At 49.2% G+C, this 203,767-nt stretch carries 160 protein-coding genes, 6 tRNA genes and 1 riboswitch (1 of these 167 only partly in view); of the genes, 95 read left to right on the forward strand and 71 right to left on the reverse strand.

All coding sequences use genetic code 11. The annotated features are described in order from the left end of the window. Window positions 1-308 carry the 3' end of an FAD-binding and (Fe-S)-binding domain-containing protein gene (locus tag LRP57_RS06080; protein WP_231205642.1) on the forward strand. 2,749 nt of this gene lie to the left of the window's left edge, so only the last 308 of its 3,057 coding nucleotides appear in the window; its start codon lies beyond the left edge, outside the window; the stop codon is at window positions 306-308. 137 nt (window positions 309-445) lie between these two features. On the opposite strand, the gene ppdK is transcribed toward LRP57_RS06080, so the two are convergent. The 5 genes from ppdK to dnaK all read right to left on the reverse strand — a co-directional run bounded on the left by ppdK (window position 446) and on the right by dnaK (window position 7,885). Beyond that, on the reverse strand, window positions 446-3,157 hold the full coding sequence (ppdK, locus tag LRP57_RS06085) for a pyruvate, phosphate dikinase (RefSeq protein ID WP_231205643.1): 2,712 nt from the start codon (window positions 3,155-3,157) through the stop codon (window positions 446-448). Window positions 3,158-3,444: 287 nt separating this feature from the next. Continuing rightward, a complete protein-coding gene (locus LRP57_RS06090) occupies window positions 3,445-4,029 on the reverse strand; it encodes a heat shock protein transcriptional repressor HspR (RefSeq protein ID WP_231205644.1) in 585 nt (194 codons plus the stop codon). A gap of 2 nt (window positions 4,030-4,031) precedes the next feature. Continuing rightward, a complete protein-coding gene (locus LRP57_RS06095) occupies window positions 4,032-5,105 on the reverse strand; it encodes a DnaJ C-terminal domain-containing protein (protein WP_231205645.1) in 1,074 nt (357 codons plus the stop codon). A 106-nt stretch (window positions 5,106-5,211) separates the two neighbouring features. Beyond that, entirely contained in the window at window positions 5,212-5,856 is a 645-nt protein-coding gene (locus tag LRP57_RS06100; RefSeq protein WP_231205646.1) for a nucleotide exchange factor GrpE, read from the reverse strand. A gap of 178 nt (window positions 5,857-6,034) precedes the next feature. Then, window positions 6,035-7,885: a molecular chaperone DnaK gene (dnaK, locus tag LRP57_RS06105; RefSeq protein ID WP_231205647.1), complete on the reverse strand. Its 1,851-nt coding sequence runs from the start codon at window positions 7,883-7,885 to the stop codon at window positions 6,035-6,037. 322 nt (window positions 7,886-8,207) lie between these two features. On the opposite strand from dnaK, the gene LRP57_RS06110 reads away from it, so the two are divergent. From LRP57_RS06110 to LRP57_RS06125, 4 genes are all read left to right on the forward strand, one after another. Continuing rightward, on the forward strand, window positions 8,208-9,479 hold the full coding sequence (locus LRP57_RS06110) for a methyltransferase domain-containing protein (RefSeq protein ID WP_231205648.1): 1,272 nt from the start codon (window positions 8,208-8,210) through the stop codon (window positions 9,477-9,479). Then, window positions 9,458-10,063: a DUF1349 domain-containing protein gene (locus tag LRP57_RS06115; protein WP_231205649.1), complete on the forward strand. Its 606-nt coding sequence runs from the start codon at window positions 9,458-9,460 to the stop codon at window positions 10,061-10,063. Before LRP57_RS06110 ends, LRP57_RS06115 begins: the two co-directional genes overlap by 22 nt. A 362-nt stretch (window positions 10,064-10,425) precedes the next feature. Next, on the forward strand, window positions 10,426-11,004 hold the full coding sequence (locus LRP57_RS06120; RefSeq protein WP_231205650.1) for a GtrA family protein: 579 nt from the start codon (window positions 10,426-10,428) through the stop codon (window positions 11,002-11,004). Window positions 11,005-11,214: 210 nt separating this feature from the next. After that, the gene (locus tag LRP57_RS06125; RefSeq protein WP_231205651.1) at window positions 11,215-11,703 is read left to right on the forward strand and encodes a GNAT family N-acetyltransferase; all 489 of its coding nucleotides are present in this window, start codon (window positions 11,215-11,217) and stop codon (window positions 11,701-11,703) included. Window positions 11,704-11,724: 21 nt separating this feature from the next. Here the strand turns inward: LRP57_RS06125 and LRP57_RS06130 are convergent, their stop codons facing one another. The 6 genes from LRP57_RS06130 to LRP57_RS06155 all read right to left on the reverse strand — a co-directional run bounded on the left by LRP57_RS06130 (window position 11,725) and on the right by LRP57_RS06155 (window position 21,601). Then, on the reverse strand, window positions 11,725-12,570 hold the full coding sequence (locus LRP57_RS06130) for an aldo/keto reductase (protein ID WP_231205652.1): 846 nt from the start codon (window positions 12,568-12,570) through the stop codon (window positions 11,725-11,727). A 289-nt stretch (window positions 12,571-12,859) separates the two neighbouring features. Next, a tRNA-Arg gene (locus tag LRP57_RS06135) sits at window positions 12,860-12,932 on the reverse strand. Between the two features lie 315 nt (window positions 12,933-13,247). Continuing rightward, window positions 13,248-13,336 (reverse strand) — tRNA-Ser (locus tag LRP57_RS06140). Window positions 13,337-13,722: 386 nt separating this feature from the next. After that, window positions 13,723-20,706 carry a hypothetical protein gene (locus LRP57_RS06145; RefSeq protein ID WP_231205653.1) on the reverse strand — a complete coding sequence of 2,328 codons (6,984 nt, stop codon included), beginning with the start codon at window positions 20,704-20,706 and terminating at the stop codon, window positions 13,723-13,725. Window positions 20,707-21,122: 416 nt separating this feature from the next. Continuing rightward, the gene (locus tag LRP57_RS06150) at window positions 21,123-21,395 is read right to left on the reverse strand and encodes a hypothetical protein (RefSeq protein ID WP_231205654.1); all 273 of its coding nucleotides are present in this window, start codon (window positions 21,393-21,395) and stop codon (window positions 21,123-21,125) included. Between the two features lie 119 nt (window positions 21,396-21,514). Next, a tRNA-Ser gene (locus LRP57_RS06155) sits at window positions 21,515-21,601 on the reverse strand. A gap of 439 nt (window positions 21,602-22,040) precedes the next feature. On the opposite strand from LRP57_RS06155, the gene pgm reads away from it, so the two are divergent. The 7 genes from pgm to LRP57_RS06190 all read left to right on the forward strand — a co-directional run bounded on the left by pgm (window position 22,041) and on the right by LRP57_RS06190 (window position 32,797). Beyond that, a complete protein-coding gene (gene pgm, locus LRP57_RS06160) occupies window positions 22,041-23,717 on the forward strand; it encodes a phosphoglucomutase (alpha-D-glucose-1,6-bisphosphate-dependent) (RefSeq protein WP_231205655.1) in 1,677 nt (558 codons plus the stop codon). Between the two features lie 351 nt (window positions 23,718-24,068). Continuing rightward, entirely contained in the window at window positions 24,069-25,301 is a 1,233-nt protein-coding gene (locus LRP57_RS06165) for an MFS transporter (protein WP_231205656.1), read from the forward strand. Between the two features lie 191 nt (window positions 25,302-25,492). Then, window positions 25,493-26,632 (forward strand): App1 family protein, encoded by a 1,140-nt coding sequence (locus LRP57_RS06170; RefSeq protein WP_231205657.1) that lies wholly within the window; start codon window positions 25,493-25,495, stop codon window positions 26,630-26,632. Window positions 26,633-26,987: 355 nt separating this feature from the next. Next, complete coding sequence (locus LRP57_RS06175; protein WP_231205658.1) at window positions 26,988-28,586, forward strand: peptide ABC transporter substrate-binding protein; 1,599 nt, start codon at window positions 26,988-26,990, stop codon at window positions 28,584-28,586. 389 nt (window positions 28,587-28,975) lie between these two features. After that, entirely contained in the window at window positions 28,976-29,902 is a 927-nt protein-coding gene (locus LRP57_RS06180; RefSeq protein WP_231205659.1) for an ABC transporter permease, read from the forward strand. Beyond that, window positions 29,895-30,866 (forward strand): ABC transporter permease, encoded by a 972-nt coding sequence (locus tag LRP57_RS06185; RefSeq protein WP_231205660.1) that lies wholly within the window; start codon window positions 29,895-29,897, stop codon window positions 30,864-30,866. Before LRP57_RS06180 ends, LRP57_RS06185 begins: the two co-directional genes overlap by 8 nt. A gap of 8 nt (window positions 30,867-30,874) precedes the next feature. Continuing rightward, entirely contained in the window at window positions 30,875-32,797 is a 1,923-nt protein-coding gene (locus tag LRP57_RS06190) for a dipeptide ABC transporter ATP-binding protein (RefSeq protein WP_231205661.1), read from the forward strand. 104 nt (window positions 32,798-32,901) lie between these two features. On the opposite strand, the gene LRP57_RS06195 is transcribed toward LRP57_RS06190, so the two are convergent. From LRP57_RS06195 to LRP57_RS06210, 4 genes are read right to left on the reverse strand one after another with little or no spacing between them, the layout of a single operon-like run. Beyond that, complete coding sequence (locus LRP57_RS06195) at window positions 32,902-33,582, reverse strand: hypothetical protein (RefSeq protein WP_231205662.1); 681 nt, start codon at window positions 33,580-33,582, stop codon at window positions 32,902-32,904. Next, window positions 33,575-34,903: an ABC transporter ATP-binding protein gene (locus LRP57_RS06200; protein WP_231205663.1), complete on the reverse strand. Its 1,329-nt coding sequence runs from the start codon at window positions 34,901-34,903 to the stop codon at window positions 33,575-33,577. The genes LRP57_RS06195 and LRP57_RS06200 overlap by 8 nt, the downstream gene beginning before the upstream one ends. Beyond that, complete coding sequence (locus LRP57_RS06205; RefSeq protein ID WP_231205664.1) at window positions 34,903-36,660, reverse strand: ABC transporter permease; 1,758 nt, start codon at window positions 36,658-36,660, stop codon at window positions 34,903-34,905. The genes LRP57_RS06200 and LRP57_RS06205 overlap by 1 nt, the downstream gene beginning before the upstream one ends. Before the next feature lie 30 nt (window positions 36,661-36,690). Next, window positions 36,691-37,788: a thiamine ABC transporter substrate-binding protein gene (locus LRP57_RS06210; protein WP_231205665.1), complete on the reverse strand. Its 1,098-nt coding sequence runs from the start codon at window positions 37,786-37,788 to the stop codon at window positions 36,691-36,693. A gap of 48 nt (window positions 37,789-37,836) precedes the next feature. After that, window positions 37,837-37,948: riboswitch (TPP riboswitch) on the reverse strand. Between the two features lie 364 nt (window positions 37,949-38,312). Here LRP57_RS06210 and LRP57_RS06215 point away from each other — a divergent pair. The 17 genes from LRP57_RS06215 to pknB all read left to right on the forward strand — a co-directional run bounded on the left by LRP57_RS06215 (window position 38,313) and on the right by pknB (window position 61,967). Next, entirely contained in the window at window positions 38,313-38,858 is a 546-nt protein-coding gene (locus tag LRP57_RS06215) for a hypothetical protein (RefSeq protein ID WP_231205666.1), read from the forward strand. A 303-nt stretch (window positions 38,859-39,161) separates the two neighbouring features. After that, the gene (locus LRP57_RS06220) at window positions 39,162-40,928 is read left to right on the forward strand and encodes an ABC-ATPase domain-containing protein (RefSeq protein WP_231205667.1); all 1,767 of its coding nucleotides are present in this window, start codon (window positions 39,162-39,164) and stop codon (window positions 40,926-40,928) included. A gap of 187 nt (window positions 40,929-41,115) precedes the next feature. Beyond that, entirely contained in the window at window positions 41,116-41,835 is a 720-nt protein-coding gene (locus LRP57_RS06225) for an ABC transporter ATP-binding protein (RefSeq protein ID WP_231205668.1), read from the forward strand. After that, window positions 41,832-44,330 (forward strand): ABC transporter permease, encoded by a 2,499-nt coding sequence (locus LRP57_RS06230; protein WP_231205669.1) that lies wholly within the window; start codon window positions 41,832-41,834, stop codon window positions 44,328-44,330. Before LRP57_RS06225 ends, LRP57_RS06230 begins: the two co-directional genes overlap by 4 nt. Window positions 44,331-44,649: 319 nt before the next feature. Further along, window positions 44,650-46,893 carry a S9 family peptidase gene (locus LRP57_RS06235; RefSeq protein WP_231205670.1) on the forward strand — a complete coding sequence of 748 codons (2,244 nt, stop codon included), beginning with the start codon at window positions 44,650-44,652 and terminating at the stop codon, window positions 46,891-46,893. 80 nt (window positions 46,894-46,973) lie between these two features. Continuing rightward, the gene (locus LRP57_RS06240) at window positions 46,974-47,951 is read left to right on the forward strand and encodes a ribonuclease H family protein (RefSeq protein ID WP_231205671.1); all 978 of its coding nucleotides are present in this window, start codon (window positions 46,974-46,976) and stop codon (window positions 47,949-47,951) included. 32 nt (window positions 47,952-47,983) lie between these two features. Beyond that, window positions 47,984-49,378: an alpha/beta fold hydrolase gene (locus tag LRP57_RS06245; protein WP_231205672.1), complete on the forward strand. Its 1,395-nt coding sequence runs from the start codon at window positions 47,984-47,986 to the stop codon at window positions 49,376-49,378. 210 nt (window positions 49,379-49,588) lie between these two features. Then, a complete protein-coding gene (locus LRP57_RS06250) occupies window positions 49,589-50,215 on the forward strand; it encodes a hypothetical protein (protein ID WP_231205673.1) in 627 nt (208 codons plus the stop codon). Window positions 50,216-50,488: 273 nt separating this feature from the next. Beyond that, window positions 50,489-51,463, forward strand: coding sequence for a class 1b ribonucleoside-diphosphate reductase subunit beta (gene nrdF / locus LRP57_RS06255; protein ID WP_231205791.1), 975 nt, complete (start codon window positions 50,489-50,491; stop codon window positions 51,461-51,463). A 119-nt stretch (window positions 51,464-51,582) separates the two neighbouring features. Then, window positions 51,583-52,422 carry a DUF1684 domain-containing protein gene (locus tag LRP57_RS08335; protein ID WP_231205674.1) on the forward strand — a complete coding sequence of 280 codons (840 nt, stop codon included), beginning with the start codon at window positions 51,583-51,585 and terminating at the stop codon, window positions 52,420-52,422. A 482-nt stretch (window positions 52,423-52,904) separates the two neighbouring features. After that, complete coding sequence (locus LRP57_RS06265) at window positions 52,905-53,612, forward strand: FhaA domain-containing protein (RefSeq protein WP_231205675.1); 708 nt, start codon at window positions 52,905-52,907, stop codon at window positions 53,610-53,612. Beyond that, window positions 53,609-54,109: an FHA domain-containing protein FhaB/FipA gene (locus tag LRP57_RS06270; protein WP_231205676.1), complete on the forward strand. Its 501-nt coding sequence runs from the start codon at window positions 53,609-53,611 to the stop codon at window positions 54,107-54,109. Before LRP57_RS06265 ends, LRP57_RS06270 begins: the two co-directional genes overlap by 4 nt. A 2-nt stretch (window positions 54,110-54,111) precedes the next feature. Then, complete coding sequence (locus LRP57_RS06275; protein WP_231205677.1) at window positions 54,112-55,434, forward strand: PP2C family protein-serine/threonine phosphatase; 1,323 nt, start codon at window positions 54,112-54,114, stop codon at window positions 55,432-55,434. Beyond that, the gene (locus LRP57_RS06280) at window positions 55,434-56,822 is read left to right on the forward strand and encodes an FtsW/RodA/SpoVE family cell cycle protein (protein ID WP_231205678.1); all 1,389 of its coding nucleotides are present in this window, start codon (window positions 55,434-55,436) and stop codon (window positions 56,820-56,822) included. Before LRP57_RS06275 ends, LRP57_RS06280 begins: the two co-directional genes overlap by 1 nt. Then, window positions 56,819-58,276, forward strand: a complete 1,458-nt coding sequence (locus tag LRP57_RS06285; RefSeq protein WP_231205679.1) for a peptidoglycan D,D-transpeptidase FtsI family protein — start codon at window positions 56,819-56,821, stop codon at window positions 58,274-58,276. Before LRP57_RS06280 ends, LRP57_RS06285 begins: the two co-directional genes overlap by 4 nt. Continuing rightward, complete coding sequence (locus LRP57_RS06290; RefSeq protein ID WP_231205680.1) at window positions 58,273-60,021, forward strand: serine/threonine-protein kinase; 1,749 nt, start codon at window positions 58,273-58,275, stop codon at window positions 60,019-60,021. The genes LRP57_RS06285 and LRP57_RS06290 overlap by 4 nt, the downstream gene beginning before the upstream one ends. Further along, complete coding sequence (gene pknB / locus LRP57_RS06295; RefSeq protein ID WP_231205681.1) at window positions 59,994-61,967, forward strand: Stk1 family PASTA domain-containing Ser/Thr kinase; 1,974 nt, start codon at window positions 59,994-59,996, stop codon at window positions 61,965-61,967. Before LRP57_RS06290 ends, pknB begins: the two co-directional genes overlap by 28 nt. Before the next feature lie 120 nt (window positions 61,968-62,087). On the opposite strand, the gene LRP57_RS06300 is transcribed toward pknB, so the two are convergent. The 4 genes from LRP57_RS06300 to LRP57_RS06315 all read right to left on the reverse strand — a co-directional run bounded on the left by LRP57_RS06300 (window position 62,088) and on the right by LRP57_RS06315 (window position 64,615). Beyond that, window positions 62,088-62,732 (reverse strand): anthranilate synthase component II, encoded by a 645-nt coding sequence (locus tag LRP57_RS06300; protein WP_231205682.1) that lies wholly within the window; start codon window positions 62,730-62,732, stop codon window positions 62,088-62,090. 156 nt (window positions 62,733-62,888) lie between these two features. Further along, the gene (locus LRP57_RS06305; RefSeq protein ID WP_231205683.1) at window positions 62,889-63,044 is read right to left on the reverse strand and encodes a hypothetical protein; all 156 of its coding nucleotides are present in this window, start codon (window positions 63,042-63,044) and stop codon (window positions 62,889-62,891) included. Between the two features lie 16 nt (window positions 63,045-63,060). After that, a complete protein-coding gene (locus LRP57_RS06310) occupies window positions 63,061-63,834 on the reverse strand; it encodes a class E sortase (protein WP_231205684.1) in 774 nt (257 codons plus the stop codon). Further along, window positions 63,815-64,615 carry a DUF881 domain-containing protein gene (locus tag LRP57_RS06315; protein WP_231205685.1) on the reverse strand — a complete coding sequence of 267 codons (801 nt, stop codon included), beginning with the start codon at window positions 64,613-64,615 and terminating at the stop codon, window positions 63,815-63,817. The genes LRP57_RS06310 and LRP57_RS06315 overlap by 20 nt, the downstream gene beginning before the upstream one ends. 122 nt (window positions 64,616-64,737) lie before the next feature. On the opposite strand from LRP57_RS06315, the gene LRP57_RS06320 reads away from it, so the two are divergent. Then, window positions 64,738-65,001 (forward strand): cell division protein CrgA, encoded by a 264-nt coding sequence (locus LRP57_RS06320; RefSeq protein WP_231205686.1) that lies wholly within the window; start codon window positions 64,738-64,740, stop codon window positions 64,999-65,001. A 214-nt stretch (window positions 65,002-65,215) separates the two neighbouring features. On the opposite strand, the gene LRP57_RS06325 is transcribed toward LRP57_RS06320, so the two are convergent. Both LRP57_RS06325 and LRP57_RS06330 read right to left on the reverse strand, forming a co-directional pair. Further along, window positions 65,216-66,076: a rhomboid family intramembrane serine protease gene (locus tag LRP57_RS06325; RefSeq protein WP_231205687.1), complete on the reverse strand. Its 861-nt coding sequence runs from the start codon at window positions 66,074-66,076 to the stop codon at window positions 65,216-65,218. A 146-nt stretch (window positions 66,077-66,222) separates the two neighbouring features. Further along, the gene (locus LRP57_RS06330) at window positions 66,223-66,744 is read right to left on the reverse strand and encodes a peptidylprolyl isomerase (protein WP_231205688.1); all 522 of its coding nucleotides are present in this window, start codon (window positions 66,742-66,744) and stop codon (window positions 66,223-66,225) included. 173 nt (window positions 66,745-66,917) lie between these two features. On the opposite strand from LRP57_RS06330, the gene LRP57_RS06335 reads away from it, so the two are divergent. Further along, entirely contained in the window at window positions 66,918-67,535 is a 618-nt protein-coding gene (locus LRP57_RS06335) for a hypothetical protein (protein ID WP_231205689.1), read from the forward strand. A gap of 145 nt (window positions 67,536-67,680) precedes the next feature. On the opposite strand, the gene LRP57_RS06340 is transcribed toward LRP57_RS06335, so the two are convergent. Continuing rightward, window positions 67,681-68,556, reverse strand: a complete 876-nt coding sequence (locus LRP57_RS06340) for a Cof-type HAD-IIB family hydrolase (RefSeq protein WP_231205690.1) — start codon at window positions 68,554-68,556, stop codon at window positions 67,681-67,683. A gap of 162 nt (window positions 68,557-68,718) precedes the next feature. Here LRP57_RS06340 and LRP57_RS06345 point away from each other — a divergent pair, with 162 nt between their 5' ends. The 6 genes from LRP57_RS06345 to LRP57_RS06370 all read left to right on the forward strand — a co-directional run bounded on the left by LRP57_RS06345 (window position 68,719) and on the right by LRP57_RS06370 (window position 75,284). After that, entirely contained in the window at window positions 68,719-70,395 is a 1,677-nt protein-coding gene (locus tag LRP57_RS06345) for an adenosylhomocysteinase (protein WP_231205691.1), read from the forward strand. Between the two features lie 96 nt (window positions 70,396-70,491). Next, window positions 70,492-71,919 (forward strand): amidohydrolase family protein, encoded by a 1,428-nt coding sequence (locus LRP57_RS06350; RefSeq protein WP_231205792.1) that lies wholly within the window; start codon window positions 70,492-70,494, stop codon window positions 71,917-71,919. Between the two features lie 9 nt (window positions 71,920-71,928). Further along, complete coding sequence (locus tag LRP57_RS06355) at window positions 71,929-72,384, forward strand: cupin domain-containing protein (RefSeq protein WP_231205692.1); 456 nt, start codon at window positions 71,929-71,931, stop codon at window positions 72,382-72,384. 237 nt (window positions 72,385-72,621) lie between these two features. Beyond that, entirely contained in the window at window positions 72,622-73,482 is an 861-nt protein-coding gene (locus LRP57_RS06360; RefSeq protein ID WP_231205693.1) for an ABC transporter substrate-binding protein, read from the forward strand. Window positions 73,483-73,653: 171 nt separating this feature from the next. Then, window positions 73,654-74,538 (forward strand): amino acid ABC transporter permease, encoded by an 885-nt coding sequence (locus tag LRP57_RS06365; RefSeq protein WP_231205694.1) that lies wholly within the window; start codon window positions 73,654-73,656, stop codon window positions 74,536-74,538. Next, on the forward strand, window positions 74,538-75,284 hold the full coding sequence (locus LRP57_RS06370) for an amino acid ABC transporter ATP-binding protein (protein ID WP_231205695.1): 747 nt from the start codon (window positions 74,538-74,540) through the stop codon (window positions 75,282-75,284). Before LRP57_RS06365 ends, LRP57_RS06370 begins: the two co-directional genes overlap by 1 nt. A gap of 97 nt (window positions 75,285-75,381) precedes the next feature. Here the strand turns inward: LRP57_RS06370 and LRP57_RS06375 are convergent, their stop codons facing one another. Then, window positions 75,382-75,777, reverse strand: coding sequence for a hypothetical protein (locus tag LRP57_RS06375; protein WP_231205696.1), 396 nt, complete (start codon window positions 75,775-75,777; stop codon window positions 75,382-75,384). Between the two features lie 244 nt (window positions 75,778-76,021). On the opposite strand from LRP57_RS06375, the gene LRP57_RS06380 reads away from it, so the two are divergent. After that, on the forward strand, window positions 76,022-76,192 hold the full coding sequence (locus LRP57_RS06380) for a hypothetical protein (protein ID WP_231205697.1): 171 nt from the start codon (window positions 76,022-76,024) through the stop codon (window positions 76,190-76,192). A gap of 66 nt (window positions 76,193-76,258) precedes the next feature. Here LRP57_RS06380 and LRP57_RS06385 read toward each other — a convergent pair whose 3' ends face one another. Further along, entirely contained in the window at window positions 76,259-76,984 is a 726-nt protein-coding gene (locus LRP57_RS06385) for a nitroreductase family protein (RefSeq protein WP_231205793.1), read from the reverse strand. A 374-nt stretch (window positions 76,985-77,358) separates the two neighbouring features. Between LRP57_RS06385 and LRP57_RS06390 the strand changes: the two genes are divergently transcribed. Then, complete coding sequence (locus LRP57_RS06390) at window positions 77,359-77,997, forward strand: hypothetical protein (protein ID WP_231205698.1); 639 nt, start codon at window positions 77,359-77,361, stop codon at window positions 77,995-77,997. A gap of 142 nt (window positions 77,998-78,139) precedes the next feature. After that, window positions 78,140-78,691 carry a phosphoribosyltransferase gene (locus LRP57_RS06395; protein ID WP_231205794.1) on the forward strand — a complete coding sequence of 184 codons (552 nt, stop codon included), beginning with the start codon at window positions 78,140-78,142 and terminating at the stop codon, window positions 78,689-78,691. A gap of 108 nt (window positions 78,692-78,799) precedes the next feature. Here LRP57_RS06395 and LRP57_RS06400 read toward each other — a convergent pair whose 3' ends face one another. The 3 genes from LRP57_RS06400 to LRP57_RS06410 all read right to left on the reverse strand — a co-directional run bounded on the left by LRP57_RS06400 (window position 78,800) and on the right by LRP57_RS06410 (window position 80,738). Beyond that, entirely contained in the window at window positions 78,800-79,318 is a 519-nt protein-coding gene (locus LRP57_RS06400) for a low molecular weight protein-tyrosine-phosphatase (RefSeq protein ID WP_231205699.1), read from the reverse strand. 124 nt (window positions 79,319-79,442) lie between these two features. Then, entirely contained in the window at window positions 79,443-80,222 is a 780-nt protein-coding gene (gene mtnN / locus LRP57_RS06405; RefSeq protein WP_231205700.1) for a 5'-methylthioadenosine/S-adenosylhomocysteine nucleosidase, read from the reverse strand. A gap of 42 nt (window positions 80,223-80,264) precedes the next feature. Then, on the reverse strand, window positions 80,265-80,738 hold the full coding sequence (locus tag LRP57_RS06410; RefSeq protein WP_231205701.1) for an S-ribosylhomocysteine lyase: 474 nt from the start codon (window positions 80,736-80,738) through the stop codon (window positions 80,265-80,267). A 75-nt stretch (window positions 80,739-80,813) separates the two neighbouring features. On the opposite strand from LRP57_RS06410, the gene LRP57_RS06415 reads away from it, so the two are divergent. Together LRP57_RS06415 and msrA are read left to right on the forward strand one after the other, a co-directional pair. Continuing rightward, entirely contained in the window at window positions 80,814-82,541 is a 1,728-nt protein-coding gene (locus LRP57_RS06415; RefSeq protein WP_442984712.1) for an L-serine ammonia-lyase, iron-sulfur-dependent, subunit alpha, read from the forward strand. Window positions 82,542-82,622: 81 nt separating this feature from the next. Then, window positions 82,623-83,150 carry a peptide-methionine (S)-S-oxide reductase MsrA gene (msrA, locus tag LRP57_RS06420; protein WP_231205702.1) on the forward strand — a complete coding sequence of 176 codons (528 nt, stop codon included), beginning with the start codon at window positions 82,623-82,625 and terminating at the stop codon, window positions 83,148-83,150. An 84-nt stretch (window positions 83,151-83,234) separates the two neighbouring features. Here msrA and LRP57_RS06425 read toward each other — a convergent pair whose 3' ends face one another. From LRP57_RS06425 to LRP57_RS06435, 3 genes are all read right to left on the reverse strand, one after another. Further along, window positions 83,235-83,714 carry an SRPBCC family protein gene (locus tag LRP57_RS06425; RefSeq protein WP_231205703.1) on the reverse strand — a complete coding sequence of 160 codons (480 nt, stop codon included), beginning with the start codon at window positions 83,712-83,714 and terminating at the stop codon, window positions 83,235-83,237. Between the two features lie 169 nt (window positions 83,715-83,883). Next, window positions 83,884-84,432: a DUF2249 domain-containing protein gene (locus LRP57_RS06430; RefSeq protein ID WP_231205704.1), complete on the reverse strand. Its 549-nt coding sequence runs from the start codon at window positions 84,430-84,432 to the stop codon at window positions 83,884-83,886. A gap of 154 nt (window positions 84,433-84,586) precedes the next feature. Further along, entirely contained in the window at window positions 84,587-85,063 is a 477-nt protein-coding gene (locus tag LRP57_RS06435; RefSeq protein ID WP_231205705.1) for a RidA family protein, read from the reverse strand. Between the two features lie 136 nt (window positions 85,064-85,199). Between LRP57_RS06435 and LRP57_RS06440 the strand changes: the two genes are divergently transcribed. The 4 genes from LRP57_RS06440 (at window position 85,200) to nrdE (ending at window position 88,914) form a co-directional block, all read left to right on the forward strand. Beyond that, complete coding sequence (locus LRP57_RS06440; RefSeq protein WP_231205706.1) at window positions 85,200-85,514, forward strand: hypothetical protein; 315 nt, start codon at window positions 85,200-85,202, stop codon at window positions 85,512-85,514. Between the two features lie 511 nt (window positions 85,515-86,025). Next, a complete protein-coding gene (nrdH, locus tag LRP57_RS06445) occupies window positions 86,026-86,286 on the forward strand; it encodes a glutaredoxin-like protein NrdH (protein ID WP_231205707.1) in 261 nt (86 codons plus the stop codon). Window positions 86,287-86,371: 85 nt separating this feature from the next. Continuing rightward, on the forward strand, window positions 86,372-86,788 hold the full coding sequence (gene nrdI, locus LRP57_RS06450) for a class Ib ribonucleoside-diphosphate reductase assembly flavoprotein NrdI (RefSeq protein WP_231205708.1): 417 nt from the start codon (window positions 86,372-86,374) through the stop codon (window positions 86,786-86,788). Further along, on the forward strand, window positions 86,758-88,914 hold the full coding sequence (gene nrdE / locus LRP57_RS06455) for a class 1b ribonucleoside-diphosphate reductase subunit alpha (protein ID WP_231205709.1): 2,157 nt from the start codon (window positions 86,758-86,760) through the stop codon (window positions 88,912-88,914). The genes nrdI and nrdE overlap by 31 nt, the downstream gene beginning before the upstream one ends. Window positions 88,915-89,352: 438 nt before the next feature. Here the strand turns inward: nrdE and LRP57_RS06460 are convergent, their stop codons facing one another. The 4 genes from LRP57_RS06460 to LRP57_RS06475 form a co-directional block, all read right to left on the reverse strand. Next, a complete protein-coding gene (locus LRP57_RS06460) occupies window positions 89,353-90,201 on the reverse strand; it encodes a carbohydrate ABC transporter permease (protein ID WP_231205710.1) in 849 nt (282 codons plus the stop codon). 2 nt (window positions 90,202-90,203) lie between these two features. Continuing rightward, complete coding sequence (locus LRP57_RS06465; RefSeq protein ID WP_231205711.1) at window positions 90,204-91,121, reverse strand: carbohydrate ABC transporter permease; 918 nt, start codon at window positions 91,119-91,121, stop codon at window positions 90,204-90,206. After that, window positions 91,118-92,383, reverse strand: a complete 1,266-nt coding sequence (locus LRP57_RS06470; RefSeq protein WP_231205712.1) for an ABC transporter substrate-binding protein — start codon at window positions 92,381-92,383, stop codon at window positions 91,118-91,120. Before LRP57_RS06470 ends, LRP57_RS06465 begins: the two co-directional genes overlap by 4 nt. A gap of 103 nt (window positions 92,384-92,486) precedes the next feature. Then, on the reverse strand, window positions 92,487-94,475 hold the full coding sequence (locus LRP57_RS06475; protein ID WP_231205713.1) for a glycoside hydrolase family 31 protein: 1,989 nt from the start codon (window positions 94,473-94,475) through the stop codon (window positions 92,487-92,489). A 123-nt stretch (window positions 94,476-94,598) separates the two neighbouring features. On the opposite strand from LRP57_RS06475, the gene LRP57_RS06480 reads away from it, so the two are divergent. Then, window positions 94,599-95,612 (forward strand): LacI family DNA-binding transcriptional regulator, encoded by a 1,014-nt coding sequence (locus LRP57_RS06480; protein WP_231205714.1) that lies wholly within the window; start codon window positions 94,599-94,601, stop codon window positions 95,610-95,612. Between the two features lie 72 nt (window positions 95,613-95,684). Here the strand turns inward: LRP57_RS06480 and nhaC are convergent, their stop codons facing one another. The 4 genes from nhaC to xylA all read right to left on the reverse strand — a co-directional run bounded on the left by nhaC (window position 95,685) and on the right by xylA (window position 101,533). Then, window positions 95,685-97,160 carry a Na+/H+ antiporter NhaC gene (gene nhaC, locus LRP57_RS06485; protein ID WP_231205715.1) on the reverse strand — a complete coding sequence of 492 codons (1,476 nt, stop codon included), beginning with the start codon at window positions 97,158-97,160 and terminating at the stop codon, window positions 95,685-95,687. Between the two features lie 236 nt (window positions 97,161-97,396). Beyond that, complete coding sequence (locus LRP57_RS06490; RefSeq protein WP_231205716.1) at window positions 97,397-98,599, reverse strand: MalY/PatB family protein; 1,203 nt, start codon at window positions 98,597-98,599, stop codon at window positions 97,397-97,399. Between the two features lie 255 nt (window positions 98,600-98,854). Further along, a complete protein-coding gene (locus LRP57_RS06495; RefSeq protein ID WP_231205717.1) occupies window positions 98,855-100,219 on the reverse strand; it encodes a xylulokinase in 1,365 nt (454 codons plus the stop codon). 132 nt (window positions 100,220-100,351) lie between these two features. Further along, on the reverse strand, window positions 100,352-101,533 hold the full coding sequence (gene xylA, locus LRP57_RS06500; protein WP_231205718.1) for a xylose isomerase: 1,182 nt from the start codon (window positions 101,531-101,533) through the stop codon (window positions 100,352-100,354). Between the two features lie 158 nt (window positions 101,534-101,691). Here xylA and LRP57_RS06505 point away from each other — a divergent pair, with 158 nt between their 5' ends. Further along, window positions 101,692-102,999 (forward strand): ROK family transcriptional regulator, encoded by a 1,308-nt coding sequence (locus tag LRP57_RS06505; RefSeq protein ID WP_231205719.1) that lies wholly within the window; start codon window positions 101,692-101,694, stop codon window positions 102,997-102,999. 387 nt (window positions 103,000-103,386) lie between these two features. Next, window positions 103,387-103,473 (forward strand) — tRNA-Leu (locus LRP57_RS06510). A gap of 407 nt (window positions 103,474-103,880) precedes the next feature. Here the strand turns inward: LRP57_RS06510 and LRP57_RS06515 are convergent. Continuing rightward, on the reverse strand, window positions 103,881-105,590 hold the full coding sequence (locus LRP57_RS06515) for a hypothetical protein (protein ID WP_231205720.1): 1,710 nt from the start codon (window positions 105,588-105,590) through the stop codon (window positions 103,881-103,883). Next, entirely contained in the window at window positions 105,575-106,339 is a 765-nt protein-coding gene (locus LRP57_RS06520) for an ABC transporter ATP-binding protein (RefSeq protein WP_231205721.1), read from the reverse strand. Before LRP57_RS06520 ends, LRP57_RS06515 begins: the two co-directional genes overlap by 16 nt. Before the next feature lie 485 nt (window positions 106,340-106,824). Between LRP57_RS06520 and LRP57_RS06525 the strand changes: the two genes are divergently transcribed. The 3 genes from LRP57_RS06525 to rarD all read left to right on the forward strand — a co-directional run bounded on the left by LRP57_RS06525 (window position 106,825) and on the right by rarD (window position 108,783). Further along, window positions 106,825-107,034 carry a cold-shock protein gene (locus LRP57_RS06525; RefSeq protein WP_231205722.1) on the forward strand — a complete coding sequence of 70 codons (210 nt, stop codon included), beginning with the start codon at window positions 106,825-106,827 and terminating at the stop codon, window positions 107,032-107,034. A 422-nt stretch (window positions 107,035-107,456) separates the two neighbouring features. Beyond that, window positions 107,457-107,678, forward strand: a complete 222-nt coding sequence (locus tag LRP57_RS06530) for a hypothetical protein (RefSeq protein ID WP_231205723.1) — start codon at window positions 107,457-107,459, stop codon at window positions 107,676-107,678. Window positions 107,679-107,778: 100 nt separating this feature from the next. Further along, window positions 107,779-108,783: an EamA family transporter RarD gene (gene rarD, locus LRP57_RS06535; protein ID WP_442984713.1), complete on the forward strand. Its 1,005-nt coding sequence runs from the start codon at window positions 107,779-107,781 to the stop codon at window positions 108,781-108,783. Between the two features lie 17 nt (window positions 108,784-108,800). Here rarD and dnaB read toward each other — a convergent pair whose 3' ends face one another. Continuing rightward, window positions 108,801-110,147 (reverse strand): replicative DNA helicase, encoded by a 1,347-nt coding sequence (gene dnaB / locus LRP57_RS06540; protein ID WP_231205724.1) that lies wholly within the window; start codon window positions 110,145-110,147, stop codon window positions 108,801-108,803. Between the two features lie 209 nt (window positions 110,148-110,356). Beyond that, the gene (locus LRP57_RS06545) at window positions 110,357-110,518 is read right to left on the reverse strand and encodes a hypothetical protein (RefSeq protein ID WP_231205725.1); all 162 of its coding nucleotides are present in this window, start codon (window positions 110,516-110,518) and stop codon (window positions 110,357-110,359) included. 34 nt (window positions 110,519-110,552) lie between these two features. Here LRP57_RS06545 and LRP57_RS06550 point away from each other — a divergent pair, with 34 nt between their 5' ends. The 5 genes from LRP57_RS06550 to rplI all read left to right on the forward strand — a co-directional run bounded on the left by LRP57_RS06550 (window position 110,553) and on the right by rplI (window position 113,998). Next, window positions 110,553-111,893 carry an MATE family efflux transporter gene (locus tag LRP57_RS06550; RefSeq protein ID WP_231205726.1) on the forward strand — a complete coding sequence of 447 codons (1,341 nt, stop codon included), beginning with the start codon at window positions 110,553-110,555 and terminating at the stop codon, window positions 111,891-111,893. A 354-nt stretch (window positions 111,894-112,247) separates the two neighbouring features. Beyond that, on the forward strand, window positions 112,248-112,538 hold the full coding sequence (rpsF, locus tag LRP57_RS06555) for a 30S ribosomal protein S6 (protein WP_231205727.1): 291 nt from the start codon (window positions 112,248-112,250) through the stop codon (window positions 112,536-112,538). Window positions 112,539-112,599: 61 nt separating this feature from the next. Beyond that, on the forward strand, window positions 112,600-113,172 hold the full coding sequence (locus LRP57_RS06560) for a single-stranded DNA-binding protein (RefSeq protein WP_231205728.1): 573 nt from the start codon (window positions 112,600-112,602) through the stop codon (window positions 113,170-113,172). A 99-nt stretch (window positions 113,173-113,271) separates the two neighbouring features. Beyond that, a complete protein-coding gene (rpsR, locus tag LRP57_RS06565) occupies window positions 113,272-113,514 on the forward strand; it encodes a 30S ribosomal protein S18 (protein ID WP_231205729.1) in 243 nt (80 codons plus the stop codon). 25 nt (window positions 113,515-113,539) lie between these two features. Then, entirely contained in the window at window positions 113,540-113,998 is a 459-nt protein-coding gene (gene rplI, locus LRP57_RS06570; RefSeq protein WP_231205730.1) for a 50S ribosomal protein L9, read from the forward strand. Between the two features lie 340 nt (window positions 113,999-114,338). On the opposite strand, the gene LRP57_RS06575 is transcribed toward rplI, so the two are convergent. From LRP57_RS06575 to LRP57_RS06585, 3 genes are all read right to left on the reverse strand, one after another. After that, window positions 114,339-115,826: a DUF1542 domain-containing protein gene (locus tag LRP57_RS06575; protein WP_231205731.1), complete on the reverse strand. Its 1,488-nt coding sequence runs from the start codon at window positions 115,824-115,826 to the stop codon at window positions 114,339-114,341. 499 nt (window positions 115,827-116,325) lie between these two features. Continuing rightward, window positions 116,326-118,740 (reverse strand): transglycosylase domain-containing protein, encoded by a 2,415-nt coding sequence (locus tag LRP57_RS06580; protein WP_231205732.1) that lies wholly within the window; start codon window positions 118,738-118,740, stop codon window positions 116,326-116,328. Window positions 118,741-118,857: 117 nt separating this feature from the next. Continuing rightward, complete coding sequence (locus tag LRP57_RS06585; RefSeq protein ID WP_231205797.1) at window positions 118,858-120,399, reverse strand: CCA tRNA nucleotidyltransferase; 1,542 nt, start codon at window positions 120,397-120,399, stop codon at window positions 118,858-118,860. Between the two features lie 347 nt (window positions 120,400-120,746). Here LRP57_RS06585 and LRP57_RS06590 point away from each other — a divergent pair, with 347 nt between their 5' ends. The 6 genes from LRP57_RS06590 to LRP57_RS06615 all read left to right on the forward strand — a co-directional run bounded on the left by LRP57_RS06590 (window position 120,747) and on the right by LRP57_RS06615 (window position 130,373). Beyond that, window positions 120,747-121,286, forward strand: a complete 540-nt coding sequence (locus LRP57_RS06590) for an NUDIX hydrolase (protein WP_231205733.1) — start codon at window positions 120,747-120,749, stop codon at window positions 121,284-121,286. After that, the gene (locus tag LRP57_RS06595) at window positions 121,283-123,679 is read left to right on the forward strand and encodes a DUF6049 family protein (RefSeq protein WP_231205734.1); all 2,397 of its coding nucleotides are present in this window, start codon (window positions 121,283-121,285) and stop codon (window positions 123,677-123,679) included. Before LRP57_RS06590 ends, LRP57_RS06595 begins: the two co-directional genes overlap by 4 nt. Then, window positions 123,676-126,495: a murein biosynthesis integral membrane protein MurJ gene (gene murJ / locus LRP57_RS06600; protein WP_231205735.1), complete on the forward strand. Its 2,820-nt coding sequence runs from the start codon at window positions 123,676-123,678 to the stop codon at window positions 126,493-126,495. Before LRP57_RS06595 ends, murJ begins: the two co-directional genes overlap by 4 nt. A 410-nt stretch (window positions 126,496-126,905) precedes the next feature. Beyond that, entirely contained in the window at window positions 126,906-127,844 is a 939-nt protein-coding gene (trxB, locus tag LRP57_RS06605; RefSeq protein ID WP_331274744.1) for a thioredoxin-disulfide reductase, read from the forward strand. Window positions 127,845-128,062: 218 nt separating this feature from the next. Further along, window positions 128,063-129,361, forward strand: coding sequence for an aminotransferase-like domain-containing protein (locus LRP57_RS06610; RefSeq protein ID WP_231205798.1), 1,299 nt, complete (start codon window positions 128,063-128,065; stop codon window positions 129,359-129,361). Window positions 129,362-129,434: 73 nt separating this feature from the next. Then, window positions 129,435-130,373 (forward strand): D-alanine--D-alanine ligase family protein, encoded by a 939-nt coding sequence (locus LRP57_RS06615; protein ID WP_231205737.1) that lies wholly within the window; start codon window positions 129,435-129,437, stop codon window positions 130,371-130,373. 370 nt (window positions 130,374-130,743) lie between these two features. Here the strand turns inward: LRP57_RS06615 and LRP57_RS06620 are convergent, their stop codons facing one another. The 10 genes from LRP57_RS06620 to rpmH all read right to left on the reverse strand — a co-directional run bounded on the left by LRP57_RS06620 (window position 130,744) and on the right by rpmH (window position 140,133). Continuing rightward, a complete protein-coding gene (locus LRP57_RS06620; protein ID WP_231205738.1) occupies window positions 130,744-131,370 on the reverse strand; it encodes an HAD family hydrolase in 627 nt (208 codons plus the stop codon). Between the two features lie 159 nt (window positions 131,371-131,529). Further along, window positions 131,530-132,846 carry a ParB/RepB/Spo0J family partition protein gene (locus tag LRP57_RS06625; RefSeq protein WP_231205739.1) on the reverse strand — a complete coding sequence of 439 codons (1,317 nt, stop codon included), beginning with the start codon at window positions 132,844-132,846 and terminating at the stop codon, window positions 131,530-131,532. A 1,412-nt stretch (window positions 132,847-134,258) separates the two neighbouring features. Beyond that, a complete protein-coding gene (locus LRP57_RS06630) occupies window positions 134,259-134,609 on the reverse strand; it encodes a hypothetical protein (protein ID WP_231205740.1) in 351 nt (116 codons plus the stop codon). A gap of 759 nt (window positions 134,610-135,368) precedes the next feature. Next, window positions 135,369-136,190: a ParA family protein gene (locus LRP57_RS06635; protein WP_231205799.1), complete on the reverse strand. Its 822-nt coding sequence runs from the start codon at window positions 136,188-136,190 to the stop codon at window positions 135,369-135,371. A 286-nt stretch (window positions 136,191-136,476) separates the two neighbouring features. Then, window positions 136,477-137,169, reverse strand: coding sequence for a 16S rRNA (guanine(527)-N(7))-methyltransferase RsmG (gene rsmG / locus LRP57_RS06640; RefSeq protein ID WP_231205741.1), 693 nt, complete (start codon window positions 137,167-137,169; stop codon window positions 136,477-136,479). An 86-nt stretch (window positions 137,170-137,255) separates the two neighbouring features. Then, the gene (locus tag LRP57_RS06645; protein ID WP_231205742.1) at window positions 137,256-137,786 is read right to left on the reverse strand and encodes a Jag family protein; all 531 of its coding nucleotides are present in this window, start codon (window positions 137,784-137,786) and stop codon (window positions 137,256-137,258) included. A gap of 70 nt (window positions 137,787-137,856) precedes the next feature. After that, window positions 137,857-139,233, reverse strand: a complete 1,377-nt coding sequence (yidC, locus tag LRP57_RS06650; protein WP_331274745.1) for a membrane protein insertase YidC — start codon at window positions 139,231-139,233, stop codon at window positions 137,857-137,859. Beyond that, window positions 139,214-139,618 (reverse strand): membrane protein insertion efficiency factor YidD, encoded by a 405-nt coding sequence (yidD, locus tag LRP57_RS06655; RefSeq protein WP_231205743.1) that lies wholly within the window; start codon window positions 139,616-139,618, stop codon window positions 139,214-139,216. Before yidD ends, yidC begins: the two co-directional genes overlap by 20 nt. After that, window positions 139,615-139,980: a ribonuclease P protein component gene (gene rnpA / locus LRP57_RS06660; RefSeq protein ID WP_231205744.1), complete on the reverse strand. Its 366-nt coding sequence runs from the start codon at window positions 139,978-139,980 to the stop codon at window positions 139,615-139,617. The genes yidD and rnpA overlap by 4 nt, the downstream gene beginning before the upstream one ends. A gap of 12 nt (window positions 139,981-139,992) precedes the next feature. Next, window positions 139,993-140,133, reverse strand: coding sequence for a 50S ribosomal protein L34 (rpmH, locus tag LRP57_RS06665; protein ID WP_231205745.1), 141 nt, complete (start codon window positions 140,131-140,133; stop codon window positions 139,993-139,995). A gap of 470 nt (window positions 140,134-140,603) precedes the next feature. Between rpmH and dnaA the strand changes: the two genes are divergently transcribed. The 10 genes from dnaA to LRP57_RS06715 all read left to right on the forward strand — a co-directional run bounded on the left by dnaA (window position 140,604) and on the right by LRP57_RS06715 (window position 151,527). Next, entirely contained in the window at window positions 140,604-142,040 is a 1,437-nt protein-coding gene (gene dnaA / locus LRP57_RS06670) for a chromosomal replication initiator protein DnaA (RefSeq protein WP_231205746.1), read from the forward strand. A gap of 602 nt (window positions 142,041-142,642) precedes the next feature. Further along, a complete protein-coding gene (gene dnaN, locus LRP57_RS06675; protein WP_231205747.1) occupies window positions 142,643-143,779 on the forward strand; it encodes a DNA polymerase III subunit beta in 1,137 nt (378 codons plus the stop codon). A gap of 17 nt (window positions 143,780-143,796) precedes the next feature. Next, window positions 143,797-145,068, forward strand: coding sequence for a DNA replication/repair protein RecF (gene recF, locus LRP57_RS06680; RefSeq protein WP_231205748.1), 1,272 nt, complete (start codon window positions 143,797-143,799; stop codon window positions 145,066-145,068). Then, the gene (locus LRP57_RS06685; protein WP_231205749.1) at window positions 145,065-145,796 is read left to right on the forward strand and encodes a DUF721 domain-containing protein; all 732 of its coding nucleotides are present in this window, start codon (window positions 145,065-145,067) and stop codon (window positions 145,794-145,796) included. Before recF ends, LRP57_RS06685 begins: the two co-directional genes overlap by 4 nt. Before the next feature lie 201 nt (window positions 145,797-145,997). Then, window positions 145,998-148,016 (forward strand): DNA topoisomerase (ATP-hydrolyzing) subunit B, encoded by a 2,019-nt coding sequence (gene gyrB, locus LRP57_RS06690; RefSeq protein WP_231205750.1) that lies wholly within the window; start codon window positions 145,998-146,000, stop codon window positions 148,014-148,016. Window positions 148,017-148,071: 55 nt separating this feature from the next. Beyond that, window positions 148,072-150,663 carry a DNA gyrase subunit A gene (gene gyrA / locus LRP57_RS06695; RefSeq protein WP_231205751.1) on the forward strand — a complete coding sequence of 864 codons (2,592 nt, stop codon included), beginning with the start codon at window positions 148,072-148,074 and terminating at the stop codon, window positions 150,661-150,663. A 3-nt stretch (window positions 150,664-150,666) separates the two neighbouring features. Further along, window positions 150,667-151,068, forward strand: a complete 402-nt coding sequence (locus LRP57_RS06700) for a DUF3566 domain-containing protein (RefSeq protein ID WP_231205752.1) — start codon at window positions 150,667-150,669, stop codon at window positions 151,066-151,068. A 129-nt stretch (window positions 151,069-151,197) separates the two neighbouring features. Then, window positions 151,198-151,271 (forward strand) — tRNA-Ile (locus tag LRP57_RS06705). A gap of 33 nt (window positions 151,272-151,304) precedes the next feature. Then, complete coding sequence (locus LRP57_RS06710; protein ID WP_231205753.1) at window positions 151,305-151,442, forward strand: DLW-39 family protein; 138 nt, start codon at window positions 151,305-151,307, stop codon at window positions 151,440-151,442. A 12-nt stretch (window positions 151,443-151,454) separates the two neighbouring features. Further along, window positions 151,455-151,527: transfer RNA gene (locus LRP57_RS06715), tRNA-Ala, on the forward strand. A 190-nt stretch (window positions 151,528-151,717) separates the two neighbouring features. Here LRP57_RS06715 and LRP57_RS06720 read toward each other — a convergent pair. From LRP57_RS06720 to LRP57_RS06735, 4 genes are all read right to left on the reverse strand, one after another. After that, on the reverse strand, window positions 151,718-152,374 hold the full coding sequence (locus LRP57_RS06720) for a phosphatase PAP2 family protein (protein WP_231205754.1): 657 nt from the start codon (window positions 152,372-152,374) through the stop codon (window positions 151,718-151,720). A 430-nt stretch (window positions 152,375-152,804) separates the two neighbouring features. Continuing rightward, window positions 152,805-153,326: a SprT-like domain-containing protein gene (locus LRP57_RS06725; protein WP_231205801.1), complete on the reverse strand. Its 522-nt coding sequence runs from the start codon at window positions 153,324-153,326 to the stop codon at window positions 152,805-152,807. Between the two features lie 5 nt (window positions 153,327-153,331). After that, window positions 153,332-158,737 (reverse strand): DUF3418 domain-containing protein, encoded by a 5,406-nt coding sequence (locus tag LRP57_RS06730; protein ID WP_442984714.1) that lies wholly within the window; start codon window positions 158,735-158,737, stop codon window positions 153,332-153,334. 54 nt (window positions 158,738-158,791) lie between these two features. Continuing rightward, the gene (locus LRP57_RS06735; protein WP_231205755.1) at window positions 158,792-159,568 is read right to left on the reverse strand and encodes an alpha/beta hydrolase; all 777 of its coding nucleotides are present in this window, start codon (window positions 159,566-159,568) and stop codon (window positions 158,792-158,794) included. Window positions 159,569-159,725: 157 nt separating this feature from the next. Here LRP57_RS06735 and LRP57_RS06740 point away from each other — a divergent pair, with 157 nt between their 5' ends. From LRP57_RS06740 to LRP57_RS06760, 5 genes are all read left to right on the forward strand, one after another. After that, the gene (locus LRP57_RS06740; RefSeq protein WP_231205756.1) at window positions 159,726-160,031 is read left to right on the forward strand and encodes a YtxH domain-containing protein; all 306 of its coding nucleotides are present in this window, start codon (window positions 159,726-159,728) and stop codon (window positions 160,029-160,031) included. Further along, entirely contained in the window at window positions 160,031-161,152 is a 1,122-nt protein-coding gene (locus LRP57_RS06745) for a VIT1/CCC1 transporter family protein (RefSeq protein WP_231205757.1), read from the forward strand. Before LRP57_RS06740 ends, LRP57_RS06745 begins: the two co-directional genes overlap by 1 nt. Window positions 161,153-161,364: 212 nt before the next feature. Then, window positions 161,365-162,033, forward strand: a complete 669-nt coding sequence (locus LRP57_RS06750; protein ID WP_231205803.1) for a trimeric intracellular cation channel family protein — start codon at window positions 161,365-161,367, stop codon at window positions 162,031-162,033. Between the two features lie 313 nt (window positions 162,034-162,346). Continuing rightward, window positions 162,347-163,750: an amino acid permease gene (locus LRP57_RS06755; protein WP_231205804.1), complete on the forward strand. Its 1,404-nt coding sequence runs from the start codon at window positions 162,347-162,349 to the stop codon at window positions 163,748-163,750. A gap of 159 nt (window positions 163,751-163,909) precedes the next feature. Further along, window positions 163,910-164,683 carry an HNH endonuclease family protein gene (locus tag LRP57_RS06760; protein ID WP_231205805.1) on the forward strand — a complete coding sequence of 258 codons (774 nt, stop codon included), beginning with the start codon at window positions 163,910-163,912 and terminating at the stop codon, window positions 164,681-164,683. A 91-nt stretch (window positions 164,684-164,774) separates the two neighbouring features. On the opposite strand, the gene LRP57_RS06765 is transcribed toward LRP57_RS06760, so the two are convergent. From LRP57_RS06765 to LRP57_RS06780, 4 genes are read right to left on the reverse strand one after another with little or no spacing between them, the layout of a single operon-like run. Beyond that, entirely contained in the window at window positions 164,775-165,407 is a 633-nt protein-coding gene (locus LRP57_RS06765; protein WP_231205758.1) for a response regulator transcription factor, read from the reverse strand. Continuing rightward, window positions 165,408-166,670, reverse strand: a complete 1,263-nt coding sequence (locus LRP57_RS06770) for a sensor histidine kinase (RefSeq protein ID WP_231205759.1) — start codon at window positions 166,668-166,670, stop codon at window positions 165,408-165,410. 44 nt (window positions 166,671-166,714) lie between these two features. Beyond that, window positions 166,715-167,542 (reverse strand): ABC transporter permease, encoded by an 828-nt coding sequence (locus LRP57_RS06775; RefSeq protein WP_231205760.1) that lies wholly within the window; start codon window positions 167,540-167,542, stop codon window positions 166,715-166,717. 49 nt (window positions 167,543-167,591) lie between these two features. After that, window positions 167,592-168,521, reverse strand: a complete 930-nt coding sequence (locus tag LRP57_RS06780) for an ABC transporter ATP-binding protein (protein ID WP_231205761.1) — start codon at window positions 168,519-168,521, stop codon at window positions 167,592-167,594. Window positions 168,522-168,800: 279 nt separating this feature from the next. Here LRP57_RS06780 and LRP57_RS06785 point away from each other — a divergent pair, with 279 nt between their 5' ends. Beyond that, entirely contained in the window at window positions 168,801-170,462 is a 1,662-nt protein-coding gene (locus LRP57_RS06785; protein ID WP_231205762.1) for an L-lactate permease, read from the forward strand. A 5-nt stretch (window positions 170,463-170,467) separates the two neighbouring features. Next, complete coding sequence (locus LRP57_RS06790) at window positions 170,468-171,286, forward strand: class I SAM-dependent methyltransferase (protein WP_231205763.1); 819 nt, start codon at window positions 170,468-170,470, stop codon at window positions 171,284-171,286. A 144-nt stretch (window positions 171,287-171,430) separates the two neighbouring features. Here LRP57_RS06790 and LRP57_RS08340 read toward each other — a convergent pair whose 3' ends face one another. Beyond that, window positions 171,431-174,184 carry a lysylphosphatidylglycerol synthase transmembrane domain-containing protein gene (locus LRP57_RS08340; protein WP_231205764.1) on the reverse strand — a complete coding sequence of 918 codons (2,754 nt, stop codon included), beginning with the start codon at window positions 174,182-174,184 and terminating at the stop codon, window positions 171,431-171,433. Window positions 174,185-174,620: 436 nt separating this feature from the next. On the opposite strand from LRP57_RS08340, the gene LRP57_RS06800 reads away from it, so the two are divergent. The 6 genes from LRP57_RS06800 to LRP57_RS06825 all read left to right on the forward strand — a co-directional run bounded on the left by LRP57_RS06800 (window position 174,621) and on the right by LRP57_RS06825 (window position 182,764). Then, complete coding sequence (locus LRP57_RS06800) at window positions 174,621-175,226, forward strand: DedA family protein (RefSeq protein ID WP_331274747.1); 606 nt, start codon at window positions 174,621-174,623, stop codon at window positions 175,224-175,226. Between the two features lie 80 nt (window positions 175,227-175,306). Next, a complete protein-coding gene (locus LRP57_RS06805; RefSeq protein ID WP_331274748.1) occupies window positions 175,307-177,670 on the forward strand; it encodes a DUF6541 family protein in 2,364 nt (787 codons plus the stop codon). A gap of 122 nt (window positions 177,671-177,792) precedes the next feature. Beyond that, complete coding sequence (pheA, locus tag LRP57_RS06810; RefSeq protein ID WP_231205807.1) at window positions 177,793-178,800, forward strand: prephenate dehydratase; 1,008 nt, start codon at window positions 177,793-177,795, stop codon at window positions 178,798-178,800. 165 nt (window positions 178,801-178,965) lie between these two features. Continuing rightward, the gene (locus LRP57_RS06815) at window positions 178,966-180,144 is read left to right on the forward strand and encodes a diacylglycerol/lipid kinase family protein (RefSeq protein WP_231205766.1); all 1,179 of its coding nucleotides are present in this window, start codon (window positions 178,966-178,968) and stop codon (window positions 180,142-180,144) included. Between the two features lie 219 nt (window positions 180,145-180,363). Beyond that, window positions 180,364-181,641, forward strand: coding sequence for a serine--tRNA ligase (gene serS, locus LRP57_RS06820; protein ID WP_231205767.1), 1,278 nt, complete (start codon window positions 180,364-180,366; stop codon window positions 181,639-181,641). Window positions 181,642-181,831: 190 nt separating this feature from the next. Next, a complete protein-coding gene (locus tag LRP57_RS06825) occupies window positions 181,832-182,764 on the forward strand; it encodes an HAD family hydrolase (RefSeq protein WP_231205768.1) in 933 nt (310 codons plus the stop codon). 290 nt (window positions 182,765-183,054) lie between these two features. Here LRP57_RS06825 and LRP57_RS06830 read toward each other — a convergent pair whose 3' ends face one another. Then, window positions 183,055-183,816 (reverse strand): fructosamine kinase family protein, encoded by a 762-nt coding sequence (locus tag LRP57_RS06830; protein ID WP_231205769.1) that lies wholly within the window; start codon window positions 183,814-183,816, stop codon window positions 183,055-183,057. Window positions 183,817-183,987: 171 nt separating this feature from the next. Here LRP57_RS06830 and LRP57_RS06835 point away from each other — a divergent pair, with 171 nt between their 5' ends. From LRP57_RS06835 to LRP57_RS06845, 3 genes are all read left to right on the forward strand, one after another. Next, window positions 183,988-185,583, forward strand: a complete 1,596-nt coding sequence (locus LRP57_RS06835; RefSeq protein WP_231205770.1) for a xylulokinase — start codon at window positions 183,988-183,990, stop codon at window positions 185,581-185,583. 234 nt (window positions 185,584-185,817) lie between these two features. Beyond that, the gene (locus LRP57_RS06840) at window positions 185,818-186,699 is read left to right on the forward strand and encodes a DUF5926 family protein (protein ID WP_231205771.1); all 882 of its coding nucleotides are present in this window, start codon (window positions 185,818-185,820) and stop codon (window positions 186,697-186,699) included. Window positions 186,700-187,153: 454 nt separating this feature from the next. Then, complete coding sequence (locus LRP57_RS06845) at window positions 187,154-188,053, forward strand: glycosyltransferase family 2 protein (RefSeq protein ID WP_231205772.1); 900 nt, start codon at window positions 187,154-187,156, stop codon at window positions 188,051-188,053. 48 nt (window positions 188,054-188,101) lie between these two features. Here the strand turns inward: LRP57_RS06845 and LRP57_RS08300 are convergent, their stop codons facing one another. The 3 genes from LRP57_RS08300 to LRP57_RS06865 form a co-directional block, all read right to left on the reverse strand. Next, window positions 188,102-190,558, reverse strand: coding sequence for an HAD-IC family P-type ATPase (locus tag LRP57_RS08300; RefSeq protein WP_269213868.1), 2,457 nt, complete (start codon window positions 190,556-190,558; stop codon window positions 188,102-188,104). A gap of 90 nt (window positions 190,559-190,648) precedes the next feature. Further along, entirely contained in the window at window positions 190,649-190,888 is a 240-nt protein-coding gene (locus LRP57_RS06860) for a heavy-metal-associated domain-containing protein (protein ID WP_231205773.1), read from the reverse strand. Window positions 190,889-190,907: 19 nt separating this feature from the next. Then, window positions 190,908-191,189, reverse strand: coding sequence for a metal-sensitive transcriptional regulator (locus LRP57_RS06865; RefSeq protein WP_231205774.1), 282 nt, complete (start codon window positions 191,187-191,189; stop codon window positions 190,908-190,910). Window positions 191,190-191,492: 303 nt separating this feature from the next. Between LRP57_RS06865 and LRP57_RS06870 the strand changes: the two genes are divergently transcribed. Beyond that, window positions 191,493-192,902: an alpha/beta hydrolase gene (locus LRP57_RS06870; protein ID WP_231205775.1), complete on the forward strand. Its 1,410-nt coding sequence runs from the start codon at window positions 191,493-191,495 to the stop codon at window positions 192,900-192,902. Then, window positions 192,889-193,800, forward strand: coding sequence for a hypothetical protein (locus LRP57_RS06875; protein WP_231205776.1), 912 nt, complete (start codon window positions 192,889-192,891; stop codon window positions 193,798-193,800). Before LRP57_RS06870 ends, LRP57_RS06875 begins: the two co-directional genes overlap by 14 nt. 278 nt (window positions 193,801-194,078) lie before the next feature. Here LRP57_RS06875 and purB read toward each other — a convergent pair whose 3' ends face one another. Then, window positions 194,079-195,548: an adenylosuccinate lyase gene (gene purB / locus LRP57_RS06880; RefSeq protein WP_231205809.1), complete on the reverse strand. Its 1,470-nt coding sequence runs from the start codon at window positions 195,546-195,548 to the stop codon at window positions 194,079-194,081. 311 nt (window positions 195,549-195,859) lie between these two features. Here purB and LRP57_RS06885 point away from each other — a divergent pair, with 311 nt between their 5' ends. Continuing rightward, complete coding sequence (locus tag LRP57_RS06885; protein ID WP_231205777.1) at window positions 195,860-196,144, forward strand: hypothetical protein; 285 nt, start codon at window positions 195,860-195,862, stop codon at window positions 196,142-196,144. Between the two features lie 34 nt (window positions 196,145-196,178). Then, a complete protein-coding gene (locus LRP57_RS06890) occupies window positions 196,179-197,945 on the forward strand; it encodes a hypothetical protein (protein ID WP_231205778.1) in 1,767 nt (588 codons plus the stop codon). 90 nt (window positions 197,946-198,035) lie between these two features. On the opposite strand, the gene LRP57_RS06895 is transcribed toward LRP57_RS06890, so the two are convergent. Next, complete coding sequence (locus tag LRP57_RS06895; protein WP_231205779.1) at window positions 198,036-198,416, reverse strand: phage holin family protein; 381 nt, start codon at window positions 198,414-198,416, stop codon at window positions 198,036-198,038. Between the two features lie 293 nt (window positions 198,417-198,709). On the opposite strand from LRP57_RS06895, the gene hisC reads away from it, so the two are divergent. Next, entirely contained in the window at window positions 198,710-199,765 is a 1,056-nt protein-coding gene (gene hisC, locus LRP57_RS06900; protein ID WP_231205780.1) for a histidinol-phosphate transaminase, read from the forward strand. Window positions 199,766-199,835: 70 nt separating this feature from the next. On the opposite strand, the gene LRP57_RS06905 is transcribed toward hisC, so the two are convergent. Then, window positions 199,836-200,735 carry a YwiC-like family protein gene (locus LRP57_RS06905; protein WP_231205781.1) on the reverse strand — a complete coding sequence of 300 codons (900 nt, stop codon included), beginning with the start codon at window positions 200,733-200,735 and terminating at the stop codon, window positions 199,836-199,838. Window positions 200,736-201,171: 436 nt separating this feature from the next. Between LRP57_RS06905 and LRP57_RS06910 the strand changes: the two genes are divergently transcribed. Next, the coding region (locus LRP57_RS06910) for a hypothetical protein (RefSeq protein WP_231205782.1) at window positions 201,172-203,767 on the forward strand (2,596 nt) is incomplete at its 3' end.

Raw genomic sequence — 203,767 nt, forward strand, 5'->3', positions numbered from 1 at the left:
GCCATCATTATTCTGTGATGGGTTGGTCCCATGATCGGGAGCTATTGGAAAGTTTAGGCGCGCAGGTCACAATTATGGAAGGCTGTTGTGGTCTTGCAGGTAATTTCGGGATGGAGCGCGGTCATTACGATATGTCAGTTGCTGTGGCGGAGCACTCTTTACTGCCGACGCTTCGTTCCCACCCTCAGGCCGTGTATTTAGCTGATGGTTTTTCATGTCGCACACAGGCACAGCAACTTGCTGGGCGAGGGGGAATTCATTTGGCTCATCTGTTGGCGCAGGGTTTCCAGAAAACAGCTTCCACGTGATTTTCGGGTAAATACTCAGTTCTGTATCTGATCTTTAATTTATAAGCCTGACTTTTATCCGGTAACCCTATTTTTAGCAGAAAGGCCGGCGTTGGGCGTACCAACACCGGCCTTTCTTCGCCTATTTCAGCGTGTTATCAGTCAGCGATATCCGCGACAACAACAGCGCGCCCTGCTTCCAGACGTGCAACTGGCACACGGAATGGTGAGCATGACACGTAATCTAAACCAACCTCATGGAAGAAGTGGATTGAGAGCGGATCGCCACCGTGTTCACCGCACACGCCCAGCTTAATGTTGGGCTTTGTGGAGCGGGCACGACGCACGCCTTCGGCTACGACAGTGCCAACACCATGAACATCGATGGATTCAAATGGGCTGACACCGAAAATGCCGGCTTCAATGTATTCGGGGAAGAAAACGCCTTCAACGTCATCGCGCGAGAAGCCCCACACGGTCTGAGTCAGGTCATTTGTACCGAAACTGAAGAAGTCAGCTTCTTCAGCGAGGTCTTCTGCGGTCATTGCTGCTCGTGGAAGTTCAATCATTGCACCAATGGTTACGCCCGACAGGTCTACACCTGCTTCTTCGGCAACCTGAGCGATAATTGATTCGCCTTCTTCACGGATAAGCTGAAGTTCACGCACAGAACCAACCAACGGAACCATGATTTCTGGACGTGGGCTCAGGCCGCGAGCAACCAGTTCTGCCGCTGCTTCGCACAGAGCACGCATTTGCAAAGCAAAGAGGCCCGGCAGGTAGATCCCCAGACGCACGCCACGTAAACCAAGCATGGGGTTTTGTTCGTGGAAACGACGAACTGTTGCCAGCATTTCTTCGTCGGCTGGATCTGCTGAACCTGTTGCTTTTGCTACGGCAACCTTAACTTCCAGTTCCGACAGGGAAGGTAAGAACTCGTGTAATGGCGGGTCGATGAGTCGAACTGTCATCGCTTTTCCATCCATTACTTCAAGCATTTGCAGGAAGTCTTGCTTGGATAATTTCTCAAGCTCATCGAAGGCAGAGCGGCGTTCCTGTGAGCCTGCCTCAGATAGGATGGCGCGTTCCACAAGCGGACGACGAGCACCCAAGAACATGTGCTCTGTACGGCACAGGCCGATGCCTTCTGCACCAAATTCAATGGCGCGACGTGAATCTTCAGGGGTGTCAGCATTTGCGCGCACACGCAGGCGGCGCACAGAATCCGCATGTGTCAGCAGCTTATGTACCGCGTTGATGAGTTCCGCTGTTCCTTCATCATCGCCAGCCACAGCCAGACCTGCTTCCAGTCCATGTGTGAGGTAGGTGGTCACAGGTGAATCAGTCACCGGAACATCTCCGTAGAAGATTTCACCGGTCTGACCATCAATAGCGATGGTGTCTGCACCTGTGAGGACGCGGCCGCCCACTGTCACGGTTCCTGCTTCAGCGTCAATATCAAGTGCTTCAGCACCGCATACACAGGTCTTGCCCATGCCGCGTGCCACAACAGCAGCGTGAGAGGTTTTACCGCCACGAGCAGTAAGCACACCTTCGGCTGCAACCATGCCGGGGAGGTCATCTGGGTTTGTTTCACGGCGAACAAGCACGCACTTCACACCAGCTTGGGCTGCGGCCTCAGCTTGCACATTGTCGAAAACAATACGTCCCACAGCTGCGCCTGGGGAAGCGGCCATGCCTTTTGCAATCAGTTCCTTTGGTGCCGAGGCATCGAACTGGGGGAACATGAGCTGAGTGAGCTGATCGCCGGTGACGCGTGTTAGAGCCTCATCACGGGTGATGAGTTTTTCGTCAACAAGCTGGATTGCTACGCGGAAGGCAGCCGCAGCGGTACGTTTACCTACGCGAGTCTGTAGCATCCACAGCTTTCCACGTTCCACTGTGAATTCGATGTCGCATAGATCGCGGTAGTGTGTTTCGAGTTTACGCATAATGCCACGTAATTCGTCGTACACTTCTTTGTTACGTTCACCGAGAGCCGACAGTGGCAAGGTATTACGGATACCGGCCACGACATCTTCGCCTTGCGCGTTTTCTAAGTAGTCGCCGTAAACACCAGAATGTCCGGTGGAGGGGTCACGTGTGAAGCACACGCCTGTGCCGGAGTCTTGTCCCATATTGCCGAAAACCATGGTGCAGATATTTACTGCTGTCCCAAGGTCATGTGGAATACGTTCACGACGACGATAGATACGTGCGCGTTCTGTGTTCCACGAACGGAAAACAGCTTCGATTGCGAGGTCCATTTGGACACGAGGATCTTGTGGGAATGGGCTACCGGTTGCTTCAAGAACGATCTTCTTGAATGTGTCAACCAGTTCACGCAGGTCATCGGCAGTTAGATCAACGTCTGCTGTGACGCCGCGTTGTGCTTTCAGGGAATCTAATGCGTGTGAGAACAGTTCGCCTTCAATGTCCATCACGGTTTTACCGAACATTTGGATGAGGCGACGGTAGGAGTCCCATGCAAAACGTTCATTTTGAGCTACTTGGGCGAGGCCGTGTACGGATTCGTCATTCAAACCAATGTTGAGGACTGTTTCCATCATGCCGGGCATAGAGAATTTTGCGCCTGAGCGAACAGAAACGAGCAGTGGATCTGCGGCATCACCTAAGCGGCGACCCATGTGGTCTTCTACACGACGTAGTGCAGTTGTTACTTCTGTTTCAAGGCTTTCTGGGACGCAGCCTTCCCGCAGGTAGGCTCGACATGCCTGCGTGGAGATAGTAAATCCGGGGGGCACCGGTAATCCCAGTTTCGTCATTTCAGCTAGGTTTGCTCCCTTACCACCTAGCAGGTCTTTCATTGACTTATCGCCTTCGGAGAAGTCATACACGTACTTGACCATCGGGTCCTCATCTTCCGTTATCTTGCTGGCGGTCCTTCCTCGGACCGTTCGCTCAGATTCTAGCAAGTTAAGGACCTAAGTCACCATTTATTGAAGGGTATTGTGAGCTTTTTTCGTTTATTTCACAAGGAAAAATACCTGATGATGGCCTGTAATGATCGTGTTCGACAGTTCATACCGAGCGTCACAGCATATATGACGCTCGCGTCCGGTGTTACAGGTTCATATATGGTGATTTTTCTCTGAAAAAACGGGTACTCAGCGTAATATTTCAAGGCTTTGGCCGTTTATGAATCAACGACGACAACATGCCCTTCAAGAACGTGAACCTGTGCAGGAGCAGGTTCAATGACCGCACGAATACGCCGATTGCGAGGAATATACGTGTAGCCTCGCATATCACCTTGCCAGCGTGTGAGTTGTAGGGCAACAGGTGTATCACTTGGGGTGGTATCCTGTTCGCCTGTATCCACGAAAGAACGTTCACCTCGTCGCAGTTGACGTACACGCCCTGTAGCGGATGCCGCAAAGACGCGGTTGCGACGTTCTTCCAGTTCAGCGAGGCGCTCGTGTAAATGATCGCGTTCAGCTTCTAGCTGTTCAACGCGACGTTCTAAATCAAGAATCCGGCGGATGCCTTCAAGGTTGATACCTTCTTGTTGGCTTAAATGCTGGATTTGTCGTAGACGCTGAATATCACGGCTTGTGTAGCGTCGCCCACGGCCTTGAGTGCGTGCAGGAATAACTAGGCCTAATCGGTCGTACTGTCGCAGAGTCTGCGGATGCATACCTGCAAGTTCGGCTGCCACCGAAATGACGAAAGTTAAAGTGGGGTCATCCTGATAGTGCGAGCTATTCCTTGCACGCACCATCGTCAGTTCACATCCTCGGCAGACGCAAAGTTGTCGCGCACGTGAGGATTATCGAAAATATCCGCAAGCGCTTTGTAGCGTTCGCGTTGTTTTTCCGTCAATTCTGTAGGTATCTGGATACGTAAAATGACAACAAGATCACCAACGGATTCCTTGGTTGTGACGCCGGCTCCGCTGATGGGTATTTCAGTTCCTGAGGAGGATCCTGCAGGCACTGTCACGGTATGCATTGCGCCATCAAAATCAGGGACGGTAATTTCTGCTCCAAGTAAGGCTTCTGAAACTGTAACAGGAACTGTTATCTGCAGGTCATTTCCGTTGCGGGTATAGCGGGCATCGGGACGCACATGCACTGTGAGCAGTAGGTCGCCTGCAGTGCCGCCGTTGCGTCCTGCTTTTCCTTTTCCAGATAGCTTGAGTGTTTGGCCGTCTTTCACGCCTGCCGGTATGCGGGTGGATATGTGGCGCCCCCCCACTTTCATCCGCACGGTCGCACCTTCAAGGGATTGACGTAATGACAGTGTGGTTGTGGCTTTCAGGTTCTCACCACGAATAGGTTCTGGCCTGGGTTGTGTGTAGGAACCCGTTTGTGCACCAAAGGGCATTCCTTGACTAAAAGGGGTATTTCCCCCTGTTTGTCCTGCGAAAGACCCAAAATTTGTCCCATGTGAGCCGCTGGAAAAAAACGACTCAAATATGTTGCCGTAATCAGCACTGTTTGCACCAGAGTTACCGAATTGCGTCCGTGAACGCCCTGAGCCACCGAAAATAGAACCAAAAAGATCCTCAAAACCGGCTGCACCTGCCCCGCCTGGGCCTGCAGAAAAACGCGCTCCTCCGCCGGCCATTGCTCGTAAGGCATCGTATTGCTGTCGTTGCTCTTTATCGGATAAAACGGCGTATGCTTCACCGATTTCTTTGAAACGTTCTTCGGCTTTTGTATCACCTGGATTTTGGTCAGGATGCCAGGTGCGCGCAAGTTTACGGTATGCCTTTTTAATGGCAGCAGCGTCAGCGTCTTTCGCTACACCTAAAATCGAGTAGAAATCTTTATTCAACCAATCTTGACCACCCACTGCACGTCACCTCCTGAGTAGTGTTTTGTTACTGAACCTTTTGTAATCGCGCATATCCGCACGAGGCGGATAAATATTCCCTTGCTCTCGTGTCGAAAACGGGGTTCTACTGCGGGTTATCAACAAGGACTTTAACTGGGCGCAGCACTTTTTCGCCGTGTCGGTATCCTGGTTGAAGTACCTGAGCAACAACAGGGTGATCTACTGCGTCATTTGTTTGGGCCATCAAGGCTTCGTGTACGAGGGGGTCAAAGTCATCCCCAACTTGTCCGAAACGTTCAACATGGAAACGCGCAGAAAGGGTTTCCTCTAATTTTGCAGCGATAGCGGCAAAAGGCCCTTCAACAAGGTCACCAGCTTCACGAGCAGCATGAATATCATCAAGGACAGGTATGAGCGCTTCGATAACATCCGCTTTCCCGTTTTCACGTGTCTGACCTGCGGATTCCTTTGAGCGCCGAACATAGCCAGCATATTCCTGATCGAGGTTGTAGAGGGAAGCATGAGCGCGGGCAAGCTGGTCTTCAAGATCCGAAATTTGCGCTAACGCTGAGCTTAGCTCGCTGTCTTCCACACGTTCCTCGAACTCTGACATGTCCACCGTGTCCGCATTTTCTGCTGGTGAAGTTGCAGCGTCAGTTTCATCTAAGGGGAACGAAAAGTGATCTTCTCCCATAGAAATATCCTGGTCAGGTAGTGCGTCCTCCTCGTGTTTTTGAGGTTGCGCATCGTGTGGCACCTGTTCAGTCACGTTTATTCACCATCCTATTTGCCGTGTGAACTGTTATCGCGCAGTCTGACCTGCATATAACTCTGGTTATGTGTGAGGGACTGCTGTGTCCGTGAGTATCACACGTGGCACAGCAGTTCCCTTTCTTTTCAGAGTACCCCTACGTAACCACCGCAAGGCGAGTAGGGGTGCAGCTGATTCACTTATTTTCGTCTTCGTCCACAACTTCGGCGTCGATGACTTCATCTTCAGCTTGAGCAGAAGCCCCCTCAGCTGCTGAAGCATTTTCTGCTGCTTGCTGTGCCTGGTAGATTTCTTGTCCAATCTTCATACCAGATTCGTTGAGTTTATTCACCGCAGCTTTAACAGCTTCAATGTCGTCACCCTTGAGAGCTTCTTTCACAGCGTCCACGTCAGCTTGAACCGTCGAACGGGTGTCTTCGCTGATCTTGTCGGCGTTGTCTTTCAGCAGTTTTTCCATGGAGTATGCGGCATGTTCAGCACCGTTACGGGTTTCAGCGTCTTCACGACGCTTCTTATCTTCGGCGGCGTGTTCTTCCGCTTCACGTACCATGCGATCAATGTCTTCCTTTGGCAAAGCGGAGCCGCCTGTAATAGTCACAGACTGTTCCTTACCTGTGCCGCGGTCCTTAGCGGAAACATGCACGATACCGTTTGCGTCAATGTCAAATGTGACTTCAATCTGCGGGACACCGCGTGGTGCTGGGGCAATACCGGATAGTTCAAAGGTGCCAAGCAGCTTGTTGTCTCGAGCAAATTCACGTTCACCTTGGTAAACCTGAATAAGTACGGAAGGTTGACCATCTTGAGCAGTGGAGAATACTTCGGAGGCTTTGGTCGGGATCGCAGTGTTGCGATCAATGAGTTTCGTCATAAGGCCACCCTCGGTTTCAATGCCCAAGGAAAGCGGGGTCACGTCAATCAGGAGCACGTCTTTACGGTCACCCTTGATAACACCGGCTTGAAGCGCAGCGCCTACTGCGACAACTTCATCAGGATTAACGCCCTTATTCGGTTCACGTCCGCCGGTTAGTTCTTTCACAACTTCAGTGACTGCTGGCATACGGGTTGAGCCACCAACGAGAACCACATGGTCGATGTCTGACACTTTAATTCCCGCGTCACGAATAACATCGTGGAATGGTTTCTTGGTGCGGTCAATGAGGTCCGCAGTCATTTCTTCAAATTTGGCGCGAGTGAGTGATTCATCCAAGTGAATTGGGCCGTCAGCCGTCATTGACAAGTATTGCAGTGAAATATTTGTGCTGGTTGCGCTGGACAATTCTTTCTTTGCTTGTTCAGCTGCTTCTTTCAAGCGTTGCAGGGCCACAGGGTCCTTGGATAGGTCTGCACCTGTCTTGGTTTTCACCTGCTGAATCAGCCAGTCAACAATGCGTTGATCCCAGTCGTCGCCGCCCAGTCGGTTGTCACCGGCAGTGGCGCGTACCTGAATTGTGGAGAATCCGTCGTCATCCTTACCGATTTCCAGTAGGGATACGTCGAATGTGCCGCCACCTAAGTCGAAAACAAGGATTAATTCGTCCTCTTTGCCTTTTTCGAGTCCGTAGGCAAGGGCTGCTGCGGTTGGTTCGTTAACGATACGCTGCACGTTCAGGCCGGCGATCTGACCTGCGTCCTTTGTGGCCTGACGCTGCGCATCGTTGAAGTATGCAGGAACAGTGATGACAGCGTCAGTAACGGCTTCACCGAGGTATTCTTCTGCGTCTCGTTTGAGTTTGGTGAGGATACGGGCAGAAATTTCCTGCGGGGTGTATGCCTTATCGTCGATGCTGACAGTCCAGTCTGTGCCGATGTGGCGCTTTACTGATGAAATTGTGCGGTCAACATTTGTCACGGCTTGTCGTTTAGCGATTTCACCTACGAGGACTTCACCTGTTTTCGAGAAGGCGACAACTGAGGGCGTGGTGCGCATACCTTCAGCGTTTGCAATGATGGTGGGTTCGCCACCTTCTAGGACGGCGATAGCAGAGTTTGTGGTTCCAAGATCGATGCCTACTGCACGTGACATTGAAGTTCCTTTCGTCTTGCCTGGTATTCCAGTCAATTCGGCGGGTAAGTGTAAGACACTCACTCATTCTTGAGTCTGATGGACTCAATTTTAGATGTCCCGCTTTGTGTCCGCAAGTTGAAAACCTCAAAGTTGAGCCTAGTGGACTCAACTTTATTTCTCTTTGAGTCAATCACCTGACGTATGACCTGCACTTTTGCTCCCTCAACACACCCATAAAATCCCGCATCAAACTAGCGGTAACCGTCAAAAAGCACCCATTAGCACTTTCTCACACAAAATAACTTCACAGCTCCGCAGCAAATATGACACGATCACAGGTATGCACTGTCCGCATTGGGAAGAACACACATGCACTTCTTGCACATATCTTGAAATCCCTATGCCCACCCAAATACGCGCAAAAGAAAAACGGGTACGGCAAACCCTTTCTGCACTCCCCTATGCTCAGACAATTACATGGCTTCCAAGCGCCACATCCGCGCACACAGGTTTCCGCACAAAAGCAAAACTCGTTGTCGGCGGCACACCACGCCGCCCAACTCTTGGCATACTCGGCCCTCATAAAAACACTATTGACCTGCCCCAATGCCAGATTCAGCATCCAGCTATCACACAAGCAATTCCCGCCCTCAAACGTTTCATTCGCCTGGTCAAACTTCAGCCCTACAACATCACTCAAAGAAAAGGCGAACTGAAATATATCCACCTGATCGTCGGCACCCACGATCAACTCATGATCCGTTTTGTCTTGCGCAGCCGCGACATGGTGAGCAATATACGGACAGCGTTGACCGAACTGCGCACACTCATTCCTCAAGCCACAGTTATCACAGCAAATATTCACCCCCAACACGCCGCCACCGTTGAAGGAACGGATGAAATTATCCTCACCCGCCTCACTGCTTTACCTCTCACCATTGGTGGGCTTGATTTATTCCTGAGTCCCGGCTCATTCGTCCAAACAAATACGGATATAGCAGGACAGTTGTACCAGCAAGTTCGCATGTGGGCGACACATCCTCTTCACGCATCCCACACTTCACATTCCGATGAGCCAACCAAAAAAACACCTGCACATACGCCTCGCACACTATGGGATTTGTACTGTGGGATCGGCGGCTTTGCCCTTCACTGCGCATACGCCGGAATTGAACATGTCACCGGAATTGAACTGTCACGTGAGGCTATACAATCCGCACGCTTGGCGGCACGCACAGCAGGTTTTGGACGAACACGCAGTAATTTCATTACCGCTGATGCGACACAATGGGCACTTACCCAAGAAAAGGCGATATATCCGGATGTATTGATCGTTAATCCTCCTCGACGAGGAATCGGTCCCGAACTGTCACAGTGGATTAATTCCAGTGAAATTCAGCGAGTCATTTATTCTTCATGCAACCCCGAAACTTTGGCAAAAGACCTGCATAATATGCCAAATTATCAGGTTGATTCTGGCCGTATTTTTGACATGTTCCCCCACACAAATCATGTTGAGACAGCATGTGTGCTGTCACGACGTTCATCATTACAGGTGACAAACACAGAAACTACTACCGAGGAAAAGAAATGTTTGATGTCACTCGCTTAGAGTGGATCAGGGAACCTAGCAAGTACCACATAAGTCCTGAACGTATTGAAATTACTACTCTTGCGCACACAGATTTATGGCAGCGCACGTACTATCACTTCAGAAATGACAACGCGCCCGTATTGCAAATGAAAACATCGGAAAAATATTTTTCATTTGTCGTTCAGACTCATTTTGACACTCAGCATCGTTTCGACCAATGCGGCGTCGTTATGTACTTGGACAGCGAGAACTGGATCAAAGGCTCCATAGAATACGAAAATGAGGATTTTCAACATCTTGGCAGTGTTGTCACTAATCATGGGTACTCAGATTGGGCAACCACAGCGATTGATGCTTCTGTGAAATCCATGTGGTACCGCTTAAGTCGCAGGGAACAGGATTTTTGTATTGAATGTTCCGTTGACGGTATTACCTTCACACAGATGAGGATATGTCACATGTGGGAAGCACAGGATGAAATTTCCTTTGGAATCTACGCGTGTAGCCCTGAAGATTCTTCTTTCACAGCGACTTTTACGCACATGGATATAACCGAATGTCGCTGGCTTGCACATGACGGGCAGCAACCCGACAAGGAATAAGCTTCGTGCACCTACTGGATTGCACGGACGCTCAGCGCCTAGTGTCACGCCAAAACACCCCACATTCAGCGTATTGACCGTATGTTTCTTGAATGTACGATCGTTAATTCACAGGTTCTACATGGGATTTTCGTAGGCTGTCACTGCGTCAGCAGGGTGTGTTATTCACGGCTGACATATCCAGCCGCCTGTATCAGTAAATTTCATCGTTTACTGGCTCTGTTATATACAGCCTACATACGCTGTTATATACGAGATTCTCGTAAACCGAATGTGACCTCTAACGAATGGGCAGATACTTTCACAGGTTATTCATAGTTACGTCATAAATGGCACATAAAAGCGCTGCGCACACTCAAAGTATGCAAAAAACAACGGGTATTCACAGCATATGCGTCAGCGCACAAACAGTGGTGCATCGTATCGCTCGACCTGTGCGCTACCTGGCTTCATCGTTGTCATCGACGGCTGCCGAATACACTATTTTGCTTACCTTGAATGCAATAACAGGTGGGGTTTTCGTGCCGGTAGTCATTGCACGGACTATTTCGTGCACAATTAATTACCTGATGAATAGGAAAGTTTTTACCTCGCAAGGCTCTGTCATTCGCACAGGTATCCGCTACGCCATCGTTGCTGCTGTTGTGATGATGCTGTCGTACACTTTCACAAATGCAGGCGTTATGGCGGGTTTGTCTTTATGGAGCGCAAGCGTCCTCACAAATAGTTCATTATTCATTGTGAATTACCTCGGACAATCATTTCTTGTCTTTGGGCGACCTTATGATGCTTTGGACCGTGCGCGCACATTCATAAAGAATTACAGTACTTTCATAGCTAAAGTCCAGCAACAGGTCACACAGATTTTTGCTTGTCACTTACCGAAGTTTTCAGTTGAAAATACTGCTTTAGCGCATATTCATTTACCTCAGGCAGCATAATTTGGCCAGTCCTGAAGTGCAGACTCAAGGACACGAAAGAATCTCCGTCACCTCAAGCGGACACGCGTTTTTGCCCTTACCCACAAAAATACAGTGCAGCGTGTAGGCTCGTTATGCAGGTGTTTTACAGCATGTGCCTGCGAAACCGCGCGCACCCTCACATGTATTTTCACGTAAGCCGCATATAACGCGTACACAAGGAGCCACCACATGAGCGTTGAGTTGATTACCGAGTCCTCCCCCGCACTTGTCCGCGCGATGGAAAGACTTATTCCGCAACTCTCACGCAGCGCGCAACCACTGGATGCAGAAGCTACTGCACGGTTTGTTGCCCAGCCTAGTGTTCACGTATTTGTTTTCCGCAGTGGCGAGGCTCCTGCTCCTACGTCTTGCGCTGACGCAAATGAGCGTGTTGAGGATGATTCTCGTCCTATCCTTGGCATGCTGTCGCTAGCCACATTTGAAATACCTACCGGTGTGCGCGCGTGGATTGAAGATGTTGTCGTTGACAGCGAAGCACGTGGCCAAGGAGCCGGGCAAGCCCTTGTAGAAGCAGCTTTGGCGCATGCAAAAAGCCTTGGAGCACGAACTGTGGACCTCACTTCCCGTCCTTCACGCGAAGCCGCAAATCGTTTGTACCGTCGGTGTGGTTTTGAGCAGCGTGAAACAAATGTTTATCGTGTGACGTTGGTGAAGTAGGGTTCCAGATTCACGTAGCTTTTAGAATTCTTCATAAAACGCTGGGTCTTGGCCGGCCATTCGACCGTCGGGCAGGGAAAGCGCGTCGATACGTTCCATCTGTGATTGTGATAGCTCGCAATGGAAAATATTCGCATTTTCTTTTTGACGTTCAGGGTTCGCAGATTTTGGCAGCGGCACTGCACCGTGTTGATAATGCCACCGCAAGATGAGCTGAGCGGGGGTTAGACCTGTTTCTTCAGCGAGTGCGCAAATAACTGGGGCGTGGACGAGTGCAAGTTTGCGGCCTAAAGGCGACCATGATTGCGTGCATATTCCCAGTTCATCGTGGAGTGCGCGCAGAGCAGATTGGTTGAAACGAGGGTGTAATTCCACTTGGTTCACGCTGGGGAGTACTCCTACGTGTTCTTTCAGCGTGTGCAGGTGCTCTGGCAGGAAATTACATACGCCGACTGAACGAATCAGGCCTGCTTCTTTCATATCTATGAGAGCTTGAAAAGCCTCCACGTAGGTTCCTCGGGCTGGGTTGGGCCAATGGATAAGGTATAAGTCCCAGTAGTCAAGACCCGCGCGGTATAAGGATTCATGCACTGTTGTTACTGCTTCGTCGTATTGTTGATGGCGGCCAGGCAGTTTTGATGTCAGTACTAGTTGTTCGCGCGGTATTGGTGAGCGACGGACAACTTCACCGATTGCACCCTCATTTTCATAGGTGAAGGCAGAATCAAGCAGGCGGTAGCCTATGTCAATTCCGTGCAGCATTGCTTGAACACCGGTAGGACCGTTGAGCCGGTAGGTTCCAAGTCCGATGAGCGGAATTTTTGTGCCATCGTTCAGTGTGCGCGTGGGGATATGCGTGTCAGTCATATTTATGAGGTTACGCGATTACATGATCTTTGGTGTGCGCTTGGGTGTCAGGCAGACCAAACACCATAAAAACCAACACGAAAAGTCCGCTAACCCAGATTTCTTTTCATAAGAAATAAGGCGGATAGTTTAGGGTTCTCCACAGAGTGTGCCCAGAAATGAGCTATACGCTGAAGGAGATACGCGGGACGTAACCGAAAGCGGAGGATGCCTAAATGATTGCGATATAGGCTGTATTGAAGTGATACGCAGAACCCCCGCCGGTGGGTCTCACCGAGGGGGGCCGCCGCGCGCTCGAAGGGACTCGAACCCCCAACCTTCTGATCCGTAGTCAGATGCTCTATCCATTGAGCTACGAGCGCAGTGCCGTTTGGCTGGGAATAACTTTACGCGGATAAGTGCCCTTGACACAAACTCACAGATAGGCAATAGATCACACCTAGGAGCTTTTCCACCTGTTATTACTGATTTTCACCATATGTCAGCAGCAGAAAGAGGCTTCATATACCCATGCCATGATGTTTACATCACATTTGTTGCATCTGAATATGGACTCAAATTCCATATATGCGGCAGTGGATTTTCACTGAAGCGCATTTCCTATTTCAGATAGTCAGCACAGATGGGGCTCTCCAACGAAAAACCCCGTGATCTCAACGAAATCACGGGGCGTACTGCGGAGACGGCGGGATTTGAACCCGCGAGGGGCGTGAACCCCTACCTCCTTAGCAGGGAGGCGCACTCGACCGGACTATGCGACGTCTCCTTAATGCCTATAGCCTATCGGTTTCAGGACAAACATGCGAATCAGTCCGAAATAACATCCACCACATCATTGCAGGTTGTGCATATCTACCCTCGCAACATTTCAATGCGTACAGCTACGTATTCTCAACACCTATAACCGTAGCTCTGGGCACAGAGATTCAATCATCACAGATGTGCCGTTACGTTTCTGTACTGAGCACATTTAGCCATTGCTCCACTCAGCTCATGGCTTTAACAGGTAGCGGATGTGCGAGGTTTCTTACTGCAAGCAAGACAAGGATAAGCAGTGTTCACTCGCATAGTGAGTCCATCGCATGATAAACAGTGGGGCCAAGAAAACTTGACCCCACTGCCTATGTCACCTTATTCAGTTGTACATGGTGTTCACTTGGTTGAACCGTAACGACGACGAATCATCATCACAGCAGCACCCATCAGGCCAGTCAGAATAAATCCAAACAGCAGGCCTGTGGGAACACCCGTGTGGCTCAGCTTGCCATGATGAGGCAGCTTGCCGCCTTGATGTGGTGCAGCATTTCGACGCAAGGAATCTGCACTACTCTCATTACTTTGTCCGCTGGCAGCACCATTGTTTTCAGGCTGTACAGGCGGGTACTTGGAACGTGAGTCATTCAATACTCGACCCTTATCAAGTGCGTCTTTCACTTGATCGACTGTCGCTGCTCGATCAATTTGATCTTTCAGCTCAGTTTTCTCAGGTTCCGTCAGATTCGGCAAAGCATCAATTGCAGCTTTTGCTCCTTCTTTATCCACACCAATAAGGGCGTTATCGTTTCGGTCACGCATTTCCTTCAGGATTTCCGCGATTTCTTCCGCAGAAGTGGCGGCATTAATCCGATCAGCAGCCTCAGTTTTTTCCTTATCACTAAGGTTCGGCAAAGTATTCACGGAACTAATCGCGTCATTCTTTGCAGCACCAAGACCGTCAGCTTGCGGATTACGGCCGTCATTTAGATCCCGAGAAGTATGAACAATTTCCTTGATTTCTTCAGGGTTCTTCGCGGCATCCACACTGGCTTTTGCGTCTTGCTTTTCTTTCTCAGTGAGGTTCGGTAGGGCCTCGATTTCGTCTTTCGCGTCATTCTTCACGTTGTCCAAGACTTTGCCGTCATTGAGGGTGCGAGCTTTATCCACAGCGGCTTTTACCTCGTCGGTATTCGTCGCTCCTTCAATTTCGCTCTTAGCGGCAGCCTTTTCTTCCGGTGTCAGATTCTGCAAAGCGTCGATTGCTTTCTTTGCTTCCTCTTTGATCTGAGGAAGGTCAGAATTAGCAGGAACTTTAGAGTCGTTCAAAGTCCGCGCACTTTCCACGGCAGTATGAACATCCTCAACGCTCCCCGCCGCATCAACCACAGCCTTAGCGTTCTCCTTCTCCTCATTCGTCAGATTCGGAAGATGAGTGATCTCATCCTTCGCTTTCTGCTTAGCCTCATCAAGAGCCTTACCAGCAGTCTTGGAGTCATTCAAAGTCCGCGCGCTATCCACGGCAGTATGAACATCCTCAACGCTCCCCGCCGCATCAACCACAGCCTTAGCGTTCTCCTTCTCCTCATTCGTCAGATTCGGAAGATGAGTGATCTCATCCTTCGCTTTCTGCTTAGGCTCATCAAGAGCCTTACCAGCAGTCTTGGAGTCATTCAAAGTACGAGCATCATCAAGGGTTTTCCGGATAGTGCCAAGATCAGTGGCCTGATCGATCGCTGCTTTAGCGTTTTCTTTCTCCTCATCCGTCAGGTTCGGGAGTTTGCTGATTTCGTCCTTTGCCTTGGCTTTGGCTTGGGTCAGCAGCTTCTCGTCATCAATCGTGTTACGTGAATCATTGAGGTCACGGGCATCGTTGAGGCTCTCATCGACCTTAGCTGTGGAGGTAGCTTTGTCAATGTGATCCTTAAATTCAGCTTTTTCCTCATCTGACAGGTTCTTCAGCGCATCAACCTCAGCTTTAGCTGCTTCCTTATGGTTTTCTGAGGATGGTTGTGCGCCAGTTGTTTCGTCCTGTTTCTTCGCGTTATTGACGATGTCCTCGATTTCGCCGCGAGTTTCGGCTTTATCGATATCTTCCTTTACTTTATTGCGATCGCTTTCAGGAAGATTGGTGAGCTTGCCAATTTGTTCCTTCGCTTTTTCGCGTTCCTCGTCGGTCGGCTTTTCACCGCGCAACTGAGTATTCGCTTCCTCAGCTTCCTTGATGATACGGGTAATTTCATCATGGCTATTCGAGGCGTTGATTCGCTCGATGTACTTATCTTTTTCAGCTTGAGGCAACAGGCTCAGATCATTCACCTTTTGAGTTGCGTCCTTACGAATATTATCCAGACCATTCAAAGCATCTTTAGCTTCATTGATTGCTGTGATAGCAGCTTCAATTTCTGCCGAAGTAGCATTTGGGTTCTTCAGTAGGTTTTCCCCAGCTGCAACAGCTTCCTCGTAGGCCTGTTTTTTCTCAGGATCAGCGTATGTGAAATTATCTGATCCACGAACCGATGGTGCTTGTGCGGTGGCTTCTATGAGCTTGGCACGTGACACTACGCCATTTACTTCGTCAATGGTCTGCGCCTTATTGATGTCATCTTTTAAGGTTTCTTTGTCAGATTCTCCGACAGTTGGCAGATCAGTGATATGAGCATTGGCTTCTTCCTTTGCCTTATCAAGGTTTTCTTTGTCTTTACTGTCAGCTTCGTTTACAGCAGCGGTAATCGTGTCGTTATCTAAAGCCTCGTCAATCTTTTCTTCGATTGCCTTTTTGTCTTTCTCGCTCAGATTCGGCTTGGCTTCAACGTGAGCTTTAGCAACGATCTTGTCGATTTCTCTCTCACCTGCGGCGCGCGCATCATCAATCTGACCTAATAGGTATACAATGCCTTCCCTTCGCAGATTTGCTTTGGCTTTTGCTGCGGCCTCATCAATTTCGCTTTCAAAAGCCTTCTTTTGGTCGGGTGTTAAACCTTCCAAAGCATTGATGGTTTCTTTTGCTGCAGTAGCCTTTTCGTCAATCGCTTTCAGGGCATGTACTCGGGTGGAAGCTGATTCTGCGTCAAAAACATCCCCGCGAATACTATTCAAACCATCATCGCGAGCAAGATTTTCGTTCACACGAGCGAGAACATCCTCGGGAATGTCAGTCAATCCCTCAATAACTTTGCGAGCAAGATTGCGGAAAGATTCGATAACCTCTGCTTTATTTGCTTTTGTCGCAATATCATTTTTTGCTGCTTCTTTAGCGGAATCATCAAGAACTGGCAATGACTCAATAAGCGTCTTGGCTATTTCTTTGAAAATTGCTAATTCCCCAGCAACTGTCGTAGCTTCCAGTTCATGTGCAGCAGCAGTCTCGATGTCAGCTTTTTTCTCAGCTGCCAGATCAGCAATTGCTTTTAATGCACGTTCTTGCAACTTCGATTTTTCTGGATCTCTCATCCATTCATCGAGTTGTTGACCGATGATAATTTCAGCAGAACTTGCCGCAGCAGCGATCCTGATTTTCGCTGGTTCACGATCAATGGCGAGTATGCCCGCATCACGTGCAGCATTCACTTTATCTGTGCTGTCAGTTTCGCTCTTGTTAATCTCAGCTTTTGCAGCAGTTGCTTTGTCAGCAATTGCTTGAATAGCATGAGCGCGCTCATCTGCGGAGATGTGACCCATCGCTTTTTCTACTTTTGCTGTGTCCTCGGCAGCTTTCGCATCAATTTCAGCTTGAGCACGAGCCTTATCGATTGCGAGTTTTGCTTCGGTTACAGCAGTATTAATTGCGTTTTCGGTGGAATTTGGGTCATTGATTACCCTGAGCGCCTGGTCACGGGCAGCTTTAATCGCATCATCATATGCCTGTTTTGCTTCAGGAGTAAGTCCCGCAGGCTTGCTTTGAGCAGCATGATTCACCGTGTCCAACGCATGATCGGCGTAGGTATCCACATCTGTCCGCGCGTTATTTCGAGAGTTATCGGAAGCAGCATCAACCAGGGCTGCCCGTCGAGCAGCTAGGTTCTCTGTTGCCGCATTGATAGCAGTCACTTGATCGGCAACTTCTTGATCGCTGGCTGACACGTTATCGCGGACTGTTTCACCGGCGCTCTTAGCGGTTTGAGCGGCTTGCTCTTTTTCCCTGTAGGCAGCGACAGAGTCCTGTGTTTTGCCTGCAACTGTCGCAGGATTAGCTGCGTGAGCAAGTTCTTCTTGCAGTCGCCTCAGGGCCTCGTTCAGAGCAGCTTTATCTGCTTCAACACCGTCGAGTGCAGTACGCGCATTTTCAGTTTTAATGCGGGCGGCATCAATCGTCGGTTGTGTCGCATTTGGATCAGCTTGGACGGCTTTTGCTTCAGCAAGCGCATTATCGTAAGCGGTTTTCTTTGCTGAATCCGCACGAATGTACTTCACATCAGCTTTAGTGGCGTTTTCCTTGGCGATTTCGCCATTCAGAGCAGTCTTATCTGGTTGCACACCATCTAAAGATTCACGTGCAGTAACTAATGCGTTTAGGGCATCATTTACTTCACTTTGCGTGGCAGAACCATTGTTTAGGACACGATTTGCTTCCGCTAGATCAACGTCGTACTTCTGCTTTGGTGTGTCTGTGCCAAAAATGTAAGCGGGGGAAGCTTTTACATCGTTGCTCTTACCCACTTCAGTTCGCAGAGCATCCTTATTCACTGCGGGAGTCACATCATCAACACCGTCGAGTTCACGAGCTGCTGTTGATAGACGTTCAATAAGACGTTCCACGTCACCGGTGTCTAATGCATTCTGATCGCCTGTCGCATCGGACGGGGTCACAGCTTTGGCTTGGTCAAGAGCTTCATCAAATGATGTTTTCTTGTCCTGAGCGGCATTGGTGTAAGCGGGGGTATTCTTTTTGGCTTCCGCGCGAGTCTGTGCTTCTTTCAAGCGTCCCATAGCGGTATTCAGCGTTTCAGCTTCGCCAAGGATATTCCCCAGTTCTGCAGCACTGTCGGCAATAATGGTTTCAGAACCATCAGTATTGGTGTATTTAATTCGTGAGATCAACGAGTCTTTTTGAGCTCGGTTGAGGTGCTCGTAATTGTTGATTTTGTTGATCGCGTCGTTGATTCGCTCAGTGTTTTCTGCGCGGAAAACAATATTGTCAAGCTCATCAGTTCTCTTAGCTGCCTCTATTTCAGCGAGGAATTTATCTTTTTCTGATTGCGGCAGGTTGGTTGCGTTCACGCGGTCACGTGCGCTTTGTTTTGCAGCTTCTGCTTTTGCTTTTTCCAGTTCAGCGTAGGCGTTAGCAGCACTGGTTGCAGCATCGACATTACGCAGGAATTCTGCTTCTTTGTCGGCAGGTAGGTTAAGTTCACGTATACCGGCTTTTGCTTTGTTTTTCGCGTCTTCAAGGCGGGCAGCTTGAACTTGTTCTTCTACGCCTGCAGCATCACCAGCTTGGTCAATCAGCGGCTTGTATTTATCTTGAATTGCTTGGTCAAGGTCAGCAAGGTTCTCTTTTGCTTTTTGCTTAAGAGCGGTAAGATCATCAGCTTTTGCCTGATTAACTATCCGGTCAATATCTGCTTGAGTATGCGTTGGATAGGTTAAAGCATCAATTGCAGCCAGAGCGTTTTTCTTTGCCTCTGGGCTTAGATTGCGTAAAGCGTTGATGTCTTCTCGGGCTTTTTGTTTTGCTTTTTCAAAAGCAGCTTTAGCGGCTTCCTTTTCTGCATTCTTCTTGATTGCTTTATCGATAGCTGCATTGATTTTGTCTCGCGTGTCAGCGTTTTGAATCTCAGTGTTGAACTCCTCTTTTTCATTTGGAGTTAACAGGGGCTGAGAGTTCACTGTCGCTTTGGCTTTGTCACGTTCTTCTTGACTGATCGGAGCTTCAGTGGGTGTCGTACCAGCGTCAGTCAGTTCAACAAGGTCACTCAGAGGAATATTCAAATAATATGCATCGGGATACCACCTATCCCTAATGGTTAATGTTGATCTGGAATCTTTGAGCTGGTTATTGGAGTATGGACCTGCACCTGTCCCCACTCGGAAACTCGTCGGAGCTGGGCTGCTTGGTGGATATAAGTTAACCATGTCGCCATTAGGTTCGTTGCACTTCATAAAAGCTTGACGAATTTCTGTGCGGATCTTTTCCGCTTGTCCTTCGGATTGACCATTTGTACGGCCGAGTACTAAATCTCCATCGCTCGTTGTGTAGCGCAGTTTAGGTTGGGGTACCTTGACTGTCCAGAATTGGCCGCTATTGTCTTTTTTCCGTAGAGGGGTGCATGTTCGCTCCACAGTATTGTTATCCGGTGGAGTGACTACGGGTTCAGGTTTCCTTTCACGAACTAGGGAGGACCCTGCTATGACATCGGTTGTATCATCCGCGTATGTCACGGTGGTTGTACCATTGTCATCGGTCGTCACGGTTTTGATGATTCCGTTCGTGATGAGGTCACTGTTAGCTTGTTTTACCTTATTTTCAACCGTGGTCTTTTCGTTACTGCTGAGGTTATTCGCGTGTTCAACCTCAGTCATTTCAGGAAGTTTTGGCTCATTGACAGTGTTCAACGGAGCTGGATCACCGGGAGTGACTGACCATTTGCCGTACTGCATATTCCATGATTTGAAGCGCTGGTTGATACCACCGAGAATAGGTGCGTCTAAGTTCTTGTCTTTAACTTCAGCGGCGTAGCGAATGTTCACGGTACGACTGCCTGCACTGTATCGTGTGACGTAGATGCTACGGCTCTTGTCTCGAATCGCCAGCAGCGTATTCTTTGTGTTACCGGCATTATCGTAGTTACCTAAACCGGCCATTTTGTTAAATTCGGCGTCAAAATCGCTGCCGCCGGAGTCAGATTCGCCGGTTCGCTCATTGATGCGTCCATGCCCTGTATCACGGGTCCGTACCCAGCGTCCACGGCCGGATGATTTCCATGCATTGAGTTTTTCCCAGCCCTCATAAACTTTCCACTCATCATTGTCAGTTTGAGTTTGGATTTTGTAGGGCTCATTAAGGGCAGTAGGAACGGTGAACCAGAAGAATGGGCTGCCACCCCAACGTTCATGCGCCATGTTGAATGAGTAGGCTACACAGGCCACATCTTTTGTTACGACTGTTCCTACGGGCACGCACCAATCTAAGTTTTGTGGTGAGGTTTCGCCTTTTCGGATGTAGTAAATATCGCCGGTAACGTAGTTTCGAATCAGGTTATCGGTACTTGCCTTGTAGTTATACGCATATTGGCCATCGTTGTACTCACCTGCAGCTTGAGCTTGTGGAGTACCGATAAGCACTGTTCCACCAAAAATCAGTGCGACCGCTAAAAAGATACCGGTAGCGCTCTGACCTATATGTTTAAGTCGGCTTTGCGACTTTACAACAGTTCTACTCATACGTTTACCTGTTCTCGTAAGAATCTTCATAACATCAAAAATGTCGAAGCAAGGACATACAAAACAGAATGCAGCATATATCTCGTACCCCCCCCCCGCACTAATCAGATTTAACCTTTTATTTAATGAGGGTGGGTATAAATTGAGGTATTTTTCATGAGCATTTGGTGAAACAAGTACCGTCGTTGCAGAAGTTCGGAGGCTGAAAAAAAATATAGGACCTTAGACATATGCCTTATATTTCGGGGCTTTCAGTCAAAATCATTTAAGTTTCAAAAACACAATATTCGCATTATTAAAGCGCGAGCGTTTTCCTTCTAAGCATTGCTTGTCTAAAATTTTTAGACAAAAATTAGAAGAAAAAGTCTCATAATCTGAGATCTGTTGAACTTCTTTTCTGGCTCTATTACAGGCATTCAGAGGATTTTTTTAATGTTTTGAAAAAAGATTCTTTGTCTAAATAGGGGATAATGCCCGCCTGAAGCAAGAAATAACTCTACCCCTCCTGGGTGATACGTACTGCTCGGTAGTTTCCAGCGCTTGCGGGTTAATAACTCCACCTCCCCTGGGTAATACCCTCCCCCAGCACCATCAGCATCTTCAGCCAGCACCACTCGACGACCATGAGAATCAACCGAAAAACTACTCACAACACGCCGCTGCTCAGACGTATAAACAACCTTCATCACAGTCTCCTAAAAACTCCAAGAAACTGTCCGAACCCCCAAATGGCCAATAAGCCAATAAGCCCAGATGGGACTCTCCAACGAAAAACCCCGTGATCTCAACGAAATCACGGGGTGCGCTGCGGAGAGCGAGGGATTCGAACCCCCGGTGCCATTGCTGACACAACGGTTTTCAAGACCGTCACCTTCGGCCACTCGGTCAGCTCTCCTGACTCACCCATTCTAACCGAATATCCGCTCTCATCAAATACACACCCATGCGGAACAGCACACAAATGCACTCTTGCGTCCTATGCACGTACTTCAAAGCCGCACAAAAACACTAAGAGACATGCAGGGGACCTCCACTCAATTCAATCTCAAAACCAGAGCCAACAACGTGCGCCTCAATGCAACACTCGCACACACGCCTTCACACACCACCCACTACAAATGACTGGTATCAATCGGCACACCTTCATAATCCACTGTCGTATCAAAACCAGATAAACCATCATGACGAGACCTCACATATCCACAACAAATACACGGCCTTTCGTCCTTTTTCTCCTCCGCATTTCGTCGCTCACCCCGATATAAGGCCATCCTTCATCCCTCAATACGGGCATAACCCCCCTCAGCCTGACCCAGCATGACACACTGTTATTTATGCATGAAAGAGCTGGCACAGTTGCACTTCCGGATGACCTTATTGACGTTAATGAAGTCACTTCCGCCTACTACGACATCGAACCAGACCCTGCACATCCTGGGCAACAAGTCGTTTTCGGAACATCTGGACACCGAGGCTCATCTTTAGATGGCGCTTTCAATGAGGCACACATTGTTGCCACAACTGCCGCAATTATTGAATACCGTGCCGCACAAGGCATTGACGGTCCTCTATTTATCGGACGAGACACTCACGCGCTTTCTGAACCCGCATGGCGTACCGCTTTAGAAGTCCTTGCCGCCGCTGGCGTTCACGTCAACATTGACTCACGCGGTTCATACACGCCAACTCCCGCCGTATCCGTCGCTATTTTGTGCGCAAATGGCGCCCCCGGCCCCGTCCGAACCACAGGTAGCGGACTTGCTGATGGCATCGTGGTTACGCCCTCACATAATCCTCCACGTGACGGCGGATTCAAATACAACCCCCCTCATGGTGGGCCAGCAGATTCCGACGCGACCGGCTGGATTGCTTCTCGGGCAAATGAAATCCTGTCAGCTGGATGGCAGTCAGTTCCTCGCATTACCGGGTCGGCGCTTTTTGAACACCCATGCATTCACGCATACGACTATTTAGATAACTACGTCAGCCAGCTTGAACAAGTGATCGACATTGACGCTATCCGTAAAGCCGGGGTTCGTATTGGCGCGGACCCACTTGGCGGCGCCTCGGTTGATTATTGGGCGGCAATTGGTGAACGATACGGGCTGGAATTAACGGTCGTTAACCCGTCAGTTGACCCATCATGGCCGTTCATGACTTTGGACTGGGATGGCAAGATCCGCATGGACTGTTCTTCGCCTTATGCGATGGCTTCTTTGCGTCACATCATGACTCCTGACGATCAAGAACGAACACCCTATGACATTGCCACAGGTAATGACGCAGATTCTGACCGTCATGGCATTGTCACAGCGGATGGGTTAATGAATCCAAATCATTACCTCGCTGTCGCTATTGAGTATTTAATGACTCATCGCCCCCAGTGGCCAGCGAATGCGGCAGTTGGTAAAACCTTGGTGTCCTCATCGTTGATTGATCGTGTTGTTGCTTCTTTAGGGCGCACGCTGATTGAGGTTCCTGTGGGCTTTAAGTACTTTGTCCCAGGATTATTGGATGGCTCTGTTGGTTTCGGTGGTGAAGAATCTGCTGGAGCGTCTTTCTTACGTAAAGATGGCAGCGTATGGTCCACTGATAAAGACGGTATTATCTTGGCTTTGCTGGCTTCAGAAATCCTTGCTGTCACAGGTAAAACACCTTCCCAGTTACATGAGGAACAGGTTGCACGTTTTGGTGCTTCCACATATGCGCGCATTGACGCAGCTGCTTCACGTGAAGAAAAAGCAAAACTAGCAGCTTTAGATCCCTGTGATGTGAGCGCAACAGAGCTTGCTGGGGATCCGATCACAGCTAAATTAGTGCGCGCCCCCGGTAATGATGCGTCTATTGGTGGCCTTAAAGTGACAACTGACTTTGCATGGTTTGCAGCGCGGCCATCGGGAACTGAGGACGTGTACAAGATTTATGCTGAGTCATTCCGCTCAGATGAGCATTTACATCAGGTTCAAGAAGCCGCAAAAGCGCTTGTGTCACAGGCATTAGGGCGAGGCTGAATATCTGAGGAGGAATCTGGGCACGAGCACGTTAATTGACTGAAACAAGAACAGTTTAAGTCACACGCACACTGCCGCTTTTTCTTAATCACACGCCCTCTGTACCGGTCCTCACATTGACTGATACAGAGGGTTCATCATGTACTGCAACTTACAAGCGAATACAGGGTGTTCGCAGGAAGTTCATGCAGTTTTCTTGCGCTCTCCACAGTCCTTACACGCAGCACGAATGCGAGCGTCACGCACATCACATCATGTACTCACATCAGCACAGTATCGCAATAACAGTGCGAGAAAAAACACGCACTCATGCGAAGCCATGCCAGTGCCTTCCACATAGGATGTTTATATATGTTTTCAGCGTATTCGCAGATATTAAAAATCCCCGGAGCGGCACGTTTTAGCCTAGCTGGGGCAGTTTTACGTACCCCCATGTCAATGATGGGGATTTCTACTATTTTGTCCGTTAAAGCAATTTATGGAAATTACACGATTGCAGGCCTCCTCACAGCATCAAGTATTGTCGCCGCCGCAATAACGGCTCCGATCTTGGCCCGCCTCGTTGATCGACATGGGCAACTACGCACAATGGGACCTTCCCTCACTGTTTGCGGCATATCCGTCATCGCCCTTATTACCTGTTTTTTCTTGGCAGCACCTCTGTGGCTTGTTTTTATTTTCAGTATCATCAGCGGAGCAACATCAGGGTCGCCTGGAGCTTTAGTACGCTCACGATGGCTGAAAGTCACGGCATCTTCACCAACGCACTTGCCAACCGCCTACGCCCTCGAATCAGCAATTGATGAGCTGATTTACATTGTTGGACCAATCTTGGCAACAATATTAGGCGCGTCAATCCATCCCACAACAGGTTTGGTTTTATCTGCACTATGCACATCGGTCGGCGGTTACGCTTTCCTATCGCAACGCAGTACAGAACCCACACCTATGACACACACAGATGAGCACACTTCGGCTCCATCGGTGCTACGTGACCCTGCTGTTATTGTCCTTGTGCTGACTTATATAGGTGCGGGCGCTCTTTTTGGAGCAAACGATGTTTCTGTCATTGCATTCGCTGAAGAACAAGGGGCACCAGCCTACTCAGGTATATTGCTGGCAGTTTTCGCTTTAGGTTCACTATGCGCTGCTTTGATCTACGGGTCACGCACATGGTTGCACCCTCTGTGGAAATTATTCGCTGTAGGTGTTTTCGCACTTGCCTTGGGTGTGAGCACTTTCCTTTGTGCGAATAACCTGTGGGTTCTTGGCACAGTTATGCTCATCAGTGGCCTTACTTGTGCGCCAACACTGACAAATGTCAACATGATTATTACCAAGATTGTGCGCCCTCAGCAGCTCACTGAAGGGCTTGCGTGGATGAGTACGTCTTTGACTTTAGGCGTCTCTTTAGGTTCTGCCGTCGCCGGACCGGCAATTGATTCATCGTCGTCTTATGGCGGCTTTATTGTGATGGTGATTTTTGCGTGGATCATGGTTGCAGTCATGCTTGCAGGTTTGTCACGCCTACGCCGCGGGGTCGAAAAACCTGCTATGCAACCCTCAGATCTCCTCGACGCTTGATGCGTCACGACTTACTCATCGTCTGCGAGCCGACAGGGCCTGCACGATATCACTCATGAAATGTCGCTCATACGATTTTGACGTGAATATCAACAGATAACATCTGTCATACATCAACATGCGCTGGACTACCATGGTGACTAGAATCAACCATCCGACACGTTATAACGATCCATACTACGAGGTTCCACGTGAGAGCAGATCTTCTCATTGATGACGAAACCCCCTCACCCCTGCTTTCTTTCATTAACTACATGGGTGAGTCATGTTCATCTGCCATTGCTCACGCACTCATTCCTCTAGGGTTCCGCACAGGTGTCGTAGGTTTTGGCGGGCAAGGCAGCACGCAGCAGGCACGTATCCTTGGCCGAGTTATTATGGACCGTACAGACGACCAGCGGCTCTGGTTGAAAAACAAACGCGGATGGCGTCAATTCTTTGACGCACAAGTTCCCCGACAACCCGTTATCGTTACCGTTGGTCGCACCCGCACCATGACATATGCGGATCGCGGAGGCTACATTGACCTCGTGATTCACAACCACGGACTCACACCCGGTTGGCATACTGCATGGATTCAGGTTCTCCACCCTCAGGATATGAAAAATCTGAGCGCACGCCCCCAAGGTATGCGTACAGGAAAAATACGTGCACGTCACCCCGTCCCTATTGCTTTGCGTATCATCGGCCCTGACGAAAAAATCGGTGTTATCTCTGACATTGATGATACTGTGATGGTTTCGATGGTTCCTCGCGTGTTGATCGCAGCGAAACACTCTTTTATTGACCATGTATCTGAACGTGAAGCGGTGCCTGGTATGCCAGAGCTACTGCGTGCATTGACTTTGGGTTTTTCTGGAAATCCAAAGGCTGTACATCCCCCCGTTTTATACCTGTCCACAGGTGCGTGGAATGTTCTGCCTACTGTGCGTGACTTTTTAGAACGTGCTGGATACCCGCACGGGGGATTCTTGATGACAGATTTTGGCCCATCCAATACCGGCTGGTTCCGTTCAGGTCCAGAACATAAACGCCGTGAATTACGCCGTCTTGCCACAGAATATCCGCATATGAAATGGTTCCTTGTTGGTGATGATGGGCAACGCGATCCAGAAATTTACGCAGAATTTGCCCGTGAGCATCCCACTAATGTTGCTGGCATAGCGATTCGTTCACTCTCTCACTTTGAACAGTTCATGTCCCATTATTCTTTTGAATCAATGGTCCCACAGGCTCTAAAAAACGTGCCCGACAGCATTCCTGTGTGGTTTGGTCGGGACGGTTTTGATTTGCTACGTGAGGTGTCCACTCATTCAAGCCATCGCACGTGATTCTTTTATAACCCGATGAATGAGGGCGAAATATTTTTACCTATGTCACATGATCCGTGTTACTCGACATTCATCATATTCACTGTGACATGTATGAACCCTGCCTTAGTCCATACCAAGGACAGGCCTAAAGTCGCACAAAATCAATGTTTCTTTCATTAATAGCAGACATTTTCGAAAGGAATTTATCAAATCTTTGCAATGTGATGTTATCGCTTTGCGATATTCTGTTATCTCTTTGCAATCATCAGATAATGGACAAGAAAAAGGCAGATTCTACTGCTCATTTACACTCAACAATGTACGCAGGATATCTCGAAACCGAGATGACCTTTCCTCAATACAGGAGACATACATGAAATTCAAGAGAATGTGGATTGCAGTTCCCACTGCACTTGCTCTTGCACTTACCGCTTGCTCCGGCGGCACTTCTTCAAATACTGCAGCCAGTGGCGAAACAGCCGGGGATCCAACTCGACTCATCAAAGCATGGTCTGGCGAACCGCAGAACCCACTCATTCCAGCAAATACGAATGAAGTGAACGGGGCAAAAATCATTAACCAGGTCATGGCTGGTTTGGTTTACTACGACCTCACAGGTAAAACCAAGATGGATGTCGCTGAGTCCATCACCTCTGACGATGACACCCTGTGGACCGTTAAGTTGCAAAAGGACCGCAAATTCTCTGACGGCACACCTGTAAAAGCTCATAACTTCGTTGACGCATGGAAGATGGGCGCAAAGGAAGCGATGCTTTCTGCCAGCTTCTACGCTGATATTGAAGGTGCCGACGATGAAGGTAACGGTGACCTCACTGGCCTTAACGTTGTCGATGACTACACTTTCACCATCAAACTCAAGCAACCAGTTTCCGACTGGCCTGACCGTATGGGTTATGCCGCTTACTTCCCGTTGGCAGATTCCACACTCACAGATCCTGAAGCCGGTGGCGAAAAGCCCGTAGGTAACGGCCCATACATGCTTGAATCATGGACTCACCAAGTGGGCGCGAAGCTACTTCCAAACCCACACTACGTCGGTGACAACAAGCCGAAGAATAATGGTATTGACTTGGTGTTCTACACCTCTCTTGACGCTGCCTATCAGGATCTATCCGCTAATAACCTGGACATCTTGGATGCCATTCCGGATTCAGCATTCACCAGCTACATGCAAGACCTCCAAAACCGTGGCTTGAATCAGCCATCCGCTGTATTCCAAGCATTCACCATTGGTGGTCTTGACCACTTCACCGGCGAAGAAGGTAAACTCCGTCGCCAAGCTATCTCCATGGCAATCAACCGTGAAGAAATCACTGAAGCAATCTTTGCTGGTACACGTACACCTGCTAAAGACTTCACCTCTCCGGTTGTTGATGGTTTCAATGACAAGATCCCCGGTAACGAGGTCCTCAAGTACAACCCTGAAAAGGCAAAGGAACTGTGGGCAAAGGCTGACGCCATTTCACCGTGGTCCGGCTCTTTCAAGATTGCTTACAACTCTGACGGTGGCCACCAAGCATGGGTTGATGCAGTCGCCAACCAACTCAAGAACACCTTAGGAATTGACGCTGGAGGCAATCCCTACGCTGACTTCAAGTCATTCCGTAGCGATGTCACTAAGCGCTTAATCACCACAGCTTTCCGCGCAGGCTGGCAAGCTGACTACCCAGGGCAGTACAACTTCTTAGCTCCGTTGTACGGAACCGGTGGTAGCGCAAATGACGGCGACTACTCCAACCCTGAAGTTGACTCTCTGCTGAAGCAAGTATTCGCAGGCTCACACGAGGATTCCATCAAGACCCTCGAAAAGATCCAGCAGATCCTCTTTACAGAGCTTCCATCCATTCCGTTGTGGTACGCGAATACAACCTCAGGTTGGTCAGCTAATGTCGAGAACGTGAAATTCAAGTGGGACGGTGTACCGGACTACGTGAATATCACCGTGAAGTGACATATGACCACCAAAATCGTCATGAATAAATAATTCGTGGTGATTACTTCCAAAGGTGTGGCGAGCATGGCAACATGTTCGCCACACCTTTATTTTCACTTCATGTTTCGATATGTAGAAGATTCTTTTACAGCCGCATACATAATCAAATATCAATCGCACACAAAATTTGTGGGACAATGCCCAAAAAATCACGGGAAAAGAGGATTTTCTCTCCTCAATAGTGTGGCTCATGCCATTTAATGTGCCGTTTGCGCAATTTTTACCCTATGCTATCCACGTGTGCTTTAAGTAAACTCACTTACACACGCCGACCTCGTACTAGGTCGAAATCGACAGCACATTCAGCGGAGGATTCTGCTGAATTCCCCATCCCGAAGGACTTGTCCATGGCGCGCTACATCGGACGGAGGCTCCTACAGACCATCCCGGTCTTTTTCGGAGCAACGTTTCTGATCTTCGCAATGGTCTACCTGATGCCAGGTGACCCCGTTGCTGCCCTTGGTGGCGATAAAGGCCTCTCTGAGGCCGCTACTGCCCGAATCAAAGCAGAACATAACCTCGACAAACCCTTCTGGCTACAGTACCTGCTGTACCTCAAAGGCGTTTTCACCCTTGATTTTGGTAAAACATTCTCCGGTCAAGACGTCATATCGGTTATGGCACAAGCCTTCCCCGTTACCTTGCGTTTAGCGATCTACGCGCTGCTCATCGAAGCGATTCTTGGTATCGCCCTAGGCGTGATCGCAGGTATGCGACGCGGCGGCATTTTTGACTCCACCGTGCTTGTCCTCTCACTGTTGGTCATTTCTGTACCAACATTCGTTATCGGCTTCGTCATGCAGTTCATATTCGGCGTGAAACTCGGCTGGTTCCCCACAACGGTCACATCATCGGTTTCCGTTTATTCACTCACAATGCCAGCCATCGTTCTAGGCGCTGTTTCCCTAGCCTACGTCCTACGCTTGACACGTCAATCTATCTCCGAAAACGTCACCGCAGATTATGTGCGCACCGCACGCGCAAAAGGACTCCCCAACGGTCAGGTCATGCGTCGCCACATTCTGCGCAACTCCTTGATTCCTGTTGCAACATTCCTTGGCGGTGACTTAGGTTCCCTGATGGGCGGAGCAATCATCACCGAAGGTATTTTTAATATTAAAGGCGTAGGTGGCACCCTATGGATCGCCATTACTAAAGGTGAGCCTTCCACAGTTGTCTCTGTGACAACGCTGCTTGTCCTCGTATATATCCTCGCCAACTTGCTTGTTGACCTGTTATACGCCGTGCTTGACCCAAGGATCCGCTATGAGTGACCACATTCCCTCCGCGAATATCGCACGTACACGTGCTGGACAAAAGCACTACGTTTCCGACATTGATGAAACAGGCCTCGGCGCAGTTGATGCCGTAGCAGATGAATCAGCCCCTTCATCTATGTGGGGTGAAGCTTGGAAGAACCTACGCAAGAGGCCCCTGTTCTGGCTGTCATCCATCATCATTTTCTTTGCTATCATGATTTCGCTGTTCCCGCAGCTATTCACAAGTCTTGATCCGCAATTCTGCGAACTTGGAAATTCATTAAAACCAGCTACTTCAGGACACTTTTTCGGTTTCAACCGTCAAGGATGCGACATCTACGCACGAGTAATCTACGGTGCTCGCGCCTCGGTCACCGTCGGAGTTTTCACCACAATCCTCGTTGTCATTATCGGTGCTACTTTCGGCGCACTCGCAGGTTTCTTTGGCGGCTGGCTTGATTCGCTGCTCAGCCGCATTACAGACATATTCTTTGCAATCCCACTGCTGTTGGCCGCTATCGTCGTCATGCAAATGTTCAAAGAACACCGCAACGTGTGGATGGTCATATGCGTCCTCGCGGCTTTCGGTTGGACACAGATTGCCCGCATCACTCGCGGCGCTGTCCTATCAGCAAAGAACGAAGAATACGTGACTGCAGCCAAGGCCACTGGCGCTTCAAAAGCGCGTATCCTGCTCAGCCACATCCTGCCTAACTGCATGGCCCCAATCATCGTGTACGCCACAATTGCTTTGGGTACTTTCATTGTTGCTGAGGCTTCCCTGTCCTTCATGGGTATCGGTCTGCCATCATCAGCCGTGTCATGGGGTGTTGACATTTCACAAGCCCAGCAATCCCTACGCACACAACCAATGGTTTTGTTCTACCCTGCATTAGCTTTGGCGCTCACTGTTTTGAGCTTCATCATGATGGGTGACGCTGTACGCGAAGCCCTTGACCCGAAGGCGCGGAAGAAGTGAACGAGCATATGAATGACACTCCCCTCAACGATGACGCATTAGAAGCAGCCGTCACACGTACCGTCCTTGGCGAAAACGCTGAGGCAACCTCAGCACATGAGGAAACAGGCGACATTCATCCTGATGATGCGCAACCCCTGCTGAAAATCACAGACCTTGAAGTTACATTCACAACATCAACAGGTGTTGTCCCCGCTGTTCGTGGCGCTAACCTTGTCATCTACCCTGGCCAAACCGTCGCAATCGTCGGTGAGTCAGGTTCCGGAAAATCAACAACCGCTGCCGCTGTTATCGGCCTTTTGCCCGGCACAGGCAAAATCACAGGCGGTTCCATCGAATTTGACGGAAAAGACATCACAAGTCTCAGCCAGAAAGAATGGGAATCCCTGCGTGGTTCAGGTATCGGGTTAGTTCCTCAGGACCCCATGACAAACCTGAATCCTGTACTCCGCATCGGTAAGCAAGTCAGCGAATCACTGGTCGCTAACCACGTGGTACCAAAAAGCGAAGTCGGCCGCAGAGTCTCAGAACTCCTCGCTGAAGCTGGCCTACCTGACGCTGAACGACGCGCAAAACAATACCCCCATGAATTTTCTGGCGGTATGCGACAGCGTGTACTTATTGCCATTGGCATGGCTGCACGTCCAAAACTTCTGATTGCAGACGAACCTACCTCTGCTTTAGATGTCACCGTCCAACGTCGTATTCTGGATCACTTGGAAACCCTCACAAAGGACTTAGGAACAGCGGTCCTATTCATCACCCATGACCTCGGTTTAGCGGCTGAACGCGCCGAACAACTGGTTGTGATGCACCGTGGACGTATCGTGGAGTCTGGTCCCGCATTAGAGATTTTGCAGCACCCACAGCATCCGTACACGAAACGTCTGGTTTCCGCTGCCCCGTCCTTAGCATCAGCCCGTATCGAATCAGCTCATGCGCAAGGAATCTCTGTCACTGAGGAAGAACTCACCGGTTCTGGTCTGGGTTCCAGTTCCACCGAAGAAATTATCCGCGTTGAAAACCTCACCAAAGTTTTCGACGTTCGTGGTTCAAAAGGTGAAGCCAAGAAACTCATTGCAGTTGATGACGTGTCATTTGCGTTGCGTCGCGGAACAACCCTTGCCGTGGTCGGTGAATCAGGTTCAGGTAAATCAACTGCTGCGAACATGATTTTGCAGCTATTTAAGCCTACTTCCGGCAAAATCTACTTTGACGGGCAAGATACCTCGCAGATGAGCGAAAAAGAACTTTTCGCTCTGCGTCGTCGGCTACAGGCCGTATTCCAGAACCCTTACGGGTCACTGGATCCCATGTATTCGATTTTCCGTGTCATCGAAGAACCTCTGCGGGTCCACAAGTACGGGACCTTAGATTATGCACGCCAAGAAGTCGCGCGTGCTGAAAGCACAAATCGTAAGCCAGCTGAGTGGGCACAGATCCTCGTGGAAGCCGCAAACTCAGGTCGTCAGCTCACATCCCAAGAAAAACGTGATTTGGACCCACGACGTATCCGTGTACGTCGCGTTCAAGAGCTGCTGGACTTGGTTGCTTTGCCTCGTTCTGTTATGCGTCGCTATCCGAATGAACTTTCAGGTGGTCAACGTCAGCGTGTCGCTGTAGCCCGCGCTTTGGCATTAAGCCCTGAAGTTGTTATTTTGGATGAGGCAGTATCTGCATTGGATGTTCTGGTACAAAACCAGATCCTTTATCTGCTTAACGACCTGCAAGCGCAACTTGGTTTGTCTTACCTGTTCATCACGCATGACTTGGCTGTGGTCCGCCAGATCGCTGATGATGTCGTCGTCATGGAACATGGAAAACTGGTTGAAGCTGCAAGTTCCGATGATCTTTTTGCTCACCCGGTTCAAAACTACACGCGGGAACTTATTGACGCGGTTCCTGGACGTAAAATTCAGCTCAACCTCTGAGAGCTTACACCCAGTGCGGTTTGCGGAAGTTATCGAGAGTGTACTTCCGCAAACCGCACTGCTGTATCATCTGCGTATCGCCCTCACATGAGGACTCATCGTGTTCACGTCAAAACACGCCAATCGGCGTATTGCCACGGCTTATCTTCACGCACGTACGTATCGTCATACGCAGCCCACACATCCCACCATGGGCGAAAGACTTCACCGTCACGTGTTATCGCACGTTCTTTGCGGCAAGCTGCCCCTTGCTTCGCTTCCACCCAAATTACCCTGTCAGCATACTGAGCTGTTCGGGCTGTCACTATCGCGCACCCTTCAACGATGAGCGGTTGTAAAGGATTCAGTAAGCGAACAGCATCAGCTAGCTGCCTATCCCAATTCCACGTGTAATGTCCCAAACAGTTTCCCCGAGGTGCTGACATCAATAGTGGCGCTGACATCAATAAAGGCTGGCCGTGCGAACGAAAAGGTTGATGTGTTCCTGTGAGCATATGTTCAAGTGTTGCGCCACCAGATTCAAAGCCATGCCACCCGGGATACCAGTCATCTGCTCGAAGCACCTGTGCGTGTACTCCTGCCATACGCATCCCTTGGTATAAAGCATTCGTTAGCGTTGTTTTTCCAGCACCGGATTGACCTGAAATCAAAATCAACGGACGCAACCAACGTCCTTTTTTGCATCTGCCACGTACACGTTTCCCTCGCTGATGAATAGCAACAGAAAGGACATCACGTAAAACAGGGGCCGGCAGCAAAGACCCATCCCATTGATACTCAATCACCAACAACCACCGGGCATTGCCTCACATCAATAGAAATAACAACAGAACTTCCCACACTCAACACGTGTTGGGATTGCTGGGGCTGCGAAATATCAGTACCGGAAACCTGCGCCGATATGCAAAGGCCTTCTGTTTCACTGCGCAACGGATTTTCCGTGCGAATAACGACATCACCTACACGTACTTCGCTGAGGAAATATCCCCGAGCAGTGCGTACAGATAACACGACCCCCTGAATATACACTGTATCTTCTGTGAGGTTACGTGTCGCCTGAGATAAAATTTCACGTATATCTGCGTGGGAAATACATACTTTTGTACCTTCACACGTATCGGCCAGTCCGACAATTCGACATGCCACAGGCGATAAAGCCCGCCAATATGTGGGCTGTGAATCAGAAATATCCCCTGTGCCCTTATGAGAGCACGAAGTACTCTCAGCCGCATGATGCTGAGGCAGTGCGTGAGGGAACAAAGGAATATGCGGGCCGTACCCAAGGAATTCCGCAACATCTTTACGATCAGGATTTGCCCATAGTTGAGCCGGAGGTTTATAGGCAATAACCTGTCCCTCGCGCATAACCGCCACATAATCAGCAAGCGCAAATGCCTCATCCTGATCGTGCGTGACGTACACACCTGTACTGTGTGTTTCACGAAGAATACGACGAATATCTGCGCATAAGTGTTCACGCAAAGCACGATCAAGAGCTGACAATGGCTCATCCAGCAAGATCACTTGCGGCTGAGGAGCTAAAGAACGTGCCAGGGCAACACGTTGCGCTTGCCCACCCGACAGGGTTGAAATTTGCCTGTGAGCATACTGTTCCATACCGACAATACGTAGAACTTCCAACACACGTTCCCTGCGTTGTTCTCGTGTCATATGCCGTAATCCGTAGGCCACATTTCCAGCAACATTACGGTGAGGAAATAGTTGCCCATCTTGGAACATTACGCCAAATCCTCGACGATGTACCGGCACATTAACGACACTGCGGCCCTGCCAGTAAATATCACCTGTTGCCACGGGTTCAAGACCTGCGATAGCCCGCAAAAGGGATGATTTTCCTGAACCTGAAGCTCCAACGAGCGCGACAATACACCCTGCTGGAACTGTCATACTCACATGGTCAACAGCTGTTAGCGAACCATAACGTACACTCACCGACTCAAGGACAAGTCCTTCTGTTTCCCCTGCCGCATCATGAGAATCCACCAAGCCAAAAGATTCATTTCCTGATGAGGCGGCACAAATACGTGAAGTGAACACTTGAGTATCTGCTGTTTTTTCAGGCACCTGATTGGATGGGTGGGACATCACATACCTCCGGTTGTGTCAGGACGAGCGTGTTCCACGCAGACCATCATGGTTGCAGCCACCACAGCAAGTAATACCGCTGCGGCGAGCGCTACCCCTTGTTCAGCAGCGCTTGGACGAGAAATCAGGCGGTAAATGATGACCGGCAAAGTTGGGTGAGTTGGGCGCGCTAAGAATGCGGTCGCACCAAATTCACCAAGTGATGTTGCGCAAGCAAAACCTGCGGCGACTGCGCCTGCTCGAAGCACATACGACCCATCAATGGTGAACATTGCGCGTAAGGGAGTGGCCCCTAAAGTTGCTGCAGCTTCACGCAGACGCGGATCAATTGCTCGTAAAACTGGAGCGATCACTCGTACAACAAGAGGAATTGCTACCACTGCTTGCGCTATGGGAATCAAGAGGGGCCATGAACGTAAATCAAATGGTGGTTGCGTGAGCGTCACAAGGAAACCAAAACCTACTGTCACAGCAGACACACCCAAGGGGAGCATGAAAAAGGATTCCACCATATGCATGGCTGCGCGTCCCCCTGCAAAGCGTGGCTGACGGGTAACGACTAAAGACACCATCACACCGATGATGAGGGCGATACTTGCTGCTTGAATAGCGATAAGAACAGAATGTCCAAGTGCTTCGAGGGCGCTCACGCGGATTGCCGGTGAGACATCTGCTGAGCCTAAATCCAGCCAGTTTGCCCACGTGAACTGTCCGTTTCGTTGAAAAGAACGCCATATGAGGGCAAGAAGCGGGCTTAAAAGAAGGCCAGCTATAACGAGGGCAGTAATTACGAAAGGCGCGAGGTCACCTCGTGTTATTGAGTGTTCAACGGGAGCTGCACGTAACGCGAGTGCGCGTTCACCTTTTTTACGTGCGTAGCCTGCCGTAATCAAAGCAGCAGTGATAACGACAAGTTGAACAACAGATAAAACTGCTGCGCTACGTAAGTCAAGGAAAGCGGTAGTGAGGATGTAGATTTCAGATTCGATGGTCGATAAATCTGAGCCGCCGAGGATGAGGACAATTCCGAAAGCTGTCGCACAAAATAGAAAAACCACGCAAGCCACAGAAGCAATTGCTGGAAGTATGCACGGCAATGTTACTGTCAACCAGATACGTGCGGGTCGGGCACCAAGTGTGTGAGCAGCTTGAACCATACGCGGGTCAAGTCGTGACCATACTGCACCTACTGTGCGTACAACCAGTGAATAGTTGAAAAAAACCATTGCAGCGATAACTGAGGCTACACTCCCATCCACATGTAAAAATTCTAACCAGCCGCCTCTGGCGACAAGGGAACGGAAAGCAACACCAACCACAACACTCGGCAGCACGAAAGGAACCGCGACGATTGCTCGCGCAATGGCACGCCCTGGGAAACGACAGCAGTAAAGAATGTACGCACCGGGGATTCCAAGAAGGAGTGAAAGCACGGTCGCACACGTTGCCATACCAAGGGTCAGGCCGATGATCCGTAGTGTGCGTGGGCGTGAAAAAACTTCAGAGAATCCACTGAGGTCATAGGCACCTGCCTGGTCGATAAATCCTCGGGCGATAAGGGTCGCTGCTGGCCAGGCAAAAAAGATCAGCAGAAAAATAAGCGGAATGGCTATGAAAACACCCAGAATAGTAACGTGGAGTAAAGAAAAAGACAGGCGCGGCGTGCGGGTGAGTGTCTTTATGTGGGATGTGATCTGTTCCCATGTCATGACGTTTTCACCTGCCGCCTGCTCCTGTCCTTTACCTGTTTTCTTCACTGATTCTGTGCGTGTTTTACGCGGCTTTTATTAGCCTTGCACAGCGTCTTGCCACATGCGTAACCATTCTTCAGCATGAGCAGCAATGTCTTGAGCTGGGATGACAACAGGTTTTTCTGATAGCGCGCCAAATTTCACGAGATCTGCGGGCGCATGTGCTTCACTCACTGTTGGATGCATGTATGTGACGGCCGAAATTGCTTCTTGAACTTTCGGTGTGAGCATAAATGCTAAGAATTTTGCGGCGGCATCTGCATCTTTAGTGCCTTTGAGGACACCTGCGTATTCCACCTGTCGGTAGCAGGTTGCGGGTAAGGAAGCTGTTGTCGTGTCATTACCATCTTTTGTTACCGAGAAAGCAGGGGAAGAACCATAGGACACCATCATCGGGTAAGGCCCAGCTCCTTCACCTGCAGAGTAGTCAACAGCGAAAGCATCTGACCAGCCTTGCGTCACTTTCATTCCGTTATTTTTTAATGATTTCCAGTATTGAATCCAGCTTTCTTGGCCGTAGTGGGCGATTGTGGCCAGCATGAAAGCCATACCTGGGGTTGAAGTTGCAGGGCTCATTGCTACCAGCATGTCTTTGTATTCGGGGGAGGCAAGGTCCTCAAAGGTTTGTGGCGGGGTGAGTCCTTTATCTGCGAACCATTTTTTGTCAAGATTGACGCATACATCACCTTCATCAATGGGGATCAGACCGTTTTCACCTGTGAAATTCAAGGTTTTATCCGGTGATTGGACCGTGGTAGGAGCAATCACATCTTTCCCGGCTAAACGGTAGGACACGGTGTTGTCTAGCCCGTACACGACATCTCCCAGCGGCGCGTCTTTTGATAGGACCAGTTGGTTTGCTAGTGCGCCGCCGTCACCTACCGCATGAATTGTGACGTTAATACCTGTTTCTTTAGCAAATTCATCAAGTAATTCTTGAGGGAAATCGAATGAGTCATGTGAGACAACAACGATAGATCGTTTTCCGCTTACTTGATCTGCGGTCGCAGATTGGGCTGATTGGTGCGCACCACCTGTGGATGTGGAACAGCCGGCGAGGGCCAGCACTGCCGTTGCGAGTACTGCTCCTGTGGCGCTTAATTGGTATGCGCGATACCTGAATGTGTTTTTCATTGAGAATTCCTCCTCTGCATAAGCGGGAGGGGTTCAGTCACACGAATATGACCAGAGATTGCGACTTCCTACGCCGGTACTAACCGGTTCAGGTGTAAGGGTCTGCGTTCGCACTCTCAGCTCCCTACCAATGCTGGTGGGTGCTCCCCTGTCTTGCTCTTTGAGTCTAGCAAGTCCCTACACAGACTCATAGCCTGTTCACCCAATTACAGATGTGTCATATGGCGCAGATAATCATTCAGGCCCTTTTCTAGGCTTTCCTTATCTGTACAGCTATTCACCATCAAGTAAGAAGATAAGGAAGCGCGCCCACAGATTCTGCTTAAGTCATTCACAGGTATTTCTCATACTTGCACTGTACTTTTCCTATGAACTCAGGGAAATCCCTGAAGAAACATCCGCTATCAGGGTAATCCCTTATAGCGCACCTCGTTACCGTTCAGTTAGTCTGAATGACAGGAAAGAAACCACTATGCGTGACATCAGCCATGTGTATGTCTCGCGTACTATTGAAGGAAGAACACATGTCAAACCCTTACGCAGCGCCTACACCGGATAACAACCACGACGTGGAAACAACTGCTCCAACAACAAGCGCGCAAGCCCAACCTTCTGCTTCTGAAACTGCTTACGAGCAACCACAGTACGGACAGGCCGCACCTCAACCTGAATACGCACACAGCGCACCTCAAACGCCTTACGGACAACCGCAATACGGCCAGCCCCAATATGGGTACACCCAACCGATTTACACCACCCCTAGCCCAAACTATGTGGATGTTGAATCCTTAAAATCAAATGCCACAATTGCTTTCATCTTGTCCCTCTTAGGGATTATCGGCATCATCCCCTTTATCGGCCCTATCATCGGATGGGTGTGGGGTAGCAGTATCGTAAATAAGGCCATCGCTGCAGGTATTCCTGTTGAGGCAGTTCAGCAGGCAAAATGGGCGAAAATCCTCGGCATTATCGGTGTTGCTCTGTGGACATTCCTCATTATCCTCCTCATAGTTTTCACCTTTATTTTCATTGTCACATTTGCAAGCCACGCCCCCATGTGGATGCACTGATTTTCAGCGCCACACTCTCTGTGCCCGAGTTACGTTTTCCTGCGTTACTCGGGCACCATGTTTTAGCCCCCTCTCCCCACGGGACACTCCCATCACCGATGCGGGGGCGACAAGAACATTTTCCACATGCCTGGCCCCTCACGGGACAGTCCCATCACAGTGGGGACACTCATTTTCACAGCTCGCCACACCTCACCCGCACCCTACTTGCAACACACTTTTACGTCATACCCATCTGAAACGCGCTACCCCTCAGATTCTTTTCATTCGCGCAGACACAGCGAACTCACATACTCTTGTCCTATGACACCCGCTCCTTTCGCCAGCCCTCAACGTTCACATGAGCGCACTATCCGACGACGCGTCGGCACAGACGAAGAACTCATTTCATCTTTACATCGACTCGACAATCGAAACTACGGCTCCTATAAATCAGTAATTGGCACATGGGATTACGGTGATTTCACTATCGCGATTGACCACATTCAAGCGGATCCTTATGCGCCGCCTTCATCTGTGCGACTACTGGCCAACCCTTCACATATGGGACTACCCGATGAATCCTTAGCAAGCCACCATGCTCGCGTCGCCACCGCCGACTTCCTAATTCGTACTTTCATAGCAAAACTAGGTGCGCACAATTCTCAAGGTGCCATACATATTGCCCGCATCGGACAAGAAATCCTTCAACGCTCCACAGCAACTGTTACTTCCGATCGCGTGGAAATTCGTTTCCAGGTGCAACTGCCTGCACGTGGCCGAACAATTATGGGTCACGCTGCCGCGCGTCTTTTTGACGAAGATATCCCTGATCTTGCTTTAGATTTATGTGACTTTATCTCTGACAATGCTGACGTTCACAAAAAAACCGCGGACCTACTCACTCACATCCACACATACCTTGACCACCAGCATCTGCAAACAGAACTGACCCGAAAAAAATGGGTAGCTTTTATTGCTGATGGCGCGATGCTTGCCCGACGCAGCGGTGTTTCACAGGAGCCCTTAGCAGATGGCGTTCCCTTTACGTCTCCCGACACGTTACGCGCACATGTTGACCTCCCTTACGCAGGTCGCATTAGCGGAATGGCAATCCCTGAAGGAGTCACCATCATCGTTGGCGGTGGCTACCACGGGAAATCCACTCTTTTATCCGCAATACAACGCGGCGTATACGCGCATATTTACGGTGACGGTCGTGAACTAGTCGCAACACTTCCTGATGCCATGAAGGTACGGGCCGCAGATGGGCGAGCCGTTACCGGCGTGGATGTGTCCCCTTTCATTAGTCACCTTCCGGCGGGCACAGATACACGAGATTTTTCAACCGTCAATGCTTCAGGCTCCACCTCACAAGCCGCAGCGATTATGGAAGCTATCGAATTTAACGTTCCTGTGCTGCTATTAGATGAGGACACGTGCGCAACTAACCTGCTGATTCGTGACTCGCGTATGCGGGCACTGGTCGAAGCTGACCGTGAACCGATCACCCCTTTCGTTGATCGAGTCAGATCTTTTGCTCACGATTACGGGGTATCAACGATTATGGTGATGGGTGGTTCAGGGGATTATCTTGATGTGGCCGATCATGTCCTCATGCTCGATACCTACCACTGCTACGACGTGACCAATCGGGCACGCGAAGTAGTTACACAGATGCCGCGACCTGTCACGCACCTCGATGTCGCAGATATTTCGCTGGCACGCACACCTTTACGTTCACGCGGTTCAGGTGATAAACCACGAACAAAAGTCAGCGGGACAACACATATTCAGCTCGATAAGCAAAATGTTGATTTATCAGATCTGGAACAGATAGTCGATCAAGGCCAAACTGAAGCTATCGCATGGGGCATCCGGATGGTGCTTGAACATCTCGCAGACGCTAAAACCCCCTTATCTGAACTGTTAGTTCGTATGGAACGGCTCATAAATTCTGAAGGTTTAGATACATTAACCAAAGCCGGAGCACGACCCTATCCGGCATTTTTAGCTAGACCACGCCGCGTAGACCTTGGAGCTGCAATCAGTCGGGTACGGCATTTGACATTGGTACGACACGACATCTAAGAAAAGCAGGTGCAGGAACTGTACCCGCTTCCTTCAAAGATATTTATTGTGAGTATTAATCCTTGATTTACCTCAAAGGAGGCCACCCTCACGAATTAAAGAACAGCACAGCCTCAGGGAATATTCAGGGGCGCTTCAGGGGCTACCCTACTATCATTTCAAACGTTTATGACATGCAATAGTACACATGAGTATTACACCAGTTGTACGTTTACAGTCAGTATCGAAAATCTACGGTTCCGGTGAAGCACAAGTCATCGCTTTAGATAATGTCAGTGTCGACTTTGCTCCACGTGAATTCACAGCCATCATTGGTCCCTCTGGATGCGGTAAATCAACAATGCTGCACACCCTGGCAGGCCTCGACCATGTCACCAGTGGAAGTGTTACCGTTGATGGAGTAGCCCTCGATAGCCTCAATGACAATGCTTTAACAGAGCTTCGACGCGACCGTATTGGATTCATTTTTCAAAGCTTTAACCTAGTCCCTACCCTTGATGCTCAAGCAAATATTTTGCTACCACTACGCCTAGCAGGACAAAAAGCTGACAATCAATGGTTCCAATCCATTGTTAAAATTCTTGGCCTTGAAAAACGCCTCACACACAGGCCCCATGAATTATCCGGCGGGCAACAACAACGTGTAGCTGTCGCACGGGCACTCATATCACGCCCAGCCGTACTTGTCGCTGACGAACCAACAGGTAACCTCGATTCACAAGCTTCCCGTGAAGTGCTCGGACTTTTACATTCTGCCGTGAAAGAACTCAACCAAAGCGTCATCATGGTGACTCACGACCTTACATGCGCCGAAGCTGCCGATCGTGTACTCGTCATGCGCGACGGCCACATCGTAGAGGATATGCGTCACCCACAAGCTGAAGCATTGCAGGAGGCTTTACGATGAATCAGCTCCTACGAGCAAATCTGCGCACCCACGCACGCCGTTACATTGCCACTGGACTTGCCGTTGTTATTTCAACCGCTTTCATTATGACGTGCTTATCTTTAGGCGCAGGATTACAAAACTCTTTAACCCAAAGAATTACTGATCGTTACCACAGCACTGCTGCTATCGTCTCTTACTCAGTCGATAGTTCCCACGAAAATTCTGCTTTCAAGGACATGGATCAAGTCGCAGATGCCATACAAACTATCGACGGTGTGAAAAATATTCACAAGTACTGGATGTTCCCAGCTTCTGCCATAACAGGAGAGGAAAAATTCCCAGTATTTTTAACAACTCTTGCGACCGAACCTTTCACTCAACCGCACATTGTGGAAGGAAAAGTACCAGCCAAAGCCTCAGAAATCACTATAGACAGCGCACAAGCTTCCTCTTTCAACCTTCACGTGGGTGACAGCCTCACCATAACTATTGACAGTGCCGGCGTACAAGCAGCAAAAAACGTCATGACCATCAGTGGTATCACCAAAGAGCCACTGGGAGCCTTTCCTTCAGCGGTGGTCTTACCTGAAGGCGCCAAGTTAATTCTCGGCTCATTCCAACCCCACGAGTTACTCATATCCGACGGAAATGTTCAGCCCAGTGCTGATACGCAAAAAAACCTTGTTGAACGTATTGAAACACGACTGGGAAAAAATAGCGGATTCACCGTACAAACAGCACACGCTGCTTTAGAAAAGGAGTTAGAACAAGCACGTATGGGTGGTAATACATCCTTGGCTATGATCCTTGTATTCCCACTCATCGCCGCAGCCGTCGCCATTATCGTCGTGAGCACAACTTTCCAAGTGGTCATGACTCAACGCCGCCGCGAGTTTGCTTTACTGCGAGCAATTGGGGCGAAAACTCGGCAAGTACGATCCCTGGTCATCTGTGAAGCAGTGATGATCGGAGTTATTTCTGCTCTCATTGGCGTACTCTGTGGCGCAGCACTCGGGGCAGGTATTCTGGCTTACTTTGACCTCGTTCACTTGAGTCTTTCAACCTTATTCCCCGTCACCTCAATGGTTATTACGTGGGCGAGCGCAACATTCGTGACATTACTTGTTGCTTTACGTCCCGCACTGAATATGGCGCGTATTTCACCTGTAGCAGCACTGTCACCTCTGGAAAACTACAATACAGAAGCCAAAAAATCACGCCGCATATTCCTCATAATATTCACTCTGGTTTTTCTGGCCTCTGCCGCTTCAATGTCCTGGTTCGCTTTTAGCAGTACCAACGATCATGCTTTCATTTTCGCGTTAGCCAGTGGCTTCGTGGCCCTGATCGCCTCAATGATCCTATGCGCCGCCCTACTTCCCTACGTCGCATACGGTTTAGGGCGATTGACCCGCGGAATCATCCCCCAGATAGCACGTGAAAATATCATCCGTTCAACCGGACGTTCAGGAGCAACAGCGGTTGCCATCACCATTGGTGTCACCCTCATGACAATGATGGCTTTAGGCGCGTTCTCTGTACAAAAAACCCTGATTACTGAGGTTGACACGCAACGCCCTTACGACCTTAATGTGTCCACAGAAAACACAGAAATCAGCAGTGACCTACAACAACGTATTGCAACAACTCGCGGTGTTCAAGTAACTGTCCCTGTACGTCAAATCAACGCCACACTGTCGCAAGCACACAAACAGTCAGATGCTGAGGTCATGCAATTCATCCTGCGTGGCTATCCTGATTTGAATTCCGTCGCACATTCACCTGTAGAACCAATAGCGGATGATACTGTGCTGCTACCTGACATGGATTTTCACGTAAATGATGGCGATAAAGTCACAGTGTGCGTCACCGAGAATACATGCGCAACACTCACCGGGCATATTCAAAAAAACGTGTACGACGGGGTTCTGCGCGTATCAGAACGCACACTCACATCATTAAGCCCCCAGGCTCCAGTCGGCATGGTTATTGTGAAACTGGCATCTGACGCGGACGCTATCACCGTTCAATCAGACTTAGCTTCCATTGATTCCTCATTATCAGTTGATGGAGCCGCCATTGAACGCGCCATGTACATGAAAATAATTCACGTTATTTTGATGATAGTCCTCGGATTGCTAGGGATTTCCGTTATCGTCGCACTGGTAGGTGTCACAAACACCCTGTCCTTATCCGTACATGAAAGAACACGTGAAAATGGGTTGCTTCGTGCCCTCGGTATGAAACGGAAAGATATGCGCTGGATGCTGGCCGTTGAAGCCCTGCTTATCGCCTGTGCTGCAACGCTGACCGGCATTATCTTGGGCACGGGATTTGGTATCGCAGGTGTGTACGCTTTACCAATATCTACTGACCATACCCTCATTGTTTTCCCGTGGGGCATCGTTGCAGGTATGTCGGCTTTAGCTATCGGTGCCGCATTGGTGGCTTCATGGTTGCCAGGCCGCCGAGCTTCACGAACCAGCCCAGTGGAAGCATTGGCTCATGAATAACTGGTGAGGTGACGGAGTGGCGACGCGGTAGCATGATGGAACAATGGCGCGCTAGCGCACCATCTTGAAGCACAAGCTCTTTCGCCACTCCCAACCTCGTGAAACAGCTGAAGCGTCATCTTGCAACAAAATCCCTTTCAGACAACCTCATGAAAGGGCTAGGCGCTGCCCTGAAGTAAAAGCACAGATGAGCGAGGAGGCGGGGCGGGTGTGTGGCACAATGGCAAGCCACACACCCGCCCCCGCATATTCGCCTCACCACTCACAGTCGGCCACCTCATGAACATTCAATGCCCCACACATGGCACCCTAGAAGACGATGACACTTTCACATTCCTTTACTGCCGAACACCAACCGATACAGGTTCACCCCCACAACGCGGCACACCCACCTCAAGCGCGTAAGAAAACAGGCTACCGAGTACGCGATATTCACGGTGACCATTTTGACGACCCGTGGGACTGGCTGCGCGACAAAAATAACCCTGAAGTCATTGCTCATATGGCAGCAGAAAATACGTGGACAGATCACGTATGCGCACCGATACGTGATTTCAGTGACCGTATTGCCAACGAAATTCGTTCTTTCACAGTCCTCACAGATGCTACTGTCCCTATCCGATACGGCCATTACTGGTGGTTTTCCCGCTGGAATAAAAACCAGCAATATCGCACACACTATCGCCTGTATGCCTCAGCACATCAGGACAGGCCCCCTCAAATTGACGCACACTGCGTCGGAGCGCAAGAAGAACTAGTCCTCGACGAAAATGCTCACAGCTTCGGTCATGAATATTTCCGCCTGGGTGAGCTTATTCCCAGCCCATGCGGTCGTTTTGTGGCATGGTCATGTGATACTTCAGGAGATGAACGATGGGATTGGACAATTCATGAGCTAAGCACAGGACGTGTGATTGACACGACCATAACAGGAACAGGTACAGGTTTTGCTTGGTCATCTGATTCATCCGCTTGTATTTATACCCGCGTTGACCACGCATGGCGCCAGCATGAAGTATGGGTACACACCGTAGGGGATCAAGCCCAAACAGATCGCGTGTTACTTCATGAAGATGATGAAGGTTTTGACCTGTGGTTTTCCCCCTCACCTGATCCTGCGCATGTAGCTATCCATGCGACCTCACCCACAACAGGACAAGCATGGCTGTGGTACACAGATCACCCATATACGCCACCACTGTGCATCACCCCGCGTGAAAAAGATGTCATGGTCACCGTTGAGCCTGCGGGCGATCATCTGGTCCTCGTTCACACGCGGCATAACCAAGAAGGCACCGTCGCACTTGCCCCTCTACCTATGGCCCAACCCGCCGGTCACACGCAAAACACACGCCCCTTTGCCTCACCTGATACCTGGGTTACTTTACGTGAAGCCGGGGCCGGCGAGCGCATACTTGACGTTGAAGCCTACCGTGATTTCCTTGTTCTTTCTTTACGTTCAGGTTCACTGCCACATGTTGAATACTGCCAACGACTCAGCCCACCTCAGGTAAAGAAAGGTCATCGCCTACAGGACATATGGGGGCAGTGGACACGGATCTCCACTGATTCACCTGTGCGCACACTCATGCCCAGTCATTGTGGCCCATTCGATACACGTTCTTTACGTATCGCGCATCACAGCATTACTGTGCCGCCCACATGGGAACTTATCACCCCATCTACAGGCGAACGCGTCCACTTGAAAACACTGGAAGTACCTCATTGGGATCCTTCTGATTTCGTAGAACAACGTGTATGGGTTCAGGCACGGGATGGAAAAACACGTATTCCTGTCACCATTGTTTATCCGAAAGATGCCACACCTGATGGCTCACATGCGGCTTGGTTGCACGGGTACGGTGCCTATGAAGTCAGTTTCGATGCCGAATTTGATACGGGCCTACTGCCTGCCCTGACACGCGGAGTCATTCATGTGATTGCGCATGTGCGTGGAGGCGGTGAATGCGGACGCGCATGGTATGAGGACGGGAAGAAAAGCTCAAAAATTCACTCATTCACAGATTTTCTGGATGTCGCACAATGGCTCATTGACACAGGTTGGGCGCATCCAGATCGTCTGATCGCGCAGGGGCGTTCTGCCGGCGGCCTGCTCATGGGGGCGGTTATGAATGAAGCTCCTCAGCTTTTCCGTGTCGTCTTAGCTGGGGTTCCTTTCGTTGATGCTCTCACCACTATTTTGGATGCTTCGTTGCCGCTGACATCTGGCGAATGGGAAGAATGGGGTAATCCGATAACGGACCGGCACATATATGAGCTTATGCGAGCGTACTCTCCATACGAGAATGTACGTGATCGCGTAGCTTATCCTGCGTTAATGGCGACCACATCTATGAATGACACTCGCGTGTTTTTTGTTGAACCAGCGAAATGGGTGCAGCGAATACGTGAGGCAACGATTTCTGACCCGCTGCTTTCACCTGTTGTTTTACGGACAGAAATGGTTGCTGGTCACGGTGGTCCATCTGCACGTGAGGAACGGTGGAAAGCGCGGGGTGAAGAATCATCTTTTGCGCTTTCGCTCGTAGGTATCCGTCATTAGTTTGCTGCGTTATCGTAAACTTTGCCTGTAAAACACGGATGACAAAGCAAGGAAAATCACAGAAAGGCTACGATTTCCCTATGACACTGACAGTAGCGGTTGATGGCTCATCTTTAGGGAACCCAGGTGCTGCAGGATGGGCGTGGGTACTTTCTGAGCAATGTTGGGATGCAGGCGGCTGGGAAATTGGGACAAATAATTTAGGTGAACTCAACGCCATTCGTGAACTACTCCGTGCCACGGAAGCTGCCGGACTTGCCGACCAGCCACTGCATATCCTCGCCGATTCACGCTACGCCATTGACGTGGTGACAAAATGGCGGCACGGGTGGAAGAAAAACGGCTGGAAAAAATCCGACAAACAACCCATTAAGAATCTGGAACTTATTCAAGATATTGACGTACTGATCGCAGGACGCACAGTGGAGTTTACGTGGGTGAAAGGCCATGCTGGTCATCCTTTAAATGAACAAGCTGATGCGCGTGCGCGAGCTTGTGCTCAGGCCTATCAGGATGGCACTGAGCCGCCAACTGGCCCTGCTTTCCGCCATTTTTCAACGCAAACCCCGGGTAGCCTCGCAAATATTGACTCTCAGATCACAAGTCCTCATTCACACGTGCCCGCACCAGCCGATGACGCTTCCTCAAAAGAAGTATCAGTGCAGGCTTGCTCGAAAGCAGATGACGATATGCTTCGCGTTATCCGTGACACGCATACGTTGTTCTTACAAGCGTGGATTAATGGGGATCAAGACGCTGTGAATCAGTTGTGCGCTCCACGCTGCCATCGTGTGTGGCCCAATGGTCAGGTAACAGAAAGTATGAGTGGTCCTGTTCCTTCGTCGTTATCTGTTGGTCGAGTGGATGTGCGTCCTCTTGGTGAAAGCGCGTGGTTGGTGTGTCACCGTATTCAGTGGGACTCAGGTTCGGCTTTCGATCTCGCTGTGTGGGAACAGAAAAAATCACATGATACGCCTTCTTTGGGGCGCGCAGATATCCCGACTTCACGACCTGTGTATTTAGTTCACTATCAATCCACACCCATTACTTTGTCCTGATTTTCCCCTCACTGACACGTTAGGTTTACGTTATGCGCACCTCAACATATCGGCAGCATGGATGCACCATTCACGAACACCGTTTCACTGTTCCTTTAGATCACCGTGCTCAGGCTCATACTGCTTCTGGTACCGCTGAACAAGAATCAGCAAAGGCAACGTCCATTCGGCCTACCCACAATGAAAGCATTGAAATTTTTGTTCGTGAAGTAGTCCCAGAAGGCGGCGAAAACTTTCCTTACCTGTGTTATTTACAAGGCGGACCTGGCTATGGTTCACCGCGGGCCGGTGATTTCCGTGACGGATGGTTAGGGTTCTTGCTGAAAAAATACCGTCTGGTCCTTCTGGATCAGCGCGGCACCGGACAATCAGGTCGTTTAGATGCGCGTAGCCTATGTGAAGATGATCGTTTCAGGACATCTGATGGGAACCTTGACGCGCAAGCTTTAGCGGATTACCTCATGTTTTTCCGTCAAGATCAGATTGTCTACGACGCAGAATACGTGCGACACGCATTGGCTGGCGGCAAACCTTGGACCACGTTGGGGCAAAGTTTCGGCGGATTCATTACCACATCATACTTGTCGTTAGCTCCCGAGGGTTTAGAGAAGTGTTTTATCACCGGTGGTCTACCAGGATTTACCCATGTCGATGACATTTACCGCCTCACATATCAACAGACAGCTGCACGTAACCGCATGTACCTGCGTATGTACCCTTCAGATGAACGTACTATCCGCGAAATAGCTGCTCATGTGCGTGACACGGAAGAATTCTTACCTACAGGTGAACAATTAACTTCTGACCGTTTCCGTATGATTGGTCTGGGGCTTGGTACTCAAACACGTACAGACATGCTGCATTACCTACTTGAGGGGCCGTGGGTAAATATTCGAGGGCAGCGACGTTTATCGCATCAATTCCTTGAAGATATCTCCAACGAGTTAGCTATCGCCCCCATGTACGCGGTTCTCCATGAAACTATTTATGCTGGAACAATCCGTGACATATCTGACCGTGCAACAGGCTGGTCTGCTGATCGTTTAGCTCAGCAAATCCGTGGCTTTGTTCCTGATGCTGACCCGTTAGATATGGGCGAACCTTATTATTTGACCGGTGAACATATGATGCGTTCTCTGTATCAGACCTGCCCTGCACTGCAACCTTTCGCTGAGGCTGCCGACATTTTGGCTCAGCGTACAGACTGGCCCTGCGTGTATCGTCCTGAGGTTTTGGCTGATAATGATATTCCTGTAGCAGCAACCGTGTACTACGACGACATGTTTGTTCCACGGGAACTGTCAATGGATACTGCGGCGCTCATTCGTGGGACACGCACATGGGTTACTAATGAGTATCAGCATGATGGTCTACGGGCTTCTGGTACACGTGTCCTCGAATATATGGCCTCGCTCTTGGAGGATTGATCGTATCGGACGTATCGCTCCTTTGTTGGCTTGTGATCGTCACTGGGCTGGCTCCAGCCGGCCCAGATTTCACGGCTTTATGCCGGAATCTGTCCACGCTGTGTTCATGTATCTGCTTTTTGTTTCTTTCCAGCAGCGCTCAGCAGATAACACCGGTAGTCTTTTCTATAAATGCTTATATGAACCCCTCCTACAACTGACGGAGAGATGATGAGTACCTTGTCTTTGCCTTTAACTTCAGCGGCTGTCCGTGATTTTGTCGCCGAAAACCCGCAGGCTCTTAAAGATGCAGCAGCGGCTGCAGGCACTGTTTTCGCCTGGTATTCCATGCCTGATTTCGTGCGTTCGCGTTCTCTTCGTTTCATCGCTAAAACTGCTGTACTTGCAACGCAAGTAGTGGTTGCTCAGCGTAGTGTGGCAAATCAGACCTGCGCAGATCCTTGGTTAGAGGACGTGGAAGAAGAACATGTTCCCGATACTCCTACGGATTCCTCAGATGTCTTACAGGCAGAGCACTCCGATTCTGAAACTTCTCATGAGTGTGGCTGCTCGCACGATCAAAGCGTGTGCTGCAGTCAGGATTTACCTGAAGATTTCATGTCACAGGTAAAAGAAAATCCTTTGCCTTTTGTTGCTGCTGGCCTTGCCCTTACAGGTGCGGGTATTGCTGCCTCTGTTGCTGGTGAAAAATGGCTGTTCCGTCGCGCAGAACGCCGTCGATTCTCTGGAAAGAAGCTGGCTCATACTGCGCAGGCCCTGCCTTTGGCTCTGCTCACTGGCGCCTGTTCTTTAGCTGCGAATGCTTTCCTCAGTAATTGCGCATACGATCAGGATTAGCCTCAAATCTTGAAGGCTTGTGCTCCCATTTATCCATCATGTGACGCTGCTCGTGAAATAGCTGCATGAACGCACAATATCGTGTATGCGTTTATCGCCTCATATCCGCGGTGCGCGTGGCATACAGGTGAGGATTCCACATTTTTCTTTGTTACTTTGACGGTGAAGAATATCAAGCAACGCAACCCTGCATGATGTGTGAAGCTCTAAGGCTGCTGGGCGTTAGGCTGAGGGAAACACAAGCGCCACACACTACGAATACATGTGACCTACATGAAAGGCAAAGCAGTGAACGAACCGGTATTTGAAGCGATTAACTGGAACCGCATCGAGGACGAGAAAGATCTTGAGGTCTGGGATCGTTTAACCGGTAACTTCTGGCTCCCTGAAAAGGTGCCGTTGTCTAACGATATTGCTTCGTGGAAAACATTGACTCCTGAAGAACAACAAATGACGAATCGCGTATTTACCGGTTTAACTTTGCTTGATACTTTGCAGGGCACAGTTGGTGCTATCTCATTGATTCCTGACGCGCGCACACCTCATGAAGAAGCTGTACTCACCAATATCGCGTTCATGGAATCTGTTCACGCAAAGTCTTATTCGTCGATTTTTTCCACCTTACTGTCAACGGAAGACATTAATGCGTCTTTCCGCTGGTCAACAGAAAATGAGGCTTTGCAACGTAAAGCAGAAATCGTGAAGTCCTACTATGAGGGTAATGATCCCGAAAAACGGAAAGTCGCGTCCACGATGCTGGAATCTTTCCTGTTTTATTCCGGTTTCTATGCTCCAATGTACTGGTCATCACATGCGAAGCTAACGAATACTGCTGATCTGATTCGGTTGATTATCCGTGACGAGGCCGTTCATGGTTACTACATTGGTTACAAGTACCAGCTTGCTGTAGCGGAATCATCTGAAGAACGCCAACAAGAACTCAAAGACTACACCTTTAGTTTACTTTTTGAACTGTATGAAAACGAAGAACAATACACAGAAGATCTGTACGATCCGCTGGGCTTAACCGAAGATGTCAAGAAATTCCTGCGCTACAACGCGAATAAAGCATTGATGAATCTAGGGTATGAAGCTTTATTCCCATCAGATGAAACAAATGTGAATCCCGCGATTTTAGCCGCACTGTCACCAAATGCAGACGAAAATCATGACTTCTTCTCTGGTTCAGGATCCTCATATGTTATTGGTGAAATCGTTGATACAGAGGACGAGGACTGGGATTTCTGATCGACACGCAACGCGGTAGCGAACAAGTGACGAATGCATTACCTGTCCACCTGCTTTTCATTACGAAAATGCGGTGGTCAGGTACGTATATTTGCCACGTATCATAGAGGGAAGTCATTGTGGAAAATCAGCTGGATAAATGCGGTGATACCCTGACCATTACCCACTGGAACCAATGGCGTAGCAAACGCACACAGGCCCTGAAGGAACCCCACGGCTGGTTATCATTGACATCACTGACCTGGCTATCAGATATTCCTTCACCCATACCTCATTTCCCAGGTTTATGGTCTGTCATTTTTTCACCGGAAAACAACGTATTCATTGTGAACGTTCATGCGGATAGTGATACAGAATTTTTCCGTGATGGTATGCCTGTGCGTGAGGCAACATTCGTGTTATCACGGGGCGAATCCGATATGTCACTGAGCTACAAAGACCAAATCGCGGAGGTTGCGCAGCGAGGCGAAGGCTCCCTCATCCGCATACGCGATCCACATTCTGCCCTGCGCACGTCATTTACCGGTGTCCCTGTCTGGGATTTCACTCCCACATGGATTTGCCCGTGTGTGCCGATGTGGGATGAGGAAACTTCAGTAATTACTGTGACCAGTGCTCAAGAAAATTTAACGACATCCCTTACTCGTGTGGGAACTGTCCGCGTTTCTTTACCTGATGGCTCACACATTACTTTAACTGTGACTGGCAGTGTCAATGAGCCTTCCGTTATTTTCCACGATCACACAAATGGTGTTGATACTCCACTGTGGCGTGTAGCCCCTCTTGTGTACTGCACATCTGAGGGGAATATTTCAGGCGACCAATGGTTTATTAATTTCAATTGTTCCCAAGTATTTCCCAGCCATTTCACACCTTTTGGCACATGCCCTATGCCACCAGCAGGCAACAAAATTCCCCTGCGAGTAGAAGCAGGTGAGAAATCACCAATCCTGTCGTAAAAAACCTTCCTGTAGGCCCACCAGAAGCTCTGCCGAATTCTTTTACCTAGGGAGCACACATGAAATGCGTAGCTTCCATTCCGATACGACACCCACGAAAGTCCTCGTTTACAGTACGGATAATCGGAAGTACAGCCCATATCTTCAGTTTTATATTTTTGAGGCACATACGGAACATACCCGTCACAGTTTCATGTCCTACACCCCATGATTGATGAGGAGCAGAGCGCACACAAGCACGCACTCCTACTGAACCATTAAGAAAAGTCACACACACTGTTTTTATAGGCACATTTCAGCAAAGCGCCACATTTCAATGATTTTGCTGAAAATAAAGGCGAAAGAAGGGAAATACAAAAACTTTACCGACAGATTTTAGGTTCAGAATACACCTCAATGTGGACTTGACCGTTAGACTGGCGGTGGGCCAAGTGTCAACATATGACTACGATAGTCAGATACACCCAGTGTAAGGAGACGAGATGAGCATCTTTGACCGCTTCGAAAACGCAGTCGAACGCGGACTCAACGGCGCTTTCTCGCGCGTATTCAAATCTGGAATAAAAGCAGTTGATATTAATTCAGCTATCCGGCGCGCACAAGACGAAAACCTTCACGAAGTCTCCACTGATCGCACAGTCACACCAAACCATTTCCTCGTGCGTCTTTCCTCCTCTGATCTAAGCAATCTCAGTCATGATCTTGATGCACTCGCCGCAGAATTTGCTGAACAAGCCACTCAACACGCTTCCGCCAGTGGATACGCGCTTCTTGGGCCTATTTCTGTCGAATTTTTCGCAGACGAAACAGAAACAACCGGCCATCTCACCGTGGAAGCCTCCAGCGTACGCGGCCATGTTGCGCCAGCAACAAATGTGGCACCGTCACCCGAACACCCCATTGTTGAAATTGATGACCGCCGGTGGCTACTCACAGAAATCGTCACTGTTATCGGGCGAGGCTCTGAATGTGACATCGTTGTGAACGACACTGGCGTGTCACGTCGTCATCTTGAACTTCGTATTACCCCCACCGGAGTAATTGCCACAGATCTCGGCTCAACAAACGGAACTTTCGTTGAAGGACACAAGATTGACGCCGCCACACTGGTAGACGGAAATGAAATCGTCATTGGCCGCACCCCTATCCTCTTTTGGACACATACCAGTGAAAGTGAGTCGCATATATGACATCTGATCTCACATTCACAGTCTTACGTTTAGGATATTTGGCTCTCATGTGGATCCTTGTCCTTGGGGCTGTTTCTCTTTTACGCCGTGACATTTTCGGCACAATCGTCCTGCCTCGCGGTAAAGGACGAAAAGATCACGACGCGCGACGACGCGAATCCCGTAAAGACCGCCGCAATGCTGATCGCAAAGGCCACATTTCAACTCCACATAACTTGCTGGTTACTTCAGGGTCACTTGTTGGAACCCTTATCCCACTGGGTTCTTCCCCTATTGTCATTGGCCGCTCACACGCGTCCACACTGGTCCTCGAAGACGAATACGCATCTGGCAGCCACGCACGTTTAACACCTGATAATCAGGGGAACTGGTGGATCGAGGACTTAAATTCACGTAACGGAACAATTGTTGATGGGGAAAGACTAGTTGACCCTCGACAATTACAGATGGGACAGACCGTACACATCGGTCAAACCACACTGGAGTTGGTGAGGTAGCAATGGTCTCCGATGTCGTTGAATTTAATTGTGCTGCTCGTTCTGATGTAGGCCTACTGCGGGCAAGTAACCAAGACTCCGCTTACGCTGGCTCTCACCTGCTGGTCCTTGCTGACGGAATGGGCGGCCATGCGGGAGGCGACATTGCTTCCTCTGTAGCAGTAGCACATTTCGCGCCCCTCGACACGGACACGCACCCCGCTGACTCTTTACTGCCTTTACTGAATAAAGCCCTCGCGCAAGCTCATGAAGACCTCACTGAGCGTTCCCACCTTGATCCAGAACTCATAGGTCTAGGCACAACAGTCATAGCCCTCATGCGTTCCGGTAATAAACTGGCAATGGTTCATATCGGAGACTCGCGCGCATACCTACTCAGGGACCATGCACTTGTGCAAGTCACTACGGATCACTCGTTTGTCCAATACCTCGTAGACACTGGGCAAATCACGAAAGAAGAAGCTGAGCATCACCCGCAACGTAACGTTGTGATGCGTATTCTCGGTGATTCCGACACCGATTCCACGCCGGATGAAACAATTCGTGAAGCTGTCATCGGTGACCGTTGGCTGTTGTGTTCAGATGGTTTAAGCGGTGTCGTCTCTGACGAAACTATTGCCAATGTTCTTGCAGAAATCTCAGACCCCGGTGAGTGCGCGGAACAGCTCATTCAGCTTGCACTACGCGCAGGTGGACCCGATAACATTACCTGCATAGTGGCGGATGTGGTTCCGACAGGAACTCAGACTTTCACGCAGCCACAAATCGTTGGCGCGGCCGCTGTTGACCACGCAGCCCCTTCACGCGGCGGAACAGGAGCAGCCGCACGCGCCGCAGCGTTACGTCCCACACCTGCCCTGACCTCCACACATAATGACACCCCCATTTCACGGCGACGCAACTGGAAAGCCCCTGCTCTTGCTTTCTGTCTGAGCGTAATTCTTGTAGTAGCAGGCTGGCTTGGCTGGGCATGGACGCAAACCCAGTACTATGCCCTCGCTGTCAACGGTTACGTTGTTATCCACCAAGGAATCCCTCAATCTATCGGGCCGTGGAAGTTTTCCCATCCGGTTGTTGTGACAGATATTCGTACTCAGGATCTCACCCCTGTTGATAGGCAACGTTTAACTGAACCGGTGACTCGTTCCTCACGTGAAGACATTGATTCGTATATTTCACAATTGCGGCTTTCCAGCCAAAAATCTATGAAGGAAAGCACCCCACGCACTGGTCAATCTGGGGCTGATACACGAAATACGCAGTCATCTGAGATAGGTGAGTCAGATTCCCAGCAAAACACGCCTCAAAGTGAGGCTGTGTCCTGATGGCTACCGTGACGATCGCGCCCGCACGCCCACGACGATTCCTCGAAATGCTCCTGATGCTACTGGCACTTGCTGTCGGCGTCGGCGGTTACATACTCACCTCCGTGAACCGCACAGGTGAAGTACCCTCTGACCTGGTCGTACACGTCAGTATTCTTGTTGCCTTTGCAATCATTGCTGAAGTTGGTGTCCACTTTTTAGCGCCCTACGCTGACCCCGTTATTTTGCCGATTACAGTCGCTTTAACAGGTATCGGTTTAGCGATGATTCATCGACTGGATCAGTCCTATGCCCTCATCGGAGGAAATATTGTCGGTCGTCGGCAACTCATTTTCGTAGGTCTAGCGATACTTTTGGGCGCGCTTGCCCTCATTGTCTTACGCGATCATCGTAAATTACGTCGCTTCACGTACACATGTGGAGCATTGTCACTGATACTCCTTTTACTTCCCATGACCCCAGGGCTTGGTCATGAAACTTTCGGCGCAAAAGTATGGATTCGTATAGGCTCGCTTTCACTGCAACCCGGAGAACTCGTCAAAATCACTCTTGCCATATTTTTTGCAGGCTATTTAGTAGCTAACCGTGACAATCTTGCTATCGGAGGCCCGAAGGTACTGGGCCTACGCCTGCCCCGTATCCGTGACCTTGGGCCGATCATGGTTATATGGCTGCTGGGAATCGCTATCTTGGTTCTGCAACGCGACCTTGGGACGTCCTTGTTGTTTTTCGGATTATTTGTTGCTGTCTTATACGTGGCAACAAATCGAGTCTCATGGCTTGTCCTCGGTTTCGTCCTTTTCACACCGGCTGTCCTTTTAGCTATCCGTATCTTTGGGCATGTACGTGCCCGTTTCACTATCTGGTTACACGCGTTAGATCCTGCGATTTACGAACAAAACGGGGGATCATTCCAGTTGGTCCAATCTTTCTTTGGACAAGCCTCCGGTGGGCTGATGGGAACCGGTTGGGGACGCGGATACCCTCAGTTGGTACCCCTAGCAAATTCTGATTTCATTTTGTCGTCTCTAGCTGAAGAACTCGGATTAACTGGTCTTTTCGCAATTTTATTGCTCTACGTGATTCTGATTGAACGAGGCTTCCGCGCCGCAATTGGGGTCCGTGACGGTTTTGGGAAACTCCTTGCAGCCGGTTTAAGTTTTTCTTTGGCTTTGCAACTTTTCGTGGTACTTGGAGGTGTGACCGGACTTATTCCGCTCACAGGGCTGACAGCGCCATTCTTGGCTGCGGGAGGTTCCTCCATGCTGTCCTCGTGGATAACAGTTGCTTTACTGCTGCGCATATCTGACGCAGCCCGACGACCCGCCACCCCAACTCCTTGGTCAGATTCTGGTCAAATTCCAGCAATGGCAGGAGGTACGCAGTGAATAATCAGCTTCGTAAACTTTTTGTCGTTGTGCTCCTGATGTTCTGTGCTTTAGGTTTAGCTGTAACACATAATCATGTACTTCGTGCGCCACAGCTCAATGCTGATTCGCGTAATGCGCGCTCAATTTTGCATGCAGCAGAAACTGATCGTGGACCAATTATTGTGGATGGAATTGCTGTTGCTTCCTCATCAAAAATTGAGGACACAAGGCGCTATCAACGCACCTATTCTGAAGGCCCTCTTTACGCACCTGTCACAGGCTACTTTTCCTCAACATTTTCCCAATCCACAGGCATAGAAGCCGCGGCCTCACAAGTACTCAGCGGTGATTCTTCTGCACTTCTGATACAGCGCATACGTAACTTATTTACAGGGAATACTCGTCAAGGCGGAGGAGTTGCCCTCACACTTGACCCACAACTTCAACGTATTGCCGCCGAAAAACTTGGCTCACGTAAAGGCGCTGTTGTCGCTCTCGACGCACAAACAGGAGCTATTCGCGCGCTGTATTCTTCCCCCTCCTACGATCCAAATACGCTTGCCGTACAAGATGGTGCCGCAGCAGAAGCAGCATATGAAGCCCTCGTTGCGGATCCGTCAAGGCCCTTGTATAACCGTGCTATCGCCGGTGACCTGTACCGCCCTGGTTCATCCTTCAAAGTCCTCACCACCATCGCGCTACTGCAAAAAGGTGTTGCACAGCCAGATACACATATGGATTCGCCTACAGAAGCGACTCTACCCACAACAAGGACTTCTATTGAAAACTACGGGCATTCTGCGTGTGGCAATGGGAACCCTACACTCGCTGAAGCATTTGCGCGCTCATGCAATACTACTTTTGTCCTTGCGTCTGCATCATTGACTCACGATGATTTAGCTGGCCTGACACAAAAATTCGGTTTCGGTGATTCTCTTGAAATTCCACTGAAAGTCACGCCCTCGATTTTCCCAGAGAAAACAGACCCCGCGCAGCTAGCATTGACCACGATCGGTCAATTCGATGTGAAAGTCACGCCCTTACAGATGGCTCAGATTGCGCAGGCTATCGCAAACAACGGCGAAATGATGAAACCGTATCTCATCAACGAAATACTCGATGCTGACCTACAAACCCAGTCAAAAACTTCACCCACATCTTTAGGAGCGCCTATAAGTGCAGAGGTCGCCCACGCTTTAACACGCATGATGCGTGATGTCGTGGAAGCTCCTTACGGGACAGCACGCAGCCTTTTAGGACTCCCTTTCCCTATTGCTGTTAAAACTGGAACAGCGGAAAACGGGGATGAACACAAACGAACAACAGCCTCAGTGATGGGTTTTGCTCCAGCTGATAACCCTCAGATAGCTTTCGCAATCTTTGTTGAAGGTGATGATGCTGACCCTCAACCCACAGGAGAATCCGCAGCAGGCCCGATCTTGCGCGCACTACTGGAGGCGGGAATCAAATGACACATTCAGGATCACAGCACCCTACTACGCTTACTGGCCGCGTCCTAGCAGGCCGCTACACGTTACTTGCGCATGTTGCACAAGGTGGCATGGGTGAAGTATGGAAAGCGCGTGACCGTGAAACTGGGCGTCTTGTTGCAGCAAAGATCCTGAAATCTGAGTTTTCCGGTCAAGAAATCTCGCTGTCGCGCCTACGAATTGAAGCCTCAAATGCTATGCGCATCACTCACCCTAATGTTGCTAACGTGTACGATTCCGGAGAGGCTAACGGGCGCGGCTGGATCATCATGGAATTAGTTGATGGTCGTCCACTGACTGATTACCTAGCCAATAATTCCCGCATTGCTGTAGCAGATCTTTTACCTGTTCTTATGCAGGTCGCTATGGCTTTAGATGCCGCCGAAAAAGCCGGTGTCGTTCATCGTGACATTAAACCTGCCAATATTTTGGTTCGTGACGATGGCATTGTGAAACTTACTGATTTTGGCATTTCACGCACACATGACCAAGTGAATTTAACAGTCGATGGCATGGTCATGGGAACCGCCCAATACTTACCGCCTGAACAAGCGATGGGCAAAGACGCCACACCATTGGGCGACCTATACGCCCTCGGGATTATCGCCTATGAAGCACTTGCAGGGCAGCGTCCATATACAGGTCAATCTCAGGTAGATATCGCATTCGCACATGTCAATGACCCGTTACCTCCCCTGCCTCGTGATATTCCTGAACCTATTGCGAATGTGGTTTTGCACCTGCTAGAAAAAGAACCTGAACGTCGGCCTTCCTCTGGTACTGCGCTTGCCCGTGAACTCATGAATGCGGCAACACAGCTTCACCTTGATCTGCAGCCGCATCCATTACCTTTACCTGAAAACTCTGAACGTGACATGCCACTAACCGCGTCACAACCTGTCGTTGCTCCAGTGCGTCACACACCTCATACACGCTTGCCAGCAAAGTATCTTGAGCCTGTGGATATGGATGTGCAGCTACCTGACGTGCCACGTATTTCCAGTAGTATGCGTTTTTCTCCTTCAGGTGACCGCACAAGGCAATCGACCACACCTGCACCTCATGTGAGCCATGAAGATACATATTCTGGCTCACCAAGACACGCATCTTCACCCCATGATTTATCAGGTGAAACTGTTTCACCTGCCGCCCCCACACATACGGGAGGACAGCTCCCAGATTTTCGTCGGCGGACCGTACAGCCTCATCCGCCCTCATCGGAACATTCTGTTCATACAACGGCTTCGGATACGATCTTTCCTGGCCCTTCATCAGTAAAATCTCAACAAAGAAGGCATGGCCGCCCTTCTTTTGTCCCTACAAAGCGTGCTTCTTCAGCAGAGGCAAACCCCGAGCAGCGTCACTTCTCGTTGCCTCGTACTTCGCGTCCTGATTCAACGCGCCGAGCAGCCAATCCGGCATTACGCGCGGAGCCTTTTATGTGGCCCGACACACGCGCTACGTCGCATATGCGGCGTACCCATGATAACACCCATGGTGTACAGTCCCTATCTACTAAATACAATCGTTCGGTGGTATCCCCACCCACGCCTTTAAGTCACAGAATCGGAAAATGGGTAGTGATCGCACTGTTCATGCTCACTGTGATGCTGGTTGTGGCCGCCACCATCCATCACAGACTCGGTTTTTCCACACTTATCAGCGGTACTCAGACCGCGACAATGGAGGAGGTTAGAACATGGCTGAGCACATGGCACGCCGTTTAGGAGAGCGGTATGAAGTGCGCTCACTTATTGGGCGAGGAGGTATGGCGGAAGTCCACCTTGGTTTTGATACGCGGCTATCACGTATCGTCGCTATCAAAATGCTTCGAGAAGAACTGGCAAAAGATTCTGTATTCCAAGCTCGTTTTCGCCGTGAAGCACAATCGGCTGCTTCATTGAACCACCCAAATATTGTCGGGGTATATGACACAGGTGAAGATCCCGTAGTTTTGCCTGGTGGTCACACGCTTGCTGTACCTTACATCGTGATGGAATACGTTGAAGGCCACACGGTGAAAGACTTACTGGCTGACGGTACTCCTGTGCCTATTGATGAAGCGATTGACATTATTTCTGGCGTTTTGTCAGCTTTAGAGTATTCCCACTCTAAAGGCCTAGTGCATCGTGATATCAAGCCCGGTAACGTCATGTTGACCACGCAGGGTGAAGTGAAAGTCATGGACTTTGGTATTGCCCGGGCTTTGACTGATTCGCAGTCCACAATGACTCAAACAAATGCTGTTGTGGGAACTGCGCAATACCTGTCGCCTGAGCAAGCCCGAGGTGAGCAGGTTGATACGCGCTCAGATTTATATTCAACCGGCGTGGTGCTTTTTGAGCTGCTCACCGGTCAACCGCCTTTTAAGGGTGATTCAGCAGTTTCTGTGGCTTACCAGCATGTGCAGCAGTTGCCTCCTACTCCTTCACATTTAGCTTCAGATATTCCAGAGGCGCTGGATCGTATCGTCATGAAAGCAATGGCGAAAAACCCTGATGATCGTTATGTCACGGCTTCGTCAATGAAAGCTGATTTAATCCGTATGCTCTCAGGTAGCCAGGTCACCGCACCTGAGACATCCGTGTGGGCTTCACAAACAACTCAGATGTTGCCCACTCCTGCTTCAGGTCCCCACACAAGTATGTTTTCACCTCAAGGAACACAGGTGATGACCGCTGTGCCTTCACCTGAAACTCCTGAAAAGAAGAAGCGTGGCCCTGTTATTTTGAGTATCAGCCTTATCGTGATTGCTCTGTGCATGATTATGGCGATTGTGTGGGCTTTATCTGGGGGTCAAAGCACTCAGTCAGCAACTGCTGTGGTGCCTAATGTTGTCAGTATGACCCAGCAAGAGGCAAAAACGACTCTTGAAGCAGCAGGATTCAAATGGAAGCTCGGTGAGCCGGAGCCTTCCGACACGGTACCTGCTGAGTCTGTGGCGCGCACTGATCCTCCTGGTGGTGATAATGCTGAGGTAGGTTCCACCGTGACCTTGTTTTTATCGTCGGGGCCAAATTCTGTGAAGATTCCTGACGGTTTGATCGGAATGACACCGGATGAAGCGAAAGCTGCTGTAGAGGCTTTAGGTTTGGTCTGGAAACTTTCAGATACCAAAGAGGCTTCTGATGATGTGGCTGAAGGCAAAATTGTCCGCGTGAATCCTTCCTCAGGTGGGAAAGTGAAAGTGGGTAGCACTGTCACTGGCTACGTGTCCTCTGGTTCAGAAAAGGTGCTTGTACCTGATTTGTCTGGGATGACTCAAGACCAAGCGCGTGAAGTTTTACGTTCTGCTGGTTTGAGTTTCGGCAACGTGTTGACGAAGAATAGTTCAACAGTTGCTGAGGGGCGCGTGATTTCTACCGAGCCTGCTGCTGGTACTGAACTGAAGAAGGGCGATGAGGTTGGTTTAACGTTATCTGATGGCAAGGTGACGATTCCGACAGGCTTGATTGGCGCGCAAAAAGACGCGGTAATCCGCTCACTTGTTGACGAGTTGGGTTTGACTGTGACGGCTTCTGAGCATTATGACGTGAATGCGGATGCTGGTGTGGTTACACAATTGTCGGTAGCTGAGGGCAGTCAAATTCCGCAGGGTTCCAAGGTGACGATTATGGTGTCGAAAGGTCCAAAACCTGAAGAACAGCCACGTTCGTCCTCAAGTCGGAATTAATAATGGCATCAAAAGGCCGGTCTGGTTTTTCAGGCCGGCCTTTTATGTATGTGCATGTGATTCTTTGTTGACGCCCCTTTTAATGTGTCGTCCTTTCAGGGGCCTGAGCTTTAGTGGGTTTTATGCTTGTAGTTGACGTTGAGCGACTATTGGTGCCAGAGAGCGTGCGCGCACTGGGGCTTCTGTTTCACCGCATTGGGCTAGCCAGTTCGCAAGCATGAGGTGACCGTGTTCAGTCATAACGGATTCTGGGTGGAATTGCACGCCCTCTAAAGGAAGGGTGCGGTGTCGTAACCCCATGATGATTCCGTTATCGGTGTATGCGGTGGCAATCAGCTCATCAGGCATTGTCGCAGGGTCGACTGCTAATGAGTGGTATCGAGTAACTGTCAGCGGTGAAGGAACTCCGCGGAACAGTCCTTGCATATCGTGTGTGATAACGGAGGTTTTTCCGTGCATGAGTTCTGGAGCGTGGGTCACTGTGGCACCGAAGTATTCACCTAATGCTTGATGGCCTAGGCACACTCCGCACATAGGTATTGACCGTTCAGCGCAGTCCTCAATGACTTGAAGTGAGGCGCCCGCGCCTTTAGGATCGCCTGGTCCCGGTGAAATAAGCACACCGTCGTATTGACCTTGAGCCCACCAGTGAGGATCAACGCGGTCGTTACGAATAACATCCACTTCAGCACCCATATGACGCAGGTAGCCGACGATAGTCCACACGAATGAGTCGTAGTTATCTACGCAAAGAATCCGTGTCATATCCGTACCTTCCTTATATGCTGGCGAGCAGGTATTGTGAGCGCACAGCGGCTGAGTTCCTTTGTTTGATGTCACCATCACAGGCGATGGTGTCCTCATATTGAGGAAAACTTTTATCGCCTGTCTTTACTTTTATTGATCGTGTTAGCCACTAGGTTAGCCAACGTTAGCGTCACCAATGTTGAGGTAGCTTTGTGCCCAAGGGAATACCCATACGAATAGGGCAGCGACGATGGCTGCTATCAGGATCAACGATTCAATGATTTTAAGCCATGTGGGTCCAGGCAGGTGACGGAAAATCCAGTTGTACATTCTGTGTCATTCTCTTTCATTCAAGCGGAGGTTCGCCTACCAGAGCTGAAGGAACTCCAGAGGATTTCTTGGTCCATGATTTGTACTTGAGGTGAACGATGTAACGTTCCCAGTCTCCCCAGTCAGGGTTACATGTGGTCATTGTCATCCAACGTTCAGTGGGCACTTCCTTAAAAGTCAGGTCGCCGGGAACTGGGGCAATGACCTTAACATTCGTCTCATCGTAGGCTGAGTAAATTGCGTAACTATCTACTTCGTAGACAACGTATCGGTCGGATAGTTCAACAACAACAGGGTCGCCTTTTTCTAGTTCGTTGATTCGTAGGAAGCTGTTACCAAATGTCCGTCGGTGCGCGGCGACAGCGTAGTTTCCAATTTCACCAGCAAATGCGGTGTCTCTGTAGTGTCCTGCCCATCCGCTGTTGAGGACATTCATTTCGGTTCCTTCAGCTAGGGGCATACGGTTCCAATCCCATTTGGGAATGTGGAGGACACCGTAGATTTGCCCTGGGCTGAGGGTTTCGTCAAATTTCGGGGGGTCGCCTTCTTCTGATACGCCTTCGTCTTTGGTAACGGGTGCGTTTTCTTCCAGGTATTTAACAACTGCGGCTTTACGCGGTGCTTCAACTTGGACGTTGGTCCATACGACCTGCCAGAAAGCAAAAAGAGCCAATACAATCGCTGCCGTGATGAGCAGCTCACCGATGACTCCAAGGATTTCGTAGAAAATCTTGGAGCCACGTGATGCTTTACGAACATGCGAGCCCAAATCAATCCACCACTTTCGCATAAGAGAGCGTGACATCTTGCGATGTCCTTGGCATGTGGAGGGAATTATCTACCTTCATTTCCCAGCCTAAACCATACAGTGCCACATACTGCAGGTAGTTTGCTACCCGAGGATCAGCGTAAACAGCTCGTGTCAGAGCTTCCGGATTACCTATAGCAGCTATGGTGTAGGGAGGTGAGTATGATGTTCCATCGACTAAAATAACGTTTCCGATGCACCGGATAACAGTTCGTGAAGTCACTCGGATTCCTTGTACTGTCATACTTTCTGCGCCTCCACTCCACAGTGCGTTCATCACATCTTCAATGTCTTGTTGGTGGATGACAAGGTCATTCGCTGTGAGTCCTTCATGGGGGGTGTGGTTCATCGAATCTGTGAGCGTAATGACAACTCCTGGTCCACTGAGTGACTGCTTTGTGGACACCTGTGAGGAGGTTTCTGTGGTTTCAGGTTCAGCCAACTCTGTGAAAGATTGGACGTGATCTGCCAGAGCGTTGTGTTCTTTTTCTAGTTCGTTCACACTATTTTGTCGGCTACGGACTAGGTTCACTAGGTCACCATCAGTGGTGTTGTCATTGTGGAATGCGAGGCGTGCAGGCAGGATGAAAAGGAACCCTGCCGCTAAAGTCACGATAAAAACCGTGATTTTGTGACGGAGGGTGACATATTTCCTGTGGGGAACATGTGATCTACGTTTGAGTATTTTCTGTGCTGATGTGTCGGATATATTGGTCGGAGGTTGCACAGACGGTGTAAGATCATCTTTTAGTTCGTGCGTCATGTCACCTCCTTGCGTAGGGCTTTACGAGTTCTCTCTCTGAGACTAGGCGAGGTGCGGTGTCATTGCTCGTTACACACGCCTAGGACTTTCATCTATGGAAGCTTTGATTGGGAAGGATTACCGTGCCTGAGTCTCGGAAACGTCAAAAGAACGGTCATGACGCCGCTGAAGATACCTCTATTCCATCGTGGACGGATGGTATTCCTTTGTCGCCTAGCTGGTGGGCTCCCACTTTTATTACATTGCTGCTTATAGGTTTGGTATGGCTGCTGGTGTATTACATTTCCGGTGGTTTGTATCCAATTCCTCACATTAACTGGTGGAATTTAGTGATCGGTCTTGGTGTCATGATGGTTGGTTTCATTATGACAATGCGTTGGCGCTGATAACGTACTACTCGTAGTGAAGGGCACCGCAGACGCGGTGCCCTTTGTTGTTTTCTGCGGTTTATTACCGAGCGTGCATGGGAGAGCGCAAAGCACCTCACATTCACCTGACACATAGTTATCCACAGGTTTATGCACAGTTGAGGATAAATAACACGGATGTATTTCCGCTGTTTATCCCCTATGCAAACCTACATGACAGATGATTGAGGGTTTAGGAACCCAATACCTCAAATATCACCCGATATATCAGCGCAATCAGCGCGCACATGGCAACAATCATGCCGACAGACGCTAAAGCTGAACGTATCTCTTGCTGACGAGCGGTTAGACCTGGGCGAGGCTGCATCAACATAATAAGCACCCACGCCACCAACAATCCGGTGAGCATTCCTCCCGCATGGGCCTGCCACGAAATATTGGGAGCGATAAAACCATATAAAAAGTTCACCACAAGCAAGCCGATAATTGACCTCGTATCTAAACCTGCTCGCTTTTGTATAACAAAAATCGCCGCGAAAAGCCCGAAAACCGCACCTGAAGCACCGACCGTTATCTGGTTATACGTACCCGGCGCAAATAGCACCCACGCCAATACAACCGCAGAACCGCCGATAGCACTCAAAACGTACAGGATAATAAAACGCCACTTACCAAGGATTTGCTCAAGCGACATGCCAACAAAGTACAGCGCTGACATATTGAACAAGAGATGCACGATGCCGCTATGCAGGAAAGCAGTGCTCAAGAAACGCCACGGCTGAATCAGCCCCACCAGTGGTGTGAAAGCCATGTATTGCCATAGGAGCGGTGATATCACTCCGCACACATACACCACAACACATGCACCCATCAGCGTGTAGGTGACATACGGTGTCGTATGACGGATCTGTACTCGTTTCTGTCCTGAACATTCCACGCAGATGGAACGTACCTCTGTTGGAATTGCACAATCAACGCACATTGGCCGATTGCACCGTTTACAGTAGTCAACGGAACGTACCGATGGGTGTCGTGGACACGGTGGCGCGGCAGAATAATTTGACCGCTGACCGTAAAGCGCAGAACCGTTCACATGTTTTCCTTTCACTCGTATATCCATCATGAGCTACAAGCCAACATATCCGCATGTTTTACACATAAATAAGTGAGGCCGGAGCAGCTCCCCGACCTCACTGACATGACTTCACGCGTAGGAAATCCTTGCGGAAGTATGCGTTTTTATTCATTCACCTCAACTGAAGTGATACGAACTTCTTCAATAGGACGATCATTACGACCGGTAGGAACAGAAACAATCGCGTCCACTACTCGCTTGGATTCTTCATCAATGACACGCCCAAAGATCGTGTGGTTTCCGTGCAGCCATGGCGTAGGTGCAACTGTGATAAAGAATTGTGAACCGTTTGTCCCTTGTCCCATACGCTTACCAGCATTTGCCATTGCGAGGAGGTAAGGCTCATTGAAAGTAAGCTCTGGACTAATTTCATCATTGAAAGTGTAACCAGGGCCACCTGTGCCGGTTCCTAAGGGATCACCACCTTGAATCATGAATCCAGGGATTACTCGGTGAAAGATCACTCCATCATAAAGGGGACGCGAGGTTTTCTGACCGGTAGCAGGGTCCATCCATTCGCGCTGGCCAAGGGCAAGATCCACGAAGTTTTTTACCGTGTAAGGAGCTTGCTTTGGGAAAAGTTCAATGCGAATATCACCAAGAGTGGTGTGAATAATAGTTTCCATGTACTCAATCGTCGCAGACAAATAGCTTTTTCGACGAGCAGCACATAATCTCTTGTCTCACTTAGGCTGCATGTCACACTTCTTCAAGGCACAATAGAGAGTGTTCGTGTTGGCTTGCGCGCTCATTGAGGTTTTCCACCCTCGGCGCACAACATACGAGGAAGGCAAACCTTATGGCAAAGACTCCACCGACCGACAAATTAAAAACAGAAGCACTGCAACTACGTGACACTGTTGCTTTACATGCTGGACGTGTTGCTGTTGCTGCAACAGATCTGGCTGAGCAGGGCCTTGATTGGGCTGCCCCACGCGCACAAGCCGCCCTTGAAGAGGCCATTAAACGCGCGACACCACTGGTTGAGTCAGCTGCTGACAAAGCCATTGATGTTGCCGAACGCGTAAAGCCTACCGTTGAAGAAGCTCGTCACAATGTTGTTGACGATTACCTGCCGCGTATTAATCGCGCAGTTGAAGAATCCGCATCCGCACTGAAAAGAGATATTCCCTTGACTGACCGCGCCGAACTTGCCCGTAAAGCATCCGTTACCGCTTTAACAACTCCCACACGTAAAGTACGCCGCAAGCGCCGTTTCCTGCGCACCCTCGGTTGGACCGCAGCTACAGGTGTTGTTGTAGGAGCCGGTTATTTACTGTGGAAACGTAGCCAGCCTATTGAAGACCCTTGGGCAGAAGAATACTGGGCTGACTTAGATTCTGAGAGCGTTGTTCCTTTAACGGAGGCTGAAAAATTAGAGGATCTGGACGAAATTCCTGCCGCTGAAGACGAGTGATCCTGCTTATCAGCATATTTCTTTGCATCTTTTCACATATGGGGTGAGCGTGACATTCGTGTGACGTTTGCCACATATGCGCATTGTTGCGGACCGTAGGTTCTTCTGTGGATATTCGCTTTTCCTCGCACGCGCCGTAATTGATTCAGTCAATTCCCAGCAAATGACGAGTAACGCGCAACACCCCATCCTCGTTATTTGAAGGCGCAATAAAACGAGCAGCATCAATCACATCAGGGTGAGCATTCGCCATTGCGAAAGACCAGTGGGCAGCTTGAAGCATACTGATGTCATTATGGAAGTCACCGAAAACAAGGGTATGTTCAGGACCTATTCCTAAGTGCTGCTGTAGGGCACGGACAGCGCTCCCTTTATCAACACCCTTCATTTGCAGGTCTGCCCAGTTGTGTCCAGAAATCGCGTACTGGTGCGTGTCAGCAAATGGCTGCAATGCGATCTGCGCAATTGGGATAACCGCGTCAAAGCAAAAAACCGCTAATTTAATGACATCATCATCAAGGTCCCCTGATTCCATGCGGTCCAATATTTCGCACTGATCTGTAACGATACGTGTCCGGTGATAGTAGGGAATACAGGAGCGAATAAATTCATCATCACCACGTTCAACGTAGCCACTCACTTTACCGCACATCATCAGGCCCGCATTCACGCCTGTGGCTACACATTCACGTACTCGACGAATAACTTCACGCACGGTTGCATGATCCATTGCAGCTGAAGAAACCTCCGCTCCATCACGCAGGACAATCGCACCATTTTCAGCAATTACCGTCATAGGTTCGCGTACACGTTCAAACATGTCCAGAAGCGTCCAGCATTGCCGGCCAGAGGACGGAGTGAAAATCACATTGCGTTCAGATAGTTCACGCAGAAAAGACCACATTTGTTCAGGCATTGACTTGTCATCATGCAGCAGTGTGCCATCCATATCGATCGCTACAAGTCGAATATCCACATCGCGCGGTAAGGACTCATAAGGGAAAGCAGGTGACGCACTCATGTACTCATTCTCCCAGAATCTGTAAGACACTTCCCTTACACACAAAGCCATTTCGCATCGCTTTAATACAGCTCACATTCCCTGTAAAAACAGGAACACATATGTTCCACAGTGAACGTTCCTCCTTTGGCTTTAGGCACACATTCTTGCTACGGTCATGGCGTGTCACTTCCACGCTTATCTTCCACAGTTGGAGCAATCCCAACTCCACACCCGCATACATCAGCTTCTGGGCGCGTAGCACAGGTCCTCCTACGCACGTGGGCTGCCGCTACGAACCTTCTGATCTGCGGAAGACGTTTCCTCCTCCTGACACCGCCCGAATCTGAGCAAACGAATTATCAGGGATACGTGCCTATTGCGGATGCCCTTGACGATCTGCTCACAGGTTTAGGGGCCCATGCGCATCACGGGCACGGCCTCAATGATGCCCCACTGCCACTTGCGCACTACGCAGCTATTTTCGATTTCACGGGCCTTATAGAAAAACATCCTGAAACTACTGTCGTACACGCTCACTCTACGACGGATATCCATGTCATCGGCCCTGATAATACTGAATTACAGGATCCTCACAGCTCTTGTCCTGCCAGCGCTCAGGCACGTATCGCTTGGGCGCGAGCGCATATGCCTGTCACAACTGCTGCCGTTCAGCGTTTAGCTGAGCGGGGGACCTTAATGGATCAACGTATTGGATTGTCGCTGGTCCTTGAACCTAAAACGGCTGTTCTTGCGCTGCTCCTTCATGAGGCTGGTGCTACGGTCAGTGTTTTTGGTCATGCTGATGAAATCCGTGATGATGTTGCGCACTACCTGCGTCATCAGGGAATACCTGTCTACGGGTATGCGCAGATGAGCGTGCAAGAGGAAAAACATGCCGCTGTCGATTTTCTTTCTCAGCAGCTCACAGTCCTATTGGATGATGGGTCACATCTCATTCGGATGGCCCATGAGGACGCGTACGCGCCTGTTGCTTTACGGCACATGATTGGTGCAGCGGAAGAAACAACTTCCGGTTTGCGTCCTTTGAGGATTATGGAACGCGATTCCGCTTTGAAAATACCTGTTGTTGCCAGTAATGATGCACGATCGAAAACACTTTTCGATAATGCGTATGGGACAGGGCAGTCCTGTCTCTTTACCATTATGGATCTACTGGATGCGAACCATGAGGGGTTACATATGGGTGGCCTGCATGTGCTCGTTATTGGTTATGGTGACGTAGGGCGAGGCTTTGCGCGCCTTATCCGTGCTTTCGGTGCCAAAGTAACGATCTGTGATACGGATTCAGTGCGCCTTCTTCAAGCGTATATGGATGGATATGAGGTATGTATTTCACCTGATGCGGTAGCTGAAAATATGCAGTGGATTGTGTCGGCTACTGGAGTACGTCATACCATCAACAGTTCTGTACTTGCTTGCGCACCTGATGGCTGTGTCCTTTCGGTGATCGGTGGTGTCGCACAGGAAATCGCGTTAGAGGAAGCCATTGCAGCAGGTGCATCATGGGAGCCTACGGGTGATCGGGCTGTGGATATTCTGCGTTTTGCTGATGGTCGTGGACTGAAAGTTATGGATAAGGGCGGGTGTATTAATTGCACAGCCGGTGAAGGTAATCCTATAGAAATCATGGATATGTCATTTGGTGTCCAAACAGCGGCGGTGGAATATTTACTTACCGGTATGAATGCGCGAGAGTCTCGTTTGCATGCTCTCCCCGCTACGCTCGATCATGGGATATCTCAGATGGCTCTTAAGTTTTTTGCTCCTAGCGCTTCTGTTTTATCTGATTTTTCACTCAAACATGATGCTGAGGGCCGCGATACTTTACGGACGTGAGTATTTTTTCATACTTCCCGTCCCTGTGAAACAGGTCTTTTGGGTGCGAGCGCACAGCAACAAAAGCCATGTATCGTTTTACACTCATACACGATGATGTTCACACACAGAAAGCCTTCACTTGTGAATACTTCCTCCGTATCTGAACGTAGTCAGGTGCCAGCTAATGTCCATCTGTGGTCCGCTGATCTTGTTGTCCCTATTACCGCCCCTTCTGTCCTTGGGGGGGCTGTTGCCGTATTAAATGGCCGTATTGAACATATTGGGTCACGCGATTGGGTTATCGCCACTTTACGTGAGCGCGGTATGACGTACACGGAAACTCATGTTCCTGGTGTCCTGTTACCTGGCTTTGTGAATGCGCATACTCATTTGCAGTACACGAATATGGCTGAGGTGGGGTTGCGTCAGTATGATGGTTTCCCTTCGTGGATGGCCGCATTTGATGCTATTTACGATGCGGGGCCTTTAGATTGGGAGACTTCCGCAGCACAGGGTGCCGAGTATATGCTTCGTTATGGAGCTACGTGTGTTGCTGACGTGGTAACGGACCCTGAAGCAGCGAGCGCCCTCCATGATGCGGGGCTGCATGGCGTGGCCTACTGGGAGGTCATGGGTTATTCAAATGAGGAGTGGGCGCAGCGCGGTGTTAGTTCTGTCCATTCGGCCCTTGAAAAAATGCCGACACCCCCTGCGATTGGGATATCACCTCATGCTCCGTATTCTTTAGAAGTTGCTCCCCTGCTGGAAATACCTGATTTAGCGCGCCGTCGTGGTTTACGTTTGCATATTCATTTAGGTGAGGCACAGATGGAAGCCCGTTGGGATGATGTGGAAGGTGGCGCGGCTTTAGCAGATTTGTGGCGCAATGAAAAATCGGCTTCTTTTACTTCCATACGTCAAGCTGGTGTTGGTTTTTCTGCAACTGAATTTGTCGATCAGTTAGGGGTTCTTGGCCCTGACTGTCATATTGCACATGGCGTGTATATGACTGCGGATGATCGTCGTCGTTTGCGGGCGCGTTCAACAGCTGTTGCTTTGTGTCCGCGTTCCAATGCTGTGATTGGTTTGGATGAGCCTCCTGTGGCGGCGTATTTGAGTGAGGGGAATCTAATTGCTGTCGGTACGGATTCTCTGTCGTCTTCGCCTAGCCTCGATATTTTGGAAGATGTAGCGCTTTTGTATGATATTGCTCGTCGTCAAGGGTATGGAAGTTCAGATTTAAGTCGGCGCTTGTTACAAGCTGCCACGCTGGGTGGGGCAACAGCTCTTGGTTTAGCGACCGGACAGCATCGTGTAGGGCAGCTTCAAGCGGGCGCGTTGGCTGATATGGTGGTAGTTGATGTGCCTGTCACAGATGTGATGAGCACTATCGAGTGTGTGGTGCGTGAAGGTGCTGGACGTCAAGTAGCAACAATCATTGAGGGACAGTTGCGTTATGCGGCCACAAATTTTCCTCATGATGATGTTGCAGGTCATTCTGCGGATTCTTCAGTTTTTCCTACGCATACGGTGAAAGGGTGAGGCTTTATCATGTCTGCGGGTTCTCATATTTCTTCTGCACGTGTCCGTGATCTTGCGCGTCTGCATGATCTTCAACCTCATCCAGAAGGCGGCTGGTATAAACGCACGTGGACTGCGCCAACACGTGTGGAAACAGCGCGCGGCAGCCGGGCAACAGCGTCAGCGATTATTTTCTTACTGGATCAGGATGAAGAAGCTGCTTGGCATGTGGTCCTCTCAGATGAACTGTGGTTGTGGCATGGCCCAGGCCGTTTAGAGATTCATCGGGGAGGCACCGGTGACTTTCCTCAAAAAGATCCTGACCCTGTGGTTTTGTCAGGTGAAGATGGGAATTTGCAGGTGTTAATTCCTGCGGGTACATGGCAGCGCACTTTCGCTCGTGACGACGTGACTTTTGCCACCTGTATTGTTTCTCCTGAGTTTTCTTTTGATGATTGGACTCTTGCTCACAGCGCAGATAAATAGAAAATCCTGAAATATCAAAGGAAATCTCGCTTTCTGCATACCTGGTGGCGAATGTTCCCGATGTCAAAATGTGGGTCACATAGCATGTTGCATAGTCTCACTGGATTGACCCTGTTGTATATGCGTCTGCGTATAGCACTAGGCTCACATAGTGCGCGTACACGAAAGGAATCGCGTCACTGAAAAACTCCCCGGAGTTTTTCAGCCCGTCATGTCAACTAACACATAGGACGATCCATGACTCGCTTGAAAACTTTCTCTGCCCTCGCTGCTGTGAGCGCTACCGTCGCTCTTGTTCTTTCTGCTTGCACGGGCGGCTCAACTCAAAGCACTGAAACCGCAACTGCCAGTGGAGAAAGTGGCGCACTGCCAACAGTAACCGCAGGTAAACTCACTATTGCCACAGGTGGGCCAGCTTACAGCCCGTGGGTTGAAAATGATGATCCGGCTTCTGGTCAGGGTTTTGAAGCAGCTGTTGCTTACGCTGTTGCTGACCAGCTTGGGTTTGCACATGACGATGTCATGTGGGTACGTACCACTTTTGATTCTGCAATTGCTCCAGGCGCAAAGGACTGGGATTTCAACCTCCAACAGTTTGCTATTACCGAGGAACGTAAGCAGGCCGTGGATTTCTCATCCCCGTACTACACCACCAGCCAAGCTATTTTGACAACAGAAGGATCTCCTGCCGCTTCAGCAACTTCTCTTGCTGATCTGAAAGGTATTCAGTTTGGTGTGCAAGTGGGAACAACCAGCGCCCGAGTCCTTAAAGAGAAAATTCAGCCCACAAAGGACGCGCTGATTTTCAACAATTCTGTAGATGTCGTTCAGGCACTTAAAGGTGGTCAGATTGATGCAATTATTGTCGATTTGCCAACTGCGCTTCATTTGAACGCCACAGAATTTGATAACGGTAAGATCGTTGGCCAATTTGAAGATGCTTCCGCTGCTGAAAACTTTGGTTTAGTCCTGCCAAAGAATTCGCCGCTAACTGCTGCTGTTACTGCGGCTGTTGATGCTCTTCGCGCAAACGGTTCTTTAGAGAAAATCAAAACACAGTGGCTCTCTGACTCTGTGTCTGTCCCTGTTCTTCAATGATCTTTGAGTCGCCTGCGTGTGCGATGTGACTTCGTATGTAATATCGTCGTACACGTGGGCGGCTTATGGGCATCCACGCCCGCTCTCCTTTTTTACGTCAATGTTCGGCAGTTTCGGTAGGTTCCACACTTTCATGGTTCCTTCTGTGCTGCCTCCATTTGAGGAGCATGTATGGCTCATTCAGACAGTGCCGTGGAAGTGATCGGTGATTTCACGCACGTTGTCACCCCTGTTGAACTGGAACGTCGCAAACTACGGCGATTGCGCGCACTACGAAGTACAAGTATCGCCACAGCGTCTTCAATTGTTGTCGCCACACTGGTGGTTGTGCTTTTAGCTCATTCACCTGGCTGGGCACAGACGCAACAAACATTTTTCTCTCGGAAATATTTCATTGAATCTTTGCCTTCTGTACTTGAGGGTTTATGGCTGAACTTACGTATTCTCGTAGGTGCAGCATTTTTTGTTATTGTTTTAGCTATTTTGCTGGCTACTGCACGTTCATTACGTGGGCCGGTTTTCTTTCCTGTACGTTTCTTGGCTGCCGCTTACACGGATCTTTTCCGCGGTCTGCCGTTTATTGTTGTCCTGTATCTTGTGGGTTTTGGTGTTCCCGCACTTAATCCGACGGTACGTATCCCTATTGCTTTACTTGGTGGTATTGCTTTAGTTCTCACCTACACGTCGTATGTTGCAGAAGTGTTGCGTGCCGGTCTTGAAGCAGTTCATCCATCTCAGCGCGCTGCGGCTCGTTCATTGGGTTTAACTCACGGGCAAACTCTGCGTCATATAGTGATTCCTCAGGCTATACGTAAAGTGACCCCCGCGTTAATGAATGATTTTATTTCTATGCAAAAAGATGTGGGCCTTATTTCCACTCTTGGTGCGGTGGATGCGATCCGTGCAGCTCAGGTTCATCAGGCTATGACATATAACTTCACATCCTATGTGACCGCTGGGTTGCTTTTTATTCTGCTGAGTTGGCCTTTCATTCGTTTATCTGACTGGTACACAGCGCGTCTGCAAAAACGCGAACAAACAGGAGGGACCGTCTGATGTCTGCTGAAAATATGCCTGTTTTGGATGTCAGAGGCGTTGTTAAAGCTTTCGGCACGAATGTTGTTTTGCGTGGCTTGGATTTGGAGATTGCCAAGCATGAGGTCGTCGTCCTTTTAGGAGCGTCCGGTTCGGGTAAATCCACCTTATTGCGCACGGTGAATCTGTTGGAAAGACTCGATGACGGACAAATTTTCCTTTCAGGCGAGGATATTACAACTCCTCATGTGGATGTGAATAAAGTGCGTGCTCGGATTGGTGTTGTTTTCCAGCATTACAACTTATTCCCGCATTTACGTGTCTTAGACAATGTCACCTTGGCTGCACGTAAGGTGCATGGGCATGATCGGGAAGCCGCTGAAAAACGTGGTCTGGAGTTGCTGACTCGTATTGGTTTAGAGTCAAAAGCACGTGAGTATCCTGATCGTTTATCCGGTGGTCAGCAGCAACGTGTTGCTATTGTTCGCGCTTTAGCAACGAATCCGGAGCTGCTGCTGCTTGATGAAATCACTTCTGCTCTTGATCCTATTTTGGTAGGTGAAGTCCTTGACCTTGTACGTGAAGTGAAATCGCAAGGATCAACGATCCTGATGGCAACTCATGAGATAGGTTTTGCTCGTAGTGCCGCTGATCGCGTGGTTTTCTTAGAACGCGGTCGTATTGTGGAGCAAGGGCCTCCTGAACAAGTTATTGATAATCCTCAGGAGAAATCTACTCAGGAATTTCTGCGCCGCGTGTTGCATTAAATTCTTTGCCTATGTGCTGGCTTTATTTTGCACAGCATATGATGAGGGCCTTTACCGCTCAGGTAAAGGCCCTACTTGTTAGTTGTAGTGGTATTTATCAGTTAGCACCAGGGGTGACACTTAATGTGAAAGTGATAGCTTCACCCTGAGGCGGGGTCAATGTGACCTCTGTAGAACCCACAGCAAGTGGCTTAAATGTCGGTTTCTCACCGGCGACAAATTCCACGATTGATGAGTCCGCTATTTCAGCAGTCCACTTGTCAGCATTCTCAGCGATCATCAGGACAAGAGCACGTTGTTCAGGAACCTTTACCTCTGAACCATTGATGGTTTCGGGGCGCTTGGCGATTGGTGCTGGCTGCGAGCTTTGAGCTGCTGCCTTACCTGCTGATTGCATGCCGCTCATATGTGCTGAGGGGGTACTACATGCTGTTAAAGAAGCAGTTGCCATCAAAAGTACGGCAACGGATGTCAAAATCTTTCGTGTACTCATGAAAACAATGCTACTCTCATTCTATTTTTTGGCGGATTTTCGCCAAAATTTGGCCCTACCTGCCTTTGTGTATTCCTTGACTACCATTTTTCTTTTTCTTCACGTAATACATGCTGACTAATCGGTGCGACCACTCCAAAAACCCCACAATGAGGTACGAAGCCCTGTAATACCAACGCAAACAGAACCTATCATCACAAATAGGGACTATTCGGATACGTGTAGGTAAATCATAGGAATCCTAATGAATAGGAAACCCGCGCCAATTGCTCCTGTGACGATTGCAATAGTTGGAATGAATACTTCACATCTACGAACACAGGTAAGTGCTCAACAAGGCGCACCTGAACGCAATAATGCTTGCATATATCTACGCCGCATCAACTGCCCGAATAGCTTGATTCGTCACCGTTGATATGACGGCAGGGCCCACTGCGGCACCAAGCGTCAGTGAAATACCAACCACAATGTCATGTGACTTTTACTGGAGCACTAAGCCTTGTTCATGTAGGACTTCAAGGATTGGTGACAGCTCTGAAGCACCTGTGCCTGCACGTGTGCGTACTTGGTGAGTGAAAGAATCGATTCGCTGCTGAGCCTCACGTAAATCGTAGTATTCGGTGACCAGCGCATCATAGTCAGTTAAAACATCGCTATATGATTCCACATGCGGGTAGGTATCAACGCCTACTGTCACCGACAAGGGTAAACGCGGTTTGTACATCGGTGACTGATCCGGATGGCCGACAAGGAGGCCAAGAATCGGGTAGGTCAAGCGCGGGAGTTTAAGCAGGTCAATAACGCGACGAGGATCAGAATTTAATGAGCCAAGGTAGACTGTGCCCAGCCCCATTGATTCAGCGGCAACAACCACATTTTGTGCGGCAAGCAAAGTATCGTCGATAGCTTCAAAGAACATATTTGTGCGGCCAAATACTTCTGACTCAATTCCGGCTTCGTGACGAATTGTGGCATTTCTATACAGGTCAGCAACAAAAACAAAGAGTTCACCGCGCGTGCCGCCGACATATTTTTGTCCGCTCACCTGGCAGAGTCCGTCACGTATAGACTGGTCGCGCACGTGGATTAATGTGGCTTGTTGTAAGAAAGCTGCTGTTGCCGTGTGGCGTGCCACTTGAAAGAGGGTCTGGAGTTCGTCGTTGCTGACGGGCTGCTCTGTGAATGCGCGGATCGTCCTGTGAGCCATTTGCAGGTCAATTGTTGGATTAGAAACAGGCGTGTTTTCAGGGGTGTGTAGCACCTTCGTGGCCTGTGATAAGTCCTCTTGTGGTGTCATGTCGGTATGCATCGTGGCCTCTTTTCTATGTGCTGTTTTTCTATGCGCTGTGCTTGTGGATCTGTAGATGGCTAGGCAGTTATCGTCACTACCGAGGCGGTGGGAGAATTAAGCCTGCATATTTTTACCCATAGTGTCTGGCAGTCATTGACAGGGAAGTTCCACCATTCACTGTACACCGTAACAGCGGAGGTTCTGGTGGTTTATATGTGCAAGTAGCTTTAAGTACTGGCTATTTGGTCGATTTAGTTAGCAAGCAGCCAGAAAGAGCATAGAATATGGGAATGTCCACCGCATTTGGTTTCAGCACATATGTTTTTGTTGAACGTGTCAGTTCTAACGCAGCAGTCCTCCATCCTTTCCCTGAGCACAATGTTTACGCTGTTGTTAAAGCCCTGAAAGACGCTGGGATTCCTGTCCGTCCTTTTGGAACGCACATGCCCACATATGGTGAGGCAATATATTTCCAAGACACTCCTTTCGATGATGAGTTTTTAGGTGTTATCGCTGATTCATTGACTTTACGAGGCATCGGAGCATACGCTTACAGCCTGATTGAAGAATCTATCGGTGAAGATGATGTGCACCTTTTTGTGCGCTCAGGTCAGATATGGCCGCGCGCAGGCTCTCATGTGGTTTTCACTCGTCTGCACATAGGGGATACTGCGGACGGTCCGATGGCGCGCACGTGGATTTTCGGTGCCTCGTCAGATCTTGAATCACTGACACCTGTTTTGCGTGAATCTTTTGACACAGAACCTGTGAGTGATCCTTCTGGAATGGTTGCGATCGAGCTGCGTCATCCTGAGTTTTCAATGGGTTTGCAACGCCCTGAAGAATTAATGGATCGTGTCCTACAGGTACTCGGCTCTCAAGATTTTGAAGGGCCGGCTTTCTGTGATTATGCAGGTAATGTCCTGTAATCTGCAGAATACTTACGAAACTACGTGTTGTTCCATGTGAAATGGTGTATGCGACAGGTGTGAGCTTGGCTTTTCTGCTCAGCGTAAAATAAAGGAAATTTATCCCTGCGATTAACGTGGAGTATGTATGAACACCCACCACATGCCTTTCGATGATGGTGCAAGTATTTTTGCCAATGATGTCGTTAGTTCTGATCGTGAAATTTTGACATGGCAGGGTTTTGGTGACGCTTCTCGTGAGCTTGCGCAAAGCATTGTGGATTCTGGGTGGATGCCTGATCTGATTGTCGCTATTGCCCGAGGAGGACTCATTCCTGCCGGCGCGTTGTCCTACGCAATGGGAGTAAAAGCTATGGGCACGATGAATGTGGAGTTTTACACCGGTATTGGTCAGACTCTTGCTGAACCTGAACTGTTGCCTCCACTCATGGATGTGTCTGCGCTTGATGGGCAGCGTGTCCTCGTTGTTGATGATGTTGCCGATTCGGGCCGAACACTCAAAATGGTGATGTCAATGATTGCTGATCGTGGTCTTACTTTAGATGGGAATAACAGCAGTCACGTGGATGCACGCAGCGCTGTTTTGTATTGCAAACCTGTTTCTGTGATTACTCCCGATTATGTGTGGCGCGAAACAGATTTATGGATCAATTTTCCATGGTCTACTTTGCCTACAGTTCAGTCGCGCGCCTGAGGGTAATCGAAACTTTAAGGAATTACCTGGGTCGGGTTTCCCATTACCAAGCACATTCACATGCGCATGACAACGCTGTGTGTACGTAGAGGGGTGATTCACGGTAATTCAAGCACCTAAGGACCGGATATATTCGATAATATTCGGCATCGACCGTTCAATGACTTCTAAGGTCTGCACAAAGTCCTGATGGCCGCCATACCAAGGGTCCGGCAGGTCACGATCACTTGCTGATGCTTTCGGGTCAAAGTCACGGAACATGCGAATGTCCGGCCCTACGAATGGGGATTGAGCATCAGATGAGGATGGACGAGGCAGCCCCGCGCGTTCACGTAAACGATTCAAGGAACGTAAGTGATAGTCCGTCATGGCAAGAACGACATCCCACTGGCTCAGTTCATGTGCGTGGATTTGACGAGCACGATGGTCAGGTACTGCGTAGCCTGCTTCGCGTAGGACACGTGCGGCACGACGATCAATTGGATTACCGTGTTCTTCGTCGGATACACCCGCTGAGTCCACGTGGACATCCAATCCGTGTTGCGCTGCTACTTCAGCGAAAACCTGATGAGCCATTGTTGAACGGCAAATATTACCGGTACACACCATGAGTACACGCACCGTCATTACAGGTCCTCTTTCTTTCCTTTGATTCTTATGTTGCGCTGCTTCGCAAGGAAGCGTAACCCATATGAGGAAGCCCTGCACGGAACATGTCAGTGCAGGGCTATTTCATGCTTTACGGGTTAGTTCAGTACAACGACAGGTATGCGCGCACAGCTTCTGCACTATGTTGAGCTGCTTTTTGGCCGTCCATACGGAAATCATCCCCTGCGCTAGGTCCGCATAGGTCAGATACGGCCCTCAACGATACCCAATCACTGCCGCAAGACCAGGCCACTTGCGCCATAGCGGTAGTTTCCATATCTGATGCCATGGCGTTTGGAAAATCTGCGCGAACAATATCAACAATGTCGCCGTTCATAAAAGAATCAGAGGAGACAATATCCCCTACCATGACCTGATATTCAATATGATCTGACAACGTGTTGAGGGCTTCCTGTGCCCGTTCAGAGCTACGATAATCCGCTGGCATTCGCGGAATTTGTCCTCGCTCATATCCGAAAACAGTGGCATCTGCGCAACTGTAAACCGTGCGAACACCAACAGCGATATCGCCCACTCGAATGTCTTTATGCAGTCCCCCTGTGGTGCCTGCAGCTATGACAATATCTGGTTGAACAAGAGTCAGAGCACGTGCTGTGGCTGCGGCACTATTTGCTAAACCAATACCGCTGGTTACAACTAGTACGCTGTGGCCTTCAAGTGTCCCTAGCGTGAATATCTGCTGATGCGCGTCATCGTTTCCGATCACTAGGGTCTTTTGTGGTGACTGCGGATCTAATGCTGATAGGACCGGTTCTGCTTCCATATCCATTGCGCACTGGATGACAGCCCTCACGCGGATACGTTCTGGCAGTTCAGGCAATGTGTGAGCACGGTGTTCAGTGGCGGAATGTGTTGCATTCATATTTTTACTCCGATGAGTAGGTTTTCGGCGTGTAGCACGTAATTACTGTGCGTCCTCTTGGGTCACAATCGTCCACTGTTCATATGCGTCCAGAAATTCACGCACTGCTTTTTGTGCTGCTTCAAGGCTGTGGTTAGCACCCCATCCACATTGCACTTCATTTGCTGCGGGTACTTCTGTTGCATTGAGAATGTCTTCGCATGTGCTACGCAGAATCTGTAAGAATTCGTCTTTTTCCACACCAAGTAACATCGCGTAGAAACCTGTTTGGCATCCCATAGGACCAAAATCAATCAGGCGATCCGTGTGGTTGCGCATAAGTTCTGCACTGAGATGTTCAATACTGTGAACTGCTGGCATATCCAGGTGCGCTTTATTTGGTTGAGTAAAACGGACATCGTATTTAACGAGGACGTCCCCGCCTGGCAGGGTTTTACGGTCAGCAATACGCACATAGGGGGCAACAACTGTGCGGTGGTCGAGGTTGAAAGATTCTACATTCATGCGTTCAGTCATACTCTGAGTGTACGAGGAGCAGGCGGCTAGTTTCTAGCCACTCACATAATGCGAACACATGAGACAATTTTTCCCATGGATTCAGGCGCATTTACTTCCACGTACACAAGCACGTCCTCCACTACGTCTGAAAGTAAAAGCGCGCACTCACTGTCCCCTCTTTCCGTTATGGATATTTTCCGTATCGGCATAGGTCCTTCCTCCTCACATACTGTTGGCCCTATGCGAGCCGGAGCAGCTTTTGCCGCAGAACTTGCATATGTCGCAGGGAACATGACTCCCGCACGCCTCAGTATTAATCTGTATGGTTCTTTAGGTGCAACAGGTCGCGGCCACAATACTGATCGCGCTGTCTTGCTGGGTTTAGCCGGATACGCGCCAGAAACCGTATCCATCAGCCAAGTTGAAGATCTCTTACCTTCTATTGCTCGTACCGGGCAGCTGGTAATTCATGGGGGTCATGCTATTGCCTTTGATATAGCTGCGGACGTGAAATTCTTACCTGCTGTCGTTTTGCCGTATCACGTCAACGCCCTCACAATCACTGCGCATCACGCAAATGCCAGCACTGCCCCTATTTTGCAGCGAACCTACTATTCCGTAGGTGGTGGTTTCGTTATGGCGCAAATCAGCACATGCCCAGAAAACGCGGGAGATGACCAAAACCCTGTTGTCCGTCCTCTTGATGAAGTTTTAACGCGTCTTATTTCCTCCAACTGCGCGCATTCAGATACGGCAGATCCCCTCACCTTCCGTCACGATAACACTGATTCATATTCGCCTGAGTCTTCGCATAGCACCAGTCCGTACTCTTTTACAACGGGTGCGCAGTTACTCGCTGCATGTGAGGCTTCTTCTCTTTCGATTGCACAACTTGTCCGCGCAAATGAGGAAGCGCATCACAGCGCTCAAGAGCTTGACGCTCACCTTGATCTGGTAGCAAATACGATGTTTGATTGTGTGGATGCCGGCATGTCAGCTCAGGGATTCTTACCTGGAGGTTTGGATGTTCCTCGTCGCGCACATGCATTGTCAGAAAAACTTCATGCACGTGTAGTATCGCATCCGAGTGACAGCACGGGAGCTGTACCGTGGGCTTCCACCACTGATGACCCTATGCGAGCAATGGATTGGGTGAATTTATACGCGCTCGCTGTGAATGAGGAAAACGCAGCCGGACATCGTGTGGTGACCGCACCGACGAATGGTGCAGCAGGTGTCATACCAGCGGTTTTAGGCTATCTGGTTGCGTATTGTCCTGAAGCTGGGATTCCTTTTGGCGCTTTTGCTCCAACGAATTCGCAGCGTCGCACGCCTTTCCGTCTCTCGCCTGATAATCATGATGAAGCGTGTGTGCGTCGCCGTCGCGCTGTCCATGATTTCCTTTTGGCGGCAACAGCTATAGGTGTCCTCATCAAAACGAATGCGTCAATTGCTGGTGCTGAAGTGGGCTGTCAAGGTGAAGTGGGTTCAGCCTCTGCGATGGCTGCGGCAGGTTTAGCGCAGGCTTTAGGTGGGACTCCTCATCAAGTGGAAAATGCTGCTGAAATTGCTATGGAGCATTCTTTAGGCCTGACATGTGATCCTGTTGCTGGCCTCGTGCAAATCCCTTGTATTGAACGTAATGCGATTGCCGCGGTGAAGGCAATTAACGCCGCACGTATGGCGTTGTGGGGGGATGGTCGCCACACGGTGAGTCTGGATGCTGTTATTGAAACTATGCGTCAAACAGGTGTGGATATGTTGTCGAAATATAAGGAAACTTCTGCCGGTGGTCTTGCGGTGAATGTGGTGGAATGTTGATCCACTGTGGCTGTTCCTGCTACAAAAAGCACATCTTTCTGTACTTCGCTAAGGTGAAGGTATAAGTGAAAGGAGATTTCCGTGTCTACTCCACATAGCATTGTTCTGGGTGGCGGTTGTTTCTGGGGGCTTCAACGGCTTTTCCAACTTGTACGAGGTGTGCAAGATACAGAGGTGGGTTATGCAAATGGTCCGATAAGTGCTGATGGGAAGCCGTGGTCTACTCCTGTGAGTTACCGTGATGTGTGCAGTGATTCAGGGCATGTTGAGGTTGTGCGCATTACTTTCGATGAAGATGAAATGCCTCTGCGCCCTCTCCTTGATTTATTTTTTGACACAATCGACCCTCTAGCGGTGAATAAGCAGGGTAATGATTACGGTGTCCAGTACCGTACAGGTATTTACTGGGAGGATTCAGCGGATCTACCAATTATTGCTGAGGCCGTGCGGGCATGCGAGGAAAAGCTTGGGGTTTCCGTTGCAACTGAGGTCCAGCAGTTACGTGATTTTTGGCCTGCTGAGGAGGATCACCAAGATTACCTCATGAAGAATCCTCGGGGTTATTGTCACATTGGTCCGGTTGCTTTTGCTCGGGCACAGTCTTTGTAATTGGGGACGGCGCATTGATATTTAACGTGTCAGTGCGCTCAATTTCCCCTGTTGTTTTCTTTACAGTATTCGTATATGTGCGGGTCAGGAGTTTTCGAGGTATTTCTTTGCTTCTGCGAGTACTTCGTGCCACATACCTGAAGCGTTTTCCCATGCACTGCGAGCCACGTCTTCGTCATCGCTGACGGTGGATAAGCCGCTTTCTTCTACGTGGAGGGCAATGGAACCGTTTTCTTCAGAGAGTGAAACTTCCACTCGTGTTGCGTATTCTTCTGGAAGTTCATCGCCAGCTAGCGGGTACCAGCGGAAAGCAACGAGGTCCATAGGGTCCTCATCTACTTTTTCTACCAGCCATTCACCAGCTTCAGGGTCGGCCACATGGTAGATTCCTTCCTCGTCAACGCTTACTTCATGATCACCTAAAGGACCATCGTTAATCCACCAGCCGGCTTCGCTTACTAAGGACCATACTGATTCTGTGGGCGCGTGAATGTGGGTGTCAATTTCTACAACATCGTATTCTTCATTCACATCTGGCATTTCGTTTTCACCAAAGATATTCATGTATGTACGCTAACCGGATATGCAGGTTTTCGCTAGAGAATGAACGCTGCCCCTTAGAGCTACATACAGTTTGGCCTGTCAGCGTGTAGGTAAAGCAGCGGTAGCTTGTGTGCTTTTGCGCAAATGTTGTGTGGCAAATAGCAGGTTCAAGGTACCGCTGCCGTACTTTTCATGAAATACGTGTAATACGGTAACGCCACTGATCGGGACCAGATTGCAGGGTTTCAACACGGTAGTGATTGTCACTGGCTTGCAAGTGGTCAAAGATTGATTCTGGTTGATGCGGTGTCACGATCACCAGATTTTCACCTGCCGGTAAGGTATCGACAGCTGCAAAAATCATAGCTTTACGCACGCTACGTGGCCACGAGTGGACAAGCAGTTCTTCTGTTTGTGTTCCCTGTTCAGCGCGATGTCCTCGCCCATGACCACCACAGCCGCAGCCACCATGAGAGCCATGCTGAGGTTTTTCCGCAGGCGTGGCAGCATCTGCTGTGTGGGATGTGTGCGCATGGCCTCCGCAACCGCACCCTTTGCCGCCACGATGTCGCGCAAGTTCAGGCCCTCCTGTAGCTTCTTGAAGATGCGAGGCTTGCTCGTGTCCGTGGCCACCGCACCCACAGCCTGAACCAGCTGGGCGAGCGCTTACACGTGAATCGACTAGACGGAACATTTGTCGATCATCATGTGGTGTTACATCTGGGTGAGTTTCATTCATTACATACTCTCCGGTTCGGGTGGCATGGTGTTTGCCACCTTAATTTCACAGCGTTTTATATACCCTGTGAGGGTATATCCTTCTGGGTCGTTAGTGTACGCATATGTGCCATGAACTGCGCGATATAGGGCGATCTTGTGGACGCTATCCACATTCACTCGATGTTATGTGAGTCGGCAAGCGCGAACTCTACTTCAATTTCAACGGAAGCATTCAAAGGTAAGGAGGCCACACCGACTGCTGAACGTGCGTGAAGTGAACCAAAAAGATCTGCATAGAATTCAGAAGCCCCGTTGACCACTTGCGCTTGATTGTAAAAATCGGGCAGGGAGGCAACAAAAGCTGTCACTTTGATAACCCGCTCCAAACGATCCACGCCTCCAGCTTCTGCGGCGGCAGCAGCTAAAGCATTGAGGGCGCATACTCGCGCAGCGTCACGAGCATCTTCAAAGTCAGCCCCATCAGCTCCTACTGCGCCAATACATGCGAGTTCACCGTTTTCCATCGGGAGCTGACCGGAAGTGCGAACAACGCCTCGGTCAATTACAGCGGGAACGTAAGCGGCAACGGGAGTGGGAACTTCAGGGAGTTCGATTCCGCGTTCTTGAAGGCGTTGGCTCAAAGTTGTCATCAATTGTGTCCTTTACTTATCTGTGGGCTTGTATGTATAGACGTGTTTTCAGAGTACTACCCGCAGGTTTCATGCTCCTGTTCCCACTCGGGCCTCATGAGACACTATGTATGTATTACAGAGGACAGGATCTTTTATGCGTAATTTCACGACAAAACAATGGGTATTGCTCGGCATAGTGTGTGCAGGAGTGCTTTTATCAATACTGGCAGCCGTATTAGCGCATACCTCTTATGGTCATTTTCTGAAATGGGCTGCGATTACGTGCATTGTTATCGGTGTCTTTACTTCAGTTAGCGGAAACTCCCAGGCTTCCTCACCTGATTCTGCTTCTTCAGCTGATGCTGTTTTCTCAGCGGATTCTGCCGCGCCATCCACGTCTCATGCTCCTACTCCTTCACCGCGTGATAGCGAGGCAAACCCGTCATATACAGGAAATTCAGACGTATAAAATCTTGATATGCGCCTGTAAATAGGCGGCTTTGCATACGCGGAACTCATCGACAGTACCCATGTTCAGATAGTGGACGGACTTGGGACGACACGCCGATGAGGAAAGTATTTTTCCGGTCACGTGTGAGCTGATTTGTCTTCATCATCCACAGCCTGTGGACGACCATAGATGATTTATCCACAGAGGGGAGGAATACTTTTCACCCCATCGGATGAGGTCATTTTTTGCCAACAAATCACGACACATATGCTGTTGTTCATGACAATCTTTCATGGGGTGATTCAACCTTCATGAGGGTCTTCCACATGTGCCTGCCGCTGTCTCCACACCCTATCCACACCCCCTGAGGCAACAGAGCGTGAAACACAACATATGGTGGTCGCTGACGAATTTAGACACAAGGTGTAGTGTTGAGTCATCAAAGAGGCCACCGTGTCTTTACGAAATAACATCCATGTGATTACAGGCATGTCATATGCCCGTAACACTGCACCGAAAGAGGTTAATTATGGCGATTACCGTTTACTCCAAGCCACGTTGCCCACAGTGCGATGCCACCTACAGGGTTTTGGACAAGCAAGGTATTGCCTACACCTCCATCGACGTATCACAGGATATGGATGCCTTGGAATACATCAAAGGCTTGGGCTATCAGCAAGCGCCTGTTGTGGTCACCGATGACGATCATTGGAGCGGTTTCCGCCCCGACCGCATCAAAGCCGCTATCGCTGCTGCCACCGCTCCTGCTTTGCAGGTTGTGCACGCCTAAATAAACCTTGCCTCTCAGTGTGTTGTCATACCACTGGGAGGTACTTTCATGGCCTCACACACTTTTCCACATTAAAGGGCAATTGATGGTCAACGTCGTTTACTTTTCCTCAGCGACTGAAAACACTCGGCGCTTCGTAGAAAAAGTAGGTTTCCCCGCACAGCGTATCCCTTTGCTACCGCGGGAAGAACCCTTACATGTTGACCAACCATACGTTCTCATCACTCCCACATACGGTGGTGGAAGCTTTAAGGGCGCCGTTCCCAAACAAGTTATTCGTTTCCTCAACGACCCTGACAATCGGAAACACTGCCTGGGAGTAATTTCTTCCGGCAACACAAATTTCGGGACAGCATACTGTCTAGCAGGGGATATTATTTCCCGAAAACTAGGTGTCCCTCATATGTACAAGTACGAGCTCCTCGGCACGCCCGAAGATGTCTCACGAGTTCAAGAAGGATTGAGCGAGTTTTGGCAGAAAACCTCACAGACACCGGCGTAGAACCTGCTCCTGCCCCAGAGCTGGATTACCACGCCCTCAATGCGCAACTCAACCTGTACGACGAGCACGGCCGCATCCAATTTGATGCTGATAGGAAGGCTGCTCGCCAATACTTTTTGACTCACGTCAACCAAAACACCGTTTTCTTCCACGACTTAGAAGAAAAACTTGAATACTTAGTGACCGAGGGCTACTACGAAAAACATGTCCTCGATCAGTATGATTTCGCTGATATTAAAGCGCTCTACAAGCAAGCCTACGCGCATAAATTCCGTTTCCCCACTTTCCTGGGCGCGTTCAAGTACTACACGTCCTACACTCTGAAAACTTTCGATGGCACGCGCTATCTTGAACGTTTCGAGGACCGCGTCACCATGGTTGCGCTTTACCTTGCTCGTGGTGATGTCAAACTCGCGCAGACACTGGTAGATGAAATCATGACTGGCCGTTTCCAACCGGCAACACCGACCTTCCTGAATGCGGGTAAAGCTGCACGCGGTGAACTGGTTTCTTGCTTCCTGCTGCGTATCGAAGACAATATGGAATCCATTGCTCGCGGCATTAACTCAGCACTCCAACTGTCTAAACGAGGTGGCGGCGTTGCACTTTCACTGACAAATCTGCGTGAAGCCGGTGCTCCGATTAAGAAAATCCAGAATCAGTCCAGCGGTGTTGTTCCCGTAATGAAACTCTTGGAAGACTCCTTCTCTTACGCGAACCAACTGGGAGCGCGTCAGGGCGCGGGGGCTGTGTATTTGCATGCTCATCACCCTGACATCATGAGTTTCTTAGATACGAAACGTGAAAATGCGGATGAAAAAATTCGCATCAAGACATTATCTCTTGGCGTTGTTATTCCTGATGTTACGTTCGAACTGGCACGTAATAACGAAGATATGTACCTTTTCAGTCCTTACGATGTCGAACGCGTGTACGGGAAGCCTCTGTCCGATATTTCTGTGACAGAAAAATACCGCGAGATGGTCAATGACGGACGTATCCGTAAGAAGAAAATAAATGCACGTCGTTTCTTTCAAACTCTTGCGGAAATTCAGTTTGAATCCGGCTATCCATACATCGTTTTTGAGGACACTGTGAATCGTGCAAATCCGATTGACGGTCGCATTACGATGTCGAATCTATGCAGTGAAATCCTTCAGGTATCTGAGCCTTCACACTACAACGCGGATCTGTCGTATGAAACTATCGGTAAAGATATTTCCTGCAACCTTGGGTCGCTCAACATCGCGCAAGTCATGGATTCACCGAATTTCTCACAAACTATTGAGGCTTCCGTGCGCGCTCTGACAGCTGTTTCAGATCTGTCGGATATTCAATCTGTTCCTTCAATTGCTCGTGGAAACTCAATGAGTCATGCGATTGGTTTAGGGCAGATGAATTTGCATGGCTACTTGGCGCGCGAGCGCGTTTATTACGGTTCTGAAGAAGCCCTTGATTTCACAAATATGTATTTCCTTGCTGTTGCCTACGAATGTATTAAAGCGTCATGTGCAATTGCTCGGGAACGCGGGGTTACTTTTGAAGGCTTTGAAAAATCAGCTTACGCTTCGGGTGAATATTTCGAGAAGTACATCAACGGCACGTGGGAGCCTACAACTGAACGATGCCGTGAATTGTTAGCGGCATCCTCTATCCGTATTCCTACTGCCGATGATTGGCGCGCATTGGCTCAGGACGTTAAAACGTACGGCATGTACAACCAGAATCTACAGGCAATTCCGCCGACAGGTTCAATTAGTTACATCAACAATTCCACTTCATCAATACATCCGATCGTGTCACGCATTGAAATCCGTAAGGAAGGCAAAATCGGACGTGTCTATTATCCAGCCCCGTTCATGACGAATGAGAATTTGGAATTCTATCAGGATGCCTACGAAATCGGTCCTGAGAAGATTATTGACACCTATGCGGTAGCTACTCAGCATGTCGATCAAGGTTTGTCATTGACTTTGTTCTATCCGGATACTGTGACAACACGTGACCTTAACAAGTCCTACATTTATGCATGGCGTAAAGGCATTAAGACCATGTACTACGTGCGTTTGCGTCAGATGGCTTTAGAGGGAACGGAAGTTGAAGGCTGCGTGTCTTGTATGCTGTGAGGCCAACTACCTGAGTATTTGCTCTGAACTGATGCCTGACAGTGCAAATATCTGGTGATAAGGGGAATGAGGGATTATCTTTCATTCTCCTTTTCGCTTTCTTCGCCAGTTTCATGAAATCTAGCCTGCAATCTAGATCCCCTCATATTTGGTTACAGTGTTATGAGTTAAGGATGCTGAGGTTTTGTTTGGGGGATTGTTTTCGTTGTCACGGTAAGGAATCACCACATTCAGATAGATCAATCAGCGTGATGTCCGCCCAGCGTCACATGCGCAAGGACATGCAAATAGTACCTGAATAGCTGAGTGCGGCATCCCTCTGCTAGGGGTACCATACCCACCAACAGAAGGACACCGCACAGAGCACTTGTCATCCCGCATACGCACAAGCCGCATATACGACACCGTGTGGTCAGCTTCACCTGGCCCACATCAGCACTACCCCTTCGTTGCACCTCCAGCGAGGCCCGCCACAATGTAACGTTGCAGCGCAATGAAGATCAATAGCACTGGGACCGCGATAATCGTGGCCACAGCCATCAAATCATTCCAGTTCGTCCCATACTGACCAATCAACCGATTCAATGCCACAGTGAGAGGCTGAATTTCCTGTTGCGTTGATAAGGTAAGCGCAAATGTGAACTCACCCCATGCCATGAGGAAAGCAAATGAGCCAATCATGACCACACCTGGGCGAATGGTTGGAATGATAATGCGAATAATCGTTTGGATAACTCCTAGGCCATCAAGTTTTGCTGCCTCCTCCACTTCATAAGGGAATTGCTTGAAGTAAGGGCGCAACAAAATCACAGCAAAAGGTAAGGTCACCGACACGTCCGCAATGATGATAGAGGCATATGTGTTAATTAAATCCATTTGCCTGAACATAACGAACATGGGGATGGAAATAGCAATTGCAGGCAATAGCTGAACAACTGTCAGTAGCACCATCATTGACGTCGAGACAGCATCACGGAAACGTGCAACCGCATATGACGCAGGCACTGCAATCACGAGTGTCAGTACCAGTGTGCCTGTAGCAATAATGAAAGAGTTTCCAAGCGCTAACCACACACCATACTCCGGCGAAAAAGCCGCTTTATATGAGTCAAAATGCAGTGCATGGGGAATGATGTGCGGTGGCTGCGCGAATGTTTCTGCGGTGTTTTTCAGTGAGGTACTGACCATCCAGTACACGGGGAACAGGTAAATGGCAGCCAGTACCCATGCGACACCTGATTTTAACCACGCATTTCGTTTGCGTCGTTTTTCAGCGGCAGAAAGCATATTTACCGGTCCTCCTCACGTAAAGAACGCACGTAGAACCACGACAAGGCCAACGGCAGGATCAGTGTCAGTGTTGAAGCCGCCGCACCATTGCCAAATTCAAAAATCTTGAAGGTCTGCAAGTAGGTGTAAACCGGCAGAGTCGTCGTCGCAGAGACAGGTCCACCTTTTGTCATCGTGTATATCAGGTCGAAAACCTTATATGTGTTGATGACGCCAAGCAGTAAAACAGAAATAATGACTGGACGCATCAAAGGTGAGGTGATGGACCGGAATTGTCGCCACCATCCTGCACCATCTACTTGAGCAGCCTCATACAAACTGTCGTCGATCGTATGTAATCCGGAAAGCAGCAGGAGCATGTTAAAAGGAATACCGACCCACAGATTTGCGGTAACAATGGCGATCATTGCAGTTATTGGACCGGTTAACCATTGGATTGGTTGGTGAATAATTCCGATGCTTGCAAGGAAATAGTTCAGCACGCCGTAATCAGAATCGAAAATCCATTTGAATATGGTTCCTGTGACAACGGGCGGAAGGATCCATCCAACCAGCAGCAAAGCTCGGATCACACCGTTTCCAGGGAATGGCCTGCGGAAAAAGAGGGCTAACGCATATCCGATGATGAACTGCAAGACCAGGCACGCCACTGTGAAAATAGCACTGAGTGTGACGCTATTCCAAAATTCTGGGTCTTTAAGGGTTGCCGCATAGTTGTCGAATCCTCGCGGGCTAAATTCCCCAGATATAAGGTTCGCGCCGTTGGCATCACTGAAAGAAATCCACAGGTTGTAGCACAAGGGTGCCACCAGGAAAACAATAATGTAGATCAGTGCTGGTGCGGAAAGGGCGAGGCCCAAGCCTCGGGTGCGTGTACGTGCGCCCGAGGCTCGTGCCTGAGAGGGTTGAGTCCTCACTTGTCAGACTCCAGTAATGTCATGATCTGAGCGAATGCTTTCTTTGCAGCTTCTTCAGGTGAGGCGGCTCCTGTCAGAGCTTCCTGCAAAGAAACCTGCACAGCTTCAGATACTTTCGCGTATTGCTTGCCGTATGCGCGTGCATGTGCAACAGCGAGTTGATCCTCGAATACTTTGAGTTTTTCGTCGGAGGACAGCTTGAGTTTGCCAGCCAAGTCTGGGCGAGCGGAAAGCTGACCTGTTTCGTCGCAGTAAATCTTGGCTCCTTCAGCGCTGGTCAGGAATTGAGCGAGTTTGACTGCGCCTTCATTTTGCTTACCTTCCTTCATGACGACAACGTTCTCACCACCAAGGCCGGTTCCTGCTGCTTTGCCTTTCGGAAGTGGAGCAACACCCCATTCAAAGTCAACATCTGCCAGGTTTTGCAATTCCCACGGGCCGTTCATCATCATAGCTACTTTGCCTGCGGTGAATTGTGTGCGAGCATCTTCTTGGGAGTAGTTCGTCACTGCTGAGGACACGCTGCCTTCATCAATCATTGACTTCACAAATTCCAGAGCCTGAGCACCTGCAGTGTCATAGTTTTGCAGGTCGCCGCCGGTTTGCCACACGAATGGCAGGAACTGGAATGTACCCTGTTCATTTTTGACAGCTGAAATTGCAAGGCCTGTGACATCATCATGAGTAACGGCTTTTGCTACGGTCTTGAGTTCGTCCCATGTGGTTGGTACTGATACTCCGGCAGCATCCAACAGTGCCTTGTTGTAGTACAAGCCGAGGTTGTTGGAGTTCAATGGCAAACCGTATGTTTTTCCGTCCATCTGAGTTGAGGTCCAAGGGCCAGGATGGAATTCTGATGCGCGTGACCCATCGGTATCTGTGAGGTCTTTCAGCATTCCAAGGGCTGCGAAGTTCTGGTTATCCACGACGTCAACAACAGCAAGGTCTGGGACTGCTCCGCCTACGCCGCCTTGGACGATAGATTTAGCCAAGTCGCCATAGGCAAAGGAGGTGCGCTTGACCATGTACTCAGGGTGAGCTTTTTCGAAAGCGGCAATGGCTGCTTGCATACCTGTGTTAGATACGCCCTGCCCTAAGTAATCCCACATTTCAATGGTGGTTTTACCTGCGGGGGCTGCACCGGATGCGGAGGATTCGGTGCTGCTTTGCATCTTCCCCTGTGAACAAGCTCCGAGGCTTAAAGCTACAGCTACGGCAGACACAGCTGCAAGGAAGCTGCGGCCTTTCTTCATGGTGATCATATTTCCTACTCTTTCGTTGGGAACTTTGTCATCCCGTGTTGTCACGGATTGTCTGATATATACCGCTGGCGCATCGGACGTTGATGCGCTCACGGTTCCGTTGTCACAGTGGTAAATCGGCTCCTTCTCGAATAAATACAGGGATTGTGTGGATTGGTGTGTCTACTTCGACAGTGCATCCACCTGTGTAGGTTTGTCCTGTCGCAAGCTCACGCCATGTGGCGCCTTGCGGCAGGTACACCTGGGTGTGTGTGACTCCTGCTTCGGTTACTGGGCGAATCAGGAGATCTGGTCCGAGCATGAATTCGTGTTCTGTATTCCATGCTTGGAGATCGTGGGGGTATTCAAGGAAAAGTGGGCGCATTGGCGGTATGCCGTCTGTGGCCGCTATTTCCATGAGTTGATTGATGTATGGGCGGATTTTTTCGCGTAGACGGATGTAGTCCGCAGCGATTGTGAAGGCTTCTTCGCCGTAGGACCAGATTTCGTTAGGTCCTCCTGGGCTGACTGCGCCTTCGGCTTCACGCGGTTCGCGGTGTCCATGCAAACGGAATAGTGGGCAGAATGTGCCAAATTGGAACCATCGGATGAATAGTTCTTGGTATGCAGGATCTGTGGGATCGCCTCCGTGGAATCCACCAATATCTGAGGTCCACCAGGGGATACCGGAGATTGCGATACTTTGTCCTGCGGTGACTTGGGTGCGTAGGGCTTCCCATGTGGGGGCAATGTCGCCTGACCATACTGCCGCGCCGTATCGTGCTTGTCCAGCCCATGCTGAGCGGCACAGGAGCACGGTTTCAGGTGTTCCCGCTTCCTGCATACCGTCGTAGAAACCTTTTGCATTGTCGCGCGGATAGGTGTTGTTGACAGCCAAACCTGGGCCTGCGTGGTAAGACAGGTTTCCTGGGTGCCCTGGGTTAAGTTCTGGTTCACATGCGTCGAGCCAGAATACGCGAACACCAAGGTCATGGTAGTTTTGCTTGATTTTGTTCCATACGTATGCGCGGGCCTGAGGGTTGGTAGCGTCATAGAAAGCGACTGGCATTGCGGTGGGCATACCTTTGTCTTTGAATTTTTGGTGGAATTCAACGCCGTTTTCTGTGCCGACAAGGAATCCGCGGCTGCGCATTTCTTCGTAGTTTTCTGATAGTGGCGATACTGTTGGCCATACTGACACCATGAGTTTTGTGCCCATGTCGTCAAGTTCGCGCATCATGGCAGCGGGGTCAGGGTATTCATTTTCGTCGAAACGGAAATCTCCCATGGCGGGCCAGTGAATGAAGTCTGTGACGATGACAGATAGGGGCAGGTCGAGGTCACGGTAGCGGCGCGCGACCTCAAGAAGTTCTTCTTGGGACATGTAACGCAGGCGTGACTGCCAAAATCCTGTGGCCCATTGAGGTAGTACCGGTGCATGTCCAACAACATCGGCGTAACGTGCAAGGATGTCACGCGGTGTGGGTGCAAGGCATAGCCAGTAATCGATTATTTCTGTGCCTTGTCCGACCCATCTGGTTGAGTCTGCAGAAAATTCGACGCGACCAACAGCTGGGTTATTCCATAGGAATCCGTAGCCTCGATCAGACAGTACGAAGGGGATGGATACTTCTCCATTACGTTGAATGAGGTCCATGACCAGGCCCTTGTGGTTCAGGTGCCCGTGTGAGTGTTGCCCTAGACCATAGAAGCGTTCTTCTGGGTCGGATGCAAATACTTGATGAACTTCAGCGCCACCGTGGACGGGGTAAATTCCATGTGCTCCAGGCCACCAGAAGTGTTCGGGAGTTTCCGTAAGGATAACTTTGTCATTGCGGAGGAAGGTGAGCATTGTTCGAGGGTTTCCTGCTCCAGGATCCAGAACAAGATTTACACCTAATTCACCGGCACGCATTCGTATGCGCGTATCAGAAACTTCAACCTCGGCCTGTACAGCTTCTGGTGTTTCAATGAGCGCACCGTAATCAGGGCGATCAAGAGTGTGACGTGAAATGCGCACGCGCACAGCATCTGGCCCCCATGTTTCTACCCGTAACACTTGATGCTCATGTCGAGCCTCAAATCCCGTGGGAATTACCGTAACATCCAGCATTGTGCCCCCTTACGCATACGTATGCTTCTTACAGTAAAATAACTTCCGAACTACCCTGCTCGGAATTAATTTAATGTCTATAGAATATAGACGAGTCCTCTTGATGTCAACGGCGGTGTGTCGATGAACGGAAAAAAACCTACAAGCCACGATGTTGCACGACTCGCAGGCGTTTCACAAACAACGGTTTCCTATGTCATGAGTGGCCGCCGAGCTGTGGCCCCTGAAACAGAAAACCGCGTCCTCCACGCAATGGAAGAACTCGGCTATCACCCTCATTCAGGAGCACGCGCACTACGTTCCAGCCGATCAAATGTCATCGGCCTTGTCGTTCCTCAACATGCTGGCGCAGACCCTGTCGCCCAGCATCAATTCCTCATATCTTTAGCTCATCAAGCACGCGCACATGATTATGACATTCTCCTGGTTACCGCTGACGAAGGAACTTCTGGACTTCGTCGCGTCATGGATAGCGCATTATGTGACGGACTTTTACTTATGGAAGTTCTCGCACACGATCCCCGAGCTGACATGATTGCCGATTCCCACACGCCAGCCGTTTTTATTGGCATACCTGACTCTTGCGCCCCGATCACAGCAATTGATTCTGATTACGAATACGCTGGACGACACGCTGTTGACATACTTGCCCAAAGCGGCCATACACGTATCACACTCCTCGCTCCGGGTGACACATCACTGCAAGACCTGAACTTTATTGAGCGATTCCGAAACGCTGTATATGAACACGCAGCAGCCTCAGCTATCGAAATACGCGAACACAAAGTAACCCTTTCATACCAAAACGCAATCTCACAGCTCGAATACCTCAACCTTGGCTACGGCGATGCTCTTTTACTTGCTCCCACCACCCCCACCGACGACTGGTGTAACGCATTACGTAATAAAAACCTTATCCCCGGCCAACATGTCAGCCTTGTCGCAAGCTCTTGGGATTACACACATTCGCACACACTTGACCGTCCCTGCCACTTTGATATGCGCATGGGTGAGGTCACTAAACAAGCAATGAATTTACTTCTGGAACGGATTGACGCGCCCACACCCTCAACGCCAGATCATCACCTCATCACCCCGTTTTTCCACGAAGGCGATACCCTACGCACTCTTACATAGCCACCATCACAATCCCATAGCAAACGGCACCTCAGCTAACCAAGGTGCCGCTCGCATATTCACTACACGAGATCAGATATCCTCACGCGCCATTTGAGCACGTTCTTCAGGTGTTAAACGCGCAATACCAATTCCCGTAGCACCCCACAATAAGGCGAAACCAATAGCGATCCAGTTCGACACAGCCCACGGCAGATACGCCAAAGTCGCCACACCTAAAGTGCCAGCCATATAAGCACCCGCAGATGTCCACGGCAAAATGGGTTCCCACACAGTCGCAGCATCTTCGATAGTTCGAGACAAGTTCTTTGGATGTAAACCGCGTTTAATGTACTCACCACGCAGCATCTCACCTGGAATCAACAGGGAAACCTGACCATTAGAAGTAATACCGATTGTGGCTAAGGCAGTCGCAACCGTCGCAGCGATTAAACCAAAGGTTGATTTCACCGGACGTAGAACTCGTTCAACCAACACTTCCAAGGAACCAGATACCGTGACAATTCCAGCAAAAGCAATGGCACAGAAACAAATCAGCAGTACACCCAGCATGGAATTCATACCGCCACGGTTCAACAGACGCGCCACATCCTCAATGACAGAATCTGCCGAAAAACCCGCTTTGCCAACCATTTCCACACTGAAACCATTCACGCCAGCAACCACGGCATCCTTAAATGAAATACCTTGGAAAACAACAGCGTTGAACATTGCACACGCGCTCGACACGAGCATCACAGGAATGGTGGGTTTCTTCCATATGGAACCGCCCAGAACAATCAGCACCGGCAACAAGAGCAAAAGATTCCAATTGAAAGCAGCATCCAGATTTGCCAGAGTCTGTCCAACTTTTGCCGGAATTTGCCCACCTGCGGAGTTTATGCCGAAAATCAGGTACACCACTGCGGAAACCAAAAAGGCTGGTCCTGTCGTCCACAGTAAGTGACGGATATGGACAAAAAGATTCACTTGTGTGGCAACCGAAGCAATATTCGTCGTATCAGAAAGTGGCGAAAGTTTGTCACCAAAGTAAGCGCCTGCCACCACAGCGCCCGCCACCATCGGCAAGTGAGCACCCATTCCTGCGGCCACACCCATAAAAGCGACACCCACTGTTCCAGCAGAACCCCACGAAGTACCTGTGCACAGTGACACGATTGCTGTCACAAGTAAAGCAATTAAAGCAAGGAAACGGGGGTCAATAATCTTCAGCCCGTAGTAGATCATCATGGGGATTGTGCCCCCAGCCATCCATGTGCCAATCAGCATACCTACGGTAATTAAAATCAGGATTGCAGGCATTGTTTTGGCGATCTTATGTGAGACAGAGGTAATCATCTCGTCCCATGAATAGCCTAAATACCAGTTGATAAGGGCGGCAACAGCAGCTGTCGCAATTAATAGGGGTTCTACTGGCAGCTCTGCCCAAATATAACCCCCACCAAGGAGCACAATAAGTGTAATAACTGGAATCGCAGCCAACAGTAGGCTTGGTTTCCTGTGTTCGCGTTCCTGTGTTGCAGGAGCATCCGGTGGTCTAGCGGTCATTTTTTCCTTCTTTCAGTGCGACTATTTACCGATGCTAGGTAAGTATTCATGTGTATTTTTGTTGCGATAGATCAGGGTTTTGCTGGTATGCGCTCCTGTGTGCGGAGCGCGTCAGGATTGATAGGCTTCACGTCTTTGTGGAAATTTTCTGGAGGTTTTCAGGTGGCCTTTGCTTGCATAGTGCGTGCATGTGTGAGGATTGTGTCGCCGGTCCTCTTATGATTCACATTTTGCAATTAGGTTGTTCGATCGTTGAGCGCTGCGCATAACCGCGTGAGAGCCTCACGAAGTTCGTTGCGTGGTAAAGCGACATTGACTCTGAAATAACGTTCATATGCGGCTCCAAAATCTGAACCTGGGGTGATAGCCACACCGCTACGTTGGCAGGCATGCAGCAGTGCTTTTTCATCTGAAATATATGCTGAGGCCTCGACCCATATGAGGTATGTACCTTCAGGGTCATTTACCTGCGCATTCGGCAGGTGTTTACGTAGCAGATGCACTGCTTCATGAATATTTTCGTCAATATAGCTTTGTAGTGAATTCACCCAGGATTCCCCTTGGGTCCATGCGGCAATAGTTGCAGGTATTGCGAAATAATTTGGATTATGGAGGCCCATTTGACGTTTAGCGGATTCCAGGTCTTGACCCAGATTTCCACGAACCATGATTGCCGCAGATTCTAAACCTGCGATTGTGAAAGTTTTTCCAGGTGAAGCGCATTGAATAATTGAGCCTTGCCGCCATAAATCTGGCGCAGCATAAGCGAAAGGAATGTACGTGTTTTTCTGCGGTCGCACAAAATCTGCGTGTACGTCATCACTGAGGACAAGAACATGATGTCGTCGCGCATACTCAGCCACCACACTCAGTTCATTGTGCGTCCATACTCGCCCTGTCGGATTATGCGGATTGCACCATAAGAGCAGATCTGCCCCGTCCATTGCTCGTGCGAAAGCCTCATGATCGAATGTTGTTACACCGTTTTTGCATACAAAAGGTACTTCACGTATGTGGGATCCTGATAACTTGACGACCTCACATATGGGTCCGTAGGCGGGTGTCAGTGTGACAACAACAGGGCATCGTTCTAAGCGTGCGGGCAAAATAAAATTCACAAGTGCTGATACGCACTGAACAATACGTGCAAAGAAATGCACATCAGCGCTTTCCACATCCCAGCCGTAACGGATACGTTGCCACCGTGCGGCTGCATGACGATAGTCGTCAAAAACTTCCGTGTACCCATAGTTGTCAAGCTGTGCGGCGTGGTGTACTGCCTTTGCCACACAAGGTGCTGTCCGAAATTCCATATCTGCAACAGAAAGTGATACCGCTTTGTTCCCTAGAGGGGCTGCAAGCAAATCCCATTTAGCGCTATGTGAACCCCAGCGATCAAGGTGCTCATCGTTGAACCCTTGTTCTATAGTCTTTTCCATTGATATCCCTAACAGATTTTTGTAATCCTCACCACATCTTAACTATTTATTTTTATATGTCAAAAAATTATGGAGCTTATCGTGCCTCATTTTGTGCGGACTCTAAAGAAAACGAAAACACGCACAACCTACGCACAGGCGCGTGTACAACACTTACCTGTCACACACGCGCCCACACAACAATCAGACATTGAGTATTGACCAACGCCCCTACACCATTACGCAGGTAGCATTGTGCGCATACGCGCACCGCACCTAAACGCGGCGAGCCAAAACCTCAGCCGCCTGCTTTGCAGCGCCTAAAGCCACATACTCACCCGGGGACGGAAATTCCACAGCAGCATCCAAGAACTCAGCAGCAAGCGCACGCACAGCGGCCGATTTAGCCCCACCGCCCACAATAAGCACGCGATCAAGTGATACACCCAGTGCGCGCATAGCATCCAAGGCATAACGCATCAGATTCAACAAACCTTCAACGCTTGCTCGGGCTACATGCGCACGGTCACTATTCGCTAATGTCATACCGCGTAATTGCGCTGTTGCATGAGGAAGATTCGGCGTGCGTTCACCCTCAAAATAGGGGATAAGTTCCAGTCCACCTGCATCCGGAACAGATAAAGCAGCTTCATCAAATTCCTGATAGCTCAAACCGGTCACTGACATCATTGCGTCAATAATGCGTGAAGCATTCAATGTGCATGCCAGCGGTAGCCAATTCCCCGAAGCATCAGAAAACCCTGTCACCAAGCCTGAAGCGTCCTGTACGGAATGGTCTGAAACTGCAGCAACCACACCGGATGTCCCCAAAGACAGTAAAGCGGAACCTGGTTCAAGGCCCACGCCCAAAGCAGCCCCCGCATTATCGCCTGCACCCGGACCGATAATAATGTCACCCCAACCACGTGATTGATCGCCGCGACCTGCTTCATCCCACGGCCCTAAGATTCGCGGCAAGACGATACGTTCTGCAGCAGCTTCATCAATACGCAAAGCATCTGCCAAAATATCGCGTCGATACTGGCCCACTGGCTCACCAGCAGCACCACAGCGGCTCATATAGCCTGTTCCTGATGCATCAGAACGATCTGTCACCAGTGCTTCTAATGATAGCGACCCCATGATCTTCCACGTTAGCCAGTCATGCGGCAGGCACACGGCTGCTATCCGCGCAGCATTATCTGGCTCATTATCAGCCAGCCACCGAAGTTTCGTCACTGTCAGTGAAGCTACAGGAACTGAGCCGGTGGCATCCGCCCACCACGCAGCCCCAGCTTCACGGTCACCATTACCTCGTTCGCAGATCAGATTCTCTGCCGCTGCAGCTGATCGCGTGTCATTCCACAGCAAAGCGGGACGAATCACTTCACCCTGAGCATCCAGACACACCATGCCATGCTGTTGTCCACCGACAGATAACGCAGCGACATCATCTAATCCACCGGCGTTAGAGACGGCTTCAAGGAAAGCATTCCACCACATATCAGGATGAATTTCCGTGCCGTCAGGATGTGAAGCTCGCCCTTGACGCACGATCTGCGAAGTGTGCGGATCCCAAATAAGGACTTTGCATGATTGTGTGGATGTATCAACACCTGCAACATAGGGGCGCGGGTTCATATTTCCTCCCTCAAAAACGTGTGAATATAAGCGGCGCATGTGGATACGTGATATGCGTGTGGGTGCCAGCTTGCAGCATATGCCACTGACACCCACACCTGAGAAATTATCAGACCTTAGATGAGGCAAGTATTAGCCAATAAGGTGGCGCATTGCGTGGTGGTACAGCTCAACGAAGTGGTATTCGCGTGCACCTGCGGCAACAGCATCGAAGTCTTCGTAGGCACTGCGATCGTTAAGGAATGCGTCCAGAGTCTCTCCCTCGCTAAGGGTTGGCTGTATCAGCTGGTCGATGGATGCAGCTTTCATGAGTTCTTGCGTATGCGGGTCTGCGCGGAAGGCGCGGGCCTTTTCTGCCAGCATGATCCACATTTCCATATTTGCGCGAGCCGATTCCCACACGCCTTCCATACCTTCGGTACGGCTGGGCTTGTAGTCAAAGTGAATGGGTCCTTCATAGCGGGGGCCGCCACCGGGGAATCCATTGACCAGCAGGTCCACTGTGAAGAACGCGCTTGAAAGGTCCCCGTGTCCAAAGGCTTTATCTTGGTCATATTTGAGGCCGGACTGTCCATTTAAGTCAATGTGGAAAAGTTTTCCGCATTGCAGTGCCTGCGCAAGGGCATGCGTGTAATTCAGGTTCGCCATTTGTTCGTGGCCAACTTCAGGGTTAAGACCGACAACTTCGCGGTTATCCAACTCAGCGATCAGAGCGAGAGCATGGCCGACAGTCGGCAAGAAAATGTCACCACGTGGTTCGTTGGGTTTGGGTTCCAAACCGATTCGCAGGTCGTAGCCTTGTGATTTGATGTACGCGGCAACCGTGTCCAAGCCTTCTTTGTAGCGTTCCATTGCGGCGTACAGGTCTTTTGATGAATCGTATTCAGCACCTTCACGACCGCCCCACATGACGAATGTTTTTGCGCCGAGTTCTGCGGCAAGATCCACATTGCGCAGGACTTTACGTAGGCCAAAGCGACGAATTGAACGGTCATTATTTGTCAGGCCACCATCTTTAAAGACAGGATGAGTGAAAGTATTTGTGGTGACCATTTCGATGACGAGTCCATGCGCGTCAGCTGCGTCTTTTACTTTCATGACGCGGTCATGGCGTTCCGTATCGCTTGCATCGAAGTCAAAAACGTCATTGTCGTGGAAAGTAATACCCCACGCGCCGAGTTCTGCCAGTTTTTCAGCGTATTCCCAAGGTTCTAAGGCTGGGCGAGTATTCGTTCCGAAAGGATCGACAGCCTGCCAGCCTACGGTCCACAGACCAAAGGAAAATTTATCTTCAGGGGTCGGGGTTCGAGTCATTATTTCCTCCGCTTAAATGTCAACTATTTGTGCTACAAAGCACCGTCATCATTGACGAGGCGCATATTGGTGACTTTCTAGGAAAGTCGGCTTGAAAACGCCCCAAAGTATTTTTTTGTGTATCTAAACTTATAGGGTGCATACGGTAGAGTCAAGCTATGACATATTCGATTCCACCTGCGGGCATACCTTCTGTTGCTCAACCTCTTTTTCACGAGTATGCATTTCACCCAACGAATACAGTCACAAATATTCCCACAAGCACACGGTCACGCACAGGAGCGCAGGCACGCACAATGCGTGCATTGAATTTAACTTTGGTTCTCAACCATATCCTGACAGATTCTGGTCAAGCTACGCGATCATCCATTGCTCAACTCACAGGAATTACCGCCTCCACCGTTTCTCGTCTTGTTGACGAAATGGTGGCTTGTGGCCTCATTGATGAAGTACCTCCACCAGCGGATAACAGTCGTGGCCGACCAGCTATGCGCTTACGACCTGCCAAGGGTAAAGCGGTGGCCCTTGGCTTGGAAATTAACGTGTCAGGCATTGACGCTCGACTCATTGACCTAGCCGGATATGTCATAGCCGAAGAAACTCGCATAGGTGACTACGCGCAATCAGATCCTCAAACCACAATGAATGAGCTTGCTGAAATCGCTCATCATATTGTTCATACTCATGTCACATCCTCTATGTTCTTTGTAGGCTCAGGCTTGGCGTTACCTGGACTTATATCGCATGATTCCCTCACATATGCACCAAACCTTGGGTGGCAAGATATTCCGTTCAGTGAATTACTGAGTCCGATCGCTGACCTACATCCACGGGTCATCGGAAATGAAGCAGATCTGGCTGCTTTTGCCATATCGTTTCCAACCCCGGGGGTGGCCACTGGGCCTTCTTCATTTATTTATATTTCAGGTGAAGTAGGTGTGGGAGGAGGCGTCGTTGTCGAACATCGCAGCATGTCAGGAGCACATGGTTGGTCCGGAGAGATCGGTCATGTGTGCGTTGACCCAATGGGAGCATTGTGCTCATGTGGCGCTCACGGGTGTTTAGAAACTTTCTTAGGTTTACGCGCATTATCGGCGAGCGCTGGACTTGAAAGTAATGCAAGTGTCGCTGATGTCATAGCAGCCGCACATAATGGTTCGCTTCGTGCAAATTCTGCTTTACGTGATGCGGGTACTGCATTGGGGCGCGCACTGGCTGCGACAATTAACGTTGTCGATATTCCTTTGGTGCTCTTGGGTGGAAATATCGGTGAGCTTGCGGACGAGATCACTGAACCAGCTCTTACTGAAATGCGAACGCGTATTTTGCAGTCCAGTTGGTGTGAGCCGACAGTCCATAGTGTCCCTGATTCTACGTGGCTTGCTGTCACCGGTGCCGCCCACATGGTTTTGCAGCACCTTGTGAATAATCCTTTGGAGTGGACAGACCCGTTGCCACAGGACTAGCTCGCCTGAGCCGCAGCACAAAAGCGCTGCATGTAGGGAAGGCTTGAATTAGGCCTATTATTCACTGGCGCGCAGAAATTCTTAGCATGATTTGAGTGGCTGCTGTCAATATGGTGGATCCACAGGCTCTGCTCATAACGGGCATGTCGGTGCTGTTTTTACTTTTTCTTCAGATGCCTGACTAGGCTCCTGCAATGGCGATCTATTCCTGCGTACTAGGAAAATTAGTGATTTTACGTTCATCACGTGGACATTCTGCTGTCCTTATTGGAGGCGTTGAAAAACGCTTTTGTGAAGCTTTTGGCCATTGTCGAGTCTGTGTGTCCTGTGTGAATTAATCGTTCAGCTTGACGAAAGGGTATCTTTTTTCGTATCGTTGCCTAGCACGCGCGAGTGGCGGAATAGGCAGACGCGCACGGTTCAGGTCCGTGTTCCAGTGATGGAGTGGGGGTTCAACTCCCCCCTCGCGCACCATAGATTCCTGTGGATACATCATGTGTCCACAGGTTTTTACTTTTCGTACTCCACGCTCTGGGCTTATGCGCTTATATGCCATGCCGCCATATCCGAAGATCTACCACACTGCCATGAGCCTTCCAAGAGCCACTTTATCTGGCTATTTATCTGGCTATAGGACAATTTATGTGGGTGCTCATCTTTGACTAAAGGTAGGGTAGCGGAAGTGTATCTGTGTTTGAGGATTATCCTGCTGAATGTTTACTCATCAGGTCTTATGGTGATGTGTGATCCCTTGTAGCCGATTGTATTGACCTGTAACCTCAAAAGGAACCCCACCTGAAAGAGACTACGAACTGCAGTCTTTCAGGTGGGGTCACTGTTGTACACAGGAAAGTGGCGGTGTTACACGCAGCCGCTCACATTTAGTGTCCAGGCCAGCTGCGAATAGTGTTCAATACTTTCACACTACGACGATCCCAGATTCGTCCAGCCCACAGTAGGCCCAAGTGGGCAAAAAGGCATGTCCAGATGATTCCTGTGAGTACAACCATCCATGAGGGAAGGACACCAGTGTTTGACAAAATGTAAACCACAAGCACAGGTAATGAGGCGATAACTGAACCACAGAGTGTCGCCGTTTGGGTCAGCATTGTTGTCATGAAACTACCCGTACCACGAGCGGACATCGGTGAGGTCCCTGGCGGTTGCACGGGGTAAACCCATGCGGAACCGATTATTAACGTCACTACGGCAGCATCAATCAGCAGTGCCATCAGGAAAATCAGCAACACAAGTGTTTCCATGATTCCCAGTCCCTTGAAAAAGGCAATAGCAAGGGTACACACCACTAAAATCCCACTATTGAGAGGAAGCGAACCAAATAATCGACCGCGCCGTTCGTGTTTTCCTTTGATAGCTGAGGACACAGGAATCCAAAAAGCTGTGGAATCGTACTGGGTACTTGCCCCAATGGTTGCTCCGATTAGGACAGGTGCCATGTAGATAAAGAAGGTCCCGTGTGCGCTTGACATTCCTGGCAGTCGAGTCCACATGATACCCATGAAGAAGAATAGAGGAACCGTTATCACAGTAACGAGCAAGCGCGCATCACGTATCCAGTAACGAGCTGTACGTGCAGCCATAGAAGCGGTCGGCGCACTTAAACCACATATTTGCCACAGCTCTACTCGTGGCAGCGCATTTGGAACTTTTGCCGATGAGGTCGCCCTACCCGCAATCGGGTGTGCGAACTTTTTCTGCGCATGATGGGGGTCTATTTCTCTGCGACCTGCCGCGATTGCTTCCTGTGCTTTCTGGGAAACAGGACGCGCAAGGCCACTCATTGCACCGAAAATAACATGACTCCATCCCCAGAAACCACACGCATAGGTCACGAGAGCAATGAGGAGGCGCAGGCAGGCGAATAGGATATTTCCTTGCGCAAGCGAAGCTGGCACCCCCCAGATGGCACCGAAAGGTGTCCATCCCATGATTTCAGCACTCTGGATAAAGAAATCAGGATTGAAGTCTTGGACAATCCAGTTAATCCATACGCCCAGGGGAGTGAATACAAGCAAGAATATGATGGTGGCAATAGCTGTGCTCATGTCACGGCGTGTTGATGTTGCTTGTAAACGGACTCCTACCCATGTGGTAATTGCACTGGCCCATGTGAAAGCGGTAAGTAAAGCCAAGGGCAGGAGGAGGAGTGCTGCGATGGCGGACACCCATTGACCTGCAACTGCCCACCCGATTGCGGGCATGAAGAAAGCGAGGGTGGAAAAAATTCCTGGTACGCCGATACCTGTGGCAACGGATAGTCCGAAGGCGAATTTACGTGAGGGACCCAGGTAAGGTGCAAATTTTTTTGGGTCAAGGGTGTTGTCCATGCCAGAAAACATTGCTGGAACCAGCCACCACCCTAGGATAAAGATTCCACCGGCAAAGGTAAGCATTGGCATAATGATGTGTTCGTGGCCTGCGAGGATACCGAAAACTACACCCGCTCCTATCATGCTGAGAATACTCAAAGCGTAAAGGAGTCCAAGAATCGTCATCACCAAAACCCATGTTTGACGGGAAATGGTGTTCCACATAATTTTTGCTTTTAGGCGGATTAGTTGGCGAACCACGACAGCCCCTCATTGTTGCGACGGCCACCGACAAGTTCAGTGAAGCGGTCTTCAAGGGTAGAACCTGCGGCAACTTCATCAGTTGTGCCAGCAGCAATGACTTGACCGTGGTTGATAACGGCGACGTGTGAGCACAGGGATTGGACTGTATCCATTACGTGGCTGGAAAGGATGACGGTACCACCGCCAGAGACAAAACCGTTCAAGATTGTTTTGATATTTGCTGCAGAGACAGGGTCAACTGCTTCAAATGGTTCATCTAGGACGATAACTGAGGGGCCATGAATTAGCGCTGTTCCGAGTGCGATTTTCTTTGTCATGCCGGCGGAGTAGTCACCCACGAGTTTCGTTGCTGCCTCTGTGAGATCGAGGGCTTCAAGAAGTTCATTTGTGCGGTTACGCGCAGTTATTCGATCAAGTCCGCGCAGCATAGCAACATGTGTCAGAAGGTCAGCTCCTGAGAGTTTATCGAGGAGGCGCATCCCGTCAGGCATAACGCCAAGTAAGCGACGGGCTTGGATTGGGTCGTTCCACACATCAACACCGTGGACATGTGCGGTGCCTTGATCTGGGTGTAGCAGGCCTGTTGCCATGGTGAGTGTTGTTGTTTTTCCCGCTCCGTTTGGTCCTACGAATCCGTAGAATGCACCGGATGGTATATCAAGAGAAAGGTCAGATACAGCAACAAGATTGCCATATACTTTCACCAAATTTCTTAGGGCAAGTGCAATTCCTTGTGGACTATTCATGTATTTTCTCCATCCGGTAGTGCCATCTGGCAATGAAGTGATACCTAACTTAGGGTAACAGCTATACGTAGCTGCTTATTTTTTAATTTCAAATAGACGGCATTCGATTACAAAAAAAAACGCCTTTTATACTATAGCATTTATTTGTGATTTTTTACATGTCTGACGTCATTTAGTTACCATAGAATTCTCACCAAATATTTTCATTAACACCATTTATATATAGATCAATTTATATATAGGTCAATATTTCTCTTTGAAAATCTCAATCATTAATTGATACCTATGTCATTTTTCCTGTTTATTAATCCAATTACCTGAATTTTTTAACTCAAAGCGATATTGTTAAAGAGTAGTCTCTCATTTTCACAGTTAGACGGAGATTCCGCTCATACATGCGCAAATTGGGCCGGCTATCCCTCGTTCCACTCGGACGTGGGTCACTCCTCTATTTTTAGAGGGATTTACTGATTGGATTGTCTTCAATGGCTCGCGGTACCGTGAAATGGTTTAACGACGATAAAGGCTTTGGTTTCATCACCCCCGATGATGGCTCTGCTGATGTATTTGTCCACTATTCCAGCATTTCACAAGAAGCAGGGCGCAGAACCCTGCACGAAGAAGAAAAAGTGGAGTTTACTACCATCAATGGCCCGAAAGGGTTACAGGCAGAAAACGTTACTCGAATCGGCTGAAACTTTCACCGAATGAAAAATTCTGGAAATTTATACATGCATATTTCCTGAAACACACATGTAAAGACTCGTACATTTACTCCATATGTACGAGTCTTTCACATGAGCGCACATAATCACTCTGCAACCAGCCAAAATAAAACACCTATTTCACCTATAAATACACAGAAAAATCATCGACTCGATATCCAAACACCTGCCCACATTGTGTTTATGCCCTCAATATATTGATCCTGAGAAGCCGTAGGTGTTTTCACTCACAAGACTATGGTTTTTACACTCGCACTTGTTAAACTATTCCTTGCTTGTTCTGGCTGTTCCAGTTACTTTTAACTGTTCAGCTATCAACAGCATCTCATTGACACGCTGCCGTGCGGGGCGCGGTCAGTGCCTCGCGGCATTGACTACAGAAAGGGCCCTCCATGAGCCACATTGTTGATTCTCACCTCCAACCCGCTCCTTGGCAAGCAACTGCTGATGTAATCGCCATCGTTATCGCTACCCTCGTGCTGGTATTTTCCGCAGCCGTCGCAGCATTTGCCTCAGAATCTTTGGGTGCGTTAGTTATCTGCTCACTCGTCCTTGTCGCGCTGATTGGTATTACACCTCGCCTATACTCATACGCTCATCGCTCAGAAATCTAAAATGCTTTTTCGGGGTGCGCAAAGAAGCGTGCCCCCTGTTGGAAAACAAGCGCAGGTAAGGTTCCTGCGCTTTTCGTGTTTTATACGCTACGCTGCCGTGGTGACCCATTGCCCTGATACTTCCAACTTCTCTGCGCCTTCTTCAGATACTTCTGCCCAAAGAACGCTATACACACGCTCTCTTTTCCTTGCTTTTTCCTGCTACATACTCTGGGGATTTTTCCCTTTATTTTTCAGACTTCTACACCCTGCCCAGCCCTTAGAAGTCATTGTTCACCGCGCAGTATGGGGTTTATTTTTCTGCCTAGTGGCACTCACCCTCATGCATCATCTTCATCATTTACGCGAAGCCCTACGTGATCGCGGCACCGTATTGCGTTTAGCTGCCGCCGGGTTCCTCATTGTTATCAACTGGACGGTCTATGTTTACGCTGTGATGAGCGGTCACACAATTGATGCTGCACTCGGCTATTTCATCAATCCTTTAATGACCGTTGCCCTCGGCCTGTGCGTTCTGCATGAACGTATCACGCGCTTGCAAATGATCTCCCTATCATTAGGGATTATCGCAGTCGTAATTCTCATCGTTGGCTTAGGACGCTTACCTTGGATTGCCTTGGCCTTACCATTGAGTTTTTCCTTGTATTCACTGGTGAAAAAAGACGTCGCACATAAGGTGGGGCCGGTTGAAGGAATGGCTATTGAAACAGCTATCGTGTCGCCATTCCTTTTAATCTACCTTGCTTACTTAGCATGGAATCACTCCACCTCTTTTCACGTAATTACCGCAGGAAACAGCGATGTAGCATGGGGACTTCATCTGGCATTACTTATCAGTGCGGGAGCCATCACAATGATTCCACTCATCATGTACGCCACAGCAAGTCAGGGTCTGCCGCTGGGCACCATCGGTTTTATTCAATACGTGTCACCAGTTATGCAATTAGTCCTTGGAGTTTTTCTTTTCCATGAGGAAATGGAACCCATGCGCTGGGTCGCTACCGGCTTCATCTGGCTGGCGTTAATATTCCTCACCTTTGATTTAGCGATAGCAACTCGGCGAGCACGTAAACTCATCTGTAAACAACCCACTGCAACACCCTAAGAAACACAAGTTTCCTATCAGTGCGCAGGTTCTTCACGGCCTGTAAAGTTCGCAAACCGTGCCATATGCCCTTGGAATAAGGCGCGGATTGTCCCTGTTTCGCCATTACGGTGCTTAGCAACGATAATGTCAGCTTCCCCTGGCCTATCATCCTTGTTGTAATACTCAGGCCTGTGGAGCAGAAGGATAATATCCGCATCCTGTTCCAGTGATCCCGATTCACGCAAATCAGACATCATAGGTTTTTTGTCAGTACGAGCTTCAGGACCACGGTTGAGCTGTGCAACAGCCACCACAGGCGCATTAATTTCTTTCGACAAAAGCTTGAGATTACGTGAAAGCGCAGATACCTCTTGTTGACGCGACTCTACGTGACGTCCTGATGTCATGAGCTGAAGGTAGTCCACCACAACAAGACCTAAATTATGCTGCTGACTTAAACGGAAACACTTTGAACGTATCTCTGTAATTGTCATATTCGCTGAATCATCAACAAAAAGCGGTGCTTCAGCGATCTTTGCTGTCGTGTCAGAAACTTTGCGCCAATCCGTTTCAGTCATTTTTCCCGACAGCATTTTATGGAGGTGAACACCGGATTCGGCAGAAAGCATACGCATTGCGATTTCATTTTGACTCATTTCAAGCGAAAAAATCACACTGGTAATGCCGTGTTTAATTGATGCTGAACGACAAAAATCTAAAGCTAAAGTGGATTTACCCATTGCAGGTCGGGCCGCCACAATAACCATTTGCCCGCCCTGCAAACCTTGAGTCAAATTATCTAGGTCAGTAAATCCTGTAGGTACGCCACGCAGCTTACCCCTGTCTAATTCGATACGTTCAAGTTCGGTTAGCACATTGTCTGACAAAACAGACATAGGCACGTAGTCAGTTACTGAACGTCTTTCTGCAACAGCGTAGATTTCTGCCTGAGCACGATCAACAATTTCATCCACGTCACCCCCTGCATCGGCGTACCCTAACTGGACGACACGTGTTCCTGCTGACACAAGGCGACGTAAAATGGCGCGTTCGCTCACTATACGCGCGTAATATCCCGCATTTGCCGCGGTAGGTACTGAAGCGATGAGGGTATGAAGGTAGGCTGCGCCTCCCACACGTGTGAGTTCACCTCGGCGTTGAAGTTCACCTGAAACAGTGATGGCATCTGCAGGTTCGCCACGACTATTCAGATCAATAATCGTATTGTGGATAAGCTCATGTGCCGGCTCGTAATAGTCGGCTCCCGTAATTTCTTCAGCAACCTCGTTGATCGCCTCACGCGATAACATCATTGAGCCAAGAACAGATATCTCTGCATCTGTGTCATGTGGGGGAACCCGATCAAAAGTATCGCTACTCATGGTTTCTTTCCGTTGCTCAAGTGTTCTCTTTTATTAGTGCTGACATATATGAATAACACCTGCACTCCATCTTCATAGCACATCACAGTTGTGGATAAACCTGTGAATGAATGTGGACAGAGTGTGGATACATCGGCGTGTCACCCACATTCTTTCACGCCTTCCTCGTGCAGATATCTCTGAAAGGGTCGCTATAACGTGGATTTTCATTATTCAATGTCCACAAAGATATGCACAACCTGTGGATTGTCTTGGGGATAAATATTTTGCATATGATCTGCACCACTTAACAAACCTTCAAGCACCACTTGAAGGTTGCTTTCATCTGTTCTCTCGCAGCACTTCACAACATCAACAATTTCACTACCCAAGAAAGCGCCTCACCCACATGAAATACTCATACTCATGCCACGATCAACAGACCTGACCTCACGTGTCCTCACACTTGCTTTACCTGCATTGGCATCACTTATCGCAGAACCTCTTTTTACCCTCATTGACTCATCAATGATCGGGCACCTCGGAACTAATGAACTTGCAGGCCAAGCCGTCGCCTCACAAATCCTCATGACGGCAGTCACACTTTTCATTTTCCTGTCCTACTCCACAACATCACTATCTGCCCGAGCACTCGGCAGCGGCGACGACCGCAAAGCGATACGTTCAGGTATTGACGCAATCTGGCTGGCATGCGGACTTGGAATCATAACCACCGCATTATTGATCGTTTTAGGCCCAACTCTGACAGGACTTTTTCACACAACCCCTGAAGTAGCGCCACATGCACTGAGCTACCTATACTCCGCCGCTCCAGGCACAATCGGAATGTTCATTACTATGGCCGCCGTAGGCACATTTCGCGGTATGCAAGACACCCGCACGCCTATGGTTATCACACTGATAGGAACACTACTCAACATCCTCTTAAATGCGCTGTTCATATACGGTTTTGAATGGGGAGTCGCAGGCTCAGGAGCAGGAACAAGCCTTGCTCAAACAGCAATGGGCGCAATAATGGCAGGATTAGTGCTAAGGCACGCTCACACTCTCAACATTCCTCTTTCTGCCTCACGTTCAGGTTTATGGGGAGCAGTCCTTGAAGGAGCGCCCCTGATGGTTCGCGGCATGAGTTTACGGCTCGTCGGCTTACTTTTACTGTGGCCAGCAACAACACTGGGAACGAAGGCAGTGGCTTCATACCAGATCATTCTTTCCATATGGATATTCGCTTGTTTCTTGCTGGATGCTCTTGCCATCGCAGCGCAAACAATGGTTGGCATATCTGTTGGATCAAAAAACCAGTCCCAGCTACGCGAACTCCTGCATACACTCAACCTGTGGGGTTTATGGACAGGTGTCCTCATTGGAATCACTATTGCCATTACCTCACCGTGGCTGCCTTATCTTTTCACCAGTGACACAGCAATGTATTCCATCACTACATGGGGACTTATTGCTTCCGCTCTGGGAATGCCCATCGGCGGCGTTGTTTTCCTCCTCGACGGGGTCCTTATCGGTGCCGGAGAGGGACGTTTTATGGCGACGGCTTCTGTACTGCAGTTACTCATCACATTACCTGCACTTGCTGTAGTTAACTACCTGTGCACACAAGGGATAAGCCCCGAAAAAGGTGTGGCAGCTCTATGGATGGTCTACTGCGTTTTTTACATGGGTTCACGACTGTTCTGCAACGTGTGGCGCACATGGTATTCACCCCAACACGCCCTCGTAACACACTCATCATAGGAGCCATAGGAGTCATAAGAACGCCCTCCATTTTCCGCTATTTACGCCATTGAGCAAATCCCCCATCATCTCCACATCCGGCGCTGACACATATAGATAATTCACTTACACAACCACACTGACTACCTTCTGCACACCCTCATAGATATCGCTGAAAACACAAGGAAAATCACCTCTTATCCTTTGGCAAATAAGGCAAAATCACGCTAAGATGGTGGATTGGTTGTTCGTATCGGACCACTTCCTGTAGTTCGCATACGCAACCAGGTCATTGAGCACAATGCCAATGACACGCATGACCCTCCTGTCACGGAAAGTCCGTGACCGTATAGACCACAGGAGGTGGGTATTCACATGCGTAACTATGAACTGATGGTGATCGTTGATCCTACGGTTGACGAAAACACCGTCGCTCCGATGATGGATAAGTACCTGCAGCAGGTAACCGCCGCAGAAGGTTCCGTCGACAACGTTGATATTTGGGGCAAACGTCGTCTTGCCTACGACATCAACAAGCGTTCAGAGGGCATTTACGTTGTCGTCACCATGACAACAACCCCCGCTGTTGCTCAGGAAATCACCCGCCAGATGAGCATTAATGAAACCATCTTGCGGACCAAACTCCTGCGTCCCGACGCTCACTGAGCATCGCATCTCGCGTCCCTTTCTTTTCCATAACATCTAACTCACACCGAGGAGCCGACATATGGCCGGAGAAACCGTCATCACGATCATCGGCAACTTGACCAATGATCCTGAATTACGATTCACACAATCAGGAGCAGCGGTCGCCGACTTCACGGTGGCATCTACACCGCGATCTTTTGACCGTAACGCGAATGAATGGCGCGACGGCGACACCCTTTTCATGCGCTGCTCATGCTGGCGTGAAATGGCTGACAATGTTGCTGAATCCTTGCGTAAAGGAATGCGCGTCATCGTGACAGGTCGCCTCACACAACGCTCATATGAGACACGTGAAGGTGAACGTCGCACAGTTGTCGAACTTCAAGTTGATGAAGTTGGCCCATCACTTCGCCGCGCACAAGCAAAAGTTACTCGCACTGCCCCAGCAGGGGGACAAGGCGGATACAGCCAAGGTGGACCTGGCTACGGCCAAAGTGGACCTGCTCCTGCAAATGGTATGAACGGTTATGGTGCAGCCGGTGGTTATGGACAAGGTGGATATGGCGCACCTGCAGGTGGGTCGTCTGAAGATCCGTGGAACTCTGCGCACGGCGGAGCACCCACATCTTTCGATGATGCGCCTCCGTTCTAATCGCAGCCTACTCATCATCAATAGTCGCAGCGAAACGAACACATCTCATTAGAACGCTTGGGGTGAGTGGAACTCACCCAGACCCATGAGGAGAACATCATGGCGAAGCCTCAACTTCGCAATAAGCCCATTAAAAAGAAGGCCAACCCCTTAAAGTCGGCCCGAATTGCATCCATTGATTACAAGGACACCGCACTGCTACGCAAGTTCATTTCTGACCGTGGCAAGATCCGCGCTCGTCGCGTAACCGGTGTTTCCGTCCAAGAGCAGCGTCGCATTGCACGTGCTATTAAGAACGCACGCGAAATGGCTCTGCTTCCCTACTCGTCCTCCGGTCGCTGATCGGGACTGGGAAGGAAGGAAAAACATGGCTATCAAGCTCATCCTCACCCACGATGTTGACAAACTCGGATCTGCCGGCGATGTCGTTGAGGTAAAAGACGGTTACGCACGTAACTACCTTGTTCCTCGCGGCCTTGCTACACGCTGGTCCAAGGGCGCACAGAAGCAGATCGACCAAATGGCTGCTGCTCGTCGCAGGCGCGAAATTGCTTCCGTTGATGACGCACGTGCAGTTCGTGATGTCCTGCAGGCTGGTTTCGTTACAGTTTCCGGCAAGGTCGGTTCTCAGAACCGTCTTTTCGGTAGCGTTTCGACCGCCCAGATCGCGCAGGCTGTCAAGTCTGACCTTGGCCACACTGTCGATCATCGTCGCATCGTTGTTGCACGCCCAATTAAGGAAGTAGGCGAACACACCGTGGTCGTCAACCTCCACTCTGAGGTTTCTGCAAAGCTGAAAGTACGTGTTATTGCCGCTGCTCGCTGAGTAACTGTTAACACGCACATATATGTATGGGGGAAGTCCACATGACTTCCCCCATACGTGTACCTCACAACCCCATAAAGCTGGGTTACAAGCTAAAGACTCGTACTTTCCCTAGCCAAACACACAGTAATTCATTCAGAGTGTTTGCCTTCCCATATCGACGAAGCATTCGTTCCTTTACTCTCATCAACTATCAACCCGGTTGCGCCGTGTTTGTCGTTAATTTGACGGAGGAACTTGATACTTCATCTATACAGAAGCAGGAAAGACGAGTCTTTCACATTGTGGTGTCGCCAACCGCGTCCGCAAAAGCGGACGCGGTGCCAAAGATTACTAGCAATCAGCGGCGACGCGCAGCGGTAACTCCCCCTGCAGCACACAGCAACAGGGCAGCCGCAATGGCGGCGACACTACTATAGCCAGTAGACGCCAGTGCGGCCGATGCCTTAGATTTGACGGTACGCTTTGGTTCCTTAGCCTTGGCCTGGGTCTTTACGATCTGGTCAAGCTCCATCACAGCGCTCTCCACGCTATCGTCAACCTTCTGGTTAGCAGTAGCAGCGTCAATGGCGCCCATGACAGCATGGGAAACTTCGTCGATACGCTTCAGCAGTTCAGCTTTCTCATCGACGGAAAGATCCGTGCGATTCTCCACTGTCTCACGAGCCTTGGCAATAGCCTCATCAACTTTCTGCTTGGACTCGGGTTTCTTGACAGCCTTCAGCATCACGCCGAAGATCTCCTGCTTGCCAGCCTCAACAACGGCATCGGCTTCATCAGCCGAGGTCATACCGTCGATGGCCTCGTCAGCCTTTTGGCTTGCTTTCTTGATTTCCTCGATGGCGGCCTGCTTCTCTTCATCTGTAGCCTCGGTGGACTCATTCACCTTGTTCACCGCCATTTCAAGGGCTGCCGTAATGTCTTCATGTGCCTTATGTTGCGCGCTGAGCAGCTGAGCGTAAACGTCAAGCGCAGGAAGAATGGCACGCACGGCATCGCCCACGTAATAAGGATGGCCCTCAGCAAGGAAAGCCTTGCCGAAAGCGGCCACAGCCTCGTTCTTATACACTTCAGGGCTACCTACAACCGTTACGGACTTGCGAGCCTTCGCTGCCTTCTCGATCACGTGGTCGGTAATCCGATTCAGCTTCGCGTTCTGATCCTTTGCGTCATAAATAGCTTTCTTCTCATCATCGTTGGCCGCCTTGAAGTCGGCGGGTATCTTATCCCAGTAGGGAACGCCAGCAAGTCGCGGCTCGTACTCAGCGACGAACTTGTTCAGGAGGTCGATGTCGGCCTGAACGGCAGCCTTTTCAGGCGAATCAGGTAGACCTTCGATCAGCTTGGCAGCCTCCTTGGAATTCCACTTGCGCGCATCGAGGTTCGCCATCACGTTTATGGCCCAGACCGCGTCAATGCTTGTGGCCGCATCGATCAGGGCAGCGACCCTCTTGGTGCGGGGGTCCGACTCAACCGGGTACATGCCCGCCACAATCTCGTCAAGCTCAATAGCGCTAGCAGCCGCCTTCAGCTTATTGATGTTCTCGTCAGTCCATCCGCCAGCAGCGTTCAGGTACTTGCTCCTCAACGCCTCAAGGCGGTCAGTCACATAGGTTGCAAGCAGGCTGTCAGCCTGGGTCTTCAGCTTCGCTGCGTCGTCAGCCGAGGCACCCGCATTCTTGAAAGCATCTGCCGTCACCGCAGCCTGTGCCGCCTCGACCGTCGAGGTATCAACCTGGGTATCATCAGCCCAAGCCGCACCAATCGGCAGAGCCAAAGCGACCGTCAGAGCAACAGTGAATAGCTTCTCTCCCCATTTTGTCCTCATAATGTTCCTTTCTCGCAGCGACGATTCGACATGCCTCAGTGCTCATCGGTTTAAATCGGCTGACAAATAAAACTATTGGCACACTACACCTATGCCCCCCCCCCCGGCAACTTTGAAACAGAATTTATTTTATATTTTCATGTTTTATGTAGGGGAATCCGCGTATTCCGCACGGGCGCACATACCTTGCAAAACAGCGGCGCTCCTTGGATCCATGATTTTGCACAGCAGATCCTCGTAACGGCACGCACGATACTCATGCATAGGTTTCCACTGACATTTGCAGCTTCGCAACCGCACCAAATGCCATGCTCCCGTCACGTAGACGGCGCCCACCCCTTCAAATCAGGCCGATGTTGCGCCAAGCCCGCACAACTATCGAATACCTCATCGACCGTGACTTTCGTAACAGGATTACCTACGAAAAGCACACCAAAGAAACACGAATACCACACCAAAAAGATGCGAGACTTATGAGACTTAAACGTTCAGCAGTTATTTACCGTGAACGTCCCAATGAACCACTTGGTGGAACCGAGTCACCTTCTTCAATCCGCGGTGGCGCATTACTACCAGAATCGCCCTCCGTATCAGGACGAGATGGCGTTGTCCCCCTGTCAGGTTGAGTAGGCTCAGATGGCAGCGCCGGTGAATTATTATTTCGTGAATCTTGGCTATTCCCACCGTTACTTTGCTCTGAATCTGCTGAATCAGTGCTCATAGGTTCTTCAGGCACTACCCTCGTATTCTTTGGCGGAACATACCAGGAAAAATCTTGAACTGACAAGCTCGAACGGACTGCTTTCATATAGTTCAACCACACATCCGTTGGCCAAGTATCACCAAAATACCCTTGAATACCACCAATATTTGTCAAAGGTACAGAATTACCATTCTCGTCAGTTTGATATTGGGAAACAGCTGTCACTAATTCCGGAACAAAAGCAACAACTACCGCCGAAAGCTGATCTTCTGAAGTCCCTGTTTTACCTGCGGTTTTCAAACCAAGCTGAGCAGCCCCAATACGTGAAATTGTTCCTTGAGGACCCGTCACAGCCTCCAAAGCCGGCATAATTGAACTGACTTCATCCGTACTAAACACCTGATTACCACTGGTTGGTGCCACATATTTTTTATCGCCTTCGGCTGAATATACCTCACGCACAATATGCGGGGCGATCCGCTTTCCACCATTTGCGATCGTTGAAAATGCGCCAGCAATATCAACATTATGCGGCGCAGCAAAACCTAAAGTATTTAATAATGTTGCTTCTAAACCACTCGTATTTTCTGGAATACCTGCATCAACTGCGGCCTTTAACGTCGCTGAAGGACCAATCTTCTCATTCAGTTCAACAAAAGCCGTATTTGCCGAATACTGCAATGCTTCAACCAATGTGACTCGTCCCCACGAACGGTTGAAAGCATTATTCACCGGTGCAGCCAAACCGGGGAAACGACGACCACTCGTGCTGTCGTACATGTCGTACACAGACCCACCAGCACGCGCATTTGCCAGCAAAGCAAAGACCTTAAACGTTGATCCCGCCATAGCGATATCTTGTGTCGCAGCATTTTGTTGCCGTAACTGGTAATCATCACCCGCATATTCAGCAACAATCTCACCTGTGCGCGGATCAATGGATGTTAATGCTGTGTGCATCGTTGATTTGTCCCAGCCTCGCACATCAAACATTGACTGCGCGGCCGCCACAGCTGCCTCTTGACGAGCCTTATCAATAGTGGAAATAATTCTGAGTCCACCAGAATCAATATCATCCTGAGTGAAATTACCTGTCGCCAGTAATTCAGCGCGGATTTGCTGAATGAGGTAACCATTCGTTCCAGTAAATGCAGAGCTTTGAACATCTGCTTGTGAAATAGTTTCAGGAAAAATTTGCTGTTCGGCCTCGGCAGGCGAAATCCACCCGTCCTCAACCATTAAATTCAGTACACGTTTCCACCGACTGTGCGCTTGCACCATATCCACTTCAGGATCCCACGCTGATGGGGCAGGAATAATACCTGCAATCATCGCCGACTCTGAAAGGGTGAGTTCTTTTGCTGAGTGCCCGAAAAATGCTTGTGTTGCCGCTTCTATACCGTAAGCACCACGGCCAAAGTAAATGGTATTAAGGTAATTTCCTAAAATTTCATCTTTACTTTGTTCACGATTAATTTTGATTGCAAGAACTGCTTCTTTGAGTTTTCCGAGGTAGCTTGTTGTTTCTCCGACGTAATAGCGTTCCACGTATTGTTGAGTAAGGGTAGAACCGCCTTGACGTGTCCCTGTTGTAATATTCGTAACTAGTGCTCGCAGTATCCCTTTAATATCTATACCGCTATTTGTGTAAAATGTGCGATCTTCTGAGGAAACGATTGCCTTTGACACGTAATCCGGTAAAGAACTCGTATCAATAATCTGTCTATTGACTTCCGATAAAGTCCCTATTTCATTTTCGCCATCTTGGTAGTAAACCTTCGTGGTTTGAGCTAAAGCAAATTCATCTGGGACAGGAACCGATGTCCTCAAATAGAGGAAAAGGAAAGTCCCTGCCCCTAAGAAAAAGAGAGCAAAAAGGCCGCACACGATGCCTAAACCTATACGTTTTGCCCAGTTTGGTTTTTTCTGCGCTTTTTTCTTTCCTTTATGAGGCACCGCAGTTTTTACCGGTGCCGTAGGTGGTGTGGCGCTATTTCTGATACTTCGACGAGTAGGGGCTTGCGGCGTACTCGATCGTGATGAGGATGTTTTTCTCTCACGTGGAGCCGCGCTAGCTGTGCCGGTCACACCTGTTTTCTTTGCTCTTTCACGCGCAGCTGCAGCTCGTGAAGGAAGGCGAGAGGATCTATCACCTGAGGCAGATGAATCTGAGCGTGTACGCGGCTTATTCGTATGATCGTTCGTGGGCACGTCATGCCTTTCGTCGGAAATACTCACTTCCAGACTAAAGCCACCAGCTCATTATTGCCGAAATTAATGCCCAATTAACAGGAAAATTCTGCGTATCCACACATACATATGTGCTATTTATTCAGTGTTTTCGTCGGATAAATCCTGTGTCACAGACCTATGCGAGTGTTTACGAGCACGTTTGGCTGCTGCTTGTGCTTCCCAGTGTGCCTGCTGTTTTTGGTATTCAGCAGCAATTTCACGTACGTCCTCTGATTCCCACCAGCGCAGAAGCTCCTCACGAGCTGCTTCTTGACCTAACGGACCGCGTTCCATACGCAACGACAGCAGATAATCTAAAGCCATTTTGACAGCTTTCGAGGGCCGAATCCCTAGGATCTGCATGACTTGGCCGCCGTCCAGATCTGGGCGAATTGCGTCCAAGGCTTCTTTTTCACGTAAAGCAGCAATACGTTCTTCGAGGTCATCATAGGCCTGCGACAAAAATTGGGCTTTCCTGCGGTTACGTGTCGTACAGTCTGCACGGGTAAGTCTGTGGAGGCGTTCAAGGAGGTCCCCCGCATCTGTCACGTACCGTCGAACAGCGGAATCAGTCCACGCTGATTCACCGTACCCATGAAAACGCAAGTGCAAAGCAACCAGACTGGAGACAGCCTCTGTTGTTGCTTTGTCGAAACGTAATGCTTTCATACGTTTACGTGTCATTTTTGCGCCGACAATTTCATGGTGATGGAAAGACACTGAACCATCTGATTCAAAGCGTCGCGTATCAGGTTTACCTACATCGTGCATAAGTGCCGCGAAACGCAAAATGAAATCTGGAGCCGGCACAGCACCATCAGCCCCTGTTTCTAAAGCAATAGCTTGATCGACAACGGTCAATGTGTGCTCATATACGTCTTTATGGCGGCGGTGTTCATCTGTTGTTTCACGTAGAGCAGCCACTTCAGGTAGGACAATATCGGCAACCCCTGTATGAACCATTAGTTCGAGGCCGCGGCGCGGATGCTCAGAGATGATGAGACGTTCAAGTTCTGCTCGGATTCGTTCAGCCGAAACAATACTTAATCTGTGCGCCATATTTTCCATAGCGCACATCACGTCATAATCAACGTCGATCGCTAATTGTGCAGCGAAACGTGCGGCTCGCATAATGCGCAAAGGGTCATCGTCAAAAGATTGTTCTGCGCTCACAGGTGTACGCAAGCGCCCATAAGCCAGATCGACCAGTCCATCATGTGGATCAACTAAAACCATATCCGGTAATCGCATGGCCATGGCGTTCACTGTAAAGTCACGCCGAGTCAGGTCACCTTCGAGTGTGTCGCCATATGTGACCTCTGGTTTGCGTGATCCTACTTCGTAGGCCTCTGTCCGATATGTTGTGATCTCAACGATCAGCTGTCCTTTACGGGCACCGATTGTGCCGAATTCTTTGCCGACATCCCAGGTTGCATCTGCCCAGCGGCTGAGGATTTCTTCTGTCCGTTCAGGACGAGCATTTGTTGCAAGGTCAAAATCGTGGGGTATTTTCCCTAAAAAGGCGTCACGAACAGGCCCGCCAACGAGGGCGATTTCTGCGCCTGCTTCAGTGAATACTTGGCCGAGTTCACGTATATGTGAAGGAATCCCCGCAAAAGCCTGTGTCGCATTTGCCATCAGTGCAGCAATACTGCGCTCGTTTGTCTTATCCACAGGGTTCCTTTCCAATGCAGGGTAATGCGCATGTGACGCTACCTTATACAACAGCACGTACTATACGTGTGTATCTGATGACATGCTGATTTTTCATCCCTGTTTTGTGAAATTGTGTATGCGCTTTGTTATGCGCTGTTCACGTATCGAAAAGACAAAAAGTGAGGCACCTAAATTTTTAGCGCAGTTTTCATGAAAACCTGCTATATTTCAACCTTTAATGCACGCTGTGTGATTTCTCAACTGACGATTCATGCGACTGTGCGCATTACCTGTTACCTGAGCGTGGTGACTGCAACTAGAGTGGAGATATGCCTACCCGTCCTATTGATCGTCGCATAGGGGTTCCTCAACCCCCGCGCCGTCATACCTCGGTGCAGGCAGCTTCCTCTCGGCATGCAGATCTGCCTGTTGCTTCTGAAACATCCGCCGGTGGAATTGTGGTGGATGTGCGTGACGGAATCCCTTACGCAGCGCTTATTGCACGACGAAATCGGACAGGTCGTATTGAGTGGTGCCTGCCCAAGGGACATTTAGAATACGGTGAAAGTGTCGAGGAAGCCGCATTACGAGAAGTCTATGAAGAAACAGGTATCCACGGTCAGATCGTGTGCCCTCTTGCTTCTATTGATTACTGGTTTTCCAGCCCGGATCATCGTATCCATAAAATAGTGCATCATTTCCTTATGGCCTACCGCAGTGGAAAAATTTCAGTAGATGGTGACCCTGACCATGAAGCTGAAGAAGCCACATGGATGCCTCTGAAAGAAGTCAGTCGCTATTTGGCTTATCCAAATGAACGTCGTATTGTCAGCATTGCTCTTGATTTGCTGTATCGGAATATCTCATGAGTGCCGCGTTGAAAAGAAAACTCACTGCGCTTACCTGCCTGATATGCGTAATTGTTACGGTGTGTTTTCCTTTTCATCAGGGAAAAGCTGAAATCATAGATGACTCAAGGGCGTCATTCCCGCAATTACTTGGCAGCGGGGAGGATCATAGTCGAGGTTTAGCCCTCAGTATTGATAACATACTCCCACGTGTAGTCACCTCAGCGGATCAAGTAAAACTCTCTGGCACTATAACAAATAAGTCACAGAGTCACATCACGGCTGTGCGTTTCATTGTTTTAACACAAACTGGCCCAATGTCCACTGTAACTGATATTTCTTCATATCTATCAGCTCAAAGCCCCGCCGGATATATCGCATGGCAAGAGAACCAAACTATCTCCTTAGAACCCGGACAATCTACCTCGTATTCCATTCACGTTCCCGCACCTTACTTCAGCCTTGAATCACCAAATGACTGGGGACCACGCGGCATTTCTGTCGCCGCATATTCAGGAGAACTTTCTGGCTCCGACCGCACTTTAATGATCTGGGATTCTGGAACAGATATCGACCCTGTAAAAGTCTCTTACCTGCTTCCTTGGACATCACAACTCACAACACGGTCAGAAGATGGGACACCCGCTCATTCACTCCCACTCTTACGTTCACGCTTACTGTCATTGACACAAATTCCTGGCGCAACACTAGCAATAGACCCTTCCGTTATTCCCACACATACGCAGCGCAGACCTCAAATATCACCGGACACTTCCACCCCCTCAGGGGAAGCAGCAGCGTCATCATCATATTTTTCTCTCACACCTGAGCAACGCACATTCTGGTCACAACTATTGCAACGCAACTCATCATTTATTGCATTACCTCCCTATGATGCTGACATGGGCTTACCTGCAGCCACCACATCTGAAACCCTATGGTCGCTCATACGTGAAAGCACATCAGACCTATCACATTCTCTAGAAAATATTGCACACACCGTCAATACCCCTGAATCAGCATCACAGCACACGTCTCAAACCAACGAAACTCCCTCCACTGCGCCACAATCCACTAACGCACAATCCGACAGGAAAAATCCTGCTGACACTGAACCTGAAAGCACTCAGCCAAACACATCCCAATCAGGATCCACCCCTACAACACAAAAATCTTTTATCGCACTGCCCCACATCATCACTGATGTGGCCTGGTCCCCCACATCCTTCGCCCTACCTTTGACGCAACGCATGGCAAAAGGAACCACCATTGCTCCGCGCGGTGATTTACGTTCAGATACAGAACTCATTGGCGCTTCACGTGTGGAAATCACACCATCTGGGACAACATCAACACAAACACCTTCAACAGATACAAGCACTGTACTCACATCAATAAGTGATGTCGTTGACCTCATGGCCTGGACACCTGACACAACAGAACACGCATGCGATCAAAAGCAAGTCATCACAGCAATTACCGCGCTTATCGCTCGGCAAAACAATCCGACAGAAAAAACTCTATTCATACCTTTTGATCGTGACACAGTACTTGATCCTGAACTTATTGATCGTCTAACCGTTATGGGATCACAACGCTGGGTCAATCCTATTTCTTTCGACGACATGCGAAACACTTCGCCATCTTCTCTTGCACGTCCCGTAGTTCCTGAAACCCCTCCCTCAACACACAAACTCACTACGACCACCACAATCGGCCAAAGCGTTGAACACGCTTCCACAATTTTTCGCGCACTCGAAGATTCCACATCAGCATGGAACATGCTCAAAGGCCCCGTTCTTTCCGCTTTCACACCTACACTCTCTGATTCGTCACAAGCCACTCAAAGCCTTGTCCTGTCACAAAAAGTAAATAAATGGGCATCTGCCATCTCCGTCGAATCTTCCACAACGATCAACCTCATCAATAAGAAAGCCTCATTCCCCATTGTTGTGCGCAACAACCTGCCGTGGGCTGTGCAACTGAAAGTGACCCTGACTCCTTCAGATCCTCGATTGCATGTACTTTCGGATACGTTAGTCACCGTCCCCTCTCAGGCAGCAGCAACCGCAGAAGTCCCTGTTGAAGCCATCGGTTCAGGAAATATTTCCGTCACATACATTGTGAGTACTCCCGAAGGAGTGGTCCTCAATAATGCGACACATGCAACTGTGCGAATGCGAGCATCATGGGAGGATGCAGCCACAGCGGTCATAGCCACTCTTTTCGCCCTACTTTTTGTCGTCGGCCTCATACGAACTATTAAACGACGCAGAAAGTCCGCACAACCTGCAGACACTCACGACGAATCACCGCAGACATCAGATTGCTTGTGCTTGACTTCTGCACAGGACACCTCAGAATCAGGCGTAGCACAAGGAAATCATGAACAAAGTAACGGAGAAAACTTATGACTGATACGTCGTCTGACAAGGACACGCCACGAGTAAAAAATTCTCTTTTACGTGACAGTGCTGTAATGGCTTCAGGGACTTTCATTTCCCGCATACTTGGCTTCATTCGTAATGCGCTCCTCCTCATTGTTATTGGCAGTGCCGCAGGTGGTGTTAACGCAGCCTTTCAAACAGCAAATACCCTGCCAAATACGATCTATAACATCCTTGCCTCCGGTGTTTTTGATGCAATTCTGGTTCCCCATATCGTTTCAGCGTTAAAAAAACGTTCCGGTGATGTCTATGTCAATCGGCTATTAACGCTGGCGGGAACTGTACTTTTCGGTCTTAGTGTCGTCGCATTACTTATCGCACCGCTCCTCGTTATCATCACCGCAGCGGGATACGACACTGAGATCCGATCTTTAGCTATCGCTTTTTCTCTTTTATGCCTACCGCAGATCTTCTTTTACGGCGTGTATAACCTACTAGGTGAACTCCTCAATGCACGCGGTGTTTTTGGTCCGTATATGTGGTCACCTGTTGTCAATAATCTCGTGGCAATTGCAGGGCTTCTGGCTTTCCTTGGTTTGTGGGGTTCTTCTCCTGAGCGTTTCAATGTTGCTGACTTTAGCTCGGCCCAATTTTGGCTACTTGGCGGCTCAGCAACTTTAGGTGTCATCCTTCAAGCCTTGCTCCTGTTGTGGCCTATGAAGAAAGCAGGGATTCATTTCCGGCCAGATTTCCATTTCCGAGGTACTTCTTTTGGTAAAGCTTCCTTTGTAGCAAAGTGGACTTTTGCTACATTAGCTGTCAGCCATATCGGAATATTATCGTCAAATAACTTGGCTGCACTGGCTGATACGTGGGGGCACACACATGCGATACCAATTGTTGGAGTCAGCGCCGCAGCAACCGCCTTCATGGTTTTCATGCTGCCACATTCACTGATTACTGTCTCCTTGACAACAGCAGTTTTCACTCGAATCGCCACCGCAGCCAGCGAAAAAAATAATGCATCTGTTGCACGACACTATGATTCTGGAGTTCGTACAACAATTGTCCTCATGATGCTGTGCACAGCCATTGGCATCGTCGCCGCTGTCCCACTCATGCAAAGCGTGATGCTCACTCATACAAACACCGAAATAGTGCGCTCATATGCATGGGTCCTCATTGCTTTCATGCCCGGTCTGACTTCACTGGGTATTACGATGCTCAGCCAACGTGTCTTTTTTGCATATGAGGATGCTCGGCCCGTGTTCTTCATGGGTATTATCCCGACACTCCTTCAAGTCATTGTTGGATGGAGCCTGTACGCATTGACCGGAGCACAATGGTGGGTCATATGCGCAGCTTTCGCAGAATCATGTTGCCGAGTAACCCAAGGTTTTATTGCAATGAGCTGGGTTAAGAAACGTAATCCCCACGTGCGTTTACGCGAATTACACCGGTTATTTTTTGTTTCTGCCCTGTGCGCTCTGGCATGTATCGTTGTTGGTTTTGCTCTGATCTTCCTCATGGGGATTGACACCGTTGTTTCTTCTTCGATACTGCGCCTGTTGATTTCCTTAGTGAAGATCCTCGTCATCGCACTATGTCTAACAGTCCTATACGTTGTCCTTTTGCGTTTTGCCTTACCCCATGAATATGCGCGTTTAATAGGTCCATTCCTCAAGCATTTGCCTGTTCCAGCCGTTATTGCTTCATTCTTAGGCGCACCTGCAACCGCGGGTAACAAAACATCTGATAACTCAAAAATGCTACCTGCCCCATCGGTCTTGAGGATTCTTCCCTCATTCGTTGCTTCCTTTGCTTTGTGGAAAACTCGCGCAGACAAAGAAGCAGCCCCTTCTGATCCTCTTCAGTTCCATGAAAAAGAATCTTCAGATCCTGACCATGAGGCACATGATTTCAGTACGTCCACCACATTTCGTTCACATTTCCTCCGCAAAATCCACATATCCGAGGATGCTGATAGCGTCGATACCGTGAGGATTACTCCTACACAAGCAGACACGCATCCTGTGCTTGTGGAAAAACCCGGACACGCCTCTGCACGTACTCTTTCTTCCTCATCAGCGCATATATTTTCAAATTTCGATCGCATAGTAGCGCCAAAGAAAGAGTCTGCTACAGATTCGCTTTCTTCATCTTCACCTCATACCGCACATCCTTCAAAGGAAACCGCGCACCCTTCATATTTCAACCCAACAAAACCCACCCTCATCATCGTTATTGTTACTTTGCTCGTAAGCATGTTGTGGGCAGTAATGACAGCTTTTGCACCGGTGAAATCTGTAGATGGTGATGACTTCCTTTCACCTCGTGCCGCTTTTCCAACACCGACAGAAACTCCTTCATCCGATGAGGCATCCGAATCTGCGCAATCATCAGGAAGCGCCACTCCCACACCTGTTATTGATTCAGCCACAGTATTTTCATGGAATGGAAGCGGTGACTTTGAGGAAGACGCACACCTGCTCATTGATGGGGATTCGCAGACTCGTTGGCATTCACGGTATTACGAGCTGAATAATTTCCCTGAAAACGACACCGTGACATTGCTTTTCACCCTGAAAGAACCTACCAGTCTTTCTGAAGTCACAATGAGCATGGATCCGTCCACCACGGGCGGTGAAGTGATTTTACGTGCGGTAACCCCAACTTCTCCTCGTGAAGGTACTCTATTAGCTTCTTCATCTATGGGTCCGACAACCGTTTTAACCGCTGAAAGTCCCGTAGAAACACAAGCTTTTTCCTTGTCATTCCGAAAAATGCCTACATCTGTCGATGGTTTACCGTGGGCATGGGTAGGTGAAGTTACTGTGAAGTAAAAGGAAGCGCACGCTTTCTTCACGCAAAACAGCCCTCTAACATCCGGACATATGAACCTATGTCTGCAGCATGAGTGCTGATCTTCCTTACTCAGATCTCTGCTCGTAAGAGTTATGCGCATATAGTCGGGGGTGGGCATTTCGCTGTTACTCTTTCCTGCTGACAGGTTTTCCGGCGGCGCGATTGAGGGTTTGACTCACTCCCCTACGGATAGGGGAAATCCCAAAGTTGGGCATAATTACATATAAGTCACATGCGGCAGGTTACAACAGGAAGAAAGTAGCTAAGGACTGATACATTGGCCGCACGCATAGGAAATACGCGGATCAATTGTGTGGACTTTCCCTGTTCTCGCAGGTAAGTGTGCTCTGTTGATCCACTCAGCTAATGAATGACTTTGGAGGTCCATATGACTGACACGCCTACTATTCATGATGTTGTGATCGTGGGTTCTGGGCCAGCCGGTTATACGGCAGCTATTTACACTGCCCGCGCAGGTCTACGTCCTGTCGTTGTTGCTGGAGCTATTTCTGCTGGTGGTGCTTTAATGACTACCACTGAGGTTGAAAATTTCCCAGGTTTTCCTGATGGAATTCTTGGACCTGATCTGATGGATAATATGCGTGAGCAGGCCGAAAAATTTGGTGCAGATATTCGTTATGAGGATGCTTCTGCCCTGAATCTGGCAGGTGACATTAAAACGATCACGCTTGACGATGAGGTTCTTCATACTCGTGCAGTCATCCTTGCGACAGGTTCGGAGTATCGAAAACTTGATGTTCCTGGGGAGCAGGAGTTATCTGGTCGCGGGGTTTCTTACTGTGCGACATGTGATGGCTTCTTTTTCCGTGACAAGGAACTCATCGTTGTAGGTGGCGGTGATTCTGCAATGGAGGAGGCCACTTTCTTAACGAAATTTGCTTCTAAGGTCACTGTTGTTCATCGTCGCGATCAGTTGCGTGCATCTCGGGCGATGATTGATCGTGCTGAGGCTGATCCGAAAATTGAATTTGTGTGGAATAGTGTCGTCAGCGAAGTGTTGGGAAGTGACTCTGTGACGGGAGTTCGTTTGACATCCACCGTTGATGGTTCGTCATCTGAATTGTCATGTGATGGTGTCTTTGTTGCTATTGGTCACCTGCCGCGTACTGATCGCTTGGCCGGTCAAGTCACTTTAGATGATGCTGGCTATATTGTTGTTGACGAGCCTTCCACTCTAACCGGTGTTCCTGGTGTTTTTGCGTGTGGTGACGTTGTTGACCACACTTACCGGCAGGCCATTACTGCGGCGGCTTCTGGTTGCCGCGCGGCCATTGATGCGGAGCATTGGCTGGCTTCTGTACGGTAGATACCTCTTAATATTCGCAGTGAACAGGTATGCCACTTATCCTCATGCACGTCCCCTATGTGGCTGATGTCGCATTCTTATCGGACGAGTGGCACACTTGTCATTGGTCTTTTATTTGCCAAGAGCAACCTAGCCTGTCTGTGTGAATCACATTGTGCAGCGGTAAGGTTCCTCGTATGAGATACACGAGATAGAAGGACGGTGCTGTGAGTACAACAATGCACCCGCATGGTGACACGAACGGTAATAGATTAGACCCTTGGTTTGATGCTTACGCCGAACGAGCTCACAATTTACGCGCCTCGGAAATCCGTGCCCTTTTTTCCGTTGTCTCCCGTCCTGAAGTGGTGTCACTTGCGGGCGGTATGCCTAATCTTCAAGATTTACCTTTGGAGCGCCTTGCTGATTCTGCGCATAATTTGATCCTGCATCATGGTACTCAGGCTTTGCAATACGGTTCTGGTCAAGGGTGGGAACCTCTGCGCGAGCAAATGGCAGAAATTATGACCTATGACCATATCATTGGTGCTGATCCTGATGACATTGTAATAACGACAGGTTCCCAGCAGGCTCTTGATCTGATGGCGGAACTTTTCATAGATACTGGGGATGTTGTTTTAGCGGAGTCGCCATCGTATGTGGGCGCTTTAGGTTGTTTCCGTGCTCGTCAAGCCGATGTGGTCCATGTTGAGATGGATGATGATGGCATTATTCCTGAGGCATTGGAACAGACGATTGCTCGTCTACGTGCGCAAGGGCGCACACTGAAGTTTTTGTACACCATTCCGAATTTCCAAAATCCTGCTGGTGTTACGCTGTCTGAGGAACGCAGACCCATCATTACTGGAATATGTGAACGTGAACATATCCTCATTTTGGAAGATAATCCTTACGGGCTCTTAGGTTTTAATTCAGATCCTTTACCAGCTTTGCGTTCGTATGCTCCTGAAGGGGTTGTGTACCTAGGCTCTGTGTCAAAGATGTTTGCTCCTGGTATGCGTATTGGTTGGGCGTTAGCGCCTCACGCTATCCGAGATAAGCTTATTCTGGCTTCTGAGGCGGCTATTCTTTCGCCTACTATGTTTGGTCAGATGTTCCTGTCGCAGTATCTTGTTGACTATGACTGGTATGGGCAGGTGAAGTCTTTCCGTCATATGTACAAAGAACGTCGTGATGCAATGATGGATGCTTTGACGGAATATATGCCTGATTGTCACTGGACACGTCCTGCGGGCGGGTTTTACACATGGGTGACATTGCCTAGCGGTTTGGATGCGAAGTCCATGTTGCCTCGTGCGGTGCGTGCTCAGGTTGCTTATGTGCCGGGTACGGCTTTCTACTATGACGGTCAGGGGGCGGATCATATGCGTCTTTCCTTCTGTTATCCAACCCCTGAACGTATTCGTGAGGGTGTGCGACGTTTATCCACTGTGGTGAATGCGGAAAAGGAATTGGTGGATATGTTTGGTATTTTGCCTGAGGAAAATACTTCTTCTCGCGGTGCCGAGATGCGCTGATGTGACTCATACAAATCTATTTTGTTACAATATAATCATATAGTTTATACGATCATTGTGAAAGGCACTGGATATGGCGTTGAAAGTCCTCATTATCGCAGGTGGCCTCACGCATGAGCGTGAAGTTTCTGTTCGTAGTGGACGCAGAGTAGCCAACGCGCTCACCCAATGCGGACATACTGTACGAGTAACCGACCTAGATCGTGATTTCCTCGCAACTTTCCGTGACTTTGCACCTGATGTCGTATGGCCGCTCGTACATGGTTCCGTCGGTGAAGATGGTTCACTTCAGACCCTATTAGAAGCCTTGAACGTGCCCTTTGTTGGGTCATCTTCCATTCAGGCCCAGCTTGCTTCAAATAAACCAGCATCAAAAACTTTGCTGGGAGCCGCGGGGGTAGACACACCCGGATGGATGGCGCTTCCCCAAGTCCTCTTTCAGCAGCTCGGCGCGAAAAATGTACTCGATAGCCTCAATGAAGCTATTTCCTATCCCGTAGTCATTAAACCAACGGATGGTGGTTCTGCACTCGGTATTTCACGCGCTGATGATGCACAGGCATTACGTAGTGCAATGGTGGATGCATTCGCTTATGGTGAGCATGTCATGGTGGAAAGTTTTATTTCTGGACGTGATATTGCTGTTTCCGTCCTCGATCTTGATGATGGTCCACGTGCTCTGCCTCCTGTAGAAATTGCAACAGACGATGGTGCTTATAACTACGATGCTCGTTACACGACAGATACTGCTCAATATTTCGTGCCTGCACGTCTTGATGAGGAACAACTGAAGGATGTGTGCGACGCAGCCATTCATGCACATACGGTGCTGGGCCTACGTGATCTGTCACGCATTGATTTTGTTATTGACCATGCTGGCACCTGCTGGTTTATTGATGCGAATGTTATCCCCGGAATGACAGATACTTCTCTATTCCCGCAAACAGCTGAAGCAGCAGGATCATTCATTCAAACATGCGCAGATATTGTTGAATTCGTTTCCCGTAGATAGGCACATATGTGCTTATAGCGCACAAAATGCCCTGCGTTAATGCGTGAATAGTTGTTCTGTACTTTTTACTCACGTCAGCTCATCTGTAGCCGTTGTGTGCCCGTTTATCGCTGTTGAGTTTTGGTGTTTTACCATTTTGTATCGCATATTGCTTTACGCCTGTTATTTGTCGTAAGCAAAAGCTCCGATACCACCAATGTATTACGCTGCTCACGGGCTATAACGACATATATGGAATTGGTGTTCCATACTCCGTACGCATATATTACATCTGTACTGGGAATGAATTTTCTGTGGAAAAGATCAGTTGAGGTTCATAGAACCTATAATATTTTAGCCCTTTACCAAAAGATGTTTCTCCGTCTTACCTTTATATTTCTGATGTTGCAGTGTGACCGTATCGCTGCAATATTTCACGGCTTTCTTCGCTGCCATCCCACAATAATGTGGACATCCCCAAAAGCTCAGCGCCACGTAAATTTTCTTGACGATCATCAATAAAAAGTACATTTTTCGGAGGAATATTCAGCTTTTCTAACGCACTACGATAAATCGCACGGTGCGGTTTACATACACCAATCTCAGCCGAAAAAACGGCAAAACTAAAGTAGGTATTGAACCATTGTGTTGCTCTGATTGCTTGAGCAATTGCATGGGGAGCATTGGAAAGAATCCCGCAGGTGATTCCCGATTCGTGAAGTGTCCTCACTGCTTCCACAGTGAATGGACTTGCTATTTTCATACGTTCCGTATCGGTATCAATTAAGCGTTGCAGAGTGTGCTCCTCAATTTCACCAAGCCCACAATCACCGGCTACTCGATCCCAGAATTCTTTATCCGTACATCCTTTATCGTAATCATCACGATGTGCCCACATCGCGTGATCGACAAGGGAAATACTCCCATGATCCTGCGCATCAAAACCAAAAATCTGCGCGATATCCGCAGGATTTGGCCGCGTATTAACGAGGACACCTCCCACATCAAAAAGTGCCACGTATTGATTCGTGCGCCCGATCATCTTCTTCTCTTTGTTATCCACGTAATTTAACTTGTCTCTATTGTGCGACGAATAAAGTAAATACCAACACTGTTGTGAGGCTTTTAACTTTTAGAAAAGGATTCGCTAAATTCTAGTTTCTGCTCAGGGAAAATTTTAATTTTGTCTGCCTCGAATAAGGTCCGCAATTCTTTGCAAATCTTCTTTTCCAGCAAATTCGATAGTAATTTTCCCTTTCGTGCGCCCCTCTGTCACAGTTACACGTGTCTCGTAGATATCTGCCAACGTTTCCATAATATTTTGCGCAAGTGGACTTAATGTTGCTTGTACGGTCTTCTTTTTCGTAGGTGCGGCTTTTACACGTCCCAGTCGAACCAGTTCTTCAGTTGTTCTTACGGACAAGCCTTCAGCCACAATCCTATCTGCAAGTATTTCCATATCACGTGAATCATTTAAGGACAATAAGGCTCTTGCATGTCCAGCAGAAATCACCTGTGCAGCCACCTTATTTTGTACTGTCGGAGGTAACTTCAACAAGCGTAATGTATTCGTTATTTGTGGCCGTGAGCGCGCGATCTTCCTCGACAATTCTTCCTGTGTAGCCCCAAAATCAGCCATGAGCTGTTGATATGCTGCCGCTTCTTCCAATGGATTAAGTTGTGCTCTATGTAAGTTTTCCAGCAGAGCATCCCGTAATAAATCCTCATCTTCTGTTTCACGGATAATCGCCGGAATAGTTTCAAGGCCCGCACGTTCACAGCTTCGTAAACGACGCTCGCCCATAATGAGTTCAAAACGTGCTTCCGGTTGTGCTTCAATCAGTTCTTTGAGTCGATCAGAAATTTCGCCCTCAATACGCAAAGGACGTACGATGACCGGTTGTAATACTCCAACTTCCTTAATTGATGCAACCAGTTCTTCAAGTTCATCTTCATCAAATACTGTTCGTGGCTGACGACTATTTGGAATAATGAGATTCAGAGGAAGTTCCGCATAGGTAGCTCCCGGTACGGTGGGAAGATCTTCCTCATTTACTAATGTTTCACGTGAAACATTTCCTGACTTTTCTTCACTCAATTGAGATTTTCCAATATTTTGTTGTGAAGTAGTTTCTGTAGCCTTCTGTGAAATTACTGTGCCAGCAACTAAATCAGAAGAATTTTTTGTCTCATCGATAGAAGTAGCTCCAGAATCCGAAAACTGAGCTTTCTTTTTATGGGAGGAGGATAGGGGAGATGTAGTTGCTACTGAACCTGAAGTTTTCTTTGGACGAGGTGAAAGTAGATCACGTGCCGAACCGCCACGAGGAATCGAAGATCCTCGATTATTTGCAGGAATGATTGCATCAATTGGTCGAGCTTGAGCTACTGCTTCTTCTGTAGGAATCTGAGGAATAAGGGCACCCAGACCTTTACCTAAACCAGTTCTGCGTGATGTCTTTGCAGATATTCCTGAGTGTTTTTCCTGAGCCATTATTCCCCTATCTCACAAAAGTACCTCTATTCTTGCACGCCCTTGCTCGGGTTACATCCTGAATGTTTCACGTGAAACATTATGCACATACTCATTATTTACTATTGACACTCATTCGGTTTCCTTGATATATCGAGGAAACTATTGATAGTTCACATAAAACATATGAATACCGTAAGTCATTAATAGTTTCCTTGTTCTATAAAGATTTCTTAGGACTAGTAGTAGTCTTCACCTCAATCAGTGTCTATAAATCTGAAATTAACAGTCAATCGAATGGAGCCAATGCGCAAGCACAAAGAATTACACCGACCCAATTTCCCTAAGATAACATGCTGTATCTGAACACAATGCCTAATTAGAGGCTACTCATTTCTCAGAAAAACAGTTCCAGAGTGATAAATCATTCTCGAGCGATAACATGCGATGCCTAATTACTGTACTCGCATTCGTCACATTTCTAGACAATAAATAGCAAGATATAACGCCCAAGATACCTTTCTACTCCTATGAGTATGGACCAAAACCCTTCATTTAGCTTCACACAAGTAAAAGATATCCCTGAAAAAGTGCTCTGCTTTGTGCTCGTAAAGGTAGGCCTGAGATAACTGTACCAGCACAACAGGACAAGACGTATATCTTTATTTCCTCTAATCCTATAGTTGTATCTTCCTCAAAGGTCATATTCACCAAGCACTCATATGCGACGAAAGCTATAACAAATCCATACATCTACTCATGACGACATATGTTTCACGTGAAACATTCACAAACTCTCTATGCATTGTGTAGGCATCTCAGAAATTCATCAAGTGATTTTTCCACAATGAAAAACCATCATTAGTGCGATGGAAAAAGTTTCTGTGAACAAGTTATATTTGCAGAATCGTGAAAATAGTCCGCTGAACTTAGCCCTGTTTTTCAGAGAAGCTATTTATCATTTATTCACGTCAATTTATGAATAGTCACTTCAGATAGAGCAGCAATCAGTAGATCCCACAGCACGTAGAATATCTTTACCTGCACGCACTACTACTAACGCTGAAATGATAATCCCTAGCAAGTGGAGAATTTACATACTGCGAATCTTCACTGCATCACATATATCTACAGACATATAGGCTCGTCGCTTAAAACTTCCTTTCTTTCGTATGTATCTTCTGAAAGGATCTGCTTCCGAAATATACGTAGCAGGAAGTTTATTCTTTTACTGCTTTCTTCCCCAGAAATAGGGAAATGAGGTCACATACGCCCGCAGCAAAAAGACATACAAAAGCAACGTAGAACACTGAACTGTGCAACGGACCGTGCATAATAAAGGCAGCATAGATAAAGTCGCTACCCATAAGTAACGCGGCACATAAGCAAAAAACATTCACTAAAACTTGAAAAACTCTAGGCATAATACTCCCTTATTTGTTTATGCAGTAGCTATGTTTCGCGCACTCAGTTGAAAAGCCGCTTTTCCACCCTTGGTATCCAGAAACTCCGTATATACCTCCGATAGGATAAGTTGCAATAACGGCAGCTGTAATAGCCCAACCTAGTTTTCCGTTCCATTGGCTCCATGTGATTTGCCCTGTTGCTGCTCGGGCAACACCATCGTCATACCCTGCTTTATAGCTACCGGCTACAGCGGCCACAACTGCAGCAACTATTGCGGAATAGGGAATTACTTCTGGATGTGCTGCTACATTTTCCGTTGTCAGTTGCGAATAATCAGCTGTCGAAAAGTTATCCTCTGTAGCTGATGCAATGCCCATTGATGAAAGCGTACAGGCGCAGACCAATGAAAGCGCTGTGAATGATCTTATTAACACTTTCATAAGATTCGCCTCATAGTGAATAGACGGGGAGAGGATATTAACCATATCACATTAACATGAAAGTGGCCTATCAGCTCTATATAAGAGCTGTCAGCGCTTTCGATCTGCGAAATTTTCTAGGTATCTCGCATGCGACTTCATTAACTATTCCGCATACACAACTAGTGGCATCCGTATGTTTCACGTGAAACATTCAACCTGTTTCTGTAGATGTCGCTCTATACGAAAATGCGATCGCCTACAGAAATAGAAAGAAAGAATCATCAGAATTCAACAGATTCTGTTTCATTATTAGAAGATTCATATTTCAGGACATCATCTGGCTGACATATCTAACCTCAGATATGGCTTTACATGCGATAACAATTCCCGCAGAACGCAACATATAAGTCCATTGTGACCATACAAATGCAGGTTCTCATGCGCAATTTCTTTGAAAAGAGCCAAAATAATCAAAATAGCAGCGGCAGACCACCAAAATACCTATAACTACGTAGATAGCAGCATAAGCATTTTCTCAGATATTCATATGCCTACATCGACGAATATATGAAATTAAAACAATGAATATCCTATGAATTATATGAATTCATACTTCCTGTTCTCCCTATCAATCAACAGGGGACAGGCACAGGTGCGCATCATAAATGCACGGAATAAAGCAAGTACCGGTGGCCCTTAAAACACCGTCAGCGTTTACCAGCGATGACTTAACTCTAAAGCCGCTTTGCGATAAGCCAAAGCACCTGTACTGCGACCGTCATACGAAATAACAGATTGCCCATAAGAGGGTGCCTCAGAAATACGAACAGAGCGAGGAATCACTGTATCTAAAGCAAGTTCACCGAAATGCTGACGCACTTCATTTTCTACTTCCTGGGACAGTCGAGTACGCCGATCTGACATCGTTAAAAGCATTGCGCCTACTCGAAGACCAGGCTTCAGGGACGCACCTACTTTTTCGATAGTTCCCCACAACTGACTTAAACCCTCTAAAGCATAGTATTCAGTTTGAATAGGTATCAATACTTCATCAGAAGCTACCAAAACATTCAAAGTAACTAATCCGAGTGAAGGAGGGCAATCAATAAAAATAACTTCAACATCCGAATCTGATTCCACAAAAGAAGTCAGCGCATCTGCAAGAGCATATTCACGACGCTCCATCGTGACCAACTCAATTTCTGCACCTGACAGATCAATCGTTGCCGGACACACACGCAGATTTTCCACATCAGGACACACCTGCATAACTTCAGCCAGTGATGCCTCACCAATCATCACGTCATACAACGAAGCAACACCCGAATTATGTTCCACACCCAAAGCCGATGAAGCATTACCCTGTGCATCCGCATCAATAACTACTGTGTGCAGACCGGCTTGAGCCATTGCAACAGCGAGGTTAACAGCAGTCGTTGTTTTACCTACGCCACCTTTTTGATTAGCAACAGCAATAACACGAGGAGAGGACGGGTGCCCAAAAGCCACATTTTCCAACAGCTTACGGTCACGCATATTCTGTTCAAGTAATGATGATAAAGGGGTATTCTGCGCATCATATTCACTCACTATGACCTATCCTCCTTTATAACCATCAACTCGCGAATAATGTCAAAGCGAACTATCCACAAAATACACAGTTTCGCATCGCGGTCCACTCACAGCAGAAAACCGCGATACACCAGCGCAACAACGTCACCCTCGCGTATACGAAACACCACAACTTTACATGAATACAAGGATGGGCACACGAACACATCCCGCACAAAAGAACGTTACATGGTGCAAAAAATACATTCCCTCACACGCGGCGGCACACAACAACGTAAGTCGCTTCGTCTTCCATCACACTCGGCACTTCATGGATCTGCGCACTCAGATGATGGCGACGCAGCTCCGCACGAGCATCCTCAACTTCAATAGGGGCTTTTCGGCCTTTCAAAGCAACTAAATGACCACCTGGCGCAATAAGTTTCGATGTCATACGCACAAGCTTTGACATATTCGCCACCGCTCGTGCAGTAACCACGTCAGCTTTCCCTTTACCACGCAATTCTTCCGCACGAGCCTGATGAATCGTGACATTATCCAAACCGAGCGTATCAATAACATCTTCAAGCCATTCGCAACGACGCTGCATAGGCTCAGCAAGATGAAAATCCAAATGCGGTCGAGCAATTGCTGCCACAATACCTGGGAATCCTGCACCCGAACCAATGTCAAGAACCTGCCCTTTTTTCGGTAAGAAATCAAGGATAGCTGCAGAATTAACAATATGACGCGACCAGAGGCGCGGAACTTCACGAGGTCCGATAAGGCCACGAACCTCGCCCTCGTCCTGAAGCATCCTCACAAATTCGCAAATATCATGAAATGCCAAACCAAAAAGATCACGAACAGCCGAGGTAGGTACTTCTGCATGTACGTCGTCAGGAAAATCTGCGAAATTTTCCACGAAAGCATCACTGGGTACGTGCTCTGCTTCATTTACCATATGAAATACCTACTGACTCTGAGGACAATAATCGGCTAGGCCTCTTTTGAATGTGCCGTGTGAAATCTATGAAAATATGACAGTGCTCAGTCGTTTTCATGAGTATCGTTATCTGCCTCATCAGATTCTTCCAGAGGCAAAATAACTACGCAGCGATGAGGTTCCACGCCCTCAGATTCAGAGGTAAGTCCCGCTGCAGCAACAACGTCGTGGCACACTTTGCGTTCAAAAGGATTCATCTCTTGTAAACGCTGAGGCTCTCCCGTAGCACGCAGACGTGTAATAGCTTCCTCTGTGAGGGCACGAAGCTGAGTTTTACGACCAGCACGGTAGCCTGCAATATCAAGCATTAAACGTGAACGTTCACCCGTTTCTGTTTGAACCGCAAGGCGAGTCAGTTCTTGTAAGGCATCAAGAATTTCACCCTCATTACCAACAAGACGTTCTAAAGAGCCGCTCTGTTCTGAAATAATTTCCACAGAGGCCCGACCATTTTCCACGTCGATTTCGATGTCACCATCAAGGTCAGCAATATCGAGAAGTTCTTCAAGATAATCTGCAGCGAGTTCGCCTTCTTCTTCAAGTCGAAGCATTTCTTCTTTAGTAATTTCGCTCATCTGTCATACTCTCTGTGCGATTGACCGTTACTTAGCTGTTGAAATACAGGTACTGGACCTGTGATAGCTCTTAGTCGCGTTTCTTGCGGTTACGACGTTGAGCTTTTTTGCGTTCTTGACGACGACGTTCAATTTCTTCAGGGGTAATTTCCTTAGCCCCAGCTTGTGCACGTCGTGAAGAAGATTCTGACTGTGACTGATTTTCGCTCTGACGACGACGCTGTTCCCGTGTGAGCCGCTTATTTTGTTCACGCATTTCTTTTTGTGCGCGGCGTTCAACAGATCGGGCAGTGGCTCGGTGAATAGCACGCATCCATAGTTCGTCAGGTAGCGTGTCCCATTCTTGTACAGAAAGTGTGCGATACACCGTGAGAATTTCACCTTCGCTCATTTCTTCGGGGAAATGAGAGGCAATCTTTTGACGGCGCGCCCGTGTCTTGACTTCATTGAGTGCACGAATTGTCAGGGCTTCTTGCGCTTCACTGTCACTGGCTGCAAGAGTTGCGCGCTCTGCATCGAGTTCCGCAAAGTAGGGACGTGCCCATGTTTGGTAGGCATTTTGACGTTTATGAACAATGGAAATATAAGCTGGTGATCCTGGGGTAGGCATCATATTGACCACCCAGAATGCCTGTCCTAATGCCCATGCTGCAGAAGTGACCATGTAGACCAGCAGGCCCATTTGGAAGAAGAAACCTGTAAATATAAACATTATCGGCATCATGTACAGCATGACTTTTTGCGAACGAACCATTGGGTTATTCGGATCAGTCTGTGCAGGCATGTTGCGAGTCATGGTTAGTCGCAGGGAAAACCATTGCATAAATACCATCGCCACAATCATGAAGGCGAAAGTCACTAAACCAACTGTGGAAATACCATCGGTGATACGCAGTGACAGTTGAACACCGAAAACAGTTGAACCGTCAATTTCGTGGGCTACTTGTTGAGTGATTGGCCCCAGGTGGTCAGCTGGTTCTCCCCTGTAAGTGTATGTGCCGCCTGCAATGTCTTTAATAGCAAAGATTGCGCGATACATTGCAAAAAGAATCGGCATTTGCACCAACATCGGCAGGCAGGAAGCCAGAGGGTTTGCACCGTGTTTCTTATAGAGTGCCTGCTGTTCTTCAGCCATTTTTTGACGTGACTGAGTATCAGTTTTCCCTTTGTATTTTTCTTGTAGCTTCTTGAGTTCAGGCTGCATTAACTGCATACTGCGTGAACTTTTTATTTGTTTGAAGTACAAAGGTAAAACTAGTGCTCGCACAAAGATTGTCAGCAAGACAATTGACAAAACCCATGCTAATCCTGAGCCTTGTCCCATTCCCAAAAGAGCCAGAAGGTCATGGATTTTTATCCATACCCAAGCAATTGCTACAGCAAAGGGATGAAGAATCATTTCCCACATATGTGGTACTCCTTCAGGATCAGTGGATGCGTGAAGCACCCGATATCAGTCCGGCATGTTCCGGTGAGGTCATTGGTATGGGTTGATCGTATTCGGCTGTCAGCATGTGAAGTCCCATGGGCTGAGGTGGCTCAATATCAAGATTTCCCGGCCAGTCATGTGGAGGAATCCAAGGATCAGGTTTCCATCTGCCATGATCGGGTACATGATCTACACCTCCTAAACTCCAGGGATTGCACCGAAGTAAGCGCCACACTGCTAAAAGGATGCCCTTAATTGGTCCATGAACATGCAATGCTTTAACGGCATATGCAGAACATGTCGGTGCATATCGGCATCTCGGTGGAATAGCCGGAGATATGAAACGCTGATATGCCACGATCGGTAAAGACATAAGGCGCCCTATGAACGATGTACCTTTCATAGATTTTTCGCCTTATTTTGCCACTTTGATAATGCTCGTATGAGTGCATTATCAAGGCCTTGACCTAGTTCATCATAACTTTTTTGTTGAGCAGAAGCACTAATGCGCACAACAAGATGCGTTCCTTGAGGAAGGGTATCCATCCGCTCAGCCATGAGGTGTCTGAATTGACGTTTTACTCGATTTCTTGCTGTTGCGCGTGGAATATCTTTTTTAGCCACGACGAAACCGACGAGGGGCGATAAAGGCTCCTCGTCGGTTCGACAATGCACGACAACCACAGTGTTTCCCGCCCGTGACCCTGTGCGGATCACTGAACGAAAATCCGCTGGATCTACCATGCGGTGCGCACGTGGCAACACCTCAGCGTAATCTCAGGCGGAGAGGGTCTTGCGGCCCTTGCGACGACGTGCAGCCAAAATGGCGCGGCCGGCGCGTGTGCTCATGCGCAAACGAAATCCGTGTGTCTTGGAACGACGACGGTTATTGGGCTGGTAAGTCCGCTTCGTTGTCACTGTTCTCTCTCCAAAGGCGGGAATGAAGCGGCTGCTCCATTCATCGGTTCTGATAAGTCCCCACCGGAAATTTTTTCCGCAGAGGACACTTGCTCACCCAGCGTACCGGGCACATACAAGAAACCACACTACGTGTGACTTCGTTCTGAGTCAACGGAACATATGTGCGTGCCGAAAATTTATTTTTTCGAAAAGTTATACACACCTGTGGATAGACCTGTGGAGCTAGTTGTTCATCCTGTGAAATATCCACAAGCTATCCACATCCCTGTGAATAATGACCTTTCCGCAGAACTCTGTGGAAACGGCTGTGTAATTACAATTATGTATTTTAGTGATTTTTTATCCACAACTTCATCCACACCCTGTTGATAGAGCGTGACAGGTTAAAGTTGTCTTTAGCAAAAAGATCCTCATACGTGCCTACGCAGTGTCGGAACTCACGTTAAAAACAGTCAAGGAGAATGCTCGTGTCCACGGATCGGCTTTCCGCAGCCTGGGATGAAGTTATCGCCAGCAGCGACTCATTACGCCCTGCTTCACGCGCATTCCTTCGATCAGCTAAACCTATTGGTGATATTGAAGGAACTATTCTCATTGCTGTGCCCAGTGATACAGCGAAAAAAAGAATTGAAGCAGAATCTGCTGCAATCACTGCCGCATTAACAGATATCCTTCACGACACTATTCGCCTTGCAATCACTGTTGATCCAACTGTGACACCGCAAATAAAAGACGATTTCCCTGAAGAAAACACAAATACGAATGGAGATCCTGAGCCAGCCCTTCCTGCTCAAGAATATGACGACCACATAAATGGTGAGTATGAATCAAACCCACAACCGATTGTTTTGGGAAATGACTCGCCTATGCATTTAAATCCCAAGTACACATTCGACACATTTGTGCGCGGAGCATCAAATCGTTTCGCCTATGCTGCCGCTTTAGCTGTATCGGAAAGCCCTGGTACCGCTTATAACCCTGTTTTTATTTACGGTGATTCCGGACTGGGTAAGACACACTTGCTTCACGCAATCGGACACTATGTTGTTTCACTTTATCCGCACCTTTGTGTGCAATATGTGAATTCTGAAGAATTTACCAATGATTTCATCAATTCGATTCGTGAGGACCGCGCCGAGGAATTCCAACATCGGTATCGTGATGTAGACGTTCTTTTGATTGATGATATTCAATTTATTCAAGGAAAAGAACAAACTCAGGAAGAGTTTTTTCACACTTTCAATGCGTTATATAACGCGAATAAACAGGTTGTTTTAACTTCAGATCTGCCGCCAAAAGAACTTTCCGGTATCGAAGATCGTTTACGTTCACGTTTTGCCGCAGGATTGCTTGTTGATGTTCAGCCACCAGACCTTGAAACTCGTATTGCCATCCTTCAAAAGAAGGCTGCAGCTGACAACCTCGTTGTTGATCCTGAAGTGCTCAGTTATATTGCTTCACGTATTTCGACAAATATCCGTGAACTTGAAGGTGCTCTTGTTCGAATTATTGCTTTTGCTAATTTGTCCCAACAGGAACGAATTGACTTACCTTTAGCTGAAATGCAACTCAAAGATTTCATATCAGATCCGCATGACACAGAAATCACGGCTGCAATGATTATGGGGCAAACTGCCCATTACTTTAATGTCACCATTGAACAACTATGTTCACAAGAACGCTCACGTACAGTTGTTGAAGCACGTCAGATCGCCATGTATCTGTGCCGTGAACTTACTGATCTTTCTTTGCCGAAAATCGGGTCAACATTTGGGGGACGTGACCACACCACAGTTATGCATGCAAATAAAAAAATATCCTCGCAAATGGCGGAAAAACGCGAAACATTCAACCACGTTACTGAACTCACCACACGTATCAAACAACATTCACGCGAGATATAGATTGCATATATGTGCGCATACTCATTCATTGGTTAAGCAAGTAGATATTGGTTCACATAGAGATTCCATTATATCTTCTATTAAAACGATGATATATAAATTTATATCTGATAAATCAATGAAAATACACTTATCCACACTCTCTGTGAATAGGTCGTGGAAAAAGTAATTTCATGGTGGATAAAAACAGATACTCTGTGGATTACTTAAAGAGGCCGATATGTTATCAACAGCTAGAGCCGTTGTATGCACAGCATCATCCCCACAATATCCACGAAAAAAATCATTGAAATAACAAGATAAAACCCAGATATCCACATCATCCACATACCCTATGACGATGATGAACTTAATAAATACAAAAAATGATGTGGAAAACCTGCAACAGTAGAACAAACCTATCCGCGTTTTATTTCTTGATGTTTCAAGCCGTGACTGTATGCGCAATACGTAACAATATCCACATACGAAATAACAGAATTGAAGATATACACACGTCACTGGCAGTTTTGTTCATTTCACTGTTACATTTTGTGTATCCAATTATGCTGTCTTACAGGTAAAGTAAGGTGGAAAGTGTTATTTCAACGGAAGGGTTCGCAATGAAGTTCACAGTTGCGCGCGATGTCTTGGCTGAAGCTGTTTCGTGGACTGCTCGTGCCCTCCCTGTTCGTCCTGCGACACCAATTCTGGCCGGTGTACGTATTAGTGCACGTGATGAAGAACTTGTACTGTCGTCTTTTGATTATGAAGTTTCAGCAAATTCACGTATTCCAGCATCCGTTGAAGAACCCGGTGAAGTTCTCGTATCTGGACGTTTGTTAGCTGACATTTCTAAATCATTTCCAAATCGTCCAGTTACCGTTGAACTGGACGGGCAAAAGGTAGATCTGACCTGTGGTTCATCACATTTTTCTTTAGCAGTCATGCCATTAGATGAATACCCTCAACTGCCATCCCAACCTGAAATAACTGGAACAATTGATGCTCATGCTCTTGCTCAGGCTGTTCAGCAAGTAAGTGTGGCAGCTTCACGCGACGATACTTTGCCACTGCTGACTGCTGTTCGCATGGAAGTAAGCGGTGATCGCATGACGTTACTTGCAACAGATCGATATCGCCTGGCAATGCGTGAAATTATGTGGGAACCAGCAGATTCATCTGTCGAGGATGCTGCATTAGTTAAAGCACGTATTTTGCATGATGTTGCAAAGTCAATGACAGCAGGATCTTCTGTTGATATTGGTTTGTCGAAAGAAACACAACCGGGTGCAGCTTCGCTTATAGGTTTTACCGCAGGTGGTCGTCGTACAACCTCAACACTTATGGAAGGTGATTACCCGCCTGTTCGTCGTCTTTTCCCTGAATCAACAACTATTCAAGCAATTGTTGATCGGCAAGTTCTTCTGGAAGCTGTTAAGCGTGTCTCACTTGTTGCAGAAAGAAAAACGAGTGTTCGCTTATCCTTCTCTCAAGGGCAACTAAGCTTAGAAGCAGGTCAAGGCGACAACGCCCAAGCTTCAGAAACATTACAGGCACATGTTCACGGCGAGGACATTACAACAGCTTTTAACCCACAATTCTTAATTGATGGTTTGTCTGTGATGGACACACAGTATGTGCGTTTTGGTTTTACTCACCCGACTAAGCCTGCTGTTTTGACAGGCCAAAAAGAAGTAGCCGAGGGTGAAGTCACACACTTTAAGTACCTCATTATGCCAATTCGTTTTGGCGCGTAAGTGACAGTGGAGTTTTTGTGCGAATCTCGCACGTAGCAGTAGACGATTTTCGTTCATATCGTCATGCGGTAGTTGAATTTCCGCAGGGGACAACTGTACTCCTTGGTCCTAATGGTCAAGGAAAGACCAATCTGGTAGAAGCAATTGCTTACCTGTCTACATTCACAAGCCACCGTATTTCAGCGGAAAATGCTCTTGTCCGTGTGCCACATGACCCAAGCGAACAAATACCTGCTGGAGCTGTCATTCGGGTAAAAGCAGTATATGAAAATAACAGGAATAATATTATTGAGCTTGAAATAGTTCGAGGAAAAGCAAATCGCGCCAGACTTGATCGAAATAATGCGCGACCACGTGACATTCTTGCAATGGTACGAACAGTTGTTTTTGCGCCGGAAGACTTACAGCTTGTTCGGGGAGATCCTTCTGTTCGTCGCACATTCATGGATGATCTTGCTATACAATTACAACCATTAATTTCCCAAATAAAGGTAGATTTTGATAAGGTTGCGCGTCAACGTGCTGCACTTATGAAAAGTGCGCAGGCGGCTCTGCGACGCGGAAAAACACCAGATTTATCAACTATTGATGTATGGGATGAACGTTTTGCTGAGCTTTCCGCTCGTCTTACGGCAGCACGAGCACGAGCCATACGTTTATTGGCATCTCCTGCGGCAAGTGCGCATGACCATATTGCCCAATCGGGACGGGCATTCACAATGGCATACGATGCTTCTGTTGATCGTGCATTAAAAACATATCATCAGGTAGATCATGCTTTCTCCTCTGAAAAATTAAAGGGCATACCAGAAACCTCATCCAATGCGAACTTTGCGATTTTAAATACTGATTCGATTGTTTCTCATGATTTAGAGGATGTATCAGTTCAAACCGAACGCATGAAATATGCACTGACACTCATGCGCGATCATGAAGTGGAAAGGGGAGTGAACCTCGTTGGTGCGCATCGTGATGATGTGATTTTTTCATTGGGACATATGCCGGTGAAAGGATATGCAAGTCATGGAGAATCATGGTCTGTGGCATTAGGACTTCGCCTCGGTGCCTTTGAGGTGCTTTCAGCAGATGGTGAGCGGCCTATCCTCATTTTGGATGATGTTTTTGCTGAACTTGATGCGATTCGTCGAGATGCTTTAGCTGATTTTGTTCAAGAAGCAGAACAAGTGTTGATTACTGCTGCGGTAGCAGATGATGTTCCCAAAGCTTTAGATGCGCATGTACTACATGTACATTTCGATGCGGATGATGGGACTGTGGTGACTTCATGAGTAGTGCAAAGTCACGGTATATGCACACGCAGCAGTGGGAAGAATCAGCTCTTTTTGCTCGTCATGCTTTTCGTCGTGCGCAAGAATTAGCTGAAGAACAAGGCCATATTCGTGTGCATTTGCCTCGGCGACATCGCTTCGCTTTACGGCTTGGCATGAGTGAAGAATATGCTATTGAAAGTGATGACATATCGACTGCGGATGTGTTGCATCATGATGCTGATAATGTGGGTGATAGCGTCCATGATGAATTGAATCATGCAGCTTACCATGCAGATGCAGAGGGTGATCTTGTGTCATTAGGTCGCCGGTATCGCAGTGGACGTAGTGTATGGAAACGGCAACCGGGTATGGCTGCTACTCGTGTGTTGTATAGGTCGCCGCGGTCTATGAAGACTGTGGTGGATCGGTTGATTGCAGATAGTGGCTGGCAAACACAGACAAAAATGGGAACAATTATGGCTAAGTGGCCGCAGATTGTTGGAAAAACGGTTGCTGAGCATTGCAATGTGGAAACTTTTGAGGATAAAAAGCTTATTGTGCGCTGTACGTCAACTGCATGGACTAAACAGTTACAGTTATTATTGCCTACCATTGAACGGCGAATTGCGGAAGAAATAGGCGCTGGAGTGGTAAAGCAAGTAGTGGTGCGTGGCCCGGCTGCACCATCATGGAAAAAAGGTTTATGGTCGGTTCCTGGTAGGGGACCTCGTGACACATATAACTGAAATTAAAATGTTAATGGTGTGGCACTCATCATAATTGAATTTATGCAGGTCACATCGGTTTTATTGATGGAATCTTTGGTGCGCTATTACCCCTGCAAGTGCGTAACTTGGTAAACTTAGACGGTATGTTCATAGCCGAGGAATGATTATTCCTTAGGGAGGACCTGCACATATACGCAGGTCAATGAGGGGAGCCATTAGGTGGCTGAAACAACGACACGTGACACGCAAAGTTATGGCGCGTCAGATATTACCGTTCTTGAGGGTTTGGAAGCCGTCCGCAAACGGCCCGGTATGTACATTGGTTCTACGGGTGAACGCGGATTACACCACTTAGTTTATGAAGTGGTGGATAACTCGGTTGATGAAGCCTTAGCAGGTTACGCCGATCATATTGATGTAACGATCTTGGCTGATGGCGGTGTTCGTGTTGCTGATAATGGACGTGGTATTCCTGTAGATATTCACCCAACAGAACACAAGCCAACCGTTGAAGTTGTTATGACAATTCTTCATGCTGGCGGCAAATTTGGTGGCGGCGGATACGCTGTTTCTGGCGGCTTACATGGTGTAGGCATTTCTGTTGTCAATGCTTTATCCACACGTGTCGATACGGAAGTTCGCCGGCAAGGTCATGTATGGCGAATGTCTTTCGCTAATGGTGGTACCCCCATCACTCCTCTTGAAAAAGGTGAAGAAACAGAAGAAACAGGAACAGTTCAAACCTTTTACCCTGATGCCGCAATCTTTGAAACAGTGGAATTCAGCTTTGAAACATTGCGCACACGATTCCAGCAAATGGCTTTCCTCAATAAAGGTTTACGCATATCACTGACAGATGAACGGCCATGGGCTGCAGTTGAAGGTGACGAAATTACAGGTAATACACCTGAAGACTCTGACAGTGCACCTGCGCACCGTCATGTGTCCTATATGTATGAACACGGTTTACGTGACTACGTGGAGTATCTGGACTCAACAAAGAAAACAGAAGTCATTAACGCTGAAATCATTGATTTTGAATGTGAAAATGACGAAGGCACTATGTCACTTGAAATCGCAATGCAATGGACAAGTGCATATTCGTCGTCCGTTCATACATACGCAAATACAATTAACACCACTGAAGGTGGTATGCATGAAGAAGGCTTCCGTACAGCGTTAACCTCAGTGATTAACCGTTATGCCCGCGACAAAGGATTGTTGAAAGATAAAGACGACAATTTAACGGGTGAAGATGTACGTGAAGGCTTGACCGCTGTGATCTCTGTGAAACTTACAGAACCACAATTTGAAGGTCAAACAAAAACTAAGCTCGGGAACACTGAAGCACGTACTTTTGTACAAAAAACAGTGAACCAACTGCTGACAGACTGGTTAGATGCACACCCAGCCGACGCAAAAGCAATTGTAGCAAAAGGTCAGCAAGCTCAAATGGCCCGTGTTGCCGCTCGTAAAGCACGCGAAGCAACACGACGTAAAGGCGTCCTTGAATCAGCATCAATGCCCGGAAAATTACGTGACTGCTCCTCACGTAAAGCTGAAGATTGCGAAATCTTCATTGTTGAGGGTGACTCGGCTGGCGGTTCCGCTGTTGGTGGCCGTGATCCTGAACATCAAGCGATCTTGCCTATCCGAGGAAAAATCCTCAATGTTGAAAAAGCCCGTTTAGATAAAGCCTTATCTTCAGATACCATCCGATCTCTCATCACAGCATTCGGCACCGGTATTGGTGAAGAATTCAATCTAGAAAAGCTTCGCTACGGAAAAATCGTCATCATGGCTGATGCTGACGTTGACGGTCAACACATTGCCACACTGCTTTTGACATTACTTTTCCGATACATGCGTCCCCTAGTTGAATATGGGCATGTTTTTATCGCAATGCCGCCGCTATACAGATTGAAATGGTCTAACGCGGAACACCAATTCGCTTACTCTGACAAAGAACGCGATAAACTTTTGACAGCAGGTTCTGAAAAAGGACACCGACTACCCAAAGAAGGCGGTATTCAACGCTACAAGGGTCTAGGCGAAATGAATGACCACGAATTATGGGAAACCACAATGGATCCTTCGCGTCGAATACTTAAACAAGTAACATTAGACGAAGCAGCAGATGCTGACGAAATATTCACAATCCTCATGGGTGACGACGTTGACCGACGCCGGTCATTCATCCAGCGCAACGCCACAGACGTGCGCTTCCTGGACATATAAACCCTCACCGAGGCCAACCACCATACACCTCGGAAAGTGACAACAAAGGAACCACGTGAGCGACGAAAAAACCACAGGCACCGAAGAACACGTTGACTACGATCGTATTCAACAAGTTGACCTGCAAATGGAAATGCAGCGTTCGTACCTCGATTACGCAATGAGCGTGATTGTCGGACGAGCCTTACCTGATGTACGCGATGGTCTTAAACCTGTCCACCGTCGAATCCTGTACGCAATGTACGATGGCGGATACCGACCAACCTCATCTTTTTCGAAGTCTTCACGTATCGTTGGCGACGTCATGGGCACATACCACCCACACGGTGACGCAGCTATCTATGACGCCCTTGCTCGCCTTGTCCAATGGTGGTCGTTACGCGCCCCCCTTGTCGCAGGTCAAGGAAACTTTGGTACTCCCGGTAACCTTGGACCAGCTGCTCCGCGATACACCGAATGTAAAATGGCACCCCTAGCCATGGAAATGGTCCGTGACATTGACGAGGACACCGTCGATTTCCAAGACAACTACGATGGACGCGACCAAGAACCCACCATTCTACCGGCACGTTTCCCTAACCTTCTCGTTAACGGCTCCGAAGGTATTGCTGTTGGCATGGCCACACGAATACCACCGCACAACCTACGTGAAGTAGCTAAAGGCGTGCAATGGTACTTGGAAAACCCTGAAGCCACACGCGAAGAACTCCTCGAAGCCCTCCTGAAAATAATTCCCGGCCCAGATTTCCCCACGGGAGCAACAATTATGGGCAGAAAAGGAATTGAAGATGCCTACCGCACAGGGCGCGGTTCCATTACACAGCGTGCAGTCGTCAATGTTGAAGAAATACAGGGCCGCCAATGCCTCGTCGTCACAGAACTGCCCTACCAGGTAAACCCAGACAATTTAGCTGACAAGATTGCGCAGCTTGTCCGAGACGGACAAATCCAAGGTATCGCTGACATTCGTGACGAAACCTCAGGGCGAACCGGTCAGCGACTTGTCATTATTTTGAAACGTGACGCAATTGCGAAAGTCGTGCTCAATAACCTATACAAACGCACTTCTTTGCAAGAAAACTTCTCGGCCAACATGCTGGCCTTAGTTGACGGTGTCCCACGTACACTTTCTATTGATGGATTTGTGCGACACTGGGTCAAACACCAACTCAGTGTCATTGTGCGGCGCACACAGTACCGTTTAAGTAAAGCCAAAGAACGCCTGCATATTCTCGAAGGCTACCTCAAAGCGCTTGACGCATTAGATGAAGTAATCGCACTTATCCGTCGCAGTCCCACAGTTGACGAAGCCCGCACAGGTTTACAAACACTGCTGGATATCGACGAAATACAAGCAGACGCGATCCTGGCTTTGCAATTACGTCGCCTCGCAGCTTTGGAACGTCAAAAAATCCTAGACGAACACACTCAGTTACGTGAACGTGTTATTGATTTGCAAGACATCCTTGATCGCCCAGAACGTCAACGCTCCATCGTCTCCGAAGAACTCGGTGAAATCGTTGACAAATACGGCGACGAACGACGTACCACCATCGTTCCTTTCGACGGTGAAATGTCAATGGAAGACCTCATCCCATGTGATGACGTTGTTGTCACCATCACTCGTGACGGTTTCGCTAAACGCACACGCACTGACAACTATCGTTCACAAAAGCGCGGCGGAAAAGGTGTGCGCGGAACTCAACTACGCGGCGATGATGTAGTTGAACACTTCTTTGTCACCACCACACATCACTGGCTACTGTTCTTCACAAACCTTGGCCGTGTCTACCGCGCCAAAGCCTACGAAATCCCTGAAGGTGGTCGTGATGCTAAAGGACAGCACGTCGCCAACCTTCTCGCATTCCAACCGGAAGAACATATCGCGCAAGTCCTCGCAATCCAAGACTACGACCAAGCGGAATACCTCGTATTAGCAACAAAATCTGGTCTGGTGAAAAAGACCCGGCTAGAGGACTATCGCAGCGCTCGCACAGGCGGCATTATTGCCATTAACTTACGCGAGGACGAACAAGGCCAACCAGATGAACTAGTATCAGCACAGATTGTGAATGCGACAGACGATCTGTTACTGGTATCTCGTGACGGCCAAGCTGCCCGTTTTTCTGCAACAGATGAACAACTACGACCTATGGGACGCTCCACATCCGGTGTGCGCGGAATGCGTTTCCGTGATGACGATGAATTACTTACCATGGAAGTACCGCGTGAAGGCGCTGACCTCCTGATCGTCACCGAATCAGGATACGCCAAGCGAACACCCGTTGAAGAATATCCAACGAAAGGCCGTGGAACCCTAGGTGTGCGCGTCGGTAAGTTGGTTGAAGAACGTGGGGGACTAGTTGGCGCGCTTATCGTGAACCCTGATGAGGATGTCATGGTGATTACCGAATCCGGCAAACTCGTCCAAGTCAATGCATCCGATGTACGCCCAACATCACGCAACACAATGGGTGTTATTTTTGCTCGACCTGATGCGGATGACAGAATTATCGCTATCACGCCCAACCCTGAACGCGATATTGATGACACAATGGGGGAGAATACCGAAACTGTTAACGAACCTGAGGACGCGCAGGATCAAAACCCTGTAACGTCTAAGCAGGACGAAACACAGGAAGGCTGAGCCATGACTACGCACAATGACAATTACAGTGCCGCTGCACTTGATGCTCCCAGACGTGTCGAGCTGACACTTGCACGTGTTGATCCTTGGTCTGTGCTGAAAATCAGCTTCCTGCTGAGTGTGGCATTAGGGATCGCGGGAGTTTTCACTTCGATCATCCTGTGGTTTGTCGTTGACAGTATGCATGTATTCGCAGAAATTGAAAATTTCCTGACAAGTATGGGTGCAGAAAGTTTCAAAGCTCTGTTGGATTACGTGCGCCTACCTAAAGTCATGTCATATGCCACAATCATTTCAGTTATTAATGTGGTGCTCCTTACATCAATCGCAACTTTAGGTGCCTTGCTATACAACGTTATTGCTTCACTTGTTGGCGGCGTGCGGGTTTCATTAATGGACGAATAAATACCATTACAGCGGATTTACTTCGCAGGGTGCCCGAGTTCACTTTCTTCGGTTTTGCTCTGAGGGGTAAGGGCATGTAACATTATCTGGCGCCCTTCAAAGGGTGCAGATCTGACCTTTCGAGGTTAGGGGCCTATAGCTCAGTAGGTTAGAGCGCAGTCCTGATAAGACTGAGGTCGGTGGTTCGAGCCCACCTAGGCCCACTCTCCATAAAGGAGCACAGATCGGAGGTTCCGATGAGGAAATGGATCACAACCTTAACGGTGGTCAGTGGCGTTCTCGTTGCTGGTCTTGTGATCCGTCAAATCATGCAGGATCTTTCAGATAATGCTAATTTATGGAAGTCCGTTACGGACGAACCTGCTCTGCCTTAACAGGTAAGAAAAGGGGCTATGGCGCAATTGGTAGCGCACCTGCTTTGCAAGCAGGGGGTTACGGGTTCGAGTCCCGTTAGCTCCACTCCAGGGGGAAGTGTGAACTCTCGCTTTCGAGCGTAGGTCCGCACTTCCTATTTCATTTTCACTAGTTAATGCTTCTTTGAGATCTTTAAACTCGATGGGCCAGGCGTGGAACTACGCGGTCATGATAATGCCCCTTACTCATTCCTCCGATGAATTTCATGAAACCAGAAACTAGGACACCGATTTTCTTAGGCGATTTTTCTTGCAGGGCTTACAGCCTGCTGTGACCGCAGCACAAGTGGCAAGAAAACGAAAACACAAGCACAGCCCACACAAGCGCCCGCACACACATCACTTAGCCAATGAACAGCCAAATACAGGCGAGTCACCGCAATACAAGCAACAGCACCACATGTGAGTATCCACAAGACGATACAAGAAAAACGGCGCGATACCATGCCTGTCACCCTCAAAACACATGCAAGAGAAACAAAAAATGCACTCGCCGCAGCAGTATGCCCGGAAGGAAAAGAAAAAGAATGTTCAACAGCTAAACGCAAAACCTCCGGTGGGCGCGGCCGTTCATGAAAGAGTTTTATAAATGTCATCACCAATGCAGATACGCCAACGCAGAAAACAATAAAAAGCGGATACTGCCATTTCTTTGTTACAGCATAAAAAATTCCACTCATAAAAAGCGTAAGAATGATTGCGCGTAACGGATCAAAAAACCACGTCAAACCCAAAACAAAAGGTGATAAGACCTCATGACGCATACTCACAAAAATCTGCATAACAGCAGTATCAACACCAGTTGTAGGATTCACAATATACCCACACACGAAAACCACGCCAATAAGCAAAGCGCCGATCACAGGGAAGAAAAATCTTGTGTCACGCAACATGAGATAAGCCTAACGGGACCGCGCCTAATACAAAATAGAAACTATTTACTCATTTCTGTTGAGCATTAACCCGCTAACCCCTAATACCAGCCTCATGTACGGAAAAACCGCGAAGGGCCAGCATCACGCTGACCCTTCGCGGCATCCCATCAACACAGTGCAAGTTTTCCCGATCCATCACCTTTCCAGCCCAAAAGCTTCAAAGAATGTCCCCTATGGAACATCTCGGCTCCGCTTGATACCACATAAGTTACGCGCCCAACCTGAGCAAACCCCCTGAATAAACCTGAGATTTTCCTGAGAGTTTTATCAGATAGCTTTCACATACAGGAAAGAAACCTCGCAACGCTCAAAAACAACCGTTCAATCAGTCCTCCAACGCTCAAGGACTCCTCCAGTAACCACAGTCTACGGGCCTACACGCACCTCATCAACGAATAAGCCCCCACCTGCGCAAACGACGCATTTCATTCAGATACGTACGCCCAGGTTGACGCGGCAGGCCACGAAAAGTCCACTCCAAAATCACATCAGAAGAAAAAGAACCCGGCGAACACGCACCACACGAAGCAACACGCTGAGGACTACGATACAAAAACTTCTGCATCCCACACCGAGGACACGTTCCCACCCACGAAGGCTCAGGAGCAGGCAAATAAGCAGGTAAGCTCGCTTTCGGTGGCGCTCCAATCCGACGAGCAACATCACGCCACACCTGATCGTGCCCATGATGCGCCCCCACTAAAGCATGAGCAACCTCATGTAACACCACCTCACGGACCGTGGCAGGCTCATACAACAAGGTCAAAACACGCGACAAGGTAATTTTTTTCCGCTGATGATGACACGCCCCAGCCCTGCGCCTAGCACGATCAAAAGAAAAATCCCACTCACTTAACCCATGCGCATCCATAACAGAACGCGCCAACCTGCGAGCCGCATCAAGATCCATGCAGGTCACATACCCTCATGCGCGCGAGTAAGAATATGAATAATACGTTTCGCAGACACTTTAACAGCGGTCCCCAGCTGCTGAGCAAATAACGACACCCGAAGCTCCTGAATCATCCAATACGCCTCAACAAGACCAGCATGACGAACAGGGTCATACGGGCGCTGACGAGCAGCACTTTGATACTGGGTCAGCTCCGCCTCCAAATCATGTAACACAGACATATCGCGCAGATCCCGCGCCAAAACATTCGCAGAAGCACTCACACGTCGCAGCCGCACAGCACACCCACGTACATATCGAGCAATATGAGGTAACTGTGTGATCGGAGTCGAAACCACAAAACCTTTCCCCAAAAGACCATTAACCACAGTATCAGTATCCCGAATGACATCACCAAGAGAAGCAGAAAGACATGAAGCTCGCACATCAAGGTATTCACTGTGAGCCTCCATAGCACGCGCCACGTCACCAAGAATCTGATACACCCGATCTTCATGCAGATCACGAGCGCGACGAACAAGCAGTTCAAAAGACTCAGCCTCACGAACGCAAGACGGACCGCGTTCACCACACAGCTCATCAACCAAAGACACAGCGCTCGCCAACTGCGCTTCAGCCACCAAAAGCGCAGTATCACCATAAGAAGTAGCCGCCAACATTAAAGCCTCACGCCCGCTCCAACGGGTCGTCACACGTTTCGTTGCCAAAGCAAGACGCGCAAGAAGCAATCGCGCAAGACCCTCCCGATGACAACGCTCAGCAACAGATCGTGAAGCCATCAGACGCACCCCTGCGCACGGTTCCATTGCAGTTCCTTGAGCAACTAACGCCGGAAAAGCACGCAGCGACATCCCCTGATGCTCATGGTCAATGACATCTGGCACAACAGCCTCAGGAAAATCAGTAAGACCATCTTGAGTAACAATAATTTGTAAATCCGCCGGTATACTCCCAGACACAGCTTCACCGGTACTATCTGAAATGCGTGTAGCGGAAGAACTTTCTGAAAGCGGAAAAGAAGTATGACTTACAGGCGTTGACGTCGCGTGAATATGTGAGTCCTGCGAATCCTTATGAGCACGTGAATCATGCGCGCGCACACGACGAGCCGCATCATACAAAGCATCAGAAACTGCTGTGCGCACAGCCACACGAACAGCCTCATGAGATTTTTGTTCTAACGATTTTTGTAGGTACACAAGATCTTTTCCTGAATCCAATTCACGTCCAGACCGATCAATCACCACAAAAGTCATACGCAGATACTGAGGCAGGTGCTCAGACATGTGAGCAAGATCAGCACTATCTAAAGCCACCCCTCGAAGAATTCGCGCAGCCTGAACAAAAACTTCGCTAAAAGGTGGATAATCGCATGGCTGAATAGCTTTCGCATGGTCAATATCTGACGATGAAAAATCCCGTGATGGCACATGTGATTCAGCAGGTAATTGTGAATCCTTTACAGAAGAAACAGGTGAATCTGTAGCCGTATGTTTTTTAGGAGCAGGTGAAACTGGCGGCGAGGTGACTGACCGTTGTGAGGCCCGCGTGTGACCCGTGCGCTGACCCCACGCGGCAAGGCGATCCATTGCCGCAGATAAAGACGAAGGATCTTCACTAGGCGAAGGGGGAGACGCTAAAGGATGAGCGTGGGCACTATGTGTGTGCGCGGCAACAGTGGGGCGGTCAAGGGAATGAGTGCCTGAAATGTTTTGACCAGAAAACTGGGAAAATGAGTCTGTTTGTGTGACAGGCCCCCCATGAACATACTCGCGCATCCACTGTGCGAAGGTGGCCCCCACATCCGGGGCAGGAGTCAATAAACGACGTTTTGCTTTCGGCAAAGCCCGAATAGATTCAATGACCAGTTCAGTGAATAATCCCGATACTAACCAGTCAGTTCCTTGTTCACGTACACGCGGCAAGACCTCAACAGGAACCACCATAGTGACACCGTCACGCTGAGAACCTGGTGAAAATTCGTAACGCAGCGGCAAATCCATATCATCGCAAATCCAATGATCGGGAAAAACACCAGAATCAGCATTTACATTCCGCGGTAACAATACAGAACGCGGATAAATAAGCAGATCAGGATTATGACGGCGAACCTTTTTCCACCACGAAGAAAAATGAGCGGCACTGACAATACGCTCAGGAATCAGATCATCAAAAAAAGCAACTAAAGCATCTTCATCTGCTACAAGCCCATGAGTACGCGAACGTTTCTCTACCTCCCGAGCCTCACTTATGAGCTGAGAATTCCGTGTCAAAAAGTTGTGACGTTCCCGCCACTGGCCACGCACTAACCCATGACGAATAAGTAAAGAACGTGCTACCTGCCGCGCAGTTAAACAAACCTCCTCAGCATCTGCTGTACAAACCGGATTCACTGTGGGAACGGCTGTGGTCGAATCATCACAATCAGGCAATACTGTCTTTTGTTCACCTGCAGAAACGACATCACCTGTCACCGAACGGTAGGAAGATACCCCATCATTCACCTGATTTTGTAAGGCGGAGGTCGCATCAGCAAGAAAATCCGCACCATGAATATGCACAGGGAAAGACGGGTCAGCCTGCGCAAAGACAGCGAGAATTTCCTGCCGGCGAATGGCCTCATCTGCCTGAGAGTGAGTATTTTGCGCGTTGGATGCCGCTACTAAACCACGTGCCCGCGCATGAAGAGATCCAAGACGAGGCAGCGAAAAACTACGAGAAGCCGTATCAACACCTAAAGGCATATCACCTAAACGACCCAGCAAAACAGGGCGATCAGCGGCCAAAGGAACACCGTACAATAAGACTTTTTCCGTAACCAGAGCAGCCCCTCGTGCAGATGACCAGTACGGTTCACCGTACATACGTTTCAGAAGCGGCCCGGCCGCAGATTCAATCCATTCAGGCTGAATACGAGCCACCGTGCGAGCAAAAAGACGTGAAGTTTCCACAAGCTCAGCGGTCATCACCCATTCAGGATGCGAATGTGCAAGACCAGAACCCGGCCACAAAGAAAAACGAGTACCACGTGCCCCCGCATACTCACGTTTTGCAGGATCCCAAGCTCCGATATTCGACAAAAGGCCCACCAGTAAAGACCGGTGAATCTGGTCGGCATCAACACTATGAGCAGAAGCAGTGAATGCGACACTTGCACGAGCAGCCGCATCCACAATCCCACGTTCCTCAGCTTCCTGACGCACCTGAGCAAGAGAAGGCAAAGCCAGACGTTCCGCACCAATACCTAAAGGACGAGCCATCTGACGAAGCTGCGTTACCACATCACGCCACTCACGGAAACGCAGATAGTGCAAAAACTCTGAACGACACATACGACGGAAAGCAGAACCAGATAATTCACGTTGCTGCACATGCAGATAACGCCACAAATTCAAATAAGTGATGAAATCTGAGTCAGGATCCACAAAACGCGCATGTGCAGTATCAGCCGCTTGCTGATGATCTAAAGGCCGCTCACGAACATCCTGAATAGAAAGAGCAGCAACAATGACAAGAACATCAGATGAACACCCGTTTGCTTCAGCTTCAAGCAACATACGACCTAAACGAGGATCAACAGGCAGACGAGATAAATCCCGACCAATAGGTGTTAAACGGTGTGTCCCAGACGTATCAGAATCATCAACAGCAAGAGCACCAATTTCAACAAGCAAATGAATACCATCACGTACAGCACGAGCATCAGGCGCATCAAGGAAAGGAAAATCTGCAACAGAACCCAAACCTAAAGCCGTCATATGCAAAATGACGCTTGCAAGCGAAGTACGAAGGATTTCTGGCTCTGTGTAGGCTGGACGCGACTCGTAATCATGCTGTGAATACAGGCGGATAGCTACACCATCAGCGACACGCCCACAACGCCCAGCCCGTTGATTTGCGCTAGCTTGGGAAACAGGTTCAATGGGAAGTCGTTGCACTTTGGTTCGGTGCGAATAACGTGAAATACGCGCTAACCCAGGGTCAATAACGTAACGAATATCAGGGACAGTGAGCGACGTTTCTGCGACATTCGTTGATAAAACAATTCGACGAATCTGATGAGCTTCAAAAACCCGATGCTGTTCCGCCGCACTTAACCGGGCAAATAACGGAATAATTTCAATATCTGATGGATGAAAAGTAGCAGCACCTGAACCGACATCATCAGAAGATTTCACCCGCACACCCAAATGCTCTTTTAAGGCCTGCTCCACATCGCGTATATCGCGTTCACCCGGCAAAAATACCAGAATATCGCCCGGCCCTTCAGCGCATAATTCGTCAACGGCATGACAGATCGCCTGTTCAATATCAATATCCTCACCCAACCCATAACCTAAAGTCGGTAAATCATCGTCAGGGTCCTCAAGGACAAGCTGATCGACATGCGGCCCCTGCTTAGGTGAAACACTCACAGAATCATCACCGATGGAAGATGAGGAACTTGAGCACGACGAAGGAGCATCCACACTGAGCGGGCGGTAACGAATTTCCACAGGGAAAGTACGGCCCGACACGGAAATAATAGGTGCAGCCTGTCGCAGAACACCCGTAGTGCGAGGCCCTTCCCACACGCCAAAATGCGCGGCAAAGCGTTCAGAATCAATCGTTGCAGAAGTAATGATTACTTTTAAGTCTGGTCGTACAGGTAGTAAGCGCGCAATGTACCCCAAAATAAAGTCGATATTCAACGAACGCTCATGCGCCTCATCAATAATGAGAGTGTCGTAACGACGCAACAGAGGATCTGACTGTATTTCTGCGAGCAAAATACCGTCCGTCATCAGTTTCACGAGGGTAGTTGGACCCACCTCATCGGTGAAACGTACCTGATAGCCGACAACCTGGCCCGGAAGCGAACCAACAGACTGTCCCAGTTCCTCAGCGATCCGGTCAGCAACAGAGCGAGCAGCGATACGGCGAGGCTGCGTATGCCCGATCATTCCTGTAATACCCCTGCCAAGACTTAAACAAATCTTCGGCAACTGAGTGGTTTTACCTGAACCCGTTTCACCGGCAACGATAACGACCTGATGGTCACGAATTGCCTGAGCGATCTCATCACGATGAGCGCACACAGGAAGATCAGGGAAAGAAATAACAGGTAAAGCAGCAACACGTGCAGCTAATTCCTGCGCAGTAAAAGGCTGAAAAGCAGGTGCAGTATCACGTTCAGATGCGCGCGAAAGAGCGTGAGGTAACTGCCGGCGACGTGAATTTTTAGATGAGCGCTGCTGACGTGAATTTTTACGGTGAGAAACAAAAGAACCAGTAGCATCGCCAGAGGTACGCTCAGATGATGAAGGCTGAGACGCGCCAGAGGAAACAGCTGATTTTTTCCCATGAGACTTACGCCGCCGCCCAGAAGAAGGGAAAGGTGAGGAAGAATTTTCAGCTGCACTAGACACTCGAATATTCTAGCGACCTGCCCACACAACACGCTCAAGGAATACGACGCACACCTACCGGTGATGACGAGCAGGCACATGCTGCTGCGCCCATGAAATCACACGCTCAACCAAAGTATCAGGGCAAGAATCTTGCGTGAAATGTGTGTCCTGCATGATGTGGACACGCGAACCATCAGCCATCAGAGGGAAAACATCATGCGTGATCTGCGTCAGACCAGTCTCAACATCCTCACCATCATGAATAATGAGGATAGGGTAATCAATTCTGCGGAACAACGAATCTTGATCCACCATTGATAAATCCACTAAAGTCTGTTTAGATATCGTGAAATTTTGCCGATTCCCAGGCAAATCATCCGGTATAGTCGTTACACCATGCTTATCTAACTCATCCAGTTGAACAGTAGAAAAAATAGACTCCCACTGATACGTTCGCGGACCTAAAACCGGCGAAAACAAAACCATTGTCGTAGCAGCAACAGGATGCGCTGACAACGCAACAAGAGCACCATATGCGTGACCATGAATGATTTGCCGAGAAAAACCTTGATCGCTTACCCAACCGGAAGCAGCACGTAAATCCTCCACCTGCAATTCACGAGTAATAATGTCATCATCAGAAGCGCCATGACCTGAATAATCAAAAATAAGCGTCGCATAACCAGCAGCACGATACGCCGCTGCCAGACGATCAAAATACTCCCCTGAATTTCTGTTCTCAAAAACAGAATGAGAAAAGACGACAGCAGCATCCTTCGTATCAACAGGATTGATAAAAGTACCACACAGAGTACTCCCACGAGGTGTCACAATCTGAACGTCACTCATTCTTCCAACCTATAGTCTGAAGGAGGCAAACAAAAGAGTATTTCATTAAACGCAACATTGTGACATCTTTCGCCGCTCTTTTTTCAAGGAATCCTTTAACAAAAGTCAGACAGCCGGTAGGCTGAGACAAAGAAGTACACGTCGTAGAGAGGAACATATGGGTACGAAGTTTGGAATCGTTCTCGGATTCGGTATCGGATACGTCCTCGGAACACGCGCTGGACGCGAAAAATACGAAAAAATACGCGCCGCAGCCTCCCGTTTACGTTCCGTTCCCATCGTCGCAGCACCTCTGGACAAAGCAGGGGAAGCGCTTTCCGATGTGGTGCGCGTCCAAGGTGAACGTATTACCGACAAAGTAGCCGACGCTGTGAAAGAACGCCTTTTCGCTGTACCACCCACACACTCATCGACGCAAGACGAGACACGAGAAAACACAGCGACAAGGCCACACACCTCATAATGACATCACCACAAAATCACACGCCTACACCTGCGCAGATTCGTCGCTGGCGACGCCACCTCGCAGAAGAACGCATGGAAGCGCGCACATACCGTGCGCTCGCTGAACGACGTGTTGGTGAAGAACGTGACGTCCTCCTTGCGCTCGCTGAAGCCGAACGACGCCACGAAGAACACTGGCTGCGTCTCCTCGGGGAACGCGCACTACCTGCACCACGCCCCTCATTACATGCTCGTATCGGGGCGGCACTTGCACGCGCATTCGGCACCATATTCATTCTCGCAATGGCGCAACGAGCTGAACAACGAAGCCGATATGACGTTGACATGGACGCGACCGCTCAAATGGCCGCCGATGAGCACATACACGGCGAAGTTGTGCGTGGACTCACTGCGCGTTCACGTCAAACCCTCGCAGGAACATTCAGGGCCGCTGTTTTTGGTGCAAATGATGGTCTTGTATCAAATCTTGCCCTTGTTCTTGGAGTAGCGGCCACTGGAATTGACACATTACTAATCCTGATGACAGGTGTGGCAGGCCTGCTAGCAGGGGCTTTATCAATGGCCGCCGGCGAATGGGTGAGTGTACAAAGCCAAAGGGAATTACTTGACGCTTCCATACCTGACCCTGAGGCTCACAAATCGGTGACACACCTCGATGTCGATGCGAATGAACTGGCCCTCGTTTTCCGTGCGCGCGGTGAAAGCCCAGAAGAAGCCGAAGCCCATGCTGCCGCTGTTTTTCGACAAGCAAACGCCCCAGCAACAACAGAATCCGGCGTAATCGCGGTCAGGGCTGCTTTAGGTGATGGCGGAGAGCGTACGCAAGGAGCAGCCGAGGAAATCGGGACACCGTGGCATGCCGCCGCATCCTCGTTTATTTTCTTTGCGACAGGCGCGCTCATCCCTTTGATCCCGTATATCTGTGGAGCATCAGGAACACTTGCCATCATTCTTTCAGCTGCAATCGTGGGTATCGCCCTCCTTTTCACAGGGGGAGTCGTTGGTGTGCTCTCAGGTCAAGCGCCGCTACCCAGAGCGTTACGACAACTGGTTATTGGTTACGCGGCCGCGTTGGTGACATACGTCCTCGGTGCGATTTTTGGTGTTCAAACTTCCTGATAAAAGGCACGGGAATGCCTGACATACATGCATAATTTTTGTCTGAAGGAACCCCTATCCGACAGGCACACGCACATGTGCTCAGGTACGACGAAATGATGCCGCACAGGTAAAGAACTATGTGCGAAATTATGGATGTCTACACGGTTTTTCCCAGTAAAAATGCCACAATATGAGCTGTGTTCCATTCATCATTGAATGTCCTCAACGAAATGCTTCCGGATCTTTTCCGCGCCATCGACCTCCTTGGTGTGCTCCTTAACGGAATCCTTGGTGGTCACCTGGCGCGTACAAAACGTTTTGACGCCGTAGGTTTTGCGGTTCTAGCAATCATGTCAGCCTTAGCAGGGGGGATGCTGCGTGACGTTTTTCTGCAAGTCGGACCCCCCGTGGCGCTGACAGATCCATTCTACTTGGGAACAGCCCTTATTGGCGCGGGTATTGCGATGTTGTGGAAACTGAACTCACGCGGCTGGCGTATCGCCCTCGTTATTGCTGATGGAACTGTTCTTGGATGCTGGGCCGCCACAGGAGCACTCAAAACAGTCAATGCAGGTTTTGGCTGGATGCCTGCGCTCCTTCTGGGCATCATGACAGCTATTGGTGGAGGCATGATTCGGGATATCTCTGCGGGCACAGTTCCTCAAGTTTTTGGCGGGAATAATCTGTACGCCACGCCCGCGCTGGTATCTTCCGCAGTAATGCTGCTGTTTTACCAGTATGAATTGGAAACACTCGGAATGCTTGTTGCAATTATCGTTGGCTCAGGTTTCACATGTGTTGCTCACTGGCGACGCTGGCAATTACCGCAACACACAGACTGGGAACTGACACCAGCGTATTTACGGCAGCTACGTGAGGAACGAAAAAATAACCTGTGAAATCAGAAAAACCCCTTTCACACAGGTCAAAATACGCAAGGAAACATCAAAGAACATGCGTTCCAGGTAGGGTAGGAACCAGATTTTCATTGTGGTCTTTTCTGATAAACGAACGAATGAAATGTTAGTGTGGTCTGTCAATAGTAGGTGAGAGCCTGAATGATCCTCACTCGGCTATTGCCCACCGTTTACGAAAAATAAGGCACACTGGCACGAAGTGGGCCTCAGAACCGCAGAGGACAAGCCCGTGAGCACGAAAGCCGCGTCAAACGGATCCCCAACCCCCCGCCGTTTCAAAACACGACACCTATCAATGATGGCTTTAGGCAGTGCAATCGGCGGTGGATTTTTCCTTGGAACAGGTCAAGCCATCGCTGTAGCAGGACCAGCAGTGCTGATTTCGTACATGCTTGCGGCCTTTATCGCGGTTTCGGTGATGTACTCTCTTGCGGAACTGGCTTCAGCTCTACCGTCGACAGGCTCTTTTTCCACATACGCTCAGATAGGAATTGGACGCCTTGCCGGTTTCACAGTGGGGTGGTTGTACTGGTTTATGCTCATGATGGTGCTTGGCATGGAAATCACAGGGGCCGCGAAAATTTTCATCGGATGGTTCCCTTCGGTTCCGCAATGGTTAGTTGCCCTCATTATCGTCATCATTCTTGGTGGGATTAACCTCATGGCAGCGGGGCATTTTGGTGAAGTCGAAGCATGGCTTGCAGGTATTAAAGTCGCCGCTATCCTTGTTTTCCTTGTTATCGGAGTGGGCCTAGTTACCGGTATCATCCCGGGTCGTGAAGCATCTGTCATTGACACCATGCTGGGGCATGGCGGGTGGATTCCCAACGGGATGTCTGGTGTTGCGATAGGACTTCTGGCGATCATCACCTCATTTGGCGGTATCGAAGTGGTGACGATCGCTGCTGCTGAAGCTGATGATGCGCGAACAGCTATGGCTCACGCAATTCGTTCTGTTATTTGGCGTATCCTTGTTTTCTACGTAGGGTCCGTGGTTTTGATTGTCTGCTTACTGCCGTGGGATTCTCAGGCTGTGCGTGACAATCCTTTCGCGGAACTTTTATACATGGCCGGTATCCCAGCGGTAGGACGAATCATGGAAATGATTGTTTTTATCGCACTGATTAGCGCTTTTTCAGCGAATGTGTATTCCTCGTCGCGCCTAGCTTATTCTTTATCAGCCCGAGGTATGGGAGTGCGATGGCTATTAGGTGCCGCCTCTGCTAACTCAAATACGCACGTAGAATATGAGCATTCAGAAAACAAACTGGAAGCAGTTGTTGCGGGCGAATCCTCCACTGGTGACATTGCGAATGGGCGTACCCCTCGCCGTTCAGTATCCGTGTCGTTGCTCCTTGCATTAGCGTCGGTGGTGTTGAACTGGTATTTACCTGACACGTTATTAGGCATCCTCATTAACGCTATCGGAATGATTTTGCTGGTGGTGTGGATATTCATTGTGATTTCTCAAATGCGCCTTCACCGGCATCTTGTACAGGAAAAACGCCTTGCAATCCACATGCCAGGCTGGCCGTGGCTTCCGTGGGTTGTTTTGGTTGCGCTTGCAGGATTGGGTGTGTTGATGGCCCTGACAGAATCAGGCCGCGCGCAATTGCTATCAATGGGCGGCCTCATAATTGTTATCGTGATGATCTTCTTTGTTCGTGAACGCATCATAAGCCTTCAAACAGAAAAGTAAAGAAACCATCAAAACTATGTGCCCTCACCACCTCATGGACATACATCATGCCCTGAAGGTAAAGCGCACCGGCTGTGGAATATTTCCTCATGATGTGGCTGCAATGAGCACTGCCATTACGATAGTCAACGCAATAAGTAACGAAAGGTGACATGCGTGATGGCTTCCTCTGGTCGCGCCGATAAAAGGAAAAAATACGGGCAAAACCCCGTTCCTTTGATTATTCTGGCCGCGTGCACAGTAATTTTTGTGATCCTCATTGGCCCGCCACCTGCTTTTAACCTGGCAGGCTGGTGGTCGACAGACACTCCACCCGTATCACGCACATTAGATTCCGCCTACCGTGACATTGCTTCAACAGACACGGGAACAATGCTGATGTCCTTACCTGTACGCGAGGACAATACACGTCAAAAAATTCCACGCTATGACCGTGAAGCTTTCGGCGCTCGCTGGGCTGACATTGACCATAATGGCTGCGATACGCGCAATGATATTTTGAGTCGTGATTTATCGCAGGTTACCTACAAAAAAGGAACAAAAAACTGCGTAGTCCTCTCAGGAAAACTACAGGATCCCTACACAGGACAACTCATTGATTTTGAACGAGGCAACGAAACATCAAAAAAAATCCAAATCGACCATATCGTTCCCCTAGCGAATGCGTGGGCCTCAGGAGCATGGGAATGGGACGAAGCAACCCGTGAAAAATTTGCAAACGACCCAGAAAATCTTCTTGCTGTTGACGGGCCAGCTAACCAAGAAAAAAGCGCGAAAACTGCTGACGAATGGCTTCCAAAAAACAAAGATTTTCATTGCGACTACGTAAAACGACAAGTCAAAGTGAAATACGCGTGGAAACTTTCTGTGACCAACGCAGAACGCGACGCAATAGCGAATGTTTTACACAGTCAATGTCCCACAGCATCATAAAAGCCTTATACGCCCGCTTACATGAACAAAGAATGAGGACCGGATTAACCTAAGTCACCTACTGACAGCACAGAAGAAAACACTATCCCAGCTACAGCCAGCCAGATTCAGTGGCAATACGCACCGCTTCTGCACGAGTGCGCGCGTGAGTTTTCAGCATCGCTGCACTTACATGATTACGCACAGTCCCAGAACTTAAAGATAATTCCTTGGCAATATCAGCAATCGTCCCGCCTTGAGCCACATGACGCAGGATTTCAATTTCCCGATCTGTTAAAGGACAAGTACCTGATTCCAATGTTTTGACAGCCAACACAGGATCTATCACACGTACCCCTGAAGCAATACGACGCACAGCTTCAGCTAATTGCTGCGAGGGCGCATCCTTCACCATAAAACCGGAAGCTCCCGCATCTAAAGAACGTTGAACATAGCCGGGACGGCCAAAAGTCGTCAATATTAAGACACGAATATTCGGGAAACGCGCACGTAATACCTCACAGGTAGCAATACCATCCATGACGGGCATCTCAATATCCATGAGTACCACGTCCGCAGGAGAGGGAAAGCCAGTGCTTTGGCTTAAAAAATCCAGCAACTGTAAGGCTTCACGCCCATGAGCGGCAGTCCCCACGACCTCAATATCTGTTTCTAAAGATAAAAGAGAAGCGAAAGCCTCACGAATCATCGTCTGATCGTCAACAATGACGATTCGTATGGGCATCTATGCTTCACCATGACTTTCGTGAGCGTCTTCTGAATAGAAAACGAGACGGAGGAACCATCGGTCTTTTTCCTGCCACCATGATAACGTGCCCACATGGGCTGTGCGCGCACTGAGTCCTGACAGGCCACTTCCGCCTAATAGGGCAGTATCAGAATCAGAAACGGCCAAACGATAAGGTAATGCACCTGCGTATCGTGAACTGCGTAGGCCATCGTTGATAACGGTGACAGATTGTTCGGTTAATTCGACAATAATGTGGTGCGGTTTACTGTGTCGTAGCGCGTTGATACATCCCTCACGAATAACATGAGCAGCCATTGTTGAATAGATTCTGGCATGAGGTGTCCCTGAACGTTTAACGGTGAGGGTGACTCCTGCGGTGGACAGTAAAGTGCGAGCTTCGTCGATTTCTGTATCAGCATCGAGGGTGCGTTCAGATGCTACGACAGCGCGTACATCGGTCAGTGCTGTGCGTGAGAGCTCCAAAAGTTCCTCCACATGTGCGCGTGCTGCATCAGTGGAGCCATTGTCAATGAGGCGAACCGCAAGATCGGCTTTTATGGTGATTCCAGTGAGGGTATGGCCCAAAATGTCATGAAGGTCAGCGCTGATACGATGGCGTTCTTTTTCTTGTGCTAGGCGCAAAGCGTGTGTGAATTGGTGTTCTTTTGCTCGTCCGTGAGTAATGGCAAAGCGAGAAGTTGAAGAGACAATACTTGTGGCAAGGATAGTAAAGAAAGAGAAAAAAGTTTCTTGAGGAAAAACGATGATCTCCACAAGGGCAGCAGCGAATATGGCAGATATTGTGGGAACAGTCCAATGTCTAGGAGCCAATAGGACAGCGCATGAAGCAACGTATGACATAAGGTAAATTCCACCGGAATTTCCGATTGCATGAATAGTAACTGTCAGGTAGATCTGCGCGGCCAAAAGTAAGGAAATTGTCAGAATAAATGACTGTATATTCTGACGAGTAGCTATAAGTGGAGCCGTGTCATTTACTAACCATGCGGCCACGTAAATGACAGTAAGAGCAAAGATCCCACCCCCTATGACAAAGCGCTGTGAATATGAAATATCTGCGATAAAAAGCGTATGTATTGGGGCAGCAAGGAAAATAAGGAACGGTAGTGCCCACAGTAAAGCTAAGGGTCGTGTCCGAGAAGGAGTCTGCGTGGTCACGGTTTCTTGAATAGTTACGCCACCACTGTGATTGCCATGGGACGAGTGTGAGTGAACTACTGTGCTAGGACTTTTCACATGTGCCTCCTGTTACGGTTCTATTGCCGCAGGTGAAGTATGTATCAGCGTGCGGTGTCGTGACGCTGTGCCCATATAGCAATCACACCAAAAAATACGGTCCATACGGCGTAGTTAACGGCATACCCCCAATGAAAATTATCCCACCCATACACAGGAATCTGACTGAGTTGGAAAATCCCATAAAGAGGGGTCCATGGGGCAACGGACTGCATGAAGGAACCCATTTGGTTGAGTGGAATAAACAATCCAGAGGCAAAAGAACTAAGAACAATAACGCAGCTTGTAACGGTAAAAACACCGTCACTTCGGACAAGAAAAGCGAAAGCCAATCCAATGGTGACAGGGAGTAAACATAGGGCGATGATAAGAGAGAATGAATAGAGCCACGTTTCAGGGTGCATACGAGCACCAGTAAAGTAACCAATAATGTAAACCACAGCAAGCGTAATGATGTTGAGAATACTGAGGGCGCACAAACGGGCACAAAAGAAAGCATGACCAGATATAGGGGTTAAAGCAAAAAGGCGTGAAATGCCAGAAATACGTTCTAAAGCAATATTACTTGCTACAGAAGAAGCAGCGACAATGATCCCGTAAAGCCCCATATTCACTAAAACGGAGGCCGCAGCATTTGTGTGAACTACCCATATATCAGAGTAATCCCGGCCCGCACCAAAAAGCATGTACATAAAAAGCGGCAAAATAATTGAAAAACCCACAAGGAAAGGATTGAGTAACAGTTTACGTGTCGTGAAATAGGTGAGGGCGCCTATGCCATACCACCCGCTTTGGGGTGTGCGCAGGTCATCAATACGATCATCAGAGGTAGGAAAAGGACTCTTGTGCGTCGAAAGCGACGTAGGGGTCATGAAAATCAGCTCCAGTAAAAAGGTGGGTAACAGGTGAGGTATGAAGTATTTATGCGGTTAAACGAGCAAAAGTATCATCTAAAGAAGGGGTAGATATTTCGAGATCACGCACACCGTGAACAGTGAGAATGTGACGTGCAATATCATCTGTTGAGGGCGCGTGAACAATGAGATCACACATGTCGCCTGCGCAATCCCACCTCACTGTGAAAGTCTGAGACTGAGGAAGTCTAGCCAAAATATCCCCCACAGTATCCTTATATTCCTTAGGTACACGGGCATGTAAAGTTCGGGTTTGCCCGATACGTCGCAAATCGTGTGTACTCGTATCAGAAACAATCACGCCTTGGCGCAAAATAATTGTGCGCTCAGAAAAATCTTCAACCTCAGCCAAATAATGTGTAGCAAAAATAATTGTGCGCCCTCGATGAGCTTGCGCGTGCATGAGCTGCCAGAATTCACGTCGCGCAGTGGTGTCCATACCTGCTGTGGGTTCATCAAGTATGAGTAAATGCGGGTGAGGAATTAACGCAAGAGCTAAACGGAGACGCTGACATTCACCTCCTGAAAGTTTACCTACATTGCGTTTACGTAGGGCGCTTAGCCCTGTTTCTTCCATAACACGCTCGTAATCCATTGCTTGAGGATGCAGAGCACTAAATAAACGCAGAGTTTGTTCAACCGTGTAATTATTCATTAAGGCACCGCTTTGTTGGACAACTCCCACGAGTGAACGTCGAATGGCTTCGCGGGGACTCATTCCGAAAAGTTCCACATGCCCAGAGGTTGCGCGTTGTAAACCAAGCGCAATATCAATGAAAGTAGATTTTCCTGCACCGTTTTTTCCTAGAAGCGCCACGATGTGACCGCGAGGAATTTCTAATGAAATCCCATCGACTGCTTTTACTGGGCCGAATTGTTTTTTCACATCTACAGCGCGTAAAGCGAGAGTGTCCGGTGTAAAAGATATGTCTGTCATGGGTACTATTGTTGCTTTCATTGGTGCAAATACACAGTGGGCAATGACAGGGATGTTCACATGACATCTGTCATGGGTATTTCGAGGTCTTTGACGGGGCACATAAATGCAAAAACTTCATATTTTATTCTTTTGTGTGCATGTGCTACATAAAAAGTATTAAGATTCAATGGTATGGCCTCATCGAAATAAAAACGCCATCATCGTGCCCCTACGTGAGTGGCACGTATAAATCAATACATGCTGCTCATTCCCACATCCAGAACAGGAGCCCCGCTGATGTTTTCTACGATTTTCACCCCATCAACAACAGCGGTCGCAGGATCTTTACCTGCCACAGCCCTTTTAGGCCTCATCCCCCTTATCGTCTTTTTTGTCATGCTGGGTGTATTCAAGGTAGCGACACACTGGTGTGCTTTAAGTTCCCTACTCGCTTCCATACTTGTAGCAGTCTTTGGTTACACAATGCCGACAACCCTTGCTTTACTGTCAAGCACTCAAGGCGCGGCTTTCGGTATTTTCGTGATCTGTTTTATCGTTGTTGCCGCCGTATGGCTGTATAACTTAACAGAAACATCTGGCCGAGCCGAAGATGTCCGGGCAGTTTTTTCTATGGTAGGTAAAGGGGACTTGCGTATTCAAGCACTCTTAATCGCTGTGTGCTTCTGTGGCCTGATGGAAGGTTTAGCAGGTTTTGGAGCGCCTGTTGCTATTGCTTGTTCCATGCTTTTCGCTTTAGGTATTCCACCACTGAAAGCCGCACTTGTCACAATGGTTGGTAATGCCCTTAATGTTGCTTTTGGTGCAATGGCAATCCCCATGATTACAACCGCTCGTCTAGGCGGAGTAGAAACAGAACTACTGACAGGCACAGGAACACGAATTACGCCACTCTTTTTCATCTGGATACCCCTGGTTATGCTTGCCATGCTAGACGGTAAACGCGCAGTGAAAGACCTATGGCCGCTCGGACTTGTTGCGGGGGCTGGAATGAGTATCGGTCACATCGTGACAGCACAGTACCTGTCATATGAACTAACAGCGGTCGTAGCTTCGTTGCTTTCTTTCGTCCTCGTTGCCCTGATGATGCGTGTATGGAAACCACGCACCCCCGAAGATCAGCGTTCGCGTGTGGACGTCGCCTCAGACCTGACAGCCTCACGTATTTTCTTTGCGCTTTTCCCCTATGGTTTCGTGGTCCTCGTTTTTGCTGCGGCAAAATTATGGCGCATCGGCGTTGACGTACCTGCCATGTTGAAAACAACAGATATTGCTTTCCCCTGGCCAGGTTTAGACGGCCAATTAGCTACCGTTGGCGGCAATATATCAACAGATACAGTTCTGCGACTGAGCACCCTATCATCCCCTGGGACCATGTTGATTCTGTCAGGCTTAATCGTCACACTGGTGTACTCACTGAATGATTCTGCAGGAAAATACCCATTCACATTCCGTCAAGGTATCGCTACACTCGGCACAACCCTGTGGTCCTTACGCATGGCGATTATCACGATCACAGCAGTAATGGCTTTGGCCTACACCATGAACTTTTCCGGCCAGACGGTTGCTATCGGGACACTCCTTGCAACAACAGGTGTTGCTTTCGCTTTCTTTTCACCAATCCTCGGATGGTTAGGGACAGCCGTCACAGGTTCAGCAACATCAGCAGGGGCACTCTTTGCGAATCTGCAAGTCGCAGCAGCCCAACAAACAGGTCTAAGCCCACAGCTCCTGTTAGCAGTAAATGAAATTGGTGGCGGTATCGGCAAAATCGTGAGCCCACAAAACCTTGCAATTGCGGCAACCTCCGTGAAAAATGAAGGATGCGAACCTGAGCTTTTGCGTCGCGCCGCCCCATTTTCTGTGGGCCTTGTGTTTTTACTGGGATGCATTACTGTTCTTGCTTCCACGGGCGTTGCCAGTTTCTTAATTGCACAATAAAACGTATGAGTGCGCCAGAAACTCACGTAATAAATCCTTTTACACGCGCGAACAGCGTGTACGCGAAAGTCCGTCCCGCCTACCCTGACAGTGCAATCGACTACCTGTGTCAAAACGTGAAGCAATTACAAGTCACAGAACATGAAGCATCGCAGGAAACACAGGAGAATACGTCGCTTTTAAGACCAGCACCTTCACATACGCCGGTCGCTATTGACCTAGGTGCAGGCACTGGGAAAATGACGGACCTATTGTGTGAGCGAGGCTTTAGCGTACACGCAGTGGAACCAGCGAAAGCCATGCGTGAACAAATATGCCCCCACCCGCATGTGCGTATTCATTCTGGAAGCGCCGAAAAAACGGGTTTGCCCGATCAGTGTGCAGATCTGGTAGTTGCCGCTCAAGCGTGGCACTGGTTTGACGAAAGCGCAGCGGCGCAAGAAGCTGCGCGTCTACTTAAAACATCGGGTGTATTGGCTATGGTTTTTAATCAAATGGATGTATCACACCCGTGGGTCCACAGGCTCACGCGCATTATGCGTTCAGGTGATGTTCATAGAATAGACCGGCCCCCGCACGTAGGACAAAATTTCACTGCACCACACTTACATGTAGTGAACTGGACAGATACGCTAACTCCCGATCAGCTTATGGCCTTAGGACGCACACGATCTTCATGGTTAAAACAAAATGAACAAGGCCGCCAACGTATGCAAGAAAACCTACGATGGTATATTCACGATCATTTAGGCTATAGCGCACACGATCCGGTGACTTTGCCGTATATGACACTCGTGTGGGTCGCTCAAAAAATCACAGAATAACCTTGCCTTCAAACATGCATCAACATCATTCATTCAGAATCGTTACACGGCAAAAATACTGATGATGAGCGGTAAAAGTACTACCGCAAGAGGTCAGCACGTACTACCCAGAGCAAGGCAATACAAGACATCAGGTTAAAGACACTAAATAAGATTCTTCTTTTCCATGATCTTCATAGCAACCCACCCTATAGGGGCGCGGCCGTAAAAAGTCACCAAACGGTAGAGCAAAGCGATAGAAATAGCCGCAGAAAGCGGCACACCCGTCACCTGTAAACCACCGGTGAGTGCTGCCTCCACCGGGCCAATACCACCGGGGGAAGGAATCACTGAACCTAAAGAATTGGACGCCAAATACGTAATTGAAGCCGTCACAGGATCTAAAGACCAACCCATTGCCAGTGTGCAGGAAATAAAACATGTAATAAATCCGCATACGGTCAGGAGATTTCCCGCAACAACGGTAAACAAACGTTGAGGACGTCCCATTACCCACAATAAGCGGGGGTATACCTGCACCCATTTAGGTTCAAGATGCTGCCACACCCAGCGGCGCAATTTTGGAATCGCCACAATTATCAGCACCGCAATGAGAATCGTTCCTGAAATCGCAATAATTGCACCATAAGGCAAAGAGACAGAAAGTCGTTGCCCACTGAAAAACGCGAGAATCACAAGCATTCCAACAGTAACTAATAACTGTACGATCTGCTGCATGGTCGCAGTGGTCATAGCCGCTGCTGCAGGAACTTTCTGCTTCGTTAAATAACGGATATTAACAGCGGCAGGCCCAATACCAGCAGGAGCCACCAAAGTAACCAAAGAAGCTGCTATCTGCGCGAGGAAAGCATCACGGATACGGACTTTTTCTGCGGTAAGGGCAACAAGAGCGAGAGCGCCTCCAAACCACGTAAGAACAGCACACGCACACGCCACCCCAATCCACAGAGGGTGTGCAGAACGCACAATCTCGATAATGTCCCCAATATTCAAAGAGCTGACAATACCGATAGTTGCAAGGAGAATAACGGCAACCATGATGACACTGCGCGGCGCAAAACGTTGAATATTTGCCAGTTCATTTACAGCAGGAGAGGACGCATCTGCCACGATTGCATCACGCAGATCCTCTAAAATAGTGGACTGACGAACTGCAGCTGAAAGCTGTGAGGGTAAAACTGCGCGTTGAAGGAAAGGCGCACATGCGCGTAATTCATCCGGCCCAATAACGCGCTGAGCTGAAGCTAAAGCAGATTCCACCCCGGCAACCAAAGATAAAGACACCAGTAACTGCGCTACGTCAATACGCATCGTTAAATCACTGGCACCGGCCTCACCCTGTTCCCAGTCGATCAACCATACTCGCGCAGCAGCATCCACAACGATTGAGTCACCACTGACATTACGGTGCGCAATACCTGCCTGATGTGCGCACGCAAGCTGCCGCCAGGCCTCATCAAGAATATGAGAGCTGATAGTCTGCTCGGACATCTCACGCAAAGGAAGCGTCGCAGGCAACACATGGTTAATCAGAAGAACAGAATCGCCCGCCGGCACTATTCCAACAGGCTCCGGCAAGCGAACACCGGCATGATAGGCCGCTAAGGTCGCTAGCATGGACCGTTCCGCAGAAGCTTTTAAGGATGGAGCCACCCAGCGTGTGACACCACGCAGCCGAAGATTATCCCAGATTTGCCGCACAGTTCCAGTAAATTCACGTCCAGGATCACATGAAATAACATCACATACATTCCCGTTTTCATCCCACACACGATAATGACGGTTCTTATCGTGGTGCCATTGGCGTGGCACCACATACTCGGTGTCAGGCATATCAAGAGGGAACTGGCGAAGCTGACCGTTCCTCCCGGGAACAATTGACCACGCGCACAGGGGAACCTCATCTGTTTCCACATCGCAACGAATGAGGCGCAACGGGGAAATACCGATCGAACGCAAAGCGTGGACCAATTGCGGTCCAGTGGCTCGCCTATCTTCACATCCCAGAATCCAACGCGAAGCAGAGCCAACAGCCCGCCCCAGAAGTAAAGAAATGAGGGCGGAGGGTAGCGTAAGCGACAGGCGTACAACCCACAAAAATGAAATAGCCCATAAACCCCACCAGGACCAGCGCACACTGCGCATAGTGGTTGTTTCACCTGCGGCCGTCAAGAATGAAGCCAAAATGACAACAACAATGTTAATGGCAACAGTTGTTGAGGTCACACCCTCCTCATTTATCAATCCAGTGGACACACGTAAAGGAGCAGTCAGTTGATCGGGAAGGAAATTGGTTACCTCTAAAAATGCCCAGCCCAACACCGCCGCAACACCAGAGGTCAGGAGGGTCGCAACAGTTCCCCACAGTCTGCGTCGTAATACGAGCGAAGTAATAACGACAATAGGGGCAACAAGGATGACAAGGCCCTCAAGGAAAGTCACAGGGAGGAGCAAAACATCACGAATAATTTTGAACTGAAGGACATCTTCGGTAACGCCGCGTGTGGTGGAGTTCGCGTAGGCCCCTAAAGTCCACACGAGGATAATTCCGAGAAGCGCGCCGAAAAAATCTACGAGATCTGCGCGGCGACGTGTCCTTTTGACTGTTTGATCGGCAAAAATAATGGGCGTAATAATTGAGGGCTGAGTTTTTTGAGTAATCGAATCTGAGTTTTCGCTGTGCGCACCTGTATCTGTCACGTGTGCTTGTGATACGAACCGTGATGAGGACGTTTCAGGTGATACGGCAGCGCTATGAGAAGGCCCTAAAGCGCAGGGAATAACAGTGTGAGATTCGTGAGGCGTATGAGCGTTCAGAGAATCTGCCGTGCAGCATACGTGATCGGAATGGTCACAGTGGCAGGTCTGCGCATTTTCTGCACGGTCATTGCTGTGCACATTCCCTCCTGCGCCTATTTTCTGTGATGCCTTGATTCAATAATGACAAATCTTGCCCAATAGTGCCGTTAAATATTATGTTTTCACCGAATGTGTTAGCGAAAAGACTAGGCTACCTGCGTATTCTCATAGGAATTGTAGACATCTTGACAAAGAATAAAAGAATACGCAGATGAGTAATCGTGTGAGCATTGCAGACCTGCGTAGGCTTGCTGATTGCATGTACTGTACGATCAGTGTCGCTGTGATATTCGCGCGTAGCATCGTGATGCCAGGGCTTTATCCGGTTAAGGTGAGGTATGTACAGCAGTCCATCGGACAAGGCGGAAGGACACGAGTGATCCATAATCTCATAGCCACGGCCACAACCACAGACCCTTCGTGGTTTGACACATTCATCGGATGGTTCCACAACCCTGAGGACCTGCTGATAAGCATGGGCTCATGGGTTTTATGGGGGACTTTACTGATTGTTTTTATTGAATCAGGAGTACTTTTTCCTGTTCTGCCAGGGGATTCCCTTCTTTTTGCTGCGGGATTATTACATGTCCAATTAGGTCTTGGCCTGCCCGTATTACTGGTTTCAACTTTTGTTGCCGCTTTTTGTGGAGCGCAAATTGGATACTGGATTGGTGCGCGAGGTGGCCGTCGTCTTTTCCGTGATAATGCGCGTTTCCTGAAAACGGAATATCTAGAAAAATCTGAACAATACTTTGCTTCTTATGGTGGGCGTTCCCTAGTGATCGGCCGTTTTATTCCTTTCGTCCGCACATTTATTCCTTTAGCTGCCGGTATTGCACGCTACCCGTACTCACAATTCCTCATATATAACTCTCTTGGCGCAGCCCTGTGGGGTGTGGGTGTGACAATGGCAGGTGCTTTGCTTGGAGGAATCGCATTTGTTCACGATCACCTGTCCATGATTATTTTGCTGATCGTGGCTATTTCCGTTGTCCCAATGATCGTTGAACTGGTTTTACATAAGATACGTGTCCGCAAAAACTCTGACCTTTCAAACGAAAGTGACACAGTTGCCTCATAAGTATGAGTGCCTCATGAAATGGATATGAATGACTCATGATGTTGAGTGAATGGGCGAAACTTCTGCCGCTATACGTCCTAATGTTCATCGTGTCGACTGTTCCGGCACTGGGATGGATGTTCATGATTTTCCGCTCCCGGATCCAAGCCTGGGGCGTGAGCGCATCTGTCACATGGGGGCTGATTTTCGTTGTCGGTATGGCCTATCGCGCATTCGGTATTCCTTTCACACGGCTGACGCTCTTACCGTTTTTAGGCGGTATTTCGTTGCTCGGGTGGGTATTGTGGGCGTGGCGCAAGCGAAAAAAAGCCGCGCATTTCCTATCCGCTACACCCGCCTTAAGGTCAGAAGTATCAGAGCGCAATGCGCTGACCCGTCACAAATCGCAATGGCCGCTGCTGCTTGCTGTGTGTAGCGGATGGCTTATCGCTGCCCTGCCGATGCTTGTGCGAGCAAATCCGCATAATCCCGCTCAACAATGGGATGCGGTTCATCACCTCAACGGTGTGTGGCTCATGCTCGATGTCAACGAAATATCGCCGTGGACTTCACTTGCTGCTTTACGTGGGGGAGCGACATCGTTTTACCCGAATTTGTGGCACACGTTTGTTCTTATTTTTTCAACAAAAACAACGGTCATTGAAGCGGCAAATGTGTCGTCGCTCCTGCTCATGTTTTTGTGGGTTTTAGGTGCCGCTGCTCTTTTACGTACCTTAACAACAGACGTGTCCGTTATCGTCGTTGGCACGATCATGTCCGGCGGTCTTTTGTCGATGCCTGCTGACGCATTGACAATGTATAACCAGTGGCCTCATGCTGCGGGGACGACGCTACTTTTAGGCTTATTGGTTCTGGGAATTGAGGCAGGCAGGAGTATCTCGCACTATTCGCCGCAGATAGGAAAAACGGGTTCGGTGGCGGCCCTTTCTGCTGCAACGCTGGGCCGTCTGACTGCTGTATTTCCGGCACTCATTTTTTCACTTATCGGAGTCACCCTAGCCCACCCCAGTGCGCTTTTTGGGGGAGTTTTCATCCTTTTAGTGCCTTTCCTTTACCACATGCTCACCTATGCATATCGTGCTTTCGATCACGGGTATTTCCTATCGTCAGCCTGCTGGGTTATTGCTGCTGCGCTTTCTGTCCTACTCCCATTGATGGCGCTGGACACGGCGGCCGTTCGCGCAATGGCAGCGTATCCACGTTCAGGCCTAGGATGGGACTTTGCTTTTTCGCGCATGTTCACGCCTTTCCCGCCTTTTAATACGACATGGGGATTTATGGCAACAGTGGCGTGTTTTGGCATCCTCACCCTATGCGGCGCTGTAGCCCTCATTTTTTACCTATACGGGAAAATGAGTGTCGCACGCGCTCAGGCGCGCACAAAAAATCAGGCAGAAAATTCTGAGGCTCCTCAGCCCCTCACAATGCATACGGATGCGGGCATTCATTTTAGTGTGGAGGAACAGGGTAAACCTGTTCAAGAAACGAACGAAACTGATTACGTAAGTACCGGCACTCCGGCACTCGCCACTGATCTGACGTGTTCCGACAGTGCAGAACAAAGTAACAGCGCACCTGAGCCGCAGCTCATACAAGCTGCTGAACCTCCTTTTGTCCGCGCTCGCCCTCACAGATCAGACACCACACTCACGGATATTATGCGCCCGTGGATACTGGGAGCTTTCCTGCTTTTTTCTTTCCTCACGTTCTTGTCATATGCGCCTGACAATGAGCTGCGCACATTCCTCCTTGGCCCCTGGTATAAAGACCCACGGCGAATTATGGCAATTCATGCCTTACTGATGGTTCCTTTAGCTGCCACAGGAATGGTGATCGTAGCCCGTTTCATCAGTTCATATATGACCCCCACTTCAATGGGCCGCCACGTCGCAAGAAAGAAATACTCCTCGCATCAGGTACGCTCACGGCGAGTGGAACTTATTCTTGGTTGCGGTCTTTTACTTGTCACATGCCTGTGTGCTACGGATGCTCGTTTCCGCGCAGTGGACTACGTGTACGACCTTGACAATTTAGGTAAACCAGGGATGGTGACCGCCGGGGAACTGAGGATGTTACAAGCCATGCCGCAAACCCTCCCACCGGATGCCCGTGTTTTTGGTGACCCTATCGCTGGTGCCGCGTATTCAGAAGTTATTGGGCAACGCTACGCTTTCTTCCCGCACCTGAGTTTGGCGAACCTCGATACGTACACGCAAGACTTGCTATCGCAATCATTTAATCAAATCCACACGAATCCGAAAATATGTCAAGCCATTCGAGAACAAAAAATCACGCATTTTTATGAGGAAGCTGACGGGATTTACTACAACTTCACACGTTCTAAACGGCACCCAGGCTTTTACTATGTCGATACCTCGCACGGCTTTGAACTGGTCGATCAGGGTGACACAGCTAAACTGTGGAAAATTACAGCATGTAATTAATCAGGGCTTCTCAGACGCGGGAACAATACTCAAGCCCCAATGCCGCCCCTATTGGAGTGCGGACATGAACAGACAGCGTGACTCCTCCTCGCTAGTGTGGAGGAATGACCACAGACCAAAATCTGACAACACATGTGCCCGGACCTGCACCCACAGGTGAACACCTTCGTATTGCATTTCTTGGTCCATTTGGCACCTTCACCGAACAAGCAGCATGGCAAATAGCGCCCAGTAACGCTGAACTCATACCAATGACTTCAGCACCTGTCGCAATGGACGCAGTACGACAAGGAACAGCTGACCGTGCAGTTGTACCCATTGAAAATTCTATTGAGGGAGGCGTCAACGCTACTTTAGATTCCCTTTCTAAAGGAGCACCCCTGGTCATTGTCGCTGAAATGCTGGTCCCCATTAATTTCCAGTTAGCTGTTCGTGAGGGGACATGTCCCGATCAGATTCGTCGTATTGGTACACACCCACATGCGTGGGCACAATGCCACAATTGGGTGGAAAAAACTTTCCCAGGAGTAATCCACGTGCCGACGACATCAACAGCGGCAGCTGCGGAACTCCTCTCAACGCACGATACAACTTTCGACGCAGCCCTGTGTAACTCTCCTTCTGTGCAACGCTACGGCTTAGAAGCAATGTACCGTGACGTGGCAGATAATTTAGGTGCAGTCACTCGCTTCGTCATGGTGTCGCGTCCAGGTGCTTTACCAGCACCTACAGGTGCGGATAAAACAACTATCCAAGTGGCCTTACCTGTGAATGAATCAGGCGCGCTTCTTACTTTGTTGGAACAATTCAGTGTCCGAGGAGTTGATCTTTCACGTATTGAATCACGTCCCAGTGGTGACGGTTTAGGTAACTACACTTTCAGCATCGACATTGTGGGGCATGTTGCTGAAGAACGTGTGCAGGCAGCATTGGTTGGCCTCCATAGATTCTCACCGGATGTGCGTTTTATGGGTTCGTACCCGCGTGTTGACGGGGTACGAGCAGATGTTCTACGTGGAACTCGTGACGAAGATTTTCACCGTGGTCGCTCATGGGTTAAAAATATTATCCACGGAGGTGACGGCCTCAATATTGATCCCACTGACGCACCTGATTGGCCAATTCGCTGAAAGAACCCGCCCATGAAATGGATACACGTGGCTTGCGCCAGCGCTTCATTCCTTTGTGGTTTTTGTGCGTATAAGTGGTGGAAAAACCGCGGAATAAACGTGCAAAAAAATCAGTGCATCCCACGTGTGTCCACCGCGATAACTAACCATCAGTACAGTCAAGACATGTCGGTGTGGGTTATTCTCAACCCCACGAAAATACGTAGCGTTGAAGCCTTACGCACGCAGGTGGAATCTATTGCGCATAGCTGCGGGGTCACGCATATCCATTGGCTGATGACCTCGCAAGAGGACCCAGGAACAGGGCAAGCTATTGAAGCAGCACAAGCCGGAGCGAATATAGTGATTGCTGCAGGAGGCGATGGAACTGTTCGCGCAGTTGCTGCGGGTCTGGCTGATACGAATGTGCGTATGGGAATCCTGCCCTTGGGGACAGGGAATTTAATGGCCCGTAACCTCGGTATTCCCCTAGATGATGTGGCCAAGGCTTTCAAAATTACGGTCGGAGCAGGGCATCGTCGTGTGGACCTCGGGTGGTTACGAATGGAAGCGCAAGACGCCCCTGCTTTACTGCCTGCCGAAGGAAAGCTAGTTCATCACGCTTACAATATATGGGCGGGCACATCACGAGCACCTGCTCAGCCAGAGGAAATGCCCGCGGATGATGAGTTTTCTTTCCTTGTGATCTCGGGTCTTGGTTTTGACGGGAAAACAATGGCTGACACGGATCCTCAGCTGAAAAAACGGTTCGGATGGATTGCCTACGTGGTGGCTGCTTTGGGTGCTCTTTCGGTGCCTCGTATGAAAGTGAAACTGCGACTACATGAACCTTGTTCCCCTAAAGAAACGCGGGCATCAGCATGGGAAAACGCAGATCCGCATGAGGAAGCTGCAAGTCAAGCGCAAATATATCAAGCTAACAATGTAGGTTTTCAGGAAAAATCTGCAACACGTATTCGCCCAGATGAAGATGTCGATGTGATGGCACGGTGCGTATTCTTTGCGAACTGTGGCCAACTGCCTTTTGTCACATTAGCGGCAGATGCCAGTGTTGATGATGGGCTTATTGATGTGGCAGTAGTTGATACTGTTGCAGGACTGGTTGGATGGGCTAATCTTGCTGGGAAAATTTTTGCTCAAGGTTTAGGCATACGACCGGTCAATACTGCGATGTCATTAGGACGTATCGTTTTCCGTCAGGCACGCGGAGCTGATGTGAGTGTTGACCAGGCTCAGATTGTGCAAGTCGATGGTGATGCTGTAGGCCGTGCGCGACGTATTCATGTGCGTATTCAACGCGCTGCCGTTGATATTGCAGCTCCAGTAGGTAATGGTAGGTTCTGATTTTTGGCGGAAGTGCTGAAATATTTCTTGGTAAAATAACACAAACATCATGTAAGTGACGTGCATATGCCGAGCAGATGCCGCATGTAGGCGGCACACACTCCCATTGACATTATTTGTGGCGGCGTGACGGGATGGTTTGTGGCCTCATATGCGTGATATGCGTGTCATGATGAACGCAAATAACGGGTCTTACCGAAAAGGACATAGGATAAAGACATGATTGATGTGCGTGCTTTGCGAGAAAACCCTGAACCTGCTCGTGCTTCACAAAGGGCACGAGGCGCTGACGTTGACCTTGTTGATCGCATTATTGAAGCGGATGTGGAACGCCGCAGCGCTTTGCAAGAATTTGAGTCTTTGCGTTCCCAACAAAAAGATGTGTCACGTCTGGTGGGTAAAGCGTCACCGGAAGATCGTCCAGCCGTGTTAGCTCAAGCAAAAGAGCTTGCTGACCAAGTGAAAGCCGCTGAAGCACGTTCCAATGAAGCAGCGTCTGAAGCTGACCGTTTAGCGCGACTGCTGCCGAATTTGATTGTGGATGGTGTCCCAACAGGCGGCGAGGATGATTATGTTGTTTTGCGTCATGAGGGGCCGAAAGTACGTGATTTTGTTGCGGAAGGTTTTGAACCAGCAGATCATTTAGCCCTCGGTGAGCGTTTAGGTGCTATTGATGTGAAACGCGGAGCTAAAGTTTCAGGTTCGCGTTTCTATTATCTGACAGGTGTGGGCGCTCGCCTTGAATTAGCTTTGATGACAATGGCGATGGATCAGGCGGTAGCTGCGGGTTTTGTCCCAATGATGACACCGACGCTGGTGACGCCAGCGATTATGGGTGGGACAGGATTCCTGAATGAGCATTCCGATGAAATTTACTATCTGCCGGCAGATGACTTGTATTTGACGGGCACATCTGAGGTTGCTTTGGCTGGTTACCATGCGGATGAAATTTTAGATTTATCTGCCGGTGCGAAACGCTACCTTGGGTGGTCAACATGCTACCGACGTGAAGCGGGTTCTGCTGGTAAAGATACGCGGGGTATTATCCGCGTGCATCAATTTAACAAGGTAGAAATGTTCAGCTATTGCCGCCCTGAAGATGCGCAGGAAGAACACCAGCGTTTCCTTCATTGGGAAGAAGAAATGCTAGCGAAAGTTGAATTGCCGTACCGTGTTATTGATACTGCTGCGGGTGATTTAGGTACTTCCGCTGCACGTAAATTTGACTGTGAAGCATGGTTACCGACACAGGAACGCTGGATGGAAGTAACTTCTACCTCCAATTGCACAACTTTCCAGTCGCGTCGTCTAGGTATTCGTGAACGCCGTGAGGATGGTCAAATGTATCCGGTGGCTACGTTGAATGGTACTTTGGCAACTACTCGTTGGATTGTTGCGATTCTGGAAAATCATCAGCAGGCTGATGGTTCTGTGCGTATTCCTGAGGCTTTGCGTCCCTACCTTGGTAATGTTGAGGTTTTTGAACCTGTGAACTGAACTGAACTGATGTGCTGTTCCTTTGTGGCCGCGTGAACTGTGATTATGTGGCCATGAGGGTCAGGTACGCTGTTAATAATGTTGTGAGGGTTATTGTTCCGTGAAAATACGTGCGAGGGTACGGTAAATCGAGGACATGATATGCGTGCAGTTGTGAGTGCCTCATCTGTGTGAAAGAGAGGGATGGTAAATGTTGAAACGAAACCCTTTCTTGACGCCGCCTCCCTCAGGTGAAAAGCCGCGCCCTTTCCGTGAGGTAGTGGATGATGTTATTGAGAGTTTGCCGCAGGATTTACCAACGGATCCTCAGCAGCTCCTTATTGGGCTTGATATTGATGGGACGTTACTGACACCTACAGGTGCGACACCTCGTGTGCGTAGTTTGTATCGGGCCGTCATTGAAGCAGGGATTCATACGGTTATTGCCTCGGGGCGTACTTTGGGTGCGGTGCGACCTATTGTGTCTCAACTGGGTACGGATACGGGCGTGTCTGTGTGTTCAAATGGTGCGGTTATAGCCCAGTGGGATCCTCATTGTGAGGGCGGGGTGCGTGTCGTTCAGACGTGCGAGTTTCGTGTGGATGAGGTCTGGGATCGCGTGCTTTCTGTCCTGCCGGATGCGATTATTGGCGTGGAAAAAGATGGTGGTTTTTTTATCAGTGATTTTTTCCCAGAGGGGGAGCTGATTGAAGAACACTGGGTGCTTCCCATTGAGCAGTTACGTCAGAAAAAGACTCCAAATCTGGTAGTGCGTGCTCCGCAGATGTCGATTGAGCAGTTTTCTGCCGCATTGGATGATTCTCAGGTGCGTCAAACTCATGAAGTTTTTGTTGGCTGGACGTCGTGGGCAAATATCGGGCCTTTGGGGTGCACGAAAGCGCGTGCTTTAGATGATTTAGCGAGGCAGTATGGTGTGCCTCCGCAGGGAACTATTGCCGTAGGGGATGGGTCGAATGATGTCCCTATGTTAGAGTGGGCGGCTTTAGGCGTGGCAATGGGTGGAGCAGATTCGCAGGTTCGCTCTCATGCGCAACATGTGACTGCTGCAGTGGAAAATGATGGAGCGGCAGCAGTGATGGCGGCTTTATTGTGGCATTGCGGTGTGCCTTTCCCTTCAGCTTAAAACATTATTCAAAGAAGAATACGTACGATGAGATAGACAATCATTTTTGCTGGGAGCGCATTTGTGCTGCTGTTTGCGGCTCGGTATCTACAGCCCGTGGGATAGCTCATCTTGGGTTTGCTGTGGGCGTGTTGTGTGCGGATGTTTCATTGTCCACGCTGGTGCGGGCAGTGCTGATGCGAAGCGAATACTGTAGGAATTTCGTGCGACGCTACCTGATGTGAGGCCAAAAATGATGGTGCTTGGAACCGTGATTCTTAGCGGATATCACGTGCCTGCCCTTGCTTGAATTATGTGTAGTACCCCGCAATGCTGAGTGTCTCGCTGACATATGAGCGTCCAAAAAGGGCGCAATGAACCATCAGCATATGGAGTTGGTGGAGGGGTATTCGTTCACGCCAACCGTCAGCAAGGGGTGAAATTTCGTTATAGGCGGTCCAGATTTTTTCATGATGCGGGCATCCAAAAACAGTGAGTTGAGCGAGGTCTTCTTCGGCATGGTTGCCTTGAGCAGCGGGGTCAATAAGGATGATTCCACTGTCGGTCCACATGATGTTCCCATTCCATAAATCACCGTGAGTGCGCGCTGCCGCTGTTTGGACAAGTGCGGGTTGTGGATGGTCAAAATCATCGTTGCGTAGGCGTTCGCACAAACGCATAAGGGTGTGGATTTCTGTGGATGTAAATACGTTGTCTGTGATGTAGGGCAGGATCCGGTATTCGGCGTAAAACTCTCCCCACGATGTTGGCGCGTGACGTGCTGAAATAATCAGGGGGAGTCGAGCGTGCCCCATCCACCCGTTGTCTTGTTCCCATTGAGGAGGTGGACATCCAAAATGAGATGCCCCTGCCGCGTGAGTGCGGGCGAGTGCGCGCCCAAAATTTTCTGCGGCCTGTGGGTGGGCGGTCACGGTACGCAATGATGGTTCTGTGAGCCAGTCGTGCCCGTGTTCAAGGATCGCAACGATTGTGGCTCCTTGGGCTTCTCGTAGCCATTCAAGTCCAGCGCATTCCCAGGCAATATGGCTGGGGTCGCCGCTTTTGTGTCGCACGTTCACCCTTGTACATTAGCGCGAGTATATGACCTTGACCAGCGTGATTGCAGCAGAGGGCTTTGGAATGTGGAAGCAGATGTGGAACATATGAGCTTTCAGGCGCGTAAGAATGTTATGACCGCGTAAGATCAAACCGATAACATGTAACACCCCTGTACAGGAGGCACCGTGGCCGATAAAAATGCGTATGAGTGGATCCGTGACGGACAAGCCACACTTGGTATTGAATGTGGGTCTACGCGAATAAAGGCAATACTTATCGGACCAGATCATAGTGTTCTTGCCGCAGGTGGACATACGTGGGAAAACACTCTCGTCGATGGTTTGTGGTCGTATTCCCTCACCGAAGTGCATGAAGGTGTGCAACACGCCTACGCCACGCTGGTCGCTGATGTTAATGAAAAGTACGGGCTCACCCCTACGTGCTACACGTCTATAGGTATTTCCGCGATGATGCACGGATACCTTGCTTTCGATGCCCAGAAAAAACAGCTCGTACCATTCCGCACATGGCGTAACGTGTCAACGGGACCAGCCGCCGCCCAGCTCAGTGAGCTTTTCGGCATCAATATACCGATGCGCTGGTCAATTGCTCACCTGCATCAAGCGGTTCTTAATAATGAGGAACACGTCGCGCGTATTGCGTCCATCAACACTCTTGCTGGATATGTTCACGAGCTCCTCACAGGCCAGCATGTCCTTGGCATCGGTGATGCTTCAGGAATGTTCCCCATTGATTCACGCACATACACTTACGACGAACGTTGCCTTGACGCATATGACACGCTCATGGCCGGCGAACCTTACACGTGGAAACTACGTGATCTGCTTCCGCAGGTCCTTGTTGCCGGGCAGGATGCAGGAAAACTCACGAAATCTGGCGCACTGCTTTTGGATCCTACAGGGCAGTTGCAAGCGGGAATCCAGATGTGTCCGCCAGAAGGCGACGCGGGGACCGGTATGGTCGCTACCCACGCAGTAGCTCCTCGGACAGGAAATGTATCCGCAGGAACGTCAATTTTTGCGATGATTGTCCTTGAAAAGGCACTGACTCGCCTTCATATGGAAGTTGATCCGGTGACGACACCTGATGGTTCACCTGTGGCAATGGTTCATTCCAATAACGGTGCTTCTGAGCTTGACGTGTGGGCGAAAGTATTTGCGCAATTCAGCGAGTATGCGGGTATCCACATGTCAATGGAGGATATTTATACTCTGCTGTACACCCGAGCGTTGAGCGGTGCTCCCGATGGTGGAGGGCTGCTTGCTTACAATCTGTTATCAGGGGAACCGGTTATTGGTGTTGATGCGGGACGGCCACTCTTGATGCGCCTGCCGGATGCAGATTTTTCATTAGCTGATCTTATGCGCACGCAATTAATGACAGTATTTGCTCCTATTCGCATGGGAATGAATATTTTAACAGATGAGGGTGTGGAGCTTGATAGGCTGCTTGCGCATGGAGGTATTTTCAAAACAGCGGGGGTTGCTCAAAAAATTCTCGCAGATGCTTTACGTACACCTATTGCCGTTGGGGAAACTGCCGGCGAAGGTGGCGCGTGGGGGATAGCTGTTCTTGCTCGTTACGCGGCTGTGCGCGCAGAAAACCAGACTTTGCTGGAATACCTCGATAATGATGTTTTTGTTGATGAGGATGTCACAGTTATTGAGCCGCATGAAGCAGATGCTGACGCATATGAAAGTTACCTTAGTCGTTATATGCGTGGGACAGCTATTACGCGCACCGCAGCACAGTATTCTTGAGGGCGACCTGTCCTTTGCTCTGTGATGCGGCCTGCCATTGTGTCATGCTGACTGCTCCTGAGCAGGTCCGATGAACTGAGGTTTATAAGTGCGAGTGGCATAACCAGGTGTGAGTGATAAGTGCAGGAAAGCGGGCTAAGCAGAAGATACTGGCCAGTGTAAGGCAGGTAAATTTGTGACCCGCTATTCTCACAGATTCCGTATTTTTTACGGCAGGCAGGTACCCTTAAAGCTATGGGTAAAGCCAGTCGACGTAAAAAAGTTATTCCAAGCGCTCAACGTCCCGCGCCTCGTGCGCCTATTCCTTTCGTGGAACGTCCCTATGAGGGGCTTGCCGTAGAAAAAGAATTGGTTGCTATGCGTGAGATCATTCCGTGCGCCACTATGACCGCCCGCACCACCTCAGAATACGGCAGTGTCGAATTTGATATTGTGACGCTTCTGCCTGAGGGATTCCCAGCGATGATTCGTGCGGATGGTCGAATCCTTATTGGCCTGCAAACGCGAAATAACTCCGGTGATTTGTCGCATGACGCGGGCGCGGCCCTTGTCGCTGCTCTTGCTGCACGTGAACAAGGCGCAGAAGGAACTGTAGCTGCCGATATTCGTGAACCTGCTCCACGGTTGCAAGAACTGGTTGATAACAGTGGATTTGGTCCGATGGAACTGACCGCAGATTATGGGTACTGGTTTGATCCGTCAGCGCAGCTTGATGCGGATACTCAGCGTGCTTTGGAACGTAACCGTGAAGAAGTTATTCCCACTGAAGCTGTTCCTGGGGTGGAGGGAATGTACTGGTGTGCGATGAATCGTCACTTTGTGCGTATCCTGACTGATATTGATGAATCGCGCCTGTTTACTGCGCTTGCACGTTTGCAATTGGCTGGCCGCACGAGGCTTGGTGAAGGTTCGCGTTTCGTTGGGGCTTTCCGTGCGTGCGGTATCGCTATTCCTGTTTTTGAATTGGGTGATGGCGTGACTGCGGCAGATATTGCGGCAGATGCGAAAGTTTTTGCTCAGGCTTTGACGGAAACTGTGGAGAATACGGATCCGCTGACTCATGATGAACGACGGGTACGTCAGGGTCTTATTTCACGGCAGGTCACTATTCGCTGATTTGCATAATTGTCAGATGACTGTGGGTTCGCTGGTTATCAGCGGACCCACACGTTTACACGTCCGTACCCTTTTGGTCTGTAGGTGATCTTTATTTTCGTGATTCTGTTCAATTTTTGAGATAAATACAATAATGTCTTGTTGCGAGCGCTTCGGGGGAATAAAGCAAGAAAAGTTGCTTATATGCTACATCCCATCCTAACAAAGCAGTTATGATGAAGAATCGGCTTGTTACTTTACTGTTCACGTTTTTTCTTTCTGGATGTGCTGCCGTTTAGTTACCGCCCGTCAGTGTTTCTGGGAAAGATATTCCACACCTCACAAGGATTTATGCTGCGGATATGGCAGGGGCTTATCGCAAATCGTAATCGCCTTTCTTTCGAGCGGTGATTTCTGATGGCAAGGTGAGTGAAACAGATGTGCCGGATTGGCGTGGAAGTTCTAGCATGAGAGTGTGAATAGAGCAGGTCAGGCGTACAGAGAAAATGTTGCAGCGCCGCAACGAGTCGCAGCTATTATTCCTGCGCATAATGTGGGACGTGTGATTGCTTCAACTGTTCGTTCATGCCGAGCTATCCCTGGGGTGGACCTCATTATCGTGATTGACGATGCCTCAACTGATGACACTGTGCGGGCTGCGCGGTATGCAGGTGCAGCAGTGGTATCACACACAGTGGAACGCGGTCGCGCTTCAGCTATTGAAACAGGCGTAAAAGTTGCAGCTATGCGTGATCACTCTGACTGGCCTGAACGTTTACTTTTAATACTGTCAGGGGATCTTGGGGAATCTGCTGTCGAAGCAACAATGCTGGTGGAATCTGTCATGTCAGGTATGGCGGATTGTGCGATAGGCACGCCACCATTGGGCGGTGATACGCCACCGGAACATTCTGCCGCACACAATATGGCGCGACGAATGATTCGTTATTTAACGGGCTGGGAGTCGCGTTCACCACTTAAACAAGAACGCTGTTTGACTCGTGAAGCTGTGAATATTGCAATGCCCTTCGAAAAAGGCGCAGGACTCGAATTTGCTTTGGATGTGGATGTGCTGCACGCGGGACTTTCTATTGTGGAAATGCCTTGCGGTTTTGTTCATCATGAGCCTGATGGGACAGAAAGAGATTCGCGGCGTTCAAAAAACCCGTTAGAAGTAATGCTGTCCATTATTAAACGCTGTTTGACTCGACGGCCTTTATTTGCAGGAACTCGTGCAGAACTTAGTTGTGAGCAAGCGGTAGGTACGCCCTATCCTCAGCCAGCCTGCATGCGCGATAAAGAAACTGGCGTATCTGTCGATCATGATTTAGGTGACGCAGAGGATACAAATGCTCCGGGTGCGCAGGCGATATAGGTGAGGCGACCCTTCCAGAGCAGTCACGATAACACGAACGATACAGAGTCATTGTCGAGGTGATTTTTTTAATCGCAAGCTGTTGAGAACAACAAATACTGAAGAAAAAGCCATCGCCGCTGAAGCGATCATAGGATTCAACATTCCAGCAACAGCCAAAGGGATCATGGCGACATTGTAAGCAAAAGCCCAGAAAAGATTTGCTCGGATAATACGCAAAGTATCGCGGGCAATACGCAAGGCTGTAGGTATTCGCCGCACATCCGATGTGACAAGCGTGATGTCAGCAGCGTTATTTGCTACATCCGTGCCGGAACCCATCGCTATCCCTAGCCCGCAATGATGCGCCTGAGCAAGGGCGGCCGCGTCATTCACACCATCCCCGACCATCACAACAACATGCCCATCTTGTTCAAGCTGCTGCACGATACGTCGTTTATCTTCAGGTAACGCATGAGCGTACACGTCACTAATCCCGACCTGATTAGCAACATAGTGAGCAGCTCCCTCGTTATCACCTGTAACCAGTAAGGGGCGTAGCCCTAGGTTTTTCAGTTCAACAATCGTGTCATATGCATGAGCTTTGATGGTGTCACGAATAATAAAAAGCGCCTGAATACTCCCATTACTGAGGTCCTCAGGGAAAAAAAGGGAAGGAGTTTGTGTAAGGTCACTTCTTGCGTGCTCAGCGGAGGTATCAATGTTTTCGTTTGTGTGCCGCGCCTGCACTTTTCCTTGGTATCCAGCGTTTTCAACGACCTTTTCCAGTTCGGCATCACTGTAGGAGCGGGTCAGAGTAAGGGTTGCTGATTCTGTGGCAAGGTTGACGAGTGCGTGAACGCCGTCAAGTTTTCCGAGTTTACGTTCGACACGTCGAACACAAGAAGCACAGGTCATTCCGTGAATACTCATATCAACGGTGGTATGCGTTGCCCTGCTGATGGTTGTGTTTTCGTCGTGTGTAAGGGGAGCTTCCTGCCTGAGGGTGGGGTTTGCCTGCCCGTCAATATGGGCAAGGAAAACAGCGGAAGCTCCTGATTCTTGTGCGCGTTGTGCGTGCGCAGCAAGTTCCTCTGGGATTTGTAGGCCACGTTCAGTGAACCATGAAGGCTGACCAAGAAATGCCCTTGTGTGAGTGTTGTCGGCGGCAATATGAGTAGCGCATACGCCAAAACCAGGATGGTTACTGAAAGCTGTCAGCGGCGTGGGGGTGATGTCTTTTTCTTTCGCTGCCGCCACGATAGCGCGTGCGATGGGGTGTTCGGAAAAAGACTCTAAACCAGCAGCTAATGCGAGGACGTTATCCTCAGAAAGGAGCTTCCCTTCAGGAAGATTGTTTTCCTCAGAAGTGGTCTTTGCCGTATTGAGGTAAATATTTTCTACCGTCATGTGCGCGGTTGTAAGTGTCCCAGTCTTATCGAGGATGACGGTATCGGCGTGCTGTGTGCGCTCAAGAACTTCAGGATGGCGAATCAAAATACCCATATGTGAGGCTCGTCCAGATCCAACAAGTAAAGCCATAGGTGTGGCAAGTCCCAAGGCGCACGGGCAGGCGACAACGATGACAGAAACCGCTGTGACAAGCGAAAATGACAGTGAATGGCCGACAAAGAGGTGGCCGCAGAACGTAAGGGTCGCAATCAGTAGGACCACGGGAACAAAAATACTGGATACGCGATCAGCAAGTCGTTGTGCGGGGGCTTTTTCTGTTTGAGCTTGAGCTAATATTTTCCCCATGCGTGCAACATCAGTGTCATTACCTACCCGAGTTGCTCGTACAAGGAGGGTCCCCCACGTGTTAATTGTTGCTCCGGTAACGCTGCTGCCGGGGTGAACATCGACGGGTAATGATTCTCCAGTGAGCATGGAGGCATCAATGGCTGAGAATCCGTCAATAACAATACCGTCGGCGGCAATTTTTTCGCCGGGCCGTGTCAGGAAGGTATCTGCGACACGCAGTTGAGCTATTGGAATACTTTCTTCAGAGCGTTGCCCGTTGCCGGGATCAATGGTGATACGTGTGGCGCTGTGTACTCCCATATCAAGTAGCGACCGCAAAGCATCCCCGGCCTCGTGTTTTGCACGTGATTCCAATGTGCGCCCAATGAGGAGGAAACACACAATGGTTGCAGCCGCTTCAATGTATATGTAGTGGGAGTCTGAAGGGGCTGACAGGAAAGAAGCCCACCCCATGTGCATACTGTGTGCATGCGAGGTGCCAAGGAGCAGTACGGTCCAGCTCCACACGGTTGTAACGATCACTCCAAGCGAAACAAGGGTGTCCATTGTTGTTGATCCATGCCGCCCTGCTCGCCATGCCGCGCGATGAAAAGGCCAGGCCGCCCATGTCACGATTGGGAGTGACAGGAATGCCACGGCCCACTCGTAATAGTCGAATTGAAAAGCCGGAATCATTGACAGTGTGACAATGATGAGGGTAAGGGGGATAGTGACCCATAGGCGTGTATGGAGTGAATGGGTTTGCGGCGATGAGGGTGAAGGCATAGGTAAAGACGCGCTTTCGTGGGCCGTGTGCCCTAGATTTACGTACTGTCGGTGGAGGTTCGTGCGAGCCAGTGTCTGCGCGAGAGTTCCTTAGAAGTCCCTGTGGATACTGACGAGTTCAAAACCTGCTTCTGTGACTGCTTCTTGCAGGGCTTGGTCATCAACACCGTGGTCGGTGACGACGGTGACCTGTGATGTGCCACCGGAGTTCAGGATAACTTCGATGTTGAGGACCCCGGTCACGTCTTCAAGTTCTTCGGTAATAGAAGCAACGCAGTGGCTGCATGTCATACCGGTGACGTGGAGGACGACGGTTCGATCAATAGGCATGGTGTTTTCCTTTTCTGTGTCAGGATTTGATGAGGCGGGCAATAGCTTGGGTAGCTTCTTCTACTTTTTCACGCCCAGCTTCTTCGGATTCTTTTGCTGCTTGTACAACGCAGTGGGCAAGGTGGTCTTGGAGGAGGGCAATAGCAACTGAGTCGAGTGCGGACTGTGCGGCGGAGATTTGTGTGAGGATATTTATGCAGTAGGTGTCCTCAGAAATCATGCGTTGGAGTCCGCGCACTTGACCTTCAATACGTCGTAAACGGGTGAGGTATTGGTCTGTTGATTGCGTGTAGCCGCTCATGCTGTTCCCTTTAGTTGGTGCTCACCATGTAGAATACCCCTAGGGGGTATATGTGTCAATGTTTACGCTTCTTGTGCTTACACAAAGACTCATAGATTTAACCTATGAAACACACAGTAATGATTCCGCCCGCACCTCGCAGATATCCTCCTCGACAATCCACACCCCTATATTCCAGACCCCAGCAAAACACCACCCACTGATATAGCTCCTGAAAAACGTGACTCTTTCACGGATAATCAGAAATAAGAGCAGACAAAGGCACTACCTGTGCCCGGCCTTATCCTTTGTGGAAGAACAAGTATGGCTACACGCAGACGACGATCACCTTTCTACACGCCTCGACGTATCCCCCACGCCGTCGCAGCACGCACAGCCGGACTTAAATTAGCGCCACTGGTCCCACAACTGGCTCTCGCAGGAGCCACCACACTGATCGCTGACTACGCGATTGTTCCTGAAAATCTGCGAGCCACCCTGCGCACATGGGCTTCACAGCTAGGCGACGATATTAGCGAGCACTCCCAACGTATTTTCTTTGACGACCCGGGACTGGACACCCTTTTAATCCGTGGAATCAGCCGCACTTCAGCTATCGTCACAACGCTTATACGAACATGGCTGATGACAACAAAAACTTTAGGAACAGACCGCGACGGCCGGGCAGCCCGTACACTGCCGCTTTTACCACGACGCGGATATGACTCATTCATGACATTCATGCTGACTACAGGAACTGCAGTCGGACTTTTACGCGGCGGGCACGTACACACCGCGACCACTTACGATTCAACCCAACCCGACAACGACGACCCATCCGCAGAACATGTGCGATCTGACGTTGGACGTTACCTTACCCCCCACACGCTGACAGACCTGGCGCATGACATCAGCGACCTGTACTGGTCTGACACTCAGGGCACAACCATAAAAATTACTCAAGTAGGCGACGAAATGTCACGCCGATGGATTATGTCGCTGCCGGGAACAGACCACGTGGACTGGGAAAGCACGCCTAACCCAGCCGACACGGAATCAAATATCCGTGAAATCCTTGGCTTACCTTCCGCAATGCGTACAGGAGTCTTGCGCGCCCTGCATGAAGCAATGAAAAAAGCAGGAATCCCAGAACACGAATACCACAAAGAAAAAGTGCTGATTTGCGGACATTCCCAAGGCGGAATGGTTGCGGTCGCTTTAGCTTCACGTGAACCCGTAGAAATGGGAGTCAATGTCACAGGGATCCTGTCATTAGGCACCCCAGGGCGACGATTCCGTATACGGCCCGATGTCGTTATGGTTGCGGTGGAACACGATCAAGACGTTGTTCCCAGTATGGATGGAACACCGGCGCGCGCCCCAGATCACAGAGTCGTTGTGGGACGTAAACTGGTGCGTCCACGTCATAACCCTTTGTATTACGCGCACTCATCTACAACCTACGCTCAAACTGTGCGTTTACTGGAACGTAAAGTAGATATTGCGCCGTGGGGGAAAGTCGCGCGAACTGTAGAAAAATTACGCCAATTCTTACCGCAACCGGGCGAATACACTCGCGTAACAATTCATGAGATTTGGCAAGAGGTCCGCGAACCTGCGCATAACAGCAGGTGGGATACGTTTTTGCGTCTTGAACGCAGCACACTTACCCCTGTGGACTATGAAGAAACACTGGTCCCGCAACGACAAGGAGGTCGTCATGAGCACACCTGAGCCTCATTCCTACATATGGGCTGCTTTGAAGAAAAGCACAGAAGAACTCCTCTCACGTTTACCGTCGCTTGAAACAGGCAACGCTCGCTCTAATGTGCCCGGTGATGCTCATTCGCGCAGGTTTAGCGGCACACAGCATCATGCCTCTGGTCAGGCGTATCCACGAGTGAGCCAGCACACCGGTATGAATATGCATAAACGTGTCCCGCATATTGCTCATCCGCTGACACTTGGCACGCTGAGTGTACTTGCCCTAGGCACGGGAGCGGCCTTTGCTTCTTTACGTTCCTCGCGGCGTACAGGCAGGTCAGAACGTATCAGCGCGTATTTGGAAAACAGTATTGCCTCAGCGCAATTAGGTGAAGGCATTTCTGTGGAGGTGCTGGCACTCCAAGTGCGTGAAGGTTTCGGTAAACCCGATCTCATCAGTGTGGATATTGTGATTCACAGGCAAGGCCGCATGAATGATTCCACTGATTCCTTTGCAATGGAAAAATCTACGCAGGAGCAACAGACAGGGAGTATTCCTGCAGTTCTTGCGCCTATTGATGCTGATAACGTGCCTATTGGCGCTGATACTGGACAGGTGTCACAGGATGAGTGCGCAGGAGGACCTAGCCTTGCCTCTCAATTACTTCCCCCTCAATCAGAGGAACGGATGACCCGGCATGAGGAATTGACAGAGGAGGAAATCCACGCCGCTCATGTTGTTTTACGTAGCTTATGGGACAATCCAGAAATCGCCCCCGTATCCATATGCTTACGTGTACGTGAACAGTGCGACGGCAAGTTACGTGCCAGTTGCACGGATTTAGGGTGTGAAACGGGTATCGTGCAGCCTACGCAGTTGTATGAATTTTTTGGTGCTCCCGCTTCAGATCGTTTGTGGCACCCGTAAGGTAACCGCTAGCATCCGCACGGTGCCCGCAAAACAGCCGTTAAGTCACCCAAGGTAGGTGTCAGGCATCCCGCTAGGTACGGGTTAAGTGCCCGCAAAGCATTTGTAGGGTAGTTACAAACCAGTGACGTAGTGGTGCAGTGAAGCAGTGATGCCTCAGGCGGGCAGCTCAAACCGATGTGTGGAGGACCTAAAACAAGTGCCCCTGCACGGGCTTACGAAAGTAGATAAGTCGTTACGCGCTAAGTCCACACAAGCACTAGTGTCCCTGTACGGGCTTACGAGAGCGTATCCTCATGCACCCACTGAGCAATCGTTTCCGATAAACCAATGTATGTATGAGGTGACAAGGCCAGTAAACGTGCCCCTACTTCGGCAGGTAAACCAAGGCCAGAAATGAAGTCACGCATACTTTCTGCGCTCACCTCATGGCCGCGAGTGAGTTCTTTCAAACGCTCGTACGGATTGGCCATACCGGTTGCTCCGGCAATCGCTGCCGCCCGCATTGCTTGCTGCACGGCCTCACCAAGGACAGCCCATTGGGTATCTAAATCATCTGACATGCGCTGCGCATCAATGTCGATTCCACGTAAACCGCGAACTAAATTGTCGATTGCCAAGGCGGAATGACCCAGTGCGACACCAATGTTACGTTGGGTGGTTGAATCGGTCAGGTCACGCTGTAAACGTGAGGTTACCAAAGTGGCGGCAAGGGAATCACAGAGCGCACACGAGATCTCAAAATTTGCTTCCGCATTTTCAAAACGAATGGGATTGACTTTATGAGGCATCGTTGAAGAACCTGTGGAGCCTTGCGCTGAAAGATTCTGGTGGAAGTATCCCAAGGAAATATACGACCAGCAATCAGTGGCAAGGTTATGCGCAATACGGTTAAAACGGGCAATATCTGAGTACAATTCCGCCTGCCAATCGTGGGATTCGATCTGCGTGGTGAAAGGATTCCACGTTAAACCGAGTTTTTCAACGAAATTACGGGTGATTGCAGGCCAGTTAGCCTCAGGAACAGAGATCACATGAGCAGCCCATGTGCCTGTAGCACCGTTGATTTTGCCCAGGTATTCCATCTGTTCGATACGATGAATTTGACGAGTAAGCCTGTGGTGGATAACAGCGATTTCTTTACCAATAGTGACGGGGGTAGCGGGTTGGCCGTGCGTGCGCGCCAGCATGGGGGTGTGCGCGCCAGCGTCTACAAGTTCAACTAAACGGTCAGTGAGTCGCGCAGCGGCAGGTAACCATTCATTTGTGACGGCGGAACGGATGGTCAGCGCGTATGCAAGGTTGTTGATGTCTTCTGAGGTGCAGAAAATATGAACGACCTCAGTTAATTCCGGTAAATGAGTGCTGTCACCTAAAACTTTGGTAGCTTCACGCATGTATTCACCGATGAGGTATTCAACTGCTTTCACGTCATGACGTGTTTCGGCTTCGATTTCTGCGAGGCGTTGAATATGTGTTGCCCCAAAAGCGCGCGGAAGTGCGCGCAGGTAGTCGCGTTCAGCGTCAGTGAGTGTGGGAGCGCCCGGTAGTGCCTGTGTATCAAGCAGGTGGATGAGCCATTCGATTTCCACGTGGATGCGAGCACGGTTCAGAGCCGCTTCGCTCAGATAGTTTGATAGTGCGTGAACAACGGGACGGTAACGCCCATCCAGAGGTGATAATGCTTCACCAATGGTTGATAGATCTGTGTAACCGTCTACTGGGGAAAAAATTAACGCTGCGCTCATAACTCCATCATTCCAGACAAAACCATGTGACAGAAGTGCCATCCACAAGATGTGTGAGGATCCTCTATCTGCGAATATCCCATATCCCCAAGATGGGATGCCACATATCCCCAGGATCAAAAAGCATGGGAGAAGTTATCCACAGGTCACCAGCGCGGGGATGATACGGCGTAAAAGCGTGCCTAAGCTGTCGGATGCTGTGGTAGCGCCTACGCGGTGCGATCAGTGAAATGTCTGGATTTTCAGGGCAATGCAGGATGCTACGGATGTTCTGCGTGCTTTTTGATAGGTACGGATGAAAGGGATGAAAGATGTACTCATTTATTGGATGTCTTGAGGACGTTTATCAGCATGTGCAGCATGGTTCGGATTTATTGCATGAGGCTGCGCAATTGATTGCGAGGGATGATTTTCCCACGTGGAAGGGAAGTACAGCCGACCGTGCGCGAATAGTTATGCAGGATATGTGCGCACATATTGATCGAACGAATACGCGCATACAGAATATTCACCGCTACCTTGATGCACAAAGCGCTTTGTATGAGCGTATTGAGGCAGCGTCTTTAAGTAACCTGTACACCGTTCCTACACGATGATGGCGCAGATGAATGAGCCCATGAGTGTGATCCCATGAGTGACCCGATAGACGATTCGATGGGCGACCCTTTTCTTGACCATGTGGTTGTTACCTCTGCGCATACTCAGGTCAATACAGATGATTTAACTTTCAGGTGCTCTGACATGCGGCAGGCTCAGGATATACTGCTTCGCGCCGTCGGAAGTATCCAAAGCGCACGTGAGAAAATCTCTGCTCTTAACAGCGGATATTACGAGGAGTATTGCAGTGAAACGGCTTTAGAAAACGCGATACTTGATGTCACACAATGTGCTAGGGATATTGAGGTTTTCCAAGGAAACCTGCTGCGTGCTCTTTTAATTTTTATTGCTGCTGAAGGGGATGCAGCCCGTTTTGAATGTGTATGGAAAAAATTTGGCCCCCAGCAGCCGAGTGCGTGGAATGTGGGAACTTTCAGCCCTCATGCGGGACAGAACAACATTCCCACAGGTGCGCCTATAGGTTCAGATCAGGCGCAATCTATGCGGGGAAATTCGCCCTTTTCCCCTTTTCTATGTACTGACCACGTGAGGATGTGGCTGGCTGGCGGATTACTGTGGGGTGCAGGCACAATAAATTCTCTCATTCACCATGCCAGAGAATTTGCTACCGGTGTGGGGGATGGGTCTGTGGGTTTACGAGCAGAATTAGATATGGCAGCCATTGGGCGGCGTATTGATTACGACACCGCGTATTTTGTTCCACCGGGACGTCATGAGGGTAGTTATGCGGGTAACCGTGAGATTGCTTCAGCAGCAGCTTTAGCGGCCTCATGGTATACCGGTTTAGGGGCGTTATTTTCAGGGCCAAGTTACGGTGTTCGCGTGAGTACAGGACGAGGCGCGCATAATAAGGCAAGTCAGACACGATGGGTTGGTTCGGGGGATGGGTCTGTCCCTGTGGCTTTGACCTATGTTCCGGGAACGGGCGCAATGTTCCCATTGCTTTCGGTGATCGCGGGGGCATCTGATTCAGGAGCGGGACTGCCTGCCAGCGTGGAGCTAAGGAAGCCCGGACCTGTTGGACGTGACCCTGTGACTGTGAAAACGCCTCGTCAAGCAACGGATGCTCTACGCAGAATAGCCACATTGAAAGAAGGCAGCAATACAGGGCAAATTGAAGTGCTGGAACATCGGGGACTTTCCGGTAAAAAGTCGTGGAGTGTTATTGTTCGTGGAACGCAAAAATGGTTGCCCGGTGAAAGTAACCCACAGGATATGCTGTCGAATTTACAAGCAGTTGCAGGGCAAAACTCAGATCAACGTCAAGCTGTCCTGACAGCAATGGATATGGCGGGGATTCGCTCCGGTGACCCTGTTGAATTTGTTGGTCATTCACAAGCCGGAATCATTGTGGGACAGTTAGCCAGTGAACCAGATGTTTTACGTCGGTATCACGTGGTTTCTGCTTTGGCGGTAGGCTCCCCAACAGGAGGTGTTATTCCTGGCGAGGGGGTAAGGATGCTTGCTTTAGAAAACACGCGCGACATTGTCCCATCCTTAGATGGAACCGCTAATCATTGGAATGAAGGCTCCGCGACCTTACATTTTGATGGTCAGGCTTTGGATGGGCGAACGCTGGACGGGAAACCAGTATTTGCACATGACTTATCTGTGTACGTGGAAGCTCTTGAGCATTGTGAACGTGAATCACATGGCTCACGCGCTCCTGTGGAAGTGCAGGAATGGTTAGATGCCAGGCAAAAGAACTTGAACTTTACTGATGACACGGTAACGATTTCCCACATATTCGACACGCAACGTATCAGACCCTCAACATAGCAGGTCCTAAAACCTGCCAGGTCACAGAAAGCATCGAATATAACATGTGCTGGGCTATAACGAACGTGTCCTGTATATCAGTCTTTTATATCAGTCTTTTTCTTTCCCAAGAATCGCAACTGTGATAGCAGTGATCGCCGCAGTTAATGTACCGCCTAATAAAGCAGCTCCGAAAGTATCCACAACGAAAGGTAAACCAAGTAAGGTTGCGGCTTTGCTGGCAGCAATAAATACAACCGCATTTGTCACCAAAGCAAATAAACCGAAAGTGAGGATGTACAACGGGAAAGCCAGAATTTTTACTAAAGGCCGCACAATACTATTCACCAAGGTCATAACTACCGCAATGCAGGCAAGCAGTAAAAGATGCCCCGACAATGTTGCACTATCCCCAACATGGATACCTGATATTAAAGAATCTGAAGCCCAGATACCGCACATGGTGCCGATAAGTCGAACGATAAGTCTCATAACGCTAGTGTGTCACTTCCTGCGGTGGTGTGCTCTGTGAGCTGCTGTGCGTGCTGACCGTTTTGGTGTCTTGAGAGTTCTACGGATGCTGAGTGCGCTAGGTGTGTCGCACCCTTTCCTGCCTCTACTTCTAGTCTCGCCGTGATGAATAAAGGCTCGTATTCGTCGCATAGCATCGCTTAACCTAGGGCGAGCATCCCACGATGAAAAAGGAAAGCCGGCCCGTTGCACCTATGCATATCACAGTGCGTCTACATCAGGAAAATGCTTAATAAGTACGGTAGGACTGATATATGCATAATCCTTTCACCGTTCCTTTACGCGCAGAAGTTGCTTCGCTTCCCCGCTACATCCCAGGCCGCTCCATCGTAGGCGCAGATAAAATATCCTCCAACGAAATGCCGTACCCACCTTCAGTTCATGTAATTGACGCGGCGATTGCTGCCCTCGCCTCCCCGAACCGATACCCGGATATGGCGGCAACGGACCTGACCGCGGCGCTCGCTGAACACCACAAGGTAGGGGTTGAGCACATATGCGTGGGAACAGGTTCATCCGCTGTGCTTCTAGCAGCACTATCCGCAGTGTGTATTCCGAATGCGGAAGTAATTTTCCCGTGGCGTAGTTTTGAATCGTATCCGATTGCTGTGCCCGCCTCAGGTGGGAAAGCCGTTCCCGTTCCCCTGACAGAAACAGGGGAACACGATATAGAAGCAATGATCGCTGCTGTCACACCTCACACAGTGGCACTTATTGTGTGTACACCGAATAACCCCACAGGTCCGGCACTGTCATACTCTGAGGTTGAAAATATTGTGCGTCGCGTTCCCGCGCATGTCCTAGTCATCGTTGATGAAGCGTACATCGACTTTGCAACTGACCCGCAGGTGCGAACGGCAATCCCGCTGATTGAAAAGTATCCGAATGTGTTGGTGATGCGTACTTTCTCTAAGGCGTACGCTTTGGCGGGATTACGTGTGGGCTATGCGGTTGCCCACGCGGATTTAATTGCTGCAATGCGTGCGCTGTCAGTGCCTTTCGGGGTGTCAGCGGTCGCTCAAGCTGCGGCGCGTGCTGCTTTAGAACACCAGCAGGATATGCGTGAGCGTGTTGATGAGGTTGTGGCTGAACGTGAACGTATCGTCACGACTTTACGTGGACTAGGGGTGCCGGTTCCTGACACTCAAGCAAATTTCTACTGGTTGCCGGGCTGTGATGTTTCCTTTGTTGAAGCATGTGAACGTGCTGGTTTAGTTGTGCGTCCTTTTCCTGAGGGAGTGCGTGTGACGGTGGGGACACGCGAGCAAAACAATCGTCTTTTAGCTGTGGCCTCCGAATATTTCGCCTGATTTTAGACGATGGGTAGCCTGCAAAAACAATGGCAAGCTGTGGTCTGATCTGGGCTGAGTGGCGGCCGACTTAGGTCAGGCTGTGACTCAGCATGAGGGCAGCAATCAGTAGCGCCGAGAACACGATTTCACTGATGCCAATAACTGCTGGGCGCAGGGGCTTGCCGTCTTGTGTTTTCAAAGGAATAACGCAGCCGCGTGCAAGGAGCGCACACCCTAAGATAACGAGGCTCCAGTGCGCATAGTGTCGCATCCATAGGAATAGCCACGTACAAAGGACAAGTATGTGCCATAGGCCGGTGGTGATAATCCAGCGGATGTTACCGCGCCCGCGTATCAACGAACGCACATAGGGGACAGTTCCCAGGAAATACCCGGCGCATATACAAGCGATGAGCCAAGAGTACGTTCCTTGTTTTGTGCCGGCTAGTTCGCTGAACCATTGCGCAGCAAGATGCGTGCTGCTGGAAGTATGACAGCAGAGTTCCTGCCATAGATGCGTGCTGCTGTGTGTGAGGTCCTCGGTTCGCTGCCATGTGCCGCCCAGTGTGTATGCGACAGGGCTCATAAGGCATGAGGCGATGATAGTTGTGGTGCGCACAAGGAGTGAGCGCGAGTTTTTCTTGAAGATCCCCCATGCGGCGGTGAACACAAGCGGGAGGAACAGTGGCGCCCACAGTAGCAGCGTGGGAGCAAGGAACAGTAACGGTGTGCCAAGTGTGCCAGTGGCAATGAGCCAGAATATGAGGGCAGGGGTGATACGTTTTTTTCGTCGTGGCGCTGATTTTGCCCATAATTCGGTGACGTGAAAGAGGGCGAAAGCTGTCAGCCATGCTGCGCTCAGTAGCAGGTGGATACTTTGTGCTTCGCTTGCGTATATTCCAAGGAGCAGGGGTATTAAGGCCATAGGCCATGCGCCGTGCTGGTCGGGGATCCATCCGTGCGCGCGTAGGTTGCGTGTGATGGGCATTGGGTTTTTCTTCCGGCTAGCGAGGGTGTTTATCTGGGTACTTGATTGTGAACGTAGTTCGTTAATTCACTATATGCATAGTTGTGAGGGGAAACAAGGTGTCTGCGGGAAACTTCTGTGCCACGGTAGCCTGCGCCGTTTCCTGTCGTGCTGTTTGTGGACTGAATTTTTCTGATGAGGGGCGTTATTTTTGTGCGAGCGGGTAAGAGCGGGGTATTCAAAAGGGTTCTTTAGTGTCTCATATACGCTGTTTATGCCCTGACATAAGCTGTGATTTTCAATAAATAAATTGAGGCGGGGGGGGGATGACTTTTTCTTTTGCTTGGAAATCAGCCGTTTTTTGCTTTGTGGTTTCGCCTGTTTTTGTAGGATAGCATTATTTGAAATTTTTATAACTGTTGAGGGCGGGGGGGGGGTAGTCGTACCCTTTATTTTTATGTATAAAGTAGCCCGTCGTATCCGTATATCTTTGGTAGCTATTGCTATAACTTTTGCAGTATTGGTTCCGCCTTTACTACAGAATTTACCTGGCGTGAATGTCGCCTATGCCGAAGATACTCAGAACCTGAAACTGGTTCTTGACACGGTTGATTCCGCGCAGGGGCGTGAGAAAAAACTGGAATACTGGTCGGGCGAAACAATTTCCGTGTACCCGAACTTCCATGCTTCGGGTACGGGCGTGAATATTCCAAATGCCAAACTTGAACTGTGTGTACCGCGCGCATCTTACTTAGACGAGCCAGGTTATGTGGATTCTTCGCAGGCGCAAGGTTCAGCCCGTCGGACCACAGATGATGCCTGGTGTATTGACTATACTTTCGACAAAATCACGGGTGGCTTGAAAACAGCGGTTCCATTTTCTTTCCGTTTCAAAAATGAGGTCACTCGCACTGGTTTCACGGTTACTCCTACGTGGAAGCTGATTGGCGAAGATGGTGAGGTCATCAAGGAAGATTCAGTCACTTTCACCGCGAAAGCATTGGATCAATACGAGCCGCGTAAAATCGCGTCAACAACTAGCACATATAGCTGGGATATACGACGCGAGAACCCAAGGGGAGTGTTTTTTAGTCAAGCAGATTTTAGATACACTCGCGGTCAGGATGATACGCACACACCTGCGGATTGGAACAGGGATCTTCGATATGACATGTGTGTGAAGCCGACGGGTACAGGAGCGCCTCCCGGATTGGGACTCCTTAAGCCGACAAAAGTGAAATTTGTCGATAAATTACCTGCAGAAGCAACACTGTCTCCTAACTCCCCTTGGTGGAAGTATGATCCGGAGACTCATAGTGCCACGTTTGAAGGCCCGGTGAACTATCACGCGCTCTGTGGTGGTTACATGGCGACCATTTATTTGAGGTTCAATAACGCTACCGTGTACACGGATGCCACTAAGACTGAACAGCTAAAACATGTCAATAAGATGGTTGCAACCGTCGATCCTGGTTTAGCTACCGAACACGAGTTACCGGAAGTCAGCGATTCAGTCGCATTCCGTCCCGTTCTGTACACACCGCCACCACCACCACCACCGGTCTTAGCAGAAGGCCAGTCGAATCTCGCTAAATGGGTGCACACGCCAGATTTCATCTACTACGCTGAAAAACTTTATCGTAGGGGTGAGCAGGTTACTGTTGATCCTTCGGATCCAGAAAAAGATATAATTCGTTGGGTCTTCAATATTTCCAACACCAATAACAGAAGAGCGGATACCAATGCGATACCCATTTCGGGTACAGGTATCAAGAGCTACTTCCGTGAGGTCCGTGATTACGGGCTTGACTCTAGGCTGTACTACAACACCTTTAAGATTAACGACCAGACTGGTTTTGTTTTCAACGGTAATTCCCTCACCAGAGATCAAGCGATCGCACAATTTAATGCGATGGGCAATGTTTTGTATGGTGTGAAGGATGACGATAGTGAGGTTGAGCTTGCCCGTGACCTAAAAATAGGTCAGTCTGTCAATATTGATGACAAGCAGCGTCAGTATAAAGCCCTGCGTTTAGCTTTCGCCACACCGTTGGAAATGGATAATCAGGCGTATGGCTTCGTTGTGACTGCCTATCCTGTAGCGACTGAAATGGAAAAATGGAAGGCAGAAGGCTATCAAGGGCGTCAGTCCTATATTAATGATGCTGATGCTCAAGCCTCACTGGGTAGTGTGAATAGCGATGTTGTTAGGGTGGCAGAAAAGCCACAGGATCGCGCTAATAACTATGTTTACATCGACGGGATTACTCCTAGAGTGGCCATGTTCAGTGGTTTTGAGTCAAACCGGAACAGAATTTTTCAACCACCAAATAGCAACACAGATTCCAATGCGTGGATTGTGTATGAGAATTGTGAGAATAAGAGGGATTCGAGTGGTGAGAATCTGACGGTTGCGACTATTACGCCGCAAAATTGTGGGCGTGTGCGTAATTTTCAGGTGAATTCGAGTGTCTCTGGCATATGGGGCACTTTAGAAGAACCCGTCAAAAATCTGCGTCAGATTGTGGTGTTGCCTCCGGGTGTGAATTATCTGCGCACAACAGGTTCGTCGATGTATGGTCGCCCTTTGCCGAAGCCGATTGAACCAACTATTGTACCGAACTTTAAGAATTCGGGTCGTATCGCGCTGGTGTATAACTATGGTGATGTTGAGTCACGTTACGGAAACGGTGACTGGCGTTCTCTAGGTGTGCAATCTAGTTTTGATTTGGATACGACACTGTACGCGGAAATGAATCCGCGACCCAATATCATCACCTATTACACGTTGTGGGATAACAATGATTTGGTGAAGCCAGAGGGCAATACTTGGAATGCTTGGCCTATTACAGATACTAATGACATAGATGAAGACGGTAACACTACCGAACGATTTATGGCATCAACTATGAACATCCGCTTTACGCCTCCGGCGGAGTTGGTTCCGAAGAAGTCGGTGTCTTTGGATGGGCATGGGTGGAGTTTGTCTGCTCCTGCTCAGGATTTGGGTGGTTCTGTTTTTTATCGGTATTCGGTGGCGAATACGGGGTTGA

It is taken from the genome of Schaalia sp. lx-260 (assembly GCF_021083645.1).
Taxonomy (GTDB): Bacteria; Actinomycetota; Actinomycetes; order Actinomycetales; family Actinomycetaceae; genus Pauljensenia.

Excerpts from the sequence above, each read along its gene's own strand:
- ppdK (WP_231205643.1), bottom strand. The coding sequence starts at position 3,157 with ATGGTCAAGTACGTGTATGACTTCTCCGAAGGCGATAAGTCAATGAAA.
- LRP57_RS06090 (WP_231205644.1), bottom strand. The coding sequence starts at position 4,029 with ATGGTGCGTGCAAGGAATAGCTCGCACTATCAGGATGACCCCACTTTA.
- dnaK (WP_231205647.1), bottom strand. The coding sequence starts at position 7,885 with ATGTCACGTGCAGTAGGCATCGATCTTGGAACCACAAACTCTGCTATC.
- LRP57_RS06110 (WP_231205648.1), top strand. The coding sequence starts at position 8,208 with ATGCACTGTCCGCATTGGGAAGAACACACATGCACTTCTTGCACATAT.
- LRP57_RS06115 (WP_231205649.1), top strand. The coding sequence starts at position 9,458 with ATGTTTGATGTCACTCGCTTAGAGTGGATCAGGGAACCTAGCAAGTAC.
- LRP57_RS06120 (WP_231205650.1), top strand. The coding sequence starts at position 10,426 with ATGCAAAAAACAACGGGTATTCACAGCATATGCGTCAGCGCACAAACA.
- LRP57_RS06125 (WP_231205651.1), top strand. The coding sequence starts at position 11,215 with ATGAGCGTTGAGTTGATTACCGAGTCCTCCCCCGCACTTGTCCGCGCG.
- LRP57_RS06130 (WP_231205652.1), bottom strand. The coding sequence starts at position 12,570 with ATGACTGACACGCATATCCCCACGCGCACACTGAACGATGGCACAAAA.
- LRP57_RS06145 (WP_231205653.1), bottom strand. The coding sequence starts at position 20,706 with ATGAGTAGAACTGTTGTAAAGTCGCAAAGCCGACTTAAACATATAGGT.
- pgm (WP_231205655.1), top strand. The coding sequence starts at position 22,041 with ATGCATGAAAGAGCTGGCACAGTTGCACTTCCGGATGACCTTATTGAC.
- LRP57_RS06165 (WP_231205656.1), top strand. The coding sequence starts at position 24,069 with ATGTTTTCAGCGTATTCGCAGATATTAAAAATCCCCGGAGCGGCACGT.
- LRP57_RS06175 (WP_231205658.1), top strand. The coding sequence starts at position 26,988 with ATGAAATTCAAGAGAATGTGGATTGCAGTTCCCACTGCACTTGCTCTT.
- LRP57_RS06180 (WP_231205659.1), top strand. The coding sequence starts at position 28,976 with ATGGCGCGCTACATCGGACGGAGGCTCCTACAGACCATCCCGGTCTTT.
- LRP57_RS06185 (WP_231205660.1), top strand. The coding sequence starts at position 29,895 with ATGAGTGACCACATTCCCTCCGCGAATATCGCACGTACACGTGCTGGA.
- LRP57_RS06190 (WP_231205661.1), top strand. The coding sequence starts at position 30,875 with ATGAATGACACTCCCCTCAACGATGACGCATTAGAAGCAGCCGTCACA.
- LRP57_RS06200 (WP_231205663.1), bottom strand. The coding sequence starts at position 34,903 with ATGTCCCACCCATCCAATCAGGTGCCTGAAAAAACAGCAGATACTCAA.
- LRP57_RS06210 (WP_231205665.1), bottom strand. The coding sequence starts at position 37,788 with ATGAAAAACACATTCAGGTATCGCGCATACCAATTAAGCGCCACAGGA.
- LRP57_RS06215 (WP_231205666.1), top strand. The coding sequence starts at position 38,313 with ATGTCAAACCCTTACGCAGCGCCTACACCGGATAACAACCACGACGTG.
- LRP57_RS06220 (WP_231205667.1), top strand. The coding sequence starts at position 39,162 with ATGACACCCGCTCCTTTCGCCAGCCCTCAACGTTCACATGAGCGCACT.
- LRP57_RS06225 (WP_231205668.1), top strand. The coding sequence starts at position 41,116 with ATGAGTATTACACCAGTTGTACGTTTACAGTCAGTATCGAAAATCTAC.
- LRP57_RS06230 (WP_231205669.1), top strand. The coding sequence starts at position 41,832 with ATGAATCAGCTCCTACGAGCAAATCTGCGCACCCACGCACGCCGTTAC.
- LRP57_RS06235 (WP_231205670.1), top strand. The coding sequence starts at position 44,650 with ATGACACTTTCACATTCCTTTACTGCCGAACACCAACCGATACAGGTT.
- LRP57_RS06240 (WP_231205671.1), top strand. The coding sequence starts at position 46,974 with ATGACACTGACAGTAGCGGTTGATGGCTCATCTTTAGGGAACCCAGGT.
- LRP57_RS06245 (WP_231205672.1), top strand. The coding sequence starts at position 47,984 with ATGCGCACCTCAACATATCGGCAGCATGGATGCACCATTCACGAACAC.
- LRP57_RS06250 (WP_231205673.1), top strand. The coding sequence starts at position 49,589 with ATGAGTACCTTGTCTTTGCCTTTAACTTCAGCGGCTGTCCGTGATTTT.
- nrdF (WP_231205791.1), top strand. The coding sequence starts at position 50,489 with ATGAAAGGCAAAGCAGTGAACGAACCGGTATTTGAAGCGATTAACTGG.
- LRP57_RS06265 (WP_231205675.1), top strand. The coding sequence starts at position 52,905 with ATGAGCATCTTTGACCGCTTCGAAAACGCAGTCGAACGCGGACTCAAC.
- LRP57_RS06270 (WP_231205676.1), top strand. The coding sequence starts at position 53,609 with ATGACATCTGATCTCACATTCACAGTCTTACGTTTAGGATATTTGGCT.
- LRP57_RS06275 (WP_231205677.1), top strand. The coding sequence starts at position 54,112 with ATGGTCTCCGATGTCGTTGAATTTAATTGTGCTGCTCGTTCTGATGTA.
- LRP57_RS06280 (WP_231205678.1), top strand. The coding sequence starts at position 55,434 with ATGGCTACCGTGACGATCGCGCCCGCACGCCCACGACGATTCCTCGAA.
- LRP57_RS06290 (WP_231205680.1), top strand. The coding sequence starts at position 58,273 with ATGACACATTCAGGATCACAGCACCCTACTACGCTTACTGGCCGCGTC.
- pknB (WP_231205681.1), top strand. The coding sequence starts at position 59,994 with ATGGCTGAGCACATGGCACGCCGTTTAGGAGAGCGGTATGAAGTGCGC.
- LRP57_RS06300 (WP_231205682.1), bottom strand. The coding sequence starts at position 62,732 with ATGACACGGATTCTTTGCGTAGATAACTACGACTCATTCGTGTGGACT.
- LRP57_RS06305 (WP_231205683.1), bottom strand. The coding sequence starts at position 63,044 with ATGTACAACTGGATTTTCCGTCACCTGCCTGGACCCACATGGCTTAAA.
- LRP57_RS06310 (WP_231205684.1), bottom strand. The coding sequence starts at position 63,834 with ATGCGAAAGTGGTGGATTGATTTGGGCTCGCATGTTCGTAAAGCATCA.
- LRP57_RS06315 (WP_231205685.1), bottom strand. The coding sequence starts at position 64,615 with ATGACGCACGAACTAAAAGATGATCTTACACCGTCTGTGCAACCTCCG.
- LRP57_RS06330 (WP_231205688.1), bottom strand. The coding sequence starts at position 66,744 with ATGGAAACTATTATTCACACCACTCTTGGTGATATTCGCATTGAACTT.
- LRP57_RS06335 (WP_231205689.1), top strand. The coding sequence starts at position 66,918 with ATGGCAAAGACTCCACCGACCGACAAATTAAAAACAGAAGCACTGCAA.
- LRP57_RS06340 (WP_231205690.1), bottom strand. The coding sequence starts at position 68,556 with ATGAGTGCGTCACCTGCTTTCCCTTATGAGTCCTTACCGCGCGATGTG.
- LRP57_RS06350 (WP_231205792.1), top strand. The coding sequence starts at position 70,492 with ATGTTCACACACAGAAAGCCTTCACTTGTGAATACTTCCTCCGTATCT.
- LRP57_RS06355 (WP_231205692.1), top strand. The coding sequence starts at position 71,929 with ATGTCTGCGGGTTCTCATATTTCTTCTGCACGTGTCCGTGATCTTGCG.
- LRP57_RS06360 (WP_231205693.1), top strand. The coding sequence starts at position 72,622 with ATGACTCGCTTGAAAACTTTCTCTGCCCTCGCTGCTGTGAGCGCTACC.
- LRP57_RS06365 (WP_231205694.1), top strand. The coding sequence starts at position 73,654 with ATGGCTCATTCAGACAGTGCCGTGGAAGTGATCGGTGATTTCACGCAC.
- LRP57_RS06370 (WP_231205695.1), top strand. The coding sequence starts at position 74,538 with ATGTCTGCTGAAAATATGCCTGTTTTGGATGTCAGAGGCGTTGTTAAA.
- LRP57_RS06375 (WP_231205696.1), bottom strand. The coding sequence starts at position 75,777 with ATGAGTACACGAAAGATTTTGACATCCGTTGCCGTACTTTTGATGGCA.
- LRP57_RS06380 (WP_231205697.1), top strand. The coding sequence starts at position 76,022 with ATGAATAGGAAACCCGCGCCAATTGCTCCTGTGACGATTGCAATAGTT.
- LRP57_RS06385 (WP_231205793.1), bottom strand. The coding sequence starts at position 76,984 with ATGGCTCACAGGACGATCCGCGCATTCACAGAGCAGCCCGTCAGCAAC.
- LRP57_RS06390 (WP_231205698.1), top strand. The coding sequence starts at position 77,359 with ATGTCCACCGCATTTGGTTTCAGCACATATGTTTTTGTTGAACGTGTC.
- LRP57_RS06395 (WP_231205794.1), top strand. The coding sequence starts at position 78,140 with ATGCCTTTCGATGATGGTGCAAGTATTTTTGCCAATGATGTCGTTAGT.
- LRP57_RS06400 (WP_231205699.1), bottom strand. The coding sequence starts at position 79,318 with ATGACGGTGCGTGTACTCATGGTGTGTACCGGTAATATTTGCCGTTCA.
- mtnN (WP_231205700.1), bottom strand. The coding sequence starts at position 80,222 with ATGAATGCAACACATTCCGCCACTGAACACCGTGCTCACACATTGCCT.
- LRP57_RS06410 (WP_231205701.1), bottom strand. The coding sequence starts at position 80,738 with ATGACTGAACGCATGAATGTAGAATCTTTCAACCTCGACCACCGCACA.
- LRP57_RS06415 (WP_442984712.1), top strand. The coding sequence starts at position 80,814 with ATGGATTCAGGCGCATTTACTTCCACGTACACAAGCACGTCCTCCACT.
- LRP57_RS06425 (WP_231205703.1), bottom strand. The coding sequence starts at position 83,714 with ATGAATATCTTTGGTGAAAACGAAATGCCAGATGTGAATGAAGAATAC.
- LRP57_RS06430 (WP_231205704.1), bottom strand. The coding sequence starts at position 84,432 with ATGAATGAAACTCACCCAGATGTAACACCACATGATGATCGACAAATG.
- LRP57_RS06435 (WP_231205705.1), bottom strand. The coding sequence starts at position 85,063 with ATGACAACTTTGAGCCAACGCCTTCAAGAACGCGGAATCGAACTCCCT.
- LRP57_RS06440 (WP_231205706.1), top strand. The coding sequence starts at position 85,200 with ATGCGTAATTTCACGACAAAACAATGGGTATTGCTCGGCATAGTGTGT.
- nrdH (WP_231205707.1), top strand. The coding sequence starts at position 86,026 with ATGGCGATTACCGTTTACTCCAAGCCACGTTGCCCACAGTGCGATGCC.
- nrdI (WP_231205708.1), top strand. The coding sequence starts at position 86,372 with ATGGTCAACGTCGTTTACTTTTCCTCAGCGACTGAAAACACTCGGCGC.
- LRP57_RS06460 (WP_231205710.1), bottom strand. The coding sequence starts at position 90,201 with ATGCTTTCTGCCGCTGAAAAACGACGCAAACGAAATGCGTGGTTAAAA.
- LRP57_RS06470 (WP_231205712.1), bottom strand. The coding sequence starts at position 92,383 with ATGATCACCATGAAGAAAGGCCGCAGCTTCCTTGCAGCTGTGTCTGCC.
- LRP57_RS06475 (WP_231205713.1), bottom strand. The coding sequence starts at position 94,475 with ATGCTGGATGTTACGGTAATTCCCACGGGATTTGAGGCTCGACATGAG.
- LRP57_RS06480 (WP_231205714.1), top strand. The coding sequence starts at position 94,599 with ATGAACGGAAAAAAACCTACAAGCCACGATGTTGCACGACTCGCAGGC.
- nhaC (WP_231205715.1), bottom strand. The coding sequence starts at position 97,160 with ATGACCGCTAGACCACCGGATGCTCCTGCAACACAGGAACGCGAACAC.
- LRP57_RS06490 (WP_231205716.1), bottom strand. The coding sequence starts at position 98,599 with ATGGAAAAGACTATAGAACAAGGGTTCAACGATGAGCACCTTGATCGC.
- LRP57_RS06495 (WP_231205717.1), bottom strand. The coding sequence starts at position 100,219 with ATGAACCCGCGCCCCTATGTTGCAGGTGTTGATACATCCACACAATCA.
- xylA (WP_231205718.1), bottom strand. The coding sequence starts at position 101,533 with ATGACTCGAACCCCGACCCCTGAAGATAAATTTTCCTTTGGTCTGTGG.
- LRP57_RS06505 (WP_231205719.1), top strand. The coding sequence starts at position 101,692 with ATGACATATTCGATTCCACCTGCGGGCATACCTTCTGTTGCTCAACCT.
- LRP57_RS06520 (WP_231205721.1), bottom strand. The coding sequence starts at position 106,339 with ATGAATAGTCCACAAGGAATTGCACTTGCCCTAAGAAATTTGGTGAAA.
- LRP57_RS06525 (WP_231205722.1), top strand. The coding sequence starts at position 106,825 with ATGGCTCGCGGTACCGTGAAATGGTTTAACGACGATAAAGGCTTTGGT.
- LRP57_RS06530 (WP_231205723.1), top strand. The coding sequence starts at position 107,457 with ATGAGCCACATTGTTGATTCTCACCTCCAACCCGCTCCTTGGCAAGCA.
- dnaB (WP_231205724.1), bottom strand. The coding sequence starts at position 110,147 with ATGAGTAGCGATACTTTTGATCGGGTTCCCCCACATGACACAGATGCA.
- LRP57_RS06550 (WP_231205726.1), top strand. The coding sequence starts at position 110,553 with ATGCCACGATCAACAGACCTGACCTCACGTGTCCTCACACTTGCTTTA.
- rpsF (WP_231205727.1), top strand. The coding sequence starts at position 112,248 with ATGCGTAACTATGAACTGATGGTGATCGTTGATCCTACGGTTGACGAA.
- LRP57_RS06560 (WP_231205728.1), top strand. The coding sequence starts at position 112,600 with ATGGCCGGAGAAACCGTCATCACGATCATCGGCAACTTGACCAATGAT.
- rpsR (WP_231205729.1), top strand. The coding sequence starts at position 113,272 with ATGGCGAAGCCTCAACTTCGCAATAAGCCCATTAAAAAGAAGGCCAAC.
- rplI (WP_231205730.1), top strand. The coding sequence starts at position 113,540 with ATGGCTATCAAGCTCATCCTCACCCACGATGTTGACAAACTCGGATCT.
- LRP57_RS06575 (WP_231205731.1), bottom strand. The coding sequence starts at position 115,826 with ATGAGGACAAAATGGGGAGAGAAGCTATTCACTGTTGCTCTGACGGTC.
- LRP57_RS06585 (WP_231205797.1), bottom strand. The coding sequence starts at position 120,399 with ATGGCAAATGCGACACAGGCTTTTGCGGGGATTCCTTCACATATACGT.
- LRP57_RS06590 (WP_231205733.1), top strand. The coding sequence starts at position 120,747 with ATGCCTACCCGTCCTATTGATCGTCGCATAGGGGTTCCTCAACCCCCG.
- LRP57_RS06595 (WP_231205734.1), top strand. The coding sequence starts at position 121,283 with ATGAGTGCCGCGTTGAAAAGAAAACTCACTGCGCTTACCTGCCTGATA.
- murJ (WP_231205735.1), top strand. The coding sequence starts at position 123,676 with ATGACTGATACGTCGTCTGACAAGGACACGCCACGAGTAAAAAATTCT.
- trxB (WP_331274744.1), top strand. The coding sequence starts at position 126,906 with ATGACTGACACGCCTACTATTCATGATGTTGTGATCGTGGGTTCTGGG.
- LRP57_RS06610 (WP_231205798.1), top strand. The coding sequence starts at position 128,063 with ATGCACCCGCATGGTGACACGAACGGTAATAGATTAGACCCTTGGTTT.
- LRP57_RS06615 (WP_231205737.1), top strand. The coding sequence starts at position 129,435 with ATGGCGTTGAAAGTCCTCATTATCGCAGGTGGCCTCACGCATGAGCGT.
- LRP57_RS06625 (WP_231205739.1), bottom strand. The coding sequence starts at position 132,846 with ATGGCTCAGGAAAAACACTCAGGAATATCTGCAAAGACATCACGCAGA.
- LRP57_RS06630 (WP_231205740.1), bottom strand. The coding sequence starts at position 134,609 with ATGGGCATTGCATCAGCTACAGAGGATAACTTTTCGACAGCTGATTAT.
- LRP57_RS06635 (WP_231205799.1), bottom strand. The coding sequence starts at position 136,190 with ATGCGTGACCGTAAGCTGTTGGAAAATGTGGCTTTTGGGCACCCGTCC.
- rsmG (WP_231205741.1), bottom strand. The coding sequence starts at position 137,169 with ATGGTAAATGAAGCAGAGCACGTACCCAGTGATGCTTTCGTGGAAAAT.
- LRP57_RS06645 (WP_231205742.1), bottom strand. The coding sequence starts at position 137,786 with ATGAGCGAAATTACTAAAGAAGAAATGCTTCGACTTGAAGAAGAAGGC.
- yidD (WP_231205743.1), bottom strand. The coding sequence starts at position 139,618 with ATGAAAGGTACATCGTTCATAGGGCGCCTTATGTCTTTACCGATCGTG.
- dnaN (WP_231205747.1), top strand. The coding sequence starts at position 142,643 with ATGAAGTTCACAGTTGCGCGCGATGTCTTGGCTGAAGCTGTTTCGTGG.
- LRP57_RS06685 (WP_231205749.1), top strand. The coding sequence starts at position 145,065 with ATGAGTAGTGCAAAGTCACGGTATATGCACACGCAGCAGTGGGAAGAA.
- LRP57_RS06700 (WP_231205752.1), top strand. The coding sequence starts at position 150,667 with ATGACTACGCACAATGACAATTACAGTGCCGCTGCACTTGATGCTCCC.
- LRP57_RS06710 (WP_231205753.1), top strand. The coding sequence starts at position 151,305 with ATGAGGAAATGGATCACAACCTTAACGGTGGTCAGTGGCGTTCTCGTT.
- LRP57_RS06720 (WP_231205754.1), bottom strand. The coding sequence starts at position 152,374 with ATGTTGCGTGACACAAGATTTTTCTTCCCTGTGATCGGCGCTTTGCTT.
- LRP57_RS06725 (WP_231205801.1), bottom strand. The coding sequence starts at position 153,326 with ATGGATCTTGATGCGGCTCGCAGGTTGGCGCGTTCTGTTATGGATGCG.
- LRP57_RS06735 (WP_231205755.1), bottom strand. The coding sequence starts at position 159,568 with ATGAGTGACGTTCAGATTGTGACACCTCGTGGGAGTACTCTGTGTGGT.
- LRP57_RS06740 (WP_231205756.1), top strand. The coding sequence starts at position 159,726 with ATGGGTACGAAGTTTGGAATCGTTCTCGGATTCGGTATCGGATACGTC.
- LRP57_RS06745 (WP_231205757.1), top strand. The coding sequence starts at position 160,031 with ATGACATCACCACAAAATCACACGCCTACACCTGCGCAGATTCGTCGC.
- LRP57_RS06750 (WP_231205803.1), top strand. The coding sequence starts at position 161,365 with ATGCTTCCGGATCTTTTCCGCGCCATCGACCTCCTTGGTGTGCTCCTT.
- LRP57_RS06755 (WP_231205804.1), top strand. The coding sequence starts at position 162,347 with ATGATGGCTTTAGGCAGTGCAATCGGCGGTGGATTTTTCCTTGGAACA.
- LRP57_RS06760 (WP_231205805.1), top strand. The coding sequence starts at position 163,910 with ATGGCTTCCTCTGGTCGCGCCGATAAAAGGAAAAAATACGGGCAAAAC.
- LRP57_RS06765 (WP_231205758.1), bottom strand. The coding sequence starts at position 165,407 with ATGCCCATACGAATCGTCATTGTTGACGATCAGACGATGATTCGTGAG.
- LRP57_RS06775 (WP_231205760.1), bottom strand. The coding sequence starts at position 167,542 with ATGACCCCTACGTCGCTTTCGACGCACAAGAGTCCTTTTCCTACCTCT.
- LRP57_RS06780 (WP_231205761.1), bottom strand. The coding sequence starts at position 168,521 with ATGACAGACATATCTTTTACACCGGACACTCTCGCTTTACGCGCTGTA.
- LRP57_RS06785 (WP_231205762.1), top strand. The coding sequence starts at position 168,801 with ATGTTTTCTACGATTTTCACCCCATCAACAACAGCGGTCGCAGGATCT.
- LRP57_RS06790 (WP_231205763.1), top strand. The coding sequence starts at position 170,468 with ATGAGTGCGCCAGAAACTCACGTAATAAATCCTTTTACACGCGCGAAC.
- LRP57_RS06800 (WP_331274747.1), top strand. The coding sequence starts at position 174,621 with ATGGGCTCATGGGTTTTATGGGGGACTTTACTGATTGTTTTTATTGAA.
- LRP57_RS06805 (WP_331274748.1), top strand. The coding sequence starts at position 175,307 with ATGTTCATCGTGTCGACTGTTCCGGCACTGGGATGGATGTTCATGATT.
- LRP57_RS06815 (WP_231205766.1), top strand. The coding sequence starts at position 178,966 with ATGTCGGTGTGGGTTATTCTCAACCCCACGAAAATACGTAGCGTTGAA.
- serS (WP_231205767.1), top strand. The coding sequence starts at position 180,364 with ATGATTGATGTGCGTGCTTTGCGAGAAAACCCTGAACCTGCTCGTGCT.
- LRP57_RS06825 (WP_231205768.1), top strand. The coding sequence starts at position 181,832 with ATGTTGAAACGAAACCCTTTCTTGACGCCGCCTCCCTCAGGTGAAAAG.
- LRP57_RS06840 (WP_231205771.1), top strand. The coding sequence starts at position 185,818 with ATGGGTAAAGCCAGTCGACGTAAAAAAGTTATTCCAAGCGCTCAACGT.
- LRP57_RS08300 (WP_269213868.1), bottom strand. The coding sequence starts at position 190,558 with ATGCCTTCACCCTCATCGCCGCAAACCCATTCACTCCATACACGCCTA.
- LRP57_RS06860 (WP_231205773.1), bottom strand. The coding sequence starts at position 190,888 with ATGCCTATTGATCGAACCGTCGTCCTCCACGTCACCGGTATGACATGC.
- LRP57_RS06865 (WP_231205774.1), bottom strand. The coding sequence starts at position 191,189 with ATGAGCGGCTACACGCAATCAACAGACCAATACCTCACCCGTTTACGA.
- LRP57_RS06870 (WP_231205775.1), top strand. The coding sequence starts at position 191,493 with ATGGCTACACGCAGACGACGATCACCTTTCTACACGCCTCGACGTATC.
- LRP57_RS06875 (WP_231205776.1), top strand. The coding sequence starts at position 192,889 with ATGAGCACACCTGAGCCTCATTCCTACATATGGGCTGCTTTGAAGAAA.
- purB (WP_231205809.1), bottom strand. The coding sequence starts at position 195,548 with ATGAGCGCAGCGTTAATTTTTTCCCCAGTAGACGGTTACACAGATCTA.
- LRP57_RS06885 (WP_231205777.1), top strand. The coding sequence starts at position 195,860 with ATGTACTCATTTATTGGATGTCTTGAGGACGTTTATCAGCATGTGCAG.
- LRP57_RS06890 (WP_231205778.1), top strand. The coding sequence starts at position 196,179 with ATGAGTGACCCGATAGACGATTCGATGGGCGACCCTTTTCTTGACCAT.
- LRP57_RS06895 (WP_231205779.1), bottom strand. The coding sequence starts at position 198,416 with ATGAGACTTATCGTTCGACTTATCGGCACCATGTGCGGTATCTGGGCT.
- hisC (WP_231205780.1), top strand. The coding sequence starts at position 198,710 with ATGCATAATCCTTTCACCGTTCCTTTACGCGCAGAAGTTGCTTCGCTT.
- LRP57_RS06905 (WP_231205781.1), bottom strand. The coding sequence starts at position 200,735 with ATGCCCATCACACGCAACCTACGCGCGCACGGATGGATCCCCGACCAG.